The organism is Streptomyces sp. NPDC005863 (genome assembly GCF_042871345.1).
Classification (GTDB): Bacteria; Actinomycetota; Actinomycetes; order Streptomycetales; family Streptomycetaceae; genus Streptomyces.
Window position 1 is genome coordinate 115,344 of sequence record NZ_JBIAII010000004.1, and the last position, 223,196, is coordinate 338,539.

Sequence of the window (223,196 nt, forward strand, 5' to 3'; positions counted from 1 at the left end):
GCGTGCGGCGGGCGCCCGCCCACTCGTGCAGGCCAACTCCGTTGCCGTGCTGCGCGGTTACGGAAACCTCTCCACCGCACTGCACGGCATCGGCCGCTACACCGAGGCCGTCGAGACCGCCGAGAAGGGCAGCGACCTCGCCGAGCGGCACGGGCTGCCGGACATCGCCTCGTACATCGACGCGAACCGCACCGAGTCCCTGATCCAACTTGGCCGCTGGGCCGAGGCCGACGCCGTGCTCGCGCGCGCCCTCGGCCGCCGCGGGGTCAGCGTCGCCACGTGGGCGCAAATGGCGGAACAGCAGGCCGAGTTGACGGTAGCGCGGGGCAGGTACGAGGAGGCCCGCCACCACCTGGAGCAGTCCGAGACCTGGACGACTGTCACCTACCCGGAGCCGCAGCACACCCTGCTCGCGGCCCGCCTGGCGATCGTCCTCACGGCAGCGGAGGGCCGCATACTCGACGTCCGCTCGCTGGCGCGGACGGCGATCGGCGAGGCCATCCCGTTCGGCCATCAGCGCTACGGCTGGCCGCTGTTGTACGAGGCCGCGGCGGCGGAGGCGCGGGCTCGGGGCCTCGCGGTGGCGGGGCCGGGACGCGAGGAAGCGGTGGAGCGGATCCGTCGGGCGATGGAGGGCCAACCCGACTTCGCCCCCGTATGGGCGGCGCAGTCCTTGATGGTCCGGGCCGAACTGCGCACGGCGGAGGGCCTGGACGCCACCGACCTCTGGACGGAGTCGGTCACCGCGGCCGAGCAGCTCGAAACTCCGGTGCTGCTGGCCACGGCCCGCCTGCGCTTCGCGGACACCCTGCTCGGCCAGGGCGGCGCCGCAGGCGCTCGCGAAAAGGCGGGCGAACTGCTGCGCCAGGCTGCGGGGTCGGCCCACGAGCTGGGCGCGGCACCACTGGAGGCGGAGATCACCGCGCTGGCCGACCGGGCCCGGATTCCGTTGCGCCGGACCGCGAGGGAGACACCCCCGCCACCGGCGGAGGCGCTGGGCCTGACGACCCGGGAGCGCGAGGTCCTGCGCCTGGTCGCGGCGGGCCGGAGCAACCGGCAGATCGCGCAGGAGCTGTTCATCTCGCCGAAGACGGCGAGCGTGCACGTCTCCAACATCCTGCCGAAGCTGGGCGCGGCGGGCCGGGGCGAGGCGGCGGCCATCGCGCACCGGTTGGGGATGCTGGACGAGTGAGAGGTGGAGGCGGGCGTGGATGCGTGGCCCGCGAGGTGCGCCGCGCGGACCCGCCGTGACGCCGGATCGGTGAGCTGGGATCATCGCCCGCATGGACACGCGGACGATCGGAATACCCCAGGTGGACGGCGCCGAGCAGGTGGCCGTGGTGATCGACGTGATGCGGGCGTTCACCACCGCCGCGTGGGTGTTCCACCGCGGCGCGGAAAAGATCGTCCTCGCTGCGGACGTGGACGAGGCGCTGGCGATCAAGGCGAGTCACCCCGGCTGGCTCGCGCTCAAGGACGGCGCGCGGGTCAACGGGTTCGATCTGGTCAATTCCCCCGGCCTGATCCGGGAGGCCGATCTCACCGGCCGCACCGTGATCCAGAAGACCACCGCCGGAACGGTCGGCGCCCTCGCGGTCGTCGAGGCGGAACTGGCGCTGTGCGCGAGTTTCCCCGTGGCCGGCGCCACCGCCCGGGCCTTGACGGAGGCCGGCGCCGAATCGGTGACGTTCGTGGCCACCGGTGAGGACGGCCACGCCGCCGAAGACCTGGCCTGCGCCGCGTACGTGGAGCGGCTCACCATGGGGGAGCGGCCGGACCCCGGCCCCTACCTGCACCGGGCCCGCACCTCCTCGGCCGCGGACGACCTGCGCGGCGCACGCCGCGGGGGCACCCACCCCGATGACGTGGCACTGTGCTTGGAGGTGGACCGGTTCGACTTCGCCATGAGGGTCGGACTGGAGGAGGGGCTGGCGGTGCTGCGGCCGTTCCGGCCTCTCGTGTCGCCGTCGCCCTCTTCATCCGGGTCGGCGCGGTGATTCCGGGACAGCACGCCTAGGGCGATGAGCGGGAGTGCATCCTCTTGCTACGCGCGGAGTCGCTCAGTGTGCGGGCGCCGCGTTCTCCAGGCCCTCGATGCTGCCGGACATGATCGTGCGGACGTGTTCGGTGATGTGATCGGCGGGCCAGTCCCACCAGGCCACGGCAAGGAGGCGGGCGATGTCCCGGTCCTCGTACCGCTTGCGGATGAGGCGGGCCGGGTTGCCGCCCACGATGCCGTAATCGGGCACGTCCCCGGTGACGACGGAGCCGGAGGCGATGATCGCGCCGTGCCCGATCCGCACGCCCGGCATCACGGTCGTGCCGTGACCGAACCAGACGTCGTTGCCCACCACCGTGTCCCCCCGGCTCGGCAGCCCGGCCAGCAGGTCGAAGTGGTCGGCCCACGAACCGCCCATGGTGGGGAAGGGGAACGTGGAGGGGCCGTCCATACGGTGGTTGGCGCCGTTCATGATGAACCGCGTGCCGGTCGCCAGCGCGCAGAACTTGCCGATGACCAGCTTCTCCGGACCGTAGTGGTAGAGGACATTGCGGGTCTCGAACGCGGTGGGGTCGTCCGGGTCGTCGTAGTACGAGTACTCGCCGACCTCGATCAGCGGGGACTTCACCAGAGGTTTGAGCAGGACCACCCGCGGCTGCTCGGGCATGGGGTGGAGATTCGTGGGGTCAGCGGTGACGGACACGGGGCACTCTCCGGGCAGTTGAGGGACGACGCCGGGTCCATGATCGGTCATGGGCCGGGGCTGGTTCCTCACCGGGGCGGCTGTCGCTGAACCGTGGCCGCCTCCGTTTGAACGCTGTCCGGCGTCACCGGATGGTCGGCCGTCAAGGAGTGCATGCGCGGAATCGGGGACGGCAGAAGCCAGAGCAGGGACAGCGCTCCGCCGACGGCGCCGATGAGGAGGGTCGCCCGGAGGCCGATCACGGTGGCGAGGAGGCCACCGACGACGGCGCCCACAGGCCGTAGACCGTAGTTGATCGTGCTGTACGCACCGGCGACCCGACTGCGCATCCCGTCGGGGATCACGTGTGCCTGGAGGGAGTTGAGGTTGACGTCGAACAGCATGACGCCGACTCCGGAGAGGAACTGGGCCACGGCCAGGGCACCGGCGCGAGCCCAGAGGGGGCCGCCCGCGGCGGCGACGAGAGCGATCGGTGCCGGGAACAGCACGGCGCCCACGACGATGCTGCGCCCGACACCGAATCTTCGCGACACCTTCGGAGCGAGCACCGCGCCGAGGAGCGAGCCGGTGGCGCCGACTCCGAACGCCATCCCGATGACTCCCGCGGTCAGTCCGAGGGTGCGGCTGGCGAACAGCACGATCAATCCGCTGCCCGCGACAAAGGTGAAGAAGTTGACGGTCGCCGCGCATCCGAGGCTCGCCCGCAGGACCGGGTGACGGACGACGAACACCAGCCCTTCCCTGGCCCGCCTCAGCAGTGAGGATGCTGCCGCTCGGTCATGGGCGGCCGGCGACTCGTCGATCGAGACCCGCCCGACCAGAACCGCGGACGCCAGAAACGTCAGGGCGTCGACGACGACGGCGACCGGGGCGGTCAACGCCTGGACCAGCGCACCACCGACGGCGGGTCCGGCGACGTACGACGCGGAACGGCTGGTGCTGAGCTTGCTGTTCGCGTCGACGTAGGACGACCGGGGCACCAGGCGGACGAAGAACGGCGGATAGGCGGTGTTGAACAACACCCCGGCGGCGCCCGTCAGCAGAGCCACGACGTACAACTGACCGAGCGTCACCACGCCCAGGAGGTGAGCGGCCGGTACGGAGAGCAGCACCGCCGCCCGCACCACATCGGCGAGCACCATCAGGCGCCGCTTGTGGACGCGCTGGTCGACCCAGGCGCCGAGGACGATCGCGAGCAGGTTCGGGGCCCAGATGAGCGCTGTCAGCCACGCGACCTGAGGGGCCGAAGCGTGCAGCGCCCCCACGGCGATCAGCGGCAGAGCCAGTTCGGTGATCCGGTCGCCGAACTGCGAGATCGACTGACCGGCCCAGAAGCGACGGAATCGCCGATTGCGCCAGAGCGAGACGGATAAGGAGGACTCTGCGGCGGCGCTCATGACGTCTTGCCGGTCTGCCCCTCGGCTGACGGCTGGCTGGTCTGCTCCGCGGCTGACGTCCCCCCGGTACGCTCCCCGGCTGACGTCCCGCCGGTCTGTCCCTCCGCCCCCTCCGTCCAGTCCGCCCCCTCCGGCAGGACGTAACGCAGCAGCCGGACGCCGCGGCCGTCGGCCGGACGTGCGGCCTTGTCGCGCGTCACGTAAGGGGCCAGAACGCGCTCAATCTTGTCCTCGATGGCGGCGAGTTCGTCGGCGGAGACGACGACGCGGGTGTCGGCCAGACCGGCGAGCCGCCGCCACTCCGGTTCGAGCGTGGGCTCGACCTCGGCAGCCCACCGGTCCGGCAGGTCTCCGGAGCGCAGGAACATCTCCCGGGCCAGGACCCGCGCAGCCGACCTGCCCTCCTCGTCGTCCGGATCCACCGGCGCCTCGAACCGGAAACCTCGCGCCACCGCCTCCCACCGCCGCTGGCGACGGTCAGGTCCTGGCTCGGCATCACGGACCAGCCCGAAGCTCGCCAGATGCCGCAGATGCCAGCTGGTCACCGAGGGCGTCGCTCCCACATGGGGTGCGAGGTGCGTCGCCGTCGCCGGACCATGCCGCTGCAGGCGTTCGAGGATCGCCAGCCGCACCGGATGTGCCAGCGCCCGCATCGCCTTCGGGTCGGTGATCTCGACATCGCCCAGACGGTTACCGGTCTCCATGATGTGAGAGGTTCCTCTCACATATTGTGAGAGTCAAGTCTCATACCGGCGGCACACGGTGCGGGTCCCGCCGGGAGAGGTGACGGGCGTGCCGAAGGCCTACCGGCCCGACAGCGCCTCGGCCGGCGGCGTGAAGCAGGCGGTGACCGTCTTCCCGTCCGGCTGCTCGTGCGTGTGCCAGTCGGTGGCGACGGCGTCGACGAGCGCGAGCCCGCGTCCGCCGGGCGAGGTGGTGTCCAGGGCGCGGGGTGTGGGCAGATCGGGATCCGAGTCGTGAACACTCACGTGCAGACACCGGCTGTCCCAGGTCAGGATCAGCTGCGCGTCGCTGTGCGCGTGCACGTGAGCGTTGGTGATCAGCTCCGACACGGTCAGCAGCACGTCGTCCACGGTCTCCGGGGCGTGCGCGGTCCACTCCAGGGAGTCCAGGTGCTCGCGCACCCAGCGCCGCCCCTCCCGCGCCCCGCTGGACACGGGAAACGACCGGGCCCAGCCCACGGCCCTCATCGACATGTCGGCCATACGCCTCCTTTCAACGCGTGGCCCTCCGAGTACCCCGATGCCCGCGAAACAAGGCACCGGGTCGAACGGCTGTGGGAGGGCGTGCGCTCGGAACGTATTTCTACTGCAGCAACATTTTCCCGGTGCAGTAATTTGCCGACTCCCACCCAAGTGGTGACGTGCTCCCTCAGTGACCGGCTCTGCACGTGACGCTCCCGCAGGACAAGACGACCGGAGGACCCTCCATGCCCCGAGAGGCGCCGTACCTCGCGCTGGCCGATGTGTTGCGCGCGCGAATTCTCGCTGGGGAGTGGGAAATCGGAGGGCGGCTGCCGTCCCGTGCACGGCTCGCCGTCGAGTACGGGGTCGGACGCAACGTCATGCAGAGGGCCATGGACCGACTGATCATCGACGGTCTCCTTGAAGGGCGTGCCGGCTCCGGCACCTACGTCCGCATGCCGCGAGAGCGTCTGAGGCTCGTCCGCTCGCGACACCGTGGGCGGCGGAGAGCTCTCCCCTCTGGCCCGACAGGAGGGAGCGGGGCAGGGCTGACGCCTGGGACGCACACAGCCAGGTGAGGGTCCCCGCGCCTGGCTCGATCGCCGAACGGCTCGCCATCAGCCCGGGAGGTCTCTGCGTTCAGACGCACTACGAGTTTCTTGCCGAGGGGCAGCCCGTACAGCTCTCCGAGTCCTGGGAACCGATGGCCATCACGGAGGGAACGCCAGTCGTATTGCCCGAAAGGGGGCCCCTTGCGGGAAAGGGCGTGGTCGAGCGCATGCGTTCCATCGGTGTGGTCGTCTCGACCGTGGTCGAGATGCCGCGCCCGGCTCGTGCCACCCAGACGCAGGCGAATCTGCTCGGTATCAGCGTCGGGGACCTGGTGCTGCAGCTCGAACGGACCATCTTCGACACGGGCGGGCGCCCGGTGGAAACGGCCGACATGGTCATTCCGGATGTACGCCGGGAAGTGGTCTACGAGTTCGAAGCCGGTCGTCCGCGGTCGTAGCAGGAACCATGCCGAAAATGCCAACTCGACAGTAGGGTATTCCGTGCTGAACTCCTCCCGGCCAAACCTCCTGCGTGATCGGGACTTCGGTCGGTTGATCGCTGTCACTGCGCTCGGTCAACTGGGCGACCGCGTCATCTTTCTGGCACTGCCTCTGGTCGCCATTGCGGCCCTGCACGCCGATGAGTTCCAGGTCGGCTTGCTTACTGCGATGACGACGGCGGGGTCGCTCCTGATCGGCTTGCCGGCGGGCGCGTGGGTGGACCGTGTGCGGAAGCGCTCCGTGATGGTCAGCGCCGATCTCGCTCGCGCGCTTTTCCTCGTGACTGTCCCGGTGGCGTGGTGGACGAGCCTTCTCACCATGTCATGGCTCTACGCGGTTGCCCTGGCGCATGGGGTGTTGACGGTCTTCTTCGAACGTTGCGTACGTCAGCTATCTGCCTCACTTGGTGGGCCGCGACAACCTCGGGGAGGGGAACGCGAAACTGTCGACGGTACGCTCCATGACGAGTATCGGCGGGCCGACGGTGGCGGGCCCGCTGGTCGGCATGGCGGGCGCCCCTGCGACGCTTCTCGTGAGTTCGGCCGGAATGGCCTTGTCCGGGCTGCTCGCGACCACCATCCGTAAACGCGAACAGAAGCCTGAGCCGAGCGAACGCCCCCATCTGGTCCGAGAGATCAGGGAGGGGTTGAGGTTCGTCGCCAAACACCCTGCCCTGCGCGCGATCATGCTCGGGGACGCGATATTCAACCTGTTCCCGGTCATGTACCAAACCATGCTGTTGGTCTTCCTGGAGCGAGAGCTGGGCCTCGAGTCTCTTGGCGTCGGCCTCATCCTGTCGGGAATGGGGGGTGGCGCTCTGTTGGGTGCGCTGGTGGCGACCAGAGTGTCCGCGTGGGTCGGGCAAGGGCCGGTCATCTGGCTCGCGTCACTGGTCACCTGTCCCTTGACGGTGCTCATGCCGTGGGCGCGAACGGGGTGGAGTGGGAGCGTGTACGTGGCTGCTGTGGGCCTCGCGGCCCTTTCGCTGGGCGGAGTTGTCCGAGTGGTGGCCCAATAGAGCATCCAACAGGCCCTGACCCCGGATCGGTTACTGGGCCGGATGAGCGCAACCACCCGATTCTTTTCCTCGGGTGGCATTCCTCTCGGCGGGCTCTTGGGTGGAGCCGCGGGCTCGGTCTTCGGGGCGACGGGCACGTTGTGGATCGGCGGGACGGGTATGACGCTGAGTTTCCTGCCCAATCTGCTGTCCCCGCTTAGGACTATGCGTACGTTGCCCACGGAGAAGGCCCCCGAGTTCGCGGGTTGAGGCCTGACGTCGTATGGCCCAAGGGATGTCCAGAGTGCGCGGTCAGTCCACCGTCTGGCCCCGGCCGCCAGTTGTGCGGCAGGTCGAACTCGCCCTCTCTCAGGGTGACTTCGCCGACGAAGACCGCAATCGGCCCGGCCGGACCACCGCCCCGGGCACGTGGCAACCTCAGCGCTCGCCCACCCAGCGAGCGTCCGGCGGCCAGTGCCCCGTGTCGAGGATGTGCTGGACGAGTCTGAGCGCCTCGCCGATGGGGACGGTGTCCTCGTTCGCGTACTCGTCGTCCTGTCCGTGGGAGAGGACGAAGCCACCGCTCGTCCCCTGAGCCCCCGCGTCCACGGCATGCTCGCCGGGGTCGTCCGCGTCTTCGAGGAGCATCACCAGCGCGCGCTCCGCATTCGTCACGAAAGCCAGAGACCGGCCCGACGAACTGGTCAGCCACGTCTCCAGCCGACCGTCGTCGATCCTCGCCCGCAGGGCCGCCGGCGCTGCCGCGGATGACACCGGCCCAGAGGTGTCACCATCGCCCTCCTCGATCACCCACGACTCGCTCATCCGCTCACCCACGACTTGCCCACGACTCGCTCACGAGCATGACGGTCTCACAGGGCGAACCCACCGGCCCCCAGCCCGGCCTGGTCCGGGTGACGTAACGGGCCCGGGCGGAACGGGCCGCCACGGTGCGAGGGTGCGAGGGTGCGCGACGGACCTGTGGTCCTCAACGCTGCCGTACGGAACGCGGGACGAGGCGCCCGAGGCGAGCGCACGGTATGGCGCGGGATATGTCTCGTACGACGCTGGAGGCATCGCGTACCAGCAGCGTCGGAGACTCGTCGCCGACGGCGACCACTCGCACCATGTCTCGGCCCCCCGGCCCCTGTACGCACAGCGGATCCCGTCCAGTGTCCCGGATTCCGCCGACGTCGCGCACGCAAAAGCCCCATCATCATCCAAATGAGTGAAGGGGACTCTGGTGGATCACGCCGTCGCGCAGGTCAGTCGTACGGCAGGAGTGAACCGAGCGGTCCCAGATCGAGGTTCAGGTCCTCGCGGCGCAGGCCGTGGCGCTCGCAGAGCTCCGTCATGCGCTCGTCCAGGAGCATGAGCGCGGTGCCGACCCGCTCCTCCTGTTCGGCGGTGAGGTCGCCCGCGTCGAACCGGCGGACCGCCTGGCGCTCCATCAGCTGACGGAGCAGTTCGACGACGGTCAGGACGAGCGAGGCCAGGTCACGCCCGACCTCCTCGGCATCGAGGTCCAGGCGCGCGGTACGGGTCACAGCGGGCCCCCGTCCGCCCACGGCGCGGGAACGCGCTCGCTCACCGACGCCAGCAGGGCGTGCAGCGAGATGCGTACGAGGGGGACCTCGGCGATGGCGATGACCAGGTCGCCGCTGACCACCACGCCGGTGCCGAGGACCCGGTCGAGGAGGTCGACCAGGGGGACGCCGATGGGGGCGCCGCTGTCCGGTCCCTGCCAGGAGACGGGTTCGGCGGTCGTGTGCGGGCTCATGCGCGACTCCCCGCGGCATCCTGTGGGACGGTCTCGTGCGGGCCACGGTCGCGCGGCTCCGCAGTGGCTGGCGGGCGGTCGCCCGGACTGCTCGCGACCTCTGTGAAGGAGGCGGCGTCCACGAACGAGTACGGCACCCACGGGCCCGTGACCTCGACCTCGGAGTCCTGGAACTCGGGCGCCGCCCGCAACTGCTCCACCAGTGCCAGGAGTTCGGCGGCGCGGTCCTCGGGGACCAGGTAGGCGGCGTTCATGATCTGGGCGCGGTCGCGGCCGGTGACCTCGGCGCTGTGCGGCCGCCTTCGTACGGTGGCGTCGGCGAGGGAGAGGACCGCGCGGTCGAGCAACTCGGCTGCCTGTACGGCCCGTTCCCTGCGCTGCTCCCGTGCCTGACCGCGCTCACGGAGACGGTTCAGGTAGGCGCGGCCGGTGGCGGGAGTCGGGGTCGGAGCCGGTGTGGGCTCCGGTGCAGGGGCCGAGGTCGCGAGCAGGTTGACCTTCACCGCCCACTCCGCACGGCCCGCGATCCGGGCCAGACCGCGTTCGAAGCGGGGTGCGTGCGCCAGCAGAGCGGTCCGGGCCCGTTCCTGCGAGTGGAAGAGCGTCGCCAGCGGAAGCGGGATCGCCGCTCCCCGCGCGGCGAACGCGGTGACCACGGCGTGGTGGGCGCGCACGCAGCGTTCCAGGGTCGCCGGCTCGGACAGCCGCCCGTGCAGTGATTCCTCCGAGTACGTGTCCGACGGAACGTCCTGGACCACGGACCACAGCGCGCCCACCGGCATGAGGCGCAGGGGACCGCCGCCCTCGTGGCCCGACAGCGCCGGGGGGAGGTCCGGGCCGCGGCCCCGGCGGACGGCGAACACGCACACGGCGTGCGGGGCGGTCGTCGTGTCGGTCATCAGCGGGGAGTCTCCTTCGTCCGGTCCTGTCGGGAGTCGCGGTCCTGACGGGAGCCATGGTCCTGGTGGGGTTGGTGGTCCTGGCGCAGCTCGCGGTCCTTGCGGTCCGCGTGGTCGCCGGCCGGGTCCAGTTCGTCCAGCCGGTCGCGCAGACGGCGGTTCTCCTCGCGGAGGTCGTCGCGGGCGGCGCGCGACGAGAGCGCCGGGTCCGTCTCCCACCAATCGATGCCGGCCTTGCGCGCGGTGTCGACGGAGGCGATGAACAGCCGTACCCGGATGGTGAGCAGCTCGATGTCCAGCAGGTCGATCTTGATGTCACCGGCGATGACGATGCCCTTGTCAAGCACGCGTTCGAGGATGTCCGCGAGACTGCCGTCGGCGGGGCCCACCGCGTGCGGCGCCTGCGGGGTGCGCCAGGTGTCGAGATCGCTCATGGCAGCCGGTCACCGCCTCCGGCGCGTACGGGGACGGTCCCGCTCGTCGTCGTCCTCGTACGCGTCGTCCTCGGCTGCGTCGTCGTCCGCTTCTTCGTCCTCGTCCTCCGGATAGTCCTCGTCCTCCGGCTCGTCGCTCTCGCCCTCCTCGGCGTCGCGGTCCTCGTCCCCTTCGTCGTCGTCCTCCGCGTAGTCGTCCTCGTCCTCGCGGCCGCCGCCGCTGTCGCCGTCGTTGTTGTCGTTGTCGTCGTCCTCCAGGCCCTCCTCGTGGGACCGGACGACCTCACCGTCGCGGATCTCCCCGCGCCAGCCCTCCACTTCCTCGTCCGCGTTCAACGTCACGTAACGGGCGAAGTGCTTGAGGTCGAGCCGAAGGCGACGGCCCTGAGCGCGCCACAGATTGCCGGTCTTCTCGAAGAAGCCGGCCGGGTAGTACTCGACGATCAGGACGATGCGGGTCAGCGTCGGGCCGAGTTCGTGGAAACTGACGGCACCGCGGGTGCTGCCCTTGCTGCCCTCGGACGACCAGACGATCCTGTCGTCGGGCAGCTGCTCCTGCACCGTGGCCTTCCAACTCCGGTTGGAGGGGCCGACCTTCAGCTTCCAGTCGGAGCTGACCTCATCCGACGTGGAGACGCTCTTGACGCCCTTGGTGAAGCCGCTGAACTCCTCGAACTGCGTCCAGTGGTCGTACGCGGTGCGCAACGGGACGCCCACGTCGACGGTTTCGACGATGTTGGTGACCTTGGCGTCACCGCCTCCGCCGCCACCGCCCGACGAGAACAGGTCCTTCGCCTTGCCGACGACACTGTCCTTGACGTCCTTGGCCTTCTCGGCCAGGGCCGCCTTCACCGGCGACTCGCCCTTCGCGGCCCGGGCTCCCACGCGCGACAGCGTGCCGCCGTTCTCGGCGGCGTCCTGCAGCTTGTCGGTGAGGCCGCCCAACGCGTCGCCCGCCCGGTCCGACAGGTGCTGGGCCTGAGCGCCGAGGAATTCCGTGAACTCGCTGCGGAGCCGGTCCATCCCGGATTCGCCGTCACCTCCGCCCTGCCGGCCGCCGCCCTTCTTGCCGTTCCCGGCGCTGTGTTTCCGTTCGGCCATGGCCGGTCAGCTCCTCTGCCTCGAACGCGGCGTCGACTTCCCGGCGGCCTTCTTGCCGGCGCCGGTCTTCCTCGCGGTGGTCTTCTTTGCGGTGGTCTTCTTCGCCTGGGTGGTCTTCTTGCTCGGTGCGGTCTTCCGCGTCGCGGTCTTCTTCGTGGTGCTCTTCTTGGCGGCGCTCTTCTTGCTGGGAGCGGCCTTCTTGCTCGCCGCGGTCTTCTTTGCCGAAGCCGTCCTGCTCGCCGCGGTCGTCTTCGCGGCGGCCTTCTTGGCCGGGGCCTTTTTCGCCGGTGCGGCCTTCCTGGCCGGTGCCGCCTTCTTGGCCGGTGCCGCCTTCTTCGCGGGTGTCGCTTTCTTCGCCGACGCGGCCTTCTTCGCCGTCGACTTGGAAGGGCTGGTCTTCTTCGCCGAGGGCGAGGACTTCTTGGTCGCCGGGGCGGACTTCTTGGCCGGCGGGGAGGACCTCTTCGCGGCAGGGCGGCGATCGGAGGCGGATCTGCCGGCACCGGAACCTCCGCGGGCCGCGCCCGACGGTTCCGCCTCGCCCGCTCGACCGGACGGCGACGAGCGGCCGGACGCCTGCCGGCCCGACCTGCCCGTCCTGCCGGTCTTGCCCGACGCCGACTTCTTCGACGCGGTCCTCTTGGCCGCGCCCCGCTTCGTCGCGGAGCGGGCGGCCGAACGTTCCCGGCCCGTGTCCCGGCGCGACGACGCCTGACGGTCCGGCTCCCGACGCGTGCGCTCGCCGCGGTCACGGGTGCGGCCATGCCTGCGCGAGGGCTGACGACCCCTCGACGAGGTCACGCCCCGCTCGGCGTCGTCATCCTCGTCCTCGTCTTCCGCGTTGTCTTCGTCTTCGTCTTCGTCCGAATCTTCCGGCCCGTAGTCGTCCTCGCCGTCGTCGTACCGGCCCTCGGGCTGGTCCTCGTCGCCGTAGTCCTCGTCCTCATCATCGTCCGCGTACGCGTCCGGCTCGTCGTCCTCGTCCTCGTCCCGTCCGCCAGATCCCGAGCGCAAGGCCTGCGTACGTTCGTGCAGCATGTCCGCGAAGGAAGCCAACTGCCGGTCCGCGGCGGCGGACACGGCGGAGCGCCCCGCGCCCATCAGCTCGCCCCGCACCTGGTCGGTCAGCTCGGCGAACTGCGGTGTGTCGCGCAGCCGTTGCATGCCCTGGTTGAGCAGTTCCTGCGGCGAGAGGCTGAACTTCCGGCCCGCGAGGTACGTGCCCACGGCGAAGGCGAGCTTCGCCTTCTTCGTACGGCCCAGGAGGTATCCGCCCGCCACAGCGGCGCCGAGAGCGATCTTGCTGGTTTCGTTCATGAGGAAGTCCCGTATGGATCGATGACGGACGACGTCGCGGGGACGTCAGGAGGCCGGTCGGTGAGGTCGCCGCTCCAACAGATCGAGCAGCTTCTCCTCCTCGCGTTCGAAGTGGTCGAGGTCGATCTCGCCCTCGTCCAACGCTTCGTTGAGAGCGGCGAGCCGGGCCCGGACGGCATCCGGCGAGTACATCTCGTCCTCCGCCGCCTCGATCAGCCGGTCCGCGACCCAGCCGACGCCGCGTACGGGAGCCAGGGGAAGCAGGAGCAGGCCGCTGATGAGTCCCACGTCAGACAGCCGTGGGGACGGGGTCGGCGGGCACGAAGCTGTAGCAGGGCAGGGGGCCGGTGAGGGTCAGCGTGATCCGCCCCCGATGCCGGTCGGCGAGCGCGTCGACGGCACGCTGGAAGGCGGTCGCGGCGGTGTGCGGTACGAGGAAAGAGGCGTTGAGCGCGCCTCCCGTGATGTCCCGGCCTTCGCTGAACTCGGCTGCCAGCGGGCGCAGTTGCGCCACGACGTCGGCGGCTGCCTGCTCGGCCCGCCGCTGCAGCCCCACGGCCACGGCCTCGCCGAGCCGCACGTTGGCCTCGTATCCCGGCCGCCGCCGCGTGCTCTCCCGCAGGGCGCGCAAGCCGGCGTCCTCCCGCAGGAGATCGGGCAGGGCATCGGGTACGGGAGCGCCCTTGAGGTTCCACTCGGCCTTGCCGGCCAGCCGTTCCAACGCGGCGAGGTGCGCCGGCCGCGCGGCGTCCAGCCCGGCGAGGACGGCATCGGTGTCGGGAGCGATCACGCCGAAACGCATCGGCAGTACGGCGCCGTGGTCGGCGAGCACGCGGAGCACCTCCTGGTGGGCGCTCAGATCGCGGCGCCGGGCCCGCGGCCGACCGCTCACGGGACTGACGACGGCGGCAAGACCGTCCCGGTCCACCACGGACACCGAGGCGTTCGTGTCACCGACGGCACGGCAGCGCTTCGCCTGCGCGGCCGTGCCGGAGCCGGCGATGGCGTACACGTACAGGCCGTACGGGGCGGGGGGAGCGGGCACGGTCAGTCCTCTTCGTCGTCTTCGTCACGGCGTCGCGAACGCGGCCGCCGGCTGTCGTCGCGACTGCCGGATCCGCTGCGGGAGCGGGCGGGCGTACGGGAAGGGGCGCGGCGGCGGGGGCCGGAGTCATCGCGCTCCTGGCGCTCCCGGCGGTGCTCGCGCTCGTAGTCACCGTCGTGGTCGTCGTCATCGTCGTCGGAGGGGCCGAGGCCCAGGGTGTCCTTGACCTTGTCGCCCACGGACCGCGCCGCGCTCTTGGCGCCCGCCTTGCCGAGCGCCCCGACGGGGCCACCGCCGCCGAACAGCTCGGGGACGGTCTTGCTGCGGGAGTCGTGTTCGAGGTCGAGGCGGTTGCACGCCTCGGCGAAGCGGAGATAGGTGTCGACGGACGCGATCACGATGCGGGCGTCGATCTTCAGGATCTCGATGCCGACCAGCGAGACGCGCACGAAGACGTCGATCACCATGCCGCGGTCGAGTATGAGCTCGAGGACGTCGTAGAGGGTGCCGGCGCGTGGTGCGCACGCGACGACGTCCTCGCTGTAGGTGGTGGTCATGGCGGGCCCTGCTCCTTTCGACGGCGCACGCGTCCTGGCGACGGCGCACGCGGTGACGCCTCAGCTGTCCGCCCAGCCGCGGCGGTAGCGGCGGACTCTGCGGTACTGCGTCAGGCGGCCGTGCGCGTCCAGATCCACCTCGTAGGTGGCCAGGAGGCTGGTGGTGTCCGGGATGCGCGGGACTTCGAGCACGTCCACGCACACCCGCCACCCGTCGCTCTCGGTCGGACAGACGGCGGACACCCCTTCGGCGGGGTGCCCGATGAGGTCGCTCAACGTCCGGCAGGCCTCGCGGACCAGTTCCCCCAGGTCCGCGACGCCGCGCTCGGCGGACCGGCGCGCGGGGGCCTGGGTGCGTCGTGAACGCTGCTCCGTCATGCGACCACTCTTGAACGGGGCGGGCGCGACGGCACGGCCTGATAGACCGAACAGGTAGCGGACGCGCCGGACCGGCCGCCCGAGTCGGTCGCACGGGGAGTCTCAGCGGGCCGACCTCACGACGGGGCGCGGTCCGAGGGCGGCCAGACGTAGGGCAGGTCGCCGGGGACGTCGGGGAAGAGGGGGGAGTAGATCTCCGGAGCCTTGCGCACCAGCGCCGACCGGTGGCTGCGGTGGAAGGCCGGGTCCCCCAGCCAGGGAGGCAACTCGCCGTCCTCGGTGAGTTCCTTCTGGGTGCGTACGGCGGCTCCGGGACGATGCCGACCGAAGTCGGTGACCAGAGTGGTGGCACACGTGTCGCCGCGCCCCTCCGCCACCCAGACCGCGCACACGTCGAGGCCGTAACGGACCAGCGCCTCCTCATAACCGATCCACATGCGCACCGCCGGGTGATGCCGCCATCCGTAACCGGGCACCGTCAGACCGCGCAGCACCTGGAGGGCCTCGACCCGCTGTTTGCCCAGGCGGGCGCGGTCCAGGACGGCGGCGGATCGTGTGAAGTCGGAGTACGGGAGAAAGGTCTGCACGCGGCATGCCTACCGCGGCGGGCCGGATCCCACCCCTCCGTGCGCGGGATGGGTGGCCCGCCCGTGCGTGCGCGGGGCGGCCGCCCGTGCGTGCGTGGGGAGGCCGCCGGGCCAATGCCTCGTACCAGCTGGACACGGCCGCCGCGTGAGCGCCGCACTCCGCGACCGAGCCCCGAGCCCCGCGCCCCGCGTCCAAGCCCCGCGCTCCGAGACTGAGCCCCGCGTCCAAGCCCCGCGCCCCGCGACTGGGCCCCGCGCCGAAGCTCCACGTCGGCGCCCCCTCCGCCACCGTCACATCCGCGGGTCCGGCCTCAGCAGCGCGAAGACCGCCCCGGCGGGGTCCGCGGCCCAGGCGATCCGCCCGACCTGCGGGACGTCCGCCGCCGGCACGACCACGCTTCCGCCGCCGTCCTGAACCGCGGCGACGGTGGCGTCGACGTCCGCCACCCGGAAGTATGGCACCCACCTCGACGTCCCGTCGGCACCCTCCTCCTGCGCGACACCGCCGAAGGAGCCCTCCTCCTGGTCGCCGTCCGCGACGCTGAGCACCCGGTACCGCATGCCGGGCGCCTGCATCTCGGAGTGCCGCCACCCGAAGACGCCGGTGTAGAAGGCGATGTCCGCGTCCGAGTCCGGTACGTGGAGCTCCACCCACACCAGCGTGTTCTCCTCGGAGGCCACCTCCAGGCCGCCGGTCTTCGCGGGCTGCCAGATCGCGAACTCGGCGCCCTGCGGGTCGGTGAACTGCGCGAGCCGGCCCTCGCCCATCACGTCCATGGGCTCCATCCGCACCGTCCCGCCGCCCTCGCGGACGGCCCGCGCGGTGGCATCGGCGTCCGGGCTCTGGAAGTGGACCATCCAGGCGGACCGCGCGCCCTCCTCGTTGAGCGGGCCGAGCGCGGCGACGGTCTTGCCGCCGACGCGGAAGAAGCCGTAGCCGCCCGCCTCGGGTCCGGCGGAGGCGAACTCCCAGCCGAAGACCCGGCCGTAGAACGCGGCGGCCGCGTCCGTGTCGGGGCTGCCGAGGTCGAGCCAGTTGGGCGATCCGGTGCGGAAGTCGGTGCCGAGCATGATGCCTCCTGGATGTGCGCGGGTCCGCGAGTACCGCCCGCCACGATGCCGAGCCCCCGCCGACATGGACCCGTACAAGCCGTACGGGACCGCCCGATCCACCCGTACGGGGGAAGGGGACGGCCGGGAGCTCAGGCGGAGAGGCGGGTCTGCGGTTCAGTCCTGCGGCTGGCGGCCGCGCCAGTCGAGGCAGACGACCATGGCGTCGTCGTCGGCGTCGATGGGACCCCGGTGCCCTGCGAGTTCCTGCAGCACGGCGCGCGGTACCTGGGAGGCGGGCAGGAGACGGGTGCTGGCGAGGGCCCGCATCAGGGCCTTCTCGCTGTAACGCTCTCCCGCGGGGGAGACGACGTCGTAGACGCCGTCGCTGATGAAGATGAGGCGGTCTCCCGGCTCCATCTGGAAGGGCTCGGTCGTATAAGGGGTGTCCTCGAACATGCCCAGCGGCATCTGTGCCTCAGGTTGGATCAGCTCGCACTTCCCCTGCCGCAGCCGCCACATCTGGGGAGATCCGGCGTCGACGATCTGTGTCTGCCCGGTGTCGAGATCGAAGCGGAGCAGCAGCGTGGAGAGGTATACGTCTCCGTGGTAGTGGCCGTAAAGGGCCTGGTCGGCCAGGACCGCCTGGTCGGACAGGGACAGTCCGGCACGGCGGGCGTTGCGCAGGGCGTTGACGGCCAGATTGGTGAGGAGGGCCGCCTCGATCCCCTCGCCCATGCCGTTGGTGACGACGAGGGTGAGGTGATCGGCCGAGGTGGACCAGTCGAAGTTGTCGCCGTAGATCGCGTAGGCGGGTTCCAGCTGGGCACCGATGTCGTATTCCGGACGGGAGCAGGACCTGCCGGGCAGCAACTGCCACTGCATCTCGGCGGCCAGGGTCAGACGGTTGGCGCGCCGCGCCTGGAGGTAGACGTCGGTGTCACGCTCGCCGACGACGATCTCGTGGCCGAGCACTTCGGCGACGTTGGCGAGTTCCTCCTCCGCCGCGGTGTCGTAGACCTCCTGCGGCAGGACCACGGAGAGGACGCCGATGCGGTCCCCGCGCACGCTGATGGGCAGATGGGCGGTCAGCCGGCCGCCCCGGTCGTCGGTCACCACGTAGGGTTGCTGGGCGCCGAACGCTCGCCCTGGTGAGCTGTTGTGGACAGAAATCGGTTCGGCGGTGTAGGGAAGCTCGCTGACCGGTTGCAGTATGGTCATCGCGTAGTCGGCCATGAGCAGGTCGACGGAGACGGCTCCGTAGTGGGTGGCAAGGGCGCCCTGCACCGCCTGCAGCAGAGCGTGCGGCGCCGCTTGGCGCAGCGCGCGTTCCGCAGCCGTGAATCTGTCCACCGTTCAGGTACCGCCTATTCGGGAAATGAAAATGCAGAGGAGCGGGAGGGTCGTTTTGTGCCTCAGCGACTGCCAAGACGGTTGAAGACCGTGACTGTTGAGAGCGGATCCTCCGGCGGCGGCGCGACCAGCGGTCAGGGGATGGCCGCCTTCACGGCCCGCGAAGCCCTCGAAGTGCTCGAGGTGCTGTGGGGCCAGCGGCGGGACCTGGCACCGACCTCTCCCGTCTCGCCCTCTCAGCTGCGGGTGCTGTACGTCCTTGCGGACAATGACGGAATCAATCTGCGCGCCCTGGGCGAAGAACTGGGTTCGGCCCCCTCGTCGGTGAGCCGCATGTGCGACCGGCTCCACGCCCTCGATCTCATCGAGCGGGCCGCTAGTTCGGCTAGTCGAAGGGAGGTGGAACTGCGCCTGTCGGGTAGGGGTGCACGCTACCTCAGGGAGCTGAGGGCGCGTCGCGAGGCCTCGCTGGCCGAGGTGGTGGCCACCATGACGCCTGCCGAACAGGCGGCCTTCGCGCAAGGGCTGGCCTGCTTCCGTACGGCGGTGCTGCGCGGGAAGGGCGACGCAGGTTCCGAACGCGGCGAGGTGGCGGGCAGCGCTTGACGCCGCCGGGTGGGCGGTGCCCCAATAGGTTCACCGTTCTCAGTCCTCCGCTGGGGATCCCATGCGCACGTCGACCGTGAGCCCGCGTCTAGATTGCGGCCTGACGGTATTGTTGTCAAACGGCAAGGTTTTCCCCGCGGAAACAGAATCGCTCATGCGCTCGACTCCGCGAACCCTCGCCTGTGGACTCCGGCGTGCGTCGTTCCGTCGGGTTCAGCTCGCCGGGATCGGGCCGGTCACCTTTTCCAGGCGTAGCAGGTCGTGCGGGTTCAGGCCGGACAGTTCGCAGATGGCGTCCACGGCGCCCCCGCGGCGCAGGGCGGCGACCGCCTCCATTTCGGTGTCGGCCCGCGCGGCATCCAGTGCTGCTTGGGCGTCGCGCAGGCGATGAACGGCCAGCTCCAGCGAAAAGAGTTCCATGCGCGCGGATGATGCCATGCCCCGGCCTGTCCTCTCGCCGCGCGGCGTCCCTGGCCGACGCGGTAGTTGACGGCCGGCCTCGGCGCCTCCTGTGGCGGCCGCCCCCGCGCCGGCTGCTCTCTTCGGGTCCCACCGGGGTTACGAGGTGCCGCACTCTGACCGTGTAGCGCCGCACTCTGACCGTGTATCAGAGTGCCCCGGAATGTCGGCAGGTCCGGCTCGTTCGGGTGGGCGGACCGGAGGGCGGACCTTTCGAGTTCGACTCACCCGTGCGTATATTTGCCACGCGACAACAATTGGCGTGCGGTGAGCAAGTGCGACGTACGACATCGCGCACTGGGCCCGCCGCCCGCACGTGCGGGGCCGACGAGAGGGATCCGGGTGGGTATCAGCGAAGCCATGGTGCGCCGACGTGTGGCGAAGGCGTTGCGGGCGAACGCTGAAACGGTGGGCGACCGATGGGTGGAGCTGCAACTCGCGCAGGACGAGCTGAGGGCGGGCGTTGGCGAGCGGGAGCTGCGGGAGGAGTCCGACGAGCTGATCACGGCTCTGGTCGCGGGCCTTGAGGCCGACCTTCCCGTGTCCCAGGTGGTCACCTCGCATGAGGCGCTGCGCCGAGCGGTGGTTGATCTGTCGCTGCGCCGGGCACGGTGCGGTGCCACGCCGACGGCGACCTCGTTGGCCGTTCTCCTCCTCAAGGAGGCGGTGCTGGAGGTGGTGCAGAGCGCGACCGGCGATGCGGACGAACTGTTCGAGGCGGCCTTGTTGGTCAACCGATTGCTGGACGCGGCCGGGGTGCTGTCGTTCGACACGTATGTCGAGGGCCGGGAAGACATCATCCGTCGGCAGAGCCGGCAGCTGCTCGAACTGTCGACACCGGTGGTGCGACTGTGGCGGCACATCCTGGCGGTCCCGCTGATCGGCACCCTCGACACCGGGCGTACTCAGGTGGTCATGGAGAACCTGCTGCGGGCGATACAGGAACACGAGGCGCAGGCCGCGATCATCGACATCACCGGTGTGCCGACCGTGGACACGGTGGTGGCCCAGCACTTGATGCAGACGGTCAACGCCGTACGGCTGATGGGCGCGGACTGCGTCATCAGCGGCATCCGCCCGCAGATCGCGCTGACCATCGCGCAGCTGGGCATCGACCTGTCGAAGATCCTCACGCGCGCCAGTCTTGCCGACGCGCTGTCCGAGGCGATCAGACTGACGTCGGAGCCGGCCCTTGGGTGATGTCCTGGTCACCGGGCTGCTGAACGAGCTCGACGACGAGTCCGCTCCGGCCTTCACGGACGAGCTGACGCACCGCATATCGGCGGAAGGAGCTCGCGGTGTCCTGATCGACATCTCACGTCTGGAGATGGTCGACTCCTTCGTGGCGCGCATCCTGATGGAAATGACGTCCATGGCACGCCTGTTGGGGGCCAGGGTCATCGTGGCCGGTCTGCGGCCGGCGGTGGCCATCACGCTGGTGGAGCTCGGTATTGGACTCGACGGCGTCGAAACGGCCCTGAATGCCGAACAGGGCATGGCGGCTCTCGGGTGGCACCAGCGCCCGCATGCCCTGAATGCCGAACAGGGCATGGCGGCTCTCGGGTGGCACCAGCGCCCGCAGCCCCCTGAAAGGGGCACGACATGATCCGACTCGCTGACCGCACCACCTCCACCAACACTCCGTGGGCAGGGGAGGGGAACCTAGCTCCCGCACAGCTTCAGCACCAGACTCCCGCGCAGCCACACCACCAGAAGCAGGCGCCCGAGCGCCACACCCTGAGCACGGAAGAGGATCTTCTGACGATCCGGCACGCCGTTCGCGCGGCCACGGTGAGGGCGGGTTTTGGGCTCATCGATCAGACCCGGATCGTGACCGCGGCCAGCGAATTGGCCCGCAACGCCTACATCCACGGCGGCGGAGGAAACCTCACCATCGAATACCTCGGCCGCAAAGGCGGTACGGGGCTGCGCCTGACCATAAGCGACGCCGGTCCCGGCATCCCGGACGTCGAGGCTGCCCTCGCCGACGGGTTCACCACCGGTGCCGGACTGGGCCACGGGCTCGGCGGCACGCGCCGGTTGATGCACGACTTCTCGGTGCACTCCGAGGCGGGAAAGGGCACGACCGTGACCGCCACCCGGTGGACCGACCAGTGACGCTGACCGCTACCCGGGCGGTCTCCGTGCGCATCGATCACTCGAGCGCGGTGCACCTGGCCGCCGCCGCGGCCCGCTAGCCGGTCGAACAATGCGGACTGCCCGGCTCGCTCCCGGACCAGGCCCGCCAAGGTCCGCTCCCGCCTCGTCCTGCCGGTCGCGGACGTGCCCGTATCCCCCGCATCAAAGGGCAGGCCCACACCTTCGGCCCTCCGGCCCGCAGATTCCCCCAACGCCCCCACACCGGAGGCCGATTAACAACCTCGGCGGCACCCGCCCACCCACACCCGGGACGAGAGGGACCACCGGGCCGCACCCGCGTACGAGACGGGAGGGGACGTGAGGGTATGTGCGCACGGAGCACCGAGCGCGCTGTAGCAAAATTGTCCGCGAGGCGTGGCGAACAGTGGATGGCGAGTACGCACATACCCCCGCGGCCCCGCACCCAAGAACCGAACCCAAGGCGCAGACGCCCACGCGCCGACTCCCTCATGGCCGAGCACCGCCACCTCAAGCACGAACTGACCGAGACCAACGGCGGCGCCCTGGCCCTGTACGTCCAACTCGAAGAGCAGAATGAGCAGTTGCGCCAGGCGGATGGCACCATGCTGACTCGAAGGAGGCTGCGGCACCGATGGCTCGCTGACCACCACGGTCACCGACGGCCAGGGCAACCGTATCCAGGCGACCCTGCTGACCATCCTCACCGCCAGCGCACGTGAGCAGCGGCGTCCACGCTGACCAAGGGGCGGACCAAGGGGCGGATACGAGTGTCTTCGGCGAACGGGCCCTCCGGGCCGACCCCGGTAGCGAACTCAGCGCCCCATGTCCGTGGCGTCAACCGCCCCCGTGGCGTCGGTGAACGATCGCAGACCCGCCACCAGCGCCTCACGCTGCGCCGCCGGGACGTGCTGAAGCACGCTGCGGATGGCCCGGAAACGGCGCTCGGACAGAGCGTCCAGCATTTCGCGGCCGCGCGCGGTCAGCGTCAGCCCGATTTCCCGGCGATTGGTCGTGGCACGGTGGCGCATGAGCAGCCCCGCCGCCTCCAGCCTGTCGCAGAGCCTGCTGACCGTGGGGGGAGCGGCGCCCACCCTCTCCGCCATTCCGGTGAGATTGATCCCCGGACACCGGTGGGTGATCAGCAGGGCCTGCAGCTGCAAACTCGACAGCCGGGGATCGGCTGCCTTGGCGGCCTCGCTCCAGACCTCCACCAGGGCTTCCGCGTGTTCAGACACCTGCCGGGCAAGCACATTCAGGGATTCGTCCGACGATGCCGCGCGGTCCATGTGGCCGTCACTCCCATTGAACAGGTGCCCATTCCCTTCAGGACGTTCTCACCCGCCCCACGCGGCGCTTCCTGAAACGGTCCACAGTCAACGTGCCCTGTCTGACGAACTTATTCTCGTTCGCACCATCTTTCACATGCAAACTTTTCCGGGCCGACAGACAGGCCTGCCGGTAGCCCCGTCGGTTTCGCGGTCAACGGCGTGAGAGGCCCTTTGCAGTGCCGGGTCACATGCCCTCCTCCGCCTGCGCCCACTCATGGACCACCCACCCGGGTGACAAATTTCCGGCATCCGTGAGCAGTAGAACACCGCCATCGTGACACGCAGAAAATGTGTCACGGCGATGGTAGACATCTGGGATCATGGTGGCTAACGTCTTACCCGTAGCCAGGAGATCGAGAAGGCGCGGCAGACATGAACTGCCGTGCATGCAGGACCAGTAGGTAGTGGCACGGCGGTGGAGTGGCGGGGCCGAAAGGATCTCGGGGTCCCTTCACTGACTGCCGGGCCGGGCGGCTCAACGGGGCCGCCAGTACGCAGGAACCAGCAGGTGCAGGATCAGGAAGAAGACAGGAAGAAGAGAAGGAGGCAGACGCCATCAGGATCGCCCGGGCGAGAACGTAGTCGGTCCGGGTGCCGCAGGCCCCAGAACGGAAGGTGGTCCCACGGTTACGCACAAGCGATCCCCGCATACATCCCCCTCTTCCGAGAGGGCGAGCGGAAAGAGAACGCCGGCGCAGCAGTAAGCCGGCAGATGGTGTTCAAATCCCCAGGGGCTCTGGTGCCGTATGGCACCAGAGCCCCTCGACGCGTTCCCACGAGAATTGCCCGCGGCCCATGCGCACCTCCGTGCACTTGTCGCCAGGGCACTGTGGTTCGCCTGCACTTCCATGATCTGGACACCGCCTACACCGCCTACGCCGACCGCAGTGCGTCAGAGCTGAACGCCGAGTGGAGCCGAGGCTCGGGTGTACTCGAACACCCGGGCCACAGAGGGATGGAGCGGGCCGCGGAGGAGGAAGGCGGCGCCGTTGCGCAGGGTCTCCAGGCGGGCCTGCAGCAGCGCGCGGACGCCGACGCAGTCGCAGAAGGTCACCTCGGCCATGGTGATCAGAATCCGATCGGGATGAGCATCAAGGCAGGCGCGGACAGCTTCGTACAGGGCGCCGACGGTCCCCAGATCTATCTCGCCCGCCAGGCGAATCGTGTGCTGCCCTGCCACTTGCACCGTCTCCGCATGCAGTTCCACTGACGCGTGAAGAATGTGGATCACTTCCCCTTCTCGGTAAGGAGTCACGCCCTCCGGACTTCCGCGTATAGCCGGAAACGCCGAAGCCACACCTGTCGGGCCAAGGTCACCGCCGCACGGGTGAAGGGGTGGTCCCTTGAGCGAATCCGTTACGGCTGCGTCGACCGCGTGCAACGGGGGAGGCGGCTACGGCGCGCTTTGCCCAGGCCGTCTCCCGCGATCTGCGTCTGCTCCGCAAGGCCCGTGACGAGCTCGGTGTGCCGCTGGTCATAGGTTCCTGCGGGCATCCGGATGCGACGTGGGGATGGACTGTGCCGCCGCCATGGCTCGTACGATCGCAGCCGGGGGAAAGCGAACTTCAAGCTCGGCCTGATGCACGCCGATCAGCCCGCCGGCCGCGCCAGACCGCGGAACCACGGCCCGGCAAGAAGGGGGATGCCTGCCGGACCTCTACACGTTCCGGGTTGCAGACCGCTTCCGCCTCACATGGCGCCGGTACGAGCGGGCCCCCGGAGAGACCGCCGCAGCGGGAGATCGTTGACGGCATCCCGTACATCGCCGACAACGCCTACGTGTCACCGGCAGCGATCCACTCCTACCATTACGCTGCAGTACGAACTTGGCCGCCCAGAACCCGAGTTGGACGTCAGCCCGCCGCCAGCACCCGCTCCAGCCAGGAACGCCGGGCCTGCCACGCTGCCCGGCTGATCGCCGCGTCCGGGACCACCAGGTCGAACGTGTGGTAACCACCGGCCCACACATGGAGCTCGGCAGAGCCGCCGGCCCGCCAGATGCCGTCGGCGTACGCCACGGCCTCGTCGCGCAGCGTCTCCGCGGAGCCGACGTCGATGAAGGCGGGCGGCAGTCCGGACAGATCCGTGGCGCGGGCAGGCGCGGCGTAGGGCGACACGTCCGGGCCCCCGCACTCGGAACCGAGCAGGGCCTTCCACCCGAAGCCGTTCCAGCCGCGGTCCCAGACATCGACACCGTCCATCTGATGGGCCGAAGCAGTGTCGTTGCGGTCGTCGAGCATCGGGCACATCAGCCACTGCCCGACCAGCCGCGGACCGCCCTTGTCGCGCACCGACAAACTCAGCGCGGCGGCCAGGCCACCACCGGCACTCGTCCCCGCGACGACGATCCGGTCCGCGTCCACGCCGAGTTCGGCCGCGTGTTCAACGGTCCACAGCAGCCCGGCGTAGACATCGTCGAGCGGTGCGGGATGTGGATGCTCCGGCGCGAGCCGGTACCCCGCAGAGATCAGCGACGCCCCGAACCGCTCGGCCTCGTCCAGCAGTTGTTCGAGGAAGAACAGGTGCCGCGGATCGCCGCTGAAGTAGCCGCCGCCGTGTACGAAGTAGATGACCGGGCGCGACGCGGCCGGACCCGAAACTCCGACAGGCGTGCAGATCAGCAGCTCCGCCTCTGAGGTGTTTGCGGTACCCGAGGTACCGGACACCCCCGGGACCGAGCGCGACGTCACCTCGAACCGCCCGCCCCGCCGCAGTTCGTCGAGCGTCGGCACCTCTGCGGCGTCCTCGGCCCGGACCTTCGGCAGCCGCTCCAGGCTCATCGGTCCCGAACCGGCCTCCTGCACGGCGCGGTATCCGTCCAGCAGCGCCGCATCGAAAGGTATTGCCGCCATCAGTCCGCCTTCGTCAGAATTCGCGCGCCACCCTCGGGATGGCGATCGTGTGCTCCGTGCTCCGTGCTCCGTGCTCCGTGCTCCGCATGCGCGCCTCGCGCTCCATCGCTGGAAGCGAGAGTCCAGCCGCCGGGGCAGTGTAGATCTTGGTCGACGTGGCCGGCCGTCCCCAGACTTTGTGGCACGGACAGTCAGCGGAACAAGCGGAAGAACCCGCGCACCTGCTCGACCAGCGACTCCGGTTGCTCCAGCGCGGCGAAGTGGCCACCGCGCGGTAGCTCCTCGAACCAGCGCAGGTCGGTGAACCGCAGTTCGGCCTCCCGCCTCGACGGGCGGGTGATGTCGCGCGGGTAGACCGAAAGCCCGGACGGCGCCGTCACCTTGTCCCGGAAGTCGGCGAAGCTCTCCCAGTACAGGCGCGCCGACGACGTGGCCGACGCGGTGAACCAGTAGACCGAGATCTCGTCGAGGATCGTCTGCCGCGACAACGCGTTTTCGGGATGGCCGTCGTTGTCCGTCCACGCCCAGAACTTCTCGGCGATCCAGGCGGCCTGCCCCGCCGGGGAGTCGGTGAGGCCGTAGCCGAGCGTCTGCGGCCGGGCCGCCTGGATCGCCGAGTACCCGCGCCCTGCGCGCCGCATCTCCGTCTCCGCCTCAAGATTCGCCAGCTCCCCGGGCGTCGGGTCGTCGAACGCGCCCGCCGCCACGGATCCCAGGTTCAGGTGCACGCCTGCGACCCGCTCGGGCGCCACCTCGCCCAGCGCCCCGGACACCGCCGAACCCCAGTCACCGCCCTGGGCGCCGTACCATTCGTAACCCAGCGAGACCATCAACGTGTCCCAGGCGCGGGCGGTGCGAGTGATGCCCCACCCGGTCGTCGACGGCTTGTCGCTCCAGCCGTATCCGGGCAACGACGGTGCGACCACGTGGAACGCGTCCGCCGGGTCACCGCCGTACGCGCGCGGGTCGGTGAGCGGCCCGAGGACCTCCAGGAACTCGAGCACCGACCCCGGCCACCCGTGCGTGATTACGAGCGGGAACGCGTCCGGCTCCGGCGAGCGGGCATGCAGGAAGTGGATGCCGAGGCCGTCGATCGTGTCGCGGTACTGGGGGAACACGTTCAGCCGCTCGGAGAACCCGAAGTCGTACTCCTCGGCCCAACTGCGGCAAAGCTCCTGCGCGTACGCCAGCGGCACCCCCTGTGACCAGTCGTCCACCGGCTCGCGCTCGGGCCACCGTGTCCGCCGCAAACGTGCACGCAGATCCGTGATCTCGGCTTCGGTGATGCTGACCTCGAATGGCTCGGCGGACATGGCAGGACTCCTTACTGGTCAAGAATGGTCAAGGCGTTGTCGGATCGGACGCAGGCGGACCGTCATCGCGGACCCCCTCGCGTGACGTCGGGTTGGGGGCGGCGATCGGCGGCAGGGCGCCGGGTCAGGCTGATGATGAGTCCGGCCAGGGGGAGTGCCGCGAGGGCGGCGAGGGCCACCGGCTCCGGCACGATGCCGGACAGACCCGCGGCAGCGGCCGGACCGATCCCGCCACCCAGGGCGTTCATGAAGTTGAGCAGACTCTGTGCGGTGTCGCGGTCGTCCACGGCGACCAGGTCCGGCGCGAGGCTCACCAGTACGGCTTGCGCGCCGGCGAACCCGCACACGGTCAACGCCGTCCCGACGACAACGGGGGTCGGCCCGGGGAAGATCGCGACCACGAGCACACCGACGACGGTGAGTGCCGCAAGCCCGGCCGACATCTGCCAGCCGGTGAACCGGCCGGTCAAGGCGCCGACCAGCCGCCCGGCCAGTACCGAGCAGACGGCGGCCGGGACCAGGAGCACGCCGGCTTTCAGGGGGCCACCGCCCGTGGCCTGCTCGATCAGGGACGGGGCGCGGAACAGCACCCCGTAATAACCGGCGAAGACGGTCCCGCCGACGAGCCCGGCCGCCAGGAAGCCGCGGGAGGCGATCACCCGCCGTGGTACGAACCCGTCGGGAGTACTGCGCACGTGCCGCCACAGTCCCAGGGCGGCGAGCGCCCCGGCGGCGGCCACGACGAGCGTGACCGGGGCGGGCAGGCCGACCGAGTGTGCCTGCAGCAACGTGATCAAGGAGCCGGCGAGTACCGACAGCATGGCTGCGCCGACGACATCGAGTCGCCCGGCGGAGCCGTGGCGCTCGCCGCTGCCGTTCCTGCTACTACCGCTGCCGCTCCGCGTCAGCGCATGCCTGCTCGGCCATGCGGCCAGCAGGAGGGGCAGCGCGAGGACCGGGATGGCGAGTACGGCACGCCACCCGAGCCATGCGGTCACCGCCCCGCCCAGCAGCGTCCCGCATGCCGACGCCGTCGCGCTGGCGGCCGCGATGATTCCAAGGGCGCGGATCCGTTGCCGGCGGGGAAGGGCGGTGGCCGCGGCAAAGACGGCGATCACGGTCGCGCCCGCCCCGGCGCCGCCGATGAGCCGGCCCGCGATCACGACGGCCAGTGTCGGCCCGGCTCCGGCGACCACGGAGCCCGCGGCGAGCGTCACGACCCCGGCGACGAGGACCTGGAAGGGGTTCCAGCGGACCAGCAGCCGACCCGCGACCGGCATTGCGAGCGCGGAGGTCAGCGACCACGCGGCAAGAATCCACGCGGTGGCCCCGAACGGCACCGAGAGCGCGCGGCCGATGGCCGGCAGAGCCACCGAGGGTGCTCCCAGTGCCACGTACATCGGCAGCACCAGCACCCCCAACGTCAGCCCCAGCCGACTCCCGTCCGGGGCGCGGGCTCGCTCCAGCGCCGGGGCCCCTCCAGACGTGATCCTCTGCGGCGTCGTCCGCTCCTGGCGCTGGGCATGATGTGACATGCTAAGCCTCCCTTGCGTGTAACATTACGGAGCAGGGAGGAGACACGTCAAATGCAGGATGCGTATCACAGCCCGTTGGTGGTGCAGGCGGCCGTCGACCTGGCCAACACCTTGAGGCCGATCAAGGGGGAGGACGCGCTGGAGACTGTGGAGCAGCTCCGTGACTTCCTTGACGACCACCCCGCGGCGGAGTCGCCGCGCTCTGCCGCGAACGGAGGGGCCGGTCCGCGGCATCTCACCCCAACCGACCTGGCGGAAGTCCGCGGGGTGCGCGAGACGGTGCGTGAGGTGCTCGAACGGGCGAGCACGGACGCGGTCGAAGCTGCGGCTCTGATCAACGACGGTCTACGTAGGAACCGCGCCACCCCGGTACTGCGCCATGGCGACGACCGCTGGTGGACCGAGGTGACCTCCGACACCGACCGCTGCGCGGCACACCTCGCCGCGACCACGCTCAGCGCACTGGCCTCCGTGATGGCCACGCTCGGCCCCGCTCGTCTCGGCGTATGCGCCGGGTCGGCCTGCCGGGCCACTTTCGTGGACCTCTCGCGCAACGGCTCGAAGCAGTACTGCACCCGAACCTGCGCACACCGAGCCAGCGTCGCGGCCTACCGAAGCCGACGCAGCCCGCGTTGAGCGCCGGGGCCCCCTGATCCCCTGGGGGAGTTCCTCGCGATGCGATCTGCATCGCCGCGAGGCCCCACCAGTCCGACCCTGCGTGTGCTCTCGCGCGAGCGACGACAGCGGCGATTTGGGGTGACTCGCCCTTTTCCTCATCCCTCAGCTGCTCTGGGTGTACGTCGTCCTCTACAACATCTTCTGAATCGGCCACCCGATCAGGCAAAGAACCTGGTCAGATGTTCCGGACCCGGCAGTTCAGGTTCGCTTGGCTCGGCGCCCCGGGGAGGTACGGAGGGAGACATCCCGACACCGCGCGCGGCGCAGAGCCAGTGCCGCAACAGGCAGCGTTTGCCCTTACCGGCGGGCGGTCTCCTGCACACTGAGCAGCAACCCGTCCTCCATCACGGCCGTCACCACCCGCACGCCCAGGCCAGCGCCGTTCACGCTGTGGCGCTCCAGGAACCGGTACACCTTGGGGGTGACGCTGGTGATCTCCTCGACTTCGATCGACAGTCCAGGCTGGCTGCCGCCCGCACTGCGCAGGGATCCTCGCAGCGTCTCAAGGTCGAGGATCGCTCCATCCGTCGTCACGAGCACGAAGGCGTCGTGGTGCGCGCTCAGAAATGCGTCGAGGCTTTCAGCGTCTCCATCCCTCAGCCACGCGGTCAACTGGTGATGGTGCCGGACCAAGAAGTCACCGTTCATGCCCCAACTATGGCAGTGATGAGGATCTGTGGATTCGGCCGGTGATGCTCTTCCTTCCCCAGCTAGTAGCTGTCGGCAACGAGGATCGGGGGCGTCGGTAGGAACCGTTTCATCAGCCGCAAGGAACGGTCAGGGCTTCGTAGCCGCAACGGGGCCGCCGCCGTCTCGGCTGGGCATGGCGCGATCTTTGCTTGTCGAAGCGTGAGGAGCCCGTACCCAGGCGTCGGGTAAATCCGTTTGCGTCCCCGGCAGCCTGACCTACTCTGTCGGAGGTCATGTGCGGCGGGGCCCCTGCCTCACCATTCGGCGCTCGGCGTCGATGTGTACCGCGTGCCCGGCCGGGAGGAGGTGGGAAACATGGACTGGAACTGGACAACGAGTGTTGCGGCCATAGTTGCCCCCGGCCGTGTGCCCCCGTTCGGCGCGCGGTAGGACTCTTAGCCCCCTTTGCGGCACCTCATGGTGGTGTCCGCTGCTCTCGCGATCCCTTGTGTCGCGTCCCGGGGTGCAGGACCGCGCGTCTGCTCCTACACCTCCGACGCAGAAATGTGATCGCCTTGACCAAGCAGTCCTCCCCTGGGGACACCGTGCCCACGCCGGCCCCCCACACCACCGCGCACGCGGCTGAGTTGCCCGATCCGAAGCGGTGGTGGGCTCTCGCCGTCATCGCAGGCGCCCAGCTCATGGTGATTCTCGACGGCACGATCGTGAACATCGCCCTGCCCTCCGTCCAGAACGGACTGGGCATGTCGGATGCGAACCGGCAGTGGGTGATCACCGCATACTCCCTGGCCTTTGGCGGCCTGCTCCTCCTCGGCGGCCGGATTGCCGACCTGGTCGGCCGTAAACGCACCTTCATGATCGGCCTGGTCGGATTCGCCGCCGCCTCCGCGCTCGGCGGCGTGGCCGACGGTCCCGGGACGCTGTTCGCGGCGCGGGCCCTGCAAGGGGCCTGCGCCGCGATCCTGGCCCCCTCCGCGCTGTCACTGCTGACGACGACGTTCACCGAACCTGCCGAGCGCGGTAGGGCGTTCGGGATCTACGGCGCGCTCGCCGGGGGCGGCAGCGCCATCGGGCTGCTGGTGGGCGGCCTGCTCACGGAGTACGCGACCTGGCGCTGGTGCCTGTACGTCAATGTCCCCATCGCGCTGGCCGCCCTCGGCGGCGCGCCGGCTCTCCTCAAGGACAGCCCTGGCCGGCGCGGGGTGCGCCTCGACATCCCCGGCGCGCTGCTCGCCTCCGGCGGACTCGTGGCGATCGTGTACGCCTCCAGTGACGCGGAATCCGCCGGTTGGGCCGACCCGTTGGTCCTGACCCTGTTTGCGGCCGGTGTGGTCCTGCTCGCCGTCTTCGTGTGGTGGCAGTCCCACGCCAAGCATCCGATGCTGCCGCTGCACATCGTCAGAGACCGCACCCGTGCGGCGGCGCTCGCGACGATGGGCCTGGCCACCGTCGCCATGTTTGGCGCCTTCTTGTTCCTGACCTACTACCTCCAGGCCATCCTCGACTACTCACCCCTACGGACCGGACTGGCGTTCCTGCCGATGTCCGTCACGATCGTCATCGGCGCGACACAGATCGCCGCCCGGCTCTTGCCCCACACCGCCCCACGAAACCTGATGGCCCCCGGCATGCTCCTCGCGGCCGCCGGCATGCTGCTCCTGACCCGCCTGAGTATGAACTCCGCCTACGCCACCGGGGTGTTGCCCGCGCTGGTGCTGCTCGGCCTGGGCATGGGACTGACGTTCATGCCGGTCTACGCGACGGCGACCGCCGGGGTCGCCCCGCAGGACGCCGGAGTGACGTCCGCGACCGTCTCCACCTTCCAGCAGATCGGCGGCTCCCTGGGCACCGTCCTGTTGAACACGATCGCGTCGTCCGCCACCACCCGTTACATCGACGCCCACCCGTCCCGGAGCCGGGGCCCGGGCCCGGGGGAGGGGGAGGGTATGGTGCACGGCTTCACCATCGCGGCCTGGTGGTCGGCGGGCGTCCTGCTCCTTGCAGCGCTGGTCGCGGCCATGGCCAAGACGCCTGAGAAACCCTGACGAAGTGATCTCCGAGATCGTTGGCCCACTCCGGACCGGATGGTGTTCCAGGGCATCCCGTTCGCGCTCCACACCGGGATCGCCTGAGAGCACGTGGCGCTTGCTCTGTCTTCGTTGGACGGCCAGCTCGGGCAGAACCGACGGGCGGCGTGTGGAGTAAGTCCCGGCCGCGGAGGGAGCTGTGGCCAGGAGGTGAAGGAGGACGAGCCAGGCGGCTGGGTATCCCGTGTGCCGTGAGCGTGACGCAGCCGTCCATGAGATGTCGAAGAAACGCCGTCCGGCCAAGGCCGCGGCGTCACGCTGAAGTGCGCGTAGGCCCCGGGGCGCGATGCTGCTGGAAAGGCGGGGCGCCCCTCCGTCCCCGGTGCCAAGACCGGCCAGGCGAAGGCCGCCGCCCGCATCCGGCTGGCCGCCGAGGCACAGGCGGCGATACCCGGGCGGAAAGCCGGAGAGGTAGCTGCCGAACTCGCCGACGAGCACGGCCATTCCGTCGACACCTGGAAGCGAGCCATCCCCAAAGGCCCGCAAGCAGGCCCAGGAGTAGGGGCCGCGTCCTCGACCATCGACAGGTGGATCTCCGGCACCGTGGTGACCGCCCACGCCGAGTACGGCGTACGCACCGGGACGGCGTCGCCCGCCTCGCGCGCAAAAGCCAAGGGCAGGCGCCTTTTTTCGTGCGTCTAGAAGAAGCCGAGCTTCTTCGGCGAATACGACACCAGAAGGTTCTTCGTCTGCTGGTAATGCTCCAGCATCATCTTGTGCGTCTCACGGCCGATACCGGACTGCTTGTAGCCCCCGAACGCCGCGTGGGCCGGATATGCGTGGTAGCAGTTCGTCCACACGCGGCCCGCCTGGATCGAACGGCCCGCCCGATATGCCGTGTTGATGTCACGCGTCCACACCCCGGCCCCGAGGCCGTAGAGAGTGTCGTTGGCTAGCTTGATGGCGTCGTCGAAGTCGTTGAAGGACGCGACCGAGACGACCGGACCGAAGATCTCCTCCTGGAAGACCCGCATGCGGTTGTCACCCTCGAAGATCGTCGGCTGGACGTAGTAGCCACCGGCCAGTTCGCCGTCGTACTCCATGCGCTGACCTCCCGTCAGGACCTTTGCGCCTTCCTGCTGGCCGATGTCCAGGTAGGAGAGGATCTTTTCCAACTGGTCGTTGGAGGCCTGCGCGCCGATCATGGTCTCGGTGTCGAGCGGATGCCCGGCCTTGATCTGCTCGGTCCGCGCGATCGCCGCCTCGAGGAACTCGCCGTAGTGCCCGCGCTGCACCAACGCCCGCGACGGGCAGGTGCACACCTCTCCCTGATTGAGTGCGAACATGGTGAAGCCCTCAAGAGCCTTGTCCCGGAAGTCGTCGTTCGCGGCCCACACGTCGTCGAAGAAGATGTTCGGCGACTTGCCGCCCAGCTCCAACGTCACCGGCTTGATGTTCTCCGAGGCGTACTGCATGATCAACCGCCCCGTCGTCGTCTCCCCGGTGAACGCGACCTTGGCGACGCGCGGACTGGAGGCCAGCGGCTTGCCCGTCTCGACACCGAACCCGTTGACGATGTTGACGACCCCCGCCGGCAGCAGGTCGGCAACCAGACTCATCCAGTAGTGGATGGAGGCCGGCGTCTGTTCGGCGGGCTTGAGGATGACGGCGTTCCCTGCGGCCAGCGCCGGCGCCAGCTTCCACGTCGCCATGAGGATCGGGAAGTTCCACGGAATGATCTGCGCGACGACGCCGAGCGGTTCATGGAAGTGGTACGCGATGGTGTCCTCTTCGACCTCGCTCAGCGACCCCTCCTGCGCGCGGATGACACCCGCGAAGTAACGGAAGTGATCGATGGCAAGCGGAATGTCGGCTGCCAGGGTCTCGCGGATGGGTTTGCCGTTCTCCCAGCTCTCGGCGACCGCGAGCTGTTCGAGGTTGGCCTCCATCCGGTCGGCGATCTTCCGCAGTACGTCTGCGCGTTCGGTGACGGAGGTGCGCCCCCAGCCGGGCGCCGCCGCGTGCGCCGCGTCGAGAGCCCGCTCGACGTCCTCCGCGGTGCCACGGGCGATCTCGGTGAAGGGGCGGCCGTTGACCGGGCTCGGGTTCTCGAAGTACTGGCCGCGAGCAGGCGCCACGTACTCGCCGCCGATGAAGTGGTCATACCGCGACTGGTAGCCGACGATCGCGCCCTCGGCGCCGGGCGCTGCGTAACGGGTCATGGTGGCTGACCTCCCGGAAAAGGCTGCCCGCCGTCGGACAGCTCTCGCCCGGAGGCTAGGAGCACGGAGGTTGCATCGACGTTGCAAGCATCCGCGGGGTGCGGGGTGCGGGGTGCGGGGTGTCGGGTGGCCGACGATGGGTGCCCCTCGCGCCGCCGTCCGCGCATCGGCTACGCGAACTCGCGACCCGGTGAGGCAAGTTCGGCGTCGAGCTCCCTCAGCCGCGCCAGCACCGGCGCGGTCGGACGCAGCGCGCCCAGAGCCCGCCACACCGTGAGATCGTCGTCCCCCCACGGTGCGCGCACCCAGTCCGCAAGCAGGTCCGGGTCATTGCGGTCGACGAGTGCCGCCCGCACCTGATCGGCCAGTCGTCGGCGCATCCGCACCAAGGCCGGGGCCTGCGACTGTGGAAGCAGTGGCCCCGTGTACGCCGCGGCTGCCGCCGTCACCGCTCCCGCTCCGAGGCGACGCTCGACGACATCGGCGTCACACTCGACGAGCGCCGCCAGTCGGTACGGCCGTGAGCGCAACAACTCGGGCCCGAGGATCCGCCGCAGCCGGGCCATCTCGGCCCGCAACGTCACCTGCGACACGGACTCGTCCTCATACAGCGCGCACAACAACTCGTCCCCTGTCAGCCCCTCCGGATGACGGGCCAACAGCACGACGATCTCGCTGTGTCTCCGGCTGAGCCGAACCTTGCGCCCACCGGCGATCAACAACGCCTCGTCCCGCCCTAGGACAGCCAGCTCCACCGTCTCACCAGCAGTCACCGGCGGTGCCAGCAGGGCAAGTTGAGATTCGGCGGAACGTGCCACAGCCTGCACGAACGCCAGGCTGTGGGGATGTGCCAGACCGTCCCCACCCGTGATGTCCACCGCGCCGATCAGCCGCCCCGTGCGCGGATCGTGTACGGGGGCCGCCGCGCACGTCCACGGCTGGACCCGCCGCATGAAGTGCTCGGCGGCGAAGACCTGCACCGGTCGGTCCACGGCGACCGCCGTCCCCGGTGCGTTCGTTCCCATGGCGGACTCCGCCCACCGAGCTCCCGGCACGAAGTTCATCCGACCGGCCCGCCGTCGCGTCAGCGCATGGCCCTCGACCCACAACAATCTGCCCTGCGCGTCGCACACGGCGAGGAGATGCTCTCCGTCAGCCGCGAAGGTACCCATCAGCTCACGGAACAGCGGCATCACCCGCGCCAGCGGATGCTCCGACCTATAGGTGCCGAGGTCACCGTCGGTCAGTTCCACCGGCGCGCCACCCGCCTCGGGGCTGACCCGAGCCCTGGCCGACCTGCGCCAGGAATCGGCGACCACCGAACGCACCGGCAGGGAGATCGTCCCTGCCTCGGTGAACCTCTCATGCGCCCGACGAAGCATCCTCGTCCGCTCGGCCGGGTCAGCGCCTGCCTCCAAGGCCACCCATGGCTCGGTCAAAACGGCCTCCCGGGACGGCGATGCGGTGCTGCCATCGTCGCCCCGGAGCCGTGCGCCGACAAGGACGCGGTACGCAGGTGGGCCCCTGAAAGCAAAGAGCCAACGGCTTCCTTACGCTGATGGTCCCGCAGTCACCGGCGCGATCAGGCGAAGTTGACGAGGCGTAGGTACCGCGACCAGTCCCAGTACGGGCCGGGGTCCGTATGGTCCGCTCCGGGAACCTCACTGTGTCCGATGATGTGCTCGCGGTCCTTGGGGATGCCGTACTTCGCGCAGATGGCGGCAGTCAGCGCTGCGGACTGCTCGTACATCGCGTCGGTGAAGTACTCGGGTTTGTCGACCCACCCTTCGTGCTCGATTCCGATACTGCGTGTGTTGTAGGTCCAATTGCCCGCATGCCAGGCGACGTTGCGCTCCCGTACGCACTGGGCGATGTGGCCGTCCTTGGAACGCACCACGTAGTGGGCCGAAACCTTTTTTGCCGGGTTCTGGAAGATGCCGATGGCATCCGCGTACGTCTCCTGTGTGACGTGGATGACCACATAGTCGATGGGATATGTACTGGGGCGACTGGCGGCGGTGTAGTTGGAGCTGCTGGCCGGCTTCCACTCGGCCAGGGGGTAGTCGACCGCACGGGTCTGGGCGGTCGCGCGCACGGCCGGCAGGAGAGCCGCGGGCGCGGCGACGGCGGCCGCGCCCTGCAGCAGTCGGCGTCGGGAGGGGAAGCGTCTTGCCTGGTCCATGACTTGCCTGCCTCTCGGTGGGGGGGGAACGGCTGGACTGGCGCTGTACTTGAGGGATCCACTGAACCAATGGCGCCCTGGTTCGGGCGGGCATCACATCGCAGTGGCAGCAACACCGAACACGGAGCGGGAAGGGTGCCGCCCTGCCGAAAGGCGCTGGGTTCTAGGAGGTGTACGGGGCCGATCCAGGGGGCAACGTGGCGGCCGACTCCCGCAGCTGCGCGTGCAGCCCCCGGTGAGTTTCCCGCTTCGGCAGCCAATCCTTGCGGATCTTGGCCACGCATGTGTAGTTGGTGTCGCAGACGTTGGCGACCGGGGACTCGACGGTCTGGGTTGCGAACTGATAGGCGTCCATCTCGCTGAAGCCGTAGTCACGGACCAACCACTGCACCAAGTCGAGCTGGGATATGCGGAACGCGTCCTCGAGCGGCCGTGCCGAACCGGTCGAGATGATATGGGTGTCGGACTCCAGCCGTGGCCAGGGTGTGGTCACCCCTTTGAGCAGCTCGACGATCACCACGCTGTTCATGGCGCACTCCACGGCGACCCCGCACGTCTCGCCTTCGCCCTGCCGGGCGTGCCCGTCGCCGAGACTCAGTAGCGCGCCTTCGACATTGACGCCTAGGTAGCAGGTCACGCCGGCGCGCATCTCGGGCGTGTCCATGTTGCCGCCGTGCGCGTCGGGCACGAGCGCCGAACGAACCTCCAGGTTCGCGGGTGCGACGCCGACCGTCCCGTGCATGGGGTCCATGGGCAGGTCGATGTGAAAGTCCCCGTCCCTGGCACTGAACCGCGCCGTTCGACGGGCCCGGTCCAGCTGCCAGATCCAGACGGTTTCCGGCAGCGGAGCCTGGAGCGAAGCGGTGGAGTGGGTCGAAGTGAGGGCGCCGAACAGAGGAACCGTCGTGGAAGCCGCCCAGTCGCGGGCAGGTTCGATGGACACGAAGTGCACGGCGACGGTGTCGCCCGGCTCCGCTCCTTCCACGTAGAACGGGCCCGTCTGCGGATTCAGGAAGGGAAATTCGCAGACCTCGGAGACCAGATCCTTCTCCGAGCGCACGTTCCCCGCGAAGCAGTCCTCCGTGAACAGGTCGAGAACGGTGCCCGGAGCGATGCGGGCCACGGGCGGGGCGCCGCCGAAGGTCCAGGCGTACTCGCCCGGTTCGGGCCTCAGGGTCAGGACGCGGGGTTCGCTCATTTCGGTTTTTGCTCCGCTCTGGCCGCTGGGCCATCTGCTCGGCCGATCGGGCCGCCGTGGTTGCACGTGTTCCTCGGGGTTACGAGAACTGCGCGGGCCGGTGACGCCGCCTCAGCTTCGATGAGGTGACGGCTGGCCTCCCGTGAATTACGTTACGTCGCTAGCCGGTTGAGGCGGAAGGCGGTGGCTCTGATCTGTGTATAGCAGCGTGGTTGTGGATATCTCCGCCACTCGATCGGGGGAGAGGGTGGCAGGGAGGGGTGGTAGCCGGCCCCACAGCCGGGCGTGGGTCAGGTCCCCCGACATGTCAACCGACCACCGGCTATCGGCAACCGCCGACTATCGACCCGGCTCCGCGCTAGGCCCCGCCCCGACGCCGGCGCTCACTCCCACCGGATCGTCAAGCACCGCTCGCGCCACCGAGTGCGCCGCGCCCAGCAGCGGGCCGTCCGGGCCGAGACCGGAGACCGTAACTCCGCAAGCCCGTCCTGCCGTGCGGTCCGTCAACTCGTGCTCCAGCGCGGGCAGCAGCCACGGCGCAAGGCGCGACAGCGCTCCGCCGAGCACCACGGCCCGCGGGTCCAGCAGGTTCACGGCACCGGTGAGAGCAATCCCCAGGGCCTCCCCGGCGCCGCGCAGCGCTCGTCGGACCACAGCATCGCCTGCGGCAGCGCGCTCGGCGAGTAGTTCGCTCCGCTCGGCACCAGGTTCCAGGCCCGCCGCCCGCAGCACGGCTTCCTCACCGGCGTACTGCTCCAGACAGCCATGCCCGCCACAAGGGCAGGCCGGACCATCAGGCCGCACGGGCACATGTCCCAGCTCGCCGGCGAAGCCGTGCGTACCTCGCAGTACCTGGCCGTCGACCACGAGCGCGGCACCGATGCCGATCTCCGCCGAGACATGGAGGAAGTCGTCGGGGGTCTCCTCGCCGAGCCACAGCTCCGCGAGCGCGCCGAAGTTGGCTTCGTTGTCCACCGCCAGTGGCATCTCGGTGGGGACGAGTTGGCCCAGATCGATGCCGTGCCAGCCCAGGTTGGGTGCACGAACGACTGTCGGTGTGCCGCGGGTCACAAGGCCCGGGACCGCCACCGCCAGCCCCGCGGGAGTCAGGCCGGCCGCTCGGGCCTCAGCGCTCACCTGCTCCACCAGGAGCATGAGTTCTTCCAGTACCGGTACGGGTGACCGCCCGCGGTTGGGGGCGGGGCGTGTAACACGAGCGCGAACTTCTCCGCGCAGATCGACCGCGCATGCGGCGAGATGGTGGACACCCACCTCCGCGCCGATGCCGACCGGTCCCCGCGCGCTCACGGCGAGGGCGGACCCGGGGCGCCCCACTCGCCCAGGGCGCTCCGGACCCAGCTCGTCCAGCAACCCTGAGCGGATCAGCTCGTCCACGAGCGTGGAGACCGCAGCACGCGTGAGCCCGATGTGCGAGGCCACGGCGGCGCGGGACAGAGGCCCGTGCGCGGCCACGGTGTGCATCACCCGGGAGAGGTTGCGCCGACGCATCCCCTGCTGGGTGTCGGGCAGCCGCGCACCGGAGGATGTCCGGCGCTCATCGTGCAGCGGTGCGGTCATGCCTCGGTCAACCCTCACTCCCACGGGGCGCCCGGTCCAGGAGCGGCGCCGCGTCGGAGAGTACCCCGGAGATCCGGGCCAGCGTCGCCTCGTCCCGTTCCATGGGGTCGAGTACGGGGCCTCGGGCCGTGTCCCAGCGTCGCGCGACCGCGCTCGGGTCCTCGCCGGTCAGCACGCCCGCCGCCTGTGCCGCCGCGCCGAGCGCGACCAACTCCTGGGCCTCCGGGATCTGCACGGGACGCCCGGAGAGCCGTCGTACGGTCTGCTGCCAGGCAGTGCCGCGTGCTCCGCCCCCGATGAGCAGGAGCGGCGATGACCGGTCGGCGTCCGGTTCGAGGACCCGGTCCAGGGCGCCGAGCAGTGAGTGCACCGCTCCGTCGTACGCGGCCTGCAGCAACTGCCCTGGGGTCGTGTCGTGCCGCAGGCCGTGCAGGAGGCCGGAGGAGTGGGGCAGGTTCGGGGTGCGTTCGCCGTCCAGGTAGGGCAGGAGCGTGACCGAGTCGCCCGGCTCGACCGCCTCGCGCTCCAGGTGGAGCAGTTCGGCCACGTGGTCGACGGCGAGCGTGCAATTGAGGGTGCAGGCCAGTGGCAACCAGGCGCCGCGCGCGTCGGCGAAACCCGCGACGGTTCCGCTCGGGTCCGCAGGACGGTTCTCCGAGACCGCGTAGACGGTGCCCGATGTGCCGAGACTCAGCACCGGTGTGCCGGGGCGCAGTCCGAGCCCGAGGGCGGCGGCCGCGTTGTCACCCGTACCGGGGGCGATCAGCGTGCCCTTGGAGAAAGGCAGTTCGCCGTCGCCCCGCACCGTTCCGACGACCTCGCCCGGCCGCGCGACACGCGGCAGGAGGGCTGGGTCGAGGCCCACCATGTCGAGGATGCCCTCGTCGTACTGCTCCGTCTCTGATGCCCACCAACCCGTTCCGGAGACGTCGCCGCGGTCGGTCGTGCCGAGGCCGGAGAGTCGTTCCGTGAGGTAGTCGTGGGGCAGACGGACGGCAGCTGTGGCGCGGGCGGCGGTGGGTTCGTGCTCGGTCAGCCAGGCCCATTTCGTCACCGTGAAGGACGGCCCCGGCACGCTGCCCACCCTGTCGGCCCATACCTTGGAACCGCCCAGTCGGTCGACCAGACTCCGGGCCTGTGGAGCCGACCGCACGTCGTTCCAGAGGAGGGCCGGCCGCACCGGGGCGCCTTCCTTGTCCAGCGTCACGAGTCCGTGCTGCTGACCGCCGATCGACACCGCGGCGGCCTCGTGTGCCGCGGTCCCACACTGTTTAAGGGCGGCGCACAGGGCGTCCCACCACTCCCGAGGATCACTCTCGCTGTGTTCACCGGTGCTGACCCGGTGCGGAGCCTGACCGCTCGCGACGACCCGGCCGGTGGCGGCGTCGACGACCAGGGCCTTGGTGGACTGGGTGGAGCTGTCCACACCGACGACGAGCGGGCCCTGGGCTGTGGGCGCTGATGACATGACGGTCTCCGTTCCTGGGGTCCTTCCGGGTATGCCCCGGAGTTCTCTCCTCTTCCCAGCGGCGCCCTCGGATACTAATTTGTAAACGGCCATGACGAAATAGGTGAGGGAGCCGCACATGAACTACCAGCCCACTCCTGAGGACAAGTTCAGTTTCGGCCTGTGGACCGTCGGGTGGCAGGGGAGGGACCCGTTCGGAGACGCCACCAGGGCGGCGCTCGATCCTGCCGACTCCGTGCGGCACCTCGCCGAACTGGGCGCCTACGGAGTGACGTTCCACGACGACGACCTGATCCCGTTCGGGGCCTCCGAATCGGAACGCGAGGGGCACATCAAGCGTTTCCGGCAGGCGCTGGACGCGACAGGTCTCGTCGTGCCGATGGCCACCACGAACCTCTTCACTCACCCCGTCTTCAAGGACGGCGGGTTCACGGCCAACGACCGTGACGTACGCCGGTACGCGCTGCGCAAGACGATCCGCAACATCGACCTCGCGGCCGAACTGGGTGCGCGCACCTATGTCGCGTGGGGTGGCCGGGAAGGGGCGGAATCAGGCGCCGCGAAGGATGTGGGCGACGCGCTCGACCGCATGAAGGAGGCCTTCGACCTGCTCGGCGAGTACGTCACCAGCCAGGGCTACGATCTCCGGTTCGCGATCGAGCCGAAGCCGAACGAACCGCGCGGCGACATCCTGCTGCCCACCGTGGGCCACGCCCTTGCCTTCATCGAGCGCCTGGAGCGGCCTGAACTGTTCGGCGTCAACCCTGAAGTGGGCCATGAACAGATGGCGGGGCTGAACTTCACGCACTCCATAGCCCAGGCGCTGTGGGCGGACAAGCTGTTCCACATCGACCTCAACGGCCAGACCGGCATCAAGTACGACCAGGATCTGCGGTTCGGTGCGGGAGATCTGCGCAGCGCGTTCTGGTTGGTGGATCTGCTGGAGAGGGGTGGTTACGACGGCCCCCGGCACTTCGATTTCAAGCCGCCGCGCACAGAGGATCACGACGGCGTCTGGGCGTCGGCCGCCGGCTGTATGCGCAACTACCTGATTCTGCGGGAGCGAGCGGCCGCCTTCCGGGCCGACCCCGAGGTACGTGAGGCGTTGCGTGCCGCGCGGCTGGACGAACTGGCGGTGCCCACAGCCGACGACGGGCTCTCCGGCCTGCTCGCGGACAGGAGCGCCTTCGAGGCCTTCGACGTCGAGGGGGCCGCGGCCCGCGGCATGGCCTTCGAGCACCTCGACCAGTTGGCCATGGACCATCTCTTGGCGGCCCGCCCCTGAAGGGCTGCCACCCGGTTACTGGGGGGCACCGGCTGTTGCGACTGCTCGACATACGTGCAGCCAACGGTGCGACGGATGCCGACGCATGGGCGGCGCCTCCTGCGAGGGGCAGGAGGCGCCGCCGGCAATCATCGGGCCGATCAGCATCGGAGGGACGCGGTGCCCGGAACAACCCCCCTTCACATAGGTCACGCTGACGGAGCTGACATGCCCGATCCCCACTGAGAGGCCACGGCGGGCTCTCGCGGTCAGACCTCCCTGATCCGACGGGATCCACGCTCGCCGATGGCATGGCCGCGCTCAATCGCTGACGGGAGGGAGTGCGTGCGCCGGTGTTCCCGGCGCACGGACCTCAACCGAGAACACGCCGGTGGGCGCCGTGCGTTTTTGGTCATCTGCCACCATTCGCGCCTGCTTGGCTCGGTCAGTGGTTCGCGCGGCGTCCTCGCTACTCGGTTCCAGTAGCCACTGCCAGCGCCGTCGCGGGGTCAGGGGTCGCCGACCCGACCGGTGCCCACCGGCCGCGTTCCTTGCGGTACGGCCACCACCGACCGTCGCGCGAGTGGCGCAGCTGCACGTCGGTGTCGGCCACGGTCCAGCGGTTGTTCGCCGCGTGGAGGCGAGGCCTCTCGTCGTCGTCCCACGCGGCGTCCAGAGCGGCACGCGCGCGTGCCAATGTCTCGTCCTTCGGTGTCCACTCCGATTCGAGTATGCGGAGCGCGGCGCGGCCCCCGTATCTCCAGGCCCGTACGGCGAGCGCGAGGCCGTCCTGCCCTCGCTCCGATACCGCCGCGAGCCGCGCCTCGACCGTGGCGACGGGCTGTCCGGCGGCCAGGCGCACGGCGTCCTCGCTGTCGCTCAACTCGTCCTCGACCGGCAGGTCTGCGTGACCGGGAGCAAGTGCCTCCGCCAGGATCCTGTGGGCCTCGGCGGCCGCTCGTGCGGCCAGGAACTCGATCGCGGTCACATCGAGACCGGACGCCGGCTCGGTCTCCGTATCCAGCGTCGGGGGCGTACCCGGCTCCGCGGGCAGCTGAGGCAGCGCCGGAAGCGGCGGGAGGATTCCACCGTCCGCATAGGCCTCCGCGGCGCTGACGCCCTCTGGAGCAACCTCCTGGGCGTCTTCCTGGGGTTCCTGAGACCCAGCCGCCGTACTGATGCTCCGCACCTGCAGTTCGTCGAGGAGCGCCCGCTCCCCGCGTCCCCGCATCAGCAGCAGGACGAACGGGTCCTCGTCGAGCAGGCGAGCCACCTGGTAGCAGAGCGCGGCCGTGTGTCCGCAGTGATCCCACGCGTCGCAGTCACACTCGGGCTCCAGGTCGCCGATGCCCGGCAGGAGTTCGACACCTGCCGCCGCGGAGTCCTCCACCAGATGCGGTGGCATCTCGCGGTCGAGGAGCGCCGCGATGTGCCCGGAACGTTCGACCGCCATGCGCAGGAAGCGATCCCAAGCCCCCGGGCTCAGTTCCTGCAGCAGGACATCGGAACGGTGTGGTGTGCCGTCGCGACCCTTGACGATCGCGGTGATCCGGCCCGGCCGCACCGAGACCGCCCCCACGGCGCCCGCGCGCGCGAGCCTGCGCCCGGCCTTGAGCTGCTGGAGGTCGAGCGCCGTGTCCTCGAGCGCCTTCATCCAGGCCTGACCCCACCAACTCTCGGCGAAGCCACGGCCGTGCGCGGGTGGCAGTGGCGCGAACGTGCGCTCTTCGGGCTGCCTCCCCGCGGCCGGGCGGTCGTCCCCGGCACCGAACACCTCGTCGTGGATCTCACTCATCGCGTGCCCCCTCGCAGCTCCACCAGATTCGACAACTCGGCGTCGGTCAACTCGGTCAGAGCGGACTCGCCGGAACCGAGGACGGCGTCCGCCAACTTGCTCTTGCGCAGCAGCATGTCGGCGATGCGGTCCTCGATCGTGCCTTCCGCGATCAGTCGATGCACTTGTACCGGCTGCGTCTGCCCGATGCGGTACGCCCTGTCGGTGGCCTGGGCCTCGACGGCGGGGTTCCACCAGCGGTCGTAGTGCACGACGTGCTCGGCCCGGGTGAGGTTCAAGCCAGTTCCCGCCGCCTTCAGTGACAGCAGGAAGACCGGTACGTCACCGTCCTGGAAGCGCTGCACCATGGCCTCCCGCGCCGCGACAGGCGTACCACCGTGCAGGAACTGCGAGGCGATGCCGCGGGCCGCCAGATGCCGCTCGATCAACCGAGCCATCTGCACGTACTGGGTGAAGACGAGTACACCCGCGCCCTCGGCGAGGATCGTGTCGAGCAACTCGTCCAGGAGTTCCAGCTTCCCCGAGCGCCCAAGGATGCGAGGCTCGTCCTCCTTGAGGTACTGCGCGGGGTGGTTGCAGATCTGCTTGAGCCCGGTGAGGAGTTTGACGATCAACCCCCTGCGGGCGATGCCGTCGGCACCGGCGATTTCCGCGAGCGTCTCCCGCACCACAGCTTCGTAGAGGCCCGCTTGTTCCGCACTGAGCGAGACCGCGCGGTCGGTCTCCGTCTTCGGTGGCAGCTCGGGTGCGATCCCCGGATCGGACTTGCGGCGGCGCAGCAGAAACGGACGCACGAGCTGCCCGAGCCGTTCGGCGGCGCCAGGATCGGTCCCGCCCTCCACGGCCTGGGCGTAGCGCGTACGGAAGGTACTGAGCCTGCCCAGCAGACCAGGTGTGGTCCAGTCGAGGATGGCCCACAGTTCGGAAAGATTGTTCTCCACTGGAGTGCCGGTCAGCGCCACGCGTGCGCGTGCGGGGATGGTCCTGAGCTGCTTCGCGGTGGCCGAGTACGGGTTCTTCACATGCTGGGCCTCGTCGGCGACGACCATGCCCCAGGAGGACTGCCCGAGCTTCTCCGTGTCGAGTCGCATCGTGCCGTACGTCGTCAGCACGAACTCGCCCTCCTCCAGAGCGTCGAGGCTGCGCCGCGCCCCGTGGAAGCGACGGACGGGGGTGCCGGGAGCGAATCTTTCGATCTCGCGCTGCCAGTTGCCCATGAGTGACGTCGGGCAGACCACCAGTGTGGGCCCCGCTGTCTCCGGCTGTGTCTGACGGTGCAGATGCAGCGCGATCAACGTGATCGTCTTGCCGAGGCCCATGTCGTCGGCGAGGCAGGCGCCGAGGCCGAGCGAGGTCATGCGCGCCAGCCAGTTCAGCCCACGCAACTGGTAGTCACGCAAGGAGGCGGCGAGTGCGTCGGGTTGCCCGACGGGCTCCATGCCCTCGGGGTCGGCGAGGCGCTCACGGAGTTCGGCGAGCCAGCCTGTCGGCTGCACGTCGACGCGTTCTCCCCCGACCTCCGCGGTACCGGTCAGCGCGGCGCTGAGCGCATCGATCGGAGTGACCTTGTGATCATGCCGGTCGCGGGCACGACGGACCTCGTCAGGGTCGATGAGGACCCACTGATCGCGTAGGCGCACCACGGGACGGTTGGCCTCGGCCAGCCGCTCCAGTTCCGCGTGGGTGAGCTGCTGGTCTCCCACCGCGAAACGCCAGTTGAAGGCGAGAAGCGCGTCGGCCGACAGGAAGGATGGCGTATCCGAAGCCAGTTTGTCGGGCCCCTTGTGGTGACCGTCGGCGTCTTCGTCGGGAGGACCGACGACCGCACGGGCGGTGAGGCTGCGCGCCAACTCCTTGGGCCAGTGCACGTCGACGCCCGCGACGGCCAACATGCGGGCACCTTCGCCCAGCAGGGAGCTGACGTCCTCATCCGCCAGTTCTACGGCATCGGGAACTGAGGCGGAGAGCAACGGGGCAAGTGGTGGCCACGCGCGCGTGGCACGACGGAGCGCGAGCAGGACGTCCATCCGCGCGCGCGGCCCGAACGCCCGCTCCGAGAGCGTGGTTTCCGCCCACACCTCCGCCGCGTCCGCGACAAAGGAAGGGTCGCTGACACTGTGCACCTGCAGGACCGCGCGGAAGGGCAGCCGGGTGCCGTCCTCGACGACCGAGGCGAGTCCGGGAATCTCCAGCCGCAGCGAGATCCGGACACCGGCGTCGTGCCCGGCCGCCACGTCCAGGGCCCAGGAGCGCTGTTCGGGGATGTGCTGGGGCTCCGGTGCGGCGAAGACGGGCCCGCCCGCTGCCAGAGGCGCCGAGGGGGAGCGAGGGAGCGTGTCGGCCACGGCGTCGAGGAACTGGCGCAGCAGGCGCTCCGGTTCGGGCAGTCGCAACGGATCGCCATGGTCCAACGGCAGGGCATGAGCGGCCGGCGGCATCGCGGCGGCCAGATCGCGCAGCCGTTGCACGTCCTCGGCGCCCAGCGGCCCGGCACGCCACGCGTCGTGGTTATCGGTGGTCAGCCCCGGCAGCAGTAGCCCCCGAGCCGCCAACTGCAGTGCCAGCACGCCTGCCGTGCCCCAGAAGGCACCGGTCGGATGTGTCGCCGCGGCGGCACGCGCGCGCGTGAGCACGGGCAGCGCGGCACGCACAGGGAGCAGCACGGCGGGGATGTCGGCCAGTTCGACGCCGTCGTCACGCGGCACGGCGAGGGCCAGTTCTTCGTAGGTGCCGGAGGCGACGGCCGGAGGCTGGGTGCCGTCGGCGTACCAGAAAGCCACGCGGCCGGAGCGTGGAGGGTCACACGGCACGAAGAGCACGGAACAGCGGGACAGTTCGGAGATCTCGGAGGGGGACACGACAGGGGGCCTGTGCACAGCGATGACGCATTCCTCAAATTTGACTACTGAGACCGGAGCGGCCGAGAGTACAGCACGACGAGGTCGCAGGGGAGTCAAGGTTGAGTGATTCGGGTCACTTCCCGCTGGAGGGTGTAGCCAACCCCCCCTGTCGAGCGGTGCTGACCCCCGACCGCACACGGGTGGTGCCGCCATGGCTGCCCTGGGTCACCAATCCGTACGTTCTATGAGGTCAAGCCACTCACGAGCACCGGAGACCCACCATGCCCCAGGCTGCCGCAGTCGCGGAACGCTCCCCAGTTGCCCCCGGGAGACCGGCCCCCGGAAGCGACTTCGCGCCCCTTCTGCGCGTGGTCAAGGAACAGGGGCTGCTGAATCGACGCATCGGTTGGTACGCGCGCACCATCGCGGTCAATGCCCTCGCGCTGGTGGCTGTCGGTACCGGAATGATCCTTCTCGGGACTTCGTGGTGGGTGCTGCTGCTCGCCCCCGTGCTGTCCGTCCTGTGCGCCCGCACGGCGTTCATCGGACACGACGCGGGCCACTCGCAGATATCCGGAGACCGGTCCGTCAGCCGGGCCATCGGCCTGGTGCACGGCAACCTCCTTCTCGGGATGAGCTCGGCCTGGTGGAACGACAAGCACAACCGGCACCACGCCAACCCCAACCACATCGAGAAAGACCCTGATGTCGCTGCCGACGTCCTCGTGTGGACCAGCAAGCAGGCCAGGGCCCGGGTGGGATTTCGGCGCTGGCTCACCCGCAACCAGGCCTGGCTCTTCTTCCCGCTGACGCTTCTCCAGGGCATCGCGATGAAGATCTACGGCTTTCAGGACCTGCGTCGGCAGGGGCAGCGCGAGCGCAGGGTGGAAGGGCTTCTGCTCGTCGCTCACCTCGCCGGCTACGTCTCGCTGCTCCTCCTTGCGATGCCCAGCGGCCATGCCATCGCCTTCGCCGCGATCCACCAGGCCCTCTTCGGGCTGCACCTCGGACTGGCCTTCGCGCCCAACCACAAGGGCATGGAGATGCCCGACCCGAACGGTGAGCGGTGGGGACACCTGCGACGCCAGGTACTCACCTCTCGCAACATTCGTGGCGGTCCGGCAACCGACTGGTTCCTCGGCGGCCTCAACTATCAGATCGAGCACCACCTGTTCCCCAGCATGCCGCGCCCGCACCTCCGGCGCGCGCAGCCTCTCGTCCGGGCCCACTGTGCCGAGGTAGGCATGTCCTACGCCGAGGCAGGGTTCGTGGACTCCTATCGCCAGGTGCTGCGCCACATGTACGAGGTCGGTGAGCCGCTCCGGGTCGAGTAGGGCCGAAGCGGTGGCCGGCGGGGCGGGTCCGGACCCTTAGGGGCGGCGTCTCAGGGCTCTATCAGGGTCGGGTCCAGGAACCGTAGGGCGCCGGGTTCCGTTCCCAAGACAGAGAGCGGCAGAAGCCGTGAAGGAGGCGACGAACATGTCGAAAAACGCGAAGATCGCCGCAGGTGGTGTGGCGGCCGGCATCATCCTGTTGATCTGGCTGCCTTGGTGGGCCGCACTTCTGATCGTGCTGGGCGTCCCCGCGGTGGCGTATCTGGCACTCGATCCCAGTCAGCGACGCAGGTTGCGCCGGTCCTCCCGCAGGGAGATAGGCCGTTGAGACGGAGTGTGCTGTAGCCGGTGCGGGCACGTGGTCGATCAACGGCCACCCTCAGGAGGGGCGGACCGCCATCTTGTCCAGAGCCTCCAGGAGAGCGGGGAGCGCTGGTCCACGACCCACCGGCAGTACCTCTCCCGGTTCCTCGTCCAGCAGGACGAACGCGATGTCATCGGTCCTGGCCACCATGGACCAGCCCGGACCGTCGGCTCGCAGGGTGCGAGCGTCGCCCGAGGCGAAGGACGACCGCACCCGGCCCATCGGTGGGGGAGTGTCCACGTACGCGCGGGCCTCCGCCAGGACCCGACGTACACCGGCCAAGGGCTCCTCCTCCGCGCGGTCCGATGAGCCGCCCGCGGGGGCGTCCGTCGCGAAATCGGCGTCATCGATCTGGGCGCGCCAGGCTGCCCACTGCAGCGCTATCTCGTCCGCTCCGAGCCGCCGCTGGGCCGGGCCCCATGTGTCCGACGCCGGTGGTGCGAGCGGTGGTCGGACGCTCTCCTCCGAATCGGGCTCGGGCGCAGGCTCGGGGTCGTGCGGGGCCGGCACGCCAGGGGCTGACACGGCGACGGCGAGCGGCCAGCCCGGCAGTGCGGTGACCACCGTGCGCTCGTCGGGGGACAGGTCGTACTCCATGCCGCAGTCCCAAGAAGCGATCGCCACGGCCACAAGGGAGACGTCGTCCACCACAACCGTCCAACGGGCGCCGTCACCGTCCTGGCCGAGCACCAGTCCGTACCCCGCGGCAAGCGGCGCGAGGCCGAGCGCCGCACACGCCTCCGGATAGTCGTCGCCCAACACACTGGGGAACTTCGCGGGTGTCAACAGCACTGCGGTCAGCACGTACAGCGCGTCGTCATCGGCGGCGACAGCGTCGTCCGTCCCGGCCATGCGAGCCTCCCCATCGTTCATCTGTCGGCGCACCCTAACCATTGGCCACAGAGATCGTCGAGAGGAGGATGACCAGGAATTTCAGCGGCGGACCGCCTTCTTTGACGTGCCGACGCACGTCGTGGTCTCAAGCGGCGGGCAGTCCCAGGAGGGAACGGGCCACGTCGCGCGGCGACTCGTCGCGTTCGCGTGCGAGAGCAATGACGGCCCGACAGGCGAGCTCGCTGACACCGAAGGACAACGCCTCCGGTGAGACCCAGTCGGTGGCTTCGTCCATCTCGTCCTGATCGTCCTCAGCACACGCCGACACATAGACGGCCGCTGCTTCGAAGAGGTTGTGTGTTCGCTTCGGGCCGCCCTGACCTTGCGCGCGCTCGGCTGTACGCCGCGCCGACTTGTCGGCGCGCCAGAACTTGCGGAGTACATCAAACATGCGGCCCGCCTTCCCCCGGTACGGCTGCCGCCGTAGACCGCTCAGTTGTCGGCTCCCAACGTAGAGTTAGGGGCTCCACTGCAGAAGGGAGAGCACGCGGTGAAGCGTTTCGCGCGGCTCGAGCAGATCCGGCGCCTCGATCCGGAGCAGGACTTCCTCGCGATCTACCGGCTCACCACGACGTTCGAATTTCCGTGGGACTACACGCGCGCACTCGAACTCGCGCTCTACCGCACCTACGCGGTTCCCAGTATCGGTCGACTGCTCGCGCAGACCGCCGAACTGACGGAACGTACGCAGAAGAGATACGACGACACCGCGCTCCTCCTGGACGCAATCGTGGAGCACGGGTTCACCGGCGAACGCGGCCGCACGGCCGTCCGCCGGATCAATCAGATGCACCGCAGCTACGACATCAGCAACGACGACATGCGGTACGTGTTGTGCACCTTCGTGGTGGTGCCGAAACGGTGGATCGATGCCTACGGCTGGCGCAGGCTCTCCCGTCACGAGGCGGCCGCCGCCGCTGCGTACTACCGCACGCTCGGCCGGCACCTGAGCATCAAGGACATCCCGCGCTCCTACGAGGAGTTCGAGAAGTGCCTCGACGACTACGAAGACGCCAACTTCGGCTGGGACCAAGGGGCGCGTGAGGTGTCCGACGCGACGCTGGACCTGATGGCTTCGTGGTACCCGCGCCCCCTGGCTCCCGTGCTGCGGAACGTGACCCTCGCGCTGCTCGACGACCCGCTCCTGCGGGCATTCCGGTACGAACGGCCGGGCGCGGTCACCCGTTCTCTGGTGAGGCGGGCGGTGCGGATGAGAGGCCGCGCGGTGCGCCTGATGCCGCCGCGCCGTACGCCGCACTACGCCCGACAGAATCGGGAGATCAAGGGCTATCCCCACGGATACGAGGTCGCCGAGCTCGGTTCGTTCCCCGTCCCGGGCGTTCGCGGATGCCCGGTCCCACACCGGGGTGACTCAACCGCCGTTTCCCTCGAGTGATGGCAGGGTGGCGCGCAGCCAGGTGAGTTCGGCGCGACTTGTCGCGCGGGCGATGGTGAGGATGCCGCGCCGGAACGGGTCGTCGAGCTCCTCGGCTGACAGAGGGCGCTCGCCGTCGTAGAAGAAGCTGGCAGGCTCCTCCAGGAAGGCGAGCCGGCGCCGCAGCACCGCGGCCTGAGCTCCCTCGTCGTCCAGATGGCGGAGGAAGGCGAGGAGCGTGAACCAGCGGTTCTCGTCGGAGATGTCGCCGTGCGCCGGTTCCTTGAGTCGCCTGCGCAGTTCCCGCTTGCCGTCGGGCGTCAGGCTCAGAACGTGGCGTGGGGCTGCCCCGGCGCCGGGCTGTGTCTCGCGGGCGAGCAGTCCGGCCTTCTCCAGGCGCTTGATGGCGGGATAGAGCGTGCTTTCGGCGACCGGCCGGACGTGCCCGGTGAGAGCGGTGATGCGCTTGCGCAACTCGTAGCCGTGCAAGGCGGCGTCATAGAGAAATCCGAGGATGGCCAGTTCGAGCATGCCTCCATTTTGCCGTACCCGACTACGTCTCGGGCATACCTCCGCTTCGCAATACATCGGTGCAGATGTATTGTCTGTGTGCCAGCAACGCGAGCAGACCAACAGGCGCCATTGGGCACGGCATGAAGGGAGCGGAGAGATGGCGATGCACGAGGTGCGGTTCGATGCGCGGGGAAGTCGCGTGCGGTGGACCGAGGTGGAGGACGCCGAACCTGCCCGGGTATACGTCCACGGCCTCGGCGCAAATTCCACGGCCTATCACGCGCATATCGCCGCACGGCCCGAACTGGCGGGACGGCGTTCGCTGTTCGTGGACCTCCCCGGGCACGGTCTCAGCGACCGTCCGGCGGACTTCGGCTACACCCTGGAGGACCATGCGGGAGTGCTGGCCTCCGTCTTTGATCAGGCTCGGCTGACGGGCGTGGAGGTCGTGGCTCACAGCATGGGCGGGTCCGTGGCCATCGTGCTCGCGTACCGTCGCCCCGACCTGGTGTCGAGGTTGGTCCTGACGGAGGCCAACCTCGACCCGCACCCTCCTGCGACGGCTGGCAGCAGCGGCATTGCCACGTACTCCGAGGACGAGTTCGTCAGGGGTGGGGGCTTCGCACGCGTGCTGGAGCGGGTCGGCACGGAGTGGAGCGCCACCATGCGCCTCACGGACCCGGTGGCGCTCCATCGCAGCGCCACCGGTCTCGTCGCGGGCACGCACCCCACGATGCGTCGGATGCTGATGGGGCTCACCACCGAACGTGTATACGTGCAGGGGGAACTGAGCGGAGAAGTCGCCGGGGAGAGCGAGCTGACGGCATCCGGCGTGCGGGTGGTGACTGTGCCGGATGCGGGGCACAACGTCATGTTCGACGACGCGGAAACGTTCGCCGGAGTTGTCGCCGGGCGCCTCTGACCAGCAATGGGCGGAGCTCGGTCGGCTCAGCCCTCGCGGGTTGCCATGGCCAGGAAGCGGGCGTCCTCGTCGACGTAGGACGTCATGCGCCAGCCGGAACCGGCCAGCAGCGGGCCGAGGTTGGCCTCCGCACGGAGGTCGGATGTGATCTGCCGCCCTTGCCGTGCCGCGAGTGCCGCCCTGCCGATGGGATGGAAGAGAGCGAGCAGCCCTCCCGGGCGTACCACCCGCCTCAACTCCCGGAGGTTGTCCTCCGGATCGGACAGGTGGCTGATCAGCCCGGCGCCGAAAACCGCGTCGAGCGTCTGGGCGCGCAGGGGCAGGCGTGCAACGTCGGCGAGCAGCAGGTGCCCGTCGTGGTGCCTGCCCGCGCGCGTGGCCGCCTCCAGCATGGCCGGCGTCAGATCGGCGCCGAGGACCACGCCCGAGGGTCCTACGGCCTCTCTGAGCGCCGGCAACGCCCGTCCCGTTCCGCACCCGGCGTCGAGCACGGACGAACCCGGGCGGAGCGCAAGCTCGGCGACGGCGGCCCGGTAGGCGGGTCCGTCGTCGGGGAAGCGGGTGTCCCAGTCGGCCGCGCGTGCGGTGAAGAACTCTTGCACCTTCGTGTGGTCGTGGCTCATGCGAGCCATGATCTCGCACGGAGTCGCACGTGCGTTGGGTGCACTCGTTCGAGCGTGACGCGGTCGTGCAGAGCCGTCTCTCTGTCATATTCCATCAGCGCTTCTCGGTGACCTGCTGGAGATGGGCGGCGTCAAGATCAGCCGACCGGTGCCGCCCGCTCGGCTTCCCGACGAAAAGATTCTCCGAGAGGTGATCGATGGGCTCCGAGCGCTCTGACGCCGCGGCGGCCGAGACCGCCGCCATGGCGCTGAAGATTCTGGTCGCGGGAGGCTTCGGGGTGGGCAAGACCACCCTGGTGGGGGCGGTCAGCGAGATTCGTCCGCTGCGCACCGAGGAACTGCTCAGCGAGGCGGGCCAGTCGGTGGACGACACCGAAGGCGTCGACCGGAAGACCACGACGACCGTGGCCATGGACTTCGGCCGCATCACCATCAGGTCCGGGCTGTCGCTGTACCTGTTCGGCACCCCGGGGCAGGACCGGTTCTGGTTCCTGTGGGACGAGTTGTCACAGGGTGCTCTCGGCGCCGTGGTGCTCGCGGACACCCGGCGCCTCGAGGACTGCTTTCCTGCCGTGGACTACTTCGAACACCGTCGTATTCCGTTCGTCGTGGCCGTCAACTGCTTCGCCAACACCCGTACGTTCGGCGCGAGCGACGTGTCGCGAGCCCTGGACCTGGACCGCGGAACGCCGGTGGTGCTGTGCGATGCCCGGGACCGCGATTCGGGGAAGGAGGTGCTGATTCGGCTCGTCGAGTACGCCGGGCGGGTCCACACCGCGCGCATGCTCGACTCCGTGGGCTGATTCCGACGAGTTCGGACGCGGCGTCAGTCGGCGATACCGGTGTACGCCGACACTTTCTCGATCCGCATGCGGACCAACAGCTCCCCGGGGACGCCGTTGCGCTTCCCGAACTCCTCCGCGCGGCTCTCACCCATGTAGCGCGCACCGATGCGGGCCGCCCAGCTCTGGAGGGCGTCGAGATCCTCGCTCACTTCGACGCGACCCTGGAGGATGACGTAGGCGAACGGCGGTTGGTCGTCGTCGACGCAAAGGGCCGCGCGCCCGTCCCGGGCGAGGTTGCGGCCTTTGACGGTTCCCCTTCCCGTGTTGAACACCACTTCGTCACCGTCGATCAGAAACCAGATCGGCGCGACGTGTGGGCTGCCGTCCGCCCTGACAGTCGAGAGCTTGGCGGTTCGTGTGCCGTGCGAGACGAAGGCCCGCCATTCGTCCTCGGTCATCTTCTGTGCCATGTCCCCATCATGCTTGCCGGAGCCCCGGTCGTGGGGAAGGCTGGCAGGTCAGATCCTCCAGCCAGGGGGAGCGGACACGGGGAGACGAGACATGGGGCAGGGAACGGGGCTCGGCTGGCTCCTGGACGACCTGACGCAACGGATGGAACACGTACGCCACGCGCTGGTGCTGTCCAACGACGGACTGGTCACCGCCGCCAGCACGGATCTGCAACGGGAGGACGCGGAACATCTGGCCGCGGTCGCATCCGGGCTGCACAGTCTGGCCAAGGGCTCGGGGCGGCACTTTCACGCCGGCAACGTGCGTCAGACGATGATCGAGTTCGATGACGCGGTTCTCTTCGTCACGGCTGCGGGGGACGGAAGCTGCCTGTGCGTCCTGAGCTCGGCGGAGGCCGACATCGGCCAGGTCGCCTACGAGATGACGTTGCTCGTGAACCGGGTCGGTGAACACTTGGGCGTAGGTGCCCGGCAACCGGAACGCACGCCCACGGTCGACCTCTGACCTGCGCTGACGGCGTCCGGTCAAGAGTTATCCACAGGCTCAGCGAGGATCGCGGTCATCGGGCTACGGTTTTTCCCGAGAGCAATCACATCTCACGGGGGAGAACCACCATGACCGGTGGCACCATCACGCAATCCATCCACACCACGGCCCTTCCGCCGACGGTCACGCCAAGTCGGGCCGCCAGGGAACTGGAGTTGAAACGGGGCGAGTTCGATCTCGCGGTGATGCTGGGGCGTGTCCGCACCGTCGGGGACGTGTCGAGCGTTCAGCGGCGCGTCACCCGCGAGGAGATCGAGCGCGTCCGTGGGGCGGAAGGGTTTCCCGAGTCCCTGAGGGAGAGTGTCAGGGCCGTGGGGACCACGGAGGGCGCGGCCCTCATGGAGATCGCCCCGGCCCGTCTCACTCGTCTCGCCCGCCTCGGCGTCGTGACGCCCGTGAAGGTCTACCTGAATCGGTACCGCGCGGTCGTCTGGCTCTATCTCGCCGAAGAGCTGCGGCATTTCGCCGAGTCCGAGGTCAACCGCACCCTGCTCAAGGGACGCCTGCCGGAGTCGATGCGCCGTCGGCTCGACGAGGGCCAGGACCTTCGGGCCCGCAACTGGCGGGGGCGGTATGCAGGGTTTCTGCTGCGCCAGGCCGACGACGCCTGGGAGCGCGCCGCCGCCATGACGTCACTGCTCGACCCGGTACAGATCGCGGAGCTCGTCAAGGACCCCTACGAACGCGCCTACCTCAACCGGCTCAAGCCCACGCCGCGTACGCACGGATCACCTGACTCGCCCGGTTCGCAACTTCTGCAGAAGATCATGACCGCGGACGACCCCGACGAGATCCGATGGCTGCGGTCCAGCCTCCTGATCGGTCTCGTCCAGGCCCGAGCCCAGCGCCCGGCACCGAGGCCCGGACAGCAGTGGGTCGCACCCGAGCCGACCCTGCCCGCCGCGGAAACCGATCTGATGGGGGAGGTCGGCACGGACCCGCAGGGCGGCGCAACTCCGAAGGAACCGGGAGGCTTGATGAAGTGGCTGCGGCGTAGAAGGGCCTGAGGCGCAGAGGCCGCATCGCGCGGGAGCGCCGCCCCGTCCTTACATCGTTGCGTCCAAGTCTTTGGCGTACTCCTCGATGGCGGGGCGGTAGCCAGTGATCTCCGGATCGCTGCTCGTGGCGGCGAGGAGCGTCAGCAGCATCTCCATCGCTTCGTGCGTCCGGCCGACGTTGTACAAGGACATGGCCAGGAACGTCCTGAGCGCGCCGTCCTCGGGGAACTCGGCTGCCGCACCTCCCAGTGTGGCGACGGCTTCTTCGTAACGCCCCAAGATCCGGTACGTGCTCCCGAGGCCCAGCAGAGCTCCTCGGCGATCGGTGGCCGACAGACCGGGCCGGTTGAGGGCGCGCTCGTAATAGGGCACCGCCTCGGCTTCGAGGCCGAGCGTGTCGTGAACCCACGCTGTCTGGTACGCCACCTCCGCGTCGTCGGGGAACGCCCCGGAGAGCGCGACGAGGCGCTCCTTGGCCTCCTCGCGTCGGCCCGCCTCGCGCAGTCGCACCGCTTCCGCCAGCAGACGATCTCTGTCCCCGTCAGGATTCGTGCTCACGATCCCGCCCCCCTTCGCAGCCCACTCGTCGCGCCGTCAGCCAGGTCCGACCACGTCGTCGATCACTCACTATGCCGAACGGAGAGTATGCATGCTCATGAGTTGTCAGAGTCAGCGCGTTCCATGGCCGTCAGCCGGAGGCCAATTCGTCCTCGAGCCATGTGCGTCCTCGGGTTCGTGGCGTGAGCCGTACGCCGGCCAGACGCGAGGTGAGCCGCTCGGCTTCAGTCTGCACCGCGTCCCTCGCGTCGGCACCGACGTCCTCCAGGAACCTGTACACGACGTCGCCGTTGCCGTCCTGTGCCCAGCCGCCGACGATGCGTCCGTTCCACCACAGGGAGGGGCCGATATTGCCGTTCCCGTCGAAGAGACGCGGGCCGTGCTCCCCGAGGAACCAGCCGCGGTGTTGCCAGCCCATCGGAGTGGAGTCGAGTGCGGGCAGCAGGGCGGTCCAGGGCTCGGGAGGGGGAGTTTCCTCGAGGTCGTCCGCGAGCAGCAGTCCGGCTGTTCCCGCCAAGTCGACTTCAACGGGGCGCAGTTCGGTCAGCGCGCGCTTGGTCTGGGTCTTGGTCCACCCGGCCCACCAGCGCAGGTCGTCCGCGGTGGCCGGGCCGAAGGCTCGCAACCAGCGCCGGGCGAGCTCAGTTTCGGCCTTCTGTGTGTCCCAGTCGGCGAGGCCACCGGGCAACCAGTCCGTCAGCGGCGCCCAGCGGTACTGATGGGAGGTCCACGTGCCGCGCGGCCTGCCCCGAACCACGTGCCCTTCGGCGGCGAGCAACAGAAGAAGCCGACTGGCAAGCTTCTGTCGTCCCTCGTAACTCTTGCCGCGAGCCATGACGAGTTCCGTGCTCAACCGGGGGTCGTCGACGGCGAGTTCGGTCGCCGTCGCCTCCCCCCGTTCCTTAAGGGCTCGCAGGGCCACCCCTTCGGCCTCCGCCAGCCATGCCTTGACACCCATCTCGTCGTCGGCGACCCCGGTCTCGGTGAGCATGCGCAGGACGAGACGGCGCTCCCGTGCGGCGACCGCCCGCGAACAGGCGGCCTGCAGCACCGGAGCCACGTCCAGAGAGGTCACGAAAACGGTGCGTCGCATCCCCAACAGCCGGATCAGCGACCGGCCCTCGTACAGGGCGCGCTGCACGTCCGCCACGTCACCGTCCCGCATGCGGGCCCAGGCGCCCACGTACACGGACGACGGATCCGTGCCGTGCAGGGCCAGCAGGGAACGCGCCACCTCGACGGGGTCGTCCGACTTGGTGCGCGTCGTCAGCCGGTGCCGCAGCCCCAGCCGTGCCCGCCGTTCCGCCACATCGATGCGTCGCACCACGCCCCCTGCCCGCCCTTCTCGCGGATCATGCGCCTGCCGTCGGACTGTCCATGTGGCGTTCCCCGTACGGACGGAACAACCCTTCCTGCACGACCGACACCAACATGCGGCCCTCGGTGTCGTAGATCCGGCCGCGAGCGAGACCGCGGCCCCCCGCGATGATGGGGGACTCCTGGTCGTAGAGGAACCACTCGTCGGCACGGAAAGGGCGGTGGAACCACATGGCGTGGTCGAGGGAGGCCATGTCGAACCCGCGCGGCCCCCAAAGCGGCTCCACCGGGATGCGGACGGCGTCAAGGAGCGTCATGTCGCTCGCATACGTGAGCGCGCACGTGTGCACGAGGGGGTCGTCGCCCAGCGGGCCGACGGCGCGCATCCACACGGCGCTCCGCGGCTCGGCGTCCTTGATCTCCTCGGGGGTCCAGCGCAGCCGGTCCACGTAACGGATGTCGAAGGGCTGGCGCCGGGCCATGCGTTCCAGCTGCTCGGGAAGGGCGCCGAGGTGCTCCCTGATCTCCTCCGCGACCGTCGGCAGCGACTCCGGGTCGGGGGCCGTCAATCGCGGCGGGAGTTGGTGTTCGAAGGCACCCTGTTCGGGCTGATGGAAGGAGGCGGTGAGATTGAAGATGGTGCGACCCTGCTGGACCGCCGTGACGCGGCGCGTGGTGAAGGAGCGCCCGTCCCGCACTCGTTCGACCTGGTACACGATGGGCACGCCGGGGCGGCCCGGACGCAGGAAGTACGCGTGGAGCGAATGCACCGGCCGGTCGCCCTCCGTGGTGCGGCCGGCCGCCACCAGGGCCTGCCCCGCGACCTGGCCGCCGAAGACGCGTTGCAGGGACTCGTTCGGACTGCGGCCCCGGAAGATATTGACCTCGATCTGCTCCAGGTCCAGCAGGTCGACCAGCCCGTCGGCGGGGTTGTTCATGACAGTTCTTCGACTCCTGTCCGGGGTGCGTGGCTCTTGGGGGCGGTCAGAGCTGGCCGACGTCCGTGATCCGGACGATGGCACGGCCCTCCTCGTCGGAAGCCGCGAGGTCGACCTCCGCGCTGATGCCCCAGTCATGGTCGCCGTTCGGGTCGGCGAACGTCTGGCGGACGCGCCACAGACCGTGCTCGGGATCCTCCTCGATGAGCAACAGCTTGGGGCCGCGAGCGTCGGGACCGGTGCCGAGATCCTCGTACTCGTCCCAATACTTGTCCATGGCCTCGCCCCAGGCGTCCGCGTCCCAGCCGGCGTCGGCGTCCAGCTCGCCCAGCTCTTCGACGTGGTCGAGGGCGGCCAGCTCGACCCTGCGGAACATGGCGTTGCGCACCAGGACCCGGAAGGCACGCGCGTTGGCGGTGACCGGCTTGACCTGGTCGGCCTTCTCCTGGGCCTCCTCGGCCGTCATGACCTCGGGGTTGGCCAGCTGCTCCCATTCGTCGAGGAGGCTGGAGTCGACCTGGCGCACCATCTCGCCGAGCCAGGCGATCAGATCCTCCAGGTCCTCGGACTTCAGATCGTCCGGGATGGTGTGCTCCAGCGCCTTGTACGCGCTCGCGAGGTAGCGCAGCACGATGCCCTCGGTGCGGGCGAGCTCGTAGACGGACGTGAATTCCGTGAAGGACAGCGCCCGTTCGTACATGTCCCGGATGACAGACTTAGGGGACAGCGGATGGTCGCCCACCCACGGGTGGCTGGTGCGGTACGTGTTGTAGGCGTGGAAGAGGAGCTCCTCCAGAGGCTTCGGGTACGTGATGTCCTGGAGCCGCTCCATCCGCTCCTCGTACTCGACACCGTCCGCCTTCATGAGCGCCACGGCCTCGCCTCGGGCCTTGTTCTGCTGGGCCGCGAGGATCTGGCGCGGGTCGTCGAGGGTGGACTCGACCACGGACACCATGTCCAGGGCGTACGAGGGCGACTCGGGGTCGAGGACCTCGAACGCGGCGAGGGCGAAGGTCGACAGCGGCTGGTTCAGGGCGAAGTCCTGCTGCAGGTCGACCGTCAGACGCACGATGCGACCGGTGGTGTCCGGCTCGTCGAGCTTCTCCACGACGCCGCCGGCGAGCAGCGAGCGGTAGATCGCGATGGCCCTGCGGATGTGCCGCAGCTGCTGCTTGCGCGGCTCGTGGTTGTCCTCGAGGAGGTGACGCATCGCTTCGAAGGCGTTGCCGGGCCGGGCGATGACGGACAGCAGCATGGTGTGCGTGACCCGGAAGCGGGAGGTCAAGGGCTCGGGGTCGGAGGTGATGAGCTTCTCGAAGGTGCTCTCCGACCAGGCGACGAACCCTTCGGGTGCCTTCTTGCGGACCACCTTGCGGCGCTTCTTGGCGTCGTCACCCGCCTTGGCGAGCGCCTTCTCGTTCTCGATGACGTGTTCGGGCGCCTGGGCGACCACAAGGCCTGCCGTGTCGAAGCCCGCACGGCCCGCGCGTCCGGCGATCTGATGGAACTCCCGGGCGCGCAGGGTGCGCACGCGGCTGCCGTCGTACTTGGTGAGGGCCGTGAAGAGCACCGTGCGGATCGGGACGTTGACGCCGACGCCCAGGGTGTCCGTGCCGCAGATGACCTTGAGGAGCCCCGCCTGCGCGAGCTTCTCCACCAGTCGGCGGTACTTGGGCAGCATGCCGGCGTGGTGCACACCGATCCCGTGGCGCACGTAGCGCGAGAGGTTGCGGCCGAACTTGGTGGTGAAGCGGAAATTGCCGATCAGCTCGGCGATCTTGTCCTTCTCCTCGCGCGTGCACATGTTGATGCTCATCAGCGACTGTGCCCGCTCGACCGCCTGGGCCTGGGTGAAGTGCACGATGTAGACCGGCGCCTGCTTGGTCTCGAGGAGCTCGGTGAGCGTCTCGGTGATGGGCGTCAGGCGGTACTCGTAGGACAGCGGAACGGGCCGGGTGGCGGAACGGACGACCGAGGTCGGGCGGCCGGTGCGGCGCGTCAGATCCTTTTCGAACATGCTGACGTCGCCGAGCGTGGCCGACATGAGGATGAACTGGGCCTGCGGAAGTTCCAGCAGCGGAATCTGCCACGCCCAGCCACGGTCCGGCTCGGCGTAGAAGTGGAACTCGTCCATCACGACCTGGCCGATGTCGGCGTGCTTGCCGTCCCGCAGCGCGATCGAGGCGAGGACCTCGGCCGTGCAGCAGATGACGGGGGCGTCGGCGTTGACCGACGCGTCGCCGGTCAGCATGCCGACGTTCTCGGTGCCGAAGAGCTTGCACAGGTCGAAGAACTTCTCCGACACCAGAGCCTTGATGGGTGCCGTGTAGAAGGTGACCTTGTCCTGGGCGAGGGCGGTGAAGTGGGCACCCGCGGCGACCAGGCTCTTGCCGGAGCCGGTCGGCGTGGACAAGATCACGTTCGCCCCGGAGACCACCTCGATCAGCGCCTCCTCCTGGGCCGGGTAGAGAGTGATGCCCTGGTCCTCGGCCCACGACGAGAAGGCTTCGAAGAGGGCATCGGGGTCGGCATCCGGCGGCAGCTGATCGATAAGGGTCACACCCCCATCTTGCCTTCCTTCGCACCCGATGAGGGAACCGGAGGGTCCCACGAAGATCACGAACGCTACGCTGTGTCGCCAACGGGGCGTCAGAACAATGGAAATGGGGCGGGCAACAGCAATGATGGGACCGGCACACTCGCTGTCGGGGGCGGCAGCCTGGCTGGGGGTCGGTGCCGCTGCTGCGGCCGCGGGGCACACGATGCCCTGGCCGGTCCTCCTCGTGGGGGCGCTGATCTGCGCGGGAGCGGCGCTCGCGCCCGACCTCGACCACAAGTCGGCGACCATCTCGCGGGCCTTCGGGCCGCTCTCCCGGGGCATGTGCGAGATTGTCGACAAACTCTCGTACGCGGTCTACAAAGCGACACGCAAACAGGGGGACCCCCGCCGCTCGGGCGGGCACCGCACGCTCACGCACACCTGGCTGTGGGCCGTGCTGATCGGAGCCGGATCCTCGGCCCTGGCGATCTTCGGCGGCCGCTGGGCGGTCCTCGGGATTCTCTTCGTCCACATGGTGCTCGCCATCGAGGGCCTGCTGTGGCGGGCGGCCCGCGGCTCGAGCAGCGACGTGCTGGTGTGGCTGCTGGCCGCGACGAGCGCCTGGATCCTCGCCGGTGTCCTGGACAAGCCCGGCAACGGCGCGGACTGGCTGTTCACGGCGCCCGGCCAGGAGTATCTGTGGCTGGGGCTTCCGATCGTGCTCGGTGCGCTGGTGCACGATGTCGGCGACGCACTGACCGTCTCGGGGTGCCCGATCCTGTGGCCGATCCCGATCGGTCGCAAGCGCTGGTATCCGATCGGACCGCCGAAGGTGATGCGGTTCCGGGCCGGCAGCTGGATCGAGCTCAAGGTGCTCATGCCGGTGTTCATGCTGCTCGGGGGAGTGGGCGGCGCGGCCGCACTCAACTTCATCTGAACGGCCACTCCCGCAGGAGTGACGTCCCTTGCGGGGGCGGCGCCGGCTCAGGCGGTGCTCGGCGGCTGCCCGTGCCAGGAGTGCCAGAGCGCCGCGTAGGCACCGTCAGCCGCCACGAGGTCGTCGTGGGTGCCGAGCTCGGTGATCCTGCCCGCCTCCATGACCGCCACCCGGTCCGCGTCGTGTGCCGTCTGCAGACGGTGGGCGATGGCGATGACGGTGCGCCCGCGCAGGACGGCGGCCACAGCGCGTTCGGTATGCCGTGCAGCCGTCGGGTCCAGGAGCGCCGTGGCCTCGTCGAGGATCAAGGTGTGGGGGTCGGCGAGGACGACGCGGGCCAGTGCCAGTTGCTGGGCCTGAGCGCCGTGCAACCGGTGGCCTCCAGGGCCCAGCTCCGTGTCGAGTCCGTGCGGCAGGCCGTCGTACCAGTCCGCGCCGACCGCGGCCAGGGCCCCTTCGAGATCGGTCTCGGGGGCGGACTCCGCCGCGACGCGCAGGTTGTCCCGGACCGTGCCGAGGAAGACGTGGTGCTCCTGGGTGACGAGGACGACCTGACGGCGCAGCCGGTCGGGCGCCATCTCGGCGATCGGCACGCCGCCGACGGTGACGGCGCCCGAGGTCGGAGCGTCGATGCCGGCGAGCAGACGGCTCAGTGTGCTCTTTCCGGCACCGGACGGGCCGACGATGGCCAGACGCTCGCCGGGCCGTACGGAAATGTCGACACGGCGCAGAACATCGGCGCCGCTGCCGTAGGCGAAACACACGCCGCGCAATTCGATGCGGTCGTCCTCGGGCGCGCCGCCGGGGGCCGGGACGGAAGAGGCGGCAGTCCGTGCGGAGGCGTCGGCCGGGGCGGAGGTATCCGCGGGGACTCTCGGCGCGGCGGCCACGCCCTCGACGCGGGCGAAGGAGGCGCCACTGCTCTGTACCTGTTCGACCTGCTGCAGGATCGTGTCGAGGGGCTGGGAGAGGTGGCGCAGGTACAGCGCCGAAGCGACCACCGTGCCCAGGCTCACGGAGCCCTCTCCATGCAGAGCTCCACCGACGAGGAGCACGGCGACGACCGGTACGGCGTACGAGGCGTCGATGGCAGGGAAGAGCACGCTGCGCAGGAAGAGCGTCCGGTCATGGGCGGCGACGCACCGTTCGATCTCCCTCTCGCTGTCGGCGACGCGGCGCTCGCGCAGTCCGAAGGCCTCGACGGTGCGGGCCCCGGACGCGGTGGCGGCCAGGACCTCCGCCAGCGCGGAGTGCGCCGCTCCCTGCTCGAGGTAGGCGGAGTGCGCCCGGCGCAGGTACCAGCGGGTGGCGAACCAGATGCCGGTGAGACCGAGCACGCCGCAGACGCCGAGCAGAGGGTCGAGGAGGAAGATCGCACCGAGGATGAAGAGGGCCTGCACGGCTGCGACGAAGATGTCGGGGCCCGTGTCACGCAGCGCCTGCCCTGCCGTGGCCACGTCGGTCGTGCCGCGGGCGGTCAGGTCCCCGGCACCGGCCCGCTCCACGACCGAGGCGGGAAGCGCGAGTGCTCGGTCGACGAACTGTTCGCGGATCCGGGCCAGGGTCCGCTCGCCGAAACGGTGGGCGAGGTAGCGGGCGTGGCGTGCCAGGAGAAGCTGGGCGACGGCTCCGGCGAGGATGCCGAGCGCGAGGCGGTCGACGGCGGCGACGCCACCGCCGTCCTTGACCGTGTTGATGATGCGCCCCAACAGCCAGGGGCCGACCAGGCCGGCGGCCGCGGCGAGGGCGCTGAAGACGATCATGGTGACGAAGGCGCCGGTGTCCTGGCGTATGAGACGCACGGCGGCCCGACGGACCTGACGGCGGTCGGCCACGGGCAGGAGCCCGGAAGCGGCCTCGGCGGCGTCACGACGTCCGGACGGTATGGCAGGCGTCATCGGAGTGCCTCATGACCCGGTTCGGCGGCGGAGTGTCGCGATGGCTCGTGACGGGGTGGTGCGTGCGGCTTCTCCGCCTCGTCACCGGGCGACACCAGGCGCCGGTAGCCGGGGCGCTCGGTCAGGAGATCGCGATGGCGGCCGACGGCGGTCACTCGTCCGTCGACCACGTAGTACACGGCGTCGGCCTGGTCGAGGACGAGCGGCGACGTGCTGGTCACCAAGGTCGTACGGCCCCGGCGCGCGGCACGCAGCCGGGCCGCCATGTTCGCCGCCGTGTGGGCGTCGACTGCCGACGTGGGGTCGACCGCCAGGAGGACTTCGGGGTCGGCGAGGAGGGCGCGAGCCAAGCGGATGCGCTGGCGTTGCCCGCCGGAGAGGTTGCGGCCGTGTGCTTCGAGCAGCGCGTCGAGGCCGTCCGGCAGACCGAGGAGGATGTCGCGCGCCGCAGCGTCCTCGACCGCACGGGCAAGAGCGTCCTCCTGAGGAGACCACCGTCCGGAGATCGCGGCGCGCAGCGTGCCGGCGAAGAGGTCGGCTTCGTTGTCCGCCACCAGAATCCGGGAACGGACTTCGTCGAGCTCCATGGCGTCGAGTCGGACCGAGCCCCAAGTGGCGGAGGAGGGGGTGAAGCGGCCGAGGCGATCGACGATGTCGGTGCCGCCCGACGCGTGACGGGTCGCGAGTGCGGTGAGGAGGCCGGGCGCGACCTCTACACCGGATTGCGGGTCCCGCAGCACGGACGGCACCTGAGGACCGCGCACCGGGCGCGCACCGGCACCCGTCCCACCAGGCGAAGCGCCCGAGGGCTGGGTTCGGCCCGCTGCCCCGGCCGACGCCTTCGCCAAGCCCCCTTCCGCCACCCGCAGTTCCGCCAAGCCTCGTCCCGCAGGACCCCGTCCCGTAGAACCCCGTTCCGCCGACCCCCGTTCGGGCGACCCTCGCTCGGTCGAAGGCGCAGGCTCCTCTGGGCTGCCGTTCAGGCCCTCCGGCTCCAGGTTCAGGAAGTTCACGACCCGTCGCGCGGCGACCAGACCCCGGCCGATGTCGTAACCGGCCTCGATGAAGAAGGTCACCGGGACCACGAGCACGGCCACGTAGCCGTAGACGGCCACCAACTCGCCCACCGTGATGGAGCCCTGAGCGGCCATGCGTGCGGCGAGCCACGTCACGGCTGCCAGGAACAAGGCGGGCAGGCCGAGGCCGAAGGCCTGGATCCAGCTCATGCTCGATCCGACGCGGTATCCGTCGTCCCGCAGTCGGCGAGAGCCGTCCCGGTAGCGGGCGGCGAACACGGCTTTGCCGCCCAGGCCGTTGAGGACGCGCAGCCCGCCGGCGAGGTCGCCGAGGATCGCCGCGAGCGCGCCCTGGCGTTCCCGGTAATCCGTCTCCGCTCCCTGCAGTCGGCTGAGGAACGGTCCGACGAGCATGGCGAGCAGTGGCACGCCGACCAGTACCACCACGGCAAGCAGGGCGGAGACGGAGAAGAGGAGTGCGGCCACCACGACGTAGGCGAGCACCGCGCCCGCGCCGGGGCCCGTCACGGTGAGGGTCTGGCTGATCACGCCCACGTCGGAGTGGCCGATCGTCACGACCTCGCCCGCGGAGAGCCGGCGCGGCAGCACGGCGCCGAGCCGGGTCGCGTGGTCGATCACGACGCGCACGGTGCGGAAGTAGGCGTCGAGCCGGACACGCGTCATCGTGCGATGCCGCATGATCGCCAACCAGGCGTTCACCACACCGATGCCGAACAGAACCGCGGACCAGCTGAGCAGGGCGGACCGGTCACCGGGGCGCAGCCCGTCGTCGATCGCGTGCGACAGGACGTACGGGGGAAGAGTGAGGCAGATCATCCACGCACTGCCCAACAGGGCGCCCAGGGCCACCCGTCGGGGCTGGCTGACGGTCACCCACCAGAGGTAGCGGGCAGGCCCGCGGTGGTCGGGGGTGCCGGGGCCCGTGGGAGATGCGGCCATTCCCGCACCCTAACTACCTCTGTGCGCTGCCTGACAGAGCGCCCCGCGTTCACCCCGCTCACCCACCCGAGCAACGCGCCCGACTCCAACAGGCTGGCCCCGCGCACGACTTCGCCTCCGGCCCCGCCACCCCTACCCGTGCCAGGACCGCCACAGGGCGGCGTACGCGCCGTTCGCCGTCACCAGTTGGTCGTGGGTGCCCAGTTCGCTGATCCGTCCCTCCTCCACCACCGCGATCACGTCCGCGTCGTGTGCCGTGTGCAGCCGGTGGGCGATGGCCACGACCGTGCGGCCGTCGAGGACTTTGGCGAGGGAGCGTTCCAGGTGCCGTGCCGCACGCGGGTCGAGGAGGGACGTCGCCTCGTCCAGGACCAGGGTGTGCGGGTCCGCGAGGACCAGACGCGCCAGGGCGATCTGCTGTGCCTGCGCCGGCGTCAGTGCGAAGCCGCCGGAGCCGACCTCGGTGTCGAGGCCGTCGTCCAGGCCCTGTGCCCAGTCGGCCGCGTCCACCGCGCCGAGCGCGGCCCAGAGTTCGGCGTCCCGCGCGCCGGTCCGTGCCAGGAGGAGGTTGTCGCGCAGGGAACCCACGAAGACGTGGTGTTCTTGGTTGACCAGGGCCACATGGGCGCGCACCTCCTCCGCGGGCATGGCCGCCAACGCCGCGCCGCCCAAGGTGACATGGCCGGTGCGCGGCCCGTAGATGCCCGCGAGAAGCCGACCGAGCGTGGACTTGCCCGCGCCGGACGGGCCGACCAGGGCGACGCGGGAGCCGGGTTCCACGGCCAGGGACACCTCGCGGAGCACGTCCACGCCCGCGCGGTATCCGAAGTGCACGTCGTCCGCGAGGACACGGCGGCCCTCCGGGATGACGGACGAGTCGCCTGCGTCCGGCTTGATGTCGCGTACGCCGACGAGCCGGGCCAGCGAGACCTGCGCGACCTGAAGCTCGTCGTACCAGCGCAGGATGATCCCCAGCGGATCCACGAGCATCTGCGCGATCAGCACGCCGGTCGTCAGTTGGCCCACGCCGATCCATCCCTGGAGGACGAAGACGCCGCCCATCATCAGCGTCGAACAGAGGACCGTCACATGGGTGAAACTGATCACCGGGAAGAGGACCGACCGCAGGTAGAGGGTGTATCGCTCCCAGGCGGTCCACTCCTTGATGCGACGTTCGGACATCTCGATGCGGCGGGGGCCGAGACGATGGGCCTCCACGGTGCGTCCCGCGTCGACGGTCTCGGTGAGGGCGGCCGCGACGGCGGCGTATCCGGCGGCCTCCGAACGGTAGGCGGCAGGCGCCCGCTTGAAGTACCAGCGGCAGCCCACGACGAGGAGGGGTACAGCGATGAGCACGGCGGGCGCCAGCGGCGGCGCGGTCACCGCGAGCCCGCCGAGCAGCAGGACGACCCAGACCACGCCGATGGCGAGCTGCGGCACCGCTTCGCGCATGGCGTTGGCGAGTCGGTCGATGTCCGTGGTGATGCGCGAGAGCAGGTCGCCGGTGCCGGCGCGCTCCAGAACCCCGGGCGGCAGCCCGACGGAGCGTACGAGGAAGTCCTCGCGCAGGTCCGCCAGCATCTGTTCGCCGAGCATCGCACCACGCAGCCGTACCTCGCGTACGAAGTAGGCCTGGACGAGCAGAGCGAGGGCGAACATCCCGATGGTGAGTTCCAGATGGAGTGCGCGGGTGTCGTCCGAGACCTTCTCGACCAGGTTGCCCAGCAGATAGGGGCCGGCCATCGAGGCGACGACGGCGAGCGTGTTGACGAGGATGAGGAGGAGGAAGGGGCGACGGTGGCGTCGGAAGAGTTCGCGTACGTAGGTGCGTACGGTCGCGGCCGACCCGACGGGCAGGGTCTCCGTCGTCGTGGGGGCCGCCGGATCGTACTCCGGGGGCGCCAGGCCGATCATGCCGTCTCCTCGATGTCGAAGTCCGTCGTGAGGTCTGTGTCGAAATCTGTCCGTGCGTCCGCGGCGACGCGTTCGGCGTCGGTCTCGCGGGTGACGACCGCGCGGTACCGCGGTTCGCTGTGCATCAGTTCACGGTGTTCGCCCACGGCTGCGACCTCACCGTCGGCCAGGAACACGACGCGCTCGGCACGGTCCAGGAGCAGCGGCGACGAGGTGAGCACCACGGTGGTGCGTCCCCGGCGCAGTCGCCGGATGCCGTCGGCGACGCGGGCCTCGGTGTGCGAGTCGACGGCGGAGGTCGGCTCGTCGAGCACCAGCGCCCCCGGGTCCGTGACCAGCGAACGGGCCAGGGCGAGGCGTTGGCGCTGGCCGCCGGAGAGGGAGCGGCCGCGTTCCGTGAGGCGGGCGGTCATCGGATCGTCGTCGACGGACGCCTGGGCCAGCGCGTCGAGGACGTCGGCGCACTGGGCGGCGGTGAGGGCCGCCTCGGGGGTGACGGCTCCCGACCTCGGAACGTCGAGCAGGGTTCGGAGCGTCCCGGAGAGCAGAACAGGATCCTTGTCCTGGACGAGGACCGCGGTGCGGGCGGTGTCCAGCGGCACATCGTCCAGGGGCACGTCACCCAGCCGTACGGAGGGCAGGTTCGCGGCGTCATCGAACGCTGGGTGGCCGCCGAGCCGTTCGGCGAGCCGTCCCGCCTCGTCCGGGTCGCCGCAGACCACGGCGGTGAGTCGGCCGGCCGGGGCGAGCAGGCCGGTCGCCGGGTCGTACAGGTCGCCGCCAGGTTCGGCGGGGGTCTCCACCGACTCCACCGGCACCGACTCCACCGGCGGGTGCGCGCGGGCGCCTCCGGGAAAGCCTGCCTCGGCCGGGTCCTGCGGCTTCTCCGCCATCCGGCTCAGAGAGAGGACGCGGGCCGCCCGCTTCGCGGAGGGGCGTGAGAACGAGTACGCCATGGCGATCTCTTCGAAGTGCCGCAGCGGGTAGTTGAGCATCATGATCGCGCTGTAGACGGTGACGAGTTCGCCCACCGTGATGCGGCCCTCGCGGGCGAGGTGGACGCCGTACCAGACGACGGCGATCAGCAGCAGGCCGGGCATCAGGACCTGGATGGCCGAGATCACCGCCCACATCCTGGCGCTTCGCACCGCTGCGGTGCGGACCTCCTGCGACGCGCGGCGGTAGCGGTCGAGGAAGAGCTCCTCACCACCGATGCCGCGCAGCACCCGCAGTCCGGCGACGGTGTCCGACGCCAGCTCGGTGGCCCGCCCCGCCTTCTCCCGCTGTAAGTCCGCCCGACGCGTGGCGCGGGGCAGCAGCGGGAGCACGGCGAGCGCGAGCATCGGGATGCCCACGGCGACCACGACACCGAGAGCAGGCTGGTAGACGACGAGCCCGACGCAGACCAGGACCACAGTGAGGGCGGCCGCCGCGAACCGCGACAGCGCCTCCACGAACCATCCGATCTTCTCGACGTCGCCGGTGGAGACGGCCACGACCTCACCGGCGGCGACACGCCGGGTGAGCGCGGAGCCGAGCGCGGCCGTCTTGCGGGCGAGCAGCTGCTGCACGCGGGCCGCGGCCGTGATCCAGTTGGTGACCGCGGTGCGGTGCAGCATCGTGTCGCCCACCGCGATGCCGACGCCGAGCAGGCCGATCAGCGCGCCGGAGAAGGCGAGCCGGGCGCCGGAGCGGTCGAGCACGGCCTCGACGGCGATGCCGACCATGTACGGCAGTCCCGCGATGCAGGAGAAGTGGAGCAGGCCCCAGGCGAGGGACCTGAGTTGTCCGCCGAGCTGGTTGCGGCCCAACCACAGCAGGAAGCGCGGCCCCGACCGGGCATCGGGGACGCCGGGGTCGGGGAACGGAAGGTCGCGAATCTGCATGACGTCCCTGGGCTCGGTGCGGCGGCCGTCGCTCCGGGCCATGACCGAGGGAGCGGACGGCGGTTACAAACCGTGAAAGGTTCACCTCGCGCGGTACTCCGAGGCAAACGGTTTTCCGCCGCGGGGTAAAGAATCGGCCCTGTCCCGGCGTGGGTCGTGGGGCCGCGCGGGAGTACCGCGGACCAGGTGCGACCATGGGCGGATGCGTATAGCCGGTGTGGTGCGAATCGGGGTCGCGGCAGCGGCCTGCGGTGTTCTTCTGACGTCCTGCGCGAGCGGGAACGACGACGGTTCCGGAGATGGCGACGCCGGTCACGGCAAGGGCGCCCAGGGCAGCGGCAAGGGTGCCGCCGCCGCTGATCTTCGGCGCATCCCGGACGTGGGCGACGGTTTGCAGTCCAAGATCCCCGAGAACTCCCGCCAGGTGGTCGCGGTCTACGGCGACGGCGTCGACTCGGCCGACTCGACGGTCGTGCTCTACACGAAGTCATCTGACCAGGACAAGACCTGGGAGAAGGCCCGCAGCTGGCCCGCGCACAACGGCAAGAAGGGCTGGACCACTGACCACCGGGAGAACGACAAGCGCAGCCCGGTCGGCGTGTTCACGCTCACCGACGCGGGCGGGGTCCTCGCGGACCCGGGCGCCAAGTTCCCGTACACGAAGTCGGCGTCCATCCAGGCCCCGCACTACTGGCCCAAGACGCACTGGCACGACTTCGACTACGTCATCGCCATCGACTACAACCGCGCCAAGGGCACGCCGCCGAACGACCCGACCCGGCCACAGGGCCAGGAAAAGGGCGGCAGTATCTGGCTGCACATGGACCACGGCAGCGGCACGTCGGGCTGCGTCAGCCTGTCCAAGTCGGCCATGGAGTCACTGCTGCGCACCCTTGACCCGAAGCAGCACCCGGTCGTGGTGATGGGCGACAAGGCGAACCTGCGGGCGTGAACCGTCGAGCAGCACCAAGAGGGAGTGCGGCGTCGGGCGGCACTACGTGGAAGTGAAGCGCCGGGCAGCGCCACACGTACGTGCAGCGTCACGCAGCACCATTGCGGTGATCGGGAACTGCCCATAGAAATCCCCCATGAGAAGATGCGTCATGTCCATGCTCGCCGGTGCGGCCCTCGCTGCGAGCACTCTCCTCGGCGCAGGCCCGGCTACGGCCGACGGTGCCGGCGATCGCTCCACGACCGACGGCGCCCGCCCAGCCGCGACGCCTCCGCCCGAATTCGGTTCCGACTGGCACGATCCGGTCACCGCGGCCCCGCCGGTGTCGAGACCGCACACCAAGTCATGCGAAGTGACCGTCGCGGAGGCCCAGTTCAAGGACTTCACCCCGTACAAGGGCACCTACACCCCTCCGAAGAAATGCGGTGCCGGACGCTGGGGCAAGGTGGTCCTGCGCCTGGACGGAAAGGTGAAGGGACGGCAGTACGACCGGCTCGGCTACCTGCGCATCGGTGGTGTCGAGGTCTTCCGCACCTCGACCCCGGAGCCGTCGGCCGACGGCATCACCTGGTCCGTGGCGAAGGACGTCACCCGCTACAGCGAGACGTTGAGCCGGAACCAGCAGGTGGAGATGCTCATCGGCAATGTCGTCGACGACACCTACACCGGGATCATCGACGTCAAGGCGACGCTGACGTTCTACGCGCAGGAGAAGCGCGGCGCGACGCCGCAGGCGACGCCCGATCGTGTCATTCCGCTCGGGGAGCGCACATCCCTCACCACCCCGCGCAACAGCGAACGCATCGTCGCCGAGGTGTACGCCACCGGCTCCGGCGGCGGCTGCGAGGAGTACTGGTACCTGACGGTGCCGGACGCCGCGCCCTACTCCTGCAAGGCCGACAAGGGGCCGTACCGCGAGATCCAGGTCACGGTCGACGGCCAACTGGCGGGCATCGCCGCGCCGTTCCCGACCGTCTGGACCGGTGGCTGGTCCAACCCCTTCCTCTGGTACGTGATCCCCGGGCCCCGCGCCTTCGACATCAAGCCCGTCGAGTACGACCTGACGCCCTTCGCCGGCATCCTCAACGACGGGCGCCCGCACCGGGTGGAGGTCTCCGTCGTCGGTGTCCCCGAGGCGCAGACCGGCTGGAGCACCCCGGTCAACGTCCTGGTCTGGCAGGACGAGAAGAGTGAGCACGTCACGGGCCGGCTGACCCGCCACCAGGAGGGCGCGCCGGTGAACGAGTCGACGTATAAGCCCGGTTCCGGACAGGATCCGCACCGCTTGGACACGACGGGCGGTCACCGGCTCAGCGTCTCGGGGTACGTGAACACCTCACACGGACGCGTGACGACGACCGTGAACCGCACGCTCGCCACCACCTCCGTCCACCGTTGGACCGACGGCGAGGCGATGGACGCGCTCAAGGCCACATGGACCGACCGCGAGACGGTCACGACGGGCCGCCGGGCCGTGCGCACCGACCGCACGTACAGCATGGACGGCACGACGACCCTCGGATCCGGTGACCGGCTGCGTACCGAGATCGCGCTGGGCGACCGCACGGAAAGCCGCACGAGCCACGCGAGCGGCGGTGGTGGGCGGCGCGGCAACTGGTCGGTGCGGGACGACCGTTACGACGGCGACGCGACGTACACGGCCAACGCCCCGCGCGACCAGCGCCACGCCGTGGGTACGTCGCGCGAGCGCTACCGCCTGATCGGCGACACGGGCTGCTACGACCGCACCCTCGCCACGGTCCAAGGCACCCTCACCGAGGACCGCCGGCGCTGCTGACCGACGGTTGACCGGGACAACGGACGGAGACTCCGGCGGCCGCACGCCACGCGTCGCAAGCCACGCGCCGCGCGGTCGCCGGGCCCGTTACGCCTCCTCCGGCTTCTCCGAATCCATGCCGGGCCGTGCCTTCTTCCAGAGGCCGCGGGTGAAGTCGGGGATCGCCTGCGGCGCGCCCTTCGCCTTGATCGACAGATGGCTCAGCGGCACGGGCGAGGTCCAGGTCGCGGCGTCGTACACGTCGAAGTCCGGCACCAGGCCGAGCCGCATGGTCTGCATCAGCCGGAAGATCATGATGTAGTCCATGCCGCCGTGTCCGCCGGGCGGATTCGCGTGCTCCTTCCAGAGCCAGTGGTCGAAGTCGGCGTACTGGGTGAAGTCGCCCCACTCGTCGTTCGTGTGGTCGGGCTCGATGTAGATGCGCTCCGGGTAGTCCTCGAAGACGCCGCGCGTGCCGCCCAGGCTGTTGATGCGGCTGTAGGGGTGGGGCGTCGACACGTCGTGTTCGAGGCGGATCACCCGGCCCTTCGCCGTCTGGACGAGACTGATCGTGCGGTCGCTCTCGATGTACGTCTCCTTCCAACTGGGGTCGCCCGCGGGCATGTGCGCCTTGCGGTACGCGGCGAGGCCGAGCGAGGGCGTGCCGAAGCTGGAGATGTGCGTGACGCGGTCGCCGCGGTTGACGTCCATGTAGTTGGCGACGGGACCGAAGCCGTGGTTGGGGTAGAGATCGCCGCGCAGCCGGGTGTGCCACAGACGACGCCACGGCCCCTCGTAGTAGTCGGGGTCGAACATCAGACCGCGCAGGTCGTGGTTGTAGGCGCCCGCGCCGTGCAGGAGATCGCCGAACTTGCCCGCGTGCGCCATCCGCAGGACGCGCATCTCGTTCTTGCCGTAACAGCAGTTCTCCAGCTGCATGCAGTGTCTGCGGGTGCGCTCGGAGAGGTCCACGAGCTCCCACAGCTCGTCCAGCCGCAGGGCGATGGGGCACTCCACGCCCACGTGCTTGCCGTTCAGCATCGCCGACTTTGCCATCTCGAAGTGGAAGTCCCAGGGCGAGGCCACGTAGACGAAGTCGATGTCGCCGCGCTTGCACAGGTTCTCGAAGTCGTGCTCGCCCTTGGTGTACGTCGCCGGGGCGGGCTGGCCCGCTGCCGTGACCTTCTTCGCGGCGGCCGCGGTCTTCTCCTTGACCGGATCGCACAGCGCCACGACCCGGACGCCGGGTATCGCGAGAAACAGGTCGATCATGCTGCCGCCGCGGTTGCCGAGCCCGATGATCCCGACCCGGACCGTGGAACGCCGCTGGAACGGTACGCCGATCATGGTCTTGCCCTTGCGCGCGGGAGTCTCGGCGGTGTCCGGCACCGCGGCGTCCGCGGCGGTGGTGGCGTCGGCGGTCGCGGGGGCGTCGGCGTGCGCCGTCCCGCCCGTGAGGGCGCCGACCCCGAGACCCGCGCCGGCGAGCCCCGCCGTCCGGAGCACCGCACGGCGCGAGCGGCCGTCTCCCCGCGTGCCCTCGGCGGAGTCGTCGGGGTGGGTGGCGTCGGGAGTCGGTGTCGCGTTCTCGTCGTGCATCGGACCTCCGTAGCTATGAGCGGCTGGTCTCTACCACTGGGGCGGAAGCCACCCTGATGGGGGGAGGGCCGGTGCGCAAGAGGCCGAAGTGGCCGAGGAGTTGGACTTCTCGTCGTGACGCGAAAGGCTTGCCGCCTCTGTTCGTCGGGGACATCCTGTGTTCGTCGGGGACGTCCTGGTCCGCGCCGGACGGGGTTCTTACCGCCCGGCGGAGCCCTACGGCCGCGTCGCACGCTCCAGTTCCAGGAGTACGGAGTAGTAGCCGCGGCCCGTCGCGTGGTCCATGCCGACCTCGCACATGCGGTTGGCCGAGAGGTGTGCGTCGAAGGGGCGGGAGGTGACCTCCGCGGCCTCCTTGCGCGTGGCCGACTCCGTGAGTTCCTTGTGGAGCATGCCGCGGTCGCCCGCGAAGGCGCAGCATCCCGCGTCGTCCGGGACGACCACCTCGTCGGCGCAGGCCTCGGCGACGGCGCGCAGGTGCCCCTCGTCGCCCAAGTGCTGCATGGAACAGGTGGGGTGGAGCACGGCGGAACCGATCGTCCGGCGCACCGTGAGGCGGGGGAGCAGCTCGTCGGCGGCCCAGACGATCGAGTCGACGACGGTCAGCTCCCGGTGCAGTGCGCGGTTGTCCGGGGTCAGATAGGGCACGACCTCGTGCGCGATGCCGAGCGTGCAGGAAGACGCGTCGACGACGAGGGGCAGGCGGCCGCCGGCGGTCCAGCCCCAGGCCGCCTCGACGATGCGGTTGGCCATGACCCTGTTCCCCGCCTCGTACCCCTTGGAGTGCCAGATCGTGGCGCAGCACGTCCCCGCGACGTCGTCCGGGATCCAGACCGGCCTGCCCGCGCGCGCGGCGACGGCCACCACCGCCTGGGGCAGGGAGCGGTCGCCCGGGCCCCCGAAGATGCGGTTGACGCAGGCCGGGTAGTAGACGGCGGTGGCGTCCACCCGCGCGGTGCGCGGCAGCCTGCGCGCTGCGGCCGCGGGGATCTGGGGCAGCCACTCCGGGACGAGGTCGGGGCGGACCGCCTTGCGCGCGGTGCGCGTCACCGCCGTGAGCAGCCGGTCGCTGATCCGGTCGGCGGCGGCCACCGCGAGCCGCGCGGAGGTCTCGACCGCCTTGAAGTTCCTCGCGGCGAGCGCTGCCGCCTTCTCCTCGCGGGGCGAGTGCCGGGCGTGCCGGAAGTCCTTCATCAGGGCGCCCGTGTCGATCCCGACCGGGCAGGCGATGCGGCAGGTGGAGTCGCCGGCGCAGGTGTCCACGGCGTCGTAGCCGTACGCCGCCACCAGGCCGTCCTCGACCGGGGACCCTTCCGGCTGGCGCATCATCTCGCGGCGCAGCACGATGCGCTGGCGCGGCGTCGTGGTCACGTCCTCGCTGGGGCAGGTCGGTTCGCAGAAGCCGCACTCGATGCACGGGTCGGCGATGAGCTCCACCTTCGGGATGGTCTTGAGGCCGCGCAGATGGGCCTTCGGGTCACGGTCGAGGACGATGCGCGGGGCGAGGACGCCGTCCGGGTCGATGACCTGTTTCGTGCGCCACATCAACTCCGTCGCCTTCGGGCCCCACTCCAGCTCCAGGAACGGGGCGATGTTGCGGCCCGTGGCGTGTTCGGCCTTCAGCGAGCCGTCGAAACGCTCGACGGTCAGTCGGCAGAACGCGTCCATGAAGGCTGCGTACCGCTCCACGTCGGCGGGGACCGCGGCGTCGAAGGCGAGCAGGAAGTGGAGGTTGCCGTGCGCGGCGTGGCCCGCGACGGCCGCGTCGAAGCCGTGCCGCGTCTGGAGGTCGAGCAGGGCCTCGCAGGCCTCGGCGAGCCGCCCCGGAGGTACGGCGAAGTCCTCGGTGATCAGCGTCGTCCCGGAGGGGCGGGAGCCGCCGACCGCGGCGACGAAGGCCTTCCGCGCCTTCCAGTAGCCGCCGATGGTCTTGGCGTCGCGCGTGAAGGTGTTGGTCACCGAGGCCACGGGCGCGACCAGTTCGAGCCCGTCGAGAGCCTTGGCGGCGGCCGCCTCGTACGCGTCCTGTGCGGCCCGGTCCGGAGCGCGGAACTCCACCAGGAGTGCCGCGGTCGACTTCGGGAGCCCTGCCCAGTCGGCGGGCACGCCCTGGACGCTCACCGACGCGCGTAGCGTGTTGCCGTCCATCAGCTCGACGGCGAGCGCACCGGCCGCGTTGAACAACGGCACAGCGGCCGCCGCCGCGGGCAGCGAGGGGAAGAACAGCAGGGCGGTGCTCGTGTGCCGGTCCAACGGCAGCGTGTCGAAGACGACCTCCGAGATGAAGCCGAAGGTCCCCTCGGAACCGACCATCAGACCGCGCAGGATCTGCACGGGGGTCGTGCCGTCGAGGAAGGCGTCGAGGCGGTAGCCGTTGGTGTTCTTGATCGCGTACTTGGCGCGGATGCGGGCCACCAGCGCGGGGTCTGCCTCGATCTCACGCTTGATCGCCAGCAGACCCTCGCACAGCTCCGGTTCCGCGTGCGCCAGTTGGTCGTCGGCGTCCGGGGACGCGGTGTCCACGACGGTGCCGGAGGGCAGGACGAAGGTCAGTGACGCCACGGTGCGGTAGGAGTTGCGGGTGGTGCCCGCGGTCATGCCCGACGCGTTGTTCGCGACGACGCCGCCGACGGTGCAGGCGATCGCGCTGGCCGGGTCGGGGCCGAGCACCCGGCCGAACCGGGCGAGCGTGGCATTGGCCCGCAGCACCGTCGTGCCCGGGCCGATCCGGGCCCGCTCGCCGCCGCCGAGCACCTCCACGCCCGACCAGTGCTTGCGGACGTCGACCAGGATGTCCTCGCCCTGCGCCTGGCCGTTGAGGGAGGTGCCCGCCGCGCGGAAGACGACGTCCCGGCCTTTGCCGCGCGCGTACGACAGGACGGCCGACACGTCGTCGATGTCCTCGGCGACGACCACGACCTGCGGCACGAAGCGGTAGGGGCTGGCGTCCGAGGCGTACCGCACCAGGTCGGAGACCTTCGTCAGGACCTTGTCCGCGCCGAGCAGCGCGGTCAGACCGGAACGCAGCGGCTCCGGGGTGCCGGCGGCCCGCCGGTCGGGCACGCGATCGTGCGACGGGCCCTGGACGCGCGACGCGGCACCGGGGCGCAGGGCGTCCGGCTCGGGCTTCAGCAGCGGCATGAGCTCTCCTCGGCGGTTGCGGTGGCGTACCGGTGGTCGCGTACCCGGCGGTGGTGCTCGGCGCTGCGGACGGTGGTGCCCGGCGGTGCGGACGGTCGTGCCCGGCGGACCGGAGGCCTCAGCAGCGGCGGACGTCCGGCACGTCGAACAGGGCGTTGAGGAGCACGCCCAGCTGGGCGCGCTGCTCGGAGTCCAACGGAGCCAGGATGTCCTCCGCGGCGGTGCGGCGCGCGCTGCGCAGCTCGCCGAGCGCCTTGAGGCCGGCGTCAGTGAGCTCGATGCGGATCACCCGGCGGTTGGTGGGGTCGGGCGCGCGTCGTACGAGATCGGCGGACTCCAGGCCGTCGACCAGGGTGGTGACGGCGCGGGGGACGACTTCGAGGCGCTCGGCGAGGTCGGCCATGCGCGGCGGGGTCTCGTAGTGCGCGAGGGTGCGCAGCAGGCGGGACTGGGCGGGCGTGATACCGATCGGCACCAGATGGCGCTTCTGGATCCGCTGCAGCCTGCGGGTGAGCCGCAGCAACTGTTCGGCGAGCAGGCCGTCGGGGTCCGGGGTGTTCATGCGGGAACTTTAACAGGACCTTGTGCATTGTGAGTATAGGTAACAGTGAGCTATGCTCCCTGAGTCATCGTCGTCCGAGATCCCGAAGGAGCCCATGCGCCACGACGAACCCACCTGGACGCCGCAGTCCTCTGCCCCCGGCGAGGAGCCGCAGCCGCGCCAGATGCGCCGCATCCTCCGCCTCTTCCGTCCCTACCGAGGCCGCCTCGCGATCGTGGGCCTCCTGGTCTGCGCCGCCTCGCTCGTCTCGGTGGCGACCCCGTTCCTGCTCAAGGAGATCCTCGACACCGCCCTGCCCGAGGGGCGTACGGGCCTGCTGAGCCTGCTCGCGCTCGGCATGATCCTCAGCGCGGTCGTCACGAGCGTCTTCGGCGTCTTGCAGACCTTGATCAGCACCTCGGTGGGGCAGCGCGTCATGCACGACCTGCGCACCGCGGTCTACGGCCGGCTGCAGAGCATGTCCCTGGCCTTCTTCACCCGCACCCGCACGGGCGAGGTCCAGTCCCGCATCGCCAACGACATCGGCGGCATGCAGGCGACGGTCACCTCCACCGCCACCTCCCTGGTCTCCAACCTCACCAGCGTCATCGCGACCATCGTCGCCATGCTCGCCCTGGACTGGCGGCTCACCGTCGTCTCGCTGCTCCTGCTCCCCGTCTTCGTGTGGATCAGTCGGCGCGTCGGCCGCGAACGCAAGAAGATCGCCACGCAGCGCCAGAAGCAGATGGCCGTGATGGCGGCGACGGTCACCGAGTCCCTCTCCGTGAGCGGCATCCTGCTCGGCCGGACCATGGGGCGCGCCGACTCCCTGACCAAGTCCTTCGCCGACGAGTCCGAGCAGCTGGTGGACCTGGAGATCCGGTCGAACATGGCGGGCCGCTGGCGCATGTCCGTGATCTCGATCGTCATGGCCGCGATGCCCGCCGTCATCTACTGGACCGCAGGCCTCGCCTTCCAGCTGGGCGGCCCGACCGTCTCGATCGGCACGCTCGTCGCCTTCGTCTCGCTCCAGCAGGGACTGTTCAGGCCGACGGTCAGCCTGCTCTCCACCGGTGTGCAGATCCAGACGTCGCTCGCGCTCTTCCAGCGCATCTTCGAGTACCTCGACCTGCCGATCGACATCACCGAGCCCGAGAAGCCGGTGCGCCTCGAAAGGATCAAGGGCGAGGTCCGCTTCGAGAGCGTCGAGTTCCGCTACGACGAGAAGTCGGCCCCCACGCTCCAGGACATCGACATCGCGATACCCGCGGGCGGCAGCCTCGCCGTGGTCGGACCCACCGGCTCCGGCAAGTCGACCCTGAGCCACCTCGTCCCCCGTCTCTACGACGTCACGGGCGGCCGTGTCACCCTCGACGGGGTCGACGTGCGCGACCTCGACTTCGACACCCTGGCGCGCGCCGTCGGCGTGGTCTCCCAGGAGACGTACCTCTTCCACGCCTCGGTCGCCGAGAACCTCCGCTTCGCCAAGCCGGACGCCACCGACGAGGAGCTTGTCGCCGCCGCGAGCGCCGCCCAGATCCACGACCACATCGCCTCCCTCCCGGAGGGGTACGACACCGTGGTCGGCGAGCGCGGGCACCGCTTCTCCGGCGGCGAGAAGCAGCGCCTCGCCATCGCCCGCACCATCCTGCGCGACCCGCCGGTCCTCATCCTCGACGAGGCGACCAGCGCCCTGGACAACGGCACGGAGCGAGCGGTCCAGGAAGCCATCGACGCCCTGTCCGCCGACCGGACCACCCTCACCATCGCCCACCGGCTCTCCACTGTCCGCGGCGCCGACCAGATCGTCGTCCTGGACGCCGGACGCACCGCGGAGCGCGGCACCCACGAGGAGCTCATCGCGCGGGACGGCCGTTACGCGGCCCTCGTCCGCAGGGAGGCCCAACTGGAGCCCGCGACATAAAGATATGTCCGGAATATAGGCATTTGCGGGTTACCGTGCCTCCATGCAGACCAAGATTCCGCGACGGGGCACGATTCGACTGACGCGGCGGGGCAAGATCGCCCTGATCGCGACCGGAGCCGCCGCTGCGGTCACCGCCGTGACGGTGCCGCTGCTGCTTCCTGACGACGACGCGAAGCCGCAGACCCTGACCATCCCGGAAGGGTGGCGTTCGGGTCAGGTGTACGCGGCCGTGGACAAGGCCCTCGGGGTGCCCAAGGGCACCACGAAGAAGGCCCTCCCGAAGGCCGGGCTCAAACTTCCCCGGGACGCCCACGGCAACCCCGAGGGCTATCTGTTCCCGGCGACGTATCCGATCGATTCCCGGTCGACGCCTGCCTCCGTGCTGTCGTACATGGTGAATACGGCCCAGCAGAAGTTCGGCGGGGGCCAGGTCACGGCGGGCGCCGACCAAAATGCCGCAAACGGCTACCAGACCGTCACCATTGCGAGCATGATCGAGGCAGAGGCGGGCTCCAAGGAGGACATGGGCAAGGTCGCCCGGGTCATCCAGAACCGTCTCGACCGGGGGATGCCGCTGCAGATGGACTCCACCATCAACTACGCGCTCAACCGTTCCACCCTGGCGACCAGCGAACGCGACACGCAGATCAAAAGCCCGTACAACACCTACGCGCGCATGGGGCTGCCGCCCACGCCGATCAGCAATCCCGGCGAGGAGGCGATGCGGGCGGCCACCAATCCGACCCCGGGGGACTGGCTGTACTTCGTGACCGTGAAGCCGGGGGACACACGTTTCACGGCGAGCTTCGAGGAACACCAGAAGAACGTGGGGGAGTTCAACAGGGCGAAGTAGCAGGAGGCCAGAGGGGGGTTCCTTTCGGCCGCCGGGCCGGCTTCGCCTTGACCTCAACCGTGGTTCAGGTACAACGCTTTTCACCGACCATACCGCTCAGTATGCAGAGGAGCCGACCGTGGCCGCACCGATATCACGTGCCTTCCCCGACGTCCGGCGCGCGGACGCCGGGACGATCCTCGTCAGCTCCTGGACGCTGCCGGCCCCAGGGGTCCAGAAGCAGGCCGCGGACCTCGTGATCGAGGAGTGGGAGCAGCAGGAACGCCCGGCGGGCATGCTCTCGTTCACCACGTTCCTCAGCGAGAACGGCCGTGAGGTCCTCAACTACGCGCAATGGACGGACGACGACTCCTACCGCCGGTGGACACGGGCGGCCAAGAGCGCTGAGGACAGGGGCAAGGTCGACCGCATGGTGCTGGGCATCGAGCGGCCCGGCGAGGTGCGCTACGCGATCTACCGCAGCTATGCGCCCGACGAGGGCGCGGACCGGGACCCCGGCGCGCTGGTCACGCCCATGTTCGAGACCGAGGGCCCGGACAGCCAGCGCGCGTTCGTCGACGGAGTCATCGGCATCCTGGAGCGGACCCGGCCGCCGGGGTTGCTGGCCGCGCACTTCCATACGAGCAAGGACGGCCGGCGAGTGCTCAACCACGCGGAGTGGGCGGACCTCGCCTCCTGGCGGCGTTTCAACGAGGGCGGCGGCACCGTCGAACTGGCCATGATGATCGACAGCTTGGAGGGGGTCACCCCGGCCCCCACCCTGCCCGCCGTGCCGCGTTACCTCCCGTACAAGAGCCTGGTCAACGTCGCCGCGCCCTGACCCGGATCACGCACCCCGACACTGATCGCCGCAGCCACCCGCCATCCACCATCCACCATCCGCCATCCGCCATCCGCGACGGCGAGGACACCGCCGGTTCACACCGCGGCAGGCGCCCCCGCCAGCAACCGCTGGATGTCGCGGACCGCCGCACGGCCCGCCCGGTTGGCGCCGATCGTGCTGGCCGAAGGCCCGTACCCCACAAGGTGTACGCGCGGGTCGGCCGCGGCCCGGGTGCCCGCGAGACGCACGCCACCGCCTGCCTCGCGCAGCCGCAGGGGCGCGAGGTGCTCGATCGCCGGGCGGAAACCCGTCGCCCACAGGATGACGTCCGCGTCCACGCGGCGCCCGTCGTCCCACGCCACCCCGGCCGGCGTGACCCGGTCGAACATCGGCAGCCGGTCGAGCACGCCGTCCGCCCTGGCCTGCCGGATCGCGTCGTTCACCGGCAGCCCCGTCACGGAGACCACGCTCTGCGGCGGCAGGCCCTGGCGCACCCGCTCCTCGACCATGGCGACGGCCGCCCGGCCCCAGTTCTCGTCGAACGGACCTTCCCGGAAGACCGGGGGCCGCCGGGTGACCCAGGTCGTCGACGCGGCGTAGGGGGCGATCTCCATCAGGTGCTGCGTGCCGGACGCCCCGCCGCCCACGACCACGACCCGCTGCCCCCGGAACGCCTCGGGACCCGGATAGATCGCCGTGTGCAACTGCCGCCCCCGGAAGGTCTCCTGGCCGGGGTAGCGCGGCCAGAACGGGCGGTCCCAGGTGCCCGTCGCGTTGATCAGCGCGCGCGTGGACCAGGTGCCGGCCGACGTCTCGACGAGCAGACGCCCGTCCTCGCCGGGGCCGGAGCCGGAGCCGGAGTCGTCCTCCCGGACCCGGTACACGTCGACGGGGCGCCGCACGCGCAGGTCGAAGCGGTGTTCGTACTCCTCGAAGTACTCCCCGATGACCTCCGACGACGGGCGGGCGGGGTCCGCGCCGGTCAGCTCCATGCCGGGGAGCGCGTGCATGCCGTGCACCTTCCCGTACGTCAGGGAGGGCCACCGGAACTGCCAGGCGCCGCCGGGCCGGGGCGCGTGGTCGAGGACCACGAAGTCCCGGTCCGGCTCGAAGCCGACCCGGCGCAGGTGGTAGGCGCCGGACAGTCCCGCCTGTCCGGCGCCGATGACGACCACGTCCACGTCCTGGACCGCCGCTGGGAGGGCCGCGTCTCGTACCCCGATGTCGTTCACGCTTCTACTAACTTCATCGGGGTTCGGGATCTTCCCGGCGGGAGGTGTGAGATCCCGCGGGCGGGACGGCCGGGCTCAGCGGCCCCCCGCCACCAGCAAGGGAGCCCCGCCCGGAGCGGACGCCGGACGGCCGTTCGACGCCGGTACGCCCGCGAGCGGTGAGGCGGGAATCCGCGACAGCAGCCCGCGCGCGGCCAGCTCCGGAATGACGCCCTCACCGAACCAGTACGCCTCCTCCAGGTGCGGATAGCCCGACAGCACGAAGTGTTCGACGCCGAGCGCGTGGTACTCCTCGATCCGGTCGGCGACATCGGCATGGGCGCCGACCAGCGCCGTGCCGGCCCCACCGCGCACCAGGCCGACACCGGCCCACAGGTTCGGGGAGATCTCCAGCTTGTCGCGGGAACCGCCGTGCAGCGCGAGCATGCGCTGCTGGCCCACCGACTCGCTGCGCCCGAGCGCCTCCTGCGCGGCGGCGACGGTGTCCGGATCGAGGTCGTCGAGCAGCCGGTTCGCGGTCGCCCACGCCTCGGCGGCCGAGTCGCGCGAGATGGTGTGCAGACGGATGCCGAAGCGGACCGTGCGCCCCTCCTTCTCGGCGAGCCCGCGAATCCAGTTGATCTTCTGCTCGACCTGCTCCGGCGGCTCGCCCCAGGTCAGGTAGACATCCGTGTGCCGCGCCGCGACCGGCCCCGCCGCCGCCGACGAGCCGCCGAAGAAGATCTCCGGCAGGGGGTCCGGCGGCAGCGCGGTCAGCCCGCCCTCCACCTGGTAGTGCTCGCCGGCGAAGTCGAACGGCCGGCCGCTCCACGCCCCGCGTACGACCGAGAGGAACTCGTCGGTGCGGGCGTAGCGGCGGTCGTGGTCCAAGTGGTCGCCGAACCGCCGCTGTTCCGTCGAGTCGCCGCCGGTGACCACGTTGAGCAGCAGCCGGCCGCGGGTGATGCGCTGGTACGTGGCCGCCATCTGCGCGGCGAGCACCGGGGAGAGCACGCCGGGGCGGAAGGCGACGAGGAACTTCAGCCGTTCGGTGTGCTGGGCGAGGGCGACGGTCGTCAGCCAGGCGTCCTCGCACCACGTGCCGGTCGGCGTGAGGACCGCCTCGAACCCCAACTGCTCGGCGGCCTTGGCGATCTGGGCCAGATACTCGATGTCGGGCGCGCGCACGCCGCTCACCGGGGTGACCCGGGAACGCGTGATGCCGCCGTCGGTGTAGGCGTGCCGGTCGACGAGGGTGCGGCCGTCGCCGCCGGTCGGCAGGAACCAGTGCAGGTGGACGTTCATGGTCAGGACTCCTTGCGGTACGAGCGCGGCGCGGTGGTGGAGGGCGGCAGATCGCCGTTGAAGCGGGTGTCGACGTAGTCGCCGAAGTCGATGCGGCGGGGGATCAGCTTCAACTCGCTGAAGGTGTCGGCGATCTCCTGCTCTGAGGTGACGACGTCGCGGTCGACGGCAACCGGCACCCGTGTGCCGTTGGTCCGCTTGACCGCGTCGAGTGCGACGCCGTAGGGCAGGCCGGTGTCCTTCGCCCAGACCTTCGCCCAGGCCTCGGGGTGTTTGAAGACCCAGTCCTGGGCCCGGCGGAGCCGCTCCAGGTAGTCGGAGATCGCCTTGGACTTCTTCTTGTCGGCGAGGGCGCCGGGCGCCGCCGCCTGGAAACCGAGGCCGTTGACCAGCCCGTCGCCGTCGGTGAGGACGCGCCCCTTCTTGCCCCGCAGAACCTGTGAGGTGTACGGGTCCCATACGGCCCAGGCGTCCACCTTGCCGCTGGTGAACGCGGCCAGGGCGTCGGCGGGCTGCAGATACTTGACCTTCACGTCCTTGAAGTCGAGTCCGGCCTTCTTCAGGGAGGCGACCAGCTGGAAGTGCGCCGACGAACCCTGCGCCACGGCAACGGACTTGCCCTTGAGCTCCTGGGGCTTCTTCAGGGGTGAGTCCTCGGGCACGAGGATCGTGTCGCCCGCCGCCGTGCCGTGGGTCGCGGCGATGACGGTGATTTTCGAGCCGGCGCCGGCGGCGAAGACGGGTGGGGTGTTGCCGATGGCGCCGATGTCCACGGCCTTGGCGTTGATGGCCTCCAGGAGCGGGGGCCCGGACGTGAAGGTCGACCAGCGGATCTTGTAGTCGAGGTCGTCGAGTTCACCGGCCGCGCGCAGCACGGCCTCCGAACCGCCGCGCTGGTCACCGACGTTGAGAGTTAGTGACCCCTTGCCGTCGGTGCCGCCGCCGGATCCTCCGATCGAGGTGCCGGCGGAGGAGGTGCCGGAGCAGGCGCTGAGCAGCAGGGACAGGGGGAGCAGGAGCAGGGCGGGGGAGAGGGCGGGGCGGGGTGGTCGCATGGCGGTTCCGTTCGGTTCGGTCGGGACGCGGGGCCGGCCGGCCGTGGGGCGGGGGCCGGCAGGCTTGCACGGACTTCGGTCAGGGGGCAGGTGTGTCGGCGTCGACGCCGAGCCGCCGGAGCAGCTCCGCGCGCAGTTCGCCGAAGCGGGGGTCGGAGATGCCGCGCGGACGCTCCAGATCGATCTCGGTCTCGTACGCGATGACGCCGCCGTCCATCACGAGCACCCGGTCGGCCAGGAGCACTGCCTCCTCGACGTCGTGCGTGACGAGGAGCACCGCGCAGCCCCGCCGCTGCCACAGCTCGTCGACGAGCCGCTGTGCCTTGATGCGGGTGAGGGCGTCGAGCGCGCCGAACGGCTCGTCGAGCAGCAGCAGGTCGGGCTCGCGCACCAACGCGCGGGCCAGCGAGGCGCGTTGGGCCTCGCCGCCGGAGAGCGTCTTGGGCCAGGCGTCGGTGCGGTGCTTCAGGCCCACCTCGGTCAGCGCCTGCTCGGCGACGTCCCGGTCGGGCTTGCCGGGCAGCCCGAGCAGGACGTTGCGCCACACCCGCTTCCAGGGCATCAGCCGGGGCGCCTGGAACGCGACGGCCTTGCGGCGCGGCACCAGCACGGTGCCCTCGATGTCGCGGTCGAGGCCGGCGAGGATCCGCAGCAGCGTCGACTTGCCGCAACCACTGCGGCCGAGCAGCGCCACGAACTCGCCGGGCTTGACGTTGAGTTGAAGGTCGTCGATGACGGGGCGGCCGTCGAAGGTGCGGGTCAGCCCGTCGACGCGTACGGCGGACGGCGCGGCGTCGTCGGCGGGGTGCCGCGGGGTTGGTGCGGGTGTGGTCACCGGCCGGTGAACGTCGGTCGCCATTGGAGCAACAGCCTTTCGAGGGTGCGGACGACGAAGTCGGCGCTCAGGCCGAGGAAGGCGTAGACGACGAGGCAGACGACGATCACGTCGGTGCGCAGGAAGTCGCGGGCCTGGACCATGAGGAAGCCGATGCCGGCGTCGGCGTTGACCTGTTCGGCGAAGACCAGGGCGAGCCAGGAGACGCCCAGCGAGTACCGCAGCCCCGTCATGGCCCCGGGGAGCGCGCCGGGCAGGATGACATGCCGTACGAGACCCCACCGTGAAAGGCCGAGCGACTCCCCGGCCTCGATCAACTGGGCGTCGACGCCCCGGATCCCCGCGTACACGTTGAGATAGAGCGGGAAGGAGACGCCGAGCGAGATGATGGCGATCTTGGGCGCCTCGCCGATGCCGAACCAGATGATGAAGAGCGGGATCAGCCCGACGAACGGCACGGTGCGAAGCATCTGCACACTGGCGTCCACGAGGTCCTCGCCGAGACGGAAGAGCCCGGCGACGAGCGCGAGCGCCGTCCCGACGGCGGTGCCGAACAGCAGCCCGAGGGCCACGCGTTGCAGGGAGACGCCCATCGCGTTGGGCAGGGAACCCTCCCGGATGAGATCACCGGCGACCCGGGCGACGGTTCCGGGCGAGGCGAGCACGCCACCGGCGAGTACGCCGGTGGCGCTCAGGACCTGCCAGAGGGCGAGCAGGGCGAGCGGCCCCGAGGTACGGCGCAGCCAGCGGGGGACGCGGGTGCGGCGCCGGGAGGCGGGGACGAGGGCGACGAGGTCGGGGCCTGGTTCGGGGGGCGCGGGGGTCGGTCCGGGGACGGGAGGTGCCGGCTCGTCCTTGGCGAGGGTGATACCCGATATGTCGGGCGCCGATGGCTGTGGTGGGGCATGGCTGATGCGCACAGGTACTCCGTGGAGGCGTGAAGGAGGGGTGGCTTTCGGGCCGGAGGGGTGGCCTTCGGGCCAAGGGGTGCCGGGAGCCGGGGGGTGCGGGGTGACGCTCGGGCGTACGGCGGACAGGGGCACGCGGCGACCAGCGGGTCAGGCCCGAGGGTTCGGCTCTACGGGTCAGGCCTGAGGACCGGCTCTACGGGGCAGGCCCGAGGACCGGCCCTGCGGATCAGGCCGAGACGTGGACCCGAGGGGAGGGACGCGTACTCCTGCCGGTGCACACGAGCGACAGGAGGCGCCTGCCGGGCAACCGGGCGGAGAGGGAAACGCGAAAGCGGGTGAAAGGGCGTCAGCAGCCGCGGCGACACGCGGAGGAGGCCACCCGCAGCAGGTCGATGTGACCGCGCGTGGTGAGCAGGGCTGAACGCAACATGCCGCAGAACGTAGCCAGATCGCGCACGCACGGTCAATGGCGTCTCGAAAGACGGACTCCCGGTATCAGCGAATGGATGGGTGAGTGCGGGAGAATGGGCGTATGTCCGATGCATTCACCACCCGGGTCCTACAGGTCACCACCGGTTCCACCGAGGTGGTCGCCGACCTCACCGCCGACGTCGAGGCCTTCCTGCGCGAGGCGGCAGGCGGCCGCGACGGCCTCCTCAACGTGTTCGTCCCGCACGCCACGGCGGGCATCGCGATCCTGGAGACGGGAGCGGGCAGCGACGACGATCTGCTCGCCGCGCTGCACACCCTGCTCCCCGCCGACGACCGCTGGCAGCACCGCCACGGCAGGCCGGGCCACGGCCGCGACCACGTCCTGCCCGCGCTGGTCCCACCGCACGCGACCCTGCCGGTCGTCGGCGGACGCCTGCAGCTCGGGACGTGGCAGTCGGTGTGCCTGGTCGACCCGAACGTCGACAATCCGGATCGCAAGGTGCGGTTGAGCTTCCTGGGCTGACCTTGTCCGGCCGCTCCCCCTCAGGCCGTCGCCGCGCAGTCCGGGCACCGGCCCCGGAACGTCACCTCCGCCACGGCCACGGTGAAGCCGTACCGCTCGGCGGCCGGCAGGGCGGCCAGCGGGTCGCCGTCGGGATGAACGTCACGGATCGCGCCGCAGCCCGAGCACACCAGGTGCTGGTGGGGGTGGTGGGCGTTCGGGTCGTACCGCTTGGCGCGGCCGTCGGTGGCGACCTCGGCCACCTCGCCGAGCGTGACCAGCTCGCCGAGGGTGTTGTAGACGGTGGCGCGCGATATCTCCGGCAGCCGTCGCGTGGCCTGGGCGAGCACCTCGTCGGCGGTGAGATGGACGTGTTCGCCGGCGAGCACCTCGGCGACGACGCGGCGCTGGGCGGTCATCCGCCAGCCGCGCTCGCGAAGTCGTTGCAGCAGGTCACTCATGACCACCAGCCCTCACTGTGCGGAGTCCCGTCGAAAACTGTGCAGAGTCCCGTCGAATGAATGCGCGTGCGTTTGTCTGTCGTATTGACTTGGACTTGGTCCATCGTAGGATCGGTTCCGGCTGACAGCCAAGGGACAGGGCAACAGCAGGGAACTTCACGTGACTTCAGGAGACGGGCCCGCACGGCCCGGCATCCGGATCCGCGGCTCGCGCACCGCACGCCTCGCGAGCGGTCGGTCGGACCTGTGCCCCGACTGTTCCACCACCCTCAGCTCTTGAGCACCGTGATCCGCCCCCTCCGGAAGGATTCCCATGACTGAGAACCACGACGCGATCGTCACCGACCCCAAGCCGGAGGAGACAGGGGGAGGTTGCCCGGTCGCGCGCGCCGCACACCCGACGCAGGGCGGCGGGAACCGGCAGTGGTGGCCGGAGCGGCTGAACCTGAAGATCCTGTCGAAGAACCCCGCCGTGGCCAACCCGCTCGGCGAGGAGTTCGACTACGCCGAGGCGTTCGGCTCGCTCGACCTGCCCGCGGTGAAGCGGGACATCGCCGAGGTGCTGACCACCTCCCAGGACTGGTGGCCCGCCGACTTCGGCAACTACGGCCCCTTCATGATCCGGATGGCGTGGCACAGCGCAGGCACCTACCGCATCAGCGACGGCCGCGGCGGCGCCGGCGCCGGCCAGCAGCGCTTCGCCCCGCTCAACAGCTGGCCGGACAACGCCAGCCTCGACAAGGCCCGCCGTCTGCTGTGGCCGGTCAAGAAGAAGTACGGGCAGTCCCTGTCGTGGGCCGACCTCCTGGTCCTCACCGGCAACGTCGCCCTGGAGCAGATGGGCTTCGAGACCTTCGGCTTCGGCGGCGGCCGCGCCGACGTGTGGGAGCCCGACGAGGACGTCTACTGGGGCCCCGAGACCACCTGGCTCGGCGACGAGCGCTACACCGGCGACCGCGAGCTGGAGAACCCCCTCGGCGCCGTCCAGATGGGCCTCATCTACGTCAACCCCGAGGGCCCGAACGGCTCTCCGGACCCGATCGCCGCCGCCCGCGACATCCGTGAGACGTTCCGCCGGATGGCGATGAACGACGAGGAGACGGTCGCCCTGATCGCCGGTGGCCACACCTTCGGCAAGACCCATGGCGCGGGTCCGGCCGACGCGGTCGGCGACGACCCCGAGGCCGCCCCGATGGAGCAGATGGGCCTGGGCTGGAAGAGCTCGCACGGCACCGGCGTCGGCGCCGACGCGATCACCAGCGGACTCGAGGGCATCTGGACGGACACCCCGACCGCCTGGGACAACAGCTTCTTCGAGATCCTCTTCGGCTACGAGTGGGAGCTGTTCAAGAGCCCCGCGGGCGCCTTCCAGTGGCGGCCGAAGGACGGCGCGGGCACGGGCACCGTCCCCGACGCCTTCGACTCCGCGAAGACGCACGCTCCGACGATGCTGACGACCGACCTCTCGCTGCGGTTCGACCCGGTCTACGAGCCGATCTCGCGCCGCTTCAAGGAGGACCCGCAGGCATTCGCGGACGCGTTCGCGCGGGCCTGGTTCAAGCTGACCCACCGTGACATGGGCCCCGTCGTGCGCTACCTCGGCCCGGAGGTCCCGGCCGAGACGCTGCTCTGGCAGGACCCGCTGCCCGAGGTGACGTACGAGGGCATCGACGCCTCCGACGTCGCCGCGCTCAAGTCGAAGATCCTCGGCTCGGACCTGTCGGTGTCCCAGCTGGTCTCCACCGCGTGGGCGGCGGCGTCGTCCTTCCGCGGCAGCGACAAGCGCGGCGGCGCCAACGGCGCGCGCATCCGTCTGGAGCCGCAGCGCGGCTGGGAGGTCAACAACCCCGACCAGCTCGCGACGGTCCTGCACGCCCTGGAGGGCATCCAGGAGTCCTTCAACTCCGGCCGGAGCGACGGCAAGCAGGTCTCCCTCGCGGACCTGATCGTGCTCGCCGGCGGTGCCGCCGTCGAGCAGGCCGCCAAGGACGCCGGGTTCACCGTCGAGGTCCCCTTCACGCCGGGCCGTGTCGACGCGTCGCAGGACCAGACCGACGTGGAGTCGTTCGCCGCGATCGAGCCGGCCGCCGACGGATTCCGCAACTACGTCGGCAAGGGCAACCGGCTCCCCGCCGAGTACCTGCTCCTGGACAAGGCGAACCTGCTCACGCTGAGCGCCCCGGAACTCACGGTCCTCGTGGGCGGCCTCCGGGTGCTCGGCGCGAACCACCAGGGTTCCCGGCACGGCGTGTTCACCACGAGCCCCGGCACGCTCACGAACGACTTCTTCGTGAACCTGCTCGACCTGGGCACGCAGTGGAAGTCGACGTCCGAGGCGCAGGACACGTTCGAGGGCCGCGACGCGGCCACCGGCGAGGTCCGCTGGACCGGCACCCGCGCGGACCTGGTCTTCGGCTCCAACTCCGAGCTGCGGGCGCTCGCCGAGGTGTACGCGAGCGACGACGCGAAGGAGAAGTTCGTGAACGACTTCGTCGCGGCGTGGGTGAAGGTCATGAACCTCGACCGGTTCGACGTCGCCTGATCCGGCTCCACGCCGGGTGAAGTGACCACCACATCCAGGCCGGCCCACCACCATGGGCCGGCCTGGACGTGCGTCTGGACGTGCGGCGGGCGAGCGGTCGTAGGGTCAGCGCGAGGGTGCTGGTGGGCGGGGGAGGCGACCGGTAGAGGCCATCTCGGTGACCGAGGGGGCTCATAAGGCAGCCTTATGGGGTCATAAAGCCGACCCGCCTACTTACTTAGGCATGCCTTAGTTTAGGCTTCCCCCTGAGTCACTCCATCACCGCTCGAAGGGAACCTGAACATGCCTCGCCCTCTGCGGGTAGCCATTGTCGGAGCCGGCCCTGCCGGGATCTACGCCGCCGACGCGCTGCTCAAGTCCGCAGTGGCGGTCGAGCCGGGTGTGTCGATCGACCTCTTCGAGCGGATGCCGGCGCCCTTCGGCCTGATCCGCTACGGCGTCGCCCCGGATCACCCGCGGATCAAGGGCATCATCACCGCCCTGCACCAGGTGCTCGACAAGCCCCAGATCCGCCTCTTCGGCAACGTCGACTACCCGCGCGACATCAGCCTGGACGACCTGCACGCCTTCTACGACGGCGTGATCTTCTCCACCGGCGCCACGGCCGACCGTGCGCTCGACATACCGGGCATCGACCTGGACGGCTCGTATGGCGCGGCGGACTTCGTCTCCTGGTACGACGGCCACCCGGATGTGCCGCGTACCTGGCCCCTTGAGGCGGAGAAGGTCGCCGTCCTCGGCGTCGGCAACGTCGCCCTCGACGTGGCCCGCATCCTCGCCAAGACCGCCGAGGAGCTGCTGCCCACCGAGATACCGCCGAACGTCCACGAGGGCCTCAAGGCCAACCGGGCCAAGGAGATCCACGTCTTCGGCCGCCGCGGCCCCGCCCAGGCGAAGTTCAGCCCGATGGAACTCCGGGAGCTGGACCACTCGCCGAACATCGAGGTCATCGTCGACCCCGAGGACATCGACTACGACGACGGGTCGATCGCGACCCGGCGCGGCAACAAGCAGGCCGACATGGTCGCCAAGACCCTGGAGAACTGGGCCATCCGCGACGTCGGCGACCGGCCGCACAAACTGTTCCTGCACTTCTTCGAGTCGCCGACCGAGATCCTCGGCGAGGACGGCAAGGTCGTCGGGCTGCGCACCGAGCGCACCGCCCTCGACGGCACCGGCAACGTCAAGGGCACCGGCGAGTTCAAGGACTGGGACCTCGGCGCGGTCTACCGGGCCGTGGGCTACCTCTCCGACGAGCTGCCCAAGCTGCCCTGGGACGTCGCCTCCGGCACGGTGCCCGACCGGGCGGGACGGGTGATCGAGGAGAGCGGCGGGCACCTGACGTCGACCTACGTCACCGGCTGGATCCGGCGCGGCCCCCTCGGCCTCATCGGCCACACCAAGGGTGACGCCAACGAGACGGTCGCGAGCCTCCTCGAGGACCGCGAGAACGGCCGGCTGCACGTCCCCGCCTCGCCCGAGCCCGAGGCCGTCGACGCCTTCCTCGGCGAGCGGAACATCCGCTTCACCACGTGGGACGGCTGGTACCGCCTCGACGCCGCGGAGAAGTCGCTCGGTGAGCCGCAGGGCCGCGAGCGCGTGAAGCTCGTCGAGCGCGAGGACATGCTCAACGCCAGCGGCGCGTAAGGACTCTCGCTTCGGCCGTCGGCCCCGGTACCCCTGCGGTGCCGGGGCCGACGGCTTTCGCGGCCGTCCGAGGTGGCCCCGGACCGGCGGTGCGGGAGTCGCCGCCTTCGTACGAGGCTCAGGCCAGGTGCTTCAGCAGCTCCGTGGCGAGCGGGCCGGCGGACGCCGGGTTCTGCCCGGTGACCAGGTTCCGGTCGACCACCACGTACGGTGCCCAGGGCTCGCCCTCCCGGAAGTCGGCGCCGGCCTGCACCAGCCGGTCCTGCAGCAGCCACTTGGCGCGGTCGGCGAACCCCGCCTGGCTCTCCTCGATGTTGGTGAAGCCGGTCAGGCGGTAGCCCGCGACGGACGGCGCGCCGTCGGCCGAGACGGCGGCCAGCAGGGCGGCCGGGGCGTGGCAGACGATGCCGAGCGGCTTGCCGGACTCCAAAGCCCGGGTGAGCAGCGCGCCGGAGGTGGCGTCGACGGCCAGGTCCTCCATGGGGCCGTGGCCCCCGGGGTAGAAGACGGCGGCGTAGTCGTCGAGGTCCACATCCGCCAGCTCGACCGGGCCCTGGAGCTCGGTGAACGCGGCCAGAGCGGCCTCGACCCGGTCGGCGCCCTCCTGGCCGCCGTTGAACTCCGGGGCCAGGGAGCCGGGGTCGACGGTGGGGACGACGCCGCCCGGCGTGGCGACCACGACCTCATGGCCCGCGGCCTTGAACGCCTCGTACGGGGCAACCGCCTCCTCGGCCCAGAAGCCGGTCGGATGCCGGGTGCCGTCGGCCAGCGTCCAGTGGTCCGCGCCGGTGACTACGAACAGGATCTTCGACATGCGGTGGTCTCCAATGACGGGCCCATGGGGGCGGGGGAGGGGACGGAGGACGCGAACCGACGTTCTGGCACCCTGAACGTACAGGTGGACTGACGTACAGATGGGCTGACATACGGACGGGCTGATGCCGGGTCGTCGGTGCGGCGATGTCCTCGACGGTAGACCGGACGGGCGCGGCCATCGAGTAAGGGAATCGAGCAAGCCGATCGAGCGAGGCAGGGGGAGGCGGCGGAACCCGATGACGTCCATGGACGGCCCGTGCCGGGCGCACGACCCGGCGTACGAACATGTCGGGCACCGGACCCCGCTCCCCTCGCATCCCGACCGGCCAGCCTCCTCCGTACCCGACGTCGTCCGGACCATGCGGCGACTGCTCGACCTCGACGCCGGGCGCGGGGCGCGCGCCGCCGTGCCCGTACTCCCCGAAGCCGCGCGCACCGTTCCCGAACTCGCCGCGGAACCGGCGCGCCTGGCCGCCCTGGACGGTGAACTGCTCGCCGTACTCGCCGAGTTGTGCGAGGTCATCGGCTGGATCCTGTTCGACGCGGGGCTCCACCGCCGGGCCCACCGGGCGAACGCGCGGGCGTTGGCCCTGGCCGACCTCTGCGGCGACCGATGGACGGGCCGGCTCGTCCTGCTGAACCACAGCATGCTCCAGGCCCACACCGGCCACCCGCACGCCGCCCTGGCCACGGCGTCCCGCGTGCCGGGACCGCGCCCCCTGCCGGCCAGGGTCGGCGCACTCGTCCTGATCCGCCAGGCCCACGCCACCGCCATGCTGGGCGCCGACCGCGCCGCCGCCCGGCGAGTCGCCCGGGCCAGGGATCTGTTTCTGGACGGCGTGTCGGCGGGGGATCCGGCCTGGGCCTGGTGGATCGACGAGACCGAACTCCTCGGGCACGAGGGCTGGGTCTCGGCCCGACTGCACCGCTGGGATCAGGCCATTCCGCTCCTGCGCCGGGCCGCCGCCGTTCCGGACGGCCCCTCGTACCGTGAGCTGTTCACCGCCGAGCTGCTCTCCGCGCTGGTGGGAGCGGGTGCCTGGCGGGACGCGGAGGAGCTCATCCGCGAGGTCGCGCCGCGCGTCGCCCGCATCGGGTCGGCCCGCGCCGCGCGGTCGCTGGGAGCCACCGCGGCCCGGCTGTTGCGGCCCGGCGCCGGCGTGCCGTCCGCGTCGCGTGACGCGGCGGTCCATCTCTCGGAGGCGCTCAGCGCCCCGGAGCGCCCGCCCGCAGACCGTCCATGACGAGGTCCATGAGCCGGCCCGCCCGGCTCTCCCAGTCGGTGCGCGGATCGATCTGCCAGATGCCGGCGATGGCGAGCAGGAAGTCGTCGGGGGTCACCCCTGGCCGGATCGTGCCGGCCTCCTCGTTCGCCCGCAGCAGCAACGTGATGGCCTCGGTGAGCGGTCCAGGACCCACCCCGGCCAGGCTGCCGAGCGTGCTCGTGGCCTTCCGTATCGCGTCCGCCAGGCCGGCCTTGGCCATCCCGAAGCGGACGAGACGGTCCATCCACTCCCGCAGCGCCCGGTCGGGGGCGCGGCACTGCAGCAACTGGCAGGCCGCGTCGCAGACCTGCATGACCTCGTAGCGGTACACCTCTAGGACGAGCGACTCGCGGTTGGGGAAGTTGCGGTAGAACGTGCCCTGGCCGACCCCCGCCTTCTTCGCGATCGCGCTGAGCGGCGCGTCGCTCGCGCGCGTCAGCTCCTCCAGGGCGACCTCGAGGATCCGCTCGCGGTTGCGCTGTGCGTCCGAGCGCAGGGGCGCGTTCTTGTGGTGACCCATGGGCTCTCCTTCCGCTCTCGCGCAGCACGGCCTGGTTGCGCCTTGCTGAGCGGACAACTGTCCGCTAGGTTCAAGCACTAACGGACGAGTGTCCGCTTAGACTCACCATAGCGGCAGACATCGCCGCCGGGGACCCCGCCGCCACCGTGCGGGGGACCGTCCCCCTGCACAGCGCCACATCCTCCCGAACTTCCCGCCGAACCGCCTCGTTCGACGCGATTCGCGAAAGAAGGCTGCTCATGGCTCCATCGACGTCCAGTGCCGTCACCCTGAACATCAACGGCGAGAAGCACTCACTGTCCGTCGACCACCGCACCACGCTGCTCGACGCGCTGCGCGAGCGGCTCGATCTGACCGGCACGAAGAAGGGCTGCGACCAGGGCCAGTGCGGGGCCTGCACCGTGCTGATCGACGGCCGCCGCGCCGTCTCCTGTCTGCAGCTCGCCGTCGCCGCCGAGGGGCGTGAGATCACCACCATCGAGGGCGTCGCGGACGGCGACCGGCTGCACCCCGTGCAGCAGGCCTTCCTCGACCTCGACGGCTTCCAGTGCGGCTACTGCACCCCGGGACAGATCTGTTCCGCCCTCGGCGCGCTCCAGGAGCACGCCGACGGCTGGCCGAGCGCCGCCACCACCGACGTACGGCCCGAGGCGGGCGTGCCCGAACTGACCGCCGAGGAGATCCGCGAGCGGATGAGCGGCAACCTGTGCCGCTGCGGCGCGTACATGTCGATCACGCAGGCCGTCGCCAAGGCCGCGCGCGCCGAGGAGGAGACGGTATGAGGGACTTCGCCTACCAGCGGGCCCACGACGTGTCGGGCGCCGTCGCCGTGCTCGGCGCCGACCCCGACGCCCGCTACCTCGGCGGCGGCACCAACCTCGTCGACCTGATGAAGACCGGCGTCGAGCGGCCCGGACTCCTCGTCGACGTACGCGAACTGCCCCTGGACCGGATCGAGATCACCGACGACGGCGGGCTGCGCATCGGCGCGACCGTCACCAACAGTGACCTCGCCGCCCACCCCGAGGTGCGGCGGCGCTACCCCGCCCTCGCGCAGGCCGTCCTCGCGGGCGCCTCCGGGCAGCTGCGCAACATGGCGACGGTCGGCGGCAACCTCCTGCAGCGCACCCGCTGCGGCTACTTCACCGATCTCAGCAAGCCCTGCAACAAGCGGGAACCGGGCACCGGTTGCTCCGCGGTCGAGGGCGAGCACCACAACCACGCGATCCTCGGCGCCACCGAGCACTGCGTGGCCGTCCACCCCTCCGACATGGGTGTGGCCCTCGCCGCCTTCGACGCAGTCGTGCACTACGAATCGGCGCAAGGGTCCGGCGAGTTGCCGATCGACGCGTTCTACCTGCCCGTCGGCGACACCCCGCACCTGGAGACCGCGCTGCCGGCCGGCGCCCTGATCACCGGCATCACCCTGCCGCCCGCCCCGGTCGCCGCCGTCTCCCGCTACCGCAAGGTGCGCGAACGCGCCTCGTACGCCTTCGCCATCGGCTCGATCGCCGCGGCCCTCGATGTGCACGACGGCGTCGTACGGGACGTGCGCGTCGGCATCGGCGCGGTCGCCTCCCGGCCGTGGCGGGCCAGGGCGGCCGAGCGGGCGCTGATCGGCGGCCCGGCCGACGCCGAGGCGTTCGCCGCAGCGGCCGACGCGGAACTGGCGGCGGCCCGCGCGCTGCCCGACAACGGCTACAAGGTGACGCTCATCCGCAACCTTGTCGTGGCCGTGCTGACCGAACTCACCGAGGAGGGCGCCCGATGACCACGACCGCAGTGACCGGTGCGGCGACGAGCGCCGTCGGCACCGCGCACACCCGCATCGAGGGCCTGGCCAAGGTCACCGGCGCCGCCCGCTACGCCGGGGAGATCCCCTTCGCGGACCTCGCCCACGGCTGGCTGGTGCTCTCCACGATCGCCCGCGGCACGGTCCGCTCGGTCGAGACCGAACCCGTCCTCGCGATGCCCGGCGTCCTGACCGTCCTGCACCACGGCAACGCGCCGCGCGTCGACGGCGACTACGTCGGCATGCTGGGGCGCCCCGACCCGATCGTCGAGATGTTCCAGCACGACCGGGTGCCGTTCGTGGGCTGGCCGGTGGCGCTCGTCGTCGCCGAGACGTCCGAGGAGGCCAGGGAGGCGGCCGAGGCGCTCGTCGTCCACTACGACCAGGAGCCGCACGACGTCGCCTTCGCCGCGGGACGCCCGGGCACGTACACGCCGGACGGCGACGGCATGCGCAAGGGCAAGGGCGACCTGGACGCCCAACTCGCCGCCGCCACACACCTGGTGGACGCCGAGTACACCACCCCCGAGGAGCACCACTGCGCGATGGAGCCGCACGCGGCGACCGCGCGCTGGGACGGCGGCCGCCTCGAGGTCGTCGACTCCAACCAGGGCAGCACCTGGGTCGCGGACGAGCTCGCGAAGCTGTTCTCGCTCGACCAGGCCTCGGTGCGGGTGACGTCCGAGCACGTCGGCGGCGCCTTCGGCTCCAAGGGGCTGCGGGTCCACCAGATCCTCGCGGTGATGGCGACGACCGTTCTGCACCGTCCCGTACGCGTGGTGCTGACCCGCCGTCAGCTGTTCTCGCTCGTCGGCTACCGCAGCCCCACCACCCAGCGCGTCCGGCTCGGCGCCGACCCGGACGGCAGGCTCCTCGCCTTCGACCACCAGGCGCAGAGCCTGTCGTCGACCGTCCACGAGTTCGTCGAGGAGAGCGCCGGGTACGGCCGCTCGATGTACGCGGCCGACGCGCATCACACCGTCAACCGCCTCGTCCGCCTCGACGTGCCGACGCCCACCTATGTGCGCGCCCCGGGCGAGGCGCCCGGCTCCTTCGCCGTGGAGTCCGCGCTCGACGAGCTCGCCGAGACGTGCGGCATGGACCCGATCGCGCTGCGGGTCCGCAACGAACCCGACGTCGGCCCCCTCTCCGGCCTGCCCTTCAGCAGCCGCAACCTGCTGGCGTGCTACGAGGAGGGGGCCCGCAGGTTCGGCTGGGCCGACCGCGACCCACGTCCCGGCGTGCGCCGCGAGGGGCGCTGGCTGATCGGCACCGGCACGGCCGCGTCCACCTTCCCGGTGCTCGTCGCGCCGAGCACCGCGGCGATCACGGCGGAGGCCGACGGCACCTTCACCGTGCGCATCACCGCCGCGGACGTCGGCACCGGCGCGCGGACCGCGCTCACCCTGATCGCCGCCGACGCCCTCGACGTGACCCCGGACCGGGTCCATGTCCGGATCGCCGACAGCGACTTCGGCCCGGCGATGATCGCCGGTGGTTCGATGGGCACCCGCTCCTGGGGCTGGGCGGTCACGCTCGCCGCCCGTGAGCTGCGGGAGAAGCTGGTCCCCGGCGGCGACATCCCGCCGGAGGGCATCACCGCGGGATCGGACACCGGCGCCGCCATCGGCGCGCTCAGCGAGAAGGAACGGCACTCCTTCGGCGCGCAGTTCGCCGAGGTCGCCGTGGACGTCGCCACGGGCGAGGTGCGGGTGTGCCGGATGCTCGGCATCTTCGCCGCGGGCCGCATCGTCAACCCGCTGACCGCACGCAGCCAGTTGGTCGGCGGCATGATCTGGGGCCTGTCGATGGCGCTGCACGAGGAGGCGGTCAGGGACGCGGCATCGGGCGGCCTCGTCGGCCCCGACCTCGCGGGCTACCACATCGCCTCCAACGCCGACGTGCAGCAGATCGAGGCGGACTGGGTGGCCGACCCGGACGCGGACGACCCGGTCGGCATCAAGGGCATCGGCGAGATCGGCATCGTGGGGGCCGCCGCCGCGGTCGCCAACGCCGTCTGGCACGCGACGGGTGTGCGGCACCGCTCGCTGCCCATCCGCCCCGACCGCGTCCTGCGTGCGGGGACGCTCTCCGGGGACACCACCCGTGCTTGACATCGCCGACGACCTCGACCGGTGGATCAGGGAGGGCCGGGACTTCGCCGTCGCCACCGTCGTCAGCGTCGGCGGCAGCGCGCCGCGCGGTCCCGGCGCCGCCCTGGCCGTCGACGGCGAGGGCACCGTCATCGGCTCGGTCTCCGGCGGCTGCGTGGAGGGCGCGGTCTACGACCTGTGCGTCGAGGCCCTCCAGGACGGCCGGGCCGTCGTCGAACGGTTCGGCTACAGCGACGAGGACGCCTTCGCCGTCGGGCTGACCTGCGGCGGGGTCATCGAGGTGCTGGTCACCCCGGTGGCCGCCGACGCGCCGGACAGGGCGGTCTTCGCCGCCGCCCTGTCCGCCGCGGCGCGCGGCGGGGCGGTGGCGCTGGCCCGCGTGTACCGGGGCCCGGCCGAACTGCTCGGCAGGCCCCTCCTGGTGACATCCGCCGAGCCCGACCAGGGAGGGCGGGGCGCGACGCACGAGGGAACCCTTGGCGGCCACCCCGAACTGGACCGCACCGCCAGGGGCGAGAGCCGCGCCCTGCTGGCGGCCGGCCGCACCGGGGAGTTCGTCGTCTCCGAGAGCGGCGCGCACTGCGGGACCGCGGTGACCGTCCTCGTCGAGTCGAGCCAACCGCCCCCGCGCATGATCGTCTTCGGCGCCGTCGACTTCGCCTCGGCGCTGGTCCGCGCGGGCAAGTTCCTCGGCTACCACGTGACGCTCTGCGACGCCCGTCCCGTCTTCGCCACCCGCGCCCGCTTCCCCGAGGCGGACGACATCGTCGTCGACTGGCCGCACCGCTACCTCCGGGACACCGAGACCGACGGCCGCACCGTCCTGTGCGTCCTCACCCACGACGCCAAGTTCGACGTGCCGCTCCTCGCGGCGGCGCTGCGGATGCCCGTCGCGTTCGTCGGCGCGATGGGCTCACGCCGCACCCACGAGGACCGCAACCGCCGGCTGCGTGAGGAGGGCGTCACCGAGGCCGAACTGGCCCGCCTGCGCTCGCCGATCGGCCTCGACCTCGGGGCCCGCACGCCCGAGGAGACCGCCCTGTCCATCGCGGCGGAGATCGTCGCGACCCGGCAGGGCGGCACGGGCCGGCCGCTGACCGGCTCCCGGCACCCCATCCACCGCGACACACCCGGCGGCTCGCCGTCCCGGGCCCGGGTGGTCGTCTGACCGGACACCTCCGGAGAGAATCCCCCATGAAGATCAACGCCCTCATCGTCGACGCCGCCGACCCCGAACGCCTCGCCGCTTTCTGGTCCGCACTGCTCGACAGGCCGGTCACCGGCCGCGCAGGACCGTACGTATGGCTGCGGCGCGAGAACGGCCTGCTCGTCGGGTTCCAGCGGAACGACGGACCCGCACCGGGCAAGAACCGCCTCCACCTCGACCTGGAGACCTCCGACCCGGCCGCCGAACAGCAGCGGATCGAGGCGCTCGGAGGACGCAGACTCGAAGGGTACGAGGACGGCGGGTTCCTGGTGATGGCCGACCCCGAGGGCAATGAGTTCTGCGTCATCCCCGAGGGCCCGCTCGGCCTCGACGACCAGGGACACACCGACTACCTCCGCTGAGGAGCCGAGCCTCGGGTGGGCGGCGGAACCGTCCGACGCGTGCCGCCCCAACGCGACGCTTCACCGAAGCCGTTCCGGTGGGATGCTCGGATGCGTACCGTGTAACCGTCCCGCCACATCGGGTAGCGGTGCGGCGGGCGGTGCACGGAGGGGGTGCATGAGGATGGACGCGGCTCCTGCCCTGCGGGCCGTGGGGCAGATGAGGCCGGGGGACCATCTCCTCCTCGGCCACCGCACGGACGAGGAACGCGAGGCGGTGCTCGCCGCGTTCCTCACGGACGGCCTGGCCGCCGGCCAGCGAGTGCTGCTCCTGACCTCGGACGAGACGTCACCGGTCGCCCCGCTGGACTTTCTGCGGCGCGCGGGATGCGACGTGGCGGGCGCGCTGACCGCCGGCAGACTGCGGACCGGCTCCCGGCCGGGCGCCGCGGGAGCCGCGCGAGACCCGGGTGGCCTGGTGCGCCGCGAGACCGAAGCCGCGGTGGCCGACGGCTTCCTGGGGCTGCGGGTGGCCCTGGACATGGCACCGGACCGCGACGACGGCCCGGCCGGCGGTTTCTGCGCGACCGAGCGGCTGCTCGGACCCGCCTTCTCGACCCTGCCCGTGCTCGGCCTGTGCCTGTACGACCGACGCCTCTTCGGCCCCCGCGAACTGAACGCGGCCGAGGCCCTGCACCACGGCCACGCCGTCGCCGACGAGGTCTGGCAGGACGAACTGCTGCGGATCACCCGGACGTTCGCGCCGCCCGGTCTCGCCCTGTGCGGCGAGATCGACGACAGCAACGTCACCGCGCTGGCCCGCGCCCTGCGCGCCGAGGCCGACCGTGCCGCCGAACGGGCGGACGGTCCGCCCCGTACCCGGCTCGACCTGCGCGGCCTCACCTTCATCGACATCTGCGCGCTGCGCCTGCTCCTCCACACGGGCCTTGGCCTGTACGCGTTGGGCGGCGGCCTGGTCCTGGACGGTGTCGCCCCGCACGTACGCCGGGTGCTGCGCGTCACCGGCTGGGACCGCGCCCCCGGCCTCGACCTCGGAAAGGGGGCTGCGGAGTCATGACGCGCGGCGGTTTCGTCCACCAAGCGCTCTGCTACGCCTCGGACGACGCGTTCCTGTCCGGTACGGTCGGCTTCGTCCGGGACGGGATCGCGGCGGACGAGGCCGTGCTGGCCGTCGTCGCCCGGCACAACATCACGCTGCTGCGGGACGCACTCGGCGGTGCCGCACGGGACGTCGACTTCGTCGACGCCCAGGACTGGTACCACTTTCCCTCCCGCACGCTGGGCCGGTACAACGACTACTGCGCCGAGCGCGACGAAGGGGGCGCGCGGCGCGTCCGCGTCATCGGCGAACCGGTCTGGGCCGGCCGCACGGCCTTCGAAACCCGGGAGTGGATGCGCTACGAGTCCCTGGTCAATGTGGCGTTCGCCGCCTCGCCGCACTGGATCGTCTGCCCCTACGACGCCCGCGCCCTCCCCGGCGACGTCCTCGACGGTGTCGCGCGCACCCATCCCGAGGTCACCACGGCCACCGGCCGGCCGGCCGCCGACGGCCGCTACACCGACCCGGCCGACTTCTACGCCGAGTGCGACGCCCTCGCACGGACCTCGCCCGGCCCGGCCGATCCGGCCGGACCTGCCCGGGAAGTCGCCTTCGTGCGGGGCGAGTCGGTGGCGATCCGGATAGCCGTCGCCGAGTACGCCCGACGGTGTCAGGTCGCCGAGGGCCGCGCACGTGACATGGTCGCCGCCGTCCACGAGACCGTGGTGAACGCCGTCCGCTTCGGCGGCGGCCGGGGCACGCTGCGGCTCTGGTGCGACGCGGACTGGGTCGTCTGCGAGGTCGCCGACGCCGGGGCCGGACGACCCGCCGTCCACGCCGCGGGCACGGCGGGCTACCTCGGGCACGTCCCGCCGGACGGCAGGGCGGCGACGGGTCACGGGCTTTGGCTCGTACGGCAGTTGAGCGACCTGGTCACCGAGCGTCTCGGCGCGGAGGGCGCGGTGGTGCGGATGCATTTCCGTCGCTGAACGGCACCCGGCACCCGACACCCGACACACCGCATCCGGCACCCGAGACCGGCATTCGGCACCCGCACGCCGGTGGCGCGATTCCGGCCCCGTGACGGAGACTTCGCCGGGTCAGCCGTACGCGCACGGAAGGTGGGCCAGCATGACCGACTCGACGAAGAACCCCGCGGACGTGGTCCGCTCGGGTCCGATCCGCTACGCCACCGCGGAGCGCTTCGCCCGCCCGCGCCCCGTGTCCGCGCGCGACACCCGCCCCGCCACCGGCGAGATTCCGCCGCAGCCCCCCTCGCGGCTCGACGCGGTGATGGGGCGGCCCCGCGACGTCCACCCGCAGGGCGAGGACTGCCTCAACCTGACGGTCACCGCACCGGCCGGGGACGGGGGAGCCAGACCGGTGCTCTTGTGGCTGCACGGTGGCGCGTTCAGCAGCGGCGCGGGCTGCATGGACTGGTACGACGGAGGGGTCCTGGCCGCCGAGGGCGACGTGGTCGTCGTGGGCGTCAACTACCGCCTGGGGGCGCTCGGTTACCTCTGTCTCGACGGGGTGAGCGAGGGCAATCTCGGCCTGTACGACCAGGTGGAGGCGTTGCGCTGGGTCCAGACGCACATCGCCGACTACGGCGGTGACCCGGCCGATGTCACGGTGGCCGGACAGTCGGCCGGCGGGATCTCCATCCGCCTCCTGATGCAACTTCCCGAGACCCGCGGCCTGTTCCACCGCGCGATCCTGCAGAGCGCCCCGATCGGCATCACCGCACGCCCCCACGAGACGTCCCTCGACATCGGCCGCACCTTCGCCGACGCACTCGGCGGGGACCCGCGCACCGCCGGCGTTCCCGCGATCCTCGCGGCCCAGATCGAGACGGCGCAGGCACATCGCCGCAGAGTGGGCGGCGCGATGGACCCCGCCTTCCTTCCGGTCGAGGGCATCGCCCCGCTGCCTGCCCCCGAGGAGGCGTTCGAGGGAAACGTGCGCGGCGTCGACGTCCTGTACGGCTGGAACGCCGACGACATGAGCGCGTTCGACGCGACGGGCGCCGACCTCGCGGAGCGCACCCGCGAGGTCTACGAGAAGCCCCTCACCCACTACGGGGCCCAACTCGCCCGCGCCGGGGCCCAGGTGTCCTCGTACCGGCTCGACTGGCGTCCCGCCGGGTCCCCCTACGGCGCCACCCACTGCCTCGACCTGCCGCTGCTCTTCGGCACCCGGGACGCCTGGCAGGTCTCGCCGATGCTGGGGGACACCCCGTGGGAGGAGACCGACCGGATCGGCGGGGAACTGCGCGCCGCGTGGGTCACCTTCGCCCGCACCGGCAAGCCCGGCGCCCTGCCCGCGCCCATGGTCGACCTGCCCGCACCCCTGGCCGAGGGGCCGGGGCCCGGACGCTCATGAGCCGGGCAGCTCCCGGCGCTCCAGCGGACGGGTCGCGGGACCTTGGAGCACCGCCCCGTCGGTGGCGAAGCGCGAACCGTGGCAGGGGCACTCCCACGCCGTCTCCGCCTCGTTGAAGGCGACCAGACACCCGAGGTGGGTACAGCGGGCGGAGACCGCGTGCAGGCCGCCGTCCGCGTCGCGGTGGACCGCGCAGCGGCGCCCCTCGACGCGGACCACCGCCCCGGCCCCCGCGGGGATGTCGTCCACCGAGTCGACATGGGTCGTGCGGAGCCGGTCACCGACGAAGTGCTTTGCGACCTCGGCCTGTTGGCTCAGCAGGGCGGGCGCCTCCCGCAGGGTGCTCCAGAGCCTGCGCGGGTCGTACAGGTCGTCCCACGGCGACTTCTGCCCGCCGATCATCTTGGTGAGCAGCTGCCCGGCCATGACGCCGCCGCTCATGCCCCACCCGCCGAACCCGGTCGCCACATAGGTGTGCCGGGCGCCGGGGTGGAAGGAGCCCACCATCGGCACGCCGTCGCTGACGTCGTTGTCCTGCGCCGCCCGCCGGTAGGCCGTCTCGCCGACGTCGAAGCGCTCCCTCATCCACGCGTCGAGGGAGGCGAAGCCCGCGGCGGCGTCCCCCGTGCCCGGCGTGAAGCTGTCACCGGTGACGATGAGGAGGCGTCCGCCGTCGCCGTACGGCGCGGTCCGCACCGAACGCTTGCCCTCCTCCTGCGTGATGTACATGCCGCCCGGGTCCCGGCCGGTCAGCGGGGCGGCCACGACGAGTTCACGCCGGGGGGAGAGCCGGGCGAACAGCAGGGCGCGGTCGAAGACCGGGTAGTGGGTGGCGACGACGACGGCCCGCGCGGTGACCGTGTGCCCGGCCTCGGTGGTCACCGTGCAGGGCGAGCCCTCGTGCAGGCCGGTCACCCGGGAGCGTTCGTGGATGACGCCGCCGCGCGCCCGCAGGTCCTCGGCGAGCGCCAGCAGATAGCTGCGGGGGTGGAACTGCGCCTGGTCGTCCACCCGCACCGCGCCCGCCACCGGGAACGGCAGACCGGTCTGCTCGGTGTACACCGCGGGGAGTCCCGCCTCCCGGGCCGCGGCGGCCTCGGCCCGCAGCTCGTCCGTGTCCTCGGCCCGGGTGGTGTAGGTGTAGGCGGGCGCGCGCTCCAGGTCGCAGTCGATGCCGAGCTCGGCGGCGACCGACGCCACGTGTTCCACCGCCTGCTGCTGCGACTGCGCGTAGAGGCGGGCGGCCTTGGGTCCGCGCGTGCGGCGCAGCCGCTCGTACATGAGGGAGTGCAGGGCCGTCAGTTTGGCGGTGGTGTGGCCGGTGACGCCGGCGGCGATGCGGTCGGCCTCCAGGACGGCGACCGAGCGGCCCTCGCGGGCCAGCTCCCACGCCGTGCTCAGACCGGCGACGCCGCCGCCCACCACGACGACGTCCACCTCGATGTCGTCGGACAGGGGCGGGCGGGACGGCGCGGGGGCGGTCTCCATCCAGTACGACTCCGGGCGGCCCGGCAGCGGATCGGACGCGTTGCTGGTCATGCGCGGCCCCTGACGGTGGACATGGCGACCTCCAAGGTCTCTCGGCCTCCGGTGGGTGCGAGTCTCCCGTGACCCGTGGGACAAACCCGGCCGCCGCGCCGCCCGCCGCCGGGGGGGGCGGGTCAGAGCCAGTCGCGCGGGAGCGTCTCGTTCCAGGTGCGCGAGAAGACCCGGCGCTCGCCCTCGTAACCGTCCAGCGTCGCGTTGACGAAGAAGTTGTCCTCGTCGCACGTCATCACCGTCCTGGTCCGTACGTGCACGTCCCAGTCGCCCCGCTGGAACCGCATCGTCCAGTCCGTCTCACCGCCCACCGAGGTGAAGTCGTCACCGGTCGCCGTGTACCGCTCGTAGGCCCGGCAGCCGACGCCGAGCCCGATCTCGTCGTAGCGCACGGTGCCGCGGTCCTTGACGATCTCCAGCGCCCAGTCGTAGCCGATCAGGTCCCGCTTGACCTCCCAGCGCTGGTCCGGCGGGGTGATCTGGGTGGTGGCCAGCGGACGGGTGCCCTCGGGTTCGCCGAAGGGGCGCCGCGGCGCGTCGTCCGGTTCCGCCGTCGGGCGCACGGGGAGGCGCAGCGCGCTGGACCCCTCGTACAGGCTGAGCAGTGTGGGCCGGGGCGGGGGCCAGGCCAGCGGCCAGTACGAGGTGGACAGCGAGAGGCGGATGCGGTGGCCGGGCGGGAAGGACTGGGCGACGCCGTTCAGCTGGAGGGTCGCCCGGTAGCGGCGGCCCGGCTCCAGGGGTTCGGGCTCGCCCGTGCCGTCCCTGCGGGTCAGGTTGAGCACGCCGTAGGTGACCCGGGTGGCGCTGCCGTCGGGGGCGACGTCGGAGAGGCGCGCGGCGACCGTGGCCACCGGCTCGCTGACCGACAGGTCGAGCTCCACGGCGGGGGACCCGAGGATCTCCACCGTCTCGGTCAGCTCGGGGGAGTCGAAGACGAGGGAGCCGCCGTCCTCCTCGCGCTGGTCGTAGGGCAGGTCCGGGGGCGCGTTGTAGGAGGCCCACTTTCCGCCGAACTGGCCCACGGAGAGCGGTGACTGCACGGTCATGGCCTCGCCCTCGGCCGCCGCGTCCCCTTCGGCGTCCTGCGCCATCACGATGCGGTGCCGCCGCAGTGGGTGGCTGACCTCGGTGATGTGCGGGGAGGGCCACTCCGGCTCGGCGACCCAGCGGCCCGGGCGCTCCTCGTACGAGGTCGACGGCGGCACGCTCTCCTGCATCCAGGTCTGCAGCATCGGCCCGTCCATCACGCCGTTGTCCTCGCCCTTGAGCCAGTGGTCCCACCAGCGCACCACCTCCTGGAGGTAGCCGATGGCGGGGCCGGGCTCGCCCAGGTGCGGATACTTGTGCGACCAGGGGCCGATGAGGCCCTTGCGGGGCACGTCGAGGTTGCCGAGCAGCCGCGTCACCGCGTTGGAGTAGCCGTCGGCCCAGCCGCTGGAGGCGAGGACCGGGCAGCGGACGTCCCGGTAGTTCTCACAGACCGACGCGTGCCGCCAGTAGTCGTCGCGGCGCTGGTGGCGCAGCCATTCGAGCACCCACGGCTTGGCGGCGTCGAGCCGCTCGTGCCACATGTCCCGCCAGCGCTCGCCGACCACCGCCGGATCGGGCGGACAGGTCGCGTAGGCGAACATCGTGCCCGCCTCGGCGAGGTTGTCCGACAGCATCGCGCCGCCCATGTAGTGCATGTCGTCGGCGTACCGGTCGTCGGTGAACGAGGAGATGACGATCGCGCGCAGGCTCTCGGGCCGGCGGGCGGCGACCTGGAGGGCGGCGAACGCGCCCCAGGAGATGCCCATCATGCCGGTGGCGCCGTCGCACCAGGGCTGCTCCGCCAGCCAGGCGAGCACCTCCTCGGCGTCGGTCTGCTCCTGCTCGACATACTCGTCGGTGAGGACGCCCTCGGACTCGCCGGTGCCGCGCAGGTCCACCCGGACGCACGCGTACCCGTGCCCCGCGATGTAGGGGTGGTGCATCGAGTCGCGCTGCGAGCTCAGATCCCGTTTGCGGTACGGGATGTACTCCAGGACGGCCGGCACCGGGGTGTCGTCCGAGGACGTGGGGCGCCAGATGCGGGCCGACAGCCGGACGCCGTCGGACATGGGGATGACGACGTGTTCTTCTTCTTTCGTCGCGTACGGGAGATGGTCCACGTGACGCATGGAGCGGTGCCGTCCTCTCGGTTGCCTTCCCGCCGGGCGGGCGGGTTCGTGCGGGGGCGGGGGCCCGTGTCAGTCGTTGGTGACGTCGCGGCCGCCGGGCTCGGTGCCGTCGAAGGAGAGCCCGAGCGCGGCCACGGACCGGTCGTACTTGCGGCGCAGGTCTTCCTCACTGTCGCCGCCGGTGCTGATGTGCGCCAGCTCGAAGCTGTAGCTGTCCTGGTGGGTGGCGTCGGAGAGCCGCCGCCCCTCCTCGACGCCGACGTCGATGCGCACGCCCGGGATCTCGCGCTCGATGCGGTCGATCTCCTCGCGCGTCGGCACCTCGTGCGCGACGCCGTCGGCGAACCACCGGTAGTACCACTTGGCCGACGCCGCGTACGGCCCCTCGCGGTAGGGCAGCGCGGGGTCCTCGTCGAAGGCGAGACTGACCATGCAGTGGTGGTTGGGGACGCCGTCGACGTAGGCGAAGAGCTCCGCGTGCGCCTGGGAGTGCCGGGGGTTGATCTCCAGAAGGTTGATGGCGTCGGTGCTCGGGTCGTAGAAGTACTCGATGCTGAACGTCGCCGCGTCCATGCCGATCTGCCGGATCACCCGCTTCGACACGTCGTGCAGGCGCTGCTGCACGGGCTCCGGCAGGGCGGAGGGGTACTGGTGGCGCAGGAAGCAGGACGAGTCGGGGTAGTTGATCGAGTCGAGCACACCGTAGACGGTGACCTCACCGCGGTGGACGTAACCCTCCACGGCGACCTGGATGCCCGAGAGTGCCTCCTCCGCGAGGCAGACCTCGCCGCCGACGCCCTCCATCTCGGGCGGCAGCTCTATCTGCTCGAGAATGTGCTCGAAGGGCCGGCCGACCCGGCTGATGCCCTCCTTGATGCGGGCGACGGCCTCGCGGAACTCGTCCTCGTCCTTGACGCCGTAGGCCAGCTCGGAGGAGTACGAGAGGGCGGGCTTGAGCCACATCGGGAAGCGCACGCCCTCGGGCGGCTTCGGGTCGTCCGTGTCCAGATCGACCCGGCCGAAGCGCGGATGCTCGTCGATGACCTTCTGCTGCTCCAGCCGGCTCCAGTACTTGTGCTCGCACTTGACGATCGATTCCAGGCTGGTGTGGTGCGTGCCGTACCGCTCGCCCAGGATCGCCACGAGCGTGCTGACCGGGAAGTCCCAGTAGCCGACGATCGCGTCGATGGTGCCGTCGAAGGAGTCGAGGATCGACTGCGCCTTCTCGATCAGCGCCGGCACGGAGACCTCGCCGCCCTGGAGCTCCTCGACCGTGAGCAGCGGGTGGAAGCGGTACTCATCCGCACGGGGGACGCTCTCCAGGGCGGGCACATTGGCCTCGTCCAGTCCGATCACGAAAATGTTCCTGCGCTGTACAGCCACGATGCTCCTTCAAATGGGTTGAAGCGGCCGCGTACCCCGCTGCCCGGACAGGCACACGTGGACGGGCCGCGGGGAGATCCATGACTCCCGGCACGCCGATCGGCCATGCCCGGTCGGCGCGTCCGCCCCGGGTCCCGGATGCTGGGGCCATGACCTCGGGACCGGGCCCGCAGACGACACGCGCGGCACGCCTCGCCGCCTGGTGGACAGCGCTGCCGCCCGCGGCGGGCTCCGCGGTGATGGCCACCGGGATCATCTCCGTGGGCCTGTACCTCCTCGGACACGAGACGCTCTCCCGTGTCGCGCTGGTCCTGGCCTGCGCCGCCTGGCTGGGGCTCGCCGCCGACTTCGCGCTCCGGCTGCTGAGCCGGCGGACTCGCTGGCGGTCGGAGGCGGACACCCCGGCCGCGCTCACGGCGGTCGCCGCGACCGGGGTGCTCGGCACGCGCCTCGCACTCCTCGGACGCTCGCCCGTCGCCCTGGCCCTGCTGCTGCTCACCGCCGTCCTCTGGCTGGTCCTGCTGCCCGCCGTCGTGCGGCACTGGGGGCACCGCATGCCGGGCGCGGTCTTCCTCGTCTGCGTCGCCACCCAGGCCATCGCGGTGCTGTCCGCCACTCTGGCCGCCGTGCTGCCCGCGCGCCCGCTTTCCGCCGTCGCCACGGTGTTCTTCTGCCTGGGCCTGGTGCTGTACGCGGTCGCCTTCACCCGGTTCGACCTGGCGCAGGTCAGCACCGGGGCGGGCGACCAGTGGGTGGCGGGCGGGGCCCTGGCGATCTCGGCGCTCGCGGGAGCGAAGCTGCTCGCCGCGCCGCTGGTCACCGGGGCCCGGCACGACGTGCTGCGCGCGGTGACGCTGATCGCGCTCGGGCTGGACCTCGCCTGGTACCTCGTCCTGCTCGCTGCGGAGGTACGCCGGCCCCGGCTTCGCTACGACGTACGGCGCTGGGCCACGGTCTTCCCCATGGGCATGACGGCGGTCGCCACCCTCTCGGTGAGCGCCGCGACGGACGTCTCCTGGCTGCGGCAACCGGGGCGGGTGCTGCTGTGGATCGCCGTGGCGGTCTGGGTGTGCGTGTTCGTGGGGACGGTCCGGGCGGTGGCGGGGCGAGTCCGCGGATCCTCGTGATCCACCTCACCCGGGGCGACGACCGCCGACAGAGGTAAAAGGTCTACGCTTCTTTCATAGTTCTCGTACTCACGAGGCTCGTACGCACGAGCAGAGGAACCTGCCATGGAGACTGTGGAAACGGCGCGGCACACCCCTGCGGACCACCGCGAAGACGCCCCGCCCGAGCAAGAGCCGCGCGCCGCACGCCTGTTGGGCCGGCCCTTCGCCCTCGGCGGCCTGACCCTGCGCAACCGCATCGCGATGGCCGCGGTGACCCGGCGGTTCTCGCCGGACGGAGTGCCCGGCGAGGACGTCGCGGCCTATTACGCGCGGCGCGCCGCCGGAGGCGCCGGCCTGATCATCACGGAGGGCACCTACATACGGCGGGACGCGGCCGCCGCCTACGACCGGGTGCCGCACTTCTACGGTGAGCGGGCACTGGCCGGCTGGGCGCGGGTCGTCGAACGCGTGCACGCGGCGGGCGGCCGCGTCATGCCGCAGCTCTGGCACACCGGGGTGCTGCGCACCGGCGCGGCGCCGCACCCCGGCGTCTCCGCCGAGGGGCCGTCCGGTCTCGACCTCGACGGGCGCCCGCACGGCAGGGCCATGACGCTCGACGACATCGACGCGGTCGTCCGCGCTTTCGCCGAGGCGGCGGCCACCGCTGAGCGCATCGGCTTCGACGGCGTCGAACTGCATGGCGCCCACGGCTACTTGATCGACGCCTTCCTGTGGGGCGGCATCAACACCCGTACCGACGCCTACGGTGGCGACCCGGCCTCCCGCGCCCGGTTCGCCGCCGAGATCGTCGCCGCGGTGCGGGGCGCGGTCTCACCCGGATTCCCGGTCCTGTTCCGCCTCTCGCAGTGGAAGACCGACCACTACGACGCCCGGATCGCCGCACACCCCCGGGAACTGGAGGCCCTGGTGACCCCGCTCGCCGAAGCGGGAGTCGACGCCTTCCATGCCTCGACCCGCCGTTACTGGCTCCCCGAGTTCGAGGGCAGCGACCTGAACCTCGCGGGCTGGACGAAGAAGCTCACCGGCAAGCCGTCCGTCACGGTCGGCTCGGTGGGCCTCGACCGGCAGTTCGCGGGCGCGCCGGGGCGCACGCAGCGTTCCGGGGTCACCGGCATCGGCCCGCTCCTCGACCGGCTGGAGCGCGATGAGTTCGACCTGGTCGCCGTCGCCCGCGCCCTTCTGGCCGACCCCGACTGGGCCACGAAGGCTCTGACCGGCCGCCTCGACGAAGCGGTGCCTTATGACGCGGCGCAGTTGAGCACCCTGGTGTGAGGCACCGTTGCCGGCCCGGTGCGGTCGCGTGCTCGCCCGGGCCGGCCGCGACCGACGTGAAAGAGTTGGGGTGCCCGTACGAATCCCGGAGAGTGATCCACCATGACCTGGTCGGCGACCGAGCGGTACCGCCTGGAGTCCGCGCCCGGCGGCCTCGCACTCGTCCAGGATCTGCTCAACACCGTCGCCGCGGGCGGGCCGGCCCACCGGGACCTGCTCGCCGACGTGGCGGACGCGCAGGAGTGGACGAACGGGGCCACCGCGGCGTGGGCGGCTGTCACGGGTCGGCAGACGCCGCACGTGACGCTGGACGACGCGGCGCTGCGCGTGATCAGGGGCTTGCGTGACGCACTGCGCGAGGCCGCCGTGCCAGGCGCGGGGCCCCTGGCCGGGGACCACCCGGAGATCCCGGAGCACTCCGGCGAGGCCGCGCTGCGGCTCGGGGGCGACGGTGTCGTACGGCTCGAAGCCCGGGGCCACGGTGGGCATCAGCTCGTCGCGCTCGTCCTGGCCGAGGTCTACGAGGGGCAGCAGGCGGACACCGCACGACGCCTGAAAACCTGCCGCAACCCCGAGTGCCGCGTGGCGTTCTACGACCGTTCCCGCAACAACAGCGGGGCCTGGCACGACGTCAAGACGTGCGGCAACGCGGCGAACCTGCGCGCCTACCGCGCCCGGCAGCGGGAGCGGTAGGCACCGGAAACCTCCGGCGGCGACGGACCGGCCGAGGCGCGGCCGCCACCCGCACGGATCAGGACTCGATCGCGGTCAAGGCAGGAGCGCGGTCAGGACTCGATCGGCGTCAGGACGAAGAGCGGGATCTCGCGGGTCGTCTTCTTCTGGTACTCGGCGTAGTCCGGCCACGCCGCCACCGCCCGCTCCCACCAGAGCTCGCGCTCCTCGCCGGAGGCGACCCGCGCGCGGTAGTCCTTCTTGACGGGGCCGTCCTGCAATTCCACATGAGGGTTGTTGACGAGGTTGTGGTACCAGGACGGGTTCGCCGGATCACCGCCCTTCGAGGCCACCACCGCGTACTCCCCGGCGTGCTCGACGCGCATCAGGGGGTTCTTGCGGAGCTTGCCGCTCTTGGCGCCGACCGAGGTGAGGACGATGACGGGCTTGCCCTGCATGGTCGTCCCCTCCTTACCGCCGGAGCTCTCGTACTCGACGACCTGCTTGCTCGCCCAGTCCCACGTGCCGGGCTCGTATTCACCAGTCAGAGGCATACCTCGCCCAACGCGAGGCGATCCCGTCTTGTTCCGCTTCCGCCGCCGCCTCACCCGAACGCGTCCCCCCGATCGCCTCACCCGCACCTTCACCCCGACCTGCCGAACGTCCACGGCGACCGATGCGTTAGAAATGCCTCAAATGATTCATCACGGTGACAGCGGGTCATCGCGGCAGTGGGGGCGGACCATGGCGGGGCACGGCATACCCGAGGAGTATCTCGACGGCTATGCGCCGATGCTCGCCGCGGCGGCCGCGACCGGACGCAGGCCCACCCGCGAGGAGCTGGACTCGCGGCGCGCGCTGGGGGAGCGGGCCGCCGAGGCGGGGCTCGGGCTGCGGGCCCTGGTGCGCGTGCACCTGGCGGCGACCCGTGAGTACTGGCCCGCCGCGGCGACGGGCTCCGTGGACAGCGTGCTGGCAGCGGCTGAGCAAGCCGTGGACGCCCTCGCCGCGGGGTACGAACGCGCCCAGCGCCTCGCGGTCCGCCAGGAGGAGGCCGCCCGGCGGGAGTTCATCGACGACCTGTTGCACGGGCGCAGCAACCTCGGTCTGCTCGCCGAGCGCGCGGAACGCTTCGGGCTGCGCCTCTCGTACGAGCACGCCGTCGCCGTCGCCCAGGGGACCCGCGAGTACGAGGAGGGCGACGCGGTGGCCCGCGAGGTCGAGCGCGCGCTGATCGGCCGGTTCGGGGACCGCAGCATCCTGGTCACCACCAAGGACGGCCGGCTCGTCTGCATCGCCCCCGGCGACCAGGGCGAGGTGCTCTCCTTCTTCGCCAAGCACGCGTACACCGCCACCGACGGCGGCCGCGTCGTCATCGGCCGCCCGCAGCCCGGTCCTGGCGGTGTCGTCCAGTCGTACGAAGAGGCGCTCAACGCCCTGGACCTGGCCGAACGGCTCGAACTCGACGGGCCGTTGCTGCGCGCCGCCGACCTGCTCGTCTATCCCGTGCTGACCCGCGACCGGCAGGCCATGACCGATCTGGTGCTGCACACGCTCGGGCCGCTGCGGCAGGCCCGCGGCGGGGCGCAGCCCCTGATCGACACGCTCGCCGCCTACTTCGACGCGGGCTGCGTCGCGGCGGAGGCGGCCCGCAGGCTTTCGCTGAGCGTGCGGGCCCTCACCTACCGCCTGGACCGCATCCACCGCCTCACCGGGGCCAGCCCGTCGGACCCCGTGCACCGCTACACGTTGCAGACGGCGGTGATCGGGGCCCGACTCCTGCACTGGCCCGCCCAGGCGTTCTGAGCGGCGACCTGTGCGTTCTGAGCGGCGACCTGTGCGGGGTCGCCGACGCCCGGGAACCGGGGCGGATCAGCCCAGTTGCGGGATCTCGATGGCGGGGCAGCGGTTCATGACCATGTCGAGGCCCGCGGCGCGGGTCCGGTCGTACGCCGCCTCGTCGACCACGTCGAGCTGGAACCACACCGCCCGCGCGCCGGCGGCGACCGCCTCGTCGGCGACCTGGCCCGCCAGCGCGCTGTTGATGAACACGTCCACCACGTCGACAGGAAACGGCACGGCGGACAGGGACGCGTACCCCTGCTCGCCGTGGACCGTCTCGGCCTTGGGATGGATCGGCACGACGCGCTTGCCGAAACGTTGCAGGACGGCCGCGACGCCGTACGCCGCCCGGTCCTGGTTGTTGGACAGGCCCACGACCGCCCAGGTGTCACCGGACTCCGTGAGGATCTTGCGGACCGTCTCCTGGTCGCCGTACATGACCTGCCTCCTCGATCGGGCTCCGCGGCCGGATGCCGTCGAAGCCGTGGGCGCCGCTCGCCGAGCGCCGGATGCGTCAGACGTTCACACCGAAGTCCGACGCGATGCCGCGCAGCCCACTGGCGTAACCCTGACCGACCGCGCGGAATTTCCACTCGGCACCGTGCCGGTAGAGCTCGCCGAAGACCATGGCGGTCTCGGTCGAGGCGTCCTCGGACAGGTCGTAGCGGGCGATCTCCACGCCGTCGGCCTGGTTCACCACGCGGATGAACGCGTTGCGGACCTGGCCGAAGCTCTGGCCGCGCGTCTCGGCGTCGTGGATCGACACCGGGAAGACGATCTTCGAGATGTCGGCGGGCACCTGCGCGAGGTTGACCTTCACGGCCTCGTCGTCGCCCTCGCCCTCACCGGTGAGGTTGTCACCGGTGTGCTCGACCGAGCCGTCGGGGCTCGTGAGGTTGTTGTAGAAGACGAAGTGCTGGTCGGAGACGACCTTGCCGGAGTCGTCGCAGAGCAGCGCGCTGGCGTCGAGGTCGTAGTCGGTGCCGGTCGTGGTGCGCACGTCCCATCCCAGGCCGACCAGCACGGCGGTGAGGCCCGGGGCCTCCTTGCTGAGCGAGACGTTGCCGCCCTTGGCCAGGGAAACTCCCACGATGTCCTCCTGAGGTCCGAGTGTGTGTGCATGCCGGATGTCGGATGCCGGCTCCCCGAAATCTACAGGAATGTAGAAGTGGGGTGCGCGGTGGTGCCCCGTTACGATAGGGCGCTCCCCGTCCGCGGTGGAGTACACGGACGACGGAGGATTCCCGGGCATGACGCACCACGACGAGCGTGACGAGCGGCCGCCGCGGCTGCGCCGTCGCGCACAGGGCGAGCTGGAGTCGCAGGTGCTCGCCGCGCTGCACGCCGCGCGCGGCCCCGTCAGCGCGGCCTGGGTGCAGCAGCGGATCGGCGGAGACCTCGCGTACACGACCGTCATGACGATCCTCACCCGGCTGCTCGCCAAGGACGTGGTCACCCGCGAGCGCGCGGGGCGCTCCTTCGCCTGGACGCCCGCCTCGGACGAGGCCGGGCTCGCCGCTTTCCGCATGCGCAAGGTCCTCGACGGCGAGAGCGATCGCGAGGCCGTGCTCGCCAGCTTCGTCACGACGCTCACGCCCGACGACGAACAGCTCCTGCGCGAGCTGCTCGGGCAGGCGGGCGCCGAGGCCGACGACTGACGCCCGACGGGGGTTCTCCACTGATGGGTGTGTTCGTCTTCCTGCCGCTCGTGCTGCCGCTGACCGCGTGGCCGATCGCCCGCCTCGCCGAGCAGCATCTCCATCCGCGCACCGCGACGCGGCTGCTGACCGCCGTCGCCGGCGTGATGGCGCTCTGCAGCACCCTCTGTCTGGCGCTCCTCATGGTCGTCGGCACCGCCCAACTGCCGGGCAACCCCCTGCCGGACGGCTGGTCCGACCCCGAGGTGCGTGCGGCCGTCCCCTACGACGAGGTGGCGGGACGGGTCGCGATCCCCGCGCTGCTCGCCGTCTGGGCCGCGTGCGCCCGGACGCTGTGGCGGCACGCGCGGGTACGGGTACGGGGGCGGCGCGCCCTGGAGGGGCTGCCCGGCAACTCCGTCGCCGTCCTCGCCGACGAGGCGTCGTACGCCTACGCCCTGCCCTCGCGCGCGGGCGGCCGCGTCGTGGTCACCCGCGGCATGCTCTCCCGGCTCACGGCCCCGGAGCGCCGCGCGCTCTTCGCCCACGAGCGGGCCCACCTGTCCGCGCGGCACCACCGGCACCTGATCGTCACGCAACTCGCGGCCCGCGCCAATCCGTTCCTGCGGCCGCTGCGCACCTCCGTCGCCTACGCCGCCGAGCGGTGGGCCGACGAGGCGGCGGCGGGGGCGGTGCGGGACCGGCGTGTGGTGGCCCGCGCGATCGGCAAGGCCGCCCTCGTGTCGCGCGGTGTGCCCGCACCGACCCTCGCGGGCCTCGCGGCGCCCGGCCCTGTGCCGCGCCGGGTCGCCGCGCTGCTCGCTCCGGCGCCGGCCGTCCGCACCCGCCCGTCCGTGTTCACCGCGGTGGGGCTGGCCCTCTGGTCCGCGGCCTTCGGCACCGCCGTGTCCGCGATGTCCTCGGCCAACTCGGCCGTGACCATGGTCCTTATCCTGCGGGCGGCCACACCGCTGTGAGCGGCGCGGGGGCGCGGACCGGCCCGGGAGGCCGGCCCGCGAGGCGCGTCGGAGGCCGGATCAGAGGTCGAACTCGTGCGGCGGCAGCTCCAGCGCGAAGCACGCCTCGCGCACCACGGCCTGCTCGTCCTTGTCGAAGTGGCCGTCGGCGCCGCCGATGACGATGCCGATCTGGATCACCGCGCGGGCCTCCGCGGGCTTCTTCTTCGCCTTGGCGACCTCCTGAAGAACGCTCACCTTGCCGAACGCGAAGTCCGCGGTGAGCTTGTCCACATACGCGTCGAAGCGGCGGCGCAGGTCGTCCGCGGGGAAGTTCTGCAGGACCTCGTTCGAACCGATCAGCTGGGCCACGCGCTGGCGCTCGGACGGGTCGACGGTGCCGTCGGCGGCCGCCACCAGGGCGCACATCGCCATGCTGGCGTCGCGGAATGCGCCGCTCTTGAGGTCGTTCTTCTTCGCCATCAACTGGGTCTGCATCGTCGATGCGGATTCCTTGACGCGGTCCCACAGAGCCATGGGGAACTCCATAAATGTATCGATGTGTCGATGTATCAGGGGTGTTCGACGGGGTGCCCGGTACGCTGCGCGCAGGTCCGGGTCCCCGCCAATTTCTACAGCAGAGTAGAAACTAGCAGTCGGGCCGAGAAGTTCCCGCACAGCGGAAGGTGCGCGCCATGACGCCCACGGCACACGAACTCCTGCGGACCACGGCGGCCCGCCTCGCCCCCGACCCCGCCACGAACCCGCTCGTCCCGCGCATCGCCGACGGCTCGGCGCAGGTGCGCACGATCGCCGTCCTCGGCCTGGAGCAGCGGCACGTCATCCCCGCCGACCGGTGCTCCTTCCAGCACCTGTCCCGACGCGCGGCCGAGGCGAAGGACCTGGAGTCCGCCGCGTTCTTCGACACCCTGGCCGACGGGGAGAGCCTCGCAAGGGAACGGCTCACCCCGCTGCTCGACGCCTGCGAGGTGAGCAGGGACGAGGCGGCGACGTACGAGCCGCAGGCCGGCTGCCAGGCCTACCCCTCGTACGTGGCGTGGCTCGCCCTGAACGGTGAGCCGGCCGACGTCGTCCTCGCCCTCACCGCGAACTTCGAGGTCTGGGGCCGCAGTTGCGCCGCCATCGCCCGCGCGCTGCGCGACCACTACGGCTTCTCCGACGCGGCCTGTGGCTTCTTCGACCTGTTCGCGGAGCCCGCGCCGGACCTCGACCGGCAGGCGCTCGCCGCGGTGCAGGCGGGCCTCGACCGGGGCCGTGTGACGGCGGCACACCTGCGCTTCGGGCGGCTGGTGGCACGGTACGAGGAGATGTTCTGGGAGACGGTCGCGCGGGGCGAGGGGGACGGAAGGGCGTAACGGCCGCTTCCCAGACGCTTCCCGCGCGGAGTACGGTCCTGCCAGCTCGGACCAGAGGCTCTTCGGACCAGAGGCTCTGGTTCCGGGCGCGATCGAAGTTTTCGGCGCATCCGACCTCGGGGGTACGCGCGTGACCACACCGACCGCCTCTACCTCCCGCGGTCTCAGTGGCGGCGCCATCGGGACCGGGGACCTGGTGTTCTTCGTCGTGGCCGCCGCCGCGCCCCTTACTGTCATGGCCGGGGTCGCGCCGGTGGCCATCGGCATGGCGGGCGGGGCGGCACCGCTCGGCTATCTGATCTCCGGGCTGCTCCTCATCGTCTTCGCCGCGGGCTTCACCGCCATGAGCCGTTTCGTGCGCAACGCCGGCGCCTTCTACGCGTACATCGCACGGGGGCTAGGGAGGCCGACCGGGGCCGGCTCCGCCTACGTCGCCCTCTTCTCGTACAACGCCATCGAAGTCGGGCTGCTCGCCGCCTTCGGGTGGTTCGCCGAGTCCGGCGTCGAGGACCTGACCGGGGTCCATGTGCCGTGGTGGCTCTGGGCGTTGGCCGGACTCGTCGCCATCGGCGTGCTCGGCTACCTCAAGGTGACGCTGAGCGCCAGGATCCTCGGCGTCGCGCTCGTCCTCGAGGTGCTGGTGCTGCTCGTCTTCGAAGGGGGTGTCGTCGCGGACGGGGGAGGCCCGCGCGGACTCGATCTCGGTACGCTCTCGCCCGGCGGCCTCGGCAACTCCGGGGTGGGCGGCATGTTCGTGCTGGCCATCGGGGCCTTCGTGGGCTTCGAGGCGACCGCCATCTACGCGGAGGAAGTGCGGCGCCCCGAGCGGAGCGTGCCCCGCGCCACCTGCGTGGCCGTGGCGTTCCTCGCGCTCTTCTACACCTTCACCGTCTGGATGATCATCAACGCGTACGGCTCCGACCGGGCCCAGGCGGTCGCGAGCGGGGACGGCGGCACCGACATGGTGTTCTCGGCCACCGAGCGGTTCGCCGGAGCGTGGGCCTCCGACTCCATGCATGTCCTGCTCATCACCAGCGCCTTCGCCGCCACCCTCGCCTTCCACAACGGCGCCGCCCGCTACTTCTATGCGCTCGGCAGGGAGGGCCTGTTGCCGGCCCGGCTCGGCACCGTCTCCGCGCGGACGAAGGCGCCGGCCACCGCCGTCGTCGTCCAGTCGGGCATCGCGCTCGCCGTGACCGTGCTGACGATGGCCGTCGGAGCCGACCCGTACACGGTGATCTTCCTGTGGACCAGCGGCTCCGGCATCCTCGGCGTGATGCTCCTGCAGGCGCTCACCGCGCTCGCCGTGTACGGCTTCTTCCGCGCGGACCGGCGCGGTATGCCGGCCTGGCGGGTGGTCGCCGCCCCACTCGTCGCGTGCGCGGGGCTCGCCGTCATGATCGTCCTCGTCTGCGCCGACCTCGACCTGCTCACGGGCGCGTCGACCGGTGTGAACGTGGCCCTGATCGCGCCGCTGCCGGTGCTGTTCGCGGCCGGGGTGGTGCCGGCGCTGCGGATCAGACGACGCGACGCGGCGGCGTACGAGCGACTGACGACGGTGGACGCCGACCGGGTGTGACCGCGGACGCGGAGACGGCCCAGCACGAGACCACGGCACCACGAGACCACGACACCCGAGACCTTGAGCAAGGAGCAGCGGCAGTATGGCGGCGACGACCCTCGTCTTCCTGGGCACGGTACGCACCGGCGGTAGCGGTAGCGGTAGCGGTGACGGCGGCAGTGACGGTTTCGATGGGGGGAGCGGTCGGCCCGACGGGACCCGCACCGGTGACAGCACGGCGCTCGCCGTGCGCGACGGCCGGATCGTCGCCCTGGGGGACGAGGCGCGGGCCCTCGCCGCGACGGCGGACGAGGTCGTCGACATCGGGACCGGACTGCTGATGGCCGCCTTCGGGGACGGCCACGCCCACCCGCTCTTCGGCGGCCTCGAAAGCTTCGGCCCGCAGATCAAGGAGCTGGACTCCGTGGACGCGATCGTCTCCGAAGTGGGGCGGTGGGCGAAGGAGAACCCCGATACGGAGTGGGTCGTCGGCGCCTCCTACGACCCCGCACTCGCCCCCGACGGTGCGTTCGACGCGCGCTGGCTGGACGCCGTCGTCCCCGACCGGCCCGTCGTCCTGCGTGCCCACGACTACCACACGGTGTGGTGCAACACCGAGGCGCTGCGCCGGGCCGGGGTGACCGGGACGACCCCCGAACCACGTCTCGGCTGGATCGTGCGGCGCGCGGACGGCAGCCCCCTGGGGACGTTGCGCGAATGGCACGCCTGCGACCTGGTGCTCGACCAGGTGCCCGCGCGGGCCACGGACGACCTCGTGGAGGCGGTGCGCAGGGCCGGGCACGCGTACGCGCGCGCGGGCATCACCTGGGTCCAGGACGCCTGGGTCGAACCGGAGATGGCCGAGGCCTATCTCGTTGCCGCGCGGAGCGGAGCCCTCTCCGTCCGGGTCGACCTCGCCCAGCGGGCCGACCCCGACCGCTGGCGCGAGCAGCTCGGGCCGTTCGCCGCGACCTGCGCGCGGGTGGCCGCCGACGGCGGGGAACTGCTCACCGCGCGGACGGTGAAGTACTTCAGCGACGGCGTCATCGAGGGCGGTACGGCCGCCATGCTCGCCCCCTACCTCGACGCGCCCCACAGTTGCGGCATGCCGGTCTGGGAGCCCGGTGCGCTCGCCGAGGCGGTGCGGGCCTTCGACGCCGAGGGGTTCCAGACCCACATCCACGCCATCGGAGACGCGGGCGTGCGCGCGGCGCTGGACGCCATCGAGTCCGCGGTGGCCGCCAACCCCGCCTGGGACCGGCGTCCGGTGATCACCCACGTCCAGGTCGTCGACTCCGCCGACCTGCCGCGGTTCGCGGCGCTCGACGTCATCGCCAACTTCGAGCCGCTGTGGGCCCAGCCGGACCCGCTCCAGACCGAGCTGTCCATCCCGCGCATCGGCCCGGAGCGCGCCGGGCGGCAGTACCCGATGGGCGAGCTGGCACGCGACGGCGTGCGGCTGTCGTTCGGCAGTGACTGGCCCGTCAGCTCGCACGTGCCGCTGGAGGGCATCCAAGTCGCCGTCACCAGGCGTACGTTCACGGGGGAGCCGGCCGGCGGCTGGATACCGCACCAGCGGCTCACCGTCGACCAGGCGCTGACGGCGGCGACGGCCGGCGTCGCCCACCAGGCGGGCGCCGACGGCCGCCTGGAGCTCGCGCCGGGCGCCCCCGCCGATCTGGTGCTGCTCTCCGCCGACCCGAGGGCGGCCGACCCCATGGAGATCCGGCACGCGCGCGTGCGGGGCACCTGGCTGGGTGGCCGGCCTACATATCGGGCTGCCGGAGAGTGAGCGCGCGCCCTCCTGCAGAGCCCTTCCTATGGCGGCGTATCGACGCCGCGCCTCACGCCACCGGAAGCGCGGAGGTCACCGGCAGGACGATGGCCGTGGCGGCGATCCCGTTCCGCACCGCCCACCGGCCGGAGAACACCGTCAGCTCGGCGCCCTCGACTACCGGTCCCTCGACCAGCAGCCGTGCCGTGAACGTCCCCTCCGCAGTCAGCTCGACCCGGGCGTCCTCGAAGCCGAGCCAACGCCCCGTGAGCGGGAACCACGTCTTGTAGACGGACTCCTTGGCACTGAAGAGCAGCCGGTCCCACGGGACGGCGGGGTACCGGACACCGAGCGCTCCCAGGGCGGCTCGCTCCGTCTCGTCGGCCACCAGGTTCAGGACCTCCGGGTCGCGCAGGCGCTCACCCGGCTCCGCGTCGATGCCGACCGAGATCACCTCACCCGCGCGGGCCACCACCGCGGCGCGGTACCCGGCGCAGTGCGTCATGCTCCCGACGACCCCGGCCGGCCAGCCCGGCGCGCCGCGCTGTCCCGGGAGGATCGGCGCGGGCGGCACACCGATCCGGGCCAGGGCGGTGCGGGCGCAGTGCCGCACGGTGGTGAATTCGTTGCGCCGCTTGGCCACCGCCTTCGCGACCACCGCCTCCTCCTCGGGGAAGAGCACGGCGTCGACGGGGTCCTCGTGGGTCTCGACGACGGTGACGGGCACGTCGGCGAGCAGACTCGCCAAGGGCCCGGCGGGATCCGGCACTTGGCGCACGGGTATCGAAGGTGACGTCACGAGAGATCACCGTACCGGGCGGCGCACGCGCGCGTGCGGGCTGTGGCCCACGCCACCCGGCCGCCTGCCCGGGTGCGGCGGGCCGCCGAGGAGCGCCTACGCTGGCGTGATGCAGGACGAGTACCGCACAGTGGCCCGCGAGGGCGTGCACGAGACCGAGATCAACCGCTCGCGCTTCCTGTGCGCCCTGGCACCCGCGGCCACCGAGCGGGAGGCGCAGGACTTCGTCGCGCGCGTCCGCAAGGAGCACCCGACCGCCAGTCACAACTGCTTCGCGTACGTCATCGGGGCCGAGGCCGCAGTCCAGAAGGCGAGCGACGACGGCGAGCCCGGCGGCACCGCGGGCGTCCCCATGCTGCAGATGCTGCTGCGCCGCGACATGCGGTACGTCGTCGCGGTCGTGACCCGCTACTACGGAGGCGTCAAGCTCGGCGCCGGCGGTCTGATCCGTGCCTACGGAGGATCGGTCGGCGAAGCCCTCGACGCCCTGCGGACCGTCACCCGCCGCCGCTTCCGCCTGGCCACCGTCACGGTCGACCACCAGCGCGCGGGCAAGGTCCAGAACGATCTGCGCGCGGCCGGACGCGAGGTGCGTGACGTCCGCTACGGCGAAGCGGTCACGATCGAGATCGGCCTGCCCGACGCCGACGTGGACGCCTTCCGGGGCTGGCTGGCCGACGCCACCGCGGGCAGCGCGATCCTCGAGCTCGGGGGAGAGGCTTACGGGGAGGCGTGAGGAGCACGCGACGGCCGCCTGAGGGAGGCCTCACGGATGCCTGACACGGAGTGGCCACTCCGAACAAAGGGCGTGGGCCGGGGCAAAAGGGCAGAAGGTCCTGCGCGGTGTGTGGCCCCGCAGGGGGCAGTTGCGGGAGTGGCCGCCCGTGATGTCCGACCCGCCCGATAGTCTCGTGAATCATGAGGCTGCTGCACACGTCCGACTGGCATCTGGGGCGATCGTTCCACCGCGTGAACATGCTCGACGCCCAGGCCGCCTTCATCGGTCATCTGGTGGAGACGGTGCGCGAGCGCGACGTGGACGCCGTGGTCGTGGCCGGCGACGTGTACGACAGGGCGGTGCCGCCGCTCGCGGCGGTCGAGCTCTTCGACGACGCCCTGCACCGGCTCGCGGACCTCGGTGTGCCGACGATCATGATCTCCGGCAACCACGACTCGGCACGCCGCCTCGGAGTCGGCGCCGGACTCATCGACCGCGCCGGCATCCATCTGCGCACCGCCCCCGCCGCCTGCGACCGGCCGGTGATCCTCGCCGACGCCCATGGGGAAGTGGCCTTCTACGGCCTGCCCTACCTCGAACCCGCCCTGGTGAAGGACGAGTTCGGCGTGGCCAAGCCGGGCCATGAGGCGGTCCTGGCGGCCGCCATGGAGCGGGTGCGCGCCGACCTCGCCGCCCGGCCGCCCGGCACGCGTTCCGTCGTTCTCGCCCACGCCTTCGTCACCGGGGGCGAGGCCAGCGACAGCGAGCGGGACATCACCGTCGGCGGAGTCGCGTCCGTACCGTGCGGGGTGTTCGACGGCGTCGACTACGTGGCACTCGGCCACCTGCACGGCAGCCAGACCATCGACACGCGCGTGCGCTACTCCGGCTCCCCCCTCCCGTACTCCTTCTCGGAGGCCGGCCACCACAAGAGCATGTGGCTCGTCGACCTCGGCCCCGAAGGGGGCATCGAGGCGGAGCGCGTCGACTGCCCGGTGCCCCGACCCCTCGCACGGCTCCGTGGCACCCTCGACGACCTGCTCGACGACCCCGCCCTCGACCGTCACGAGGAGGCATGGGTCGAGGCCACCCTCACCGACGCGGTGCGCCCCGACGACCCGATGGCCCGGCTCTGCGAGCGCTTCCCGCACACCCTCAGCCTCGTCTTCGACCCGGACCGGGCCCCCGACGACCCGGAGGTCTCGTACGCCCAGCGCCTCCAGGGCCGTAGCGACCAGCAGATCGCCGTGGACTTCGTGACCCACGTGCGAGGGGCGGGCCCCGACGAACGGGAACAGGAAGTGCTGCGTTCGGCGTTCGACGCGGTCCGTACCGACGACACCCTGCGCGAGGTCGCCCGATGAGGCTCCACCGGCTCCGCATCACCGCCTTCGGGCCCTTCGGCACCACCCAGGACATCGATTTCGACGACCTCAGTGCCGCCGGACTCTTCCTGCTGCACGGCCCGACCGGCGCGGGCAAGACCTCCGTCCTGGACGCCGTGTGCTACGCCCTCTACGGCTCGGTGCCGGGCGCCCGGCAGGGCAGCGGGCAGGGTGTGACGCTGCGCAGCGACCATGCGCAGCAGGGCACCCGCACGGAGGTGTGCCTCGAACTCACCGTCGCGGGACGCCGATTGGAGATCACGCGCCAGCCTCCGTGGGAGCGCCCCAAGAAGCGCGGCAAGGGCACCACCATGGAGAAGGCGCAGAGCTGGCTGCGCGCCTACGACGCCGCGGCCGACCCGGGCGGCTGGAAGGACCTGAGCCGCTCCCACCAGGAGATCGGTGAGGAGATCACCCAGCTGCTCGGCATGAGCAAGGAGCAGTTCTGCCAGGTCGTGCTGTTGCCACAGGGCGATTTCGCGCGCTTCCTGCGCGCGGACGCGGAGGCGCGCGGCAAGCTGCTCGGGCGGCTCTTCGACACCCGCAGGTTCGCCGCCGTCGAACAGCGCCTCGCCGAGCAGCGGCGTTCCACCGAGGCAGAGGTCAAGGACGGGGACGCGGCGCTGCTCGCCGACGCGCACCGCATGCAACAGGCCGCCGGTGACGACGGCCTCGGCGCCGAACTGCCCCTACCCGACGCGGCCCCGGGCGACCCGGGTCTCGCGGACGCGGTCCTCACCTGGGCCGCCGTCGCCCGCGCGGGTGCCCGCGAACGCCTCACCGTCGCCCACTGTGCGCTCTCGGCCGCCGAATCCGCCCAGGCCGCCGCCGAACGCCGGCTGGGGGAGGCACGCGAACTCGACCGGCTGCAGGCCCGGTTCGCCGAGGCGCAGTCGCGCGCGGCACAACTCCACGCGCGCGAAGACGAACAGCGCGAGCTCGAAGAGCGTCTGGAACGGGCCCGCAAGGCGGAGAAGGTCGCGCCCGCCCTCGGCCTGCGCGACACCGCCGACGCCGACCACCACCGCGCGGCGGAGGCCGAGGCACGCGCGCGTGGCCGCCTGCCCGAGACGTTCGCGGCCGCCGGCGCGGCGGGCCTCGCCGCCGCCGCACGTGCGGCGGCCGAGGAGTTGGGCGGCCTCGCGTCCGCGCGCCGCGCCGAACGGCGGATCGCCGAGATCACCGCCGAACGCGCGACGTTGGACCGCCAGGAGCGCGCGGACGACGAATTGCTCCAGGAGGCGGCGGCCTGGCTCGATGGCTGGGAGGCGAACCGGACCACGCTCCAGGAGCGCATCGCATCCGCCCAGGAGGCCGCGACCGACGCCGAGCGACTGGCGGGCCGTCTCGAACCGGCGCGGGCCCGCCTGGACGCGGCCCGCCGCCGCGACCGCCTCGCCCGCGAGGTGGCGGCAGCACAGCAACACGCCCTGGCCGCCCGCGAGTCCGCCACAGCGGCCCACGAACACTGGCTCGCGCTCAAGGAGCAGCGCCTCACGGGCATCGCCGCCGAACTGGCCGCGCACCTGACGGACGGCGAACCGTGCGCGGTGTGCGGCGCGACGGAGCACCCCGCACCGACCCCGAAGGTCGCCGGCCACGTGGACCGCCGGACGGAAGAGGCGGCGCTCGCCGACCACCGGCGAGCGGACGAGTCGCGCCAGGCGGCCGAGCGAACCCTCGGCGACGTACGGGAGTCGCTGGCGGCGGCGACGGAGGCCGCGCGGGGCGGTGGCCCGGCGACGCATCCGGGCGAGGAGACGGCCACGGACGAGGGCACGCCGACCGCGGGAGGAGGCACGGCCGCGGGAGGGGGCACGGCCGGGGACGCGGGCCGGGCCGCCGAGGCGATCGACCGGACCACCGACGAACTCGCCGCCGCCGTCGACGCGTTGCTGCACGCCTATACCGAGGCCCGCGACCGTGCCTCCGGTCTGCACGCCGCCAGGGAGGCCCTGGCTCAGGCCGAGCGGGAGTACGAGCGCAGGCTCGCGGGCCAGCAGGAGGCCGCGCGGCGCGCCGCGTCGCGGACCACCCTGCGGGACGCCCTCGTACGGGAACAGGAGTCGCTCGACGAGGAGTTGACGCGGGCGCGGGGCGCGAGCGGGAGCGTCGCGGACCGGGCCGCCCAGCTGGAGCGGCAGGCGGCGCTGCTCACCGAGGCGGCGGACGCCGCGCGCGCGGCCGCCGACACCGCCGAGCGCCTCAAGGACACGGACGCCCGCCTCGCCGACGCGGCGTACCGCGCCGGATTCGACACGCCGGCCGCCGCGGCCGCCGCCCTGCTCGACGACGCCCGCTACCGCGAGGTCCAGCACCGCATCGACGCCTGGCGGAACGAGGACGCAGCGGTGCGTTCCGTACTCGCCGAGCCCGACACGGCCGCGGCGGCGCGGCAGCCGGCCGTCGATCTACCGGCCGCGCGGGAGGCCGCCGAGGCGGCGGACCTGCGCCTGCGGGGCGCGACCTCCGCGCGGGACGCGGCCGAACGGCGCTGCGCCGAACTCGACCGCCTCTCGGCCCGATCGATCGCGGCGATGCGCAGGCTGGCGCCGTTGCGGGACGCGTACGACAGGGTGGCCCGGCTCGCCGGACTGGCCGCGGGCACCTCGGCGGAGAACGAACGCAGGATGCGCCTGGAGTCGTACGTGCTCGCCGCCCGCCTGGAACAGGTGGCGGCGGCCGCGACCGTGCGGCTGCGCAGCATGTCGTCGGGGCGCTACACCCTCGTACACTCCGACGACCGTACGGGGCGCGGGCGTTCGGGCCTCGGTCTGCACGTGGTTGACGCCTGGACGGGCCGCGAGCGGGACACGTCGACGCTGTCGGGCGGCGAGACGTTCTTCGCCTCGCTCGCCCTGGCCCTGGGCCTCGCCGACGTGGTCACGGACGAGGCGGGCGGCGTCCGCCTCGACACGCTCTTCATCGACGAGGGCTTCGGCAGCCTCGACGACCAGACGCTCGACGAGGTCCTCGACGTCCTCGACTCCTTGCGCGAGCGGGACCGCAGCGTGGGCATCGTGAGCCACGTGGCCGACCTGAGGCGGCGGGTGTACGCGCAGTTGGAGGTCGTGAAGGGACGAGCCGGGTCGTCGGTGCGGCAGCGGGGCGGGGTCTGAGGGGGCGAGGGCGACGGAAAGGCGTTGCCGGGGTCGGGGCGCGTCAGAGCCAACCGGCCCGCACGCTGGTCACCGCTCCCGCACCCTCGTCCGCTTCGGGACGGCCGAGCTCGCCGGCCCACACCCGCTCCAGCACTCGACGGACCGCGTCCACGATCTCGGGCGCCGCCGCGCGAAGGCCTTCCGCGTCCGCCGCAGGGATGTCGCGGGGAGCGATACCGGTCTCCTTCAGGAGGCTGGAGACATCGGTGAGCCTGTCCGTCAGCCACCCGAGCGGATCGTGGGACAGCTCCTCGACGAAGGTCCGTGGGCCGGGTTCCCAGCCGACGATGTCGCGGTGGTGATGCGTCCGGTCAAAGGTGTTCGGGGCGGCGCTCGCGTCCTGCAGGAGGTCCACCCGCCACAGCGGGCGGCCGATCGTGATGGGGCGGGCCGAGTAGATGGAGCCGGGCAGCTCGCCGCTTTCGAAGACCCGCAGTTCGAGCCGCGCCCCGCGCTCGGGGGCCTCCTGCCCCTGCTGCGGATGCGGATTGAGGAAGTACAGGTCGCTCACCACGGCGCCGACCTGCTCGAAGGCGAATGCGTACAGCACGACGACCCCCAGGGGTTACTCGTGGGACGGGAGAATCCGGCTCCGTCGAGCGTACGGAAGGCGACCCCCGCCAACACGATCCAGAACCGGCCAACGACGTACGCCCGCGGGCGGCATGATCGACCGCCCGTTGGTCCGCGCGCCCTCCTCACCAGGGTGGGGCCGACGAATGGCCGCCAACGGCAAGGGTGTTAGCTTCCTGCCCATGTCGGATCACCAGGACGAGACCAAGGCGGCCTATGACGGGGTCGTCGACTTGTACGCGTCGTTGTTCGCCAACCGGCTGGAGACGCAGCCGTTCGCACGGAACATGATCGGCACCTTCGCCGAGGTGGTGCGGAGTACGGGGAACCTGCGTACTGCCGACGTCGGGTGCGGGCCCGGTCATCTCACGGCCATGCTGCACGAATGGGGGCTGGACGCCTTCGGGCTCGACCTCTCCCCGGCCATGGTCGAGCACGCTCGACGGGCCCACCCGACGCTGCGGTTCGAAGAAGCGCGCATGGAGAACCTGCCGGTCGAGGACGGCTCGCTGGGCGGTGTGCTGGCCCACTACTCGATGATCCACACCCCACCCGGCGAGTTGCCCGCGCTGCTCGCCGAGCAGGTGCGTGTCCTCGCGCCGGGGGGCCTGCTCCTGGTGTCCTTCTTCGGTACCCAGGGGCCGGAGCCGGTCCGCTTCGACCACAAGGTGGCGCCCGCCTACAGCTGGCCGGTGGAGCAGTTCGTGGAGTTGCTGACCGAGGCCGGGCTCGTCACGGTGGCCCGGTTGCTCCACGACCCGGCGTCCGAGCGGGGCTTCCTCGACACCCATGTGCTGGTCCGCCGGCCGTAGGGCGCCCTACGTGGCCGACGGCAGGTGCTCACGCGGACATCCGGGACCTCAGCACGTCGACCTCACACCCCGGCGCCGTCGGATCGAAGCCGTGCTCGACCAGCCAGCGAACACCCAGCAGGCTGCGCAACGACCACCACGCGCGGATCACGTCGAGGTCGATGTCGACGTCGGTGCCATAGCCGGCGACGAGGTCGCCGAGATGCTTCTCGTGTCCGAGCGTCAGGGTGGCGAGGTCGTACAGGGCATCGCCCTGGCCCGCTTCGGACCAGTCGATGATGCCGGTGACCTCGTCGTCGTCGACGAACACGTGGGCGATCTGCAGGTCGCCGTGGGTGAACACCGGCGTCCACGGCCGGAGTGCGGCCTGAGCGATCTGACGATTGCGGGTGACCAGGTCGGCGGGCAGGACGTCGTTCGTCACGAGCCACGCGCACTCGCCGTCGAGTTCCGCCGCCAACGCGTCGAGGCGGGGGCCCGCCCGTCCGGGCCGGGGCGGCAACGGGGCGTCGTGCAGGGTGCGGATCGTGGCGCCCGCCGCGGCCCACGCCGCCGGCGACGCGGTCGTCGGCTCGCCGAGGCGGCCGAGCGCCGTCCCGGGAACCGCGGCGATCGCGAGCACGGGCGGCTTGCGCCACAGCACCTCCGGGGTGGGGGCCGGCGCCGAGGCCATCGCCTCGACCTCCGCGTCGATGCGGGCCTGATCGGCGTCCACCTTCAGGAACACGTCGCCGACGCGCAGGGTCGCGCGCTCGGAGTGGGCGACGACGACCTCGACCTCATCCAAGATGCCCATGGTGACCAGTATCGCGATACGACCGTCGACAGCACCGGTATTTTTTTCCGGGCACCGCGCGACCGCCGACATCGCGACCGCCGGAAACAGGAAGGCCGAGCCGACCATGATCCTCCCGAAGGTCAGGGACCCCCGCTTCGTGACGATCCGCCGAGGGGGGACCCTCACTGACCCGGATCATCATCTCCTCGCCCTGTGGGCGGCGGCGTGCGCGGAACACGTCCTCGGCCTCTTCGAGTCGGCGCGGCCAGAGGACCCACGTCCGCGCCAGGCGATCGAGCACGCCCGCGCCTGGGCACGCGGCGAGGTCAAGATGATGCAGGCACGCGCGGCGGGCGGCCACGCCATGGGTGCGGCCCGGGATCTGCGTGGCGCGGCACGGCACGCGGCCTACGCCGCCGGCCAGGCCGCAGTCGTCGCGCACGTCGCCGCGCATGAACTCGGGGCGGCTGCTTACGCGATCAAGGCCGCAAGCGCTGCCGCGCCAAAGGGCGAGAGCGATGCCGCGAGGCGACTCGAATGCCAGTGGCAGCGGGAACAACTCCCGGAGCCCATCCGCGAACTCGTGCTCGACGACCAGCGGTTGCGGAACGACATCTGCTGGTCGGTGTTCACGGCGTACTGAGGACGCCCCTATTCGTGCGCCTACGGGAGTCGTACGCCTACGGGCTCGCAAGCGACGCCGTCACGACCACCGGCGCCGGCCGCCCCGCATCGCGCAGCGCCTCCGCGATCATCTCCACCAGCCACACCGCCATGTCCGGCGACCACTCCCGTGTGCGGCAGCCGAGCCGGACGACCTCGCGCATCCCGTGTGTGTACCGTCCGGTCGAGATCGAGGTCCAGCCCCGGGAGCCCGTCCACCGTTGCCGGTGTGAGGACCTCCGCGTCCACGGCTCCCTGTGATCTCTCCCGTACCGCTTCGGCCAGGGCGAGCGCGTCGTGTTCGCGCGGTCCGACCTCGCCCGGACGGCAGGAGACGGTCACCGTCACCTCATGACGGGCGTCCGGGTCGGCCAGCTCGAACCACGGGGCCAGCTCGATCTGGTGGAAGGCCGTGTCGCGCTCGGTCGCCTGGAGCGGAAGGAGCGCGTGCAGGCCCGTGAACGTCACCGTTCCGACGCGGGCCAGGGTGTCGGACAGCACCAGGGCGATCGGACGGACGGGGATGCCCGGCCGCGGAGGGTCCGCACAGACTCCTGCCCCCAGCCACGCCAGTTGGTGCACGCCGCCGTCCTGGGTCCAGTCACCCCCGGCGTCTTCGTGCGCCCACGCCGTCGGCTCGTGCTCCGCCGTGACCTCGCCGTCCTCGTGCAGCAGACCGCCCACGGTCCGCCAACCGTACGCACCGGCCCGGTCCACGGCGAGGAACAGGATCTCCTCCTCTACGCGGCCCTCGCCTCCGATCCCGCCCCCGCCTCCGGACCGTTCGAACCACGGATGGAGCCGCAGAGTCCCGTGCAGGCCGACGACGACGGAAGGGGGAAACACAGGGGGATACTCCCGGAAGGAAACGCAGGCGGTGCTGGAGGACGACCTTTACATAAGCTAGCGGCATGTCCGAGGAATCACCCCTGATACGAAGCCTGCGCGCGGCCGTCGACGCGGCGCCGCACGACATACCGCTGCGGCTGCACCTGGCCGAGTTGCTGCTGGACGCGGGAGCGCAGCACGCCGCCATCGCCGAGGCGGCCGTCGCCCTGCAACACGCTCCCGGCGACGCCGGTGCCCGCGCACTGATGACTCGGGCCATGGGAGCGGCCGTTCCCGCAGGCGTGGAGGGCACGGAGGGCACGAAGGAGACGCAGGCTCCGGACGACCCCACGGAGCCACGCCCAGCACCCGCGCCCGAACTGTCGGCGCCCGAAGGGCCCGTCACCGGTTTCGACTGGCGCGCCGCCGCTGACCAGGTGGGCGACGTGATCCCACCCCGCTTCATCGGAGGCAAAACCGGAGCCGGAACCGGGCCGGAAGCCACGGCCGCCCCAGAGGCCCCCCTCGCCGCCGACGGCACCGGCGACCCCGCGAACGCCTCCGCCTGGGACGTCGACGCCCCCGGCACGCTCCGCCTCGCGGACGTAGGAGGCATGCGGGAGGTCAAGGAGCGCCTGGAGGCCGCGTTCCTCGCGCCGATGCGCAACCCCGAACTGCGCAAGCTCTACGGCAAGAGCCTGCGCGGCGGCCTGCTCCTGTACGGACCGCCCGGCTGCGGCAAGACGTTCATCGCCCGCGCCATCGCCGGCGAACTCGGCGCGAACTTCCTCTCCGTGTCGATCGACGACGTCCTCGACATGTGGATCGGCAACTCCGAGCGCAACATGCACGAGATCTTCCGGACCGCCCGCCGCAAGGCCCCCTGCGTGGTGTTCCTCGACGAACTCGACGCGCTCGGCGCCAAACGCAGCCGCACCCAGCACAGCGGTCTGCGCAACACCGTCAACCAGTTGCTCAGCGAGCTCGACGGCATCGACTCCGCGGCCAACGAAGGCGTCTTCGTGCTCGCGGCCACCAACGTGCCCTGGGACGTGGACATCGCGCTGCGCCGCCCCGGACGTCTGGACCGCACCCTGCTCGTGCTGCCGCCGGACGCTCCCGCCCGCGAGGCGATCCTCCGCTACCACCTGCGCGAACGGCCCGTCGAGAACGTCGATCTGGGCAAGTTGGTCAAGGCGACGGACGGCCTGTCGGGCGCCGACCTGGCCCACGTGTGCGAGGCGGCCGCCGAGTGCGCGCTGCTCGACTCGGCGCGGACCGGCACGGTCCGCATGATCGGCATGAAGGACCTGCTGTCGGCCGTCAAGCAGATCGTCCCGTCCACCGAGCCCTGGTTCGCCGCCGCGCGCAACGTCGCCATGTACGCGAACGACGGCGGCATGTACGACGACCTCGTCACCTACCTGAAGAAGAAGCGGAAGCTGTGAGCACGTTGCACCCCACCGTCGAGCAGGCACAGGCCCTGATGGAGCTCGAACGCCACGACCAGGCACGGGAGTTGCTGGCCCGAAGAGTCGCGGAGGACCCGGGCGACGTACGCGCGTGGGTCAAGTTGGGCTACTGCCATCTGAACGCCCAGGACCCCGGCCAGGCGGCGACCGCGGCCGACGAGGCCCTCAAGGTGGACCCCGAGGACTACCTGGCCCTGCTGCTCCGCGCCGACGCGCTGGTCCGTGACAACGGCTGGCTCACTGTCCAGCCGATCCTCCGCGAGGCGATCCGTGTCGCGCCGCACGAGCCGCACGCCTACGCCATGCTCGCCGACGCAGTGTGGCGCGAGTCGTTGGTCCGGTTCGCCAAGGAGACCGGAGCCCGCGAGCTCAGCACCCGTGACATGGACCGCCTCTCGCGTGACGCGGCGGACCTGGCGATGGAAGCGCTGCGCCTGGGGCCCGAGCATCTCTACTCCCACGAGATAGCCCACCGCATCGCCAGCGCCGCGGGCAACGGCACGGTCGCCGACCAGCTCGACGAGGCCATCCTGCGCATCGACCCCGGCCACTCCGAGGCGCTCGCCCGCCAGACGGCCAAGGCCGCCCGGGCGCCGGGAGTCGGGGCCGCCCAGGCCGCCGAACTTTACGCGGACGCGCTCGCGACCGAGCCCGCCTCGGACACCATGCGCCGACAACTCGACCACGCCACCTACCGGTTGCTGCGAGGCACCCGGTGGCTCGCGGTGCTGTGCGTGGTCCTCGCGGGCGCCATGGTCAACGTCTTCCCCTCCGAGGACGAGCCCGCCCCGGACCTGCCCGTCCCGATCGGCCAGCGCCTGTGGTGCCTCGTGCTGATGGCGGCGGTCTGGGCCTTCGGCGCCTGGCGCCGCTACCGCCGGCTGCGCACCGGCGTCCGCCTCAACGTCCGCTCGCTGCTCCGCCGCGGCCGCTGGGCCCGCGTGGTGGTCGCCCAGGCGACCTGGGCCATGCTCTGCGCCCTCCTGATCGCCGAACTCCCCTGGACGGACCTGTCGATCCCCCAGCTGCTCTTCTGGGCCGGCTTGATCCCGACGGCCGCCACGATCTGGTTCGACCGGAAGAAGCAGGGCTAACTGCCGGTGAGCCCTGGCACGTACGTGTACGTATACGTCTACATGTCCGTGCCAGGGCCTGGTTCACGCGTCTCCGCTCAGGAGAGGATCTCGACGTACCCGTCCGTCCCATGGACACGGATCCGCTGACCGTCCCGGATGAGCCGGGTCGCCTGTTCCACGCCCACGATGGCCGGCAGGCCGTACTCGCGGGCGATCACCGCTCCGTGCGTCATCAGGCCGCCCACCTCCGTCACCAGGCCCGCGATGCCCACGAACAGCGGGGTCCAGCTGGGGTCCGTGAAGGGCGTGACCAGGATGTCTCCGGCCTCGAGATCGGCGTCCGCCATGTCGAGGACGACGCGGGCCCTGCCCTCGACGGTCCCGGCGGACACGGGCAGACCGGTCAGGGCGCCGTCGGGCACGTCGTCGCGCCGGTACGCGCCGGTGACGGCCTCGCCCTCCGAGGTGAGGACCCGCGGCGGCGTCAGCGCACCGTACGAACGGAACGCCTCCTTGCGCCGCTCGATGAGTGAGTCGTCCACCTGACGCGTGCGGACGGCGTCGTGGAACTCCTGGAACGTGAGGTGGAAGACGTCCTCGGCCTCACGCACCACACCGGCCCGCACCAGGCGTTCGGCCTCGGCCAGCAAGGCCTGCTTGTAGACGAAGTAGCGGCAGACGATGCTGTACTTGGGGTACTCCCGGTATCCCACGAAGGCCCGGACCTGGTCGATCATGCGCTTGGCCGCGTCGGCCTTCCGCTCTCCGTCCGGCAGCGCCCGCAGGCGCGACAGGACGTCCTCCTCCTTCGCCAGCGCCTTCTGCCGCCCCTGCTCGAAGCGCAGCTCCGCGGCGCCGGGCGCGAAGTTCCTGACGTTGTCGAGGAGTACCGGCACGAGCGTCGTGGGGCGTTCGCTCCAACGCGGCCTCGTGATGTCGATCTCCCCGACGCAGCGCATGCCGTACCGGTTCAAATACGCCTCGATGGCCTCGCGCGCCTCGGCGCCGCCCGCGACCTTCGTCAGCCCGTCCAGGAAGTCGTCGTCCTCGACCTGCTGCAGATACGCCACGACCTCGGGGTGCGGACGGACTACGTCGGCGACGTCGAGCAGTTCGAGCCCCATCTCCGACGTGATGTTGTCGGGAGCGGACAGGGTGAGCGTGTCGGCCGCGTTCTTCTCGCCCAGCCACTCCAGGAGCTTGTCGTTGATCCACCAGGTGGCCTCCATCCCCGCCATGATCGCGCGGAAGTTCAACGGGTCGCTGAGGACCCGCTTGTGCTCCTCGAAGGCCTCCGACAGGAAGGCGAAGAGCTCCGGTCCGGTCTTCGTCCGGATGTCACGCCGCAGGGCCGCGACGGAGGTCTCGCTGCGCTCGATCAGCTCGGCGACGATGGCCGGGTCGGCCACCTCGGGGGTCGACACGTCGTCTCCGGACGCCGAAGCGGCGATGCCTCCGCCCGGAAGGGTTCCGTCGGGCTCCGCGTCCGGCAGCGCGGGGATGAAGTCCGCGCGGTCGATGACCGTCTCCAGCGCGTCCCTGATCAGCGGGTCTCCCCGCCCCATCAGGTCCAGCAGAGCGGTTCGGCTGTCCGGCGACGCGAGGCGCTGGGTGACGTCCACGAAGAGCCGGCCGCCGGCCTCGTGCATCGCCACCATGGCCGTCAGCTGCCACATGGAGTACCCCAGCGCCTTCATGGGGTCCGTCATCATCTGCTGATGCCCCACGGAGACGTAGACGTGGTTGTCCTGGTCGCCGGTCTCCGGGATCGGGAAGAGCGTGGTGATCGGCCGGCTCTGGACGATCTGGAAACCCTCGTCGGAGAGGCACCACTCGATGTCCTGCGGACGGCCGAAGTGCGCCTCGATGCGCCGCCCGAGCCGCACGAGCTCCACGGCCAGGTCGTCCGACAGCGCCGGCTGCTCCTGCTGCCGCGCGTCGACCGTCACCTCCCGCGTCCCGCCCCCGGCCAGCGCGTGCACGGCACGCTGCTTGGCGGCGATCGTCCGCTCCACGACGCGGTCGTCCCGCACCTTGAAGACGTCCGGGTTCACCAGGCCCGAGACCAGGGCCTCGCCGAGACCGAACCCGGCGTCCACGGTGGCCAGCCTGCGGTTGCCCGTGACCGGGTCGGCGGTGAAGAGGATGCCGGAGACCTCGGCGAAGACCATCCGCTGCACGACCACGGCCATGTGGACCGTCCGGTGGTCGATGCCGTTGCGCCGGCGGTAGATCACGGCACGCTCGGTGAAGACCGAGGCCCAGCACCGGCTGATGTGCCGCAGGATCGCCGCAGGACCGACGACGTTGAGATACGTGTCCTGCTGCCCGGCGAAGGACGCCGTCGGCTGGTCCTCCGCGGTCGCGCTGGACCGTACGGCGTAGGCGGCTTCGTCGCCCGCCCGGCTGAGCGCGGCGGTGATCTCCGCCACGAGGTCGTCCGGGACGGCGACCTTCTCGATGACCTCGCGGATCTCCGCGCTGAGCGTGCGGATCGCCTCCGCGGCGCCCGGGGCGTCCGGGTCCAGGCCCGACAGCTGGTCGAGCAGGCCGTCGAGGGACGGCGCCTCCGCGACGATCCGCTGGAACGCGTCGGTCGTGACGCAGAAGCCCGCCGGCACGCGGACGCCCTCGATCCGTGACAGGGCGCCCAGGTGCGCGCCCTTGCCGCCGACGGCAGCGACCTGTTCCTCGTCGACCTCGCGAAGATCCAGCACGTATCGCTCACACATCGGCATCGACGCCAAGACAGGCACGCAGTACTCCAATTTCCGCAGGTGGTGGCTTCGGCGGACGATTGTGCGCCACGACCGGGGCCTTGCGGCAAGCCCCCCGGTGAGCTATAAGTTAAGAGTGGCAAGGAGAGATCTCTCCTTGCCTTTGTTGTTTTCGCCTCGGGTGCGGGGGACTTTCACCCCTGGGCGCGGTCGAGTTGGTCGGCCAGGTCGGTCAGGTCGTCGGCGTACAGGTCGAAACGGTCTGTGGACGCCGGCGGGTCGCCGACGGGGCGGGCGACATAGGCGGTGCGCAGACCCAGACTCTGTGCCCCGCGCAGATCCCAGGCATGGGCGGCGACCATCAGGAGGCGCTCCGGCGGTCGCCCGGAGACCGTGACGGCCAGGCGGTAGACGGCGGGATCCGGCTTGTACGTCCGGGCGTCCTCGGCGGACAGCGCCTGGTGCCAGCGCAGCCCGGCGTGGGCGTTGAGCCCAAGCAGCGCCGTCCGGCTCGCGTTGGAGAGCCCGATCAGCGGGAACCCCGCGGCGATGCGGGCGAGCCCCGACACGGTGTCGTGCCACGGCGGCAGTCTCCGTCCGGACAGGGCCAGCTCCGCCACCGCGTCCGGATCACTGGTTCCGGCGGCGTCGGCGACGAGCCGGGCGGCCTCCAGGTCGAGGGCGTCACTGGGCAGATAGGGCCGGTCGCCGTCGAGGATGCTCTGCTGCTCCCGCTCGATGTGGCGCTGCCACAGCGACAACAGCTTCTCGACCCGGGTGTCGTCGAGCGACGGGTCGAGCGCGCGGATGCCGGCGCGGAGGCCGGCGGGTTCGTCGACGAGCGTGCCGAGCACGTCGAACACGACGGCGTCGATCTGCGGCACTGGCATGGAAGGGTTCTCCTGACGTCTTCAGCGGCCGAGCGGGCGGCGGGGGAGGGGCGAGGAGTAGACGACGCTCGTCGTCACCGAACCCAGCGCGCCGATCCGCCCCGAGACCTCCTCCAGATGCTGCATCGACCGTGCGGTGACCTTGATGACGAAGCAGTCGTCTCCCGTGACGTGGTGCGCCTCGAGAATCTCGGGCGTCGTCTCGACCAGGTCGTGGAAGGGCTTGTAGTTGCCGTTGGGGTACCGGAGCCGTACGAAGGCCAGGATGGGCAGGCCGAGTCGCTCCGGGTCGATCACGGCCGCGTATCCCTGGATGACGCCGGCCTCCTCCAGACGGCGCACCCGCTCGGTGACGGCGCTGGCGGACATCGAGACGGCGCGCGCCAGTTCGGCGTAGCTGGCGCGGCCCTCGCGCTGGAGGACATCGAGTATGCGCCAGTCGGTGGCGTCCGTGGAATAGCCGGTCATGTCCGAGAGGTAACAGGGAAATCCCCGGCCGATCAAGAGGTGGGCCGGGGCGAACAAGGCCGGACTCGCAGGAGGCCGTCCGTAATGGGGCGCGGACAAAAGGGATATGGGTCATGGCCGACGGGAGGCAGCCGGTCCCGGGCGGGCGGCGAGATGCCCGTTCCGGGACCGGCGCTTCAGGCCGAGGGCTCGTCGTCAGACGCCCGCGATGCTCTGGATCCAGGAGCGGTACGCCGTCACGTTCGTGTACGCGGTCGTGGTCTGACGGTCACTGGTGGAGGCGACGCCGACCTGCGCGCCGTTCGCCGTCATCGGGCCGCCGGAGTCGCCGCCCGCGGTGATGCCGTTGCCGCGCCGGGCGCAGATCGCCTGGCCCTGGTACGCGTCGCGGCAGCCGCCGGTCACCACGACGTTGGCTACCTTCAGGAGCCGGGACTGGCAGTTGATCTCTTGACCGCACTGGGAGGTCGCGCCCCAGCCGTAGACCTGGACGGTCTGGCCCACCGAGACGGAACCCGGGCTGCCGAGGCGGGAGTAGGTGCCGGGTACGGAGCGATCCAGCCTGACCAGGGCGAGGTCGGCGCTCGGGTGGGTCTGGACGCTGACGCCGTTGGCCGTGGTGCCGCCCGACGTCTGGTCGAGGCTGCCGATGCGGAACGACAGGCCGCCGCCGCTGACGCAGTGCTTCGCGGTGAGGATCCAGGTGGGCGCGATGATCGTGGAGCTGCAGGTCTGCTGACCGTTGGAGAAGAGCCTGGCCGCCCAGGGCGCGTTGCTCGCGTAGCCGCCACCGATGATCGGCTGGGGGGAGTTGACCGCGGCCACGCTGGGCGCGTCGCCGCGTGCCGCTGCTCGGGCCACTGTCTGGTCCGCCGTTTGGTCCGCCGCTTGGGCCGCTGCCGTGGGGGCGAGGCCCAGTACGGCGAGGGCGGTGGCTGCGAGCGCGGGTACGAGTCTGGATATTCGCACGTTCGTCTCCATTGTGTGGGGAGGGGGCGTCCTGGTGAGGACGACTGCATAGGTATGCAGTGGGCGCCCGGTCGGGAGGCGGGTATCTCCTGTCGCGGGCATGCCATTTCGGCTGGGGGAGAATCTGGCAGAGGAGTTGAGGGGGCGCAAGGGCCCGGGAGGTGTCAGTGATGCGGAGGGGAGGTGGGGCCGTGACGGGTAATGGCCCCTCAAATGCGTGAGATTGCCACTGACTGCATGATGAAACGGTTGCTGGTCTGGGCCAACTCCCCGGCCGGACCCCGAGGGTCACCGTGCATTCGACGGTCGAGCGGTCGATACGCCGGGGATCGTCCCTTCAGGCTTCAGAGCCGCGCCCGTAGATTTTTTGCCATGAACAGCACGCAGAACAGCACGCACACGATGAGCTCGACGGCCACTGGTCGGACCGCGAGCGCGCCGCCGGCCGCCAACCCCGTCCTGCGGGTCCCGCCCGCGTCGCCGGCCGCGGCCGCCGCGTACTTCGGGGCGAGCCTCGCCTTCCACGCCGATGTCTCCGACGTGGCGTCCGCGCTCGCCTCCGAAGGCGACCCCGGTTTCGTCGTCATCGACACCCGCTCCACCGCGTCCTGGGACCAGGGCCACGTCCCGGGCGCAATCCACCTGCCCACCGCCCTGATCCCGGAACAGGCCGAAACGCTGCTCGACAAGTCGGTGCCGGTGATCACCTACTGCTGGGGCCCCGGCTGCAACGGCGCGACCCGCGCATCCCTCGCCCTCGCCCAACTGGGCTTCCAGGTCAAGGAGATGCTGGGCGGCTTCGAATACTGGGCACGCGAAGGCTTCGCGTTCGAGACGTGGGAGGGCCACGCGCAACGCACCCCCGACGCCCTGACCGCACCGGTCGAAGCGGACGACTGCGGCTGCTGAGATGCCGACGTTCGGATGCGCGCCGTAGCCCGGGCCCGCATCATGAGGCGGCATGACACACCCTGCGCGTCCCTCTCCGGACCAACTCCGCCGCGATCCGCTCCCGTTGCGCGGACGCACCGCGCTCGTCACCGGTGCGAGCCGGCGCGGCGGAATCGGTTACGCCGTCGCACGTCGGCTCGCCGCGTACGACGCCGGGGTCTATCTGCACCACCACATCCCGCACGACGCCGCGATGCCGTGGGGCGCCGACCGCCCGCAGGACGTCGTCGACGGCGTACGGGAGGCGCGTGGCGACCCGGCGTCGGCGGTCTGCGCCGGACCCGGCGACCTGACCGAGGACGCCGCACCGGCCCGACTGATCGAGGCCGCGGCCGAGGCGCTCGGCGGGCGGATCGACGTCCTGGTCGCCAACCACGCGCTGAGCGGTCGTGACGGGACGCTCGACCAGATCGACGCCGGCATGCTCGACGCGCACTGGGCGGTGGACACCCGCTCCGTGATCCTCCTCGTCCAGGCCTATGCCCGACTGCGCGCACACCTCCCCGAGCGGACCCCGGGCGGGCGGGTGGTGCTGATGACGTCGGGGCAGGACATCGCGGGCGGTATGCCGGACGAGATCGCGTACAGCCTGCAGAAGGGCGCGCTGGCGTCGGCGACCCGGAGCCTCGCGACCGCGCTCACCGACCTGGCGGTCACGGTGAACTGCGTCAACCCCGGCCCCGTGGACACCGGTTACCTCACCGGTGACGCCCACGCGCGGATCGAGGGGCTCTTCCCCGCCGGCCGCTGGGGCATGCCGGATGACCCGGCCCGGCTCCTCGCCTGGCTCGCGACGGACGAGGCCGCCTGGATCACCGGCCAGGTCATCGACTCGGAGGGCGGGATCCGCCGCTGAAGCGTGACCGGTGGCGGGGCGGCGGGGGTGCCTCGGTTCGCCTCCGTCCCGCCGCCCCGCGTCGTCACAGCTTCGACAGTTCCTCGACCAGGTCGTCCAGGCCGAGTGAACCCTGCGAGAGCGCCGCCATGTGCCATGCCTTGGCGTCGAACGCGGCGCCGTGGCGGCGTCGTGCGTTCTCCCGGCCGAGGAGCCAGGCGCGTTCGCCCAGTTTGTAGCCGATCGCCTGGCCGGGGATCGTCAGGTAGCGCGTCATCTCGCTCGCCACATAGTCCGTGGGGCGGCTGCAGTGCGCGTCGTAGAACTCCTGGGCCAGGTCCGGCGTCCAGCGCTCGCCCGGGTGGAAGGGCGAGTCGGCCGGGATCTCCAGTTCCAGATGCATGCCGATGTCGACGATGACCCGCAGCGCGCGCATCATCTGGGCGTCCAGATAGCCGAGCCTGCGCTCGGGGTCGGTGAGGAAGCCCAGCTCGTCCATGAGCCGCTCCGCGTACAGCGCCCAACCCTCGGCGTTGGCGCTGACGATGCCCACGGTCGCCTGGTAGCGGGAGAGGTCCTCCGCGACGTGCGCCCACTGGGCCAGCTGGAGATGGTGGCCCGGCACGCCCTCGTGGTACCAGGTGGAGACGAGGTCGTACACCGGGAAGCGGGTCTCGCCCATCGTCGGCAGCCAGGTGCGGCCGGGGCGCGAGAAGTCCTCGGTGGGGGCCGTGTAGTAGGGGGCCGCCGCGCCGCCGGGCGGAGCGATGTGCGACTCCACCTTCCGTACCCGCTCGGCGAGTTCGAAGTGCGTGCCGTCCAGCGCTTCGATCGCCTCGTCCATCAGCTGCTGCAGCCAGACCCGCACCTCGTCCACGCCCTCGATGTGCGCGCCGTGCTCATCGAGATGGGCGAGCGCCACCCACGGCGTGGCCGCGCCGGGCAGGATCTTCTCGGCCTCGGCACGCATCTCGTCGAGCAGCCGGTGGAACTCCGACCAGCCGTACGCGTACGCCTCGTCGAGGTCCAGGTCGGTGCCGTTGCACTCACGGGAGAGCCGGGCGTAGCGCTCACGGCCCACGACGTCGGGGGCGCCCTCGATCGCGGGGGCGTAGACGTCCCGCATCCAGTCGCGCAGCGCCACCACCGACGCGGTCGCGGCTCGCGCCGCGGTGTCCAGGTCGGCGCGCAACGCCTCAGGTCCCGCGGACGCGAAGTCCTCGAACCAGCCGCGGCCACTCGCATCCCCGCCGGCCTCGCCCGCCCACTCGGTGAGCTGCCCGATGAACGTCGCCGTCGGGCGCGGCGGCCCGAACAGCTTGCGTTCCAGGCCGAGTTCGAGGCAGGCGCGATAACCCTCCAGAGCGGCGGGCACGGCACGGAGCCGCTCGGCGATCGCCGCCCAGTCCTCCGCCGTCTCCATGGGGGTCACGGTGAAGATCTCCCGCACCTGGTGCGGCATCGTGTGCAGATTGCCGACGGCCCGGAGCCCTTCGTCCGCCTCGTACACGGCCAGCTGCGCGGTGAGCCGCTCGCGCAGCAGCCTGCCGCAGCGGCGCTCGACCTCGCTGTCCGCGCCGGGCCTGCGCTCCGCCTCGTCAAGCCGGGCCAACGTGGTGCGCGCCAGCCGCGCCAGGGCCTCCTGGCCCTCCGGAGAGGTGTCGGGAAGCCTGCTGTTGCTCTCCTGGACGCCGAGATACGTGCCCGTGATGGGGTCGAGGGCGATGAGCTCGTCGACGAAGGCGTCCGCGACGGCGCGGGGCAGGGGGCCGGTGTTCGCATGAGGGGTACTCGTGGCTGACATGCGGACATCCTCGTACGGCGAGGGGCCGCGCGTCACCATGATTCACTGACCGGATCCAGCACTTCCGCGGCCGCGGCGTCGGGCGGGAGCAGCGGACCGCAGGCCCACTGCTGGAAGATCAACCGCGTCTCCACACGCGCCACTTCACGCCGCACGGTGAACTCGTCGAGGACGAGCCGCTGGAGATCCGCCGGGCTCGCCACGGCCACGTGCACCAGGAAGTCCTCGGGCCCGGTGAGGTGGAACAGCGACATCGACTCGGGTAGGGCCCTGACCCGCTCCACGAACGGCCCCACGAGATCGCGGCGGTGCGGCCGCACCTGCACGGACAGGAGCGCTTCGAGGCCACGGCCGAGCTTCGCCGGGTCGAGCCGCAGCTGGTGTCCGAGAATCACCCCCGAACGCCGCAGCCGCGTCACGCGGTCCAGACACGTGGAGGGCGCGACGCCGACCTGCGCCGCGAGATCGCGGTACGTGGTCCGGGCGTCGTTCTGCAGCAGACGCAAAATGTGGAGGTCCACCGGGTCCAGTGCGACGGAATCGGCCATCGGCCGAACGTAGCACGGTGATCCGGCGCCGGTCCCCGGCGGATGTTCAGCCTGAGCGCCATGGAAGCGAACACCGGGACAGCCCCGCACGAGCCCGTCGTCGGCACCACGTCACCGCAGCGCGCCCTGGCCACCGAGGCCGTGCACGCGGGCCGGGACGATCTGGCCGAAATCGGCCTGCACGCCCCGCCGATCGATCTCTCCACGACGTACCCCTCGCGGGACAGCCGCGCCGAGGCCGCCCGCATCGACGCCTTCGCGGCCGAAGGGGCCCTCGACGACGGACCGCCCGTCTACGCGCGGCTCGGCAACCCGACCGTCGCCCGCTTCGAGACCGCCCTGGCCCGGCTCGAAGGGACCGAGAGCGCCGTCGCGTTCGCCAGCGGCATGGCCGCGCTGACCGCCGTCCTCCTCATGCGGGGCGCCGCCCGACTGCGCCACGTCGTGGCCGTCCGGCCGCTGTACGGGTGCAGCGACCACCTGCTCACCGCGGGCCTGGTCGGCACCGAGGTCACCTGGGTGGATCCGGAGGGCATCGCCGACGCCATCCGCCCCGAGACGGGCCTGGTGATGGTCGAGACGCCCGCCAATCCCACCCTCGCCGAACTCGACCTCGGCGCGGTCGCGCGGGCGTGCGGCGCGGTGCCGCTGCTCGCCGACAACACCTTCGCGACTCCCGTGCTGCAGCGGCCCGCGGAGAGCGGAGCCCGTCTGGTGCTGCACAGCGCCACGAAGTACCTGGGCGGGCACGGCGACGTGCTGGGCGGGGTCGTCGCCTGCGACGAGGAGTTCGCGCGCGGGCTGCGTCAAGTGCGGTTCGCCACGGGCGGGGTGCTGCATCCGCTCGCCGGATATCTGCTGCTGCGCGGGCTCTCCACCCTGCCGGTCCGGGTGAAGGCGGCGTCGGCGACCGCCGCGGAACTGGCGCGGCGCCTCGCCGACGACCCGCGGGTGGCCCGCGTCCACTACCCGCGGCTCGGCGGCGCCATGATCGCCTTCGAGGTGGCGGGCGATCCGCACGAGGTGATCGCCGGCGTACGGCTGATCACCCCGGCGGTGAGCCTCGGCAGCGTCGACTCGCTCATCCAGCACCCGGCGTCCATCAGTCACCGCGTCGTGGACCCGGCGGACCGGCGCTCGTCCGGCGTGAGCGACCGGCTGCTGCGGATGTCCTGCGGTCTGGAGGACGTCGAGGACCTGTGGACCGACCTGGACGGGGCGCTCGGCCCGATCTCGGGCGGGGCCTCCGTCGCGGCGCCCGTCACGGCGACGGTCAGCGCTCCGCCTGCCCACGGTGACCTACCCGGTCGTCGCGATGCCGAGTGGAGTCGTACGGCAGCCGCGAAGTGACCGGAGTCGCGTCGAGGCGGGCCGTGATCACCAGCGTGCCCTCCTCGATCTGGTAGTCGAGCGGCAGCCCGAGACCCCGCATCGCGGCCACCATGCCGGTGTTGGACGCCTGCGTCACCGCGTACACGCTCTCGCAGCCGGCCTCCACCGCCATCGTCACCAGACGGCCGAGGAGTTGGGTGCCGATGCCGCGCCGCTGCCAGTCGTCCTCGACGAGCAGCGCGACCTCGGTCTCGTCGCCGTCCCACAGCAGATGCCCGAGGCCGACGATCCGCCCCGACGCGGTGCGCACCGCGAGCGTGCGGCCGAACCGCGGGCTGAGCAGATGGTGGAGGTAGCGGTCGGCGTCGCGGACGGGGCCGTGGTAGCGCAGGTCCAGCGTGCGCGGCGAGCAGCGCTCGTGCATGGCCTTGGCGGACTCGACGTCGGCGGTGTCGGCACGCCGCACGGTGATGGAGTTGCCCTCGGGGAGCGTCAGGACGTCCTGGCTGTGCGGGATGCGCGGGCCGAGCCGGGTGTCGAGCTCCACCAGGGCCCTGGCGCGCGCGAACTCCGTGGGGGTGAACGGCAGATACGGCCGCTCCACGGTGATCACCTCGCCCTCGGGCCCGTTCAGCCGCAGCACCGTCCCCTCCAGTACGCCGTCCCCCGGTGCTCCCTCCGGGGCCGCGGCCTCGTCCCCGCGCGCCACGGAACGTGCGGCGGCGGGCAGCGAGCGGATCGTGCAGCGGCCGAGCAAGTGCCGCAGGGCGAGCGGGAGTTCGGCGGCGTCGAGCGCCGTGCGGGTGGCCAGGCCGAGGATGCGCGTGGGGGCGTCCACCAGGTCGTGGGCGTCGGCGCGCTCGATCCAGGTGCCGGTGCCGCCGGCCCGGGCGATCGAGCGGGTGATGTCCGTGCCGGACAGCTCGGCGGGGGCGCGCAGCAGGAACTCGTCGACGGTGCCGTCGGCCAGCGGGTGTGCCTGCAGGCTGAGGATGTCCACGCCGCGCTCGGCGAGTACGACGCACAGTGCGGCGAGCGACCCCGGCTCGTCCCGCACGGTCGTACGCATCCGCCACAGCGCGGTCGTTCGGGGCGCCCCGTGAGCCGCGGGGGAGGGCGTCGCGGGCCCGGTCTGCTCCGCGTCCGCGGGCGGCCGGGCGCCGGTATCGTGCGCCGCCGGCGGGGCGTGGTTGTGGCGCCGTGCCCACCAGGTGTGGAAGCCGACCGTGGCGAGGAGCACCACGGCCGACATCACCAGGAGGACGGGCCCGTCCGGGCCGTGCCCCACCATGTTCGCCACCGCGTCGGCCACCGCCACGGCGGTGAACAGGGCGGCCAGTTCGACCACGTCGCGCCGCCAGTGATGGACGGGGCGGCCGTGCTTGGTGCGTCGTGTCACGTCAGACAGGTCGGTTCTCATGTGGCCACTGTGCTCGACCGGTGTTGCGTGGTCGCGAACGCCCTGTGACTGATGGGTAAAGAGGCCGTCTGACCCTTTTGGCGGGTGTGTTCCCGGGCCTCACGGCCCGGGTCACTGCCCCACCCGTCCCGGCTGCAGCACCTGCGTGAACAGGACGTCGCCGCCCTCCTGCCGCAGCCGCACCGTCAACTCGCCGCTGCCTCCGTCGATGTCGACCTCGCCGAAGTACTGCGGCGTCTCCACCGGCGAGGTGTTCGCCCGGCCCGGTGCCTTGATGAACTTCTGCTCGGGGCCGAACGTCCCGTCGAGCTGCGTGGCCGGGAAGCCGCCGGCCGCCAGCGGCCCGGACACGAACTCCCAGAACGGCGCGAAGTCCCTGAACCCCGCACGTGAGGGGTCGTAGTGCTGCGCCGAGGTGTAGTGCACGTCGGTGGTCAGCCACAGCGTTCCCGTGATCCTGTCGTGCTTGATGTGCCGCAACAGCTCGGCGATCTGCAGCTCGCGGCCGAGCGGGGCACCGGGGTCGCCCTGCCCCACGGCCTCGAAGTTCACCCGGCCGTCCGACACGACGATGCCCAGTGGCATGTCGGAGGCGATGACCTTCCACACGGCCCGCGAGCGGGACAACTCGCGCTTGAGCCAGGCCAGTTGGCGAGCGCCGAGGATGCCGGTGGTGTCGTCGGGCTGTCTGTTCGGCGAGTTGGCGTTGCGGTAGGTGCGCATGTCGAGGACGAACACGTCCAGGAGCGGCCCGTGCCGCATGACCCGGTACACCCGGCCGTCCTCGTCGCCCGGCGGCAGGGTCGACACGGGGCAGTACTCGCTGAACGCCCGCAGGGAACGGCGCGCGAGGACGTCGACGCGCTTCTCCGTGTACCGCTGGTCGTCCAGGATCTGCCCCGGATACCAGTTGTTGTGCACCTCGTGGTCGTCCCACTGCACGATGGACGGCACCTGCGCGTTGAACCGCAGCAGGTTCTCGTCGAGCAGGTTGTAGCGGAACGCGCCGCGGAACTCCGCGAGGGTCTCGGCGACCTTCGACTTCTCCTCGGTCGTGACGTTCCGCCACACATTGCCGTCGGGCAGGGTGACGCTGGGCAGGATGGGGCTGTCGGCGTAGATGTTGTCGCCGCTGCACAGGAAGAAGTCCGGGTCGCGCCTGCGCATCTCCTCGAAGATGCGGTAGCCGCCGCGGTCGGGGTTGATGCCCCAGCCCTGGCCCGCGATGTCGCCCGACCACAGGAAGCGCACGTCCTCCTTGCGGCCCTTCGGCGTCGTCCGGAACGTTCCGCCGACCGGCCGGCCGGTCCGCCGCGGGTCGTCCGGATCGGCGAGCAGCACCCGGTAGTGGATCTGCTCACCGGCGGGGAGCCCGTGCAGCCGGGTCGTCCCGGTGAAGTCCGTGTCCGGGCCGAGCAGTGGGCCGCGCCACCGGCGGGGATCGCGGAACGACTCGGTGGCCGACGTCTCCACGATCATCCGGGCCGGACGGTCGGACCTGACCCAGACGAGCCCCGCGTGCGCCGTCACGTCACCGGCCTGCACGCCCCACCCGGCCTCCGGGCGTCCCGCGAGGGCGAGCGAAGGGGCCGCCCCGGTCAGCGCGGGCACGGTGAGCGCCGCCGGTACGGCGAGCGATCCGCGCAGCACGCTGCGGCGGCGGGGCGACGGGCTGGGCTCACGTTGCGACATGAATGCGCCTCCAGTTGACGGGTGCGACCAGTGTGCGGGCGCCCGGCCGGTACCGCGCCACAGCGTCCACGCGAACCACAAGTGAACAACTCGCGGCATGCGCGGGGGAACCGCCGCGCGGGAACGTCCCCGAGAGGCGCGGGGTGGAGAGCATGAACGTGGAGCCCCGTGGAACCCTGTGGAGCCCCGTCTGGGTCCACGGTCCTACGTCCCGGGGCCGGACCCCCGGGGACGTACGACCGATGGCCACAAGATCCACACCCTTCTACGCTCGGCACCGGAGCATGCCACCCCGGCGTGCCGCACCGAAGGGGGAGCCTCGTGCCGGTCAACGGTCACAGTCACATCCGTATCGCCCGCCCGAGCCGCGACCTGGCGACGGCCGAACGCTTCTGGGTCGACGGACTCGGGCTCTCCGTGCTGTACCGGGCCGAGAGCCACGGCGTGCCGGGCGAGCACGATCTGCTCATGGTGGGCTGGCCCGACGCCTCCTGGCACCTCGAACTGGTCTACGACGCGGACGCCGCCGTCGACCCCCGCCCCACCGAGGAGGACCTCTTGGTCGTCTACGTCGACGGAGAGGTGCCCGAGGAGCTGGTGGCCCGGCTGGAGGAGCACGGCGGACAGCGGGTGACGTCCCCCAACCCCTACTGGAACGAGTGGGGTGTCACCGTCGAGGACCCGGACGCCTACCGTCTCGTGCTCTGTACGCGCGGGTGGTCCAACTCCTGAACCACGCGCGTGTGGTCCAGGTCCAGGTCCCGAACCGCCCGCGCCAGCAACCTCACCCCCTCGCGGATCCGGGCCGTCGACAGATGCGCGTAGCCGAGGACCAGGCACACCTCGTCCGGAGCCGCGGTGCCGTGGCCGTGGACCGTCACGCCCAGCTCCCCCGGCGCGTCGTAGTCGCTCAGCGGCCGTACCGCGACGCCGGCCGCGGCGGCCCGTGCCAGGAAGGCGTCCTGCGGTCCCCAGCGGCCGGGCAACCGGGCGATGACGTGCAGGCCTGCCGCGATCCCGGTCACCCGCACGCCCGGAAAGTGCTGCTCCAGCGCGGCCACGAGCGCGTCCCTGCGATCGCGGTAGGCCCGCTGGCAGCGGCGCAACTGCCGGTCGTAGTCGCCGCGTTGGACGAAGCGGGCCAGGAGCTCCTGGTCGAGGGAGGGGTTGCCGAGGTCCATCACGCGCTTGCGTTCGACGACCTCCTCGGTGAGGCCGTCCGGTACCAGGAGCCACCCGAGGCGCAACCCCGGAGCGAGTGATTTGCTGACCGAGCCGGTGTACGCGACGTGTTCGGGGTCGAGCCCCTGGAGGGCGCCGACCGGGGCCCGGTCGTAACGGAAGTCGCCGTCGTAGTCGTCCTCGATCACCAGCCCGTCGACGGACCGCGCCCAGTCGAGGAGTTCGGCGCGCCGCTTCGCGGAGTAGGCGATCCCGGAGGGGAACTGGTGGGCCGGTGTGGTGACGACGGCCCGTACCTCGCGGTCGCGCAGGGCCTCGGGGAGCACGCCCTCGTCGTCGAGAGGGACGCCCACCGGGGTGATCCCGGAGGCGGCGAGGAGTGTCGCGTGCTCGGGGCTGCCGGGGTCCTCGACGCCCGTCGCGGTGTGCCCCCGCGCGCGGAGCGCCAGCGCCAGCAGGGTCATGGCCTGGGCCACTCCGGAGCAGACGATCACGCGCTCCGGCTCGGCGACCACCCCGCGCCGCCGCGCCAGCAGGTCGGCAAGGACCGTCCGCAACGTCGGCAGCCCGCGCGGATCCGGATAGCCCAGCATGTGGTGCGGCAGTTCGGCGAGCACCTGGCGGTGGGCGGTCGCCCAGGCGGAGCGGGGGAACAGCGACAGATCGGGAACGCCGGGAAGGAAGTCCACGCGCGCGTGCCCGTCGCGCGGCGCCAGGTCACGCACCGCGGGCACCGCCGCCCGCGCCGCGTCCCCCACCCAGGTCCCCGCGCCCCGGTCGCTGCGCAGATAGCCCTCGGCCGTCAACTGCTCGTACGTCTCCGTGATCAGGCCGCGCGAGACGCCCAGGTCGGCGGCGAGCTCGCGACTCGCAGGCAGCCGCGTGCCCGCCGTGAGCCGCCCCGAGCGGACGGCCTCGCGCAGGGCGGAGCGCAGGCTGCGGCCACGGGTGCGCGCGGGGGCGGCCGCGGCGGGCAGCAGCAGCTCCCACGCGGCGTTCCACCGCGCGCGGTCGTCGGCGCTCTGTGAGGCCACCGGGGATCGCCTCCTCGATCGGGGGAGAGATGGACGAACGGGTGGTCGCGTGCGGTCGGGTCAGGGGAGTCGATGCGGGTCGCCGAGCGGACCCATGAGGAAAGTGGTCCCCGAACACCCCATGAAAGTGGACCTTAAGGGGGACCGCCGCACTTCCTAACGTCGGGGCATGACCACGAACTCCTCCCGCGGGGCACTCCTCGCGGGCCTCGCCTGCCTCCTCGTGGGCGGCTCCTTCACCGCCAACAGCCTTCTGGGCGCATACCCGTACACGGGCGGCCAGTTCCTCCGCTACGGCCTGGCCTGTCTGCTCCTCCTGCCCTGGCTCGGCGCGGGAGGCACCGCACCGCTGCGCGGGCTGCGGCCCTCCCAGTGGGGGCGCCTCGCGCTGCTCGCGGCCGTGGGCATGGTCGGCTTCAACATGGCGATCCTGGCGGCGGAACGGTCGGCGGAACCGGCCGTACCGGGTGTCTTCGTAGGCTGCGCCCCCGTTGTCGTCGCCCTCTTGGTGCCCCTTCTCGACCGGCGCGCTCCACAGCGGGCCGTCCTACAGGGCGCGCTCCTGGTCGCTGCCGGGGCGTTCGTCGTGCAGGGATGGGGCCGTACGGACGGGGCAGGGTTGCTCTTCTCGGTGGGCGCCCTCGCGGGCGAGGTCGGCTTCGCGGTGCTCGCCGTGCCCGTACTGCGCCCCCTGGGGCCCAGGCTGCTCGCCGCCACCGTATGTGCGGTGGCCGCCGTCGAGTCGGCCGTCCTCGGGCTCGTCCTCGACGGCGGCGGATTCCTGCGGTGGCCCGACCGCACCGAAGGGGCCGCCCTGTTGTGGCAGGCGGTGATCGTCACCGTGGTCGGCTTCGTGCTCTGGTACACGGGCCTGCAGAGCATCGGCGCCGAGCGGGCCACGCTCTTCTCGGGGCTCATCCCGGTCGCGGCCGCCTGCACGGCTCCGCTGGTGGGGACGGGCACGTACGGGACACCCCAGGCCGTCGGGAGCGCACTCGTCGGCGCGGGGGTGGCCCTGGGCTCGGGAGTGCTCGCCCGCCGTCCGTCAGCGGCGGCAGGTGTCGAGGATGACGCGGGAGACGAGCGCCGGGTCGTCGTTCATCGGGACGTGACCGCAGCCGGGGAGCCGGATCAGCCGCGCGCCGGGGATGGTGTGCTTGGCGCGGATCCCCTGGCGGCGCAGCAGCAGCCGGTCGCGGGAGCCCCAGGCGATGGTGACCGGGACATCCGCCACGTCGTCCCGGAAGAGGACGTCACGCCCGCCCGCCAGCGTCGCGTCGAAGGCCGTCGCGTCCCGCAGCGCGAGCGTCTCGGCGACGACGGCCCCCGGTGAACGGCGCCAAGGGCGCGCGTAGATGGTGCTCGTGAGGGCGGTACGGCCCGCCGCGCTGGTGGACAGTCGCTCGATGGCGGGAAGCGGCAGCACGCGCGCGCCCTGCCGCATGCCGAGGAGGGTGGCGAAGGCGTACCGGCGTTCCGCGGGCGTCCAGAAGCCGGCGGGGGACAGGGCGGTGACGGAGCGGACCAGCTTCTCGCGGCCCAGTTCGAGGGCGAGCAGTCCGCCCAGGGAGTTGCCCGCCACGTGCGGGCGCTCCACGCCGAGCGCCTCGCAGAGCGCGCCGAGCACCGGAACGACCGTGGCGAGATCGTGCGCGAAGCCGTCCGGCAGGTCGGGCGAGCGCCCGAACCCCGGCAGGTCCACCGCGATGACGTCGTGCTCGGCGGCCAGGATCTCCAGGACCGGATCCCAGGCCTGCCGGTGGTGGCCTATCCCGTGCAGCAGCAGCAACGGCTCACCCGCGCCCGCCCGTTCGTAGGAGACCGTCACGGTGCGGGTGCCGTGGGGCGATGCGACATCGAAGGACACCTCTGCGGCCATGACTGCTCCTGTCCCCGCCGTCGGGCGACGGCTCCTCGGTACGTTAGACACGCTGTCAGCAACAATTACCGTTCAGTAGGCCGCAGTTCAAGCCCCCGCACGAGGTTCGGTCCACCCGGTGCCGCGCCCGCTCCACCTGGACACCCGCACCCCGGTGGGTTGGGATGGAAGGGTGGCTACCGACAGCATGACCGACGTCTTCGAAGAGCACCGTTCCGTCCTGATGGGCATCGCCTATCGCATGCTCGGCCGCGTGGTCGACGCGGAGGACGTCGTCCAGGAGGCCTGGCTGCGGTGGTCGACGTCGGACCACGACAGCGTGCGCGAACCGCGCGCCTACCTGGTTCGCGTCACCACGCGCCTCGCCATCGACCGCCTGCGCCATGTGCAGTCCCGGCGTGAGGCGTACGTGGGGCCGTGGCTCCCCGAGCCCTGGGTCACCGAGTTCGGCCCCGTGGTCCCCGACACCGCCGAGCGTGCCGTGCTCGCCGACTCCGTATCGCTCGCGGTGCTCGTGGTCCTTGAGTCCCTCTCGCCGTTGGAGCGCGCGGTGTTCGTGCTCCGCGAGGCCTTCGGGTTCCCCTACTCCGAGATCGCGCTCACCCTCGAACGCGGTGAGGCCGCGGTGCGCCAGCTCGCAGGGCGCGCCCGCAAGCACGTCGACGCCGGGCGACCCCGCTACAAGGTGGACCCCGCCGAACGCCGCGACCTGACCGAGCGGTTCCTCGCCGCGGCGACCGAGGGCGACCTGGACGGGCTGATGGCGCTGCTCGCGCCCCATGTCCGGCTGATCGGCGACGCCGGGGGCAAGAACAAGGCTCCGCTCCGCGTCCTGGAGAGCGCGGACAAGGTGGGCCGCTTCCTGCACGGCACGGCGGCCAGCGTCATCCGGGCCGCCCGCGAGGTGGAGTTCCGTTTCCTGGAGGTCAACGGAGCCGAGTCCGCGTACCTGATCATCGACGGCAGGCCCGACAGCGTCTTCCAGCTCGACGTCGGCGACGGGCGCGTCCAGAGCGTCTACATCATCCGGAATCCGGACAAGCTCGCGAGCCTCGCCCGGTAGAGACCCGGCGCCCCGCGGCACGTCCGCGCAGTGCAGAGCCCCCGCCCGGCCGGGCGGGGGCTCCGTCGTGCGGTCGTCGTCGGCCGTTCACGCGCGCGTGGCCGATTACGCCCGCTTGGCCGCACGCGAACTCCGCGTGAATGCTCTGTGGCATCACCCCTGTGCACCCTGTAACCGAACGAGGATTGGTCTTGACCAAGGGTGGGAGCGGCTCTATGGTCGCAGAGATAGTGCAGGAACCTTTAATAAACAAGGGCGCTAAAATGCCGCCGGTCAACGGCGATTGCGGAGGACACGGTGGGGACCACGCAGCTCGAAACGGCGCCGGAGCCGAAGTACTGGCACCTGAAGACGGTGCTCAGTGAGGCGCTCGACTCCGAATTCGCCGTAGGGGAGATCCTGCCGAACGAGCGTGATCTCGCCGCCCGCTTCGGTGTCGCCCGCGCCACGCTCCGGCAGGCGCTGGAGCAACTGGAACTCGAAGGCAGGCTGCAGCGCCGCCGCGGCGTGGGCACCACCGTCGCACCGCCGCGCATGGGCGTGGCCGTCGGATCGGCGCAGGGCACCTGGCCCGGCGCGGCCGGCGACGCCTGGCAGCCCGCGGATTGCGCGCCGGCCACCCCGCCCGCGGACGTCGCCCGCATGCTGGAGACCGTCGCGGACGAGCAAGTGCACGTGGTGCGCCGATCCCGCGTCTTCGAGGGCCAGCCCGTCGCGGCCGAGCTGCTGTACGTGTCGACGTCGGCCGTCGCCGAACTGACCGGCATGGACGAGCCGTCCGGCGCCGCACGCGCGCGTGTCGTCCTGCGCGAACTCGCCCGACTCGGCCTCGAAGGCCAGGACCGGGCCGTCGAGCTCGGCTCGGCCCGCGCCGACGACGCCCGCGCCCTCGACCGTCTCCCCGGCGCTCCGGTCCTTGTCGTGACGACCCGCTTCTTCGCCGAGGGGCGCACGGCCGCGGTCTCCGTGGCCACCTACCGCGCGGACACCTGCAGGCTCACCTTCGGCGACGCCGGTGGCGTGGAGATCCGCCACGAGCGCCACGCCTCCTGATCACGCGGACCGGCGCCCGCCCCGGCACCGGTCGGAACCCGCGCCCGGCACGCCACGTGCCGGGCGCGGGGCTTTCCGGCTCCCGGCTCACCGCCGCGCGGTGACCGTCCCCTCGACGGCGAACAGCTGCTCCTCGACATGGTCGAGCGCCAGCCGCAGCGCCCCGGTCGCCACCACCGCGTCGCCGAGCAGCGACAGCGCCACCCGCGGCGGCCGCAGACAGTAGCGGGCCAGCTCCCGGTGGAGCGGTTCCAGGACGCCGTCTAGCCCTGCCGCCCAGCCGCCGACGACGACCAGTTCGGGGTCGAGGGCGAGCACGAGGGCCGCCACGTCGTGCACGAGCCGCTGGATGAAGCGTTCCACGGCGGCCCGGGCCCGCTCGTCGCCCCCGCGCGCATGGGCGAAGACCTCTGCGACCGCCTGCTCGTCGAGGGGGTGCAGCGGCTCGTCCGTGGTGGAGAGCAGCGTCTCCGGAGTGACCTCACGGCCGAGGAGGTGCAGCGCGCCGATCTCCCCCGCCGCGCCCCCGTACCCCCGGTGCAGCCGCCCGCCGATCAGCGACCCGGCCCCCGGGCTGAGCCCCGCGAGGACGAACACCACATCGTCGGTGTCGGCGGCCGCGCCCTTCCAGTGCTCGGCCACGGCCGCCGCGTTCGCGTCGTTCTCCACAAGCACCGGGCACTTGAACGACCGGCGCAGCCGCTCGCCCAGCTGCAGCCCGTTCCACTCCGGCAGCGCGGTGCTCAGCCGCACCGTGCCGTCCGCGGCCAGGATGCCGGGGCTGCCGACACCGACGGCGCGCAGCGAGCTGCGCGCGATCCCGGTGCGGCGCAGCAGATCGGCGACGACGGTGCGTACGCGCTCCAGCCGGTCGTCCGCGGAGGCCTCCTCGGAGACGCTCTTGGACGCCGTGCCGAGCACCTTGCCGTCGAGGTCCGCGACGACCGCGGCCACCCGGTGCGGGCCGATCTCCAGGCCGAGGAGATGCCCCGCCTCCGCGCGGAATCGATACTTCCGTGCGGGCCGCCCCTGACGGCGGGCGCCACCGTCATCGGCCGCCGACTCCACCACGAGCCCGGCCTCGATGAGCCCCTCGACGACCCCCTCGACGGTGGGCCGGGAGAGCCCGGTCACACGGGTGATCTCCGTGAGCGTCGCCAAATCCGCGGCGCGCAGCGCGTGCAGCACCACCGCGGAGTTGATACGCCGCAACAGAGAGGGGTCCCCGCCGGTCAGCCGCCCCAACGTCCTACCTTCCAGCTCGTGCGCATGATGGCCGGATCGTACTCGCCGCACGGGTCCGCGGCGAGTGCCGGGCCCGCATTTCCCCTGCGTACGGCGTCATCCGGGAGAGACGAAGCCGGACTCGTACGCGACGATGACCGCCTGCGTCCGGTCGCGCGCCGCCAGCTTCGCCAGCACGGAGCTCACATGGGACTTGACCGTCTCCGTGCCGACCACCAGACGGGCGGCGATCTCCGCGTTCGACAGGCCGCGCGCCATCAGCCGCAGCACCTCGGCCTCGCGCTCGGTCAGCGCCGCCCGGTCGAGCGCGGCCCGTGCCTCGGCGTTGCCCCGCTCCTTGCCGTGCTCGCCCGCCAGTTGCCGGACCGCCGCCGGGAAGAGCAGCGACTCACCCTCGGCGACCAGCCGCACGGCGTGCACGATCTCCGCGGGGCGGGCGCGCTTCAACAGGAACCCGTCGGCTCCGGCGCGCAGCGCCTCGTACACGTACTCGTCGTTCTCGAAGGTCGTCACCACGAGGATCTTCGGCGGGTCCTGCACCGTGCGCAGTACGGCCCGGGTGGCCTCGATGCCGTCGAGCAGCGGCATCCGGACGTCCATCGCGACGACGTCGGGCCGCAGCTCGCGGACGAGGGGGATCACCGCCGCGCCGTCCGCCGCCTCGCCGACGACGTGGAGGTCCGGCTGTGCCTCCAGGACGGCGCGCAGCCCCGCGCGTACGAGGGGTTCGTCGTCGACCAGGAGCACTGTGACCGGCATCCGGCCAGCGTAGATCACCCGAGGGGCAGCTCGACGTGCACCTGCCACTGACCGTCGTCGAGCGGTCCGGTGGTGGCCCGGCCGCCGAGCAGGGTGGCCCGCTCCCGTATGCCGCGCAGACCGCTGCCGCCGCGCCCCGTCGAACTGGTGGCGCGGGGGAGCGTGTTGCGGACGTCCATCACCAGCCGTGCGTCGTCGACGGTGATCCGCAGCCGGACCGGGACCGGACCGGAGTGCCGCAACACGTTCGTCAGGGACTCCTGCAGCATGCGGTAGCCCTCGCGGGACACCGGGCCCGGCAGCCGTTCGACCGGTCCCGACATCTCCACGTCGACCTCGGCCCCCGAGGCACGCGCCGAGTCGAGGAGCCGCTCGGCGTCGATGAGCGTCGGCCGGCCGCTCGCGGGCCGCCCGTCCTCGCGCAGCACCCGCAGCACCCGCTCCAGGTCCTCCAGGGCGGCCCGGCCGGTCTCCTCGACGGCCTCCAGGGCCCGGTCGGTGAACTCGGGGTCGGCCGCGGCCCGCGCGGCGCCCGCCTGGACGACGGCGACGGTCAGCGCGTGGCCGATGGAGTCGTGCAACTCCCGTGCGATGCGGTTGCGTTCGAGGAGCTGCTCGGTGCGTTCCTCCAGGGCGGCGAGACGTTCGGCGGGGGAGGGGCCGAGGAGGCGGGGCGCGGCCCAGGCGATCAACCGGCCCGCCGCGACGAGCATCAGCACCTCCGCAAGCACCAGGAGCAGGGCAGGCGGCAGTCCACCCCAACCCAGGTACGACACCGGCAGGATCAGCCCGTCGCTCTCCGGCGGCTCGTCGGTCGCGCCGAGCACCATGAAGACGGAGCCGATGAGCTGCCCCGTGAGCAGGACCATCGCGCACCCGACCTCCAGGCGGAGCACCAGCCAGACGGCGGTCCTGGCCCGCTCGCGCCACGACGCGGACGCCGCCACGGAGATGCCCGGATCCGCCTCGTCGCCCTCCCCGCGCGCGTGCGGACCGGGGAACAGCATCATCCGCGCCTGTAGTCCCTCGGCCCGGCGCATGGCGGGCACCATGCCGGCCACCACCATCAGGGGTATGGGGTCGAGCACCACGAGCAGCCAGCCCGTCGGCGTGGGACTGCTGAGTCCCGGATAGATCGAGGCGCAGACCCACGCGACACCCGAGCCGATGAGGAGATGCAGCCACCGCGTGTAGGTGACCGCACGCGTCAGAGGTCTCAGGAAGCCGGACATGGCGCCATCGTGCCAGGCCCGCGCCGCCGCACGGCTCCCCCGCACGGGGGAGCCGAACTCCCCGCACGGGGGAGCCGAACTCCCCGCACGGGGGAGCCGAACTCCCCGCACGGGGGAGCCGAACTCCCCGCGCGGGGGAGGCGCATTGGCGCGTACGGCGGCCAGGCTGACGCCCATGACCAGCATCGACGTCCAAGACCTCACCAAGGAGTACGGCACGACCCGGGCCGTGGACGCCCTCACCTTCAGCGTCCGCCCCGGCCGGGTCACCGGCTTCCTCGGCCCCAACGGCGCCGGCAAGTCCACCACCATGCGGCTCGTCCTCGGGCTCGACCGCCCCACCTCCGGATCCGCCACCGTGGGCGGCCGCCCCTACGCGTCCCTGAAGGACCCCCTGCGCCATGTCGGGGCGCTGCTCGACGCCCAGGCGCCCCACGGATCCCGCACCGCCCGCGACCACTTGCGCGTCCTCGCCGCCACCAACCGGCTGCCGGAGCGCCGGGTCGAAGAGGTCCTCGACGAGACGGGCCTCGCCTCGGTGGCGGACAAGCGGATCAAGGCGTTCTCGCTGGGCATGCGGCAGCGCCTCGGCATCGCGGCGGCCCTGCTCGGCGACCCGGAGGTCGTGATGCTGGACGAGCCCTCCAACGGCCTCGACCCCGAAGGCATCATCTGGATCCGCGAGTTGATGCGCCGTCTCGCGATGGAGGGCCGGACGGTCCTCGTCTCCAGCCACCTCATGAACGAGACCGCAACCTTCGCCGACCACCTGGTGGTCCTGGGACGCGGCAGGCTCCTCGCGGACACGTCCATGCGCGACTTCATCGCGGCGCACAGCCGCCCGAGAGTGCGGGTACGGACGGCGGATCCGGAGCGCCTGCGGGGTCTCCTGAGCGACCGGGGATACGCACTGGGGGAGGCGCACGACGGGCGCTGGACGGTCGACGGGGCGCAGGCCGCGGAGATCGGTGCGCTCGCCGCCACCGCCGGCATCCCCGTCCTCGAACTCGCCGACGAACACGCCTCCCTGGAGCAGGCCTACCTCGCCCTGACGGCCGACGAGACCCAGTTCGCGGCGGCCGCCCCCCTCTCCCGCCAGGAGGCCTGACGATGTCGAACACCCTTGTCGCCGCCGCGCTGCCCGTCGCCCGCGCCGAGTGGCTCAAGATCAAGTCGCTGCGGTCCAGCCTGGTCTCACTGATCGTCGTCTTCGTGGCGACGGTCGGCATCACCGCACTGGTCTTCGCGGCGGTCGGCCGGGCGGAGGCCGACAACGCCGACGCCGAGCCGCTGTTCGGCGCCTTCTACGCCTTCAACTTCGGGCAGATCGCGGCCATCAGCTTCGGCACGACCGCCGTGTCCAGCGAGTACACCAGCGGCGCCTTGCGGGTCTCCCTCACCGCGGTGCCGCGCCGCGGACTCTTCTACGCCGCCAAAATGGCGGTCGTCGGCGGTCTGGCCCTGCTCGTCGGTCTTGCCACGAGCTTCGGCGCCTTTTTGATCGGCCAGGCGTTCCTGGGGGAGTACGCCATCGGCCTCGGCCACCCCGGCGCGGTGCGGGCCTGCGTCGGCGGAGGCGTCTACCTGGCGCTGATGGCGCTCCTCGCGGCGGGTCTGACCGCCGTGCTGCGCAGCGGAGTCGCCGTCCTGAGCATCCTGATCCCCTTCACCCTGATCGTCTCGTTCGTGCTCGGGGACATGGCGAGCGGAGTGGCCGGCTTCCTGCCGGACCAGGCGGGCCAGCAGGTGCTGCACGAGAACCCGACGGGGACCCTCGGCCCGTGGCCCGGGCTCGCCGTGGCCGCGGCCTGGGCGGCCGCCGCGCTGCTGGCCGGCTGGTGGGCGGTGCGGCGCAGGGACGCGTGAGGTTCCTCCCGGCTCGGCCAGGCACCGGCCCGGACCACGACGACGTCCGCTCGCTCACGCCCGTCAGCCCCGCTCATGACGCGTTGTCAGTGGCGCCCGCTTTACTGGACGTCATGAGCACCGCACAGCATCTCGCCATGATCGACCTGCTGCGCTCCCGGGAGTTCCCCGCGGAGCACGGCAGGTCGGAGTGCGGCAGTGAGGGCCCCGGGTTCCACATCGCCGAGTTACTGACCAGTGAGACGTTCTGGGAGGACGACGGGACGCGCTGGCACCTCGTCGAGGAGCAGTACGACGCCGAGCGCGACGCCCTGACCGTCCTCCTCGCCGACCGGTGGGGCCCGCCCCAGAGGTTCGGCCTGGCGAGCCTCTTCGAGCGCACCGTGGCCGTGGACTTCGGCGACGCGGACGAGGAGATACCGGAGCCGTGGGCCCAGTTGAGCGCCTGCGTGCCCGACCTCCACCTCTGGCGCGCGGACGGCCGCTGGATAGCCCTCGGCGTCGCCCAGTGGGACAAGGAACTGCCCTTCCAGCTGCTCGCCGTGGTCACGGAGACCGACCCGCCATGAGGGACGGCTGATCCGGTCCCTCAGACGAGGCCGAGCGAGCCGTTGGCGGTCGGCTCGAAGTGCCGGGCGACATCCGCCTCGGTCACCTGGGCCAGATCCGCGGGCGACCAGCGCGGCGTGCGGTCCTTGTCGACCACCTGGGCGCGGATGCCCTCCGCCAGGTCGGGGGAGGCGAGCGCCGCGCAGGACACGCGGTACTCCTGCTCCAGGACGGCCCCCAGGGACGGCAGCTCCCGGGCCCGGCGCAGCGCCGCCAGCGTGACCTTCAGGGAGGTCGGTGACTTGGCGGGGATCGTCTCGGCCGCCTCCTTGGCGTGCCGGTCCCCGGACGCGTGCAGCCGGTCGACGATCTCCTCGACGGAGTCCGCGGCGTAGCAGTGGTCGATCCACTCCCGGTGCGCGGCCAGTTCACCGGCGGGGGCGGTGGTCGCGAACTCCCGCACGGCGTCGGCCACCTCGGTGTCCGCGAGCACCGCGGTGAACTCCGGCAGCCGCTCGGACGGCACGAAGTGGTCGGCGAGGCCGCACAGCAGCGCGTCGCCCGCGCCCACCGCCGAACCCGTCAGCGCGAGATGCGTGCCGAGCTCACCGGGCGTGCGCGTCAGGAGGTACGTCCCGCCCACGTCCGGCACGAAACCGATGCCGGTCTCCGGCATCGCCACCCGGGAGCGCTCGGTGACCACCCGTACGCCGCCGTGCGCCGAGACGCCCACGCCGCCGCCCATCACGATGCCGTCCATCACCGCGACGTAGGGCTTCGGGAAGCGGGCGATACGGGCGTTGAGGAGGTACTCGTCGTGCCAGAAGGCGGCCGAGGCGGCAGCGCGCCCGGCGCGGACGTCGTCGTGGATGGACCGGATGTCACCGCCGGCGCACAGCCCGCGCTCGCCGGCTCCGGTGAGCACCACGGCCGCCACCGCCGCGTCGTGCTCCCACGCGTCGAGGGCGTCCGCCATGATCCGGACCATCGCGTGGTTCAGGGCGTTGATGGCCCGGGGGCGGTTCAGGACGAGGTGCCCGGCGCGGCCTTCCCGGCGCAGCAGGACGGGGGCTTCGTCGGCGGTGGCGTTCATGGTGCGGGTGGCTCCGTTCACGTGGGGCGCGTCGTCGGGCTGCCGCCCTGGAACGCGTCGAGGATCTGCTCGGCGGCCGAGGTCGCCGTCAACGTACCCTCCCGTACGCGCTGCTCCAGCTCAGGGGTGACGCCGCGCACCGCGGGGTGGTCCCGCAGCCTGCCCAGCAACTCGTCCCGGACCATCGCCCACGTCCAGTCGATCTGCTGGTCGCGGCGTTTGGCGGCGAGCCGGCCGGACGAGTCGAGCAGGGCGCGGTGCTGCTCGATCCGGTCCCACAGGGTGTCGAGGCCGCTGGACTCGCGGGCGCTGCAGGTGAGCACCGGCGGGGTCCACGCCGCGTCGGCCGGATGCATGAGACGCAGCGCGCCCGCCAGTTCACGCGCCGCCGAGCGCGCGTCCCGTTCGTGCGGACCGTCCGCCTTGTTCACGGCGATGACGTCCGCGAGCTCCAGGACACCCTTCTTGATGCCCTGCAGCTGGTCGCCGGTGCGGGCCAGCGTCAGCAGCAGGAACGTGTCGACCATGTTCGCCACGGCCGTCTCCGACTGCCCCACGCCCACGGTCTCCACGAGCACCACGTCGTAACCTGCCGCCTCCATCACCACGATGGACTCCCGCGTCGCCTTGGCGACACCGCCGAGCGTGCCCGCGGAAGGGGACGGGCGGACGAAGGCCGCAGGGTCCTGCGAGAGCCGCTCCATCCTGGTCTTGTCACCCAGGATGGAGCCGCCCGTGCGCGTCGAGGACGGGTCGACGGCCAGCACCGCGACCCGGTGGCCGAGCGAGGTGAGCATCGTGCCGAGGGCGTCGATGAACGTGGACTTGCCGACGCCCGGCACCCCGCTGATGCCGATCCGCCGCGCCCGCCCGCTGTGCGGAAGCAGCTCGGTGAGCAACTCCTGGGCCAGCTCCCGGTGGTGCGGCCGCGTCGACTCGACGAGCGTGATGGCGCGCGCGATGAACGCGCGCTTCCCGTCGAGGACGCCCTTCGCATACGTGTCGATGTCGATCGTCACAGGCATGGGTCGGCGCTCACCGGCTCACAGCGTGTGGCCGAGGTCGGCCGCGAGGCGGGTCACCAGGTCGTACGCCGCGTCCGGGATCACCGTGCCGGGCGGGAAGACCGCGGTGGCGCCCGCCTCGTGCAGCGCCTCGACGTCCTGCGGCGGGATCACCCCGCCCACCACGATCATGATGTCCTCGCGCCCCTCGGCGGCCAGCTCCTCGCGCAGCGCCGGTACGAGGGTGAGGTGCCCCGCGGCCAGCGAGGAGACGCCGACGATGTGCACGTCCGCCTCGACGGCCTGGCGCGCGACCTCCGCCGGGGTCTGGAACAGCGGGCCGACGTCGACGTCGAAGCCCAGGTCGGCGAAGGCGCTGGCGATGACCTTCTGGCCGCGGTCGTGGCCGTCCTGGCCCATCTTGGCGACCAGGATGCGCGGCCTGCGCCCCTCGGCCTCGTCGAACGCGTCCACCAGCGTGCGCGTCCGCTCGACGGACGGGGACTGGCCTGCTTCGGTGCGGTACACACCGGAGATGGTACGGATCTGGCCCGCGTGCCGCCCGTACACGCTCTCCAGTGCGTCGGAGATCTCACCGACCGTGGCCTTCGCGCGGGCCGCGTCGACCGCGAGGGCGAGCAGATTGCCCTCAAGGCCCTGGCCGGAGCCGCGCTGGGCCGCCGAGGTGAGTGCGCGCAGCGCGTCCTGGCACACCCGCTCGTCGCGCTCCTCGCGCAACCGGCGCAGCTTGGCGATCTGCTGGGTGCGCACCGAGGAGTTGTCGACCTTCAGGACGTCGATCTGCTCGTCGCTCTCCACCCGGTACTTGTTGACGCCGATGACCGGCTGGCGCCCCGAGTCGATGCGCGCCTGGGTGCGCGCCGCGGCTTCCTCGACGCGCAGCTTCGGGATGCCGGCGTCGATGGCCTGCGCCATGCCGCCCGCCGCCTCGACCTCCTCGATGTGCTGCCAGGCCCGGCGCGCCAGGTCGTACGTGAGCTTCTCGACGTACGCGCTGCCGCCCCACGGGTCGATGGTCCGCGTCGTGCCCGACTCCTGCTGGATCAACAGCTGGGTGTTGCGGGCGATGCGCGCGGAGAAGTCGGTCGGCAGGGCGAGCGCCTCGTCCAGGGCGTTGGTGTGCAGCGACTGGGTGTGACCTTGCGTCGCCGCCATCGCCTCGACACAGGTGCGCGTGACGTTGTTGAACACGTCCTGCGCGGTCAGCGACCAGCCCGAGGTCTGCGAATGGGTGCGCAGCGAAAGGGACTTGGCGTTCTTCGGGTCGAACTGCTTGACCAGCTTCGCCCAGAGGAGGCGCGCCGCGCGGAGCTTGGCGACCTCCATGAAGAAGTTCATCCCGATCGCCCAGAAGAAGGAGAGCCGCGGCGCGAACGCGTCCACGTCCAGGCCCGCCTCCTGGCCGGCGCGCAGATACTCCACGCCGTCGGCGAGGGTGTACGCCAGCTCCAAGTCGGCCGTCGCGCCCGCCTCTTGGATGTGGTAGCCGGAGATCGAGATGGAGTTGTAGCGCGGCATCTTCTGCGAGGTGTACGCGAAGATGTCGGAGATGATCCGCATCGAGGGCTTCGGCGGATAGATGTAGGTGTTGCGGACCATGAACTCCTTGAGGATGTCGTTCTGAATGGTCCCGGCCAGCTTCTCGGGCGGTACGCCCTGCTCCTCGGCCGCCACGATGTAGAGCGCGAGCACGGGCAGCACGGCGCCGTTCATCGTCATCGACACCGTCATCTTGTCCAGCGGGATGCCGTCGAAGAGCTGACGCATGTCGTAGATCGAGTCGATCGCCACGCCCGCCATGCCGACGTCGCCCGTCACGCGCGGGTGGTCACTGTCGTATCCGCGGTGCGTGGGCAGGTCGAAGGCGACGGAGAGGCCCTTCTGGCCCGCCGCGAGGTTGCGGCGGTAGAAGGCGTTGGACTCCTCGGCGGTGGAGAATCCCGCGTACTGCCGGATGGTCCAGGGCTGGTTCACGTACATCGTCGGGTACGGACCGCGCAGATACGGCGCGACGCCCGGGTACGTCCCCAGGAAGTCCAGGCCCTCCACGTCGGCGCCGGTGTACAGCGGCTTGACCGCGATGCCCTCGGGCGTCTCCCACAGCAGATCGCTCTCGGACCTGCCGGTGGACTCCTTCACCGCCGTGCGCCACTGCTCGTGCGACCCGTCGGCGCCGGTCCCGGCGTCCAGGTCGATGGAGGAGAAGTCGGGGATCCGCATTACGCCACTCCCATGCGGTCGAGGGTGGAGGAGAGCACGGCGACGGCGTCACAGCCCGCGAAGACGTACGCGTCGACATCGGCGTACTCCCCGCGCCCGGCCAGGAACACCCGCTCCGCGCCCGCCGACTTGAGGGCCCGCGCGACGGCTTCGGCCTGTTCGGCGTAGAGCGCGTCGCTGGAGCACAGACACGCGACGCTCGCGCCACTGGCCCGGAACGCCTCGGCGGCCGTGCCGGGATCCACCGTCGCGGGCTCGTGGACGGCCTCGATGCCGCCCGCCTGGAAGAGGTTCGAGGCGAACGAGGCCCGCGCGGTGTGCGCGGCCGCGGGGCCGAGCGCGGCGAGGAACACCTTCGGGCGCGCACCGGTCCGCGCGAGGTGGGCGTCCGAGCGGGCGCGCAGCGCCTCGTACGCCTCGTCGCGGCGCACCCGGGGCAGCCCGCCCGACGGTCCGGCCGGCGCGGCCTCGCGCTCCACGGAACGCTCGACGAGCTGCGGGAACTCGCTGACACCGGTGATGGGTTCACGGCGCCGGGCGAGCTTCTTGCTGCGCTCGGCCCAGGTGGCGGCGAGGCGTTCGCCCACCATCCCGGAGCGCAGGGCCGCCGCCTGGCCGCCCGCACGCTCGATCTCCTGGAAGAACTCCCAGCCCGCCCGCGCGAGTTCGTCGGTGAGCCGCTCCACGTACCAGGAGCCGCCCGCCGGGTCGATCACCCGGGCGAGGTGGGACTCCTCGATGAGGATCGTCGACGTGTTGCGGGCGATGCGGCGCGCGAACGCGTCGGGCAGGCCAAGCGAGTGGTCGAACGGCAGCACGGTGACGGCGTCGGCGCCGCCGACGCCCGCCCCCAGACAGGCCACGGTGGTGCGCAGCATGTTCACCCACGGGTCGCGGCGGGTCATCATCACCGGTGACGTCACCGCGTGTTGGCGCTGTGCGCCCGCCGCGGCGGAGCCGCACACCTCGGCCACCCGGGCCCACAGCCGCCGGGCCGCGCGCAGCTTGGCGATGGTCAGGAACTGGTCCGCGGTGGCCGCGTAGCGGAACTCCAGCTGGGCGCAGGCCTCTTCGACCGAGAGGCCCGCGGCGGTCAGCTCCCGCAGATAGGAGACGCCCGTGGCGAGCGAGGCGCCGAGCTCCTGCGCCGCCGAGCCGCCGGCCTCGTGGTAGGGCAGCGCGTCCACCGTGAGGGCCCGCACGCCGGGGTGGCGCCGCACGCACAGCCGCGCCAGCTCCACGGCCTCGGCCGGGTCCAACGCCTCGCCGGTACGGGCCTCGTGGGCGAGGACGTCCGCGCCGAGGGTGCCGCGCGCCGACTCCGCGGGGACGTCCGCGGCCTCGTACAGGTCGAGCAACGCCCGCGCCGCCGGGCCGAATTCGGCGCCCGCGTCGAGCGCGATCGGCGCGAGGTCGAGATAGACGCCCTTCAGCGCCGACGCCAGAGCGGGGGCCGGGACGCCGTTGGCGCCCACGCCCAGCCACACGGACGTGACGCCGTTCTCCAGGTCCCCGAGGACGGCCTCGTTCGTCCGGGCGGGATCGGAGCCCGTGTGGCGCTGCCGCACGTCCCAGCCCGCCGCCGCGGTGCCGCCGGCCGTGCCACCCCGTACGAAGGGGGCAAAGCCGGGATGTCCGACATCGGGTGTCGCGTCGCGGGCGGTGTACAGGGGGCGGGTGGTGAGCCCGTCCTCGAGGGCGGTGGACAGCGCTTCCTCGGCGGCCGTCCCCGATGCGTCCTTACCCGATTTGCGCAGCACGCCTTCCACAAGGCGCTGCCACTGCTCATGGGTCGCATCAGGGAACTCGGCGGCCAGCGGAAGCCCGTCGTCAGGCAGGACCGTCATGCCCCGATGCTAGGGCGCAACCCATGGCACGCGGTGCCATCAAGGGCTGTGACCTTGCCCTCTTCTGATCGCTCTTGATCTCGAACGAGCGGACGGCTATTGATTGCCGCAGGCATCGAGCCGACCGGAGGGCGTGGTTCCGGGCCACGCGACCGCGCCCGCCCGCGCCCCCGCTGTCCGCTCCCCGCGCCGGGGCCGGGGCGGCCGTCAGGCGGAGACGCGGGCTGCCTGACGGGGCGGCGCCACGGGCGTCCCCGTGACGTACTGGACGTACTCGCGCTGCAGCCGGAAGCCGGCGGTCCAGGCCAGCAGGCGGCTGGGGCGGTTGTCGCGGCCGCACGACCAGCTCGCCGTGCGGCCGCGCGCGGCGATGTCCGCGCACAGCGCGGTGACACAGGCGAGGGCCAGGCGCTCGCGCCGGCGCTCGGGCGCGGTGAGCACCGCCACGTCCTCGTACGCCTGCCCGGTGAAGTAGCTGCACGCCACGGCGGCGACCCGGCCGCCGCGGTCGACGGCCGCCCAGCCGTGCCCGGAGGCGGCGAGGCCTTCGGGCCCGCCCCAACTGTCGTGGATCCAGGTGGACTCGGGTCCGAGGGCGACGAGGGCGGGGGCGTCGGCGGGCATCAGCCGGCGGACCGTCACACTGCGCGGCGTGCGGGGCGGTTCTGTCTTCTCGCGGTGTACGTACACCATCCGCTCGGCCGGTACGAGCCGGTCGAAGGCGGCGCCGAGCACCGGCAGGAACCGGGCGGGAGCCTCGACGTGGCTGCGGGCGAAGGGGGCCAGCAGATCCGGCGCGAGACTGCCCGCGTCGCCGCGCAGCAGCACGTGGCCCGCGCACGAGACCGCCACGGCCCGTGGGTCGAGCGCGCGGTCGGCCCACCAGCGCCCGACGCCGACGGCCGCCACGTGCTCGGGCAGGGAGCCGGGCCCGGGTGTCCCGGGGGTGAACCAGCGGGGCACGGCGGGCAGGTGGTGCGGGGGGACCTCGATCATCAGGCGCTCCTCCGGAGTGAGACCTTCGGGTGAAACGGGTGCGACGGCGGGTGGAACCGGTGTGCGGGACGGGGCGGGTGCGCCGGGACGGACCGGTGCGCCGGTCGGCCGGGCCCCGGCCGGAGGGCCGGCCGGCCCGCGCCGAGCACCACCGCGCCGCACTCCCGCCGTGCCGGACATCCAACTGTCCCGCGCCCGCGGGCTCAAGACCGCCTCATCGACTCTGACTCGACCCGTACGAGTGGACGGCGTGAGCGTCGGCATCGCGTCAGAGGACGGCGCCCTCGCGTCAACGTCGCGTCAGGGAGGGTCGGTTGGCGCGGGGTGCCGGGCATAACGTCGTCGTGTCCCGCAGGTTTCGTACGCCCCCTGTCTCCACCGGAGGAATCCCATGACCGCGCTTCTGTACGGCGAGGACCCCGAGCCCTGCGAACCCGGCCCGGCCGGGCCGCTGTTCGTCCCCGTCCGGCCGGGACCCGCGGGCTGCGTGGCCCGCCTGTTCCGTACCCCCGTGGGCGGGCGCACCGCCGTCGCCTTCACCACCGAACAGCGTCTGCGCGCCGCCCTCGGAGCCCGGCAGCCGTGGGTCCGCCTCTCCGAACCGGCGCTCAGGTCGCTGACCGAGCCGCTCGGTGTCGGTGAGGTCACCGTCGACCCGCGCCTGGCCGCCCACGCCGTGGGCCATCCGCGGCGGCTGCCCCCGGAGCCCCGCACGACCGACCGGTGGGGCCCGGACCCCGACGCGGACCTGAGGCCGGCCGGCAGCCCCCGGCGCCTCACCGGCGCGGCCGCCCAAGTGGGCGCCCTGACCCTGTGGTTCGGCTGAGGACGAGGCGAAGAGAGAAACGGTCATGACCACCCTGCGCGTACCCCCGCTCACCCAGGCCCCGGCCCGGCACGACGAAGCCGCAAGGCACGAAGAAGTCAGCAGGCACGACGAGGTCATCAGGCACCACAAGGCGATCCGGCACGACGAGACGATCCCGCACGACGACGACCTGTCCGTCTGGCCCGCGTCCACCGCCCGCCTCCCCGACGGCGACCTCACCGTCGGCGGCGTGCCGCTCACCGAGGTCGCCGAGCGGTTCGGCACCCCCGCCTACCTCGTCGACGAAGGCGACGTACGGGCCCGCTGCCGCACGTACCGGCGCGCCTTCCCGGACGGCGAAGTCCTCTACGCGGCCAAGGCGTTCCTGTGCCGCGCCATGGCGCACTGGATGGACGAGGAGGGCCTCGGCCTGGACGTGTGCTCGGCCGGCGAGCTGGAGCTGGCCGTCACGACGGGGTTCCCCGCCCACCGCGTCGTGCTGCACGGCAACGCCAAGAGCCCGCAGGACCTGCGGGCCGCCCTGCGGCTCGGGGTGGGCCGGATCGTCATCGACAGCGCGTCGGAGATCGCCAGGATCGCCGCCGCCGTACCCCCGGGCAGCCGGCAGAAGGTGCTGGTCCGGGTGGTGCCGGGGATCGCGGCGGGCGGCCACGCCAAGATCCGGACGGGCACCGACGACCAGAAGTTCGGCCTGTCCCTCAACGACGGCTCCGCACAGCACGCGATCGCCCGCATCCTGGACCAGCCGACCCTCGAACTCGTGGGCCTGCACTGCCATCTGGGCTCGCAGATCACTTCGGTGAAGCCGTTCGTCGCCGCGGTGCGGCGCCTGGTCGGGCTGATGGCCCGGATAGCGGACCAGCACGGCGTCACCCTCCCCGAACTGGACATCGGCGGCGGCCACGGCATCGCGTACCGCCCCGGTGAGGAGGCCCTCGACGTCACCGCGCTCGCACGCCGGGTGCGGGCCGAGCTCGAACAGAGCTGTGCGGCGGCGGGCCTGCCGGTGCCACGCCTCGTGGTGGAGCCGGGCCGCGCCATCGCGGGGCCCGCCGGGGTGGCGCTCTACCGCGTCCTCGCGGTCAAGCGGACCGGCGGCACGACCTTCGTCGCCGTCGACGGCGGGATGAGCGACAACCCGCGACCGGCCCTCTACGGCGTGCGCTACGTGCCGCGCCTGGTCGGCCGGCGCTCCACGGCGGCCCCCGCCCCGGTGACGGTCGTCGGCCGGCACTGCGAGGCGGGCGACATCCTCGCCTCGGACGTGGCGCTGCCCGGCGACGTACGGCCCGGAGACCTGCTCGCCGTCCCGGTGGCCGGGGCGTACCACCTGTCGATGGCATCCGGCTACAACCTCGTGGGCCGCCCACCTGTGGTTGCCGTGTCCGAGGGGCACGCGCGGCTGCTGGTCCGCCGTGAGTCGCTGGAGGACTTCCGCAGCCGCGACGTGGGCCTCTGACCGGAACGCGCGACGGCCCCGGGGCGGGAAGCCCCGGGGCCGTGACGTCGTACGTAGTGCGCTGGGGCAGCACTCGGCCTGCCCCCAGGCGGCGCTAGAGGATCGCGCCCGGCGTGTAGGCCGCGGCCTCCGGGTGCTCCTTGAGCAGCGCCTCGATCTGCGCGACGACCGTGCCGACCTGGTCGCTCGCGGCGCCGGTGAAGGACAGCTTGTCGGCCATCAGCGCGTCCAGCTCCGCGCGGTCCAGCGGGATGCGGGTGTCCGCGGCGAGCTTGTCGAGCAGTTCGTTGCGCTCGGCGCCCTGCTCGCGCATGGCGAGCGCGGAGGCGACCGCGTTCTCCTTGATCGCCTCGTGGGCCTCCTCGCGGCCGACGCCCGCGCGCACCGAGGCCATCAGGACCTTGGTGGTGGCGAGGAAGGGGAGGTAGCGGTCCAGCTCGCGCGCGACGACGGCGGGGAAGGCGCCGAACTCGTCGAGCACGGTCAGGAAGGTCTCAAGCAGACCGTCGAGCGCGAAGAACGCGTCCGGCAGGGCGACGCGCCGCACGACGGAGCAGGAGACGTCACCCTCGTTCCACTGGTCGCCCGCCAGCTCGCCGGTCATCGACGCGTAGCCGCGCAGGATGACGGTGAGGCCGTTGACGCGCTCGCAGGAGCGGGTGTTCATCTTGTGCGGCATCGCGGACGAACCGACCTGGCCCGGCTTGAAGCCCTCGGTCACCAGCTCGTGGCCCGCCATCAGACGGATCGTCTTGGCCAGCGAGGAAGGCGCAGCCGCGACCTGTACGAGCGCCGTCACGACCTCGTAGTCCAGCGAGCGCGGGTAGACCTGGCCGACCGAGGTGAACGCGCGGTCGAAGCCGAGGTGCCCGGCGATGCGCTGCTCCAGGTCGGTCAGCTTCTCCGCGTCGCCGCCGAGCAGGTCGAGCATGTCCTGGGCGGTGCCGACCGGGCCCTTGATGCCGCGCAGCGGGTAGCGGCCGAGGAGGTCGTCCACCCGCCGGTAGGCGACGAGCAGTTCGTCGGCGCCGGTCGCGAAGCGCTTGCCCAGCGTCGTCGCCTGCGCGGCGACGTTGTGGGAGCGGCCCGCCATGACCAGCTCGGCGTACTCACCGGAGAGCCTGCCGAGCCGGGCGAGGACCGCGACGGTACGGGAGCGGATCAGCTCGAGGGAGAGCCGGATCTGCAGCTGCTCCACGTTCTCGGTGAGGTCGCGCGAGGTCATGCCCTTGTGGACGTGCTCGTGCCCGGCGAGGGCGTTGAACTCCTCGATGCGGGCCTTGACGTCGTGGCGCGTGACCTTCTCGCGCTCGGCGATCGAGGCCAGGTCGACCTGGTCGAGCACGCGCTCGTAGTCGGCGATGGCGGCGTCCGGGACCTCGATCCCGAGGTCCTTCTGCGCACGCAGCACGGCGAGCCAGAGCTGACGCTCCAGCTTCACCTTCTGCTCGGGCGACCAGAGGGTGGCGAGCTCGGCGGAGGCATAACGTCCGGCGAGGACGTTCGGGATACGGGGCTTTGCAGGCGCGGCAGTCACGTGTACGGATTCTACTGGGCGTTCGTGCAGGCCAGCGCCACGCCCCCGTTCGTCGGAAGCTACGAGAGCGTGCGCCGTCCGGCGCCGCGCGGGCGGGCCCCGTACGACTGGGCTCGGCCCCTAGGGGCGCGGGTCCTCGTAGGGGAGCAGGTCGGGGCGCTTCGGGGCGCGGCCGTCGCCGGAGGAGCGGCCGGTGAGGCGGCGGCCTATCCACGGGCCGAGGTACTGGCGGGCGAAGCGGGCGTCGGCGATCCGGCGCGAGGTCCAGCCCGGCGGCACGGCGAGGGGCAGCGGGCTCTGCCAGTCGTCCTCGGCGTCGTACCCGAGCGCCTGCCACACGGCCTCGGCGATCCTGCGGTGGCCCTCGGCGGTCGGGTGCAGCCGGTCCACGTCCCACAGCCGCTGGTCGCCGAGGACGGCCGCGCCGTACAGGTCCACGACCAGCGCGCCGTGCCGCCCCGCCAGGTCCTCGACGTAGGAGTAGAGCTCCTCCATGCGCGGCCGGAACCGCTGCAGGACGGGGCCGTTGCGGCCCGGACTGCGCATCAGGACGAGCTGCTTGCAGGAGGGGGCGAGACGTTCGACGGCCTCTTCGAGCAGGGCGCGCACGCGGCCCATGTCGCACTTGGGACGCAACGTGTCGTTGAGCCCGCCGACCAGGGTGACCACGTCGGCCTGCATGGCGGCCGCGACGTCCACCTGCTCGTCGACGATCTGGCCGATGAGCTTGCCCCGCACCGCGAGGTTCGCGTACCGGAAGCCGGGGGCGTGCGCAGCCATCCGGCCGGCCAGGAGGTCGGCCCAGCCGCGATAGGTGCCGTCGGGCATGAGGTCCGACATGCCCTCGGTGAAGGAGTCGCCCACCGCGACGAGACTGGTGTAGTTGGCATTCATCTGCATGGCGGCAGCGATGGTATCTCGCCGGGGCCCGTCGGTGTCGGGCGTCGGGCGTGATCGGCGTCGGAGAGCGGGGCGGCGGCCGCCCGGACCCTGGGCAGCGTGGCTGCCCCGCGGTATGCCAAAGGCACGCCGTCGTCACGAGAGAGCGAGCCCGCCATGTGGACCGCAGCATTCTGGAAGGCCACCGCGGAACGCGCGGTCCGCACGTTCGCCCAGGCGCTGGCCGCCGTTCTGGTGGCCGGGGCGACGAGCCTCCTCGACGTCCCCTGGGGCGCCGCCTTCGCGACGGCGGGCTGGCCGCGCTGCTCGCCGTCCTGACGGCGGTCGGCGCCTCGGAGGCCGGCGCACACGGCCCGGGGATCACCGAGCGTCCGAACCCGACGACGCCCGCCGGGGCGGGAGAGCCGGTCCGCTGAGGACCCGGGGAGGGGCGGTGCCGGAGCCACGACGACGGGTCGGGGCTCCGGCGGCCCCCTAAGGGGCCCAGGGGGCCGTCCGGCCGATCACGCGGGCTGGCCGAAGAGCTCCCGGAGCACGTCCTCCATCGTGACCATGCCGGCCAGCCGCCCGTCCGCGCCGAGCACCGCCGCCACGTGCGTACGGCTGCCGCGCATGGCGGTCAGCACGTCGTCCAGCGGCGTCGTCTCGCGCACCTGGGCGATCTTGCGCATCTCCGGCACCCGGAACGGCAGATCGCGCGGCGCCCGGTCCAGGGCGTCCTTGACGTGCAGATAGCCGACGATGCGCCGGCCGTCGTCCACCACGGGGAAGCGGGAGAACCCGGAGTCCGCCGAGAGCTGCTCCAGCTTCTCCGGGGTGACGCCCACGCGCGCGTACACGACGTCCTCCAGCGGCAGGACCACGTCCCTGACCGGACGGCGCCCCAGCTCCAGCGCGTCGTGCAGCCGCTCCTGCGCGCGGTCGTCGATCAGCCCCGCGTCACCGGAGTCCTTGACCATGCGGGCGAGGTCCTCGTCGGAGAAGCTCGCCGACACCTCGTCCTTCGCCTCCACGCGCAGCAGCTTCAGGAGCCCGTTGGCGAACGCGTTGATCGCGAAGATCACCGGGCGCAGCGCCCGCGCGAGCGCCACCAGCGGCGGGCCGAGGAGCAGCGCCGAGCGCACCGGCTCGGCCAGCGCGATGTTCTTCGGGATCATCTCGCCGAGCAGCATGTGCAGGTAGGTCGCCACGATCAGCGCGAGCACGAACGAGATCGGGTGGACCAGGCCGTCCGGCACACCGACCACGTCGAACACCGGCTCCAGCAGATGCGCGAGGGCCGGCTCCGCGACGATGCCGAGGACCAGGGTGCACAGCGTGATGCCCAGCTGCGCCGCGGCGAGCAGCGCCGACACGTGCTGAAGGCCCCACATCACGCTCTTGGCGCGCCGGTCCCCCTCGTCCGCGTACGGCTCGATCTGACTGCGGCGTACGGAGATGAGCGCGAACTCGGCGCCCACGAAGAAGGCGTTGACGACGAGCGTCGCCAGCGCGATCAGCAACTGGATGGCGGTCATCGGGCATCCTCCTCGTGGTCGTCGGTGTCCAGGGGCGCGTGCAGCAGCACCCGCGCGGCGCGCCGCCCCGCGGCGTCCACGACGTCGAGCCGCCACCCGCCCACGTCGACGCCGTCACCGACGGCGGGGATGCGGCCGAGCTCGGTGGCGACGAGGCCGGCGAGCGTCTCGTACGGCCCGTCGGGCGCCCGCAGGCCGACCCGCGCGAGCTGGTCGGTGCGGGCCGCGCCGTCGGCGGAGTAGAGGGTTCTGCCGTCGTCGTCGGTGCCGGCGAGGGCGATGTCGGGCGTCTCGTGGGGGTCGTGCTCGTCCCGCACCTCGCCGACGACCTCCTCGACGATGTCCTCCAGGGTGGCGACGCCGGCGGTGCCTCCGTACTCGTCGATGACCACGGCCATGGTGCGCTTGCCCGAGAGCCGGTCGAGGAGCCGCTCGACGGTCAGCGTCTCCGGTACGAGCAGGGGCTCACGCATCAGCTCGGCGACGGAGACGCGCTGCCTGCGCTCGGCCGGTACGGCGAGCACGTCCTTGATGTGGGCGATGCCGACGACCGTGTCGAGGTTGCCGCGGTAGACCGGGAAGCGGGAGAGGCCCGTGGCGCGCGTGGCGTTGGCGACGTCCTCGCAGGTGGCGTGCACATCGAGGGCCATGACCTGGACGCGGGGCGTCATCACGTTCTCCGCGGTCAGGTCGGCGAGGTTCAGGGTGCGCACGAACAGCTCGGCGGTGTCCGCCTCCAGGGCCCCCGCCTTGGCGGAGTGCCGGGCCAGGGCGATGAGTTCCTTGGGGCCGCGGGCGGAGGCGAGCTCCTCGGTGGGTTCGAGGCCGAAGCGGCGCACCGAGTGGTTCGCGGTGTTGTTCAGATGGGCGATGAAGGGCCGGAACATGGCGCTGAACAGGCGCTGCGGCGTGGCCACCCGCTTGGCGACGGCGAGCGGCGTGGAGATCGCCCAGTTCTTCGGGACCAGCTCGCCGATCACCATCAGGAAGACCGTCGACAGGGCCGTGCCGAGGACCAGGGCGATGGACGAGGCCGCCGACCGGGAGGCCCCGAGGTCGCGCAGCGGGCCCGCGATGAGCTTGGCGATGGAGGGCTCGGAGAGCATGCCGACCACCAGGTTGGTGACCGTGATGCCGAGCTGCGCGCCGGAGAGCTGGAACGTGAGGTTCTTGACGGCTTTGAGGGCGCCGGTGGCGCCGCGCTCGCCCCGCTCGGCGGCCCGCTCGAGCTCGCTGCGCTCGACCGTCGTGAGGGAGAACTCCGCGGCGACGAAGACACCGCACGCCAGGCAGAGCAGCAGCGCCACGAGGAGCAGAAGCACTTCGGTCATCGGGTCACCTCCGTCCCATGATCGGACAGGGGCGGGAGGAATGCGCGATGTCGGGTACTGGGAGGCTCGCCCATGGGCGGACGCTCACACCTTTCAGTCGGATACGAGTGGTGGAACCATGGTAAAGGATCAGCAAAGCCACTCGAACCCCTGTTGGGCCTGTTGCCCCTCTTGCCCCTGTTGGGCCGGCCGGTCCGGCCGGTGGCTCACTCCGTGAGCGGCTTCACCCAGCGGCTCCACTGCGGCTCGGGAGCGTAGCCTGCCGCGCGCCAGGCGTGCTGGGCGAGTTCGTTCCGGTCCAGGACCATCGCGTCGCCGCGGCGCCCGCCGAGCCGTACGAACCGCTCCTCGGCGGCGGCAAGCAGCGCCGCCCCCACCCCGCGCCGCCGGTGGTCCGGGTGCACGGCCAGGCGGTAGAGGTGGCAGCGCCAGCCGTCGAATCCCGCGATGACCGTGCCCGCGAGCCCCCCGTCGCGCTCGGCGAGGATCAGCGCCTGCGGATCGCGGGCCACGAGCCGCTCCACGCCGGAGCGGTCGTCGCTGATGCTGGTGCCCTCGGCGGCCACCTTCCAGAAGGCCAGCACCGCGTCGAGGTCCTCGGGCGCTGCGGCCCGTACACGAAGGTCATCCCTGCCGTTACGAAGATCATCCATACCGGCATCCCACCACCGGCCGATCCCTGCCGCAGCGCGTTTCAGGATGCGGACGACAGGTCGGGGTCAAGGTGCGACTAAGGGCCGGGGCGCCGGGCCCGTACAAGCCCCGTCACCCACCACTCCGTCACTCGTGCGCGATGGCCGCCAGCACGTTCATGCGTGACGCCCGCAGGGCGGGGAGCAGCGCCGCCGCGAGCCCGACGACCACCGAGCCGATCACCACCGCGACGATCGTCGTCCAGGGGAACGCCAGCTCCTTCATGCCCTGGAGCGCGAGGATCTGCTGCACGGCGACGCCCCAGACCAGACCGAGCGCGAGCCCGAGCAGCGCGCCGAACACCGCGATCACCACCGACTCCAGGCGGATCATCCGGCGCAGCTGACGCCGGCCGAGCCCGATGGCGCGCAGCAGCCCGATCTCTCGGGTGCGCTCCACGACCGACAGCGCCAGGGTGTTGACCACACCGAGGACGGCGATGACGATCGCGAGCCCGAGGAGCGCGTAGACGAGATAGAGCATCACGGCGATCTGCTGCCGGATCAGCTCCTTGTAGTCGGCCTGGTCGCGCACCTGCACCTGCGGATACGGGTCGAGGGTCTTGTCCAGGCGTGCGCGCAGCGTGTCCGCGTCCGTGCCCGGGGCCGCGTTGACGTACAGCGCGGAGTCCTGGCCGCCCGGCACGTACTTCTCGACCGTGCCGAACCCGAGGAAGAGGCCGCCCTCCACGCCGAACCCCTCGGCCGTGTCCTGGTCGGTGAGCGCGCCGACCGTCAGCTTCGCCGCGCGCCCGCCGGGGAATGTCGCGGACAGCGTGTCGCCGACGCGCACCCGGTGCTTGTGCGCGAAGTCCTTGTCCATGCCGATCCGGTCTGCCGCCAGCGCTGCGCGTGAACTCCCTTGCGCGTACGTGACCTTGGCGACGTCGTCGAGCCGGGGATCGTATCCCGCGGCGGTCGACTCGACGTTCTTGCCGTCGGGCAGGGCCAGTTCGACGGGGGTGAAGCGCTGGCGCACGACGAGGCCCGCGCCGTCGGTGCCCCTGACCTTGCCGGTGATCTCCGGGGAGAACGGCAGGAAGTTGCCGTTCTGCACGACGAAGTCGGCCCCGAGGGTCTTGTCGATCTGCCGGTCGAACGACTTCGTCATCGACGCGCTGGCCACCGAGAGTCCGCCGACCAGCGCGAGCCCCACCATCAGCGCGGCCGCCGTGGCGCCCGTGCGGCGCGGGTTGCGCAGCGCGTTGCGCTGGCTCATCCGGCCGACTGAGCCGAAGACCGCCGGGAACGCGCCGCCGAGGACCCGGATCACCGGCCGGACCAGGAGAGGCCCCGAGATGATGGTGGCGATCAGGGTCAGGACGATGCCGAGACCGAGCAGGGAGGACGCCGACGCGGTCTTCTCCGCCGTCGCACAGCCCACCAGCGCGGCGGCGCCGGCCGCGCCGACGAGGGCGCCGGCGATCGCCCGTACCCTCAACGGCCGCCCCACACCCGCGATCTCGGCGTCGGCGAGGGCCGCCATCGGTGAGACGTGCGCGGCCCGCCGGGCCGGCAGATACGCCGCGACGAACGTGACGCCGACCCCGACCACGTACGCGGCCACCGGCGTCACCCACCCGATGACCATCTCCGTGGACTTCAGGTTCATCCCGAGCAGGCCGATCAGCTCGATCAGGGCGAGGGCGAGACCGATCCCGGCGGCGAGCCCCAGCGTCGAGCCGGCCAGACCGAGCAGCAGCGCCTCGATGAGCACGGAGCGGCGCACCTGCTTGCGGTCGGCGCCGAGCGCGCGCAGCAGACCCAGTTCGCGCGTGCGCTGCGCGATGAGCATCGAGAAGGTGTTGACGATCAGGAAGATGCCCACGAGGACGGCGACACCGGCGAAGCCGAGCATCACGTACTTGATGACGTCCAGGAACCCGCCGAGCTGGGCGGCGGCCGAATCGGCCTGTTCGTCGGCGGTCTCCAACTCGTAGCCGGAGCCCAGTTCGGCGGCGATCCGCCGCTTGAGGGTGGTGTCGGAGACGCCGTCGGCAGCCGTCACCGAGATGCTCGTCGCCTCGTCCGTCGAGCCGAGGAGCTTGTCCTGGGCGGTCGGGGTGTCCAGGTAGACCAGGGCCGCGCCGGGGTTGGTGGTGGTGAACGTGGCGATGCCGACGATCTCGACCTTGAAGGAACCGGGGCGCGCGAGGACGGTGAGGGTGTCGCCGATCTCCACGTCCTTCTTGTCGGCCGTGTCCGCGTCGAGCATCGCCTGGCCCGCACCGCGCGGTGCGTGGCCCGAGGTGAGCTCCACGGGGCTGCGGTCGCTGGGGTACCAGTTGGTGGCGACGGTGGGGGCGCCCGTCGTCGGGCCCACGGATTCGTTGTCGCGGTCGACGACGGTGATGTTGTCGACCGACGCGTCGACGTGCGTGTCCTCGACCCCGGCCACCCGGTCGACCCGGTCCTTCAGGCGCACCGGCACCGTCGGTGTCTGCCCCGAGGGCACCGCTTCGTCCAGGTCGTCCTTGGGCGAGACGGTCACGTCGGCCGCCGTGGAGGCGAAGAGCCGGTCGAAGGTGCGGGTGACCGTGTCCGAGAAGATCAGGCTGCCCGTCACGAACGCCACCGAGAGGATGACGGCGAGCGCGGAGAGCACCAGCCTGCCCTTGTGCGCGAGGAAACTCCTGAGCGTCGCCTTCAGCACCGCGGGCCCCCGGCTCAGCCCTGTGCGGACGGACGGTCGGTCTGCGGGGAGGTGGGTTGCCGCCCTCCGGGCGTCATCGCCTGCAGCGTGTCGAACCGCTTCATGCGCTCCAGGACCGCGTCCGCCGTCGGGCGTTCCATGTCGTCCACGATCCTGCCGTCGGCGAGGAAGAGGACCAGATCGGAGTGGCCGGCCGCGCCGGGGTCGTGGGTCACCATCACCACCGTCTGACCGAGCTGGTCCACCGCGTCGCGCAGGAAGCCGAGGACTTCGAGCCCGGCCCGCGAGTCGAGGTTGCCCGTCGGCTCGTCGGCGAAGATCAGCTCGGGTTTCGCGGCCAGGGCCCGCGCACAGGCCACCCGCTGCTGTTGCCCGCCGGACAGCTGGGCGGGCCGGTGTTTGAGACGGTCCCGCAGGCCCAGCGTGTCGATCACGTGCTCCAGCCAGTCGCGGTCCGGCCGCTGCCCCGCGATGTCCATCGGGAGTGTCATGTTCTCCAGGGCGTTGAGGGTGGGGATGAGGTTGAACGACTGGAACATGAAGCCGATGCGGTCCCGCCGCAGCCGGGTCAGCTCCTTCTCCTTCAGACCCGTGATCTCCGTGTCGCCGAGCCACACCTGGCCGGCCGAGACGTTGTCGAGCCCCGCCAGACAGTGCATCAGGGTGGACTTGCCGGAGCCGGAGGGACCCATGACGGCCGTGAAACGCTCACGCGCGATGTCCACGTCGACCGAGTCGAGGGCGAGGACGGCGGTCTCGCCCGAGCCGTACGCCTTGGTGAGGCCGCGGGCGCGCGCGGCGGTCCCGGCGGCCCCCGAACGTCCCGTGAACGGTGCCGAAGCAGCTGTGGACAAGGCGGCCTCCTGGGTTGTGGCCGTTCCAACTCCCGTGACCGTGCCGAGAGTAGTGGGCCGCCTGAGTGTCCGGTATCCCTCCGAGGTCGGGCCCCGAGACGCATGTAAGGGGCATGGTCCCGCGCCCTTGTCGTGCTAGCACTTGGGCGCTAGCTTGACGGTATGGCGAAGACCCAGTTGAACGTACGCGTGGACGAGGGCACCGCCCGGGCCGCGCGGGAGCGGGCCCTGGCCCGGGGCATGAGCGTCAACCGCTACATCGAAGAACTCGTCAGACAGGACTCCGGCGAGGTGGGCCACACCTTCGTCGAGGCCGCCGCCGACTTCATGAAGCAGTACGAGTCCGTCTTCGCCGAGGAGTTCGGCGTCGAACGCGAGGGCAGCCGCCCGTTGCGTGAAGGTCGTCGCTGAGCCGTTGAACCTCAGAATCGACCTTGCCTGGCTCCTGATGATCGCCGAACACAAGACGCCCGGAGACCCCCAGGTCACCGACTGGGGCGCACTCGTCGCCGCCGTCGGCAGACACGAGGCGGAGATATTCGGGATGCCCGTCTACGAGACCCCGCACGACCGCGCGGCGGCGCTCCTCCAGGTCCTGCTGCACATCCCCGCGCTCGAACGCTCCAACGCGCTCTTCGCCGCCTCCGTCGCGTACGCCTACCTCGTCTCCAGCGGCCTCAAGGTCGTCACCTCGCCCGAGCAGGTGCGCGATCTGGCACGGCTGGTGAAGGAGGACGGCGCGAGCGTGCACGACATCGCGGCGGAGCTGCGCCAGTGGAGCCTGTGACGTCCTGGGCGGGGCCGGGTCAGGGTGTGTGGTCCGGGCGCAGTGCCGTGCCGATCACGCAGTACGAGGTGGGCAGGCGCGGCCCCTTCGCGGGTACCAGCAGGTGGCGGTGGTCGCCCACCTCGAAGCCGGCCTCGCGCAGCGCGCCCAGCGTGTCGCGCCCGACGTGACAGCCGCCGAACAGCGGCGGCCACACCGTGCGGTCCAGGGCGCGCTGCGTGGCGGACATCAGCCTCCCCGGCGCGCGGCCGTGCTCGAAGAACCGCACCTGCCCGCCGGGCCGCAGCACGCGCCGCAGTTCGGCCAGCGCCCGCGGCACGTCGCGCACACTGCACAGCACCAGGGAGAGGACGGCCGCGTCGAACGCCTCGCTCTTGACGGGCAGCGCCTCCGCGGCGCCCGGCACGACGTCGACCGGCACGTCCGCGCGCAGCGCCGCGGTGACCGCCAACCGCCGCAGCATGCGCTCCGGTTCGATCGCCACGACCTCGGAGACCGCACCCGGGTAGTACCCGAAGTTGAGGCCGTTGCCGGCGCCCACCTCGATGACCCGCCCGGAGAGCCCGGCGAGCAGCTCGCGGCGGCGGGGACCGATCAGGGGTTCGGCGGCGACGCTCTGACGGGCGTAGAAACGGGCGAAGACGGGGTGGTGCACGGCGTCCCGGGACGCGGCGGATCGGGCGGAGCGCGGCGACATGGGCCCTCCTCGGCGGAGCGAGCGGATACCGCCATGGTGCCCTCGGGGAGGCCGTTCTCCGCAGTCCCCGGGCCGAGGTGTTGCCGAGGTGTTTCGGTGGCGTCCCCTACGGGTGGTCCGCCGGGGCGCCTCGCCCTGGCGGACCGGCCACCGACCGCCGCGGCCGGATCAGCGCGGCGCGGGCGCCTCACGCTCCGCGAACGACGCCCCGTCCCAGGTGCCGCCGAGCTCGGGCCCGAGCCAACTCCCGGCCGCCGCGCGGAAGGCGGGCCCGTCCAGCAGCCCCGACCCCTCGGGGATCGCGCCGAGCAGCGCCCGGCCGGACGCCGCCGGAAGATCCGCGAGGTTGCACCGGGATGCCAGGTCCGGCGCGGCGGGCCAGCTGCCGACGACGACACCCAACTGCGCCACCCCGCGAGCCCGCAGGGCCTCAGCCGTCAGCGTCGTCGCGTTCAGGGTGCCGAGCCCCGCCGCGGCGACCACCAGGACCGGCGCGTCCAGGAGCCGCGCCACGTCCGCGAGCGTGCCGCCCTCGTCGTCAAGGCGTACGAGCAAACCGCCCGCGCCCTCGACCAGGACCAGGTCGTGCTCGACGGCCAGCTTCCGGGCGGCGTCGGCCACGTCCTGCGGGCTCACCGGAGCCATCCCGGCCCGGCGGGCGGCGGTGTCGGGAGCCAGCGGCTCGGGGAAGCGGGCGAGTTCGAGCGTGGTCACGGCGTCACCCGCCAGCCGCGCCACCTCCTGCGCGTCCCCCGGCTCGCCGGGCGCGACGCCGGTCTGCGTGCCCTTGAGCACGGCGACGCTCCGACCCGCCGCGAGGGCGACGGCCGCCACGGCGGCCGTCGTCACCGTCTTGCCGATCTCCGTGCCCGTACCGGACACCATGATCACCGTCATGTCAGCCCTCCCGCGCCGCGGCGCACACCGCGCGGGCGATCCGCGCCACGTCGTCGTCCCCCGTGATGAACGGGGGCATCGTGTAGATCAGGTCGCGGAACGGCCGCAGCCAGACGCCCTCACGGACCGCGGCGCGCGTCGCAGCCGCCATGTCCACCGGGTGGTCCAGCTGAACCACCCCGATCGCGCCGAGGACGCGGACGTCCCGCACGGACGCGGAGTCGGCCGCCTCGGCCAGACCGTCCCGCAGCCCCGCCTCGATGCGCTTGACCTCGGTCTGCCAGTCCTGCCCGAGCAGCAGGTCGATCGAGGCCCCGGCGACCGCCGCGGCCAGCGGGTTGCCCATGAACGTCGGCCCGTGTGCGAGCACCGGCACCTCGCCCCGCGAGATGCCGTCGGCGACCCGCGTCGTGCACAGCGTCGCCGCCAGGGTCAGATAACCGCCGGTCAACGACTTGCCCAGGCACATCACATCGGGCGTGACGCCCGCGTGCTCCGCCGCGAACAGCGCTCCCGTACGGCCGAAGCCCGTCGCGATCTCGTCGAAGACGAGCAGCACGTCGTGCGCGTCGCACGCCTCGCGCAGCACCCGCAGATAGGCGGGGGAGTGGAACCGCATCCCGCCCGCGCCCTGCACCACGGGCTCGACGATCACGGCCGCCAGCTCGTGGGCGTGGCGTTCGATCATGTCGTGCAGATGGGTCGCGTACGACTCCTCGTACGCCGACGGCGGCGCGTCCGCGAACACCTGGCGCGGCAGGACGCCCTGCCACAGCTCGTGCATCCCGCCGTCCGGATCACAGACGGCCATCGGCTGCCAGGTGTCCCCGTGGTAACCGCCGCGCCAGGTCAGCACCCGCTGCTTCGCGGGGCGGCCGAGGGAGCGCCAGTACTGCAGGCACATCTTCAGGGCGACCTCGACCGAGACGGAGCCGGAGTCGGCGAGGAAGACGTGTTCGAGCCCCTCGGGCGACATGTCGACAAGCCGCTTCGCGAGCCGGACCGCGGGCTCGTGGGTGAGTCCGCCGAACATGACGTGGCTCATGCGGTCCAGCTGGCCGCGCACCGCGTCGTTGAGGACGGGGTGGTTGTAGCCGTGGATCGCCGACCACCAGGACGACATCCCGTCGACCAGCTCCGTGCCGCCGTCCGCGAGGCGCAGCCGGACGCCGCTCGCGGACTCGACGACCAGGGGTTCCTGGCGGCCCGGCATCGGCCCGTAGGGGTGCCAGACGTGCTGCCGGTCGAGGGCGAGGAGCTCCGCGGTGGACAGGTCAGGCATTGGGCGCCAGGTCCGTTCCCGCGCCCCGGCGGCGCACCGCCACCAGGTCCGTCCGCGCCTCGCCCGGTTCGACCGAGGCCGTGGCTTCGGCCACCGGCTCCGCGACCTGCTCCACGGCCTGCTCAGGAGCGCCGCACGGACCACAACCGCCGCCCTCATGCGAGCCGCAGCCGCCACCCTCGTGCGACCCGGACCCGCACCCGGCCGCCGCGTGCGAACCGCAGCCGCCCGCCGCCGCGTCCGCGCGGTGCCGCGGCAGCGTGACCTGGTCCGCGCCCTCCACCTCGAAGCCGGCGTCCGCGATCATGTCCAGGTCCGCCTGGCCCGCCTGGCCCTCACTGGTCAGGTAGTCGCCGAGGAAGATGGAGTTGGCGAGGTTCAGGGCGAGCGGCTGCATCGAGCGCAGATGGACCTCGCGGCCGCCCGCGATGCGCACCTCGACGTCCGGGCAGACGAAACGGACCATCGCGAGGATCCGCAGACAGCGCTGCGGCGTGAGGTTCCACTCCTTGGCCAGCGGCGTGCCCTCGAAGGGGATCAGGAAGTTCACCGGCACCGAGTCGGGGTCGAGCTCGCGCAGCGCGTACACCACGTCGACGAGGTCCTCGTCGCTCTCGCCCATGCCCGCGATCAGCCCGGAGCAGGCGGACAGGCCCGCCGCGTGCGCCTTCTGCACGGTGTCGACGCGGTCGGCGTACGTGTGGGTCTTCGTGATGCCCGCGTACGTCGCCTCGGACGTGTTGAGGTTGTGGTTGTAGGCGTCGGCGCCCGCGCCCCGCAGCCGCTCCGCCTGGCCGTCCGAGAGCAGGCCCAGGCAGGCGCACACCTCGACGCCCTCGTTCTGCTCCTTGACCGCCGCGATGGTCTGCGCCACCCGGTCGACGTCACGGTCGGTCGGTCCGCGGCCGCTGGCCACCAGGCAGACCCGCTTGGCGCCGCCCGCGACACCGGCCGCCGCGGCCTGCGAGGCCTCGTCGGGCTTCAGCCAGGTGTACTTGAGGATCTCCGCCTTGGAGCCGAGCCGCTGCGAACAGTACGAGCAGTCCTCGGGGCACAGACCCGACTTGAGGTTGACCAGATAGTTGAGTTTCACCCGCCGCCCGAACCACTGCCGCCGCACCCTCCCGGCGGCGGCCACTACGTCCAGGAGATCGTCGTCGGAGGTGGCCAGCACGGCCAGCGCCTCTTCGCGGGTCGGCAGCTCGCGCCGAAGCCCCTTGTCCACCAGCGTGTTCAGCAGATCCATGGCGCTGATCCTTACGCACGGCAGCCTCCCCGGCCAAGGAGAGTTCGCACAACAGAACCGGTTTGAGGTGTGGGTATTGCCACATACTGGCCAGGTGGCACGACGGCTAAGGTCTGTGCAATGTCTACAAACAGGCACCCCGTGACGGGCGCGTCCACCGCGCCGAGCAGCGCGTCCCCCGACTCCCCGTCGGGCGCGGCGTTCGGCTGGCTCGACGATCAGGCCAGGCTCCGCGCCGACGCCGGACTCGTCCGCACCCTGCGCCCGCGCCCCGCAGACGCGGACGGCCTCCTCGACCTCGCGGGCAACGACTACCTCGGCCTGACCCGGCACCCGGAGATCACCGAGGGCGCGGCGGCCGCGGCCCGGCGCTGGGGCGGTGGCGCCACCGGCTCCCGGCTCGTCACCGGCACCACGGAGCTCCACGCCGAACTGGAGCGCGAGCTCGCCGACTTCTGCGGGTTCGAGGCGGCGCTCGTCTTCTCCTCGGGCTACGCGGCGAACCTGGCGGTCGTCACCGCGCTCGCCCCGCACGGCGCACTGATCGTCTCCGACGCGGGCAACCACGCGTCGCTGATCGACGGCTGCCGGCTCGCCCGCGGTACGACGCAAGTGGTGCCGCACGCGGACCCCGAAGCGGTGCGCAAGACGCTGGACGGCCACGAAGGTCCCGCGGTCGTGGTGTCCGACTCGGTCTTCTCGGTGGACGGCGACATGGCGCCGCTCACCGAACTCGCCGCGGTCTGCCGGGAGGCCGGCGCCGGACTGATCGTCGACGACGCCCACGGCCTCGGCGTACTGGGCGACGGCGGCCGTGGCGCCCCGTACGCGACGGGGCTCGCGGGCGCGGACGACACCGTCGTCACCGTCACCCTCTCCAAGTCCCTCGGCAGCCAGGGCGGCGCCGTACTCGGCCCGGCCCGGGTCATCGAGCACCTGGTCAACGCGGCCCGTACGTTCATCTTCGACACGGGTCTCGCACCCGCCGCAGCCGGCGCCGCACTGGCGGCCCTGCGCCTGCTGCGCCGCGAACCCGAACGCGCCGCCCGTGCCCGCGAGGTCGCTGCCGAGCTGCACCGGCGCCTGACGGCCGAGGGGCTCTCGGCGGTGCGCCCCGACGCCGCCGTCGTCTCGGTGCGCGCGCCGTCACCGGAGCAGGCCGTGCGGTGGGCGGCCGACTGCCGGGCCGACGGGCTCGCGGTGGGCTGCTTCCGGCCGCCGTCGGTGCCCGACGGCATCTCACGACTGCGGCTGACCGCCCGGGCCGACCTCACCGACGCGATGATCGCCGATGCGGTCCGGGTGATCAGCCGCAGAGCACCCCGGTGAAACGTGCCCGGCCCGCGGGAGGCCGGGCCGGCTCACCGGAGGCTGTGGAGGAACGTCTCCCAGGGGCCGGGGGAGAAGAGCAGGGCGGGCCCTGCGACGTCCTTCGAGTCACGCACGGCGCACAGGCCGGTCGGCGGACTCGTGTCGAGGGTGGCCGTCTCAACACAGTTGTTCATTCCGTTGCTGTAGCTGCTGCGCTGCCACCGCGCACCTGGAAGCGTCGTGCTGGAAGGTACGTACCGAGGCATTGCGGTCATGGTGCCTCCTTACGCGCCGTTGCCTAGTCCGGCGATGAAGTCCGTTGATTCCTCGGGTGAAAGCGCCTGTGCCTGAAGGGAGTTGAAGGCCTCCGTGTACGCCTGGAGGTCTTCTTTCCGTTCGAGGTAGAGGCTACTCGTCAAGTGGTCGAGAACAACCACATCCAGATCAGCAATGGCCGGAAATGAAAAGATAACGAAAGAACCGATCAAACCCGCATGCTCGCCGGCGGCGAACGGCAGCACCTGGATCCGGACATGAGACAGCTGCGACACCTCCCGCAACCGCGCCAACTGCCCCGCCAGGACCGGCCTTCCGCCCACCGGCCGGTGCAGCACGGCCTCGTCCACGACCACGCTCAGCCGCAGCGGCGGGTCCGCGCGGAGCACGTCCTGCCGGGCGAGGCGCACCTCCACCAACGCGTCGACCTGCTTCTCCGGCAGCCCGCAGAGCGCCGCCCGGGTCACCGCGCGCGCGTAGTCCGGGGTCTGCAGCAGGCCGGGGACCACACTGGTCTCCAGGGTGCGCACGCCGCTCGCCTGTGACTCCAGACTGATGAAATCGCGGTAGGTCGCGGGCAGCAGATCGCGGTAGGCGCGCCACCAGTGTTGACGCCCCGCGCCGGTCTCGTCGGCGCCCGCGATGGCGATGAGCAGTTCGCTGCGCCGGGAGTCCTTCACCCGGTACGCGGCGAGCAGCAGCCGCACGTCGGAGGCCTTCACGCCGCTGCGGCCCGTCTCGATGCGGCTCACCTTCGACTGGTGCCAGCCCAGCAGGGCCGCGGCCTCACTGCTGGTCAGTCCCGCCTCGCTGCGCAGCGCGCGCAGTTCGGCGCCGAGCTGGCGCCGGCGCACCGCGGGGCCGTACTGCATGCCCGCTCCTTCCGGACGGAGCCGCCGGGTCACCCGGCGGCAGGACGGGGGCAGTACGGGAGATTAGAGGAAGCGCGAGTGCTGTGCCCAAATACGGTCTGCCGTAGCAGAGTTCACCGCTTCGAGCGACAGATATATGCACATCTCGGTGGATCGCCACGCGTGACCGGCCAAGGAGTGGCAGTCTGGCGCGAAGCACCAGCCCGGGACGGTCCTCGAGTCATCCGCCGCCAGTCGGAGACCGGTCCCGGTGGGAAAGGGACAGCGTCGCCATGGCCGACCATCAGGAAGCCTCCGTCACCCTGCCGAGCGATCCCGCCTCGGTCCCAGCGGCCCGGAAGTACGTGATGCGGGTGCTCGACGACTGGGGTCTGCCCGCCGACGCCGAGGTGGCGGACACGATCAGGCTCATCGTCTCCGAACTCGCCACGAACGCCGTGCAGCACACCCTGGGGCAGTCGCCCACCTTCACCGTGGGCCTCGAACTCGACCGGGACGAGCACCTGCGGATCGGCGTCACCGACAGCCACCCGCGCTATCCCAAGCGGCTTCCGGCCGCCGTCCAGCAGGACAACGGCCGCGGCATGGTCATCATCCGCTGGCTCACCGCGGAGTGCGGCGGCAGACTCTCGGTCAGCCCGACCGACGAGGGCGGCAAGACCGTGTGGATCGCGCTTCCCTGGCGGGCGCCCGTTCGGCGCAGACCCCGTGACGCCGCCCACTGAGGAGCGACGCCACGGCGTCCAGGAGCCGGGAAGCCGGCCGTCGAAGGGCCGGTGACGTCAGCGGACCCTGCCGTACCAGACGCTCTTGGACCAGATCTTCTCCAGGCGCACCACGGCCCCGGACTTGGGGGAGTGCCAGATGCGGTTGTTCCCGGCGTAGATACCCACGTGGTAGACGTTCCGCCCGGAGTGGAAGAACACCAGGTCGCCGCGGGAGCGCTGGGACCTGGAGAGGTGCTGGGTCTTGTTGTACTGCGCGGCGGCGGTGCGCGGCAGCTTCTTGCCCGTTCGCTTGAACGAGTAGAGCGTCAGGCCGGAGCAGTCGAACCGGTGGGGTCCCGCGGCCCCGTAGGCGTACGGGGCGCCCTTCTTCGACGCCGCGATCTGGAGCGCCTTGGCCCCGTGGGTCGCTGCCTGGGCCTCCGTGGTGAGCCCGGGGGCCACGACAGTGCCGCCTACGACGGCGAGCGTGAGGACCGATGCGGCACCGGTCCTGCTGAGCAGCGACGGAACGTGATTCAGCGCGGTCATGCGCAACCCTTCGTCAGCCGCCTGTGAAGGATGACCTGTCGGGTTCGGGCAGGCGAAGATGCCCGGCCGCGGCGTGCTCTGCGGCTTCACCCCAAGGACGTCGTCCGGACTTCCCGGACGGGCCCGTCGTGCTGGGTCCTCCACTCCTGCCGTTGCACAGATGTCGACCGGTCATCCGGGCGGCGGCAGGACTCGGCGTCCGCCCGGACCGCCCCGCCGCTGTGGCGGGGGCTTGTCGTCGGAAGGGATCTTGACCCGAAACAGGCCCGAAAACCGAGCCGAAACGACCTTTTGTGAGGCTCCTCACGACTGACCTGTTCAGGTGGACACAGCCGAAATGGACTAGTCGACACATCGCCTGACGACGGCTCGACCAGCAACGGAACGTCATATTCCGGAACTGCTGCAGGCGGCGGGCGCAACCGCGGACCGTGTGAAGGGGGAGGTGGAAATACGCCGTCCGGGGTAGCCCGACTGGTCCGTTTCGCCCGCGGCCCGGACGGTTCGGCTCCGGGCGCGGGGCGGTTGACGAGGGCTCAGCCGCCCGTCGGGGGTGGCAGGGTGACGCGCCCGGCGCGCCGTTCGCCGTCGAGGACACGCAAGGCCCGCGCGAGCGTGGGCGCGTGCACCTCGCTCTCGCCCCGCCGGTGCATGAGGGCGAGCGCGTCCCGCAGGGCGCTCGCCCGGCCGACCAGCGCCTGGGCGGCCCTGAGTCCGCCGTAAGTGTGCTCGGCGCGGGCCGGGTTGATCCTGCCGAGCAGGTCGACGACCTCCAGATAGCGGTCGACCAGTTCGGACTCGGCGCGCGTCAGGGCGGGCAGGGGCGGGAGTTCGGGAGGCAGCATCGGCGGGTCACCTCGCGTCCCGTGCCGCGAGCGAGCTCTTGCGGCTCGGGATGATCCGGTCCACGAGCCCGTACTCCAGGGCTCCTTGGGCGTCGAGGATCTTGTCCCGCTCGATGTCCGCAGTGATTTGGTCGGGGCCACGGCCGGTGTGCCGGACGAGCATCTCCTCCAACAGCCGCCGGGTGCGAAGGACTTCGTCGGCCTGGATGGCGAGATCGCTCGTCTGGCCCTGGATCGGCTCGGAGATCTCCGGCTGGCGGATCAGGAGGCGTGCGCCGGGCAGCGCGGACCGTTTGCCGGGGGTGCCGGCGGCGAGCAGGACGGCGGCGACCGAAGCGGCCTGGCCGAGGCAGACCGTCTCCACGTCGCACCGCACGTACCGCATCGTGTCGTAGATCGCCGTCATGGCGCTGAACGAGCCGCCGGGGGAGTTGATGTACAGCGAGATGTCGCGGTCGGGCGCCTGGTACTCGAGGTGCATGAACTGCGCCATCACGTCGTTCGCCGAGGTGGCGTCGACGGGGGTGCCCAGGAAGACGATCCGCTCTTCCAGGAGCTTGGAGTACGGGTCCACGGTCCGCGTCCCCGAACTGGTGCGCTCGGTGAACTCGGGCAGGACGTAGCGGGCAGAAGGACGGTTCACGGCACGCCTCTCTTCCTCCGGTCGCGGCGCGATCCGGGTTCTGTACAAAATGTACAGGACGTACGGGCGTCGCGGATGGGCGGCGTGAGGGCGGCGCGGGGTCCACTTGTGCCCGTGACGCCGGAAGGGTGCCGTTTAAGCTGGACGCATGGCCTACGAGATTCCGGTGACGCAAGCCCGCGCAGAGCTCGCCGAGCTGATCAACCGCGTCGTGTACGGCGGCGAGCGCGTCGTCGTCACCCGGCACGGCAAGCCGCTCGTGGCGCTCGTCTCCGCCGAGGATCTGGAGCGCCTTGAAGCGCTCGCGGAGGCCGTGGAATCCGTGGAGGAGCGGACGGTCAGCACCGTCACCTCGATCGGTTCCGTGCCGCCCGGCTCCTCGGAGCGGCAGCGGTTCGGCATAGCGGCGGAGCACCGGGGGCCCGACGCCACGTAAGGGCGCGCATTCACAGGATGGACAAATGGGGCGCCGCTCGGCCGATGGGTATGGCGTAGACCAGTCGATGGTCATGGGTCGGTCAATGACTGGTTAACCTCGTTGAAACTCCTCCCAACTACCTTCCATGCCACGCCACCAGCGGATTTCCTGTCCGGGGTGCGCAAGATCGCGCACCTTCGCTGTGTGTTACATCTATATCCGTCGCGGTGGCCGCGGCAGCCGGACCCCGCACGGTTCGGAGTGAGAACTGTTGAGGTGGGACGCGTGCAACTGACCCCGCACGAGCAGGAGAGACTGCTCATCCATGTGGCCGCGGACGTGGCCGAGAAGCGAAGGGCGCGGGGGCTGCGACTCAACCACCCCGAGGCCATCGCCCTCATCACCTCGCACATCCTGGAAGGCGCCCGCGACGGCCGCTCCGTCGCCGAGCTGATGTCCTCCGGGCGAGGCGTTCTCACGCGCGACGACGTCATGGAGGGCATCCCGGAGATGATCCACGACGTCCAGGTGGAGGCCACCTTCCCGGACGGCACGAAGCTCGTCACCGTCCACGAGCCGATCGTCTGACGGGAGTTCGCGCCTCATGCATGCCGCAACGCACGGCTCGGGCCAGGGAATGGTCCCCGGGGAGATCCTCTTCGCGGACGACCCCATCGCCTTCAACGAGGGCCGCGAGGTCACCCGCCTCACCGTCCTCAACGCCGCCGACCGCCCCGTACAGGTCGGCTCCCACTACCACTTCGCCGAGGCCAACCCGGGTCTGGACTTCGACCGCGGCGCCGCGCACGGAAAGCGGCTCAACGTGGCCGCGGGTACCGCCGTGCGCTTCGAGCCCGGAATCCCCGTCGACGTCGAACTCGTCCCGCTGGCCGGCAAGCGCATCGTGCCCGGCCTGCGCGGTGAGACCGGAGGAGCCCTCGATGCCTGAACTGTCCCGTGCCGCGTACGCCGATCTGTTCGGCCCCACGACCGGCGACCGGATCCGGCTTGCCGACACCGACCTGCTGATCGAGATCGAGGAGGACCGCTCGGGCGGTCCCGGCCGGTCCGGCGACGAGTCGGTGTTCGGCGGCGGCAAGGTCATCCGCGAGTCGATGGGCCAGTCGCGCACCACCCGGGCCGAAGGCGCGCCCGACACCGTCATCACCGGTGCGGTCGTCATCGACCACTGGGGCATCGTCAAGGCCGACATCGGCATCCGTGACGGCCGCATCGCCGCCGTCGGGAAGTCCGGAAACCCGGACACGATGGACGGCGTCCACCCCGACCTCGTGATCGGTCCGGAGACCGAAGTCATCGCCGGCAACGGCAAGATACTCACCGCGGGCGGCATCGACACCCACATCCACTTCATCTCGCCGACCATCGTCGACGAGGCGCTCGCCTCCGGCGTCACCACACTCTTCGGCGGCGGCACGGGGCCGGCCGAGGGCAGCAAGGCGACCACCATCACGCCCGGCGCCTGGCATCTGTCCCGGATGTTCGCGGCGCTGGAGTCCAGCCCCGTCAACATCGGCTTCCTCGGCAAGGGCAACACGGTCAACTCCGAGTCGATGCACGCCCAGTTGCGCGCCGGTGCCGTCAGCTTCAAGATCCATGAGGACTGGGGCGCCACCCCGGCCACCATCGACGCCTGTCTGACCGTGTGCGAGGAGACCGGCGCCCAACTGGCCGTGCACACCGACACGTTGAACGAGGCGGGCTTCATCGACGCGACGTTCGACGCGGTCGCGGGGCGCACCCTGCACGCCTTCCACGTGGAGGGCGCGGGCGGCGGTCACGCCCCCGACATGATCACGGCGGTCTCGCTCCCCAACATGCTGCCGAGTTCCACCAACCCGACCCGGCCGCACACCGTCAACACCGTCGAGGAACACCTCGACATGCTGATGGTCTGCCACCACCTCAACCCGGCCGTTCCCGAGGACCTCGCGTTCGCGGAGTCCCGCATCCGCCCCTCCACCATCGGGGCGGAGGACATCCTGCACGACCTCGGCGCCATCTCGATCATGTCCTCGGACTCCCAGGCCATGGGCCGCATCGGTGAAGTCATCATGCGTACCTGGCAGACCGCCCACGTCATGAAGCGGCGCCGGGGATTCCTGCCGGGGGACTCCCGCGCCGACAACCGTCGCGCGCGTCGCTATGTCGCCAAGTACACGATCAACGCCGCCGTCGCCCAGGGCATCGACCACGAGCTCGGCTCGGTCGAACCCGGCAAGCTCGCCGACCTGGTGCTGTGGGAACCGGCGTTCTTCGGCGTCAAGTCGCAGGTGGTCCTCAAGGGCGGCCAGATCGCGTACGCGCAGATGGGCGACGCCAACGCCTCCATCCCGACCCCGCAGCCGGTCCTGCCGCGCCGCATGTATGGGGCGCACGGGAAGGCGCCGAGCCTCAACTCGATCAACTTCGTGACGCAGTCGGCGCTGGACGACGGCCTGCCGGAACGCCTCGGCCTGGACAAGCCGTTCGCCGCCATCCGCTCCACCCGGGGCCGCAGCAAGGCCGACATGCGCGAGAACGACGCGCTGCCCCGGGTCGAGGTCGCGCCGGACAGCTTCGCCGTCACCATCGACGGCGAACTCGTCGAACCGTCACCGGCCGTCGAACTGCCGCTCGCCCAGCGGTACTTCCTCTTCTGACGGCCCCGAAGCGTTCAGGCGACGATTCTCATGTCACGAGCAGCATTCCTCGTCCTGGCCGACGGCCGCTTCCCCGCCGGCGGGCACGCCCATTCCGGCGGGGCCGAGGCGGCCGTCAAGGCGGGGCGGATCACCGGCGCCGCGAGCCTGGAGGCGTTCTGCCGGGGGCGGCTGCACACCTCCGGTCTGGTGTCGGCGGCCCTGGCGGCGGCCGCCGCCCTCGGCATCGACCCGGTCACCCTGGACGAGGCCGCGGACGCCCGCACACCCTCGCCCGCCCTGCGCACGGCCGCGCGTCGGCTCGGCCGCCAGATGATGCGGGCCGCCCGCGCCACCTGGCCACACCCTGAACTCGACGCCCTGGCACGGCAGTTCCCCAAGGGGGCCCATCAGCCCGTCGTCCTCGGCCTCGCCGCACGCGCGGCGGGGCTCGGGCCCGACGACGCCGCGTACTGCTCGGCGTACGAGGGGATCAGCGGGCCCGCGACGGCCACCGTGCGGCTGCTCAGCCTCGACCCGTTCGACGCCACGGCGGTCCTGGCCCGGCTCGCCCCGGACCTCGACGACGTGGCGCGGCGGGCGGCCGACGCGGCGAGACGCGCGGTCGACGAGGGCGTCGAGGCGCTGCCCGCGGCGTCGGCGCCCCTCTTGGAGATCAGCGCGGAGGCGCACGCCGGCTGGCCCGTACGGCTCTTCGCCTCCTGAGCGCACACCACGGCACCGCGGCGAGGCCGGACCCGCGTCCGGCGCGGACCTCCCGCCACCCCCGACCACTGGCACTACCCGCACTACTGGCATCACCCGAAGGAGCTGCACCATGCACCTGGACCACTCGCACGACGGTCCCGCCGCCGTCAGCGCCGACGCCCACCGTCCCGACGGCACCCGCCGCGCGCTGCGCATCGGGCTCGGCGGCCCGGTCGGCTCCGGAAAGACCGCGACCGTCGCCGCGCTCTGCCGCGAGCTGCGCGACGAACTCTCCCTCGCCGTCGTCACGAACGACATCTACACCCGCGAGGACGCCGAGTTCCTGCTGCGCGAGGCCGTCCTGCCGCCCGAGCGCATCACCGCCGTGGAGACCGGCGCCTGCCCGCACACCGCCATCCGCGACGACATCTCCGCCAACCTGGAGGCCGTCGAGGACCTGGAGGACGAGGTCGGCCCGCTCCACCTGATCCTCGTCGAGTCCGGCGGCGACAACCTCACGGCCACCTTCTCCAAAGGCCTCGTCGACGCGCAGATCTTCGTCATCGACGTCGCGGGCGGCGACGACATCCCGCGCAAGGGCGGCCCGGGCGTCTCCACCGCCGACCTGCTGGTCGTCAACAAGACCGACCTCGCCCCGCACGTCGGCTCCGACCTCGCCCGGATGGCCGCCGACGCGAAGGCGCAGCGCGCCGAACTCCCCGTCGCCTTCCAGTCGTTGCGGTCCGCCGAGGGCGTCGGGCCGGTCGCCGCCTGGGTCCGCGCGCAGTACGCGGCGTGGACCGCGTCGGCGTGACGGTGGACCTGGGCCGGCGGACCGTCACGGGTGCGCCCCTCGGCACCGGTGGCGCGGGCATCCGCGCCACCGCCCGCGTCGAGGCGCGCGCCGACGGCCGCGGCCGCACCTCCCTGCCCGTCCTCGACGGGGAGGGCCCGCTCGCCCTGCGCCGCACCCGCTCCGTAGGCCCGGCGGCGCACGTCACGCTGGTCGGCGCGATGAGCGGCCCCCTCGGCGGCGACCACCTCACCGTGGAGGCGGCCGTCCGCCCCGGCGCGGCGCTGCACGTCGGCTCGGCGGCGGCCACCATCGCCCTGCCGGGCCAGCAGGAGTCGAGGGCACGGTACGACGTCCGGCTCACCGTCGACGACGGCGCGGAACTGCGCTGGCTGCCCGAGCAGTTGATCTCGGTGTGCGACAGCGACCTGCGCGTGACCACGCGCATCGATCTCGCCGCCGGGGCCCGCCTGGTGTTCCGCGAGGAACAGGCGCTCGGCCGCACCGGGGAGCCCTCGGGCCGCCTCGCCAGCCGCCTCACCGTCCACCGGGCGGGCCGCCCGCTGCTCGACCAGGAGCTCTCCTGCGGCCCGGGCGCGCCGGGCGGCTGGGACGGCCCGGCGGTCCTTGCCGGCCACCGAGCCGTCGGTCAACTCCTGCTGGTGCGACCCGAGTTCGAGGAAGCCAAGCCGCAGCCCGCGCTCCTCGGCGAGTGGGCGGCCCTCACCCCCCTCGCGGGCGCCGCCGTTCTGGTCACCGCGGTGGCCCCGGACGCCCTGCTGGTCAGGAAGGCCCTCGACGAGGCCCTGCTGCGGCTGGGCTAGAGGCTGTCTGAGCGGTGAAGGACCTCAGGAAGGGAAGTCGAGCAGCGCCACAGGCGGGCTGGTGGGGCGGGAGGATCCTCCGGAGGGTTCCACGGTGACGCCCATGCCGGTCGCCCGGTCGACGTGCCCGGCCATCAGCACCGACTCCGTGCGCCAGCCGGGGTCCAGGAGGCCGGCCGGCCGCATCGTTCCGTCGTCGTCGAACCACAGTTGGTAGACCTTGCCCTGCGGGGGAGTGGTCAGGCCGGACGCCAGGAAGGCGGCGCGGTCGCGGCTGGCGGACACGACGACGGTCCCGGTGCCCCCTCCGGACACCTTCCCCGTACGTGTCCTGGCGTCCGGGGCGGCCAGCACCGCCGCGACGCCCTGCGCCTGACGCTGCGTCCGCCGCTCCTGTTCGCGGGCGTCCTGGGCCTGCTGGTGCTGCCAGACCGTGGTGCCGCCCAGGCCCGCCGCCACGGCCAGACAGGCCGCGAGCGCCCAGTGGGACAGCCGGCGTGCCCGCGGTCGTCCGGACTCCGGGCCTGGACCGGGTCCGGCGTGCGGGACCTCCTGCCGGACGGTGGTGGTGCGCCGCAACACCTCGTCCTTCATGCCGCGGCGCGGAGTGACCATGGTGGCCTGCCCCAGCCGAGCGGCGGTCTCGGTGAACTCGCGTACCTCCTGCGCGCAGCTGTCACACAGCGCGAGATGGTCTTCCACCGCCACGCGCTCCTCGTCGTCCAGCGCGTGCACGGCGTAGGCGCCGGTGAGAAGGTGCGGGTCGTCGATGCTCGTCACGCGCTGACCCCCAGGCAGTCACGAAGGCGGATGAGTCCATCTCTGAGGCGGGTCTTGACCGTTCCCAAGGGCAGCGACAGCAGTTCCGCCACCTGTCGGTAGGTGAGGCCGCGGTAGTAGGCGAGGGTGACCGACTGGCGCTGGACCTCGGTCAGGGTGCGCAGGCACCGACGTACCTGCTCGTGCTCGATGCGGGTCTCCACCTGCTCGCTGACCTCGTCGAAGTCCCGGGCGCGTGCCAGCATCGCGGCCTTGTGGTCGCGGGCCGCGGACGCCTCGACGGAACGCACCCGGTCCACCGCCCGGCGATGGGCGAGCGTGAGGATTCAGTTCCTCGCCGTTCCGACGTCCGGCCGGTAACGGGGGGCCGTGCGCCACACCTCCAGGAGGACGTCCTGGGCCACCTCCTCGGACTGGGCGTGATCGCGGAGCACGGCGCGAACGACGCCGAGGACGGGACCGGCCACGACGTCGTAGACGCCGGAGAACGCCTGCTGGTCGCCGTGGGCGACCCGGGCGACGAGCTCTTGAAGATCGGGTCCCGGCACGGTCCGGGCCCCGATGTGCACGACTTCCTTCACGCAGCGGTCCTCCAAGGAACAGGCATACGACGCTGGCTACTCCTGTGATGCGGAGCCGAGGGCGGTGGCGGATTGGTCCGGTCCCTGCCGAACCGGGTTCCCCCGGGCGTCACTGCTGGGGCGCGGCAGGCGGTGTGCGGCAAGCTCTTGCGTGTGGCCGACCAATCCGGACGCGCGGCCGGGACGGATTCCTGAGCATGGACGACGTTACACAGCAGCCGCTCCGCGGGTTCAGACGCTTCTCGCTCGGCGCCCTCGCCGGCCTGCTCGCCGCATACGCCGCGATCGCGGTCGCCGAGCTGGTCTCCGCCGCCGTACGGCCCGAGGCGGGCCCCGTCATCGCGGTCGGCGGCGCGGCGATCGACCGCACACCGGCCCCGGTCAAGGACTGGGCCATCCGCCACTTCGGCACCAACGACAAGCTCGTCCTGCAACTAGGCATTCTCGGCGTACTCGGTGTGCTCGCGCTGGTCCTGGGCGTGCTCGCCGCCCGGTGGCGGCTGACCGGTTCGATCGGCGTCCTGGCGTTCGGCCTCGTCGGCGCGCTCGCGGCGGTCGGCCGCCCCGACTCCATCAGCCTTGCCGACGCCCTGCCTTCGGGTGTCGGGGCCTTGGCCGGGGCGGCTCTTCTGTACTGGCTGGCCGGGCGACTCGACCCGGTGCAGGGGCGGGCCGGGACGGCGCAGGCTGTCGACTCCGGGCAATCTTGGGACCGCCGCCGGTTCATCCTCGCGGCCACCGCGGCGGCCGCCGCCTCGACCGGCGCCGGACTGGCGGGCCGGGCGCTCAACGGCGTACAGGGAAAGGACGCGGTCGCGTCACGCAATGTCGTGCGGCTGCCCGCCCCGGCCTCGCGCGCCGCCTCCGTCCCGCGCCATGCCGCCCCGCGGATCGATGGCCTCAGCCCGTTCATGCCCCCCAACGGCGACTTCTACCGTTCGACACCGCCCTGGTCGTCCCCAAGGTCGACGCCACACAATGGGAACTGCGCATCCACGGCAAGGGGGTCGACCCTGAACTGACGCTCTCCTTCGACGACTTGCTCGGCATGCCGCTCATCGAACGGGACATCACCCTGACCTGCGTGTCCAACGAGGTCGTCGGGCCGTACGTCGGCAACGCCCGCTGGATCGGCGTCCGCCTCGCCGACCTCCTGACCCGGTGCGGCGTGCGGCCCCCGGCCAAGGGCGGGTCCGCGGATCAGCTGGTGGCGCGCTCCGTGGACGGCATGACCATCGGCACACCGGTCGACGACGTCATGGACGGCCGGGACGCGATGCTCGCCCTCGGCATGAACGGCCGGCCGCTGCCGTTCGAGCACGGTTTTCCCGTCCGCATGGTCGTCCCCGGTCTCTACGGGTATGTCTCGGCCTGCAAATGGATCCAGGACATCGAACTCACCACGTTCGATTCCTACGACTCCTACTGGGTCAAACGGGACTGGGCCCGCCGCGCACCCATCAAAACCCAGTCGCGCATCGACACCCCCAAGCCGTTCGGATGCCCCAAGGCGGGCACGGTCATGGTCGCCGGCGTGGCCTGGGCCCAGCATCGCGGCATCGACAAGGTCGAGGTACGCGTCGACGACGGGCCGTGGCGGGAGGCCGAGCTGGCCGCCGAGGACACCCGTGACACCTGGCGCCAGTGGTCGTATCCCTGGCAGGCGGAGAAAGGCAGCCACACGCTGACGGTCCGCGCCACGGACCGTACGGGCGAGACCCAGACGGACCGGCGCACCCGCACCATCCCGGACGGCGCGTCCGGCTGGCACTCGGTGGCCGTCACCGTCGAATGATCTCCGGGTGGCCTGCGGGACGCACTCCGCCGCGCCCTCGCGTCCGGCTCTTGGATCCTGGACCAATCCGCGTGCCGGTCCGTTCCGGATTCCGGGTGATGAGGGCAGAGGGCCTTCACGGAACCTGATCGCTGAGGGATTGCCATGCAGACTCGTATCCGCCGTGCAGCCGTCGTTGTCGCCGCCGCCCTGTTGCCCCTGGGCCTGACGGCGTGCTCCGACAGCGACTCCAAGGACAAGGACAAGGCGTCCGACAGCGCATCGGACACCGCGTCCAAGGGATCCGAGGAGGCCGGCCCCTCCAAGGACACGGACAGCATGAACGAGCCGTTCGGCTCGGGCTGTTCGTCCGTGCCCAAGGACGGCAAGGGCAGCTTCGACGGCATGGCCAAGGACCCCGTCGCCACCGCGGCCTCCCACAATCCGGCCCTGTCCACCCTCGTGACGGCCGTGAAGAAGGCCGGCCTCGTCGACACCCTGAACAACGCGCAGGACATCACCGTCTTCGCCCCGACCAACGACGCCTTCGGCAAGATCCCCAAGGCGGACCTCGACAAGGTCCTCAACGACAAGGAGCAGCTCACCAAGATCCTCACGTACCACGTGGTCGGCAAGCGGTTGGCTCCCAAGGATCTGGAGAACGGCTCCTTCCCGACACTGGAGAAGAGCAAGCTCACCACATCCGGGTCCGGCGAGTCCTTCAAGGCCAACGACAATGCCGAGGTCGCCTGCGGCAATGTGAGGACCGCCAACGCCAACGTCTACATCATCGACACCGTGCTCATGCCCAAGAGCTGACACGGGCGGCTACGGCCACGCAAGAGCGAGGAGGAGCCAATGGGTACGGCGCGACGCGTGCGGTTCGACGGGTGGATCGCGGGGCTGGGAACCGCCGCGGGCCTGCGCCTGGTGGTGGGGTACTGGCCGTTGTCCCCGCTGGGCTCCTTCGCCGACGTGATGGTGGAGCGAGCTGACGGGCGGCGGCTGCTCCTGGCGCCGTCCGAGCGCGTGGCGCACTTCGTCGCCGCCACCTACCGGTTCGACGAGATCGTCGTGTGCCCCGTCGCCGTCGCACCCGGACGGGACCAATGGGCCGTGACGGCCGGTCCGCTGCGCGCCACCTTCACGCCCGGACGCTCCACCCCTCTCGGCCGGCTGCTGAGACTGGTGCCGGGCCGCCTTGCGGCACGTCCCGGCTGGGCCACGCTCTGCGACGTCCCCGCCCGTCTGCTGCTGCCCGGGGTGCGGACACGGGGGAGTGCGGGCGAGGGGCGCCGCGAGTGGTACGCGGCCCGGGACCTGCGTACCGTCACGTCGGCACGAGTGGCCTGGGACGGCGAGGACCTGGGCGGCCTGACATCCGTGGAGCCCCCGGTCCGGTTCGGCTTCGGATCCGTCCCTCGCCGGCCGTCCCTGACCCGCGTCGTCACGACGGTTGAGCTTGCGGAGGACGAAGAGGCCAAGTGGCCGCCCCGTCACGGCTGATGGCGGGTGGGGCGGCGGCGCCACGGGACGGCCGCCCCGCGTGGCCGTGGTCGCACGGGGCAGCCCGAGTGGCCCAGTCGTCCGGTGCCTCAGCGGCGCCTCAGCCGAAGACGGCGATGTTGCGGGCGACCCAGTCGGCGAAGGAGTGCGGGGCGCGGCCGACGACGCGTGCCACGTCCGGACTGATGCGCAGTTCGGCGGAGTTCGGGGCGGCGATGATGTCCAGGGTGTCGTCGGCGAGTTCCGGCGGCACGAACCGGGTCATCCCGGCCTTGGCCTCGGCGCGGGTGAGTTCGTGGAACCGCACCGGCGAGCCGAGCGTGGCAGCGATGACGTCCGCCTGCTGACGCGGTGTGATCACCTCGGGCCCGGTCAGCTCGAAGACCTCGCCGGTGTGCCGGTCGTCCCGCAGGCAGGCGGCCGCGACCTCGGCGATGTCCACCGGGTCGACGACCGGAACCCCGACGTCGCCGAAGGGCGCGGCGACCGTCCCGTGTGTGCGGATGGATTCCGCCCAGGCGAGGGCGTTGGAGGCGAAGCCGCCCGGTCGCAGGACGGCCCAGTCCAGGCCGGACTCCCGCAGCGCGTCCTCCACCGCGCGCATCGCGACCCGCGTCGGTCCGAGCGGCCTGGTCGCCACGCCCTGCGAGGACAGCAGGACGACCCGGCGGACCCCGTGGGCCGCGGCCACGTCGATGAGGTCGGCCGGTCTGGTGTGAAGGGCGTGCAGGTCGCCGGAGAGCAGGAGGAACAGTGCCTTCGCCCCGTCCAACGCGGGGATGAGACTGGTGGGTTCGGACAGGTCGGCCATCACCTGTCGCACTCCGTCCGGCACCGCCGCCGCGTTCCGCGAGACCGCCGTCACCTGCTCGCCCGCCTCGGCCAGGGCCTGCGTCAGAGGCCTGCCCACGTTCCCGGTAGCCCCGGTCACCACGATCATGTTGCGCTCCTAGTCCGTTGTGCATTGCGACAGCCGACGCTAGGAGCGGGGACTTACTTTCCGTAAGGACGTACCTATTGGTAAGTCCCGGACCTGGAGGGAGGCGTGCAGCTGACACGGGGCGAGCCATGCACGCGTATGAGGTGTTTCACGCGGACGGACCGGGGCCGAGGGGCCGCCCCGACAGTGACGTTTCTCCGGTGAAGTCACTGCGCCGTGAGGGTGAGGAGGCACGGGGCGTGGGACTCGCGTGCTCGGTTCCGACCGCATGCTGTCCCCGTAACGCCCCACGTCACCGCGCACATGGTTGCCGCACAACTCCAGGAGTTCAGCCCGTGGATCACGGAAACAGATTGCGCGAGCGGATCGCCGAGCCGCACACGACACCCCTGATCGGCGTCTACGACATGTACTCGGCGTCCGTCGCCGCCGGCCACTACGACGGCCTGTTCGTGTCCGGCTTCGGTTTCGCCGCCTCGTACTACGGACTGCCCGACATCGGGTTCATCGCCTGGCCGGACATGGTGGCGTTCGTGCAGCGGTTGCGCGGGGCCTTCCCTCGGCACCATCTGCTCGTGGACATCGACGACGGGTACGCCGATCCCGAAACGGCGTGTCACGTGGTGGAGAGCTTGGAGCGGATCGGCGCCTCCGGGGTCATCCTCGAGGACCAGAAGCGCCCCCGCCGGTGCGGGCACGCGGACGGCAAGCAGATCCTGCCCCTCGACGAGTACCTGGCCAAACTGGACATGGTGCTGCGGACCCGCAAGGACATGGTCGTGGTGGCCCGCACGGACGCCACCGACCCGGAGGACATCATCGAACGCGCGGGGCGCCTCGCCACCACCGACGCGGACGTGGTCCTGGTGGACGGGGTGCGCGACGTGGAGTGGATCCACCGGATCCGCGAGGTGGTCGACGGCAAGCCGCTGCTCTTCAACCAGATCGCCGGAGGCAAGTCCCCGCGTCTTTCGCTCGACGAACTCACGCGGCTCGGCGTGGACGTGGCCATCTACAGCACCCCGTGCCTCTTCGCCGCCCACGAAGCGATGGAGTCCGCCCTCACCGAACTGAAGCGCGCCGACGGCAGGCTGCCGTCCGTCGACGCCGGGCGGGGCATCGGAGTCGCCGCCTCCACCCGCCTGCTGGAACGGAACATCGCCCGCCGCCACCACGAGCGAGCGGGCGACGTACCGCCGGAGCGCGTCGTCACCCGCTAGCCGGCGCGGTGGGGTGCGCGCCGTGCCGGAGGCTGCCGCGCGCCCCGGCCGTCGCGGAACTCAGGGTGCGATGGGCAGCTGGCGCTTGTGCTCGGTCAGGCGATAGCGGCTGGTGATGGAGTCGTAGGCCCGCTCGCTCACCGGCTTGCCCTCCAGGAAGTCGTCGATCTCGTCGTACGTCACCCCGAGGGCGGCCTCGTCGGTCTTGCCGGGATCCAGCGTCTCCAGATCCGCCGTCGGGACCTTCCCCACCAGCGCGGCAGGCGCGCCCAGCGCTTCGGCCAGTGCCCGCACCCGCCGCTTGGTCAGCCCCGTCAGCGGTACGACGTCCGCCGCGCCGTCCCCGTACTTGGTGAAGAAGCCGGAGACCGCTTCCGCCGCCTGGTCCGTGCCCACCACGAGCCCGTCGTGCGCGCCCGCGACCGCGTACTGCGCGATCATCCGCTGCCGGGCCTTGATGTTGCCCTGCACGAAGTCCTGGTGGCGCTCGTCCCGGAAGACGACCCCGCCGTTCACCGCGGCCTCCAGGGCGGCATCGCTCGCCGGCCGTACGTCGACCGTCAGGACCCGGTCGGCGCGGATGAACTCCAGGGCCAGCTGGGCATCGTGTTCGTCCGCCTGGACCCCGTACGGCAGCCGCATGGCGTAGAAGGTCGCGTCGTGCCCGGCGGCCCGGACCCGCTCCACCGCCAGCTGGCAGAGCCGGCCCGCGGTCGTCGAGTCCACGCCGCCGCTGATGCCGAGGACGAGGGCGCGCAGTCCCGTGGAGGTCAGCTTCTCGGCCAGGAAGGCGACCCTGCGCTCGATCTCCGGCTCCACGTCGAAACTCGCGGACACCTGGAGGTCCCGTGCGATCTCCTGCTGCAGGGTGATGGACGCCGGATCGGTCACGGCTGCTCCTCGTCGTCAGTGCTGGTGAATAAGGGGGTCTGGCCCGGCTACCCAGTGGAGGGAGGGCCGGCACCTGCGTCGCCGACTCTATGCCGCGCCTGCTCCGGCCTTGAGGGGGGCGTCTGACGACGGTACGACAACGCGCCGCCGTCCTGCGCCGTTGACCAGGGCTTCCCCACGTGTCCGCACGGCGGACAGTTCCGCCCGCCGCGGGTGGGGCTCGGCATACTGCCCCTTCTTGATCAGCGTCCCGAACCGACCAGCGACGGCACCGACACGGTGCCGTAGGAGGAGTGAGTCATGGCCGCCAGCTTCAGAACCGTCATCGAGGTGGACCCGGCGTACCGGGAGCAGGCCCAGGAGATCGACCAGGTGTTCCAGGCGGCGATCGCCCCGGCGACGGTCGGCTACGACTTCGGCCACATCCGCGAAGCCGTCGCCGCCATTCCCGGTGGGGACATCGTGAAGCTGGTCCACGGCTGGGGTCTCCAGGAGACCGCTCCGGTCGGGGTCATGGCGATCTCCTTGCAGGAGGCGGTGCGCCAGGCGCTGCCGGACGCGCTGGTGGGCGCCGCGTTCTGGGAGGCCATCGAGCGGGAACTCGTGGGCGCGTTCACCGGCCTCGATGGCCAGGAGGGCAAGCCGGGCCTCGCCTTTTACGAGCAGGACCCGGGCCGCACCAGCTACTACCGGGACCTGTTTTTCGCCCTCCAGGGGGAGGAGACGGGCGAGCACATGTACGCGATCGCCTTCTGCATCGATGTGAGCGTCGCGCTGGACAAGGCGGACGTCGGGGTGCTGAAGGCGTCCGACGTCGCCCAGTACGCGATCAGGCTCAACGCGATCGTGGTCCGGCAGGAGTTGCGGCTCGCGGCCTGAGCCGGACACCGGTCCCTTCGGGGTGGCCGGCAGAGGCCGTGGCGCCCGTCCCTACTCCCCGCTCTCGCGGGAGAGCAGGTGCAGGGCGCGCAGTGAGGCCTCCAGGGCGAAGCGGTGGTCGGGGTCGGTGAGGCGGTCGCCCAGCAGGACGTCCAGGTTCCGCAGGCGATAGCGGACGGTCTGGGCGTGCACGCCCAGCATCTCGCCGACCTGCTCCGCCGGTGCCCGCGTGGAGACGTGTACCCGCAGGGTCTCCACGAGCCGGTCGCGGCGGTTGGCCGGAAGGTGGTCGATCGGGGCCAGCTCGCCGGCCGCGAGGTGGGCCACCAGGGCCGGGTCCGACAGCAGCCACAGTGTCACCAGGTGGTCGTCGCAGCGGACCACGGGAGCGTCGGCCACCACGCCCTCGTCGATCAGCTGGAGCGTGCGGCGCGCCCAGCGGATGGAGTCGGCTGCCTGGGCCGGCGGCACGGTCGGCCCCAGGACGGCACGCCCGCCCGCCAGCGCGGCGTCCAGCATCGCCAGGCGCTCCGGGGTGAAGTTTCCGGGCACCAGCAGATGCGGCTGCGGGATGTCCAGGTCGACGAGGACGTCGTCGGCCAGCGCCGCCTCCAGGTGCCGGGGGACCGGTGTGCGCAGGGCGACCATGGTGACGTGGGTGGGCAGTTGCCAGGCGGCGGCCTCGCAGAGCGCGGTGAGCGCCTGGGGCAGCGGGGGAGCGGCCAGGATGAGGTGGAGCAGCCGCCGGCGCCGCGCCGGAACCTCGGAGAAGGCGCGTGACTGCACCTCGACGTAGCCCTCGCGGGAGATCTGCTCCAGCTCGTCGACGTAGGCGAACAGGGCGTCGGCGAAGGCGAGGATCAGGGTGGGGGAGAGCCGGTACTGGCGGCCCACCGCCTTGACGCGGCGCAGCGCGATGCGGGCGCCGAGCCGGTACGCGCCCCGGAGGGTCTCCAGGGCGCGTCCCTCGTAGGCCTCCACGCGGCCGAACTTGCGCAGCAGTTCGTCGCGGAGCGCGGCGTTCTTGCCGGGTTCGGCGACGCGGTCCACGAAGGCGGACAGGGCCTGCTCGACGCCCTGCCGGATGGGCTCGGCGTTGGGGCCGTTGAGCAGCCGCCCGTACACCGGGTAGGCCCGGGTGACCTCGGCGCCGATCTCCTTCATGAGGCCGGGTAACTCCGGTCTCATGAAGGCGGCGAACTCCTTGGGGAGGGGTTCCAGCGGTTCACCGACCTCAGGTGGTCGCGTGGATGAGGGCATGAGTGCCGTCCCTTGCTCTTCGGTGCCCATGGCGCACCGGTCGTGTGCTTCGGCACGCCAACGGGGAGGCACACGACCGGACTTGAGGTGACGCATGTCTGGGCTGTTGAAGCTAGGTCAACTTTCATGGGACGTACACAGTCCGTGCACATTTCGGCGCGGTGGGACGTGGTGGCGCTGCTGGGACGGCTGGGAACCGCCGTCGCGCGGCCATTAATCGACGGCGGCGTGCGCGTCTGATCGACGGTGGACTGCGCCTCGCGCGACCGGGTCCGTCAGCCGACGGCGGAGTGCCAGTTCTGCGCGAGGCGCTTGCCCGCGTCGGGGGCGAAGGTGCCGGGGGCGGTCAGGCCGGCCAGGTACGTCTGGGTGTCGTTGAGCGTCAGGCTGTTGTTCCCGGTGGCGGAGGGCAGCCCGGTCTTGGCGTTGACCGCCGCGTCGATCAGACCGAACAGGCCGAGCCCGCAGCCGCCGGCCCCCGGCACGGCGAAGGTGCTGTCGTTCTGGGTGGCCTTGGTGAGGTCGATCCGGCTCATCTCGCCCTCGTCGTCGGCCGTGCCGTCACCACGGAAGAACGACATGCCGAACTCGGGGAACTGCAGGTTCTTCGGGCGCAGTACGACGGGCTTGGCGGCCGTGCCGATGTAGCACTTGCCGCCGAGGAACGGGTTCTGCAGATGGATGCGGACGGGTATGGCGACGATGGGCTTGTCGGTGACGATGCCGGCCGTCTGGTCGAAGTCGTACGGGGCGCCGACGGACTCCACCGTCGCGGTGATCTTGTTGAGCGAGCTGTTGTCGAGCTGCTTGCAGATGTCGGTGATCGCGGGGATGTTGCTCGGGCACATCAGTCCCAGCAGTCCGCCGGGAACGGTCGCGGAGTCGGCGATGAGGGCGCCGCCGGAGGGGGCCACGACGGAGCTGGTCCCGTCCGCGTTCTGGACGACCCCCATCTGGAGGTTGGTCCGGCCGGTGGGGACCGTGGTCTTGCCCAGTTTGATGGAGCCGCTCAGCGAGCTGGAGACCACGCACTGCGGGGTCTTGGCCAGGCCGTCCGCGGCCAGCATCGCCGGAGCGTCCACGGGACAGCGGGTGAAGGGGGCCCATCCGCCGTTCGGCGCGGGAGCGGCCGCGGTGGCGGTGCCGATGGAGGCGAGGACGCCGAGCGCGGTGCCTAGGACGGTGGCGGTGGTGGCGACTCTGGCGCCGAGGGAGAACCGCATCATGTGGCCTTCCGGGTCGGGGGAGTTGGGGGTGGCGGAGACGGGGGCGCGCGGGGGAGGGGGTCAGCGTTCGGCGACGGGCACCTTGCGGGGCTGGGCGTCGTCGGTGCACTCGTCGGGGTTGAGCTCGTCGGCCGAGACGAAGCAGGTCTGCCCCTGGATCTGCTTGACGTAGTTGTCGGGGCCGGAGACCGAGGCCGTGAGCAGACGGTCGAGGTTCTCGCCGTCGGCGGTGGCGCAGCCCGTGAAGGCGGGGATGGAGACCTTGCCGGTCAGCGGGCCGCCGGACAGCAGGAGATAGCCGGTCGCAGGCTCGCCGGTGACCTGTTCGCCCCGGCCGTGCAGGACCAGGTGGTCGCCGGGGTGCTTCGCCGGTTCCGGGTCCGGGGAGGCGAGGGACGTCTTGGTGCGGCACTTCTTCCCGACGTCCAGCGGGGTGCCGTTGACCTTCAGGGACGTCACCCGGAGCACGAGCGGCGCGCGGACGTAGGTGTCCGTGCTGGTGAACATGAAGTCGGTGGTGCCGTGCGAGTCGATGGTCATCGGACCCGTCTGCTCCAGCACCATCGTGGCCGTGGTGGGGGTGAAGTCGAACGTCAGGAAGGTGGCCTCGAAGGGCGGGGTCTGCTGACGCTGTCGGTAGTAGAGGTCGGCGGTGGAGCTCTGGCTGATGGTGGCGCCGGTGCCGTCCGGGAAGAACACGAACTCGGGCTCGCCCTGGGTGATGAGCGTGCAGAACGGCGGGATCAACGCGGCGCCGTCGAGCTTGTTCACGTTGGAGTAGCCGGTGATGTAGGCGTTCAGCGACATCGGCCCTGCCGGGTGCTTCTCGTCGTACTTGCAGGTCGGCGCGGCGCGGTCGGCGGTGCCACCGCCGGGACCGGGCTCGGCGACCTTCGGGGCGCGCCGGCCCTGCCGGTCCGCCGGGTCCTTGTCCTGCTGTCCCGGTGTGCCCGAGGCGGTGGGCGCACCGGAGGGCGGCCCGGACGGCGATCCGCTCGGGGTGTCCGTGGACCCGTCCTCGTCCGTGCCGACCAGGACCGCGCCCAGCCGGCCCCCGTCCGGGGCCCCGTCGGCGAGGGTGCAGTCGACGGTGACCGTGGCGGGGTCGGTGGCGCCGCCGTCCGCGGTGGTCAGGGCGAGGTCGAGGGCGAAGTCGCCTGCCCTCATGGTGAGTTCACCCGTGCTCTGCCCGGTCACCGAGGGGACGTCGCCCGTGGCGGTCAGGGTCAGCGGCCCGGTCGACGGCAGGGCCGTGGGTTCGGTGTCGGCGCGCCAGGTCGCCTCGGCCGTGGCCTCGCCCTGGGTGATGCCGACGCCGAGCCGGGATGCCGCACGGACACCGGCCGCGTCCAGCGCGGCGAGATCCGCCACGGCGGGCTCCGGCAGTTCGACGGTCGTGGTCACGTCCTCGGGTTCGATCGGCTCGCCGACCGCCACCCGTTCGGGGAGGGCCGCCGAGATCCGTACCGTCGCGGAGTGCTTCCCGGAGGGGAACAGGCATACGTAGGGCAGGTCGGTGTCGACCTTCTGCGTGCCGGACGCCCCGGCCGCCGCGGGCACGGTGGCGGCCAGCACGACGAACGCGGCGATCGCCGCGCCCCTGGCGCGGCTGCGGCCCGTCCGTCGGACGGCGGTGCGGGGGCCTGTCATCTGTCACTCCGCTCGGGTTGTCCCACCTCCGGCCGGCCGACGGCCGCCGCGGCGCGCGGGCGGCCCGCACGTCCGGCCGGGAGCACCGGCCGGACGTGCGGCGAGCCCTGCGCTGCTTACGGGTTGGAACCGACGATCTTCGGGATGGTGCTCGATCCCGTGACCTTCACCGCGTACTTGCCCTTGAAGGTGGGCTTGGTGGAGGTGGTGACCACGCTGCCGCAGCCGGAGGCCGAGGTAACGGCCAAGTCGCCGGTGACGCTGGTGACCGCGAGGATGCCGGTGGAGTTGGTGTAGGTGCCGGTGGCCTTGCCCTGCACGGTGAACACGCAGGCGCCGGCGGTCACCTTGGCCTTGACGTTGCCGACGTGGCCCTTGGTCACACCGGTAGAGGCGGTGTAGTCCTCGGCGACGACGGTCCAGGGGGTGGTCGCGATGGTCGTGACGTTGCCCAGGACGCTGGTGCACGGCGAGGAACTCGTACCGAAGTTGATGGCGTTGATGTTGCCCACCGTCGCCGGGTTGCCGGTGGCGCTGGCCATGGTGCCGGAGGCGCTGGACGTCGTACACGTCATGGGGATGTTGGCGGTCAGCACGATGTTCCCGCTGTTGGCCGCCGAGAAGTTGGCCGGCGACGGCGTGACGGTCCAGACCGTGGAGGGCACGGCCGAGGCGGGGGCGACGGCGATGACGAAGGCGGCGGCGCCCGTGCCCGCCACGGCGGAGATTCTTGCCAAAGACTTCTTCATGATGTGGGGACTCCCTTGTGGATTGACCGGCAGAGGGGGACCGCGCCCGTACGTGTGGAGCGGAGGACGCGCCCGTATCCGTGGAGCGGAAGAGCGGACGGTCCGCGGCTCGGAAATCCTCGACCGCGACCACGACGTTACTTGCGGGAAACTTAGCCGAACAATGGCATGGCCCATGATTCTTTCGGGAAGCTGAAATGCCTGTTCCCCAGGTGAGCAGTCCGCGGCTCCGCTTAGTCATCCGCTGCTAAAAATACCGCAGTCGGGCCGCCGAGGGGCACCCAGGAACAGGCCGCATATCGCCTCCAGGAGGTCCCTGGGGGCCGCATTGCTCACCGAGTGACAAACGGAATACGAATGTTTGTCACCGCGGTGACAAAGAGGCCGGGGCTGAACTCAAACCTTCGGGGAATTCCGATCCTTCTCTTGCCCGCTCAGGTTACTCGGTCGTAGCGTGCCGGACACATCGCTGATCTCCTAGTGGCGGGCCCCCACGCCCCCATCGAGGAGGCGTGACGGATGGTTCGCTTCCCGCTCCGCCCTCACCCGCCTTGGAGGTGATATGGGAATAGAAGTGGTGGTCGAGGGTCTTACCAAATCCTTCGGCACGCAGAAGATCTGGCAGGACGTGAGCCTCACCCTGCCGGCCGGAGAGGTGAGCGTCATGCTCGGTCCTTCCGGAACCGGAAAGACCGTATTTCTGAAGTCGCTCATCGGTTTGCTGAAGCCGGAGCGCGGCCGTGTCCTCATCGAAGGCGTCGACATGGCGAACAGTCCCGAACGGGATATCTACGAGACGCGCAAAAAGTTCGGGCTCATGTTCCAGGACGGTGCTCTTTTCGGCTCCATGTCCCTCTTCGACAACATCGCCTTTCCGTTGCGCGAGCACACCAGGAAGAAGGAGTCGGAGATCCGGCGCATCGTCATGGAGCGGATCGACGTCGTCGGACTGCTCGGCGCCGAGGGCAAACTGCCGGGGGAGATCAGCGGCGGCATGCGCAAGCGGGCCGGGCTCGCCCGCGCGCTCGTGCTCGACCCGCAGATCATCCTGTGCGACGAACCCGACTCCGGACTCGACCCCGTCCGCACCGCCTACCTCTCCCAGCTGCTGATCGATCTGAACGCGCAGATCGACGCGACGATGCTGATCGTCACCCACAACCTAGACATCGCCGCCACCGTCCCCGACAACATGGGCATGCTCTTCCGGCGCGAACTGGTCACCTTCGGGCCGCGCGAAGTGCTCCTCACCAGCGAGGAACCGGTCGTCGCGCAGTTCCTGTCCGGTCGCCGCGAGGGCCCGATCGGGATGTCGGAGGAGAAGGACGCGGCCACCCTCGCCGCGGAGGCCGCGGGAGCGCGGGGCGCCGACGGTCCGCGGGAGATCATTCCGCAGCTTGAGCCGTCCCCCGGACTTCCGCCGCGCCGCGCCGTCGACCGCCGCCGGGAGCGGGTGCTCGGCATGCTCGACCGGCTGCCGCCCGCCGCGCGTACCGCCATCGAGCGCACCTATGCAGCCGGCGCTCCCGGCGCACGCGACACCCGCGGCGTTCCCGGCACGCCTGGTGCGTCCGGCGCCCACGGCGCCACCGCGGCGACCCTCCCGATGCCGGCCACCGGGAGCGGCGCATGATCGCCGGTGGCCTGCGGCAGACCGGCCGGCTCTTCGCGCTCGCCGCCGAGGTGGCCCGCGCGATCTTCCGACGGCCCTTCCAGTTCCGTGAGTTCGTGGAGCAGTTCTGGTTCATCGCCAGTGTCACGCTGCTGCCCGCGGCCCTGGTCTCGATCCCGTTCGGCGCGGTGATCGCCCTCCAAGTCGGCTCGCTCACCCAGCAGTTGGGCGCCCAGTCCTTCACCGGAGGCGCCAGCGTGCTGGCCGTCGTGCAGCAGGCGAGCCCGCTGATCGTGGCCCTGCTGATCGCGGGCGCGGCCGGCTCCGCCATCTGCGCCGACCTCGGCTCGCGCACCATCCGCGAGGAGCTGGACGCGATGGAGGTCATGGGCGTCTCACCGGTGCAACGCCTCGTGGTGCCCCGCGTCCTGGCCACCATGGGCGTCGCGGTCCTGCTCAACGGCCTGGTCTCGGTGGTCGGCATCCTCGGGGGCTACGCCTTCAACGTCTACCTCCAGGACGGCACCCCGGGCGCCTACCTCTCCAGCTTCTCCGCCCTCGCCCAGCTCTCCGACCTGTACATCAGTGAACTCAAGGCGCTGGTCTTCGGGTTCATCGCGGGCGTCGTCGCCGCCTACCGGGGGCTGAACCCGCGCGGAGGCCCCAAGGGCGTCGGCGATGCCGTCAACCAGTCCGTCGTCATCACCTTCATGCTGCTCTTCTTCGTCAACATGGTGATGACGGGCGTCTACCTCCAACTCGTACCGCCGAAGGGAGGCTGACGTCCGTGGCTGCCCCGCTCGCCTGGCTCGACCGCTCCGGCGACCAACTCCTCTTCTACGTACGGTCCCTGCTCTGGATCCCGCGCACCCTGCACCGCTACCTCAGAGAGGTGCAGCGCCTGCTCGCCGAGGTCGCCTTCGGCACCGGTGGCCTCGGGGTCATCGGCGGCACCATCGGCGTGATGATCGCGATGACCCTGTTCACCGGGACCGTCGTGGGCCTCCAGGGGTACGCGGCCCTCGACCAGATCGGCACCGCGGCCTTCACCGGGTTCGTCTCCGCGTACTTCAACACCCGCGAGATCGCCCCGCTCGTCGCCGGACTCGCCCTCTCCGCGACCGTCGGCGCAGGCTTCACCGCCCAGCTGGGCGCCATGCGCATCAACGAGGAGGTCGACGCCCTCGAAGGCATGGGCATCCGCTCCCTGCCCTACCTGGTCACCACCCGCATCATCGCCGGCGTCGTCGCCATCATCCCGCTGTACGCGATCGGGCTGCTCTCCTCCTTTCTGGCCTCCCGCTACGTCACGGTCCTCTTCAACGGCCAGTCCCGGGGCACCTACGACCACTACTTCAACCTGTTCCTCTCACCCACGGACGTGCTGCTCTCCGTCCTGAAGGTGCTGATCTTCAGCGTGATGGTGATCGTCGCCCACTGCTACTACGGCTACCGCGCCTCCGGCGGCCCGGCGGGCGTCGGCGTCGCCGTCGGCAAGTCGGTGCGCAACGCCATCGTGCTGATCAGCGTCACCGACTTCTTCCTCTCGCTGGCCCTGTGGGGCGCCACCACGACCGTGAAGGTGGCGGGCTGACATGAGCGGTGCACTGGGCGCGACGGTGCGCCGCCGGCTCGCCGGCGTGGTCTTCCTGGTGGTCCCCGCCCTGCTGGTGTGGCTCGCGATCGCCGTCTACGACAAGCAGTTCACCGACTCCGACCCGGTGGTCGTGGAGACCGGCAGCGTCGGCAACGAGATGCACCGGGGCGCCGAGGTGAAGCTGCGCGGCGTCGTCGTCGGCGAGGTCCGCGAGATCGACGCCACCGACGACGGCGCCCGGCTCACCCTCGCCCTGCGCCCCGGCAGCCTCGCCCGCATACCGGCCGACGTACGCGCCCAGATGCTGCCGACCACCCTGTTCGGCGAACGGTTCGTCGCCCTCGTACCGCCGAGGTCGCCCGCAGCCCGGACGCTGGAGGCCGGCGCCGTCATCCCGCAGGACCGTTCCGCGAGCGCCGTCGAACTCCAACAGGTGCTCGACAACGTGCTGCCCACGCTCACCGCCGTCCAGCCGCAGAAGCTCTCCGCCACCCTCTCCGCAGTCTCCCGGGCGCTGGAGGGGCGCGGCGACCGGCTCGGTGAGACCCTCGCCGTCCTCGACTCCCACCTGCGCAAGTTCAACCCCCAACTGCCCACGCTCAACCGGGACCTGAAAGAGCTCGTGAAGGTCAGCCACGTCTACGCCGACGCCGCCCCCGACATCCTGACGGCCCTCACCGACTTCACCACCACCACCAAGACCCTGGCGGAGAAGGAGAGCGAACTGTCCGGTGCGCTCGGCGCCACCACCACGACGGCCGAGGACATGACCGCCTTCCTGCGGCAGAACGAGGACAACATCATCCGGCTCTCCGCCTCGTCGCGGCCCACCCTGGAACTGCTCGCCGAATACTCCTCGGCCTTCCCCTGCACCCTGCGCACCCTCGCCGACTTCGTCCCCGCCATGGACAAGGCGCTGGGCAAGGGCACGGACCGGCCCGGCCTGCGCGTCGACGTCACCACCGTGCCCTCCCGCGGCGCCTACCGGCCCGGCCGCGACACCCCCTCCTACGGTGCCGGCGGCGGCCCGCGCTGCTATCCCGTGCCCTACCTCGGCGTCACCGCGAAACCCGCCGCACAGGCCTCCGCGGCAGCCGAGCAGGACCTCGGCCCGGCCAACTCCCCCCAGGAGAACGACCTCGTCAACGAACTCCTCGCCCCCGCCACCGGCAAGGCCCCCACCTCCCTGCCCGAGTGGAGCAGCCTCCTCGCGGGCCCGGCGCTGCGCGGCACGGAGGTGACCCTGCGATGACCGCCCCGAGCACCTCTCACACCCGGCGCCGCCCGCTGACCGGCCCGGTGCTGAAGTCCCTCGTCTTCCTCGTCGTCACCGCGCTGGCCACGGCCGTCCTCGGGCTGAGCGTCTCCGGCACCGGCGTCGGCGACGACAGCCTCTCGTACAAGGCGCTGTTCACCGACGCCACCGGCGTCATCGACGGCGACAGCGTACGGATCTCCGGGGTCGAGGTCGGCGAGGTCACCGACGTCCGCGTCGTCGACCGGCGCACCGCCCAGGTCACCTTCACCGTCCGCGACGACCGGTCCCTGCCCACCTCGACCACCGCCGCCGTGAAGTACCTCAACATGGTCGGACAGCGCTACATCGCCCTGGACCGGGGCAGCGGCGACATCGGCGGCGCCCTCGACGCCGGTGACACCATCCCGCTCGACCGGACCGTCCCCGCGCTCGACCTGACCCTGCTCTTCAACGGTTTCAAGCCGCTCTTCGAGGGCCTCTCCCCGAAGGACGTCAACGAACTCGCCGGCTCCATCGTGCAGATCCTCCAGGGCGAGGGCGGCACCGTCGACGGTCTCATCCGGCACATCGGCTCCGTCAGCACGACGGTCGCCGCCAAGGACAAGGTGATCGGCCAGGTGGTGAAGAACCTCAACACGATCCTGGCCACCCTCAACGAACGCGAGGCTGGCTTCGACGACCTGGTGGACACCCTCGAGAAACTCGTCAGCGGGTTCAACGCCGACCGCAAGCCGTTGGGCAAGGCCGTCACGGCCATGGGCGACCTGACCACCGTGACCGCCGACCTCCTCGACGAGGGGCGCGCGCCCCTGAAGAAGGACATCCGCGAACTGGGCCGCCTCTCGGGCAACCTCGGCGACGCCACCCCGCAGATCGAGGAGTTCCTCGACCGGACCCCCGGCAAGCTGACCGCCCTGGGCCGGCTGTCGTCCTACGGCTCCTGGTTCAACCTCTACCTCTGCGAGGCCCGGGTGGACGGCGTGACCACCTCCACCGGCGCGAAGCCGCCGACCGGCATCGCGGTCACCGAAGCGAGGTGCGGCGCATGACGCTGCTGCAGCGGCCCCAGCGCCCCGCCGCGCCGGCCCCCGCACCCCGGCGCTCCCGTCGGCCGCGACTGAAGCCCGTCAAGGAGCGCAACCCGATCACGGTGGCCCTCGTCGGCCTGCTCCTGCTCGCCCTGCTCACGGTCCTCGCCTACAACGCCGACCAGTTGTCCCTCACCGGCGGCGGCACCGCCTACAGCGCCGACTTCACCGAGGCGGCCGGTCTCGACGAGGGGGACGAGGTGCGCGTCGCCGGCGTCAAGGTCGGCGAGGTCACCGGTGTGGCCCTCGACGGCGACCGGGTGAAGGTCAGCTTCGAGGTGGAGAAGGTCTGGATCGGCGACCGGACCACCGCCGCCATCGCCATCAAGACCCTGCTCGGCGACAAGTACCTGGCCCTCGACCCGCTCGGCACCGGGAAGCAGGACGCGGGCGAGCGCATCCCGCAAAACCGCACCACCTCGCCGTACGACGTCACCCAGGCGTTCCAGGACCTCGGCTCCACCGTCGACGCCATCGACACCCAGCAGCTCGCCAAGAGCTTCGAGACGATCTCGGAGACGTTCGAGAACTCGCCGCGGCACGTCCGCAAGGCCGCCACCGGACTCTCCGACCTGTCCCGCTCCGTCTCCAAGCGCGACCGCGAGCTGTCCGAACTCCTCAAGGGCAGCGCCCGGTTCACCAAGACGCTGAAGGAGAAGAAGTCCAGCTTCGAGACCCTCATCGAGGATTCCGGGCCGCTCCTCGGCGAACTGCAGGACCGCCGCACGGCCATCACCGCCCTGCTGAAGGGGAGCCGCGCCCTCGGCACCGAACTGAGCGGCCTGGTGGACGACAACGAGAAACAGCTCGGCCCCACCCTGAAGGCGCTCGGCCGCGTCACCACCGTCCTGAAGGCCAACAACACCCAGCTGGACCGGACACTCGCCCTCGTCGGCCCCTACTACCGGCTCGTCGGCAACACCCTCGGCAACGGCCACTGGTTCGACAGCTATCTGTGCGGCGTGGTGCCCCGCGACTACCTGCCCGCGCAGTCCCAGCCCAAGAGATCGTGCATGCCGCCCAAGCAGTCGGCGGCGGCGCGGGGGAGTGGTGAGCGATGAGCAAGCGCAGAAAACTCCTCGCGGCCGCGATCGCCCTCGCGGTCGTCGCCGCCGGACTGGTCACGGTGCGGGTCCTGGACTCGTCCGGTACCCGCGTCACCGCCTACTTCGACCGGGCCGTCGGCATCTACGCCGGTTCCGATCTGCGGGTGCTCGGCGTCCGGGTCGGCGAGGTGAAGTCGGTCCGGCCCCAGGGCACGCGGGTGCGGGTCGAGCTGGCGCTGGACGACGGCGTACGCGTACCGAGGTCGGCGCGGGCCCTGGTGGTCGCGCCGAGCGTCGTCTCCGACCGCTACGTCCAGCTCACCCCGGCCTACCGCTCCGGACCGGCCCTCGCCGACGGCGCCGTGCTGTCCGCCTCCCGCAACCGCACCCCCGTCGAGATCGACCAGCTCTACGCCTCGCTCACCGACCTCGGCAAGGCGCTCGGGCCGGACGGGGCCAACTCCGCCGGCGCCCTGTCGGAGCTGCTGAAGACCGGGGCCGCCAACCTCGACGGCAACGGCGAGGACATCGGCAAGAGCATCGAGGAGTTCGGCAAGGCCACCAAGACCCTCGACGGGTCCAGCGACGACTTGTTCGCCACCGTCCGCGGCCTCCAGAGCTTCACCACCATGCTGAAGAAGAAGGACAGCGGCGTACGCACGGCGCAGGAGCGACTGGACACCGTCGTCGGCTACTTCGCCGACAACAAGGACGACCTCGCGGGCGCGCTCAAGGAACTCGGCACCGCCCTCGGCCAGGTGAAGACCTTCATCAAGGACAACCGGGGCGAGCTGAAGAAGAACGTCGAACGGCTCGTCCCGATCACCCGGACCCTGGTCCGGCAGCGCACGGCGCTGGCCGAGGCCCTGGACGTCGCCCCGCTCGCCGCGGGCAATCTCGTCGGGGCCTACGACACCGGCCACGGCAGGATCGACGGCCGCGCCAACCTCAATGAGATCAGCATGGGAGGCCCCCTGCTGCCCCTGCCGGCGACCGGCGGCACCACGCCCTCACCCTCACGCACACCCTCGTCTCAGTCCTCGGCGTCGTCCCCGTCCTCGGCTTCGGGGGAGGGGGAGCGGTGAAGCGCGTCGTACGGCGGCGGGCGCTCACCACCTCGGCCGCCACCGGTGCCGGCCTCGGCGGACTCCTCGCCCTCGGCCTCGGCTTCGCGCTGGCCCTCGGCGCGTTCTCCGTGACCGTCCCTCGCTTCGACGGCCTTGAGGACCTGCCCCTGCCGGGCGGCGCCGACCTCGGTCCCCACCCCTACACCGTCACCGCCGAACTCGACGACGCCCTCAGCCTGGTGCCGCACGCGGCGGTCAAGGTCAACGACGTCGCGGTCGGCCGGGTCGACTCCATCCGCCTGGACGGCGACGCGTGGTCGGCCCGCGTCACCATGGAGATCAACGGCGACGTCCGGCTGCCCCGCGACGCCGGCGCCCGGCTGGAACAGTCCAGCCTGCTCGGCGAGAAGTACGTCAGTCTCATCGCGCCGGCCAAGTCGTCCGCCGGGGGCAGGCTCGGTGACGGCGGTGTCATCCCGCTCTCCCGCACGGGCCGCAACACCGAGGTCGAGGAGGTGTTCGGCGCGCTCTCCATGCTGCTCAACGGCGGCGGCGTCAACCAGCTCAAGACGATCACGCGGGAACTCAACAAGGCCCTCGGCGGACGTGAACCCGAGGTGCGCTCCGTACTGAAACGGGTCGAGAAACTCGTGGGCAACCTCGACGACCACCGCGGCGATATCACCGACGCCCTCGACGGCGTCAACCGGCTCGCCACCACCCTCGCCGGCCGCAAGGACGACGTACGCACCGTCCTGTCCGACCTCTCACCCGGCCTGAAGACCCTGGACGAGCAGCGCGGCTCACTGCTGACCATGCTGCGCTCCCTGGACCGGCTGTCCGGTGTCGCCGTCTCCACCGTCGAAGCGAGCAAGGACGACATGGTCGCCGACCTCAAAGCCATCGCCCCCACCCTCAAGGCCCTCGCCGACGCGGGGGGCGACCTGCCCGACTCCCTCCAGGTGTTGCTCACCTATCCGTTCACCGACGAGGTGCTGAACGGCGTCAAGGGCGACTACCTCAACGTGTACCTGCACATGACGGCCGCTCCCGGTACCCAGGTGATCCCGCCCCTGGTGCCGCAGAGCACGCCCTCGCCCACCGCCGCACCCACCGCCCCCACGGGGCAGCGCGAGCGGGGCGCGGCACCCGGAAAGCGGCGACCCGGCACCGGAGTTACGGCTTCCCCCTCGGCGCCGCTACCCCTGCCCTCCGTACCGACACCCACGTCCGTACCGGCACCCGCGTCCGCACCGACACCCGGCGGGGACTCCGGGGACAGGGGTGCGAAGCGATGATCACCCTCGCCGTACGCCTGAAGAACCTGGCCTTCCTCCTGATCGCCGTCCTCGTCCTCGGCTTCCTCGGCATCCGTTACGCGGACCTCGGCCGGTACGTGGGCGTCGCCGACTACTACACCGTCAAGGTCGAACTCGCCCGCACCGGAGGGCTCTTCACCCACTCCGACGTCACCTACCGGGGCGTCTCGGTCGGCAGGGTCGGGCCGATCGACCTCACCGAGGACGGGGTGGTCGCGGAGCTGCGCATCAAGAAGTCCGCCCCCAGCATCCCCTCCGACACCCGGGCCGTGGTGGCCGGACTCTCCGCCGTCGGGGAGCAGTACATCGACCTGCGGCCCGAGAGCGACTCCGGCCCCCACCTCGCCGACGGCGCCCGGATCGAACAGCCGGAGACCGAGGTGCCCGCACCCGTCACCGACGTGCTCAGCAGCGTGAACGATCTCGTCCGGTCCGTGCCGTTGAAGGATCTGCGCACGGTCGTCGACGAGTTCGGCAAGACCTTCGAGGGACACGGCGACGACCTCCAGGTGCTCCTCGACAACGGCAGCGCCTTCATCGAGGCCGCCGACCGCAACCTGCCCTCGACCACCCGCCTGCTCGGCGACGGCGAGACCGTGCTGCGCACCCAGGCCGAGGAGGCGAAGGCCATCCGAGGCTTCGCCGACGGGGCCACGGAGCTCGCCCGCACCCTCAAGGGTTCCGACGCCGACCTGCGCCGCCTCCTGACCGTCACGCCGGACGCGGCCACGCAGGTCAGCGGGGTGCTGCGGGACCTCGACCCGAGTCTGGGCGTCGTCCTCGCCAACCTGCTCACCACCTCCGAGGTCGCCGTCACCCGGCAGCGCGGCATCGAGGAACTCCTCGTGAAGTACCCGGCGGCCGTCTCGGCCGGCGCCACCGCCGTCGACGGAGGAACCATGAAGCTCGGCCTGGCCGTCACCTTCTTCAAGCCCCTTCCCTGCACCGACGGTTACGGCGGCACCCGGTACCGCACCGGCCTGGACCTCGGCACCGCCCCCGCCCTCAACACCGGCGCCTCCTGCACGGCGCCGGCCGCGAGCGGCGTCAACGTACGAGGGTCCGCCCACGCGCCCCGCGGCGGCCCGGTACCGGACCCGGCCAAGCCAGGATCCCTGCCTTCGGGCAGTACGGGCGACACGCGTGTCGCGGGGGATCCGTCGAAGTCCGCCGCGCCCTTGCCGGGTGCGCTGGCCCTGCCGGACACGGGCGGCGCCGGAGCGAGCGGGTTGCCGCAACTGCTCGGCGCGGACGCGGAGGCGGGCCGATGAGGCGGGCGCGCGTCCTCACGGGCTCGGGACTGGCACTGGCGCTGGCGTTCTGCGGCACCGGGGTGTGGACGTACGCACAGGCGCGGGGCGACGACTCCCTCGCGTACGGCCGTGAACGCGACGAGGCGCTGTCCGACGGGCGCGACCGGCTGACCGTCCTCAACACCCTCGACGCCTCGTCCCGGCAGCGGGCGCGGGCGGGCGTCGAGGACTGGCGCGCCGCGTCGACCGGTCCACTGCGGGACGAGCTGGGCAGCACCGCTCCCAGGAAAGGCGCTTCGGCACGGGGCACGGTCACCGAGGCGGCGCTCACCGGCCTCGACACCCGCGCCGGCACGGCCAAGATCGTCGCCACCGTGCGCGTCGAGGTCACGCCCGCCGGAACGAAGAAGCCCACCACGGACCGCAAACGGCTGGAGGCGGTCCTGGTCCGCACCGGCGGGGGCGAGTGGAAGGTGAAGGCACTGAGCGCGGTACCGCTCGCGCGGCCGGCGAAGGAGGACGAGAGCCGATGACACGGCTGCTGCACATCGGACGGTCCCGGGACCCTGCCGCTCGGGACGACGGCGCCGAACGGAGCGGGGAGGACGCGGAGCCCGGCCCCCCGGCGGGCACGAAGTCCGGTACGGAGGACGAGCAGGCCCGCGTCGACTCGGAGGACGAGCCGCCGGCCGGCACCATGGCGGAGGGCCGGAAACCCCGTCCCGACGTCGCGGAGCCCGAGCTCGCCGCCGATGCTGCGGGCGCCCCGCAGGGAGAGTCGTCGGAGAGCGGCGACGGCGTCCGGCGCCGGGGCGGCTTCGTCAGGCGCGTCGTCCCCGCGGTGTGCGCCGCGCTCCTCGTCGTCGTCGGCTCCGGCTTCTTGTACGGCGCGCATCAGTTGAGGTCCACCTCGTCCGCCGAGAACCACGCGCTGACCGACGCCGAGGCGACCACCCGGGTCGCCGGTGACGTCGGCAACGCGCTCGCCCGCGTCTTCTCGTACACGCCGGACGGCCTGGACACCACCGAGCGCGCGGCCCGGTCGCTCCTCGCGGGGCGGGCGGAACGCCAGTACACGGAACTGATGGGCCGGATCCGCGAGGACCTCGCCGCACGGCACATCACCCTGAGCACCCAGGCCGTACGCACCGGAGTGATCGAACTCGACGACGACGGCGCACGGTTGCTGGTCTTCCTCGACCAGATCTCGCACCGCGGCAAGGCCCGCACCACCTCCGCGGCGGCGCAGCTCACGGTGACCGCCCGGTGGGAGGACGACCGGTGGCGCATCGTCGACATCAGGACCCGCTGAGTGGGCGCGGGGAGAAGGGAACGCACATGAGACGTGGGACCAGGGGACCGGCCTGGCTCGGAGCGGCGCCGGTCACGGCCCTCGCCCTCGCACTCGCCCTGATCGCGGGCGGCTTCGCCGCGTGGGCGGGCTGGGGTTGGTACCACGCGGCGCACGACGACACCTCGGGTTACGCGGAGCAGCGCGACGCGGCCCTCGCCGCCGGTGAACAGGCCGTCCAGAACCTCAACACCCTCGACCACCGCGGCATCGGCCGGGGCCTGGACCTCTGGGAGTCCTCCACCACCGGTGAGCTGCACGAGCAACTGGTGTCGGGGCGCGAGAAGTTCACCACCCAGGTGAAGACCGCCAAGACCGTGACCACGGCCAAAGTGCTGTCCGGCGCGCTCACCGAACTCGACACCCGGGCCGGCCGGGCCCGCGTCCTGGTCGCCCTGCGGGTGACGGTGAAGGCGCCCGGCGACGCGAGCACCGACAAGGACAGCCGCATGCTCGGCGAACTGACCCGCACCCACGGCGACTGGAAGCTCAGCGCGCTCGGCCAGGCCCCGGTCGGCGGCACGCCGGCCGGCTGACCGGCCGCAGGAGAGGACGACACACGATGCCGACGACCCGCCACCATCTGAACAACCTCCGCCGCCGCCAGGCCCGTGAGGCCCTGCGCACCCCGGGCGCGTCCGGCGCCGCCCCGTCCCGTGAAGCGGCGAGTACCTCGGCGACGACCGTCGCCGCCCGGCCCCGTGAAGCGGTGCGCACCTCGGCCACGTCCGACGCCACACGGTCCCGTACCGACGTCACCCGGCCCCGCGAAGGCCTGCACACCTCGGCCACGACCAAAAAGGTCGCGCCCGCGCCCGAGGACACCGACCCCCCGCACGAGACACCCCCGCGCGGCCCTGCGCCCCGCCGCACACTCGTAACCCTCTGCACCCTCTGTCTCGTGATCCTTGTCCTAGGCGGTTTCGCCGGCTGGGCGCATGCCCGCGCGGAGGCCCTCCGCGATGCCCCGGCCGCACGCAACACCGCCCTCTCCGACACCGCCCGGACCAGCGAGATCAAGGGCCAGTCGGCGAAGGCCGTCGGCGCCCTCTTCTCGTACGACCACGCCGACCCCCGTGCGCTCGACAAGGCCGCGAAGGAATGGCTGACGGGGCGTGCCGTCGCCCAGCACCGAAACCTGCTCGGCGACATCCGCGAGCGAGCCGGCAAGCAGAAGGCGGTGATCACCACCACGGTCACCGACAGCGCGGTCGAGCGCATCGACGGTGACCGGGCCCGCGTCCTGGTCTACGCCGACCAGAGCAGCGTCAGCACGGCCGGTGACAAGAAGGCCGCCGACGACGGCACGTACGCCGGAGCGATGTTTGCCCTCGATGTCGAGCGGCACGACGGGCGTTGGCTCGTCTCGGCCGTCGACACCTTCAGCCGCTGACCCCTCCACACCCTCGCGCACGCCCCGCCCGCGTCACCACCAGGGAGTGACAGTCCATGCCCGAACACCGCGCCCGACGCCTGCCCGTCCGGACCCGGCGGGGTCTGCGGGCCACCGCCATCGCCGTGACCGCGGTGGCGTTGCTCACCGCCTCCCAGGCCCCCGGATTCCCGCACACGGAGAGCGCCCGTGCGGCCGCCGACGACGCTGCCGCCGCCCCGGCCACGGGCCCCCCGTACTCCGAACTCGCCCCGCCCGACGACGGTTCGTACCACACCGAGCTGCCACCACTGGTCACTGCTGACGCCCCACCGCACAGTGAGAGGGTGACCCAGGAGCGAGCCGCGTCCGGCATTCCGGGGACCGTGCTGCGCGCCTACCGCGCCGCGCAGCGGTCCGTCGGCCGGACGGACCCCGGCTGTGCGCTGCCCTGGGAACTGCTCGCCGCCATCGGCAAGGTGGAGTCCGGGCAGGCGCGCGGCGGCGCGGTCGACCGGCACGGCACGACACTCGGCCGGATCACCGGGCCGGCACTCGACGGCCGGAACTTCGCCCTGGTCCTGGACAGCGACGGCGGCGTCCACGACGGCGACACGGTGTACGACAGAGCGGTGGGACCGATGCAGTTCCTGCCGTCGACCTGGGCACGTTGGGGCGCGGACGGCAACGGGGACGGCCGCGACGACCCCAACAACATCTACGACGCGGCGCTGGCGGCAGGCCATTATCTGTGCGCCGGGGAGCGCGACCTGAGCCGGTCCGCCGACCTCGACCGGGCGGTCCTCAGCTACAACAACTCGCGCGCCTATCTCGAACTGGTCCGCTCCTGGCTGGACTTCTACCGCAGAGGCGTGCACACGGTGCCCGACGGAAAGGGCGTCATCCCGAAGTCTCCCGGCGCGGGCGGCGCCACCCCGGCCACCGGGCCGGTCGACAAGGGCGGTCGTGGGGGAAGCGGCGGCAAGGGGGGTGACGGCGGCATCATCATCGGCCCCGACCCCGACGAGCCCACCCCGTCCTCGTCCCCTTCTCCGTCGAACTCCACGCCGTCCTCGCCATCACCCCGGCCGACGCCGTCCACCCCGGGACCGGACCCCACCCATCCACCGCAGCCGTCCCCGTCCGACTCCGCGACACCGACGCCCACGCCGACCCCGAGCCCATCCACTCCGCAGGACTGCCCCTCCGACTCGGAGAGCCCCGCATCGGGCACCGGCGCGGCACCCACCCCCGACCCGTCCGCTCCGGGAGAGGAGGAGCCCTGCCCCAGCCCGACGGGGTCCGGCACCGACACCTGAGGGGCGGGCAGCGGAGGCTGCTGCCGGGCGGCGGACGAGGTTCAGGCGGCTCGGCTGACGTCCAGCCGTTCGGGCGACTCCTCGAATCCGGCCGCCTGGTAGGTGGCGACGGCGGCAGCGTTCGAGCTCGGGGTGCTGACAAGGGCGCTGGACGCACCCAGTTCTCGCAGCGCCGCCGCGGCGGCGACGCTGACAGCCGTCCCGTAGCCGCGACCGCGATGGTCGGCGTGCACACCCACCGGCTCAAGCAGGCCGGGCTTGCCGGGTCCGGCCGACCAGACCGTCGCCGCGGCCACCGCGTTGTCCCGGTCGTCGTAGCCGATCAGGCAGCGGGCGTCGGCGTAGACCGGCCCGGCCGCGAGGACGTGCCAGACCTCCTCGGTGAACGTCGGGCTGCCGAACGCCGAGCGGTGCACCGCGGTCCGCACCCCCGCCGTCTCCGGACCGGCTATCTCGACCCGCAGGCCGGGGTCCTTCACCGGCTCGGAGAGATCGCGGCGCAACGGCGTCCACGGCTCGTCCAGATTCCAGCCCGCCGCCAAGAGGACCTCGCGGAGCAGGGCGCCGTGGGGGATTTCGAGGCCGACCTTTCCGGGTGGCAGCACCCCGCGGTCCGGATCGTCGAGGTCGGCCAGCAGCCGGCGCGCCAGGGCATCGTCCTGTCGCAGGTCCGGCGCGGTCGTCAGGCGCAGCACATCAGGGCCGTCCAGGAATCCGACGGCGACGATCCGCCCGTCCACGCTCCAGGTGCGGACGGCGGCGGCCAGTCTCTCCCCACCCAGTGCCCAGGCCCAGCCGAGGTCTCCGGGATGGAGTTGCAGCGGCGTTCGGTCGTCCTGCCACTCGCGGAGGGCATCCACGGCGTCGGTCACATCGTCGACGCCAGGCTCGTTCAGAACGATCGTCATGTCCCGCATCCCACACCATCGCGGCGACCGGCCGCACCTGGTTTTGCGCGGTCGGCCGGGCCGGCGGGACACGCAACTGGACGGTACACGTCCCTAGTTGGTCGTGTGGGTGGGGTAGACCTGCACGTCGGTGTAGGCGCCCTTGATGTCCCCGGCGCCCGCGGGCCACTTCAGGGTGACGGTGTGGGTCTCGTTCGGGGGCGTCACCAGGATGTGGGTCGGCGACGTGAGGCTCTCGCCGCTGGTGTCGATGTCGTAGGCGAGGTTGAAGACGGCGGCGTCGCCGGGCTTGAGGGTGGTGACCCGGGGCTGGGCCTGGCCCCGCTCGATCGGGCTGCTGGTGTGGTCGGCGTCCTTGATGTCGACGCCCGCGAAGCCGGTTGCCGAGCAGGTGGTGGAACCCCGGTTGACCATGGTGATGTCGATGCGGCCGGTGTTCTCGTCGGGGGCGGCGTCCCGGGCGTCGATGGCGAGGTTTTGCGTCTTGCAGAACGTGACCTTGCCGCCGGCCTTCTTCGTGCCGCCCGCGGCCGCCTCGGCTGTCAGGTCCTCCCCGGACCCCGACTGCTGGCTGCCCGCCTTGGTGCTGCCCGAGCCCGAGCCGGCCTCCGACTTCGCTTCGCCGTTCGAGGAGGAGTCCGAGGCGGAGGAGCCCTGGGAGGAGGCGTCCGTGCCGGAGTCGTCACCGCCGCAGGCGGTGAGGGAGAGGGCAGCGGCGAGGCTGACGGCGGCGAGAGCGGTGACGCGGGTGTTCTTCATGGCTTCTCCCAGAAGGAATCGTCGTGTGCGGGGGCGGTGGGTGAGGCGGGTGCGGTGCGTGCGGTGCCTGCGGTGCTTGCGGTGCTTGCGGTGCCTGCGGTCGTAACTATTTGTATCCCGCACCGAGTTACAGCCCTTCCTCCACGACGTCTTCGTTCTGTCACAGGCGATGCCCTCATGGCCCTCGCGCTGCCCCTGAGGTCCGACAGGGCGTCACCTTCGGGCGCCCCACCGGGGCGTACGCACCCCGTACGCGCTTCCTGCGCGTTGTGGCGTCAGGACCGCTGCGGGGAGCGAAGTACCAGCAGGGTGATCTCGCTGGGGGCGAAGACGCGGAACGGCGGGCCCCAGAAGCCGGTGCCGCGGCTGGTGTAGAGGAGGGTGCGGGCGCCGTGGCGGCTGAGGCCGGCGAGGGCGGGCTGGTCGATGCGGACGAGGTGGTGGAAGGGCCAGATCTGGCCGCCGTGGGTGTGGCCGGAGAGCTGGAGGTCGACGCCGCCCGCCGCTGCCCGGTCGATGAACTTGGGCTGGTGGGCCAGGAGCAGGACCGGCAGGTCGGGGTCGGCGCCGTGCAGGGCTCCGGCGAGGTGGGCGCGGTGGCCGGCCAGGCCGGACGACTCGGCGGTGACGTCGTCCACGCCGGCGACCACGAGGGTGTCGCCGCCGCGTTCGAGCAGCAGGTGACGGTTGCGCAGCGGCTCCCAGCCCAGCTCGTCCATCAGGTCGACCCAGCCCTGGGCCTGGCTGTAGTACTCGTGGTTTCCGGTGACGTAGACCCGGGCCCGGGTGGCTCGTACGGTGCCGAGCGGTTCGGCCTGGGCGCGGCGGCGTTCGGCTGTGCCGTCGGCGATGTCGCCCGTGTGGCAGACCAGGTCCGCGTCCAGGGTGTTGACCCTCTCGCAGACGCGCGCCGACCAGCGGGCGCGGTCGAGCGGCCCGTAGTGGGTGTCGGTGATGAGGACGACGCGGGTGCCGTCCAATCCGGCGCCCAGGCGCGGGAGGTGTACGTCGACGTTGCGCACCCGTGGAACCCGGTGGGCCTCGGCGTATCCCCAGGCGAGCAGGACGGCGGAGACGCCGAGGACCGCGCAGGTGACGATCCGGGACCGGTTCTGCCCGTCGCCCGCGCCGGCCACGGCCAGGACGACGAGTGGCAGGACGCCGAGCAGGACGGACCAGGTGAACAGCACCCAGCTGGTCCCGAGGAGGATGTCCCCGACGATCGCCGCCCGGTCCTGCTGCCGCCGACCGTGGCCGCGCATCATCGCCAGCGGCATACCGATCAGACCGAGGGCGAACAGGGCGGTGCCGACGAGAGTGACGGGCAGCGGCCAGTGCTGACCTGCGTACAGCAGCACCCAACACGGCACGGTCCACAGGAGGACGGGGGCTATCAAGGGGATGTAGCGCATGAGGACGCGCAGTCGGCTCTGCTGCGTCTCCTGCGTTTCCCGTGTCTCCCGCGCCTCCCGCGTCGATTCGTCCGCGGATCGCGCTTCGCCGGTGTCGGTCAC

At 71.4% G+C, this 223,196-nt stretch carries 205 protein-coding genes, 6 pseudogenes and 1 riboswitch (1 of these 212 only partly in view); of the genes and pseudogenes, 97 read left to right on the forward strand and 114 right to left on the reverse strand.

The features are described from left to right. Together ACFYO9_RS16755 and ACFYO9_RS16760 are read left to right on the forward strand one after the other, a co-directional pair. Positions 1–1,192, forward strand: the 3' portion of a protein-coding gene (locus ACFYO9_RS16755; RefSeq protein ID WP_358775690.1) for an AAA family ATPase. 1,853 nt of this gene lie to the left of the window's left edge; 1,192 of the gene's 3,045 nt are visible here — the last part of the coding sequence; the start codon falls outside the window, past its left edge; it ends in the stop codon at positions 1,190–1,192. Positions 1,193–1,283: 91 nt separating this feature from the next. After that, on the forward strand, positions 1,284–1,997 hold the full coding sequence (locus ACFYO9_RS16760; RefSeq protein ID WP_358775692.1) for a 2-phosphosulfolactate phosphatase: 714 nt from the start codon (positions 1,284–1,286) through the stop codon (positions 1,995–1,997). A 63-nt stretch (positions 1,998–2,060) separates the two neighbouring features. On the opposite strand, the gene ACFYO9_RS16765 is transcribed toward ACFYO9_RS16760, so the two are convergent. The 4 genes from ACFYO9_RS16765 to ACFYO9_RS16780 all read right to left on the reverse strand — a co-directional run bounded on the left by ACFYO9_RS16765 (position 2,061) and on the right by ACFYO9_RS16780 (position 5,325). Continuing rightward, the gene (locus ACFYO9_RS16765; RefSeq protein ID WP_388666378.1) at positions 2,061–2,666 is read right to left on the reverse strand and encodes a CatB-related O-acetyltransferase; all 606 of its coding nucleotides are present in this window, start codon (positions 2,664–2,666) and stop codon (positions 2,061–2,063) included. A 104-nt stretch (positions 2,667–2,770) separates the two neighbouring features. Beyond that, positions 2,771–4,099 carry an MFS transporter gene (locus ACFYO9_RS16770; RefSeq protein WP_358775696.1) on the reverse strand — a complete coding sequence of 443 codons (1,329 nt, stop codon included), beginning with the start codon at positions 4,097–4,099 and terminating at the stop codon, positions 2,771–2,773. After that, positions 4,096–4,803 (reverse strand): helix-turn-helix domain-containing protein, encoded by a 708-nt coding sequence (locus ACFYO9_RS16775; RefSeq protein WP_358775698.1) that lies wholly within the window; start codon positions 4,801–4,803, stop codon positions 4,096–4,098. Before ACFYO9_RS16775 ends, ACFYO9_RS16770 begins: the two co-directional genes overlap by 4 nt. A 99-nt stretch (positions 4,804–4,902) precedes the next feature. Then, positions 4,903–5,325 (reverse strand): ATP-binding protein, encoded by a 423-nt coding sequence (locus ACFYO9_RS16780; RefSeq protein ID WP_355809686.1) that lies wholly within the window; start codon positions 5,323–5,325, stop codon positions 4,903–4,905. Between the two features lie 224 nt (positions 5,326–5,549). Here ACFYO9_RS16780 and ACFYO9_RS16785 point away from each other — a divergent pair. The 3 genes and pseudogenes from ACFYO9_RS16785 to ACFYO9_RS16795 all read left to right on the forward strand — a co-directional run bounded on the left by ACFYO9_RS16785 (position 5,550) and on the right by ACFYO9_RS16795 (position 7,374). After that, positions 5,550–6,313: pseudogene (locus tag ACFYO9_RS16785) on the forward strand (GntR family transcriptional regulator). Continuing rightward, positions 6,261–6,638 (forward strand): annotated as a pseudogene (locus tag ACFYO9_RS16790) (MFS transporter); the annotation flags it as partial. The pseudogenes ACFYO9_RS16785 and ACFYO9_RS16790, both read left to right, overlap by 53 nt. A 124-nt stretch (positions 6,639–6,762) precedes the next feature. Then, complete coding sequence (locus tag ACFYO9_RS16795; RefSeq protein WP_358775700.1) at positions 6,763–7,374, forward strand: MFS transporter; 612 nt, start codon at positions 6,763–6,765, stop codon at positions 7,372–7,374. A 417-nt stretch (positions 7,375–7,791) separates the two neighbouring features. Here the strand turns inward: ACFYO9_RS16795 and ACFYO9_RS16800 are convergent, their stop codons facing one another. The 14 genes from ACFYO9_RS16800 to ACFYO9_RS16865 form a co-directional block, all read right to left on the reverse strand. After that, on the reverse strand, positions 7,792–8,028 hold the full coding sequence (locus ACFYO9_RS16800; protein WP_355809679.1) for a hypothetical protein: 237 nt from the start codon (positions 8,026–8,028) through the stop codon (positions 7,792–7,794). Between the two features lie 590 nt (positions 8,029–8,618). Beyond that, positions 8,619–8,900: a gas vesicle protein K gene (locus ACFYO9_RS16805; protein ID WP_358775702.1), complete on the reverse strand. Its 282-nt coding sequence runs from the start codon at positions 8,898–8,900 to the stop codon at positions 8,619–8,621. After that, on the reverse strand, positions 8,897–9,133 hold the full coding sequence (locus ACFYO9_RS16810; RefSeq protein ID WP_355809674.1) for a gas vesicle protein: 237 nt from the start codon (positions 9,131–9,133) through the stop codon (positions 8,897–8,899). Before ACFYO9_RS16810 ends, ACFYO9_RS16805 begins: the two co-directional genes overlap by 4 nt. Beyond that, complete coding sequence (locus ACFYO9_RS16815; RefSeq protein ID WP_358775704.1) at positions 9,130–10,032, reverse strand: GvpL/GvpF family gas vesicle protein; 903 nt, start codon at positions 10,030–10,032, stop codon at positions 9,130–9,132. Before ACFYO9_RS16815 ends, ACFYO9_RS16810 begins: the two co-directional genes overlap by 4 nt. Further along, the gene (locus tag ACFYO9_RS16820) at positions 10,032–10,466 is read right to left on the reverse strand and encodes a gas vesicle protein (RefSeq protein ID WP_358775706.1); all 435 of its coding nucleotides are present in this window, start codon (positions 10,464–10,466) and stop codon (positions 10,032–10,034) included. The genes ACFYO9_RS16815 and ACFYO9_RS16820 overlap by 1 nt, the downstream gene beginning before the upstream one ends. Positions 10,467–10,475: 9 nt before the next feature. Next, on the reverse strand, positions 10,476–11,567 hold the full coding sequence (locus ACFYO9_RS16825) for an SRPBCC family protein (protein ID WP_388666381.1): 1,092 nt from the start codon (positions 11,565–11,567) through the stop codon (positions 10,476–10,478). A gap of 6 nt (positions 11,568–11,573) precedes the next feature. Then, on the reverse strand, positions 11,574–12,884 hold the full coding sequence (locus ACFYO9_RS16830) for a histone protein (RefSeq protein WP_358775708.1): 1,311 nt from the start codon (positions 12,882–12,884) through the stop codon (positions 11,574–11,576). Positions 12,885–12,929: 45 nt separating this feature from the next. Further along, positions 12,930–13,172: a gas vesicle protein GvpG gene (locus tag ACFYO9_RS16835; RefSeq protein ID WP_355809663.1), complete on the reverse strand. Its 243-nt coding sequence runs from the start codon at positions 13,170–13,172 to the stop codon at positions 12,930–12,932. Position 13,173: 1 nt separating this feature from the next. Next, positions 13,174–13,929 (reverse strand): GvpL/GvpF family gas vesicle protein, encoded by a 756-nt coding sequence (locus tag ACFYO9_RS16840; RefSeq protein WP_358775710.1) that lies wholly within the window; start codon positions 13,927–13,929, stop codon positions 13,174–13,176. Between the two features lie 2 nt (positions 13,930–13,931). Continuing rightward, positions 13,932–14,486 (reverse strand): gas vesicle protein GvpJ, encoded by a 555-nt coding sequence (gvpJ, locus tag ACFYO9_RS16845; RefSeq protein WP_355809657.1) that lies wholly within the window; start codon positions 14,484–14,486, stop codon positions 13,932–13,934. Between the two features lie 60 nt (positions 14,487–14,546). Next, positions 14,547–14,864, reverse strand: coding sequence for a gas vesicle protein (locus ACFYO9_RS16850; RefSeq protein WP_358775712.1), 318 nt, complete (start codon positions 14,862–14,864; stop codon positions 14,547–14,549). Between the two features lie 116 nt (positions 14,865–14,980). Then, entirely contained in the window at positions 14,981–15,451 is a 471-nt protein-coding gene (locus ACFYO9_RS16855; RefSeq protein ID WP_358775714.1) for an MSMEG_6728 family protein, read from the reverse strand. A 291-nt stretch (positions 15,452–15,742) separates the two neighbouring features. Further along, positions 15,743–16,522 (reverse strand): VOC family protein, encoded by a 780-nt coding sequence (locus ACFYO9_RS16860; RefSeq protein WP_358709248.1) that lies wholly within the window; start codon positions 16,520–16,522, stop codon positions 15,743–15,745. A 156-nt stretch (positions 16,523–16,678) separates the two neighbouring features. Further along, entirely contained in the window at positions 16,679–17,854 is a 1,176-nt protein-coding gene (locus ACFYO9_RS16865; RefSeq protein WP_358775716.1) for a PP2C family protein-serine/threonine phosphatase, read from the reverse strand. Positions 17,855–17,944: 90 nt separating this feature from the next. Here ACFYO9_RS16865 and ACFYO9_RS16870 point away from each other — a divergent pair, with 90 nt between their 5' ends. After that, positions 17,945–18,460 (forward strand): MarR family winged helix-turn-helix transcriptional regulator, encoded by a 516-nt coding sequence (locus tag ACFYO9_RS16870; RefSeq protein ID WP_388666384.1) that lies wholly within the window; start codon positions 17,945–17,947, stop codon positions 18,458–18,460. Positions 18,461–18,673: 213 nt separating this feature from the next. Here the strand turns inward: ACFYO9_RS16870 and ACFYO9_RS16875 are convergent, their stop codons facing one another. Further along, positions 18,674–18,880, reverse strand: coding sequence for a hypothetical protein (locus ACFYO9_RS16875; RefSeq protein WP_355809644.1), 207 nt, complete (start codon positions 18,878–18,880; stop codon positions 18,674–18,676). A gap of 381 nt (positions 18,881–19,261) precedes the next feature. Here ACFYO9_RS16875 and ACFYO9_RS16880 point away from each other — a divergent pair, with 381 nt between their 5' ends. Genes ACFYO9_RS16880 through ACFYO9_RS16890 form a run of 3 tightly spaced genes read left to right on the forward strand, consistent with a single transcriptional unit; the run spans position 19,262 to position 21,037 of the window. After that, positions 19,262–20,119 carry an STAS domain-containing protein gene (locus ACFYO9_RS16880; RefSeq protein WP_358775718.1) on the forward strand — a complete coding sequence of 286 codons (858 nt, stop codon included), beginning with the start codon at positions 19,262–19,264 and terminating at the stop codon, positions 20,117–20,119. Continuing rightward, positions 20,112–20,525 carry an STAS domain-containing protein gene (locus ACFYO9_RS16885; protein WP_358775720.1) on the forward strand — a complete coding sequence of 138 codons (414 nt, stop codon included), beginning with the start codon at positions 20,112–20,114 and terminating at the stop codon, positions 20,523–20,525. The genes ACFYO9_RS16880 and ACFYO9_RS16885 overlap by 8 nt, the downstream gene beginning before the upstream one ends. After that, positions 20,522–21,037, forward strand: a complete 516-nt coding sequence (locus tag ACFYO9_RS16890) for an anti-sigma regulatory factor (RefSeq protein WP_358775722.1) — start codon at positions 20,522–20,524, stop codon at positions 21,035–21,037. Before ACFYO9_RS16885 ends, ACFYO9_RS16890 begins: the two co-directional genes overlap by 4 nt. 815 nt (positions 21,038–21,852) lie before the next feature. Here ACFYO9_RS16890 and ACFYO9_RS16895 read toward each other — a convergent pair. The 5 genes from ACFYO9_RS16895 to ACFYO9_RS16915 form a co-directional block, all read right to left on the reverse strand. Continuing rightward, on the reverse strand, positions 21,853–22,326 hold the full coding sequence (locus ACFYO9_RS16895) for a MarR family transcriptional regulator (protein WP_358775724.1): 474 nt from the start codon (positions 22,324–22,326) through the stop codon (positions 21,853–21,855). Positions 22,327–23,260: 934 nt separating this feature from the next. Then, positions 23,261–23,599, reverse strand: coding sequence for an STAS domain-containing protein (locus ACFYO9_RS16900; RefSeq protein ID WP_358775726.1), 339 nt, complete (start codon positions 23,597–23,599; stop codon positions 23,261–23,263). 622 nt (positions 23,600–24,221) lie between these two features. Continuing rightward, complete coding sequence (locus ACFYO9_RS16905) at positions 24,222–25,220, reverse strand: alpha/beta hydrolase (protein ID WP_358775728.1); 999 nt, start codon at positions 25,218–25,220, stop codon at positions 24,222–24,224. A gap of 191 nt (positions 25,221–25,411) precedes the next feature. After that, positions 25,412–26,533 carry an epoxide hydrolase family protein gene (locus ACFYO9_RS16910; RefSeq protein WP_358775730.1) on the reverse strand — a complete coding sequence of 374 codons (1,122 nt, stop codon included), beginning with the start codon at positions 26,531–26,533 and terminating at the stop codon, positions 25,412–25,414. A gap of 62 nt (positions 26,534–26,595) precedes the next feature. Continuing rightward, complete coding sequence (locus ACFYO9_RS16915; protein WP_358775732.1) at positions 26,596–28,068, reverse strand: MFS transporter; 1,473 nt, start codon at positions 28,066–28,068, stop codon at positions 26,596–26,598. 51 nt (positions 28,069–28,119) lie between these two features. Between ACFYO9_RS16915 and ACFYO9_RS16920 the strand changes: the two genes are divergently transcribed. Continuing rightward, complete coding sequence (locus ACFYO9_RS16920; protein ID WP_358775734.1) at positions 28,120–28,704, forward strand: CGNR zinc finger domain-containing protein; 585 nt, start codon at positions 28,120–28,122, stop codon at positions 28,702–28,704. Between the two features lie 339 nt (positions 28,705–29,043). On the opposite strand, the gene ACFYO9_RS16925 is transcribed toward ACFYO9_RS16920, so the two are convergent. After that, complete coding sequence (locus ACFYO9_RS16925) at positions 29,044–29,394, reverse strand: hypothetical protein (RefSeq protein ID WP_358775736.1); 351 nt, start codon at positions 29,392–29,394, stop codon at positions 29,044–29,046. Between the two features lie 587 nt (positions 29,395–29,981). Between ACFYO9_RS16925 and ACFYO9_RS16930 the strand changes: the two genes are divergently transcribed. Next, entirely contained in the window at positions 29,982–31,442 is a 1,461-nt protein-coding gene (locus tag ACFYO9_RS16930; RefSeq protein WP_358775928.1) for an MFS transporter, read from the forward strand. 680 nt (positions 31,443–32,122) lie between these two features. Here the strand turns inward: ACFYO9_RS16930 and ACFYO9_RS16935 are convergent. The 6 genes from ACFYO9_RS16935 to xylB all read right to left on the reverse strand — a co-directional run bounded on the left by ACFYO9_RS16935 (position 32,123) and on the right by xylB (position 40,072). Further along, complete coding sequence (locus ACFYO9_RS16935; protein ID WP_358775738.1) at positions 32,123–33,646, reverse strand: aldehyde dehydrogenase family protein; 1,524 nt, start codon at positions 33,644–33,646, stop codon at positions 32,123–32,125. A 170-nt stretch (positions 33,647–33,816) separates the two neighbouring features. Next, the gene (locus ACFYO9_RS16940) at positions 33,817–35,085 is read right to left on the reverse strand and encodes a GAF domain-containing protein (protein WP_358775740.1); all 1,269 of its coding nucleotides are present in this window, start codon (positions 35,083–35,085) and stop codon (positions 33,817–33,819) included. A 143-nt stretch (positions 35,086–35,228) separates the two neighbouring features. Further along, the gene (locus ACFYO9_RS16945; protein WP_358775742.1) at positions 35,229–35,828 is read right to left on the reverse strand and encodes a peptidoglycan recognition family protein; all 600 of its coding nucleotides are present in this window, start codon (positions 35,826–35,828) and stop codon (positions 35,229–35,231) included. Between the two features lie 163 nt (positions 35,829–35,991). Continuing rightward, the gene (locus tag ACFYO9_RS16950) at positions 35,992–37,026 is read right to left on the reverse strand and encodes an acetamidase/formamidase family protein (RefSeq protein WP_358775743.1); all 1,035 of its coding nucleotides are present in this window, start codon (positions 37,024–37,026) and stop codon (positions 35,992–35,994) included. A gap of 339 nt (positions 37,027–37,365) precedes the next feature. Then, positions 37,366–38,604, reverse strand: coding sequence for an ROK family transcriptional regulator (locus ACFYO9_RS16955; RefSeq protein WP_358775745.1), 1,239 nt, complete (start codon positions 38,602–38,604; stop codon positions 37,366–37,368). A 7-nt stretch (positions 38,605–38,611) separates the two neighbouring features. After that, on the reverse strand, positions 38,612–40,072 hold the full coding sequence (gene xylB / locus ACFYO9_RS16960; RefSeq protein WP_358775747.1) for a xylulokinase: 1,461 nt from the start codon (positions 40,070–40,072) through the stop codon (positions 38,612–38,614). Positions 40,073–40,190: 118 nt separating this feature from the next. Here xylB and xylA point away from each other — a divergent pair, with 118 nt between their 5' ends. Next, entirely contained in the window at positions 40,191–41,357 is a 1,167-nt protein-coding gene (gene xylA / locus ACFYO9_RS16965) for a xylose isomerase (RefSeq protein ID WP_355809575.1), read from the forward strand. Positions 41,358–41,805: 448 nt separating this feature from the next. On the opposite strand, the gene ACFYO9_RS16970 is transcribed toward xylA, so the two are convergent. Together ACFYO9_RS16970 and ACFYO9_RS16975 are read right to left on the reverse strand one after the other, a co-directional pair. Continuing rightward, the gene (locus ACFYO9_RS16970; RefSeq protein ID WP_358775749.1) at positions 41,806–43,131 is read right to left on the reverse strand and encodes an SWF or SNF family helicase; all 1,326 of its coding nucleotides are present in this window, start codon (positions 43,129–43,131) and stop codon (positions 41,806–41,808) included. After that, on the reverse strand, positions 43,128–46,007 hold the full coding sequence (locus tag ACFYO9_RS16975; protein ID WP_358775751.1) for a DEAD/DEAH box helicase: 2,880 nt from the start codon (positions 46,005–46,007) through the stop codon (positions 43,128–43,130). Before ACFYO9_RS16975 ends, ACFYO9_RS16970 begins: the two co-directional genes overlap by 4 nt. Before the next feature lie 245 nt (positions 46,008–46,252). Here ACFYO9_RS16975 and ACFYO9_RS16980 point away from each other — a divergent pair, with 245 nt between their 5' ends. Both ACFYO9_RS16980 and ACFYO9_RS16985 read left to right on the forward strand, forming a co-directional pair. After that, on the forward strand, positions 46,253–47,305 hold the full coding sequence (locus tag ACFYO9_RS16980) for an acyl-CoA desaturase (RefSeq protein WP_358775753.1): 1,053 nt from the start codon (positions 46,253–46,255) through the stop codon (positions 47,303–47,305). 145 nt (positions 47,306–47,450) lie between these two features. Next, positions 47,451–47,633, forward strand: coding sequence for a hypothetical protein (locus tag ACFYO9_RS16985; RefSeq protein WP_358775930.1), 183 nt, complete (start codon positions 47,451–47,453; stop codon positions 47,631–47,633). Between the two features lie 51 nt (positions 47,634–47,684). Here ACFYO9_RS16985 and ACFYO9_RS16990 read toward each other — a convergent pair whose 3' ends face one another. Next, positions 47,685–48,521, reverse strand: coding sequence for a hypothetical protein (locus ACFYO9_RS16990; protein WP_358775755.1), 837 nt, complete (start codon positions 48,519–48,521; stop codon positions 47,685–47,687). Positions 48,522–48,648: 127 nt separating this feature from the next. After that, positions 48,649–48,954, reverse strand: coding sequence for a hypothetical protein (locus tag ACFYO9_RS16995; protein WP_355809562.1), 306 nt, complete (start codon positions 48,952–48,954; stop codon positions 48,649–48,651). Between the two features lie 99 nt (positions 48,955–49,053). On the opposite strand from ACFYO9_RS16995, the gene ACFYO9_RS17000 reads away from it, so the two are divergent. Next, complete coding sequence (locus tag ACFYO9_RS17000; RefSeq protein ID WP_358775757.1) at positions 49,054–49,959, forward strand: oxygenase MpaB family protein; 906 nt, start codon at positions 49,054–49,056, stop codon at positions 49,957–49,959. Here ACFYO9_RS17000 and ACFYO9_RS17005 read toward each other — a convergent pair. Next, positions 49,936–50,469: a PadR family transcriptional regulator gene (locus tag ACFYO9_RS17005; RefSeq protein ID WP_358775759.1), complete on the reverse strand. Its 534-nt coding sequence runs from the start codon at positions 50,467–50,469 to the stop codon at positions 49,936–49,938. The two genes, ACFYO9_RS17000 and ACFYO9_RS17005, sit on opposite strands and share 24 nt — an antisense overlap. A gap of 145 nt (positions 50,470–50,614) precedes the next feature. Between ACFYO9_RS17005 and ACFYO9_RS17010 the strand changes: the two genes are divergently transcribed. After that, entirely contained in the window at positions 50,615–51,373 is a 759-nt protein-coding gene (locus ACFYO9_RS17010) for an alpha/beta hydrolase (protein ID WP_358775932.1), read from the forward strand. Positions 51,374–51,399: 26 nt separating this feature from the next. Here ACFYO9_RS17010 and ACFYO9_RS17015 read toward each other — a convergent pair whose 3' ends face one another. Then, on the reverse strand, positions 51,400–52,005 hold the full coding sequence (locus tag ACFYO9_RS17015; protein ID WP_355809554.1) for a methyltransferase domain-containing protein: 606 nt from the start codon (positions 52,003–52,005) through the stop codon (positions 51,400–51,402). A gap of 91 nt (positions 52,006–52,096) precedes the next feature. On the opposite strand from ACFYO9_RS17015, the pseudogene ACFYO9_RS17020 reads away from it, so the two are divergent. Together ACFYO9_RS17020 and ACFYO9_RS17025 are read left to right on the forward strand one after the other, a co-directional pair. Further along, positions 52,097–52,213, forward strand: a pseudogene (locus ACFYO9_RS17020) (DUF742 domain-containing protein); the annotation flags it as partial. Continuing rightward, the gene (locus tag ACFYO9_RS17025) at positions 52,194–52,799 is read left to right on the forward strand and encodes an ATP/GTP-binding protein (protein WP_358709189.1); all 606 of its coding nucleotides are present in this window, start codon (positions 52,194–52,196) and stop codon (positions 52,797–52,799) included. The pseudogene ACFYO9_RS17020 and the gene ACFYO9_RS17025, both read left to right, overlap by 20 nt. Before the next feature lie 23 nt (positions 52,800–52,822). On the opposite strand, the gene ACFYO9_RS17030 is transcribed toward ACFYO9_RS17025, so the two are convergent. Beyond that, positions 52,823–53,251, reverse strand: a complete 429-nt coding sequence (locus ACFYO9_RS17030) for a PPOX class F420-dependent oxidoreductase (RefSeq protein WP_358775761.1) — start codon at positions 53,249–53,251, stop codon at positions 52,823–52,825. A 91-nt stretch (positions 53,252–53,342) separates the two neighbouring features. Here ACFYO9_RS17030 and ACFYO9_RS17035 point away from each other — a divergent pair, with 91 nt between their 5' ends. Together ACFYO9_RS17035 and ACFYO9_RS17040 are read left to right on the forward strand one after the other, a co-directional pair. Next, the gene (locus ACFYO9_RS17035) at positions 53,343–53,756 is read left to right on the forward strand and encodes a roadblock/LC7 domain-containing protein (protein ID WP_355809535.1); all 414 of its coding nucleotides are present in this window, start codon (positions 53,343–53,345) and stop codon (positions 53,754–53,756) included. A 110-nt stretch (positions 53,757–53,866) separates the two neighbouring features. Then, complete coding sequence (locus ACFYO9_RS17040; RefSeq protein ID WP_358775763.1) at positions 53,867–54,805, forward strand: DUF6397 family protein; 939 nt, start codon at positions 53,867–53,869, stop codon at positions 54,803–54,805. Between the two features lie 39 nt (positions 54,806–54,844). Here ACFYO9_RS17040 and ACFYO9_RS17045 read toward each other — a convergent pair whose 3' ends face one another. The 4 genes from ACFYO9_RS17045 to ACFYO9_RS17060 form a co-directional block, all read right to left on the reverse strand. Beyond that, on the reverse strand, positions 54,845–55,354 hold the full coding sequence (locus ACFYO9_RS17045) for a tetratricopeptide repeat protein (RefSeq protein ID WP_358775765.1): 510 nt from the start codon (positions 55,352–55,354) through the stop codon (positions 54,845–54,847). A 130-nt stretch (positions 55,355–55,484) separates the two neighbouring features. Next, on the reverse strand, positions 55,485–56,669 hold the full coding sequence (locus tag ACFYO9_RS17050; protein ID WP_358775933.1) for a winged helix DNA-binding domain-containing protein: 1,185 nt from the start codon (positions 56,667–56,669) through the stop codon (positions 55,485–55,487). Between the two features lie 37 nt (positions 56,670–56,706). Further along, the gene (locus tag ACFYO9_RS17055; RefSeq protein WP_358775767.1) at positions 56,707–57,609 is read right to left on the reverse strand and encodes an acyl-CoA thioesterase II; all 903 of its coding nucleotides are present in this window, start codon (positions 57,607–57,609) and stop codon (positions 56,707–56,709) included. Positions 57,610–57,655: 46 nt separating this feature from the next. Further along, positions 57,656–60,229 (reverse strand): DUF3516 domain-containing protein, encoded by a 2,574-nt coding sequence (locus ACFYO9_RS17060; RefSeq protein ID WP_358775769.1) that lies wholly within the window; start codon positions 60,227–60,229, stop codon positions 57,656–57,658. A gap of 61 nt (positions 60,230–60,290) precedes the next feature. On the opposite strand from ACFYO9_RS17060, the gene ACFYO9_RS17065 reads away from it, so the two are divergent. Then, positions 60,291–61,085 carry a metal-dependent hydrolase gene (locus ACFYO9_RS17065; RefSeq protein ID WP_355809521.1) on the forward strand — a complete coding sequence of 265 codons (795 nt, stop codon included), beginning with the start codon at positions 60,291–60,293 and terminating at the stop codon, positions 61,083–61,085. A gap of 47 nt (positions 61,086–61,132) precedes the next feature. Here the strand turns inward: ACFYO9_RS17065 and ACFYO9_RS17070 are convergent, their stop codons facing one another. The 4 genes from ACFYO9_RS17070 to ACFYO9_RS17085 form a co-directional block, all read right to left on the reverse strand. Then, on the reverse strand, positions 61,133–62,983 hold the full coding sequence (locus ACFYO9_RS17070) for an ABC transporter ATP-binding protein (protein ID WP_358775771.1): 1,851 nt from the start codon (positions 62,981–62,983) through the stop codon (positions 61,133–61,135). Beyond that, the gene (locus ACFYO9_RS17075) at positions 62,980–64,959 is read right to left on the reverse strand and encodes an ABC transporter ATP-binding protein (RefSeq protein ID WP_358775773.1); all 1,980 of its coding nucleotides are present in this window, start codon (positions 64,957–64,959) and stop codon (positions 62,980–62,982) included. The genes ACFYO9_RS17070 and ACFYO9_RS17075 overlap by 4 nt, the downstream gene beginning before the upstream one ends. A gap of 132 nt (positions 64,960–65,091) precedes the next feature. After that, positions 65,092–66,873: an ABC transporter ATP-binding protein gene (locus ACFYO9_RS17080; protein ID WP_358775775.1), complete on the reverse strand. Its 1,782-nt coding sequence runs from the start codon at positions 66,871–66,873 to the stop codon at positions 65,092–65,094. After that, positions 66,870–68,759, reverse strand: a complete 1,890-nt coding sequence (locus tag ACFYO9_RS17085; RefSeq protein ID WP_358775777.1) for an ABC transporter ATP-binding protein — start codon at positions 68,757–68,759, stop codon at positions 66,870–66,872. Before ACFYO9_RS17085 ends, ACFYO9_RS17080 begins: the two co-directional genes overlap by 4 nt. A 202-nt stretch (positions 68,760–68,961) precedes the next feature. Between ACFYO9_RS17085 and ACFYO9_RS17090 the strand changes: the two genes are divergently transcribed. Both ACFYO9_RS17090 and ACFYO9_RS17095 read left to right on the forward strand, forming a co-directional pair. After that, a complete protein-coding gene (locus ACFYO9_RS17090) occupies positions 68,962–69,711 on the forward strand; it encodes a L,D-transpeptidase family protein (RefSeq protein ID WP_358775779.1) in 750 nt (249 codons plus the stop codon). 136 nt (positions 69,712–69,847) lie between these two features. Further along, the gene (locus ACFYO9_RS17095; RefSeq protein ID WP_358775781.1) at positions 69,848–71,509 is read left to right on the forward strand and encodes a peptide-N4-asparagine amidase; all 1,662 of its coding nucleotides are present in this window, start codon (positions 69,848–69,850) and stop codon (positions 71,507–71,509) included. 87 nt (positions 71,510–71,596) lie between these two features. Here ACFYO9_RS17095 and ACFYO9_RS17100 read toward each other — a convergent pair whose 3' ends face one another. The 3 genes from ACFYO9_RS17100 to ACFYO9_RS17110 all read right to left on the reverse strand — a co-directional run bounded on the left by ACFYO9_RS17100 (position 71,597) and on the right by ACFYO9_RS17110 (position 76,790). Then, a complete protein-coding gene (locus ACFYO9_RS17100) occupies positions 71,597–73,087 on the reverse strand; it encodes a Gfo/Idh/MocA family oxidoreductase (RefSeq protein WP_358775783.1) in 1,491 nt (496 codons plus the stop codon). Positions 73,088–73,303: 216 nt separating this feature from the next. Continuing rightward, complete coding sequence (locus ACFYO9_RS17105) at positions 73,304–76,228, reverse strand: FAD-binding and (Fe-S)-binding domain-containing protein (protein WP_358775785.1); 2,925 nt, start codon at positions 76,226–76,228, stop codon at positions 73,304–73,306. A 118-nt stretch (positions 76,229–76,346) separates the two neighbouring features. After that, on the reverse strand, positions 76,347–76,790 hold the full coding sequence (locus tag ACFYO9_RS17110; protein ID WP_355809498.1) for a MarR family transcriptional regulator: 444 nt from the start codon (positions 76,788–76,790) through the stop codon (positions 76,347–76,349). A 94-nt stretch (positions 76,791–76,884) separates the two neighbouring features. On the opposite strand from ACFYO9_RS17110, the gene ACFYO9_RS17115 reads away from it, so the two are divergent. The 3 genes from ACFYO9_RS17115 (at position 76,885) to ACFYO9_RS17125 (ending at position 80,369) form a co-directional block, all read left to right on the forward strand. Next, on the forward strand, positions 76,885–78,693 hold the full coding sequence (locus ACFYO9_RS17115; protein ID WP_358775787.1) for an ABC transporter ATP-binding protein: 1,809 nt from the start codon (positions 76,885–76,887) through the stop codon (positions 78,691–78,693). Between the two features lie 43 nt (positions 78,694–78,736). Continuing rightward, positions 78,737–79,549, forward strand: a complete 813-nt coding sequence (gene mltG, locus ACFYO9_RS17120) for an endolytic transglycosylase MltG (protein ID WP_358775789.1) — start codon at positions 78,737–78,739, stop codon at positions 79,547–79,549. Positions 79,550–79,667: 118 nt separating this feature from the next. Then, positions 79,668–80,369 (forward strand): antibiotic biosynthesis monooxygenase, encoded by a 702-nt coding sequence (locus ACFYO9_RS17125; RefSeq protein ID WP_358775791.1) that lies wholly within the window; start codon positions 79,668–79,670, stop codon positions 80,367–80,369. Positions 80,370–80,467: 98 nt separating this feature from the next. Here the strand turns inward: ACFYO9_RS17125 and ACFYO9_RS17130 are convergent, their stop codons facing one another. The 6 genes from ACFYO9_RS17130 to ACFYO9_RS17155 all read right to left on the reverse strand — a co-directional run bounded on the left by ACFYO9_RS17130 (position 80,468) and on the right by ACFYO9_RS17155 (position 86,119). Continuing rightward, positions 80,468–81,604, reverse strand: coding sequence for an NAD(P)-binding domain-containing protein (locus tag ACFYO9_RS17130; RefSeq protein ID WP_358775793.1), 1,137 nt, complete (start codon positions 81,602–81,604; stop codon positions 80,468–80,470). Between the two features lie 75 nt (positions 81,605–81,679). Then, complete coding sequence (locus ACFYO9_RS17135; protein ID WP_358775795.1) at positions 81,680–82,888, reverse strand: LLM class flavin-dependent oxidoreductase; 1,209 nt, start codon at positions 82,886–82,888, stop codon at positions 81,680–81,682. Between the two features lie 2 nt (positions 82,889–82,890). Next, positions 82,891–83,943, reverse strand: coding sequence for an ABC transporter substrate-binding protein (locus tag ACFYO9_RS17140; RefSeq protein ID WP_358775797.1), 1,053 nt, complete (start codon positions 83,941–83,943; stop codon positions 82,891–82,893). 79 nt (positions 83,944–84,022) lie between these two features. Then, entirely contained in the window at positions 84,023–84,802 is a 780-nt protein-coding gene (locus ACFYO9_RS17145) for an ABC transporter ATP-binding protein (protein WP_358775799.1), read from the reverse strand. Further along, the gene (locus ACFYO9_RS17150; protein WP_358775801.1) at positions 84,775–85,698 is read right to left on the reverse strand and encodes an ABC transporter permease; all 924 of its coding nucleotides are present in this window, start codon (positions 85,696–85,698) and stop codon (positions 84,775–84,777) included. The genes ACFYO9_RS17145 and ACFYO9_RS17150 overlap by 28 nt, the downstream gene beginning before the upstream one ends. Before the next feature lie 337 nt (positions 85,699–86,035). Then, entirely contained in the window at positions 86,036–86,119 is an 84-nt protein-coding gene (locus ACFYO9_RS17155; protein WP_355809829.1) for a putative leader peptide, read from the reverse strand. Positions 86,120–86,221: 102 nt separating this feature from the next. Between ACFYO9_RS17155 and ACFYO9_RS17160 the strand changes: the two genes are divergently transcribed. Beyond that, positions 86,222–86,644, forward strand: coding sequence for a secondary thiamine-phosphate synthase enzyme YjbQ (locus ACFYO9_RS17160; protein WP_358709147.1), 423 nt, complete (start codon positions 86,222–86,224; stop codon positions 86,642–86,644). 20 nt (positions 86,645–86,664) lie between these two features. On the opposite strand, the gene ACFYO9_RS17165 is transcribed toward ACFYO9_RS17160, so the two are convergent. Continuing rightward, a complete protein-coding gene (locus ACFYO9_RS17165) occupies positions 86,665–87,084 on the reverse strand; it encodes a Fur family transcriptional regulator (RefSeq protein ID WP_358775803.1) in 420 nt (139 codons plus the stop codon). A gap of 313 nt (positions 87,085–87,397) precedes the next feature. Between ACFYO9_RS17165 and katG the strand changes: the two genes are divergently transcribed. Continuing rightward, the gene (gene katG / locus ACFYO9_RS17170) at positions 87,398–89,626 is read left to right on the forward strand and encodes a catalase/peroxidase HPI (protein WP_358775805.1); all 2,229 of its coding nucleotides are present in this window, start codon (positions 87,398–87,400) and stop codon (positions 89,624–89,626) included. A gap of 282 nt (positions 89,627–89,908) precedes the next feature. Further along, positions 89,909–91,273, forward strand: a complete 1,365-nt coding sequence (locus ACFYO9_RS17175; protein WP_358775806.1) for an FAD-dependent oxidoreductase — start codon at positions 89,909–89,911, stop codon at positions 91,271–91,273. Positions 91,274–91,391: 118 nt separating this feature from the next. Here the strand turns inward: ACFYO9_RS17175 and ACFYO9_RS17180 are convergent, their stop codons facing one another. After that, a complete protein-coding gene (locus tag ACFYO9_RS17180) occupies positions 91,392–92,087 on the reverse strand; it encodes a type 1 glutamine amidotransferase domain-containing protein (protein WP_358775808.1) in 696 nt (231 codons plus the stop codon). 238 nt (positions 92,088–92,325) lie between these two features. Between ACFYO9_RS17180 and ACFYO9_RS17185 the strand changes: the two genes are divergently transcribed. Further along, positions 92,326–93,333: a DNA-binding protein gene (locus ACFYO9_RS17185; RefSeq protein ID WP_358775810.1), complete on the forward strand. Its 1,008-nt coding sequence runs from the start codon at positions 92,326–92,328 to the stop codon at positions 93,331–93,333. Here ACFYO9_RS17185 and ACFYO9_RS17190 read toward each other — a convergent pair. Next, the gene (locus tag ACFYO9_RS17190; protein WP_355809449.1) at positions 93,296–93,874 is read right to left on the reverse strand and encodes a TetR/AcrR family transcriptional regulator; all 579 of its coding nucleotides are present in this window, start codon (positions 93,872–93,874) and stop codon (positions 93,296–93,298) included. The genes ACFYO9_RS17185 and ACFYO9_RS17190 overlap by 38 nt on opposite strands. Before the next feature lie 239 nt (positions 93,875–94,113). Here ACFYO9_RS17190 and ACFYO9_RS17195 point away from each other — a divergent pair, with 239 nt between their 5' ends. From ACFYO9_RS17195 to ACFYO9_RS17230, 8 genes are all read left to right on the forward strand, one after another. Then, the gene (locus tag ACFYO9_RS17195) at positions 94,114–94,656 is read left to right on the forward strand and encodes a 2Fe-2S iron-sulfur cluster-binding protein (RefSeq protein WP_355809446.1); all 543 of its coding nucleotides are present in this window, start codon (positions 94,114–94,116) and stop codon (positions 94,654–94,656) included. Continuing rightward, the gene (locus ACFYO9_RS17200) at positions 94,653–95,645 is read left to right on the forward strand and encodes a xanthine dehydrogenase family protein subunit M (protein WP_358775812.1); all 993 of its coding nucleotides are present in this window, start codon (positions 94,653–94,655) and stop codon (positions 95,643–95,645) included. Before ACFYO9_RS17195 ends, ACFYO9_RS17200 begins: the two co-directional genes overlap by 4 nt. Continuing rightward, on the forward strand, positions 95,642–97,780 hold the full coding sequence (locus ACFYO9_RS17205; protein WP_358775814.1) for a xanthine dehydrogenase family protein molybdopterin-binding subunit: 2,139 nt from the start codon (positions 95,642–95,644) through the stop codon (positions 97,778–97,780). The genes ACFYO9_RS17200 and ACFYO9_RS17205 overlap by 4 nt, the downstream gene beginning before the upstream one ends. After that, positions 97,773–98,948, forward strand: a complete 1,176-nt coding sequence (locus ACFYO9_RS17210; RefSeq protein WP_358775816.1) for an XdhC/CoxI family protein — start codon at positions 97,773–97,775, stop codon at positions 98,946–98,948. Before ACFYO9_RS17205 ends, ACFYO9_RS17210 begins: the two co-directional genes overlap by 8 nt. 26 nt (positions 98,949–98,974) lie before the next feature. Further along, positions 98,975–99,349, forward strand: a complete 375-nt coding sequence (locus tag ACFYO9_RS17215; RefSeq protein WP_358775818.1) for a VOC family protein — start codon at positions 98,975–98,977, stop codon at positions 99,347–99,349. Positions 99,350–99,506: 157 nt separating this feature from the next. Continuing rightward, positions 99,507–100,406, forward strand: coding sequence for an MEDS domain-containing protein (locus tag ACFYO9_RS17220; RefSeq protein WP_358775820.1), 900 nt, complete (start codon positions 99,507–99,509; stop codon positions 100,404–100,406). Next, positions 100,403–101,377, forward strand: coding sequence for a sensor histidine kinase (locus ACFYO9_RS17225; protein ID WP_358775822.1), 975 nt, complete (start codon positions 100,403–100,405; stop codon positions 101,375–101,377). The genes ACFYO9_RS17220 and ACFYO9_RS17225 overlap by 4 nt, the downstream gene beginning before the upstream one ends. A 142-nt stretch (positions 101,378–101,519) precedes the next feature. Then, positions 101,520–102,770 carry a carboxylesterase family protein gene (locus ACFYO9_RS17230; protein ID WP_358775824.1) on the forward strand — a complete coding sequence of 417 codons (1,251 nt, stop codon included), beginning with the start codon at positions 101,520–101,522 and terminating at the stop codon, positions 102,768–102,770. On the opposite strand, the gene ACFYO9_RS17235 is transcribed toward ACFYO9_RS17230, so the two are convergent. The 3 genes from ACFYO9_RS17235 to ACFYO9_RS17245 form a co-directional block, all read right to left on the reverse strand. Beyond that, a complete protein-coding gene (locus ACFYO9_RS17235; protein ID WP_358775825.1) occupies positions 102,765–104,309 on the reverse strand; it encodes an FAD-dependent oxidoreductase in 1,545 nt (514 codons plus the stop codon). The two genes, ACFYO9_RS17230 and ACFYO9_RS17235, sit on opposite strands and share 6 nt — an antisense overlap. Positions 104,310–104,431: 122 nt before the next feature. Beyond that, positions 104,432–106,471: a CocE/NonD family hydrolase gene (locus tag ACFYO9_RS17240; protein WP_358775826.1), complete on the reverse strand. Its 2,040-nt coding sequence runs from the start codon at positions 106,469–106,471 to the stop codon at positions 104,432–104,434. 69 nt (positions 106,472–106,540) lie between these two features. Further along, a complete protein-coding gene (locus ACFYO9_RS17245; protein WP_388666387.1) occupies positions 106,541–107,854 on the reverse strand; it encodes an acetyl-CoA carboxylase biotin carboxylase subunit family protein in 1,314 nt (437 codons plus the stop codon). A 149-nt stretch (positions 107,855–108,003) separates the two neighbouring features. Between ACFYO9_RS17245 and ACFYO9_RS17250 the strand changes: the two genes are divergently transcribed. The 3 genes from ACFYO9_RS17250 (at position 108,004) to ACFYO9_RS17260 (ending at position 110,949) form a co-directional block, all read left to right on the forward strand. After that, positions 108,004–108,981: a tellurite resistance/C4-dicarboxylate transporter family protein gene (locus ACFYO9_RS17250; protein ID WP_358775828.1), complete on the forward strand. Its 978-nt coding sequence runs from the start codon at positions 108,004–108,006 to the stop codon at positions 108,979–108,981. Positions 108,982–109,086: 105 nt separating this feature from the next. Then, entirely contained in the window at positions 109,087–110,256 is a 1,170-nt protein-coding gene (locus ACFYO9_RS17255; RefSeq protein ID WP_358775829.1) for an NADH:flavin oxidoreductase, read from the forward strand. 102 nt (positions 110,257–110,358) lie between these two features. Then, positions 110,359–110,949 (forward strand): CGNR zinc finger domain-containing protein, encoded by a 591-nt coding sequence (locus tag ACFYO9_RS17260; protein WP_355806724.1) that lies wholly within the window; start codon positions 110,359–110,361, stop codon positions 110,947–110,949. Positions 110,950–111,041: 92 nt separating this feature from the next. Here the strand turns inward: ACFYO9_RS17260 and ACFYO9_RS17265 are convergent, their stop codons facing one another. Then, entirely contained in the window at positions 111,042–111,482 is a 441-nt protein-coding gene (locus ACFYO9_RS17265) for a nitroreductase family deazaflavin-dependent oxidoreductase (protein WP_358775831.1), read from the reverse strand. Between the two features lie 190 nt (positions 111,483–111,672). Here ACFYO9_RS17265 and ACFYO9_RS17270 point away from each other — a divergent pair, with 190 nt between their 5' ends. Next, positions 111,673–112,734 (forward strand): helix-turn-helix domain-containing protein, encoded by a 1,062-nt coding sequence (locus ACFYO9_RS17270; protein ID WP_358775937.1) that lies wholly within the window; start codon positions 111,673–111,675, stop codon positions 112,732–112,734. A 66-nt stretch (positions 112,735–112,800) separates the two neighbouring features. Here ACFYO9_RS17270 and ACFYO9_RS17275 read toward each other — a convergent pair whose 3' ends face one another. Next, entirely contained in the window at positions 112,801–113,208 is a 408-nt protein-coding gene (locus tag ACFYO9_RS17275; protein WP_358775833.1) for a CoA-binding protein, read from the reverse strand. Between the two features lie 76 nt (positions 113,209–113,284). After that, entirely contained in the window at positions 113,285–113,860 is a 576-nt protein-coding gene (locus ACFYO9_RS17280; protein ID WP_355806729.1) for a TerD family protein, read from the reverse strand. Positions 113,861–114,020: 160 nt separating this feature from the next. Between ACFYO9_RS17280 and ACFYO9_RS17285 the strand changes: the two genes are divergently transcribed. Next, on the forward strand, positions 114,021–114,428 hold the full coding sequence (locus ACFYO9_RS17285; protein WP_355806730.1) for a BlaI/MecI/CopY family transcriptional regulator: 408 nt from the start codon (positions 114,021–114,023) through the stop codon (positions 114,426–114,428). Positions 114,429–114,451: 23 nt separating this feature from the next. After that, a complete protein-coding gene (locus ACFYO9_RS17290; RefSeq protein ID WP_358709098.1) occupies positions 114,452–115,384 on the forward strand; it encodes a M56 family metallopeptidase in 933 nt (310 codons plus the stop codon). Positions 115,385–115,444: 60 nt separating this feature from the next. Here the strand turns inward: ACFYO9_RS17290 and ACFYO9_RS17295 are convergent, their stop codons facing one another. After that, a complete protein-coding gene (locus tag ACFYO9_RS17295; protein ID WP_355806732.1) occupies positions 115,445–115,900 on the reverse strand; it encodes a TerB family tellurite resistance protein in 456 nt (151 codons plus the stop codon). Between the two features lie 158 nt (positions 115,901–116,058). Between ACFYO9_RS17295 and ACFYO9_RS17300 the strand changes: the two genes are divergently transcribed. The 3 genes from ACFYO9_RS17300 to ACFYO9_RS17310 all read left to right on the forward strand — a co-directional run bounded on the left by ACFYO9_RS17300 (position 116,059) and on the right by ACFYO9_RS17310 (position 120,092). Next, positions 116,059–116,739 carry a transcriptional regulator gene (locus tag ACFYO9_RS17300; protein ID WP_358775834.1) on the forward strand — a complete coding sequence of 227 codons (681 nt, stop codon included), beginning with the start codon at positions 116,059–116,061 and terminating at the stop codon, positions 116,737–116,739. A gap of 130 nt (positions 116,740–116,869) precedes the next feature. Continuing rightward, positions 116,870–118,318 (forward strand): APC family permease, encoded by a 1,449-nt coding sequence (locus ACFYO9_RS17305; protein WP_358775836.1) that lies wholly within the window; start codon positions 116,870–116,872, stop codon positions 118,316–118,318. A gap of 85 nt (positions 118,319–118,403) precedes the next feature. Beyond that, on the forward strand, positions 118,404–120,092 hold the full coding sequence (locus ACFYO9_RS17310) for an amidohydrolase (RefSeq protein ID WP_358775837.1): 1,689 nt from the start codon (positions 118,404–118,406) through the stop codon (positions 120,090–120,092). 52 nt (positions 120,093–120,144) lie between these two features. Here ACFYO9_RS17310 and ACFYO9_RS17315 read toward each other — a convergent pair whose 3' ends face one another. Further along, positions 120,145–120,822: a 4'-phosphopantetheinyl transferase superfamily protein gene (locus ACFYO9_RS17315; protein ID WP_355807210.1), complete on the reverse strand. Its 678-nt coding sequence runs from the start codon at positions 120,820–120,822 to the stop codon at positions 120,145–120,147. Between the two features lie 160 nt (positions 120,823–120,982). Here ACFYO9_RS17315 and ACFYO9_RS17320 point away from each other — a divergent pair, with 160 nt between their 5' ends. From ACFYO9_RS17320 to ACFYO9_RS17330, 3 genes are all read left to right on the forward strand, one after another. Then, positions 120,983–121,609, forward strand: coding sequence for a YigZ family protein (locus ACFYO9_RS17320; protein WP_358775839.1), 627 nt, complete (start codon positions 120,983–120,985; stop codon positions 121,607–121,609). A gap of 182 nt (positions 121,610–121,791) precedes the next feature. Next, complete coding sequence (locus ACFYO9_RS17325; protein ID WP_358775841.1) at positions 121,792–122,955, forward strand: exonuclease SbcCD subunit D; 1,164 nt, start codon at positions 121,792–121,794, stop codon at positions 122,953–122,955. After that, the gene (locus ACFYO9_RS17330) at positions 122,952–126,095 is read left to right on the forward strand and encodes an SMC family ATPase (protein WP_355806743.1); all 3,144 of its coding nucleotides are present in this window, start codon (positions 122,952–122,954) and stop codon (positions 126,093–126,095) included. The genes ACFYO9_RS17325 and ACFYO9_RS17330 overlap by 4 nt, the downstream gene beginning before the upstream one ends. A 43-nt stretch (positions 126,096–126,138) precedes the next feature. Here ACFYO9_RS17330 and ACFYO9_RS17335 read toward each other — a convergent pair whose 3' ends face one another. After that, on the reverse strand, positions 126,139–126,687 hold the full coding sequence (locus ACFYO9_RS17335; RefSeq protein WP_358775843.1) for a hypothetical protein: 549 nt from the start codon (positions 126,685–126,687) through the stop codon (positions 126,139–126,141). Between the two features lie 205 nt (positions 126,688–126,892). On the opposite strand from ACFYO9_RS17335, the gene ACFYO9_RS17340 reads away from it, so the two are divergent. Further along, positions 126,893–127,522, forward strand: a complete 630-nt coding sequence (locus ACFYO9_RS17340; protein WP_358775845.1) for a class I SAM-dependent methyltransferase — start codon at positions 126,893–126,895, stop codon at positions 127,520–127,522. A 28-nt stretch (positions 127,523–127,550) separates the two neighbouring features. Here the strand turns inward: ACFYO9_RS17340 and ACFYO9_RS17345 are convergent, their stop codons facing one another. Beyond that, positions 127,551–128,309, reverse strand: a complete 759-nt coding sequence (locus ACFYO9_RS17345) for an aminoglycoside phosphotransferase family protein (protein ID WP_358775939.1) — start codon at positions 128,307–128,309, stop codon at positions 127,551–127,553. Positions 128,310–128,424: 115 nt separating this feature from the next. On the opposite strand from ACFYO9_RS17345, the gene ACFYO9_RS17350 reads away from it, so the two are divergent. Then, entirely contained in the window at positions 128,425–128,943 is a 519-nt protein-coding gene (locus ACFYO9_RS17350) for a putative immunity protein (protein ID WP_358775941.1), read from the forward strand. A 20-nt stretch (positions 128,944–128,963) separates the two neighbouring features. Here the strand turns inward: ACFYO9_RS17350 and ACFYO9_RS17355 are convergent, their stop codons facing one another. Then, positions 128,964–129,809 carry a hypothetical protein gene (locus ACFYO9_RS17355; RefSeq protein ID WP_358775847.1) on the reverse strand — a complete coding sequence of 282 codons (846 nt, stop codon included), beginning with the start codon at positions 129,807–129,809 and terminating at the stop codon, positions 128,964–128,966. A 65-nt stretch (positions 129,810–129,874) separates the two neighbouring features. On the opposite strand from ACFYO9_RS17355, the gene ACFYO9_RS17360 reads away from it, so the two are divergent. Both ACFYO9_RS17360 and ACFYO9_RS17365 read left to right on the forward strand, forming a co-directional pair. Further along, positions 129,875–131,239, forward strand: coding sequence for an AAA family ATPase (locus tag ACFYO9_RS17360; RefSeq protein WP_358775848.1), 1,365 nt, complete (start codon positions 129,875–129,877; stop codon positions 131,237–131,239). Then, complete coding sequence (locus tag ACFYO9_RS17365; RefSeq protein ID WP_358775849.1) at positions 131,236–132,357, forward strand: tetratricopeptide repeat protein; 1,122 nt, start codon at positions 131,236–131,238, stop codon at positions 132,355–132,357. Before ACFYO9_RS17360 ends, ACFYO9_RS17365 begins: the two co-directional genes overlap by 4 nt. Before the next feature lie 77 nt (positions 132,358–132,434). Here ACFYO9_RS17365 and rph read toward each other — a convergent pair whose 3' ends face one another. From rph to ACFYO9_RS17385, 4 genes are all read right to left on the reverse strand, one after another. Next, positions 132,435–135,071 (reverse strand): rifamycin-inactivating phosphotransferase, encoded by a 2,637-nt coding sequence (gene rph / locus ACFYO9_RS17370; RefSeq protein WP_358775943.1) that lies wholly within the window; start codon positions 135,069–135,071, stop codon positions 132,435–132,437. Positions 135,072–135,250: 179 nt separating this feature from the next. After that, entirely contained in the window at positions 135,251–135,946 is a 696-nt protein-coding gene (locus tag ACFYO9_RS17375; RefSeq protein ID WP_355806753.1) for a haloacid dehalogenase type II, read from the reverse strand. 21 nt (positions 135,947–135,967) lie between these two features. Beyond that, positions 135,968–136,414: an Lrp/AsnC family transcriptional regulator gene (locus tag ACFYO9_RS17380; protein ID WP_355806755.1), complete on the reverse strand. Its 447-nt coding sequence runs from the start codon at positions 136,412–136,414 to the stop codon at positions 135,968–135,970. A gap of 195 nt (positions 136,415–136,609) precedes the next feature. After that, on the reverse strand, positions 136,610–137,383 hold the full coding sequence (locus ACFYO9_RS17385) for a trypsin-like serine protease (protein WP_358775851.1): 774 nt from the start codon (positions 137,381–137,383) through the stop codon (positions 136,610–136,612). 402 nt (positions 137,384–137,785) lie between these two features. On the opposite strand from ACFYO9_RS17385, the gene ACFYO9_RS17390 reads away from it, so the two are divergent. Both ACFYO9_RS17390 and ACFYO9_RS17395 read left to right on the forward strand, forming a co-directional pair. Next, complete coding sequence (locus tag ACFYO9_RS17390) at positions 137,786–138,292, forward strand: rhodanese-like domain-containing protein (RefSeq protein ID WP_358709353.1); 507 nt, start codon at positions 137,786–137,788, stop codon at positions 138,290–138,292. 52 nt (positions 138,293–138,344) lie between these two features. Continuing rightward, on the forward strand, positions 138,345–139,190 hold the full coding sequence (locus tag ACFYO9_RS17395; protein ID WP_358775853.1) for an SDR family oxidoreductase: 846 nt from the start codon (positions 138,345–138,347) through the stop codon (positions 139,188–139,190). Positions 139,191–139,254: 64 nt separating this feature from the next. On the opposite strand, the gene ACFYO9_RS17400 is transcribed toward ACFYO9_RS17395, so the two are convergent. Continuing rightward, on the reverse strand, positions 139,255–140,973 hold the full coding sequence (locus ACFYO9_RS17400) for a DUF885 domain-containing protein (protein ID WP_358709067.1): 1,719 nt from the start codon (positions 140,971–140,973) through the stop codon (positions 139,255–139,257). A gap of 32 nt (positions 140,974–141,005) precedes the next feature. After that, positions 141,006–141,521, reverse strand: a complete 516-nt coding sequence (locus ACFYO9_RS17405) for an Lrp/AsnC family transcriptional regulator (RefSeq protein ID WP_358709065.1) — start codon at positions 141,519–141,521, stop codon at positions 141,006–141,008. A 60-nt stretch (positions 141,522–141,581) separates the two neighbouring features. Between ACFYO9_RS17405 and ACFYO9_RS17410 the strand changes: the two genes are divergently transcribed. Continuing rightward, positions 141,582–142,871: a PLP-dependent transferase gene (locus ACFYO9_RS17410; RefSeq protein ID WP_358775855.1), complete on the forward strand. Its 1,290-nt coding sequence runs from the start codon at positions 141,582–141,584 to the stop codon at positions 142,869–142,871. On the opposite strand, the gene ACFYO9_RS17415 is transcribed toward ACFYO9_RS17410, so the two are convergent. Both ACFYO9_RS17415 and ACFYO9_RS17420 read right to left on the reverse strand, forming a co-directional pair. Beyond that, complete coding sequence (locus ACFYO9_RS17415; RefSeq protein ID WP_358775857.1) at positions 142,795–144,273, reverse strand: GNAT family N-acetyltransferase; 1,479 nt, start codon at positions 144,271–144,273, stop codon at positions 142,795–142,797. The genes ACFYO9_RS17410 and ACFYO9_RS17415 overlap by 77 nt on opposite strands. A 111-nt stretch (positions 144,274–144,384) precedes the next feature. After that, positions 144,385–145,965 (reverse strand): alkaline phosphatase D family protein, encoded by a 1,581-nt coding sequence (locus ACFYO9_RS17420; protein ID WP_358775859.1) that lies wholly within the window; start codon positions 145,963–145,965, stop codon positions 144,385–144,387. A gap of 321 nt (positions 145,966–146,286) precedes the next feature. On the opposite strand from ACFYO9_RS17420, the gene ACFYO9_RS17425 reads away from it, so the two are divergent. Then, positions 146,287–146,697, forward strand: a complete 411-nt coding sequence (locus tag ACFYO9_RS17425) for a VOC family protein (RefSeq protein WP_358709058.1) — start codon at positions 146,287–146,289, stop codon at positions 146,695–146,697. On the opposite strand, the gene ACFYO9_RS17430 is transcribed toward ACFYO9_RS17425, so the two are convergent. After that, positions 146,655–148,181, reverse strand: coding sequence for a PLP-dependent aminotransferase family protein (locus ACFYO9_RS17430; protein WP_358709056.1), 1,527 nt, complete (start codon positions 148,179–148,181; stop codon positions 146,655–146,657). The genes ACFYO9_RS17425 and ACFYO9_RS17430 overlap by 43 nt on opposite strands. A gap of 169 nt (positions 148,182–148,350) precedes the next feature. On the opposite strand from ACFYO9_RS17430, the pseudogene ACFYO9_RS17435 reads away from it, so the two are divergent. Beyond that, positions 148,351–149,187: pseudogene (locus ACFYO9_RS17435) on the forward strand (EamA family transporter); the annotation flags it as partial. 39 nt (positions 149,188–149,226) lie between these two features. Here ACFYO9_RS17435 and ACFYO9_RS17440 read toward each other — a convergent pair. Next, positions 149,227–150,060 carry an alpha/beta fold hydrolase gene (locus tag ACFYO9_RS17440; protein WP_358709054.1) on the reverse strand — a complete coding sequence of 278 codons (834 nt, stop codon included), beginning with the start codon at positions 150,058–150,060 and terminating at the stop codon, positions 149,227–149,229. Between the two features lie 172 nt (positions 150,061–150,232). Here ACFYO9_RS17440 and sigJ point away from each other — a divergent pair, with 172 nt between their 5' ends. Both sigJ and ACFYO9_RS17450 read left to right on the forward strand, forming a co-directional pair. Next, positions 150,233–151,123: an RNA polymerase sigma factor SigJ gene (gene sigJ / locus ACFYO9_RS17445; RefSeq protein WP_358775861.1), complete on the forward strand. Its 891-nt coding sequence runs from the start codon at positions 150,233–150,235 to the stop codon at positions 151,121–151,123. Positions 151,124–151,420: 297 nt separating this feature from the next. Further along, positions 151,421–152,176 carry a GntR family transcriptional regulator gene (locus ACFYO9_RS17450; RefSeq protein WP_358775863.1) on the forward strand — a complete coding sequence of 252 codons (756 nt, stop codon included), beginning with the start codon at positions 151,421–151,423 and terminating at the stop codon, positions 152,174–152,176. Between the two features lie 87 nt (positions 152,177–152,263). Here the strand turns inward: ACFYO9_RS17450 and ACFYO9_RS17455 are convergent, their stop codons facing one another. The 3 genes from ACFYO9_RS17455 to ACFYO9_RS17465 all read right to left on the reverse strand — a co-directional run bounded on the left by ACFYO9_RS17455 (position 152,264) and on the right by ACFYO9_RS17465 (position 155,412). After that, positions 152,264–153,421 carry an ROK family transcriptional regulator gene (locus ACFYO9_RS17455; RefSeq protein WP_358775865.1) on the reverse strand — a complete coding sequence of 386 codons (1,158 nt, stop codon included), beginning with the start codon at positions 153,419–153,421 and terminating at the stop codon, positions 152,264–152,266. A gap of 96 nt (positions 153,422–153,517) precedes the next feature. Then, complete coding sequence (locus ACFYO9_RS17460; RefSeq protein WP_355806779.1) at positions 153,518–154,180, reverse strand: response regulator transcription factor; 663 nt, start codon at positions 154,178–154,180, stop codon at positions 153,518–153,520. Positions 154,181–154,194: 14 nt separating this feature from the next. Then, on the reverse strand, positions 154,195–155,412 hold the full coding sequence (locus ACFYO9_RS17465; RefSeq protein ID WP_358775867.1) for a histidine kinase: 1,218 nt from the start codon (positions 155,410–155,412) through the stop codon (positions 154,195–154,197). A 175-nt stretch (positions 155,413–155,587) separates the two neighbouring features. On the opposite strand from ACFYO9_RS17465, the gene ACFYO9_RS17470 reads away from it, so the two are divergent. From ACFYO9_RS17470 to ACFYO9_RS17480, 3 genes are all read left to right on the forward strand, one after another. Beyond that, a complete protein-coding gene (locus tag ACFYO9_RS17470) occupies positions 155,588–156,520 on the forward strand; it encodes an ABC transporter ATP-binding protein (RefSeq protein ID WP_358775869.1) in 933 nt (310 codons plus the stop codon). Between the two features lie 2 nt (positions 156,521–156,522). Next, positions 156,523–157,278: an ABC transporter permease gene (locus tag ACFYO9_RS17475; RefSeq protein ID WP_358775871.1), complete on the forward strand. Its 756-nt coding sequence runs from the start codon at positions 156,523–156,525 to the stop codon at positions 157,276–157,278. Between the two features lie 113 nt (positions 157,279–157,391). Continuing rightward, on the forward strand, positions 157,392–157,847 hold the full coding sequence (locus ACFYO9_RS17480; protein WP_358775872.1) for a hypothetical protein: 456 nt from the start codon (positions 157,392–157,394) through the stop codon (positions 157,845–157,847). A gap of 20 nt (positions 157,848–157,867) precedes the next feature. On the opposite strand, the gene ACFYO9_RS17485 is transcribed toward ACFYO9_RS17480, so the two are convergent. The 5 genes from ACFYO9_RS17485 to ACFYO9_RS17505 form a co-directional block, all read right to left on the reverse strand. Further along, positions 157,868–158,920 (reverse strand): enoyl-CoA hydratase/isomerase family protein, encoded by a 1,053-nt coding sequence (locus ACFYO9_RS17485; protein WP_358775873.1) that lies wholly within the window; start codon positions 158,918–158,920, stop codon positions 157,868–157,870. 17 nt (positions 158,921–158,937) lie between these two features. Continuing rightward, entirely contained in the window at positions 158,938–159,945 is a 1,008-nt protein-coding gene (gene meaB / locus ACFYO9_RS17490) for a methylmalonyl Co-A mutase-associated GTPase MeaB (protein WP_358775875.1), read from the reverse strand. Positions 159,946–159,963: 18 nt separating this feature from the next. Then, entirely contained in the window at positions 159,964–162,165 is a 2,202-nt protein-coding gene (scpA, locus tag ACFYO9_RS17495) for a methylmalonyl-CoA mutase (protein WP_358709037.1), read from the reverse strand. Next, positions 162,165–164,012, reverse strand: coding sequence for a methylmalonyl-CoA mutase small subunit (gene mutA, locus ACFYO9_RS17500; protein WP_358775876.1), 1,848 nt, complete (start codon positions 164,010–164,012; stop codon positions 162,165–162,167). Before mutA ends, scpA begins: the two co-directional genes overlap by 1 nt. 207 nt (positions 164,013–164,219) lie before the next feature. Further along, on the reverse strand, positions 164,220–165,008 hold the full coding sequence (locus ACFYO9_RS17505) for a GNAT family N-acetyltransferase (protein WP_358775877.1): 789 nt from the start codon (positions 165,006–165,008) through the stop codon (positions 164,220–164,222). A 391-nt stretch (positions 165,009–165,399) separates the two neighbouring features. Here ACFYO9_RS17505 and ACFYO9_RS17510 point away from each other — a divergent pair, with 391 nt between their 5' ends. Then, positions 165,400–165,834, forward strand: a complete 435-nt coding sequence (locus ACFYO9_RS17510; RefSeq protein WP_358775879.1) for an SAV_915 family protein — start codon at positions 165,400–165,402, stop codon at positions 165,832–165,834. Positions 165,835–165,859: 25 nt separating this feature from the next. Then, entirely contained in the window at positions 165,860–167,296 is a 1,437-nt protein-coding gene (lysA, locus tag ACFYO9_RS17515) for a diaminopimelate decarboxylase (protein WP_355806798.1), read from the forward strand. 94 nt (positions 167,297–167,390) lie between these two features. On the opposite strand, the gene purB is transcribed toward lysA, so the two are convergent. Both purB and ACFYO9_RS17525 read right to left on the reverse strand, forming a co-directional pair. Next, positions 167,391–168,833 (reverse strand): adenylosuccinate lyase, encoded by a 1,443-nt coding sequence (gene purB, locus ACFYO9_RS17520; protein ID WP_358775881.1) that lies wholly within the window; start codon positions 168,831–168,833, stop codon positions 167,391–167,393. A 120-nt stretch (positions 168,834–168,953) separates the two neighbouring features. Then, a complete protein-coding gene (locus ACFYO9_RS17525; protein ID WP_355806801.1) occupies positions 168,954–169,733 on the reverse strand; it encodes an SGNH/GDSL hydrolase family protein in 780 nt (259 codons plus the stop codon). Positions 169,734–169,889: 156 nt separating this feature from the next. Here ACFYO9_RS17525 and ACFYO9_RS17530 point away from each other — a divergent pair, with 156 nt between their 5' ends. Continuing rightward, positions 169,890–170,051 (forward strand): holin, encoded by a 162-nt coding sequence (locus tag ACFYO9_RS17530; RefSeq protein WP_358775883.1) that lies wholly within the window; start codon positions 169,890–169,892, stop codon positions 170,049–170,051. Between the two features lie 185 nt (positions 170,052–170,236). On the opposite strand, the gene ACFYO9_RS17535 is transcribed toward ACFYO9_RS17530, so the two are convergent. From ACFYO9_RS17535 to ACFYO9_RS17555, 5 genes are all read right to left on the reverse strand, one after another. Beyond that, positions 170,237–171,250, reverse strand: a complete 1,014-nt coding sequence (locus tag ACFYO9_RS17535) for a hemolysin family protein (protein WP_355806805.1) — start codon at positions 171,248–171,250, stop codon at positions 170,237–170,239. Then, complete coding sequence (locus ACFYO9_RS17540; protein ID WP_358775885.1) at positions 171,247–172,581, reverse strand: hemolysin family protein; 1,335 nt, start codon at positions 172,579–172,581, stop codon at positions 171,247–171,249. Before ACFYO9_RS17540 ends, ACFYO9_RS17535 begins: the two co-directional genes overlap by 4 nt. A 206-nt stretch (positions 172,582–172,787) precedes the next feature. Further along, a complete protein-coding gene (locus ACFYO9_RS17545) occupies positions 172,788–173,234 on the reverse strand; it encodes a GNAT family N-acetyltransferase (RefSeq protein ID WP_358775887.1) in 447 nt (148 codons plus the stop codon). A gap of 127 nt (positions 173,235–173,361) precedes the next feature. Next, complete coding sequence (locus ACFYO9_RS17550) at positions 173,362–175,926, reverse strand: FtsX-like permease family protein (RefSeq protein WP_355806811.1); 2,565 nt, start codon at positions 175,924–175,926, stop codon at positions 173,362–173,364. A 14-nt stretch (positions 175,927–175,940) separates the two neighbouring features. After that, positions 175,941–176,780, reverse strand: coding sequence for an ABC transporter ATP-binding protein (locus tag ACFYO9_RS17555; protein ID WP_358775889.1), 840 nt, complete (start codon positions 176,778–176,780; stop codon positions 175,941–175,943). Between the two features lie 162 nt (positions 176,781–176,942). Here ACFYO9_RS17555 and ACFYO9_RS17560 point away from each other — a divergent pair, with 162 nt between their 5' ends. Together ACFYO9_RS17560 and ACFYO9_RS17565 are read left to right on the forward strand one after the other, a co-directional pair. After that, the gene (locus ACFYO9_RS17560; RefSeq protein WP_355806815.1) at positions 176,943–177,191 is read left to right on the forward strand and encodes a toxin-antitoxin system HicB family antitoxin; all 249 of its coding nucleotides are present in this window, start codon (positions 176,943–176,945) and stop codon (positions 177,189–177,191) included. Positions 177,192–177,228: 37 nt separating this feature from the next. Then, entirely contained in the window at positions 177,229–177,567 is a 339-nt protein-coding gene (locus ACFYO9_RS17565) for a fic family toxin-antitoxin system, toxin component (protein WP_388666390.1), read from the forward strand. 19 nt (positions 177,568–177,586) lie between these two features. Here ACFYO9_RS17565 and ACFYO9_RS17570 read toward each other — a convergent pair whose 3' ends face one another. The 4 genes from ACFYO9_RS17570 to bioB form a co-directional block, all read right to left on the reverse strand. Continuing rightward, the gene (locus tag ACFYO9_RS17570) at positions 177,587–178,264 is read right to left on the reverse strand and encodes a class I SAM-dependent methyltransferase (RefSeq protein ID WP_355806819.1); all 678 of its coding nucleotides are present in this window, start codon (positions 178,262–178,264) and stop codon (positions 177,587–177,589) included. 168 nt (positions 178,265–178,432) lie between these two features. Next, positions 178,433–179,161, reverse strand: a complete 729-nt coding sequence (bioD, locus tag ACFYO9_RS17575) for a dethiobiotin synthase (protein WP_358775891.1) — start codon at positions 179,159–179,161, stop codon at positions 178,433–178,435. Position 179,162: 1 nt separating this feature from the next. Next, positions 179,163–180,443 (reverse strand): adenosylmethionine--8-amino-7-oxononanoate transaminase, encoded by a 1,281-nt coding sequence (locus tag ACFYO9_RS17580; protein WP_355806823.1) that lies wholly within the window; start codon positions 180,441–180,443, stop codon positions 179,163–179,165. Next, a complete protein-coding gene (bioB, locus tag ACFYO9_RS17585) occupies positions 180,436–181,689 on the reverse strand; it encodes a biotin synthase BioB (RefSeq protein ID WP_358775893.1) in 1,254 nt (417 codons plus the stop codon). The genes ACFYO9_RS17580 and bioB overlap by 8 nt, the downstream gene beginning before the upstream one ends. A 120-nt stretch (positions 181,690–181,809) precedes the next feature. Between bioB and ACFYO9_RS17590 the strand changes: the two genes are divergently transcribed. Continuing rightward, the gene (locus ACFYO9_RS17590) at positions 181,810–183,018 is read left to right on the forward strand and encodes an 8-amino-7-oxononanoate synthase (RefSeq protein WP_358775895.1); all 1,209 of its coding nucleotides are present in this window, start codon (positions 181,810–181,812) and stop codon (positions 183,016–183,018) included. Between the two features lie 32 nt (positions 183,019–183,050). Here ACFYO9_RS17590 and ACFYO9_RS17595 read toward each other — a convergent pair whose 3' ends face one another. Further along, complete coding sequence (locus tag ACFYO9_RS17595; RefSeq protein WP_355806829.1) at positions 183,051–183,275, reverse strand: DUF397 domain-containing protein; 225 nt, start codon at positions 183,273–183,275, stop codon at positions 183,051–183,053. 9 nt (positions 183,276–183,284) lie between these two features. After that, positions 183,285–184,148, reverse strand: a complete 864-nt coding sequence (locus ACFYO9_RS17600; RefSeq protein WP_355806831.1) for a helix-turn-helix transcriptional regulator — start codon at positions 184,146–184,148, stop codon at positions 183,285–183,287. Positions 184,149–184,420: 272 nt separating this feature from the next. Between ACFYO9_RS17600 and ACFYO9_RS17605 the strand changes: the two genes are divergently transcribed. Next, positions 184,421–184,873 (forward strand): ATP-binding protein, encoded by a 453-nt coding sequence (locus ACFYO9_RS17605; protein ID WP_358708959.1) that lies wholly within the window; start codon positions 184,421–184,423, stop codon positions 184,871–184,873. Between the two features lie 57 nt (positions 184,874–184,930). Here the strand turns inward: ACFYO9_RS17605 and ACFYO9_RS17610 are convergent, their stop codons facing one another. The 3 genes from ACFYO9_RS17610 to ACFYO9_RS17620 form a co-directional block, all read right to left on the reverse strand. Next, positions 184,931–185,404, reverse strand: coding sequence for a C40 family peptidase (locus ACFYO9_RS17610; RefSeq protein ID WP_358775897.1), 474 nt, complete (start codon positions 185,402–185,404; stop codon positions 184,931–184,933). 3 nt (positions 185,405–185,407) lie between these two features. Continuing rightward, a riboswitch (cyclic di-AMP (ydaO/yuaA leader) is annotated at positions 185,408–185,583 on the reverse strand. A 357-nt stretch (positions 185,584–185,940) separates the two neighbouring features. Beyond that, complete coding sequence (locus ACFYO9_RS17615) at positions 185,941–186,249, reverse strand: hypothetical protein (protein WP_358775900.1); 309 nt, start codon at positions 186,247–186,249, stop codon at positions 185,941–185,943. 7 nt (positions 186,250–186,256) lie between these two features. Further along, positions 186,257–186,892: an ATP-dependent Clp protease proteolytic subunit gene (locus tag ACFYO9_RS17620; protein WP_358775902.1), complete on the reverse strand. Its 636-nt coding sequence runs from the start codon at positions 186,890–186,892 to the stop codon at positions 186,257–186,259. A gap of 148 nt (positions 186,893–187,040) precedes the next feature. Between ACFYO9_RS17620 and ACFYO9_RS17625 the strand changes: the two genes are divergently transcribed. From ACFYO9_RS17625 to ACFYO9_RS17655, 7 genes are all read left to right on the forward strand, one after another. Continuing rightward, the gene (locus ACFYO9_RS17625; RefSeq protein WP_358775904.1) at positions 187,041–187,328 is read left to right on the forward strand and encodes a type II toxin-antitoxin system Phd/YefM family antitoxin; all 288 of its coding nucleotides are present in this window, start codon (positions 187,041–187,043) and stop codon (positions 187,326–187,328) included. Positions 187,329–187,595: 267 nt separating this feature from the next. Then, positions 187,596–187,898 carry an urease subunit gamma gene (locus ACFYO9_RS17630; RefSeq protein WP_355806842.1) on the forward strand — a complete coding sequence of 101 codons (303 nt, stop codon included), beginning with the start codon at positions 187,596–187,598 and terminating at the stop codon, positions 187,896–187,898. 49 nt (positions 187,899–187,947) lie between these two features. Continuing rightward, complete coding sequence (locus ACFYO9_RS17635) at positions 187,948–188,259, forward strand: urease subunit beta (protein WP_355807219.1); 312 nt, start codon at positions 187,948–187,950, stop codon at positions 188,257–188,259. Beyond that, a complete protein-coding gene (locus tag ACFYO9_RS17640; protein WP_358775906.1) occupies positions 188,252–189,973 on the forward strand; it encodes an urease subunit alpha in 1,722 nt (573 codons plus the stop codon). The genes ACFYO9_RS17635 and ACFYO9_RS17640 overlap by 8 nt, the downstream gene beginning before the upstream one ends. Before the next feature lie 30 nt (positions 189,974–190,003). Beyond that, the gene (locus tag ACFYO9_RS17645) at positions 190,004–190,678 is read left to right on the forward strand and encodes an urease accessory UreF family protein (protein WP_358775908.1); all 675 of its coding nucleotides are present in this window, start codon (positions 190,004–190,006) and stop codon (positions 190,676–190,678) included. A gap of 112 nt (positions 190,679–190,790) precedes the next feature. Next, positions 190,791–191,474, forward strand: a complete 684-nt coding sequence (ureG, locus tag ACFYO9_RS17650) for an urease accessory protein UreG (RefSeq protein WP_355806848.1) — start codon at positions 190,791–190,793, stop codon at positions 191,472–191,474. Positions 191,475–191,482: 8 nt separating this feature from the next. Next, positions 191,483–192,277, forward strand: a complete 795-nt coding sequence (locus ACFYO9_RS17655; RefSeq protein ID WP_358775945.1) for an urease accessory protein UreD — start codon at positions 191,483–191,485, stop codon at positions 192,275–192,277. 24 nt (positions 192,278–192,301) lie between these two features. On the opposite strand, the gene ACFYO9_RS17660 is transcribed toward ACFYO9_RS17655, so the two are convergent. Then, entirely contained in the window at positions 192,302–193,057 is a 756-nt protein-coding gene (locus tag ACFYO9_RS17660) for an anti-sigma factor (protein ID WP_358775909.1), read from the reverse strand. Next, a pseudogene (locus ACFYO9_RS17665) lies at positions 193,054–193,638 on the reverse strand (sigma-70 family RNA polymerase sigma factor). Before ACFYO9_RS17665 ends, ACFYO9_RS17660 begins: the two are co-directional and overlap by 4 nt. Positions 193,639–193,835: 197 nt before the next feature. On the opposite strand from ACFYO9_RS17665, the pseudogene ACFYO9_RS17670 reads away from it, so the two are divergent. From ACFYO9_RS17670 to ACFYO9_RS17680, 3 genes and pseudogenes are all read left to right on the forward strand, one after another. Continuing rightward, a pseudogene (locus ACFYO9_RS17670) lies at positions 193,836–195,433 on the forward strand (sulfite oxidase). Positions 195,434–195,577: 144 nt separating this feature from the next. Further along, positions 195,578–196,231, forward strand: a complete 654-nt coding sequence (locus tag ACFYO9_RS17675; RefSeq protein ID WP_358775911.1) for a fasciclin domain-containing protein — start codon at positions 195,578–195,580, stop codon at positions 196,229–196,231. Positions 196,232–196,270: 39 nt separating this feature from the next. Continuing rightward, positions 196,271–196,918, forward strand: coding sequence for a hypothetical protein (locus tag ACFYO9_RS17680; protein WP_358775913.1), 648 nt, complete (start codon positions 196,271–196,273; stop codon positions 196,916–196,918). Between the two features lie 100 nt (positions 196,919–197,018). Here ACFYO9_RS17680 and ACFYO9_RS17685 read toward each other — a convergent pair whose 3' ends face one another. After that, positions 197,019–197,858 carry an NAD(P)H-binding protein gene (locus ACFYO9_RS17685; protein WP_358775915.1) on the reverse strand — a complete coding sequence of 280 codons (840 nt, stop codon included), beginning with the start codon at positions 197,856–197,858 and terminating at the stop codon, positions 197,019–197,021. A 335-nt stretch (positions 197,859–198,193) separates the two neighbouring features. On the opposite strand from ACFYO9_RS17685, the gene ACFYO9_RS17690 reads away from it, so the two are divergent. Next, complete coding sequence (locus ACFYO9_RS17690; RefSeq protein ID WP_358775917.1) at positions 198,194–199,078, forward strand: isocitrate lyase/PEP mutase family protein; 885 nt, start codon at positions 198,194–198,196, stop codon at positions 199,076–199,078. A gap of 60 nt (positions 199,079–199,138) precedes the next feature. Here ACFYO9_RS17690 and nadE read toward each other — a convergent pair whose 3' ends face one another. Then, positions 199,139–199,969, reverse strand: coding sequence for an ammonia-dependent NAD(+) synthetase (nadE, locus tag ACFYO9_RS17695; protein WP_358775919.1), 831 nt, complete (start codon positions 199,967–199,969; stop codon positions 199,139–199,141). Between the two features lie 300 nt (positions 199,970–200,269). Here nadE and ACFYO9_RS17700 point away from each other — a divergent pair, with 300 nt between their 5' ends. Then, on the forward strand, positions 200,270–200,848 hold the full coding sequence (locus ACFYO9_RS17700; RefSeq protein ID WP_355806864.1) for a Type-2Aa cytolytic delta-endotoxin: 579 nt from the start codon (positions 200,270–200,272) through the stop codon (positions 200,846–200,848). A gap of 51 nt (positions 200,849–200,899) precedes the next feature. Here the strand turns inward: ACFYO9_RS17700 and ACFYO9_RS17705 are convergent, their stop codons facing one another. The 4 genes from ACFYO9_RS17705 to ACFYO9_RS17720 all read right to left on the reverse strand — a co-directional run bounded on the left by ACFYO9_RS17705 (position 200,900) and on the right by ACFYO9_RS17720 (position 205,733). Beyond that, positions 200,900–202,108: a helix-turn-helix domain-containing protein gene (locus ACFYO9_RS17705; RefSeq protein ID WP_358775920.1), complete on the reverse strand. Its 1,209-nt coding sequence runs from the start codon at positions 202,106–202,108 to the stop codon at positions 200,900–200,902. Between the two features lie 275 nt (positions 202,109–202,383). Then, a complete protein-coding gene (locus ACFYO9_RS17710) occupies positions 202,384–203,334 on the reverse strand; it encodes a hypothetical protein (RefSeq protein ID WP_388666393.1) in 951 nt (316 codons plus the stop codon). A gap of 60 nt (positions 203,335–203,394) precedes the next feature. Beyond that, the gene (locus tag ACFYO9_RS17715; RefSeq protein ID WP_355806868.1) at positions 203,395–204,984 is read right to left on the reverse strand and encodes a DUF6801 domain-containing protein; all 1,590 of its coding nucleotides are present in this window, start codon (positions 204,982–204,984) and stop codon (positions 203,395–203,397) included. A 116-nt stretch (positions 204,985–205,100) separates the two neighbouring features. After that, positions 205,101–205,733 carry a hypothetical protein gene (locus tag ACFYO9_RS17720; protein WP_355806869.1) on the reverse strand — a complete coding sequence of 211 codons (633 nt, stop codon included), beginning with the start codon at positions 205,731–205,733 and terminating at the stop codon, positions 205,101–205,103. 562 nt (positions 205,734–206,295) lie between these two features. Between ACFYO9_RS17720 and ACFYO9_RS17725 the strand changes: the two genes are divergently transcribed. Genes ACFYO9_RS17725 through ACFYO9_RS17790 form a run of 14 tightly spaced genes read left to right on the forward strand, consistent with a single transcriptional unit; the run spans position 206,296 to position 220,015 of the window. Next, positions 206,296–207,366 (forward strand): ATP-binding cassette domain-containing protein, encoded by a 1,071-nt coding sequence (locus ACFYO9_RS17725; RefSeq protein ID WP_355806871.1) that lies wholly within the window; start codon positions 206,296–206,298, stop codon positions 207,364–207,366. After that, positions 207,363–208,127, forward strand: coding sequence for an ABC transporter permease (locus ACFYO9_RS17730; protein WP_355806873.1), 765 nt, complete (start codon positions 207,363–207,365; stop codon positions 208,125–208,127). Before ACFYO9_RS17725 ends, ACFYO9_RS17730 begins: the two co-directional genes overlap by 4 nt. Positions 208,128–208,132: 5 nt before the next feature. Next, on the forward strand, positions 208,133–208,939 hold the full coding sequence (locus ACFYO9_RS17735) for an ABC transporter permease (protein ID WP_355806875.1): 807 nt from the start codon (positions 208,133–208,135) through the stop codon (positions 208,937–208,939). Between the two features lies 1 nt (position 208,940). Next, a complete protein-coding gene (locus tag ACFYO9_RS17740; RefSeq protein ID WP_358778971.1) occupies positions 208,941–210,194 on the forward strand; it encodes an MCE family protein in 1,254 nt (417 codons plus the stop codon). Next, positions 210,191–211,249 carry an MlaD family protein gene (locus ACFYO9_RS17745; RefSeq protein WP_358778972.1) on the forward strand — a complete coding sequence of 353 codons (1,059 nt, stop codon included), beginning with the start codon at positions 210,191–210,193 and terminating at the stop codon, positions 211,247–211,249. The genes ACFYO9_RS17740 and ACFYO9_RS17745 overlap by 4 nt, the downstream gene beginning before the upstream one ends. Beyond that, on the forward strand, positions 211,246–212,349 hold the full coding sequence (locus tag ACFYO9_RS17750; protein WP_355806881.1) for an MCE family protein: 1,104 nt from the start codon (positions 211,246–211,248) through the stop codon (positions 212,347–212,349). The genes ACFYO9_RS17745 and ACFYO9_RS17750 overlap by 4 nt, the downstream gene beginning before the upstream one ends. Then, positions 212,346–213,419 (forward strand): MCE family protein, encoded by a 1,074-nt coding sequence (locus tag ACFYO9_RS17755; RefSeq protein WP_355806883.1) that lies wholly within the window; start codon positions 212,346–212,348, stop codon positions 213,417–213,419. The genes ACFYO9_RS17750 and ACFYO9_RS17755 overlap by 4 nt, the downstream gene beginning before the upstream one ends. Continuing rightward, positions 213,416–214,699, forward strand: a complete 1,284-nt coding sequence (locus ACFYO9_RS17760) for an MCE family protein (RefSeq protein WP_358778973.1) — start codon at positions 213,416–213,418, stop codon at positions 214,697–214,699. Before ACFYO9_RS17755 ends, ACFYO9_RS17760 begins: the two co-directional genes overlap by 4 nt. After that, positions 214,696–215,991 (forward strand): MlaD family protein, encoded by a 1,296-nt coding sequence (locus tag ACFYO9_RS17765; RefSeq protein ID WP_358778974.1) that lies wholly within the window; start codon positions 214,696–214,698, stop codon positions 215,989–215,991. Before ACFYO9_RS17760 ends, ACFYO9_RS17765 begins: the two co-directional genes overlap by 4 nt. Beyond that, positions 215,988–216,506: a hypothetical protein gene (locus ACFYO9_RS17770; RefSeq protein WP_355806888.1), complete on the forward strand. Its 519-nt coding sequence runs from the start codon at positions 215,988–215,990 to the stop codon at positions 216,504–216,506. Before ACFYO9_RS17765 ends, ACFYO9_RS17770 begins: the two co-directional genes overlap by 4 nt. Next, positions 216,503–217,285, forward strand: a complete 783-nt coding sequence (locus tag ACFYO9_RS17775) for a hypothetical protein (protein ID WP_355806889.1) — start codon at positions 216,503–216,505, stop codon at positions 217,283–217,285. The genes ACFYO9_RS17770 and ACFYO9_RS17775 overlap by 4 nt, the downstream gene beginning before the upstream one ends. Positions 217,286–217,311: 26 nt before the next feature. After that, positions 217,312–217,860 (forward strand): hypothetical protein, encoded by a 549-nt coding sequence (locus ACFYO9_RS17780; protein ID WP_358708909.1) that lies wholly within the window; start codon positions 217,312–217,314, stop codon positions 217,858–217,860. Positions 217,861–217,886: 26 nt separating this feature from the next. Continuing rightward, complete coding sequence (locus ACFYO9_RS17785; protein ID WP_358778975.1) at positions 217,887–218,717, forward strand: hypothetical protein; 831 nt, start codon at positions 217,887–217,889, stop codon at positions 218,715–218,717. Between the two features lie 56 nt (positions 218,718–218,773). Continuing rightward, a complete protein-coding gene (locus ACFYO9_RS17790) occupies positions 218,774–220,015 on the forward strand; it encodes a lytic transglycosylase domain-containing protein (protein ID WP_355806892.1) in 1,242 nt (413 codons plus the stop codon). Between the two features lie 41 nt (positions 220,016–220,056). Here the strand turns inward: ACFYO9_RS17790 and ACFYO9_RS17795 are convergent, their stop codons facing one another. The 3 genes from ACFYO9_RS17795 to ACFYO9_RS17805 all read right to left on the reverse strand — a co-directional run bounded on the left by ACFYO9_RS17795 (position 220,057) and on the right by ACFYO9_RS17805 (position 223,196). Further along, positions 220,057–220,923 carry a GNAT family N-acetyltransferase gene (locus ACFYO9_RS17795; protein WP_358778976.1) on the reverse strand — a complete coding sequence of 289 codons (867 nt, stop codon included), beginning with the start codon at positions 220,921–220,923 and terminating at the stop codon, positions 220,057–220,059. A 93-nt stretch (positions 220,924–221,016) separates the two neighbouring features. Beyond that, positions 221,017–221,682: a DUF4232 domain-containing protein gene (locus ACFYO9_RS17800; RefSeq protein WP_358778977.1), complete on the reverse strand. Its 666-nt coding sequence runs from the start codon at positions 221,680–221,682 to the stop codon at positions 221,017–221,019. Positions 221,683–221,957: 275 nt separating this feature from the next. Further along, entirely contained in the window at positions 221,958–223,196 is a 1,239-nt protein-coding gene (locus ACFYO9_RS17805; protein ID WP_388666396.1) for a metallophosphoesterase, read from the reverse strand.

Excerpts from the sequence above, each read along its gene's own strand:
- ACFYO9_RS16760 (WP_358775692.1), top strand. The coding sequence starts at position 1,284 with ATGGACACGCGGACGATCGGAATACCCCAGGTGGACGGCGCCGAGCAG.
- ACFYO9_RS16765 (WP_388666378.1), bottom strand. The coding sequence starts at position 2,666 with ATGCCCGAGCAGCCGCGGGTGGTCCTGCTCAAACCTCTGGTGAAGTCC.
- ACFYO9_RS16770 (WP_358775696.1), bottom strand. The coding sequence starts at position 4,099 with ATGAGCGCCGCCGCAGAGTCCTCCTTATCCGTCTCGCTCTGGCGCAAT.
- ACFYO9_RS16775 (WP_358775698.1), bottom strand. The coding sequence starts at position 4,803 with ATGGAGACCGGTAACCGTCTGGGCGATGTCGAGATCACCGACCCGAAG.
- ACFYO9_RS16780 (WP_355809686.1), bottom strand. The coding sequence starts at position 5,325 with ATGGCCGACATGTCGATGAGGGCCGTGGGCTGGGCCCGGTCGTTTCCC.
- ACFYO9_RS16810 (WP_355809674.1), bottom strand. The coding sequence starts at position 9,133 with ATGAGCCCGCACACGACCGCCGAACCCGTCTCCTGGCAGGGACCGGAC.
- ACFYO9_RS16815 (WP_358775704.1), bottom strand. The coding sequence starts at position 10,032 with ATGACCGACACGACGACCGCCCCGCACGCCGTGTGCGTGTTCGCCGTC.
- ACFYO9_RS16820 (WP_358775706.1), bottom strand. The coding sequence starts at position 10,466 with ATGAGCGATCTCGACACCTGGCGCACCCCGCAGGCGCCGCACGCGGTG.
- ACFYO9_RS16825 (WP_388666381.1), bottom strand. The coding sequence starts at position 11,567 with ATGGCCGAACGGAAACACAGCGCCGGGAACGGCAAGAAGGGCGGCGGC.
- ACFYO9_RS16830 (WP_358775708.1), bottom strand. The coding sequence starts at position 12,884 with ATGAACGAAACCAGCAAGATCGCTCTCGGCGCCGCTGTGGCGGGCGGA.
- gvpJ (WP_355809657.1), bottom strand. The coding sequence starts at position 14,486 with ATGACCACCACCTACAGCGAGGACGTCGTCGCGTGCGCACCACGCGCC.
- ACFYO9_RS16850 (WP_358775712.1), bottom strand. The coding sequence starts at position 14,864 with ATGACGGAGCAGCGTTCACGACGCACCCAGGCCCCCGCGCGCCGGTCC.
- ACFYO9_RS16860 (WP_358709248.1), bottom strand. The coding sequence starts at position 16,522 with ATGCTCGGCACCGACTTCCGCACCGGATCGCCCAACTGGCTCGACCTC.
- ACFYO9_RS16875 (WP_355809644.1), bottom strand. The coding sequence starts at position 18,880 with ATGGAACTCTTTTCGCTGGAGCTGGCCGTTCATCGCCTGCGCGACGCC.
- ACFYO9_RS16890 (WP_358775722.1), top strand. The coding sequence starts at position 20,522 with ATGATCCGACTCGCTGACCGCACCACCTCCACCAACACTCCGTGGGCA.
- ACFYO9_RS16895 (WP_358775724.1), bottom strand. The coding sequence starts at position 22,326 with ATGGACCGCGCGGCATCGTCGGACGAATCCCTGAATGTGCTTGCCCGG.
- ACFYO9_RS16905 (WP_358775728.1), bottom strand. The coding sequence starts at position 25,220 with ATGGCGGCAATACCTTTCGATGCGGCGCTGCTGGACGGATACCGCGCC.
- ACFYO9_RS16910 (WP_358775730.1), bottom strand. The coding sequence starts at position 26,533 with ATGTCCGCCGAGCCATTCGAGGTCAGCATCACCGAAGCCGAGATCACG.
- ACFYO9_RS16915 (WP_358775732.1), bottom strand. The coding sequence starts at position 28,068 with ATGTCACATCATGCCCAGCGCCAGGAGCGGACGACGCCGCAGAGGATC.
- ACFYO9_RS16920 (WP_358775734.1), top strand. The coding sequence starts at position 28,120 with ATGCAGGATGCGTATCACAGCCCGTTGGTGGTGCAGGCGGCCGTCGAC.
- ACFYO9_RS16925 (WP_358775736.1), bottom strand. The coding sequence starts at position 29,394 with ATGAACGGTGACTTCTTGGTCCGGCACCATCACCAGTTGACCGCGTGG.
- ACFYO9_RS16935 (WP_358775738.1), bottom strand. The coding sequence starts at position 33,646 with ATGACCCGTTACGCAGCGCCCGGCGCCGAGGGCGCGATCGTCGGCTAC.
- ACFYO9_RS16945 (WP_358775742.1), bottom strand. The coding sequence starts at position 35,828 with ATGGACCAGGCAAGACGCTTCCCCTCCCGACGCCGACTGCTGCAGGGC.
- ACFYO9_RS16950 (WP_358775743.1), bottom strand. The coding sequence starts at position 37,026 with ATGAGCGAACCCCGCGTCCTGACCCTGAGGCCCGAACCGGGCGAGTAC.
- ACFYO9_RS16955 (WP_358775745.1), bottom strand. The coding sequence starts at position 38,604 with ATGACCGCACCGCTGCACGATGAGCGCCGGACATCCTCCGGTGCGCGG.
- xylB (WP_358775747.1), bottom strand. The coding sequence starts at position 40,072 with ATGTCATCAGCGCCCACAGCCCAGGGCCCGCTCGTCGTCGGTGTGGAC.
- xylA (WP_355809575.1), top strand. The coding sequence starts at position 40,191 with ATGAACTACCAGCCCACTCCTGAGGACAAGTTCAGTTTCGGCCTGTGG.
- ACFYO9_RS16970 (WP_358775749.1), bottom strand. The coding sequence starts at position 43,131 with ATGAGTGAGATCCACGACGAGGTGTTCGGTGCCGGGGACGACCGCCCG.
- ACFYO9_RS16980 (WP_358775753.1), top strand. The coding sequence starts at position 46,253 with ATGCCCCAGGCTGCCGCAGTCGCGGAACGCTCCCCAGTTGCCCCCGGG.
- ACFYO9_RS16985 (WP_358775930.1), top strand. The coding sequence starts at position 47,451 with ATGTCGAAAAACGCGAAGATCGCCGCAGGTGGTGTGGCGGCCGGCATC.
- ACFYO9_RS16990 (WP_358775755.1), bottom strand. The coding sequence starts at position 48,521 with ATGGCCGGGACGGACGACGCTGTCGCCGCCGATGACGACGCGCTGTAC.
- ACFYO9_RS16995 (WP_355809562.1), bottom strand. The coding sequence starts at position 48,954 with ATGTTTGATGTACTCCGCAAGTTCTGGCGCGCCGACAAGTCGGCGCGG.
- ACFYO9_RS17005 (WP_358775759.1), bottom strand. The coding sequence starts at position 50,469 with ATGCTCGAACTGGCCATCCTCGGATTTCTCTATGACGCCGCCTTGCAC.
- ACFYO9_RS17010 (WP_358775932.1), top strand. The coding sequence starts at position 50,615 with ATGCACGAGGTGCGGTTCGATGCGCGGGGAAGTCGCGTGCGGTGGACC.
- ACFYO9_RS17015 (WP_355809554.1), bottom strand. The coding sequence starts at position 52,005 with ATGGCTCGCATGAGCCACGACCACACGAAGGTGCAAGAGTTCTTCACC.
- ACFYO9_RS17025 (WP_358709189.1), top strand. The coding sequence starts at position 52,194 with ATGGGCTCCGAGCGCTCTGACGCCGCGGCGGCCGAGACCGCCGCCATG.
- ACFYO9_RS17030 (WP_358775761.1), bottom strand. The coding sequence starts at position 53,251 with ATGGCACAGAAGATGACCGAGGACGAATGGCGGGCCTTCGTCTCGCAC.
- ACFYO9_RS17035 (WP_355809535.1), top strand. The coding sequence starts at position 53,343 with ATGGGGCAGGGAACGGGGCTCGGCTGGCTCCTGGACGACCTGACGCAA.
- ACFYO9_RS17040 (WP_358775763.1), top strand. The coding sequence starts at position 53,867 with ATGACCGGTGGCACCATCACGCAATCCATCCACACCACGGCCCTTCCG.
- ACFYO9_RS17055 (WP_358775767.1), bottom strand. The coding sequence starts at position 57,609 with ATGAACAACCCCGCCGACGGGCTGGTCGACCTGCTGGACCTGGAGCAG.
- ACFYO9_RS17065 (WP_355809521.1), top strand. The coding sequence starts at position 60,291 with ATGATGGGACCGGCACACTCGCTGTCGGGGGCGGCAGCCTGGCTGGGG.
- ACFYO9_RS17070 (WP_358775771.1), bottom strand. The coding sequence starts at position 62,983 with ATGACGCCTGCCATACCGTCCGGACGTCGTGACGCCGCCGAGGCCGCT.
- ACFYO9_RS17075 (WP_358775773.1), bottom strand. The coding sequence starts at position 64,959 with ATGGCCGCATCTCCCACGGGCCCCGGCACCCCCGACCACCGCGGGCCT.
- ACFYO9_RS17080 (WP_358775775.1), bottom strand. The coding sequence starts at position 66,873 with ATGATCGGCCTGGCGCCCCCGGAGTACGATCCGGCGGCCCCCACGACG.
- ACFYO9_RS17085 (WP_358775777.1), bottom strand. The coding sequence starts at position 68,759 with ATGCAGATTCGCGACCTTCCGTTCCCCGACCCCGGCGTCCCCGATGCC.
- ACFYO9_RS17090 (WP_358775779.1), top strand. The coding sequence starts at position 68,962 with ATGCGTATAGCCGGTGTGGTGCGAATCGGGGTCGCGGCAGCGGCCTGC.
- ACFYO9_RS17095 (WP_358775781.1), top strand. The coding sequence starts at position 69,848 with ATGAGAAGATGCGTCATGTCCATGCTCGCCGGTGCGGCCCTCGCTGCG.
- ACFYO9_RS17100 (WP_358775783.1), bottom strand. The coding sequence starts at position 73,087 with ATGCACGACGAGAACGCGACACCGACTCCCGACGCCACCCACCCCGAC.
- ACFYO9_RS17105 (WP_358775785.1), bottom strand. The coding sequence starts at position 76,228 with ATGCCGCTGCTGAAGCCCGAGCCGGACGCCCTGCGCCCCGGTGCCGCG.
- ACFYO9_RS17110 (WP_355809498.1), bottom strand. The coding sequence starts at position 76,790 with ATGAACACCCCGGACCCCGACGGCCTGCTCGCCGAACAGTTGCTGCGG.
- ACFYO9_RS17115 (WP_358775787.1), top strand. The coding sequence starts at position 76,885 with ATGCGCCACGACGAACCCACCTGGACGCCGCAGTCCTCTGCCCCCGGC.
- mltG (WP_358775789.1), top strand. The coding sequence starts at position 78,737 with ATGCAGACCAAGATTCCGCGACGGGGCACGATTCGACTGACGCGGCGG.
- ACFYO9_RS17135 (WP_358775795.1), bottom strand. The coding sequence starts at position 82,888 with ATGAACGTCCACCTGCACTGGTTCCTGCCGACCGGCGGCGACGGCCGC.
- ACFYO9_RS17140 (WP_358775797.1), bottom strand. The coding sequence starts at position 83,943 with ATGCGACCACCCCGCCCCGCCCTCTCCCCCGCCCTGCTCCTGCTCCCC.
- ACFYO9_RS17145 (WP_358775799.1), bottom strand. The coding sequence starts at position 84,802 with ATGGCGACCGACGTTCACCGGCCGGTGACCACACCCGCACCAACCCCG.
- ACFYO9_RS17155 (WP_355809829.1), bottom strand. The coding sequence starts at position 86,119 with ATGTTGCGTTCAGCCCTGCTCACCACGCGCGGTCACATCGACCTGCTG.
- ACFYO9_RS17160 (WP_358709147.1), top strand. The coding sequence starts at position 86,222 with ATGTCCGATGCATTCACCACCCGGGTCCTACAGGTCACCACCGGTTCC.
- ACFYO9_RS17165 (WP_358775803.1), bottom strand. The coding sequence starts at position 87,084 with ATGAGTGACCTGCTGCAACGACTTCGCGAGCGCGGCTGGCGGATGACC.
- katG (WP_358775805.1), top strand. The coding sequence starts at position 87,398 with ATGACTGAGAACCACGACGCGATCGTCACCGACCCCAAGCCGGAGGAG.
- ACFYO9_RS17175 (WP_358775806.1), top strand. The coding sequence starts at position 89,909 with ATGCCTCGCCCTCTGCGGGTAGCCATTGTCGGAGCCGGCCCTGCCGGG.
- ACFYO9_RS17180 (WP_358775808.1), bottom strand. The coding sequence starts at position 92,087 with ATGTCGAAGATCCTGTTCGTAGTCACCGGCGCGGACCACTGGACGCTG.
- ACFYO9_RS17185 (WP_358775810.1), top strand. The coding sequence starts at position 92,326 with ATGACGTCCATGGACGGCCCGTGCCGGGCGCACGACCCGGCGTACGAA.
- ACFYO9_RS17190 (WP_355809449.1), bottom strand. The coding sequence starts at position 93,874 with ATGGGTCACCACAAGAACGCGCCCCTGCGCTCGGACGCACAGCGCAAC.
- ACFYO9_RS17195 (WP_355809446.1), top strand. The coding sequence starts at position 94,114 with ATGGCTCCATCGACGTCCAGTGCCGTCACCCTGAACATCAACGGCGAG.
- ACFYO9_RS17200 (WP_358775812.1), top strand. The coding sequence starts at position 94,653 with ATGAGGGACTTCGCCTACCAGCGGGCCCACGACGTGTCGGGCGCCGTC.
- ACFYO9_RS17205 (WP_358775814.1), top strand. The coding sequence starts at position 95,642 with ATGACCACGACCGCAGTGACCGGTGCGGCGACGAGCGCCGTCGGCACC.
- ACFYO9_RS17215 (WP_358775818.1), top strand. The coding sequence starts at position 98,975 with ATGAAGATCAACGCCCTCATCGTCGACGCCGCCGACCCCGAACGCCTC.
- ACFYO9_RS17220 (WP_358775820.1), top strand. The coding sequence starts at position 99,507 with ATGAGGATGGACGCGGCTCCTGCCCTGCGGGCCGTGGGGCAGATGAGG.
- ACFYO9_RS17225 (WP_358775822.1), top strand. The coding sequence starts at position 100,403 with ATGACGCGCGGCGGTTTCGTCCACCAAGCGCTCTGCTACGCCTCGGAC.
- ACFYO9_RS17230 (WP_358775824.1), top strand. The coding sequence starts at position 101,520 with ATGACCGACTCGACGAAGAACCCCGCGGACGTGGTCCGCTCGGGTCCG.
- ACFYO9_RS17235 (WP_358775825.1), bottom strand. The coding sequence starts at position 104,309 with ATGACCAGCAACGCGTCCGATCCGCTGCCGGGCCGCCCGGAGTCGTAC.
- ACFYO9_RS17240 (WP_358775826.1), bottom strand. The coding sequence starts at position 106,471 with ATGCGTCACGTGGACCATCTCCCGTACGCGACGAAAGAAGAAGAACAC.
- ACFYO9_RS17250 (WP_358775828.1), top strand. The coding sequence starts at position 108,004 with ATGACCTCGGGACCGGGCCCGCAGACGACACGCGCGGCACGCCTCGCC.
- ACFYO9_RS17255 (WP_358775829.1), top strand. The coding sequence starts at position 109,087 with ATGGAGACTGTGGAAACGGCGCGGCACACCCCTGCGGACCACCGCGAA.
- ACFYO9_RS17260 (WP_355806724.1), top strand. The coding sequence starts at position 110,359 with ATGACCTGGTCGGCGACCGAGCGGTACCGCCTGGAGTCCGCGCCCGGC.
- ACFYO9_RS17265 (WP_358775831.1), bottom strand. The coding sequence starts at position 111,482 with ATGCCTCTGACTGGTGAATACGAGCCCGGCACGTGGGACTGGGCGAGC.
- ACFYO9_RS17270 (WP_358775937.1), top strand. The coding sequence starts at position 111,673 with ATGGCGGGGCACGGCATACCCGAGGAGTATCTCGACGGCTATGCGCCG.
- ACFYO9_RS17275 (WP_358775833.1), bottom strand. The coding sequence starts at position 113,208 with ATGTACGGCGACCAGGAGACGGTCCGCAAGATCCTCACGGAGTCCGGT.
- ACFYO9_RS17285 (WP_355806730.1), top strand. The coding sequence starts at position 114,021 with ATGACGCACCACGACGAGCGTGACGAGCGGCCGCCGCGGCTGCGCCGT.
- ACFYO9_RS17290 (WP_358709098.1), top strand. The coding sequence starts at position 114,452 with ATGGGTGTGTTCGTCTTCCTGCCGCTCGTGCTGCCGCTGACCGCGTGG.
- ACFYO9_RS17295 (WP_355806732.1), bottom strand. The coding sequence starts at position 115,900 with ATGGCTCTGTGGGACCGCGTCAAGGAATCCGCATCGACGATGCAGACC.
- ACFYO9_RS17300 (WP_358775834.1), top strand. The coding sequence starts at position 116,059 with ATGACGCCCACGGCACACGAACTCCTGCGGACCACGGCGGCCCGCCTC.
- ACFYO9_RS17310 (WP_358775837.1), top strand. The coding sequence starts at position 118,404 with ATGGCGGCGACGACCCTCGTCTTCCTGGGCACGGTACGCACCGGCGGT.
- ACFYO9_RS17320 (WP_358775839.1), top strand. The coding sequence starts at position 120,983 with ATGCAGGACGAGTACCGCACAGTGGCCCGCGAGGGCGTGCACGAGACC.
- ACFYO9_RS17325 (WP_358775841.1), top strand. The coding sequence starts at position 121,792 with ATGAGGCTGCTGCACACGTCCGACTGGCATCTGGGGCGATCGTTCCAC.
- ACFYO9_RS17330 (WP_355806743.1), top strand. The coding sequence starts at position 122,952 with ATGAGGCTCCACCGGCTCCGCATCACCGCCTTCGGGCCCTTCGGCACC.
- ACFYO9_RS17340 (WP_358775845.1), top strand. The coding sequence starts at position 126,893 with ATGTCGGATCACCAGGACGAGACCAAGGCGGCCTATGACGGGGTCGTC.
- ACFYO9_RS17350 (WP_358775941.1), top strand. The coding sequence starts at position 128,425 with ATGATCCTCCCGAAGGTCAGGGACCCCCGCTTCGTGACGATCCGCCGA.
- ACFYO9_RS17360 (WP_358775848.1), top strand. The coding sequence starts at position 129,875 with ATGTCCGAGGAATCACCCCTGATACGAAGCCTGCGCGCGGCCGTCGAC.
- rph (WP_358775943.1), bottom strand. The coding sequence starts at position 135,071 with ATGTGTGAGCGATACGTGCTGGATCTTCGCGAGGTCGACGAGGAACAG.
- ACFYO9_RS17375 (WP_355806753.1), bottom strand. The coding sequence starts at position 135,946 with ATGCCAGTGCCGCAGATCGACGCCGTCGTGTTCGACGTGCTCGGCACG.
- ACFYO9_RS17380 (WP_355806755.1), bottom strand. The coding sequence starts at position 136,414 with ATGACCGGCTATTCCACGGACGCCACCGACTGGCGCATACTCGATGTC.
- ACFYO9_RS17390 (WP_358709353.1), top strand. The coding sequence starts at position 137,786 with ATGAGCTCGACGGCCACTGGTCGGACCGCGAGCGCGCCGCCGGCCGCC.
- ACFYO9_RS17395 (WP_358775853.1), top strand. The coding sequence starts at position 138,345 with ATGACACACCCTGCGCGTCCCTCTCCGGACCAACTCCGCCGCGATCCG.
- ACFYO9_RS17400 (WP_358709067.1), bottom strand. The coding sequence starts at position 140,973 with ATGTCAGCCACGAGTACCCCTCATGCGAACACCGGCCCCCTGCCCCGC.
- ACFYO9_RS17405 (WP_358709065.1), bottom strand. The coding sequence starts at position 141,521 with ATGGCCGATTCCGTCGCACTGGACCCGGTGGACCTCCACATTTTGCGT.
- ACFYO9_RS17410 (WP_358775855.1), top strand. The coding sequence starts at position 141,582 with ATGGAAGCGAACACCGGGACAGCCCCGCACGAGCCCGTCGTCGGCACC.
- ACFYO9_RS17415 (WP_358775857.1), bottom strand. The coding sequence starts at position 144,273 with ATGAGAACCGACCTGTCTGACGTGACACGACGCACCAAGCACGGCCGC.
- ACFYO9_RS17420 (WP_358775859.1), bottom strand. The coding sequence starts at position 145,965 with ATGTCGCAACGTGAGCCCAGCCCGTCGCCCCGCCGCCGCAGCGTGCTG.
- ACFYO9_RS17440 (WP_358709054.1), bottom strand. The coding sequence starts at position 150,060 with ATGGCCGCAGAGGTGTCCTTCGATGTCGCATCGCCCCACGGCACCCGC.
- ACFYO9_RS17460 (WP_355806779.1), bottom strand. The coding sequence starts at position 154,180 with ATGCCGGTCACAGTGCTCCTGGTCGACGACGAACCCCTCGTACGCGCG.
- ACFYO9_RS17465 (WP_358775867.1), bottom strand. The coding sequence starts at position 155,412 with ATGTCCGGCTTCCTGAGACCTCTGACGCGTGCGGTCACCTACACGCGG.
- ACFYO9_RS17470 (WP_358775869.1), top strand. The coding sequence starts at position 155,588 with ATGACCAGCATCGACGTCCAAGACCTCACCAAGGAGTACGGCACGACC.
- ACFYO9_RS17475 (WP_358775871.1), top strand. The coding sequence starts at position 156,523 with ATGTCGAACACCCTTGTCGCCGCCGCGCTGCCCGTCGCCCGCGCCGAG.
- ACFYO9_RS17480 (WP_358775872.1), top strand. The coding sequence starts at position 157,392 with ATGAGCACCGCACAGCATCTCGCCATGATCGACCTGCTGCGCTCCCGG.
- ACFYO9_RS17485 (WP_358775873.1), bottom strand. The coding sequence starts at position 158,920 with ATGAACGCCACCGCCGACGAAGCCCCCGTCCTGCTGCGCCGGGAAGGC.
- meaB (WP_358775875.1), bottom strand. The coding sequence starts at position 159,945 with ATGCCTGTGACGATCGACATCGACACGTATGCGAAGGGCGTCCTCGAC.
- scpA (WP_358709037.1), bottom strand. The coding sequence starts at position 162,165 with ATGCGGATCCCCGACTTCTCCTCCATCGACCTGGACGCCGGGACCGGC.
- mutA (WP_358775876.1), bottom strand. The coding sequence starts at position 164,012 with ATGACGGTCCTGCCTGACGACGGGCTTCCGCTGGCCGCCGAGTTCCCT.
- ACFYO9_RS17505 (WP_358775877.1), bottom strand. The coding sequence starts at position 165,008 with ATGATCGAGGTCCCCCCGCACCACCTGCCCGCCGTGCCCCGCTGGTTC.
- ACFYO9_RS17510 (WP_358775879.1), top strand. The coding sequence starts at position 165,400 with ATGACCGCGCTTCTGTACGGCGAGGACCCCGAGCCCTGCGAACCCGGC.
- lysA (WP_355806798.1), top strand. The coding sequence starts at position 165,860 with ATGACCACCCTGCGCGTACCCCCGCTCACCCAGGCCCCGGCCCGGCAC.
- ACFYO9_RS17525 (WP_355806801.1), bottom strand. The coding sequence starts at position 169,733 with ATGCAGATGAATGCCAACTACACCAGTCTCGTCGCGGTGGGCGACTCC.
- ACFYO9_RS17530 (WP_358775883.1), top strand. The coding sequence starts at position 169,890 with ATGTGGACCGCAGCATTCTGGAAGGCCACCGCGGAACGCGCGGTCCGC.
- ACFYO9_RS17535 (WP_355806805.1), bottom strand. The coding sequence starts at position 171,250 with ATGACCGCCATCCAGTTGCTGATCGCGCTGGCGACGCTCGTCGTCAAC.
- ACFYO9_RS17540 (WP_358775885.1), bottom strand. The coding sequence starts at position 172,581 with ATGACCGAAGTGCTTCTGCTCCTCGTGGCGCTGCTGCTCTGCCTGGCG.
- ACFYO9_RS17545 (WP_358775887.1), bottom strand. The coding sequence starts at position 173,234 with ATGGATGATCTTCGTAACGGCAGGGATGACCTTCGTGTACGGGCCGCA.
- ACFYO9_RS17560 (WP_355806815.1), top strand. The coding sequence starts at position 176,943 with ATGGCGAAGACCCAGTTGAACGTACGCGTGGACGAGGGCACCGCCCGG.
- ACFYO9_RS17565 (WP_388666390.1), top strand. The coding sequence starts at position 177,229 with ATGATCGCCGAACACAAGACGCCCGGAGACCCCCAGGTCACCGACTGG.
- ACFYO9_RS17570 (WP_355806819.1), bottom strand. The coding sequence starts at position 178,264 with ATGTCGCCGCGCTCCGCCCGATCCGCCGCGTCCCGGGACGCCGTGCAC.
- bioD (WP_358775891.1), bottom strand. The coding sequence starts at position 179,161 with ATGACGGTGATCATGGTGTCCGGTACGGGCACGGAGATCGGCAAGACG.
- ACFYO9_RS17580 (WP_355806823.1), bottom strand. The coding sequence starts at position 180,443 with ATGCCTGACCTGTCCACCGCGGAGCTCCTCGCCCTCGACCGGCAGCAC.
- bioB (WP_358775893.1), bottom strand. The coding sequence starts at position 181,689 with ATGGATCTGCTGAACACGCTGGTGGACAAGGGGCTTCGGCGCGAGCTG.
- ACFYO9_RS17590 (WP_358775895.1), top strand. The coding sequence starts at position 181,810 with ATGTCTACAAACAGGCACCCCGTGACGGGCGCGTCCACCGCGCCGAGC.
- ACFYO9_RS17595 (WP_355806829.1), bottom strand. The coding sequence starts at position 183,275 with ATGACCGCAATGCCTCGGTACGTACCTTCCAGCACGACGCTTCCAGGT.
- ACFYO9_RS17600 (WP_355806831.1), bottom strand. The coding sequence starts at position 184,148 with ATGCAGTACGGCCCCGCGGTGCGCCGGCGCCAGCTCGGCGCCGAACTG.
- ACFYO9_RS17605 (WP_358708959.1), top strand. The coding sequence starts at position 184,421 with ATGGCCGACCATCAGGAAGCCTCCGTCACCCTGCCGAGCGATCCCGCC.
- ACFYO9_RS17610 (WP_358775897.1), bottom strand. The coding sequence starts at position 185,404 with ATGACCGCGCTGAATCACGTTCCGTCGCTGCTCAGCAGGACCGGTGCC.
- ACFYO9_RS17615 (WP_358775900.1), bottom strand. The coding sequence starts at position 186,249 with ATGCTGCCTCCCGAACTCCCGCCCCTGCCCGCCCTGACGCGCGCCGAG.
- ACFYO9_RS17625 (WP_358775904.1), top strand. The coding sequence starts at position 187,041 with ATGGCCTACGAGATTCCGGTGACGCAAGCCCGCGCAGAGCTCGCCGAG.
- ACFYO9_RS17635 (WP_355807219.1), top strand. The coding sequence starts at position 187,948 with ATGGTCCCCGGGGAGATCCTCTTCGCGGACGACCCCATCGCCTTCAAC.
- ACFYO9_RS17640 (WP_358775906.1), top strand. The coding sequence starts at position 188,252 with ATGCCTGAACTGTCCCGTGCCGCGTACGCCGATCTGTTCGGCCCCACG.
- ACFYO9_RS17645 (WP_358775908.1), top strand. The coding sequence starts at position 190,004 with ATGTCACGAGCAGCATTCCTCGTCCTGGCCGACGGCCGCTTCCCCGCC.
- ureG (WP_355806848.1), top strand. The coding sequence starts at position 190,791 with ATGCACCTGGACCACTCGCACGACGGTCCCGCCGCCGTCAGCGCCGAC.
- ACFYO9_RS17675 (WP_358775911.1), top strand. The coding sequence starts at position 195,578 with ATGCAGACTCGTATCCGCCGTGCAGCCGTCGTTGTCGCCGCCGCCCTG.
- ACFYO9_RS17680 (WP_358775913.1), top strand. The coding sequence starts at position 196,271 with ATGGGTACGGCGCGACGCGTGCGGTTCGACGGGTGGATCGCGGGGCTG.
- ACFYO9_RS17685 (WP_358775915.1), bottom strand. The coding sequence starts at position 197,858 with ATGATCGTGGTGACCGGGGCTACCGGGAACGTGGGCAGGCCTCTGACG.
- ACFYO9_RS17700 (WP_355806864.1), top strand. The coding sequence starts at position 200,270 with ATGGCCGCCAGCTTCAGAACCGTCATCGAGGTGGACCCGGCGTACCGG.
- ACFYO9_RS17705 (WP_358775920.1), bottom strand. The coding sequence starts at position 202,108 with ATGCCCTCATCCACGCGACCACCTGAGGTCGGTGAACCGCTGGAACCC.
- ACFYO9_RS17710 (WP_388666393.1), bottom strand. The coding sequence starts at position 203,334 with ATGATGCGGTTCTCCCTCGGCGCCAGAGTCGCCACCACCGCCACCGTC.
- ACFYO9_RS17715 (WP_355806868.1), bottom strand. The coding sequence starts at position 204,984 with ATGACAGGCCCCCGCACCGCCGTCCGACGGACGGGCCGCAGCCGCGCC.
- ACFYO9_RS17720 (WP_355806869.1), bottom strand. The coding sequence starts at position 205,733 with ATGAAGAAGTCTTTGGCAAGAATCTCCGCCGTGGCGGGCACGGGCGCC.
- ACFYO9_RS17725 (WP_355806871.1), top strand. The coding sequence starts at position 206,296 with ATGGGAATAGAAGTGGTGGTCGAGGGTCTTACCAAATCCTTCGGCACG.
- ACFYO9_RS17730 (WP_355806873.1), top strand. The coding sequence starts at position 207,363 with ATGATCGCCGGTGGCCTGCGGCAGACCGGCCGGCTCTTCGCGCTCGCC.
- ACFYO9_RS17740 (WP_358778971.1), top strand. The coding sequence starts at position 208,941 with ATGAGCGGTGCACTGGGCGCGACGGTGCGCCGCCGGCTCGCCGGCGTG.
- ACFYO9_RS17745 (WP_358778972.1), top strand. The coding sequence starts at position 210,191 with ATGACCGCCCCGAGCACCTCTCACACCCGGCGCCGCCCGCTGACCGGC.
- ACFYO9_RS17750 (WP_355806881.1), top strand. The coding sequence starts at position 211,246 with ATGACGCTGCTGCAGCGGCCCCAGCGCCCCGCCGCGCCGGCCCCCGCA.
- ACFYO9_RS17755 (WP_355806883.1), top strand. The coding sequence starts at position 212,346 with ATGAGCAAGCGCAGAAAACTCCTCGCGGCCGCGATCGCCCTCGCGGTC.
- ACFYO9_RS17765 (WP_358778974.1), top strand. The coding sequence starts at position 214,696 with ATGATCACCCTCGCCGTACGCCTGAAGAACCTGGCCTTCCTCCTGATC.
- ACFYO9_RS17770 (WP_355806888.1), top strand. The coding sequence starts at position 215,988 with ATGAGGCGGGCGCGCGTCCTCACGGGCTCGGGACTGGCACTGGCGCTG.
- ACFYO9_RS17775 (WP_355806889.1), top strand. The coding sequence starts at position 216,503 with ATGACACGGCTGCTGCACATCGGACGGTCCCGGGACCCTGCCGCTCGG.
- ACFYO9_RS17780 (WP_358708909.1), top strand. The coding sequence starts at position 217,312 with ATGAGACGTGGGACCAGGGGACCGGCCTGGCTCGGAGCGGCGCCGGTC.
- ACFYO9_RS17785 (WP_358778975.1), top strand. The coding sequence starts at position 217,887 with ATGCCGACGACCCGCCACCATCTGAACAACCTCCGCCGCCGCCAGGCC.
- ACFYO9_RS17790 (WP_355806892.1), top strand. The coding sequence starts at position 218,774 with ATGCCCGAACACCGCGCCCGACGCCTGCCCGTCCGGACCCGGCGGGGT.
- ACFYO9_RS17795 (WP_358778976.1), bottom strand. The coding sequence starts at position 220,923 with ATGACGATCGTTCTGAACGAGCCTGGCGTCGACGATGTGACCGACGCC.
- ACFYO9_RS17800 (WP_358778977.1), bottom strand. The coding sequence starts at position 221,682 with ATGAAGAACACCCGCGTCACCGCTCTCGCCGCCGTCAGCCTCGCCGCT.